The 230,129-nt window shown below is 66.7% G+C and carries 197 protein-coding genes, 1 tRNA gene and 1 pseudogene (2 of these 199 running past the window's edge); 71 read left to right on the forward strand and 128 right to left on the reverse strand.

Annotated elements, in window-relative coordinates; genetic code table 11:
- Positions 1–1,730, reverse strand: the 5' portion of a protein-coding gene (cyoB, locus tag HUT07_RS18990; protein ID WP_100462105.1) for a cytochrome o ubiquinol oxidase subunit I. Its footprint begins 247 nt before the window's first position; 1,730 of the gene's 1,977 nt are visible here — the first part of the coding sequence; its start codon is at positions 1,728–1,730; its stop codon lies off the left edge, out of view.
- Between the two features lie 5 nt (positions 1,731–1,735).
- The gene (gene cyoA, locus HUT07_RS18995; RefSeq protein ID WP_176022217.1) at positions 1,736–2,641 is read right to left on the reverse strand and encodes a ubiquinol oxidase subunit II; all 906 of its coding nucleotides are present in this window, start codon (positions 2,639–2,641) and stop codon (positions 1,736–1,738) included.
- Between the two features lie 183 nt (positions 2,642–2,824).
- Between cyoA and HUT07_RS19000 the strand changes: the two genes are divergently transcribed.
- From HUT07_RS19000 to HUT07_RS19015, 4 genes are all read left to right on the forward strand, one after another.
- Positions 2,825–4,240, forward strand: a complete 1,416-nt coding sequence (locus HUT07_RS19000; RefSeq protein ID WP_176022218.1) for a PLP-dependent aminotransferase family protein — start codon at positions 2,825–2,827, stop codon at positions 4,238–4,240.
- A 72-nt stretch (positions 4,241–4,312) separates the two neighbouring features.
- Positions 4,313–4,573: a hypothetical protein gene (locus HUT07_RS19005; RefSeq protein ID WP_176022219.1), complete on the forward strand. Its 261-nt coding sequence runs from the start codon at positions 4,313–4,315 to the stop codon at positions 4,571–4,573.
- Positions 4,573–5,175, forward strand: a complete 603-nt coding sequence (locus tag HUT07_RS19010) for a DUF6436 domain-containing protein (RefSeq protein WP_176022220.1) — start codon at positions 4,573–4,575, stop codon at positions 5,173–5,175. The genes HUT07_RS19005 and HUT07_RS19010 overlap by 1 nt, the downstream gene beginning before the upstream one ends.
- 9 nt (positions 5,176–5,184) lie before the next feature.
- The gene (locus HUT07_RS19015) at positions 5,185–6,714 is read left to right on the forward strand and encodes a PLP-dependent aminotransferase family protein (protein WP_176022221.1); all 1,530 of its coding nucleotides are present in this window, start codon (positions 5,185–5,187) and stop codon (positions 6,712–6,714) included.
- A gap of 156 nt (positions 6,715–6,870) precedes the next feature.
- Here the strand turns inward: HUT07_RS19015 and HUT07_RS19020 are convergent, their stop codons facing one another.
- The 3 genes from HUT07_RS19020 to HUT07_RS19030 form a co-directional block, all read right to left on the reverse strand.
- Entirely contained in the window at positions 6,871–8,172 is a 1,302-nt protein-coding gene (locus tag HUT07_RS19020; RefSeq protein WP_176022222.1) for an aminotransferase class V-fold PLP-dependent enzyme, read from the reverse strand.
- A complete protein-coding gene (locus HUT07_RS19025; RefSeq protein WP_176022223.1) occupies positions 8,172–10,577 on the reverse strand; it encodes a TonB-dependent receptor in 2,406 nt (801 codons plus the stop codon). Before HUT07_RS19025 ends, HUT07_RS19020 begins: the two co-directional genes overlap by 1 nt.
- Positions 10,578–10,719: 142 nt before the next feature.
- The gene (locus HUT07_RS19030) at positions 10,720–11,106 is read right to left on the reverse strand and encodes a hypothetical protein (protein ID WP_176022224.1); all 387 of its coding nucleotides are present in this window, start codon (positions 11,104–11,106) and stop codon (positions 10,720–10,722) included.
- Positions 11,107–11,292: 186 nt separating this feature from the next.
- Between HUT07_RS19030 and HUT07_RS19035 the strand changes: the two genes are divergently transcribed.
- The 3 genes from HUT07_RS19035 (at position 11,293) to HUT07_RS19045 (ending at position 13,967) form a co-directional block, all read left to right on the forward strand.
- Positions 11,293–12,120, forward strand: coding sequence for an AraC family transcriptional regulator (locus tag HUT07_RS19035; RefSeq protein WP_176022225.1), 828 nt, complete (start codon positions 11,293–11,295; stop codon positions 12,118–12,120).
- 16 nt (positions 12,121–12,136) lie between these two features.
- Positions 12,137–13,216, forward strand: a complete 1,080-nt coding sequence (locus tag HUT07_RS19040; RefSeq protein WP_176022583.1) for an alpha/beta fold hydrolase — start codon at positions 12,137–12,139, stop codon at positions 13,214–13,216.
- A 79-nt stretch (positions 13,217–13,295) separates the two neighbouring features.
- Entirely contained in the window at positions 13,296–13,967 is a 672-nt protein-coding gene (locus tag HUT07_RS19045; protein ID WP_176022226.1) for a VOC family protein, read from the forward strand.
- A 1-nt stretch (position 13,968) separates the two neighbouring features.
- Here HUT07_RS19045 and HUT07_RS19050 read toward each other — a convergent pair whose 3' ends face one another.
- The 4 genes from HUT07_RS19050 to HUT07_RS19065 form a co-directional block, all read right to left on the reverse strand.
- A complete protein-coding gene (locus HUT07_RS19050; RefSeq protein WP_176022584.1) occupies positions 13,969–15,381 on the reverse strand; it encodes a TPM domain-containing protein in 1,413 nt (470 codons plus the stop codon).
- A 141-nt stretch (positions 15,382–15,522) separates the two neighbouring features.
- Positions 15,523–17,247, reverse strand: coding sequence for a peptidoglycan-binding protein (locus tag HUT07_RS19055; RefSeq protein ID WP_176022227.1), 1,725 nt, complete (start codon positions 17,245–17,247; stop codon positions 15,523–15,525).
- A gap of 122 nt (positions 17,248–17,369) precedes the next feature.
- Complete coding sequence (locus tag HUT07_RS19060) at positions 17,370–17,945, reverse strand: hypothetical protein (RefSeq protein WP_254898901.1); 576 nt, start codon at positions 17,943–17,945, stop codon at positions 17,370–17,372.
- Between the two features lie 51 nt (positions 17,946–17,996).
- Positions 17,997–18,521 carry a hypothetical protein gene (locus HUT07_RS19065; RefSeq protein WP_176022228.1) on the reverse strand — a complete coding sequence of 175 codons (525 nt, stop codon included), beginning with the start codon at positions 18,519–18,521 and terminating at the stop codon, positions 17,997–17,999.
- Between the two features lie 205 nt (positions 18,522–18,726).
- On the opposite strand from HUT07_RS19065, the gene HUT07_RS19070 reads away from it, so the two are divergent.
- On the forward strand, positions 18,727–19,353 hold the full coding sequence (locus HUT07_RS19070) for a YiiX/YebB-like N1pC/P60 family cysteine hydrolase (protein WP_176022229.1): 627 nt from the start codon (positions 18,727–18,729) through the stop codon (positions 19,351–19,353).
- A gap of 54 nt (positions 19,354–19,407) precedes the next feature.
- Here HUT07_RS19070 and HUT07_RS19075 read toward each other — a convergent pair whose 3' ends face one another.
- From HUT07_RS19075 to ubiA, 3 genes are all read right to left on the reverse strand, one after another.
- On the reverse strand, positions 19,408–19,569 hold the full coding sequence (locus HUT07_RS19075) for a hypothetical protein (protein WP_164745118.1): 162 nt from the start codon (positions 19,567–19,569) through the stop codon (positions 19,408–19,410).
- Between the two features lie 305 nt (positions 19,570–19,874).
- Positions 19,875–21,299 carry a TIGR00366 family protein gene (locus HUT07_RS19080; protein WP_176022230.1) on the reverse strand — a complete coding sequence of 475 codons (1,425 nt, stop codon included), beginning with the start codon at positions 21,297–21,299 and terminating at the stop codon, positions 19,875–19,877.
- A 138-nt stretch (positions 21,300–21,437) separates the two neighbouring features.
- Positions 21,438–22,331 carry a 4-hydroxybenzoate octaprenyltransferase gene (ubiA, locus tag HUT07_RS19085; protein WP_080149621.1) on the reverse strand — a complete coding sequence of 298 codons (894 nt, stop codon included), beginning with the start codon at positions 22,329–22,331 and terminating at the stop codon, positions 21,438–21,440.
- Positions 22,332–22,480: 149 nt separating this feature from the next.
- Between ubiA and HUT07_RS19090 the strand changes: the two genes are divergently transcribed.
- Positions 22,481–22,557: transfer RNA gene (locus HUT07_RS19090), tRNA-Arg, on the forward strand.
- 246 nt (positions 22,558–22,803) lie between these two features.
- On the opposite strand, the gene HUT07_RS19095 is transcribed toward HUT07_RS19090, so the two are convergent.
- From HUT07_RS19095 to HUT07_RS19140, 10 genes are all read right to left on the reverse strand, one after another.
- Positions 22,804–23,580: a SapC family protein gene (locus HUT07_RS19095; protein ID WP_254898902.1), complete on the reverse strand. Its 777-nt coding sequence runs from the start codon at positions 23,578–23,580 to the stop codon at positions 22,804–22,806.
- 55 nt (positions 23,581–23,635) lie between these two features.
- Positions 23,636–25,363 (reverse strand): putative porin, encoded by a 1,728-nt coding sequence (locus HUT07_RS19100; protein ID WP_176022231.1) that lies wholly within the window; start codon positions 25,361–25,363, stop codon positions 23,636–23,638.
- Between the two features lie 52 nt (positions 25,364–25,415).
- On the reverse strand, positions 25,416–26,042 hold the full coding sequence (locus HUT07_RS19105) for a TonB family protein (RefSeq protein WP_254898903.1): 627 nt from the start codon (positions 26,040–26,042) through the stop codon (positions 25,416–25,418).
- Between the two features lie 70 nt (positions 26,043–26,112).
- Positions 26,113–26,526: a biopolymer transporter ExbD gene (locus HUT07_RS19110; protein ID WP_099819783.1), complete on the reverse strand. Its 414-nt coding sequence runs from the start codon at positions 26,524–26,526 to the stop codon at positions 26,113–26,115.
- A gap of 11 nt (positions 26,527–26,537) precedes the next feature.
- Positions 26,538–28,343: a MotA/TolQ/ExbB proton channel family protein gene (locus tag HUT07_RS19115; RefSeq protein WP_176022232.1), complete on the reverse strand. Its 1,806-nt coding sequence runs from the start codon at positions 28,341–28,343 to the stop codon at positions 26,538–26,540.
- Between the two features lie 34 nt (positions 28,344–28,377).
- A complete protein-coding gene (locus HUT07_RS19120) occupies positions 28,378–29,973 on the reverse strand; it encodes a ShlB/FhaC/HecB family hemolysin secretion/activation protein (RefSeq protein ID WP_176022233.1) in 1,596 nt (531 codons plus the stop codon).
- A 60-nt stretch (positions 29,974–30,033) separates the two neighbouring features.
- A complete protein-coding gene (locus tag HUT07_RS19125) occupies positions 30,034–43,578 on the reverse strand; it encodes a filamentous hemagglutinin family protein (RefSeq protein WP_176022234.1) in 13,545 nt (4,514 codons plus the stop codon).
- Between the two features lie 267 nt (positions 43,579–43,845).
- Entirely contained in the window at positions 43,846–44,889 is a 1,044-nt protein-coding gene (locus HUT07_RS19130) for a DUF4880 domain-containing protein (RefSeq protein WP_176022235.1), read from the reverse strand.
- A complete protein-coding gene (locus HUT07_RS19135) occupies positions 44,886–45,416 on the reverse strand; it encodes a sigma-70 family RNA polymerase sigma factor (RefSeq protein ID WP_176022236.1) in 531 nt (176 codons plus the stop codon). Before HUT07_RS19135 ends, HUT07_RS19130 begins: the two co-directional genes overlap by 4 nt.
- Positions 45,413–46,171, reverse strand: coding sequence for an STN domain-containing protein (locus HUT07_RS19140; protein ID WP_176022237.1), 759 nt, complete (start codon positions 46,169–46,171; stop codon positions 45,413–45,415). The genes HUT07_RS19135 and HUT07_RS19140 overlap by 4 nt, the downstream gene beginning before the upstream one ends.
- A 71-nt stretch (positions 46,172–46,242) precedes the next feature.
- Between HUT07_RS19140 and HUT07_RS19145 the strand changes: the two genes are divergently transcribed.
- A complete protein-coding gene (locus HUT07_RS19145; protein ID WP_176022238.1) occupies positions 46,243–46,602 on the forward strand; it encodes a hypothetical protein in 360 nt (119 codons plus the stop codon).
- A 103-nt stretch (positions 46,603–46,705) separates the two neighbouring features.
- On the opposite strand, the gene HUT07_RS19150 is transcribed toward HUT07_RS19145, so the two are convergent.
- The 9 genes and pseudogenes from HUT07_RS19150 to HUT07_RS19185 all read right to left on the reverse strand — a co-directional run bounded on the left by HUT07_RS19150 (position 46,706) and on the right by HUT07_RS19185 (position 64,606).
- On the reverse strand, positions 46,706–47,197 hold the full coding sequence (locus HUT07_RS19150; protein WP_254898904.1) for a hypothetical protein: 492 nt from the start codon (positions 47,195–47,197) through the stop codon (positions 46,706–46,708).
- A gap of 498 nt (positions 47,198–47,695) precedes the next feature.
- Complete coding sequence (locus HUT07_RS20500; RefSeq protein ID WP_303246020.1) at positions 47,696–48,106, reverse strand: hypothetical protein; 411 nt, start codon at positions 48,104–48,106, stop codon at positions 47,696–47,698.
- Positions 48,083–48,970, reverse strand: a pseudogene (locus HUT07_RS19155) (RHS repeat-associated core domain-containing protein); the annotation flags it as partial. The pseudogene HUT07_RS19155 and the gene HUT07_RS20500, both read right to left, overlap by 24 nt.
- 1,733 nt (positions 48,971–50,703) lie before the next feature.
- Complete coding sequence (locus tag HUT07_RS19160; RefSeq protein ID WP_176022239.1) at positions 50,704–51,030, reverse strand: hypothetical protein; 327 nt, start codon at positions 51,028–51,030, stop codon at positions 50,704–50,706.
- Between the two features lie 193 nt (positions 51,031–51,223).
- Positions 51,224–51,733 carry a hypothetical protein gene (locus HUT07_RS19165; protein ID WP_176022240.1) on the reverse strand — a complete coding sequence of 170 codons (510 nt, stop codon included), beginning with the start codon at positions 51,731–51,733 and terminating at the stop codon, positions 51,224–51,226.
- The gene (locus HUT07_RS19170) at positions 51,723–56,447 is read right to left on the reverse strand and encodes an RHS repeat-associated core domain-containing protein (RefSeq protein ID WP_217706649.1); all 4,725 of its coding nucleotides are present in this window, start codon (positions 56,445–56,447) and stop codon (positions 51,723–51,725) included. The genes HUT07_RS19165 and HUT07_RS19170 overlap by 11 nt, the downstream gene beginning before the upstream one ends.
- 282 nt (positions 56,448–56,729) lie before the next feature.
- Positions 56,730–58,085 (reverse strand): Gfo/Idh/MocA family oxidoreductase, encoded by a 1,356-nt coding sequence (locus HUT07_RS19175; RefSeq protein WP_176022241.1) that lies wholly within the window; start codon positions 58,083–58,085, stop codon positions 56,730–56,732.
- Positions 58,086–58,149: 64 nt separating this feature from the next.
- A complete protein-coding gene (locus HUT07_RS19180; RefSeq protein WP_176022242.1) occupies positions 58,150–61,125 on the reverse strand; it encodes a TonB-dependent receptor in 2,976 nt (991 codons plus the stop codon).
- A 121-nt stretch (positions 61,126–61,246) separates the two neighbouring features.
- Positions 61,247–64,606 (reverse strand): TIM-barrel domain-containing protein, encoded by a 3,360-nt coding sequence (locus HUT07_RS19185; RefSeq protein ID WP_176022589.1) that lies wholly within the window; start codon positions 64,604–64,606, stop codon positions 61,247–61,249.
- 321 nt (positions 64,607–64,927) lie between these two features.
- On the opposite strand from HUT07_RS19185, the gene HUT07_RS19190 reads away from it, so the two are divergent.
- The 6 genes from HUT07_RS19190 (at position 64,928) to HUT07_RS19215 (ending at position 72,230) form a co-directional block, all read left to right on the forward strand.
- Positions 64,928–66,082 carry an SIS domain-containing protein gene (locus HUT07_RS19190; RefSeq protein ID WP_176022243.1) on the forward strand — a complete coding sequence of 385 codons (1,155 nt, stop codon included), beginning with the start codon at positions 64,928–64,930 and terminating at the stop codon, positions 66,080–66,082.
- Positions 66,075–67,013, forward strand: coding sequence for an ROK family protein (locus HUT07_RS19195; RefSeq protein ID WP_176022244.1), 939 nt, complete (start codon positions 66,075–66,077; stop codon positions 67,011–67,013). The genes HUT07_RS19190 and HUT07_RS19195 overlap by 8 nt, the downstream gene beginning before the upstream one ends.
- A gap of 17 nt (positions 67,014–67,030) precedes the next feature.
- On the forward strand, positions 67,031–68,365 hold the full coding sequence (locus HUT07_RS19200) for a D-tagatose-bisphosphate aldolase, class II, non-catalytic subunit (RefSeq protein WP_176022245.1): 1,335 nt from the start codon (positions 67,031–67,033) through the stop codon (positions 68,363–68,365).
- A gap of 33 nt (positions 68,366–68,398) precedes the next feature.
- Complete coding sequence (locus HUT07_RS19205; protein WP_176022246.1) at positions 68,399–69,175, forward strand: DeoR family transcriptional regulator; 777 nt, start codon at positions 68,399–68,401, stop codon at positions 69,173–69,175.
- On the forward strand, positions 69,172–70,287 hold the full coding sequence (nagA, locus tag HUT07_RS19210) for an N-acetylglucosamine-6-phosphate deacetylase (RefSeq protein ID WP_176022247.1): 1,116 nt from the start codon (positions 69,172–69,174) through the stop codon (positions 70,285–70,287). The genes HUT07_RS19205 and nagA overlap by 4 nt, the downstream gene beginning before the upstream one ends.
- 164 nt (positions 70,288–70,451) lie before the next feature.
- On the forward strand, positions 70,452–72,230 hold the full coding sequence (locus HUT07_RS19215) for an MFS transporter (protein ID WP_176022248.1): 1,779 nt from the start codon (positions 70,452–70,454) through the stop codon (positions 72,228–72,230).
- Positions 72,231–72,341: 111 nt separating this feature from the next.
- Here the strand turns inward: HUT07_RS19215 and HUT07_RS19220 are convergent, their stop codons facing one another.
- The 7 genes from HUT07_RS19220 to HUT07_RS19250 all read right to left on the reverse strand — a co-directional run bounded on the left by HUT07_RS19220 (position 72,342) and on the right by HUT07_RS19250 (position 77,680).
- Positions 72,342–72,893 carry an HdeD family acid-resistance protein gene (locus tag HUT07_RS19220; protein WP_176022249.1) on the reverse strand — a complete coding sequence of 184 codons (552 nt, stop codon included), beginning with the start codon at positions 72,891–72,893 and terminating at the stop codon, positions 72,342–72,344.
- Positions 72,894–72,951: 58 nt separating this feature from the next.
- Complete coding sequence (locus HUT07_RS19225) at positions 72,952–73,647, reverse strand: ComF family protein (protein WP_176022250.1); 696 nt, start codon at positions 73,645–73,647, stop codon at positions 72,952–72,954.
- Positions 73,648–73,732: 85 nt separating this feature from the next.
- Positions 73,733–74,029: a hypothetical protein gene (locus tag HUT07_RS19230; protein WP_176022251.1), complete on the reverse strand. Its 297-nt coding sequence runs from the start codon at positions 74,027–74,029 to the stop codon at positions 73,733–73,735.
- A gap of 3 nt (positions 74,030–74,032) precedes the next feature.
- A complete protein-coding gene (locus HUT07_RS19235) occupies positions 74,033–75,142 on the reverse strand; it encodes a hypothetical protein (RefSeq protein ID WP_176022252.1) in 1,110 nt (369 codons plus the stop codon).
- 77 nt (positions 75,143–75,219) lie between these two features.
- Positions 75,220–76,275, reverse strand: a complete 1,056-nt coding sequence (locus HUT07_RS19240; RefSeq protein WP_217706650.1) for a DUF5694 domain-containing protein — start codon at positions 76,273–76,275, stop codon at positions 75,220–75,222.
- Between the two features lie 198 nt (positions 76,276–76,473).
- Positions 76,474–77,121 carry a DUF4304 domain-containing protein gene (locus HUT07_RS19245; protein ID WP_254898905.1) on the reverse strand — a complete coding sequence of 216 codons (648 nt, stop codon included), beginning with the start codon at positions 77,119–77,121 and terminating at the stop codon, positions 76,474–76,476.
- A 76-nt stretch (positions 77,122–77,197) separates the two neighbouring features.
- Positions 77,198–77,680, reverse strand: a complete 483-nt coding sequence (locus HUT07_RS19250) for a hypothetical protein (RefSeq protein WP_176022253.1) — start codon at positions 77,678–77,680, stop codon at positions 77,198–77,200.
- 189 nt (positions 77,681–77,869) lie between these two features.
- Between HUT07_RS19250 and HUT07_RS19255 the strand changes: the two genes are divergently transcribed.
- Together HUT07_RS19255 and HUT07_RS19260 are read left to right on the forward strand one after the other, a co-directional pair.
- Positions 77,870–78,292: an H-NS histone family protein gene (locus HUT07_RS19255; RefSeq protein WP_176022254.1), complete on the forward strand. Its 423-nt coding sequence runs from the start codon at positions 77,870–77,872 to the stop codon at positions 78,290–78,292.
- 160 nt (positions 78,293–78,452) lie between these two features.
- Positions 78,453–79,016 (forward strand): fasciclin domain-containing protein, encoded by a 564-nt coding sequence (locus tag HUT07_RS19260; protein WP_176022255.1) that lies wholly within the window; start codon positions 78,453–78,455, stop codon positions 79,014–79,016.
- A gap of 121 nt (positions 79,017–79,137) precedes the next feature.
- Here the strand turns inward: HUT07_RS19260 and HUT07_RS19265 are convergent, their stop codons facing one another.
- A complete protein-coding gene (locus HUT07_RS19265; protein WP_176022256.1) occupies positions 79,138–79,446 on the reverse strand; it encodes a hypothetical protein in 309 nt (102 codons plus the stop codon).
- Positions 79,447–79,484: 38 nt separating this feature from the next.
- Positions 79,485–80,051, reverse strand: coding sequence for a DUF3658 domain-containing protein (locus tag HUT07_RS19270; protein WP_176022257.1), 567 nt, complete (start codon positions 80,049–80,051; stop codon positions 79,485–79,487).
- 157 nt (positions 80,052–80,208) lie between these two features.
- On the opposite strand from HUT07_RS19270, the gene bioB reads away from it, so the two are divergent.
- The 5 genes from bioB to bioC all read left to right on the forward strand — a co-directional run bounded on the left by bioB (position 80,209) and on the right by bioC (position 85,046).
- The gene (bioB, locus tag HUT07_RS19275; protein ID WP_176022258.1) at positions 80,209–81,252 is read left to right on the forward strand and encodes a biotin synthase BioB; all 1,044 of its coding nucleotides are present in this window, start codon (positions 80,209–80,211) and stop codon (positions 81,250–81,252) included.
- Between the two features lie 67 nt (positions 81,253–81,319).
- Entirely contained in the window at positions 81,320–82,543 is a 1,224-nt protein-coding gene (gene bioF, locus HUT07_RS19280) for an 8-amino-7-oxononanoate synthase (RefSeq protein WP_176022259.1), read from the forward strand.
- A 17-nt stretch (positions 82,544–82,560) separates the two neighbouring features.
- On the forward strand, positions 82,561–83,340 hold the full coding sequence (gene bioH, locus HUT07_RS19285) for a pimeloyl-ACP methyl ester esterase BioH (RefSeq protein WP_176022260.1): 780 nt from the start codon (positions 82,561–82,563) through the stop codon (positions 83,338–83,340).
- A gap of 29 nt (positions 83,341–83,369) precedes the next feature.
- A complete protein-coding gene (locus tag HUT07_RS19290) occupies positions 83,370–84,149 on the forward strand; it encodes an SDR family oxidoreductase (RefSeq protein WP_176022261.1) in 780 nt (259 codons plus the stop codon).
- Between the two features lie 12 nt (positions 84,150–84,161).
- The gene (bioC, locus tag HUT07_RS19295) at positions 84,162–85,046 is read left to right on the forward strand and encodes a malonyl-ACP O-methyltransferase BioC (protein ID WP_176022262.1); all 885 of its coding nucleotides are present in this window, start codon (positions 84,162–84,164) and stop codon (positions 85,044–85,046) included.
- 213 nt (positions 85,047–85,259) lie between these two features.
- Here the strand turns inward: bioC and HUT07_RS19300 are convergent, their stop codons facing one another.
- Both HUT07_RS19300 and HUT07_RS19305 read right to left on the reverse strand, forming a co-directional pair.
- Complete coding sequence (locus HUT07_RS19300) at positions 85,260–85,892, reverse strand: YdcF family protein (protein WP_176022263.1); 633 nt, start codon at positions 85,890–85,892, stop codon at positions 85,260–85,262.
- Positions 85,889–86,851 (reverse strand): pyridoxal-phosphate dependent enzyme, encoded by a 963-nt coding sequence (locus HUT07_RS19305; protein WP_176022264.1) that lies wholly within the window; start codon positions 86,849–86,851, stop codon positions 85,889–85,891. Before HUT07_RS19305 ends, HUT07_RS19300 begins: the two co-directional genes overlap by 4 nt.
- 159 nt (positions 86,852–87,010) lie before the next feature.
- On the opposite strand from HUT07_RS19305, the gene HUT07_RS19310 reads away from it, so the two are divergent.
- The 10 genes from HUT07_RS19310 (at position 87,011) to HUT07_RS19355 (ending at position 98,599) form a co-directional block, all read left to right on the forward strand.
- Complete coding sequence (locus tag HUT07_RS19310; RefSeq protein ID WP_176022265.1) at positions 87,011–87,475, forward strand: hypothetical protein; 465 nt, start codon at positions 87,011–87,013, stop codon at positions 87,473–87,475.
- Positions 87,476–88,065: 590 nt separating this feature from the next.
- The gene (gene mnmG, locus HUT07_RS19315; protein ID WP_176022266.1) at positions 88,066–89,955 is read left to right on the forward strand and encodes a tRNA uridine-5-carboxymethylaminomethyl(34) synthesis enzyme MnmG; all 1,890 of its coding nucleotides are present in this window, start codon (positions 88,066–88,068) and stop codon (positions 89,953–89,955) included.
- Positions 89,956–90,154: 199 nt separating this feature from the next.
- Positions 90,155–90,973 (forward strand): nucleotidyltransferase domain-containing protein, encoded by an 819-nt coding sequence (locus tag HUT07_RS19320; protein ID WP_176022267.1) that lies wholly within the window; start codon positions 90,155–90,157, stop codon positions 90,971–90,973.
- A 213-nt stretch (positions 90,974–91,186) separates the two neighbouring features.
- On the forward strand, positions 91,187–91,717 hold the full coding sequence (locus tag HUT07_RS19325) for a gamma carbonic anhydrase family protein (protein ID WP_176022268.1): 531 nt from the start codon (positions 91,187–91,189) through the stop codon (positions 91,715–91,717).
- A 123-nt stretch (positions 91,718–91,840) separates the two neighbouring features.
- Positions 91,841–92,530 carry an RDD family protein gene (locus tag HUT07_RS19330; protein WP_176022269.1) on the forward strand — a complete coding sequence of 230 codons (690 nt, stop codon included), beginning with the start codon at positions 91,841–91,843 and terminating at the stop codon, positions 92,528–92,530.
- Complete coding sequence (locus HUT07_RS19335) at positions 92,527–93,519, forward strand: stage II sporulation protein M (RefSeq protein WP_176022270.1); 993 nt, start codon at positions 92,527–92,529, stop codon at positions 93,517–93,519. Before HUT07_RS19330 ends, HUT07_RS19335 begins: the two co-directional genes overlap by 4 nt.
- Positions 93,509–95,134 (forward strand): DUF4129 domain-containing protein, encoded by a 1,626-nt coding sequence (locus HUT07_RS19340; protein WP_176022271.1) that lies wholly within the window; start codon positions 93,509–93,511, stop codon positions 95,132–95,134. The genes HUT07_RS19335 and HUT07_RS19340 overlap by 11 nt, the downstream gene beginning before the upstream one ends.
- Positions 95,131–96,321 (forward strand): DUF4350 domain-containing protein, encoded by a 1,191-nt coding sequence (locus HUT07_RS19345; RefSeq protein WP_176022272.1) that lies wholly within the window; start codon positions 95,131–95,133, stop codon positions 96,319–96,321. Before HUT07_RS19340 ends, HUT07_RS19345 begins: the two co-directional genes overlap by 4 nt.
- On the forward strand, positions 96,318–97,304 hold the full coding sequence (locus tag HUT07_RS19350) for a MoxR family ATPase (RefSeq protein ID WP_176022273.1): 987 nt from the start codon (positions 96,318–96,320) through the stop codon (positions 97,302–97,304). The genes HUT07_RS19345 and HUT07_RS19350 overlap by 4 nt, the downstream gene beginning before the upstream one ends.
- Positions 97,301–98,599, forward strand: a complete 1,299-nt coding sequence (locus HUT07_RS19355; RefSeq protein ID WP_176022274.1) for a DUF58 domain-containing protein — start codon at positions 97,301–97,303, stop codon at positions 98,597–98,599. The genes HUT07_RS19350 and HUT07_RS19355 overlap by 4 nt, the downstream gene beginning before the upstream one ends.
- Positions 98,600–98,681: 82 nt before the next feature.
- On the opposite strand, the gene HUT07_RS20535 is transcribed toward HUT07_RS19355, so the two are convergent.
- From HUT07_RS20535 to HUT07_RS19370, 3 genes are all read right to left on the reverse strand, one after another.
- The gene (locus HUT07_RS20535; RefSeq protein WP_343203037.1) at positions 98,682–99,053 is read right to left on the reverse strand and encodes a hypothetical protein; all 372 of its coding nucleotides are present in this window, start codon (positions 99,051–99,053) and stop codon (positions 98,682–98,684) included.
- Positions 99,054–99,340: 287 nt separating this feature from the next.
- On the reverse strand, positions 99,341–100,519 hold the full coding sequence (locus HUT07_RS19365; protein ID WP_176022276.1) for a glutathionylspermidine synthase family protein: 1,179 nt from the start codon (positions 100,517–100,519) through the stop codon (positions 99,341–99,343).
- Between the two features lie 7 nt (positions 100,520–100,526).
- Positions 100,527–101,099: a DUF1190 domain-containing protein gene (locus HUT07_RS19370; RefSeq protein WP_176022277.1), complete on the reverse strand. Its 573-nt coding sequence runs from the start codon at positions 101,097–101,099 to the stop codon at positions 100,527–100,529.
- Positions 101,100–101,572: 473 nt separating this feature from the next.
- Here HUT07_RS19370 and ilvD point away from each other — a divergent pair, with 473 nt between their 5' ends.
- Both ilvD and HUT07_RS19380 read left to right on the forward strand, forming a co-directional pair.
- The gene (gene ilvD, locus HUT07_RS19375) at positions 101,573–103,411 is read left to right on the forward strand and encodes a dihydroxy-acid dehydratase (RefSeq protein WP_176022278.1); all 1,839 of its coding nucleotides are present in this window, start codon (positions 101,573–101,575) and stop codon (positions 103,409–103,411) included.
- A gap of 139 nt (positions 103,412–103,550) precedes the next feature.
- Entirely contained in the window at positions 103,551–104,150 is a 600-nt protein-coding gene (locus tag HUT07_RS19380; RefSeq protein WP_176022279.1) for a hypothetical protein, read from the forward strand.
- Between the two features lie 21 nt (positions 104,151–104,171).
- Here HUT07_RS19380 and dinG read toward each other — a convergent pair whose 3' ends face one another.
- From dinG to aroE, 3 genes are all read right to left on the reverse strand, one after another.
- Positions 104,172–106,274, reverse strand: coding sequence for an ATP-dependent DNA helicase DinG (gene dinG, locus HUT07_RS19385; RefSeq protein WP_176022280.1), 2,103 nt, complete (start codon positions 106,272–106,274; stop codon positions 104,172–104,174).
- Positions 106,275–106,427: 153 nt separating this feature from the next.
- On the reverse strand, positions 106,428–106,778 hold the full coding sequence (locus HUT07_RS19390) for a hypothetical protein (RefSeq protein ID WP_176022281.1): 351 nt from the start codon (positions 106,776–106,778) through the stop codon (positions 106,428–106,430).
- A gap of 3 nt (positions 106,779–106,781) precedes the next feature.
- Positions 106,782–107,627 (reverse strand): shikimate dehydrogenase, encoded by an 846-nt coding sequence (gene aroE / locus HUT07_RS19395; protein WP_176022282.1) that lies wholly within the window; start codon positions 107,625–107,627, stop codon positions 106,782–106,784.
- 48 nt (positions 107,628–107,675) lie between these two features.
- Here aroE and HUT07_RS19400 point away from each other — a divergent pair, with 48 nt between their 5' ends.
- The gene (locus HUT07_RS19400) at positions 107,676–108,539 is read left to right on the forward strand and encodes a PD40 domain-containing protein (RefSeq protein WP_176022283.1); all 864 of its coding nucleotides are present in this window, start codon (positions 107,676–107,678) and stop codon (positions 108,537–108,539) included.
- Between the two features lie 96 nt (positions 108,540–108,635).
- Here HUT07_RS19400 and HUT07_RS19405 read toward each other — a convergent pair whose 3' ends face one another.
- The 4 genes from HUT07_RS19405 to HUT07_RS19420 form a co-directional block, all read right to left on the reverse strand.
- Entirely contained in the window at positions 108,636–108,905 is a 270-nt protein-coding gene (locus tag HUT07_RS19405) for an SHOCT domain-containing protein (protein WP_176022284.1), read from the reverse strand.
- Between the two features lie 33 nt (positions 108,906–108,938).
- A complete protein-coding gene (gene hemB, locus HUT07_RS19410) occupies positions 108,939–109,928 on the reverse strand; it encodes a porphobilinogen synthase (RefSeq protein WP_025877543.1) in 990 nt (329 codons plus the stop codon).
- Between the two features lie 19 nt (positions 109,929–109,947).
- Complete coding sequence (locus HUT07_RS19415; protein WP_176022285.1) at positions 109,948–110,865, reverse strand: bestrophin family ion channel; 918 nt, start codon at positions 110,863–110,865, stop codon at positions 109,948–109,950.
- Between the two features lie 123 nt (positions 110,866–110,988).
- On the reverse strand, positions 110,989–111,237 hold the full coding sequence (locus tag HUT07_RS19420) for a hypothetical protein (protein ID WP_176022286.1): 249 nt from the start codon (positions 111,235–111,237) through the stop codon (positions 110,989–110,991).
- 183 nt (positions 111,238–111,420) lie between these two features.
- Here HUT07_RS19420 and HUT07_RS19425 point away from each other — a divergent pair, with 183 nt between their 5' ends.
- Entirely contained in the window at positions 111,421–111,879 is a 459-nt protein-coding gene (locus tag HUT07_RS19425) for a hypothetical protein (protein ID WP_176022287.1), read from the forward strand.
- Positions 111,880–111,948: 69 nt separating this feature from the next.
- Here the strand turns inward: HUT07_RS19425 and HUT07_RS19430 are convergent, their stop codons facing one another.
- The 4 genes from HUT07_RS19430 to HUT07_RS19445 all read right to left on the reverse strand — a co-directional run bounded on the left by HUT07_RS19430 (position 111,949) and on the right by HUT07_RS19445 (position 117,441).
- Positions 111,949–113,751: a DUF885 domain-containing protein gene (locus HUT07_RS19430; protein ID WP_176022288.1), complete on the reverse strand. Its 1,803-nt coding sequence runs from the start codon at positions 113,749–113,751 to the stop codon at positions 111,949–111,951.
- A 76-nt stretch (positions 113,752–113,827) separates the two neighbouring features.
- Positions 113,828–114,343 (reverse strand): cytochrome c oxidase assembly factor Coa1 family protein, encoded by a 516-nt coding sequence (locus tag HUT07_RS19435; RefSeq protein WP_176022289.1) that lies wholly within the window; start codon positions 114,341–114,343, stop codon positions 113,828–113,830.
- 25 nt (positions 114,344–114,368) lie between these two features.
- Entirely contained in the window at positions 114,369–116,594 is a 2,226-nt protein-coding gene (locus HUT07_RS19440; RefSeq protein WP_176022290.1) for a DPP IV N-terminal domain-containing protein, read from the reverse strand.
- Between the two features lie 157 nt (positions 116,595–116,751).
- A complete protein-coding gene (locus HUT07_RS19445; protein ID WP_176022291.1) occupies positions 116,752–117,441 on the reverse strand; it encodes a glutathione binding-like protein in 690 nt (229 codons plus the stop codon).
- Between the two features lie 113 nt (positions 117,442–117,554).
- Here HUT07_RS19445 and HUT07_RS19450 point away from each other — a divergent pair, with 113 nt between their 5' ends.
- Both HUT07_RS19450 and HUT07_RS19455 read left to right on the forward strand, forming a co-directional pair.
- Positions 117,555–118,184: a TIGR00645 family protein gene (locus HUT07_RS19450; RefSeq protein WP_176022292.1), complete on the forward strand. Its 630-nt coding sequence runs from the start codon at positions 117,555–117,557 to the stop codon at positions 118,182–118,184.
- Between the two features lie 200 nt (positions 118,185–118,384).
- A complete protein-coding gene (locus HUT07_RS19455; RefSeq protein WP_176022293.1) occupies positions 118,385–119,392 on the forward strand; it encodes an energy transducer TonB in 1,008 nt (335 codons plus the stop codon).
- 83 nt (positions 119,393–119,475) lie between these two features.
- On the opposite strand, the gene HUT07_RS19460 is transcribed toward HUT07_RS19455, so the two are convergent.
- Positions 119,476–119,730, reverse strand: coding sequence for a hypothetical protein (locus tag HUT07_RS19460; RefSeq protein ID WP_176022294.1), 255 nt, complete (start codon positions 119,728–119,730; stop codon positions 119,476–119,478).
- Between the two features lie 75 nt (positions 119,731–119,805).
- Between HUT07_RS19460 and HUT07_RS19465 the strand changes: the two genes are divergently transcribed.
- Complete coding sequence (locus tag HUT07_RS19465) at positions 119,806–120,606, forward strand: helix-turn-helix transcriptional regulator (RefSeq protein ID WP_176022295.1); 801 nt, start codon at positions 119,806–119,808, stop codon at positions 120,604–120,606.
- Positions 120,607–120,706: 100 nt separating this feature from the next.
- A complete protein-coding gene (locus HUT07_RS19470) occupies positions 120,707–121,417 on the forward strand; it encodes a transposase (protein WP_176022296.1) in 711 nt (236 codons plus the stop codon).
- 66 nt (positions 121,418–121,483) lie between these two features.
- Here the strand turns inward: HUT07_RS19470 and HUT07_RS19475 are convergent, their stop codons facing one another.
- The 4 genes from HUT07_RS19475 to HUT07_RS19490 form a co-directional block, all read right to left on the reverse strand.
- Positions 121,484–122,668, reverse strand: coding sequence for an ABC transporter permease (locus tag HUT07_RS19475; protein WP_176022297.1), 1,185 nt, complete (start codon positions 122,666–122,668; stop codon positions 121,484–121,486).
- Positions 122,665–123,411, reverse strand: coding sequence for an ATP-binding cassette domain-containing protein (locus HUT07_RS19480; RefSeq protein WP_025877565.1), 747 nt, complete (start codon positions 123,409–123,411; stop codon positions 122,665–122,667). The genes HUT07_RS19475 and HUT07_RS19480 overlap by 4 nt, the downstream gene beginning before the upstream one ends.
- Positions 123,408–124,934, reverse strand: coding sequence for an alpha/beta fold hydrolase (locus tag HUT07_RS19485; RefSeq protein WP_176022298.1), 1,527 nt, complete (start codon positions 124,932–124,934; stop codon positions 123,408–123,410). Before HUT07_RS19485 ends, HUT07_RS19480 begins: the two co-directional genes overlap by 4 nt.
- A 119-nt stretch (positions 124,935–125,053) precedes the next feature.
- Entirely contained in the window at positions 125,054–126,247 is a 1,194-nt protein-coding gene (locus HUT07_RS19490) for a GGDEF domain-containing protein (RefSeq protein ID WP_254898906.1), read from the reverse strand.
- Positions 126,248–126,382: 135 nt separating this feature from the next.
- Between HUT07_RS19490 and HUT07_RS19495 the strand changes: the two genes are divergently transcribed.
- On the forward strand, positions 126,383–126,868 hold the full coding sequence (locus HUT07_RS19495; protein ID WP_176022299.1) for a DUF1203 domain-containing protein: 486 nt from the start codon (positions 126,383–126,385) through the stop codon (positions 126,866–126,868).
- Positions 126,869–127,104: 236 nt separating this feature from the next.
- Positions 127,105–128,274 carry a lytic polysaccharide monooxygenase gene (locus HUT07_RS19500; RefSeq protein WP_176022300.1) on the forward strand — a complete coding sequence of 390 codons (1,170 nt, stop codon included), beginning with the start codon at positions 127,105–127,107 and terminating at the stop codon, positions 128,272–128,274.
- 96 nt (positions 128,275–128,370) lie between these two features.
- On the opposite strand, the gene HUT07_RS19505 is transcribed toward HUT07_RS19500, so the two are convergent.
- On the reverse strand, positions 128,371–129,120 hold the full coding sequence (locus HUT07_RS19505; RefSeq protein WP_176022301.1) for a ferredoxin--NADP reductase: 750 nt from the start codon (positions 129,118–129,120) through the stop codon (positions 128,371–128,373).
- Between the two features lie 84 nt (positions 129,121–129,204).
- Between HUT07_RS19505 and HUT07_RS19510 the strand changes: the two genes are divergently transcribed.
- The 4 genes from HUT07_RS19510 (at position 129,205) to HUT07_RS19525 (ending at position 133,510) form a co-directional block, all read left to right on the forward strand.
- Positions 129,205–130,173, forward strand: a complete 969-nt coding sequence (locus HUT07_RS19510; protein WP_176022302.1) for an ABC transporter ATP-binding protein — start codon at positions 129,205–129,207, stop codon at positions 130,171–130,173.
- On the forward strand, positions 130,170–130,970 hold the full coding sequence (locus HUT07_RS19515) for an ABC transporter permease (protein WP_176022303.1): 801 nt from the start codon (positions 130,170–130,172) through the stop codon (positions 130,968–130,970). The genes HUT07_RS19510 and HUT07_RS19515 overlap by 4 nt, the downstream gene beginning before the upstream one ends.
- A gap of 673 nt (positions 130,971–131,643) precedes the next feature.
- Complete coding sequence (gene panE, locus HUT07_RS19520; protein ID WP_176022304.1) at positions 131,644–132,582, forward strand: 2-dehydropantoate 2-reductase; 939 nt, start codon at positions 131,644–131,646, stop codon at positions 132,580–132,582.
- Positions 132,583–132,586: 4 nt separating this feature from the next.
- Positions 132,587–133,510: an NAD-dependent epimerase/dehydratase family protein gene (locus HUT07_RS19525; RefSeq protein ID WP_176022305.1), complete on the forward strand. Its 924-nt coding sequence runs from the start codon at positions 132,587–132,589 to the stop codon at positions 133,508–133,510.
- 71 nt (positions 133,511–133,581) lie between these two features.
- Here HUT07_RS19525 and HUT07_RS19530 read toward each other — a convergent pair whose 3' ends face one another.
- Positions 133,582–134,379 carry a TatD family hydrolase gene (locus tag HUT07_RS19530; protein ID WP_176022306.1) on the reverse strand — a complete coding sequence of 266 codons (798 nt, stop codon included), beginning with the start codon at positions 134,377–134,379 and terminating at the stop codon, positions 133,582–133,584.
- A 68-nt stretch (positions 134,380–134,447) separates the two neighbouring features.
- On the opposite strand from HUT07_RS19530, the gene hrpB reads away from it, so the two are divergent.
- Together hrpB and HUT07_RS19540 are read left to right on the forward strand one after the other, a co-directional pair.
- Positions 134,448–136,955, forward strand: a complete 2,508-nt coding sequence (hrpB, locus tag HUT07_RS19535; protein WP_176022307.1) for an ATP-dependent helicase HrpB — start codon at positions 134,448–134,450, stop codon at positions 136,953–136,955.
- A 128-nt stretch (positions 136,956–137,083) separates the two neighbouring features.
- On the forward strand, positions 137,084–137,473 hold the full coding sequence (locus HUT07_RS19540) for a hypothetical protein (protein WP_176022308.1): 390 nt from the start codon (positions 137,084–137,086) through the stop codon (positions 137,471–137,473).
- A gap of 93 nt (positions 137,474–137,566) precedes the next feature.
- On the opposite strand, the gene HUT07_RS19545 is transcribed toward HUT07_RS19540, so the two are convergent.
- Both HUT07_RS19545 and HUT07_RS19550 read right to left on the reverse strand, forming a co-directional pair.
- Positions 137,567–138,106: a pseudouridine synthase gene (locus tag HUT07_RS19545; protein WP_176022309.1), complete on the reverse strand. Its 540-nt coding sequence runs from the start codon at positions 138,104–138,106 to the stop codon at positions 137,567–137,569.
- Between the two features lie 175 nt (positions 138,107–138,281).
- Entirely contained in the window at positions 138,282–139,139 is an 858-nt protein-coding gene (locus HUT07_RS19550; RefSeq protein ID WP_176022310.1) for a class I SAM-dependent methyltransferase, read from the reverse strand.
- Between the two features lie 169 nt (positions 139,140–139,308).
- Here HUT07_RS19550 and HUT07_RS19555 point away from each other — a divergent pair, with 169 nt between their 5' ends.
- A complete protein-coding gene (locus HUT07_RS19555) occupies positions 139,309–140,265 on the forward strand; it encodes an aldo/keto reductase (RefSeq protein ID WP_176022311.1) in 957 nt (318 codons plus the stop codon).
- A gap of 100 nt (positions 140,266–140,365) precedes the next feature.
- On the opposite strand, the gene HUT07_RS19560 is transcribed toward HUT07_RS19555, so the two are convergent.
- Together HUT07_RS19560 and HUT07_RS19565 are read right to left on the reverse strand one after the other, a co-directional pair.
- Positions 140,366–141,271: an NAD(P)/FAD-dependent oxidoreductase gene (locus tag HUT07_RS19560; RefSeq protein ID WP_176022312.1), complete on the reverse strand. Its 906-nt coding sequence runs from the start codon at positions 141,269–141,271 to the stop codon at positions 140,366–140,368.
- Positions 141,261–141,716, reverse strand: a complete 456-nt coding sequence (locus HUT07_RS19565) for an Rrf2 family transcriptional regulator (RefSeq protein ID WP_176022313.1) — start codon at positions 141,714–141,716, stop codon at positions 141,261–141,263. Before HUT07_RS19565 ends, HUT07_RS19560 begins: the two co-directional genes overlap by 11 nt.
- A 183-nt stretch (positions 141,717–141,899) precedes the next feature.
- On the opposite strand from HUT07_RS19565, the gene HUT07_RS19570 reads away from it, so the two are divergent.
- Positions 141,900–144,020: a methyl-accepting chemotaxis protein gene (locus HUT07_RS19570; protein WP_176022314.1), complete on the forward strand. Its 2,121-nt coding sequence runs from the start codon at positions 141,900–141,902 to the stop codon at positions 144,018–144,020.
- 88 nt (positions 144,021–144,108) lie between these two features.
- Here the strand turns inward: HUT07_RS19570 and HUT07_RS19575 are convergent, their stop codons facing one another.
- Entirely contained in the window at positions 144,109–145,011 is a 903-nt protein-coding gene (locus tag HUT07_RS19575; RefSeq protein WP_176022315.1) for a LysR family transcriptional regulator, read from the reverse strand.
- A gap of 105 nt (positions 145,012–145,116) precedes the next feature.
- Here HUT07_RS19575 and HUT07_RS19580 point away from each other — a divergent pair, with 105 nt between their 5' ends.
- Complete coding sequence (locus HUT07_RS19580) at positions 145,117–146,331, forward strand: MFS transporter (RefSeq protein ID WP_176022316.1); 1,215 nt, start codon at positions 145,117–145,119, stop codon at positions 146,329–146,331.
- Positions 146,332–146,416: 85 nt separating this feature from the next.
- Positions 146,417–147,226: a 2,5-didehydrogluconate reductase DkgB gene (gene dkgB, locus HUT07_RS19585; protein WP_176022317.1), complete on the forward strand. Its 810-nt coding sequence runs from the start codon at positions 146,417–146,419 to the stop codon at positions 147,224–147,226.
- Between the two features lie 121 nt (positions 147,227–147,347).
- Here dkgB and HUT07_RS19590 read toward each other — a convergent pair whose 3' ends face one another.
- Positions 147,348–148,055 (reverse strand): alpha/beta hydrolase, encoded by a 708-nt coding sequence (locus tag HUT07_RS19590; RefSeq protein ID WP_176022318.1) that lies wholly within the window; start codon positions 148,053–148,055, stop codon positions 147,348–147,350.
- Positions 148,056–148,150: 95 nt separating this feature from the next.
- Between HUT07_RS19590 and HUT07_RS19595 the strand changes: the two genes are divergently transcribed.
- Both HUT07_RS19595 and HUT07_RS19600 read left to right on the forward strand, forming a co-directional pair.
- On the forward strand, positions 148,151–148,516 hold the full coding sequence (locus HUT07_RS19595; RefSeq protein WP_176022319.1) for a DUF4288 domain-containing protein: 366 nt from the start codon (positions 148,151–148,153) through the stop codon (positions 148,514–148,516).
- Positions 148,517–148,592: 76 nt separating this feature from the next.
- Positions 148,593–148,973: a YbjQ family protein gene (locus HUT07_RS19600; RefSeq protein ID WP_089237720.1), complete on the forward strand. Its 381-nt coding sequence runs from the start codon at positions 148,593–148,595 to the stop codon at positions 148,971–148,973.
- 448 nt (positions 148,974–149,421) lie between these two features.
- On the opposite strand, the gene HUT07_RS19605 is transcribed toward HUT07_RS19600, so the two are convergent.
- Both HUT07_RS19605 and mgtE read right to left on the reverse strand, forming a co-directional pair.
- Positions 149,422–152,142: a bifunctional acetate--CoA ligase family protein/GNAT family N-acetyltransferase gene (locus tag HUT07_RS19605; protein ID WP_176022320.1), complete on the reverse strand. Its 2,721-nt coding sequence runs from the start codon at positions 152,140–152,142 to the stop codon at positions 149,422–149,424.
- Positions 152,143–152,396: 254 nt separating this feature from the next.
- A complete protein-coding gene (gene mgtE, locus HUT07_RS19610) occupies positions 152,397–153,767 on the reverse strand; it encodes a magnesium transporter (RefSeq protein WP_176022321.1) in 1,371 nt (456 codons plus the stop codon).
- 342 nt (positions 153,768–154,109) lie between these two features.
- On the opposite strand from mgtE, the gene HUT07_RS19615 reads away from it, so the two are divergent.
- Positions 154,110–155,888: a monovalent cation:proton antiporter-2 (CPA2) family protein gene (locus HUT07_RS19615; RefSeq protein WP_176022322.1), complete on the forward strand. Its 1,779-nt coding sequence runs from the start codon at positions 154,110–154,112 to the stop codon at positions 155,886–155,888.
- A gap of 74 nt (positions 155,889–155,962) precedes the next feature.
- On the opposite strand, the gene HUT07_RS19620 is transcribed toward HUT07_RS19615, so the two are convergent.
- From HUT07_RS19620 to HUT07_RS19765, 30 genes are all read right to left on the reverse strand, one after another.
- Positions 155,963–159,301, reverse strand: coding sequence for an ankyrin repeat domain-containing protein (locus HUT07_RS19620; protein WP_176022323.1), 3,339 nt, complete (start codon positions 159,299–159,301; stop codon positions 155,963–155,965).
- The gene (locus HUT07_RS19625) at positions 159,294–159,554 is read right to left on the reverse strand and encodes a YcgL domain-containing protein (protein WP_176022324.1); all 261 of its coding nucleotides are present in this window, start codon (positions 159,552–159,554) and stop codon (positions 159,294–159,296) included. The genes HUT07_RS19620 and HUT07_RS19625 overlap by 8 nt, the downstream gene beginning before the upstream one ends.
- 149 nt (positions 159,555–159,703) lie before the next feature.
- Entirely contained in the window at positions 159,704–160,204 is a 501-nt protein-coding gene (locus HUT07_RS19630; protein ID WP_176022325.1) for a hypothetical protein, read from the reverse strand.
- 55 nt (positions 160,205–160,259) lie between these two features.
- Complete coding sequence (locus HUT07_RS19635) at positions 160,260–160,700, reverse strand: excinuclease ATPase subunit (protein WP_176022326.1); 441 nt, start codon at positions 160,698–160,700, stop codon at positions 160,260–160,262.
- Between the two features lie 37 nt (positions 160,701–160,737).
- Positions 160,738–161,976, reverse strand: coding sequence for a beta-ketoacyl-ACP synthase (locus HUT07_RS19640; RefSeq protein WP_176022327.1), 1,239 nt, complete (start codon positions 161,974–161,976; stop codon positions 160,738–160,740).
- Entirely contained in the window at positions 161,976–162,707 is a 732-nt protein-coding gene (locus HUT07_RS19645) for a 3-ketoacyl-ACP reductase FabG2 (RefSeq protein ID WP_176022328.1), read from the reverse strand. The genes HUT07_RS19640 and HUT07_RS19645 overlap by 1 nt, the downstream gene beginning before the upstream one ends.
- Positions 162,704–163,162, reverse strand: a complete 459-nt coding sequence (locus HUT07_RS19650; RefSeq protein WP_176022329.1) for a hypothetical protein — start codon at positions 163,160–163,162, stop codon at positions 162,704–162,706. Before HUT07_RS19650 ends, HUT07_RS19645 begins: the two co-directional genes overlap by 4 nt.
- Positions 163,159–164,346, reverse strand: a complete 1,188-nt coding sequence (locus HUT07_RS19655) for a beta-ketoacyl-[acyl-carrier-protein] synthase family protein (RefSeq protein ID WP_176022330.1) — start codon at positions 164,344–164,346, stop codon at positions 163,159–163,161. The genes HUT07_RS19650 and HUT07_RS19655 overlap by 4 nt, the downstream gene beginning before the upstream one ends.
- Positions 164,346–164,897, reverse strand: coding sequence for a DUF3261 domain-containing protein (locus HUT07_RS19660; protein ID WP_176022331.1), 552 nt, complete (start codon positions 164,895–164,897; stop codon positions 164,346–164,348). Before HUT07_RS19660 ends, HUT07_RS19655 begins: the two co-directional genes overlap by 1 nt.
- Positions 164,885–166,159 (reverse strand): NAD(P)/FAD-dependent oxidoreductase, encoded by a 1,275-nt coding sequence (locus tag HUT07_RS19665; RefSeq protein ID WP_176022332.1) that lies wholly within the window; start codon positions 166,157–166,159, stop codon positions 164,885–164,887. Before HUT07_RS19665 ends, HUT07_RS19660 begins: the two co-directional genes overlap by 13 nt.
- Before the next feature lie 62 nt (positions 166,160–166,221).
- The gene (locus tag HUT07_RS19670) at positions 166,222–168,567 is read right to left on the reverse strand and encodes an MMPL family transporter (RefSeq protein WP_176022333.1); all 2,346 of its coding nucleotides are present in this window, start codon (positions 168,565–168,567) and stop codon (positions 166,222–166,224) included.
- Positions 168,560–169,189 carry an outer membrane lipoprotein carrier protein LolA gene (locus HUT07_RS19675; protein ID WP_176022334.1) on the reverse strand — a complete coding sequence of 210 codons (630 nt, stop codon included), beginning with the start codon at positions 169,187–169,189 and terminating at the stop codon, positions 168,560–168,562. The genes HUT07_RS19670 and HUT07_RS19675 overlap by 8 nt, the downstream gene beginning before the upstream one ends.
- On the reverse strand, positions 169,186–169,617 hold the full coding sequence (locus HUT07_RS19680; RefSeq protein WP_176022335.1) for an acyl-CoA thioesterase: 432 nt from the start codon (positions 169,615–169,617) through the stop codon (positions 169,186–169,188). The genes HUT07_RS19675 and HUT07_RS19680 overlap by 4 nt, the downstream gene beginning before the upstream one ends.
- Entirely contained in the window at positions 169,604–171,154 is a 1,551-nt protein-coding gene (locus tag HUT07_RS19685) for an aromatic amino acid ammonia-lyase (protein ID WP_176022336.1), read from the reverse strand. Before HUT07_RS19685 ends, HUT07_RS19680 begins: the two co-directional genes overlap by 14 nt.
- On the reverse strand, positions 171,144–172,085 hold the full coding sequence (locus HUT07_RS19690; protein WP_176022337.1) for an acyltransferase: 942 nt from the start codon (positions 172,083–172,085) through the stop codon (positions 171,144–171,146). Before HUT07_RS19690 ends, HUT07_RS19685 begins: the two co-directional genes overlap by 11 nt.
- 1 nt (position 172,086) lies before the next feature.
- A complete protein-coding gene (locus HUT07_RS19695) occupies positions 172,087–172,857 on the reverse strand; it encodes a glycosyltransferase family 2 protein (protein WP_176022338.1) in 771 nt (256 codons plus the stop codon).
- A complete protein-coding gene (locus HUT07_RS19700; protein WP_176022339.1) occupies positions 172,847–174,532 on the reverse strand; it encodes an AMP-binding protein in 1,686 nt (561 codons plus the stop codon). The genes HUT07_RS19695 and HUT07_RS19700 overlap by 11 nt, the downstream gene beginning before the upstream one ends.
- The gene (locus tag HUT07_RS19705; protein ID WP_176022340.1) at positions 174,525–175,076 is read right to left on the reverse strand and encodes a hypothetical protein; all 552 of its coding nucleotides are present in this window, start codon (positions 175,074–175,076) and stop codon (positions 174,525–174,527) included. Before HUT07_RS19705 ends, HUT07_RS19700 begins: the two co-directional genes overlap by 8 nt.
- Positions 175,077–175,098: 22 nt before the next feature.
- Entirely contained in the window at positions 175,099–175,356 is a 258-nt protein-coding gene (locus HUT07_RS19710) for an acyl carrier protein (RefSeq protein ID WP_025878014.1), read from the reverse strand.
- Positions 175,357–175,372: 16 nt separating this feature from the next.
- Positions 175,373–175,630 carry a phosphopantetheine-binding protein gene (locus HUT07_RS19715; protein ID WP_005411610.1) on the reverse strand — a complete coding sequence of 86 codons (258 nt, stop codon included), beginning with the start codon at positions 175,628–175,630 and terminating at the stop codon, positions 175,373–175,375.
- Positions 175,617–176,414 (reverse strand): lysophospholipid acyltransferase family protein, encoded by a 798-nt coding sequence (locus tag HUT07_RS19720; RefSeq protein ID WP_176022341.1) that lies wholly within the window; start codon positions 176,412–176,414, stop codon positions 175,617–175,619. The genes HUT07_RS19715 and HUT07_RS19720 overlap by 14 nt, the downstream gene beginning before the upstream one ends.
- Positions 176,407–177,153: a beta-ketoacyl synthase chain length factor gene (locus HUT07_RS19725; protein WP_176022342.1), complete on the reverse strand. Its 747-nt coding sequence runs from the start codon at positions 177,151–177,153 to the stop codon at positions 176,407–176,409. Before HUT07_RS19725 ends, HUT07_RS19720 begins: the two co-directional genes overlap by 8 nt.
- A 229-nt stretch (positions 177,154–177,382) precedes the next feature.
- On the reverse strand, positions 177,383–178,396 hold the full coding sequence (gene cydB, locus HUT07_RS19730) for a cytochrome d ubiquinol oxidase subunit II (RefSeq protein ID WP_176022343.1): 1,014 nt from the start codon (positions 178,394–178,396) through the stop codon (positions 177,383–177,385).
- A gap of 1 nt (position 178,397) precedes the next feature.
- Positions 178,398–179,795, reverse strand: a complete 1,398-nt coding sequence (locus HUT07_RS19735) for a cytochrome ubiquinol oxidase subunit I (protein ID WP_176022344.1) — start codon at positions 179,793–179,795, stop codon at positions 178,398–178,400.
- Positions 179,796–179,924: 129 nt separating this feature from the next.
- Positions 179,925–181,124, reverse strand: a complete 1,200-nt coding sequence (locus tag HUT07_RS19740; RefSeq protein WP_176022345.1) for an ABC transporter permease — start codon at positions 181,122–181,124, stop codon at positions 179,925–179,927.
- A gap of 1 nt (position 181,125) precedes the next feature.
- Entirely contained in the window at positions 181,126–182,424 is a 1,299-nt protein-coding gene (locus HUT07_RS19745; protein ID WP_176022346.1) for an ABC transporter permease, read from the reverse strand.
- 315 nt (positions 182,425–182,739) lie between these two features.
- Positions 182,740–182,955: a hypothetical protein gene (locus tag HUT07_RS19750; protein ID WP_176022347.1), complete on the reverse strand. Its 216-nt coding sequence runs from the start codon at positions 182,953–182,955 to the stop codon at positions 182,740–182,742.
- The gene (locus tag HUT07_RS19755; protein ID WP_176022348.1) at positions 182,952–183,599 is read right to left on the reverse strand and encodes a sigma-70 family RNA polymerase sigma factor; all 648 of its coding nucleotides are present in this window, start codon (positions 183,597–183,599) and stop codon (positions 182,952–182,954) included. Before HUT07_RS19755 ends, HUT07_RS19750 begins: the two co-directional genes overlap by 4 nt.
- A gap of 37 nt (positions 183,600–183,636) precedes the next feature.
- Positions 183,637–183,966, reverse strand: coding sequence for a hypothetical protein (locus HUT07_RS19760; RefSeq protein ID WP_176022349.1), 330 nt, complete (start codon positions 183,964–183,966; stop codon positions 183,637–183,639).
- A 70-nt stretch (positions 183,967–184,036) separates the two neighbouring features.
- Positions 184,037–184,477 (reverse strand): hypothetical protein, encoded by a 441-nt coding sequence (locus tag HUT07_RS19765; RefSeq protein WP_176022350.1) that lies wholly within the window; start codon positions 184,475–184,477, stop codon positions 184,037–184,039.
- 150 nt (positions 184,478–184,627) lie between these two features.
- Here HUT07_RS19765 and HUT07_RS19770 point away from each other — a divergent pair, with 150 nt between their 5' ends.
- The 5 genes from HUT07_RS19770 to hemF are packed head-to-tail and all read left to right on the forward strand — an operon-like array spanning position 184,628 to position 190,077.
- A complete protein-coding gene (locus HUT07_RS19770) occupies positions 184,628–187,000 on the forward strand; it encodes a S9 family peptidase (RefSeq protein ID WP_176022351.1) in 2,373 nt (790 codons plus the stop codon).
- Positions 186,997–187,416, forward strand: a complete 420-nt coding sequence (locus HUT07_RS19775; RefSeq protein ID WP_176022352.1) for an NUDIX domain-containing protein — start codon at positions 186,997–186,999, stop codon at positions 187,414–187,416. Before HUT07_RS19770 ends, HUT07_RS19775 begins: the two co-directional genes overlap by 4 nt.
- 30 nt (positions 187,417–187,446) lie before the next feature.
- Positions 187,447–188,010 (forward strand): hypothetical protein, encoded by a 564-nt coding sequence (locus HUT07_RS19780; RefSeq protein ID WP_176022353.1) that lies wholly within the window; start codon positions 187,447–187,449, stop codon positions 188,008–188,010.
- A 35-nt stretch (positions 188,011–188,045) separates the two neighbouring features.
- On the forward strand, positions 188,046–189,170 hold the full coding sequence (locus tag HUT07_RS19785) for a hypothetical protein (protein ID WP_176022354.1): 1,125 nt from the start codon (positions 188,046–188,048) through the stop codon (positions 189,168–189,170).
- Between the two features lie 10 nt (positions 189,171–189,180).
- Positions 189,181–190,077, forward strand: a complete 897-nt coding sequence (gene hemF / locus HUT07_RS19790; RefSeq protein ID WP_176022355.1) for an oxygen-dependent coproporphyrinogen oxidase — start codon at positions 189,181–189,183, stop codon at positions 190,075–190,077.
- 49 nt (positions 190,078–190,126) lie between these two features.
- Here the strand turns inward: hemF and HUT07_RS19795 are convergent, their stop codons facing one another.
- Positions 190,127–190,609, reverse strand: a complete 483-nt coding sequence (locus HUT07_RS19795; RefSeq protein WP_176022356.1) for a YetF domain-containing protein — start codon at positions 190,607–190,609, stop codon at positions 190,127–190,129.
- Positions 190,610–190,924: 315 nt separating this feature from the next.
- The gene (polA, locus tag HUT07_RS19800) at positions 190,925–193,699 is read right to left on the reverse strand and encodes a DNA polymerase I (protein ID WP_176022357.1); all 2,775 of its coding nucleotides are present in this window, start codon (positions 193,697–193,699) and stop codon (positions 190,925–190,927) included.
- A gap of 97 nt (positions 193,700–193,796) precedes the next feature.
- On the opposite strand from polA, the gene HUT07_RS19805 reads away from it, so the two are divergent.
- A complete protein-coding gene (locus HUT07_RS19805) occupies positions 193,797–194,081 on the forward strand; it encodes a DUF2782 domain-containing protein (protein WP_176022358.1) in 285 nt (94 codons plus the stop codon).
- Between the two features lie 289 nt (positions 194,082–194,370).
- On the opposite strand, the gene HUT07_RS19810 is transcribed toward HUT07_RS19805, so the two are convergent.
- The 4 genes from HUT07_RS19810 to HUT07_RS19825 form a co-directional block, all read right to left on the reverse strand.
- Positions 194,371–194,817: a universal stress protein gene (locus HUT07_RS19810; protein WP_025878044.1), complete on the reverse strand. Its 447-nt coding sequence runs from the start codon at positions 194,815–194,817 to the stop codon at positions 194,371–194,373.
- A 219-nt stretch (positions 194,818–195,036) separates the two neighbouring features.
- A complete protein-coding gene (gene rtcA / locus HUT07_RS19815) occupies positions 195,037–196,053 on the reverse strand; it encodes an RNA 3'-terminal phosphate cyclase (RefSeq protein WP_176022359.1) in 1,017 nt (338 codons plus the stop codon).
- A gap of 82 nt (positions 196,054–196,135) precedes the next feature.
- Complete coding sequence (locus HUT07_RS19820; protein ID WP_176022360.1) at positions 196,136–197,362, reverse strand: RtcB family protein; 1,227 nt, start codon at positions 197,360–197,362, stop codon at positions 196,136–196,138.
- A 529-nt stretch (positions 197,363–197,891) separates the two neighbouring features.
- Positions 197,892–199,439 (reverse strand): RNA-binding protein, encoded by a 1,548-nt coding sequence (locus HUT07_RS19825; protein ID WP_176022361.1) that lies wholly within the window; start codon positions 199,437–199,439, stop codon positions 197,892–197,894.
- A gap of 187 nt (positions 199,440–199,626) precedes the next feature.
- Here HUT07_RS19825 and rtcR point away from each other — a divergent pair, with 187 nt between their 5' ends.
- The gene (gene rtcR, locus HUT07_RS19830; protein WP_176022362.1) at positions 199,627–201,219 is read left to right on the forward strand and encodes an RNA repair transcriptional activator RtcR; all 1,593 of its coding nucleotides are present in this window, start codon (positions 199,627–199,629) and stop codon (positions 201,217–201,219) included.
- A 78-nt stretch (positions 201,220–201,297) separates the two neighbouring features.
- Positions 201,298–201,456 (forward strand): hypothetical protein, encoded by a 159-nt coding sequence (locus HUT07_RS19835; protein WP_176022363.1) that lies wholly within the window; start codon positions 201,298–201,300, stop codon positions 201,454–201,456.
- 51 nt (positions 201,457–201,507) lie between these two features.
- On the opposite strand, the gene HUT07_RS19840 is transcribed toward HUT07_RS19835, so the two are convergent.
- Complete coding sequence (locus HUT07_RS19840; protein ID WP_176022364.1) at positions 201,508–202,062, reverse strand: hypothetical protein; 555 nt, start codon at positions 202,060–202,062, stop codon at positions 201,508–201,510.
- Between the two features lie 110 nt (positions 202,063–202,172).
- A complete protein-coding gene (locus HUT07_RS19845) occupies positions 202,173–202,499 on the reverse strand; it encodes a low molecular weight protein tyrosine phosphatase family protein (RefSeq protein WP_176022365.1) in 327 nt (108 codons plus the stop codon).
- Between the two features lie 135 nt (positions 202,500–202,634).
- Here HUT07_RS19845 and HUT07_RS19850 point away from each other — a divergent pair, with 135 nt between their 5' ends.
- Positions 202,635–203,345 carry a hypothetical protein gene (locus tag HUT07_RS19850; RefSeq protein ID WP_176022366.1) on the forward strand — a complete coding sequence of 237 codons (711 nt, stop codon included), beginning with the start codon at positions 202,635–202,637 and terminating at the stop codon, positions 203,343–203,345.
- A 180-nt stretch (positions 203,346–203,525) separates the two neighbouring features.
- Here HUT07_RS19850 and uvrD read toward each other — a convergent pair whose 3' ends face one another.
- The 7 genes from uvrD to HUT07_RS19885 all read right to left on the reverse strand — a co-directional run bounded on the left by uvrD (position 203,526) and on the right by HUT07_RS19885 (position 211,123).
- Positions 203,526–205,718, reverse strand: coding sequence for a DNA helicase II (gene uvrD, locus HUT07_RS19855; RefSeq protein ID WP_176022367.1), 2,193 nt, complete (start codon positions 205,716–205,718; stop codon positions 203,526–203,528).
- A gap of 9 nt (positions 205,719–205,727) precedes the next feature.
- Positions 205,728–207,149, reverse strand: a complete 1,422-nt coding sequence (locus tag HUT07_RS19860; RefSeq protein ID WP_176022368.1) for an FAD/NAD(P)-binding protein — start codon at positions 207,147–207,149, stop codon at positions 205,728–205,730.
- Between the two features lie 24 nt (positions 207,150–207,173).
- A complete protein-coding gene (gene cls / locus HUT07_RS19865; RefSeq protein ID WP_176022369.1) occupies positions 207,174–208,592 on the reverse strand; it encodes a cardiolipin synthase in 1,419 nt (472 codons plus the stop codon).
- Positions 208,593–208,759: 167 nt separating this feature from the next.
- Positions 208,760–208,927: a 50S ribosomal protein L33 gene (rpmG, locus tag HUT07_RS19870; protein WP_170272460.1), complete on the reverse strand. Its 168-nt coding sequence runs from the start codon at positions 208,925–208,927 to the stop codon at positions 208,760–208,762.
- Between the two features lie 10 nt (positions 208,928–208,937).
- Entirely contained in the window at positions 208,938–209,174 is a 237-nt protein-coding gene (gene rpmB / locus HUT07_RS19875; RefSeq protein ID WP_005411638.1) for a 50S ribosomal protein L28, read from the reverse strand.
- A 396-nt stretch (positions 209,175–209,570) separates the two neighbouring features.
- The gene (gene dnaQ / locus HUT07_RS19880; protein ID WP_176022370.1) at positions 209,571–210,080 is read right to left on the reverse strand and encodes a DNA polymerase III subunit epsilon; all 510 of its coding nucleotides are present in this window, start codon (positions 210,078–210,080) and stop codon (positions 209,571–209,573) included.
- 149 nt (positions 210,081–210,229) lie between these two features.
- A complete protein-coding gene (locus HUT07_RS19885) occupies positions 210,230–211,123 on the reverse strand; it encodes a LysR family transcriptional regulator (RefSeq protein WP_176022371.1) in 894 nt (297 codons plus the stop codon).
- A 110-nt stretch (positions 211,124–211,233) separates the two neighbouring features.
- On the opposite strand from HUT07_RS19885, the gene HUT07_RS19890 reads away from it, so the two are divergent.
- The 5 genes from HUT07_RS19890 to HUT07_RS19910 all read left to right on the forward strand — a co-directional run bounded on the left by HUT07_RS19890 (position 211,234) and on the right by HUT07_RS19910 (position 217,933).
- Entirely contained in the window at positions 211,234–211,623 is a 390-nt protein-coding gene (locus tag HUT07_RS19890) for a RidA family protein (protein ID WP_176022372.1), read from the forward strand.
- 234 nt (positions 211,624–211,857) lie between these two features.
- On the forward strand, positions 211,858–212,208 hold the full coding sequence (locus tag HUT07_RS19895) for a hypothetical protein (RefSeq protein WP_176022373.1): 351 nt from the start codon (positions 211,858–211,860) through the stop codon (positions 212,206–212,208).
- Between the two features lie 56 nt (positions 212,209–212,264).
- Entirely contained in the window at positions 212,265–213,518 is a 1,254-nt protein-coding gene (locus tag HUT07_RS19900; RefSeq protein ID WP_176022374.1) for a TolC family protein, read from the forward strand.
- A complete protein-coding gene (locus tag HUT07_RS19905; RefSeq protein ID WP_176022375.1) occupies positions 213,515–214,714 on the forward strand; it encodes an efflux RND transporter periplasmic adaptor subunit in 1,200 nt (399 codons plus the stop codon). Before HUT07_RS19900 ends, HUT07_RS19905 begins: the two co-directional genes overlap by 4 nt.
- A gap of 9 nt (positions 214,715–214,723) precedes the next feature.
- Entirely contained in the window at positions 214,724–217,933 is a 3,210-nt protein-coding gene (locus HUT07_RS19910; protein ID WP_176022376.1) for a CusA/CzcA family heavy metal efflux RND transporter, read from the forward strand.
- Between the two features lie 116 nt (positions 217,934–218,049).
- Here the strand turns inward: HUT07_RS19910 and HUT07_RS19915 are convergent, their stop codons facing one another.
- From HUT07_RS19915 to HUT07_RS19955, 9 genes are all read right to left on the reverse strand, one after another.
- Entirely contained in the window at positions 218,050–219,822 is a 1,773-nt protein-coding gene (locus HUT07_RS19915) for a DUF885 family protein (protein ID WP_176022377.1), read from the reverse strand.
- Positions 219,823–220,194: 372 nt separating this feature from the next.
- The gene (locus HUT07_RS19920) at positions 220,195–220,542 is read right to left on the reverse strand and encodes a lipid-A-disaccharide synthase N-terminal domain-containing protein (protein WP_176022378.1); all 348 of its coding nucleotides are present in this window, start codon (positions 220,540–220,542) and stop codon (positions 220,195–220,197) included.
- The gene (locus HUT07_RS19925) at positions 220,542–221,264 is read right to left on the reverse strand and encodes a glycosyltransferase family 2 protein (RefSeq protein ID WP_176022379.1); all 723 of its coding nucleotides are present in this window, start codon (positions 221,262–221,264) and stop codon (positions 220,542–220,544) included. The genes HUT07_RS19920 and HUT07_RS19925 overlap by 1 nt, the downstream gene beginning before the upstream one ends.
- 90 nt (positions 221,265–221,354) lie before the next feature.
- Positions 221,355–222,320, reverse strand: coding sequence for an NAD-dependent epimerase/dehydratase family protein (locus HUT07_RS19930; RefSeq protein ID WP_176022380.1), 966 nt, complete (start codon positions 222,318–222,320; stop codon positions 221,355–221,357).
- Between the two features lie 51 nt (positions 222,321–222,371).
- The gene (locus tag HUT07_RS19935) at positions 222,372–223,097 is read right to left on the reverse strand and encodes a suppressor of fused domain protein (RefSeq protein WP_176022381.1); all 726 of its coding nucleotides are present in this window, start codon (positions 223,095–223,097) and stop codon (positions 222,372–222,374) included.
- A 143-nt stretch (positions 223,098–223,240) separates the two neighbouring features.
- Positions 223,241–224,161, reverse strand: coding sequence for a ParB/RepB/Spo0J family partition protein (locus HUT07_RS19940; RefSeq protein ID WP_089237881.1), 921 nt, complete (start codon positions 224,159–224,161; stop codon positions 223,241–223,243).
- On the reverse strand, positions 224,161–224,958 hold the full coding sequence (locus tag HUT07_RS19945) for a ParA family protein (RefSeq protein WP_032976776.1): 798 nt from the start codon (positions 224,956–224,958) through the stop codon (positions 224,161–224,163). The genes HUT07_RS19940 and HUT07_RS19945 overlap by 1 nt, the downstream gene beginning before the upstream one ends.
- 111 nt (positions 224,959–225,069) lie before the next feature.
- The gene (rsmG, locus tag HUT07_RS19950) at positions 225,070–225,708 is read right to left on the reverse strand and encodes a 16S rRNA (guanine(527)-N(7))-methyltransferase RsmG (RefSeq protein WP_176022382.1); all 639 of its coding nucleotides are present in this window, start codon (positions 225,706–225,708) and stop codon (positions 225,070–225,072) included.
- Positions 225,709–225,747: 39 nt separating this feature from the next.
- Positions 225,748–226,347 carry a 4'-phosphopantetheinyl transferase superfamily protein gene (locus HUT07_RS19955; RefSeq protein WP_176022383.1) on the reverse strand — a complete coding sequence of 200 codons (600 nt, stop codon included), beginning with the start codon at positions 226,345–226,347 and terminating at the stop codon, positions 225,748–225,750.
- An 84-nt stretch (positions 226,348–226,431) separates the two neighbouring features.
- On the opposite strand from HUT07_RS19955, the gene HUT07_RS19960 reads away from it, so the two are divergent.
- Positions 226,432–226,683 (forward strand): GlsB/YeaQ/YmgE family stress response membrane protein, encoded by a 252-nt coding sequence (locus HUT07_RS19960; RefSeq protein WP_012512507.1) that lies wholly within the window; start codon positions 226,432–226,434, stop codon positions 226,681–226,683.
- 51 nt (positions 226,684–226,734) lie between these two features.
- Here the strand turns inward: HUT07_RS19960 and xth are convergent, their stop codons facing one another.
- The 3 genes from xth to HUT07_RS19975 form a co-directional block, all read right to left on the reverse strand.
- Positions 226,735–227,502, reverse strand: a complete 768-nt coding sequence (gene xth / locus HUT07_RS19965; protein ID WP_176022384.1) for an exodeoxyribonuclease III — start codon at positions 227,500–227,502, stop codon at positions 226,735–226,737.
- A 146-nt stretch (positions 227,503–227,648) separates the two neighbouring features.
- Positions 227,649–229,055, reverse strand: coding sequence for a coniferyl aldehyde dehydrogenase (locus tag HUT07_RS19970; protein WP_176022385.1), 1,407 nt, complete (start codon positions 229,053–229,055; stop codon positions 227,649–227,651).
- 185 nt (positions 229,056–229,240) lie between these two features.
- On the reverse strand, positions 229,241–230,129 hold the 3' portion of the coding sequence (locus HUT07_RS19975; RefSeq protein ID WP_176022386.1) for an MFS transporter. The gene runs 767 nt beyond the window's last position; 889 of the gene's 1,656 nt are visible here — the last part of the coding sequence; its start codon lies beyond the right edge, outside the window — the gene reads right to left on this strand; the stop codon is at positions 229,241–229,243.

A 230,129-nucleotide genomic window follows, 5' to 3' on the forward strand; every position in this document is an offset into this window, starting at 1 on the left:
TTCGGCGGCGGCGGCAGGCCACGCTTCTTCGCTTCGTGGAAGGCGTCCAGCTCATCGGCCTTGGGCACCACGGCGAAGTTGTAGAACGGTGGCGGCGACGGCGTGGCCCATTCCAGCGTGCGTGCATTCCACGGGTCGCCGGTCAGGTCCAGGTTGCGCTTGCGGTCGCGCACGCTCACATAGATCTGCACCAGCATCAGGATGATGCCTGCGAACACGAACAGCGCACCGATGAAGGCGGCGATCAGGTACGGCGTCCACGCCGGGTTGTCGTACTGGTTCATGCGACGGGTCATGCCCATGAAGCCCAGCATGTACAGCGGCATGAAGGCCAGGTAGAAGCCGATCACCCAGCAGGCGAAGGACCACTTGCCCAGGCGCTCGTTGAGGGTGAAGCCGAACACCTTCGGGAACCAGTAGACGAAGCCGGCCAGGTAACCGAACAGCGCGCCGCCGATGATGGTGTTGTGGAAGTGGGCCACCAGGAACAGGCTGTTGTGCAGCAGGAAGTCCGCGCCCGGGATGGCCAGCAGCACGCCGGTCATGCCACCGATGGTGAAGGTGACCAGGAAGGCGATGGTCCACAGCATCGGCACGCTGAACTCCACGCGGCCGCCATACATGGTGAACAGCCAGGTGAAGATCTTCACGCCCGTGGGAATGGCGATGATCATCGTCATGATGCCGAAGAAGGCATTGACGCTGGCACCGGAGCCCATGGTGAAGAAGTGGTGTAGCCACACGATGAACGATAGGATGCCGATCGCCAGCGTGGCGCCGACCATCGACTTGTAGCCGAACAGCTTCTTGCGCGAGAACGTGGCGGTCACTTCAGAGAAGATGCCGAACGCCGGCAGCACCAGGATGTACACCTCCGGATGGCCCCAGGCCCACACCAGGTTCACGTACATCATCGGGTTGCCACCCAATGTGTTGGTGTAGAAGTTGAAGTCCAGGTAGCGGTCCAGGGTGAGCGCACCCAGGGCCACGGTCAGGATCGGGAAGGCGGCGATGATGATCACGCTGGTGACCAGCACGGTCCAGGTGAACACCGGCATCTTCATCAACGTCATGCCCGGCGCACGCATGCGCAGGATGGTGATGAACAGGTTGACGCCGGTCAGCAAGGTACCGATGCCGGACGCCTGCAATGCCCAGATGTAGTAATCGACACCCACGCCTGGACTGAACTCGATGCCCGACAGCGGCGGATAGGCGACCCAGCCGGTCATGGCGAACTCGCCAACACCCAGCGAGATCATCATCAGCGCCGCGCCGACCACGAAGATCCAGAAGCTGAAAGCGTTGAGGAACGGGAACGCCATGTCGCGCGCGCCGATCTGCAGCGGCACGATGATGTTCATCAGGCCGACCACGAACGGGGTGGCCACGAAGAAAATCATGATCACGCCGTGCGCGGTGAAGATCTGGTCGTAGTGTTCCGGTGGCAGGAAGCCATCGCTACCCGGCCCGGCCGCCGCCAGCTGTGCGCGCATCATCAGCGCATCGGCGAAGCCGCGCACCAGCATGACCAGCGCCACCACCACGTACATGATGCCGATCTTCTTGTGGTCCACGGTGGTGAACCAGTCGCGCCAGAGCACGCCCCACAGCTTGAAATACGTCACCGCGCCGAGCAGCGCGAGGCCACCCAGCACCATGGCCGCCAATGTGACCACGACGATCGGCTCGTGCAGCGGCACGGCCTCCCACGTCAATTTACCCAACATGTTCGTTACTCCTGGGAAGCCTGGGCACCGCCGGCCGTACCGGCCGGGGCCGCAGCGGCGGTGTTCTCACCGACGCCGATGAACTGGTCGATGACTTTCTTGAACAGCAGCGGTTCAACGCTGGAGAAGTGCTGCACCGGTGCGTTCTTCGACGGGGAGGCCAGCGCCTTGAACTGTTCGAAATCCAGCACCTGCGGCGCGCTGCGCACCTCGGCCACCCAGCGCTCGAAGTCTTCGTTGCTGCTGGCGGTGGCGATGAACTTCATGTTCGAGAAGCCATGGCCGCTGTAGTTGCCGGACATGCCGCGGAACTGGCCGGGCTCGTTGGCGATCAGGTGCAGCTGCGTGCGCATGCCGGCCATCGCATAGATCTGCCCACCCAGCTGCGGGATGAAGAAGGTATTCATCGTCGAGTTGGAGGTGATGTTGAACGCCAGCGGGCGGTTGGCCGGGAAGTTGAGCTGGTTGACCGTGGCGATGCCCAGATCCGGGTACACGAATACCCACTTCCAGTCGGTGGCGATCACGTCCACGTGCAGTGGTTCGCCAGCCACGTCCAGCGGCTTGTACGGGTCGAGCTCGTGGGTCGACTGCCACACGATGACTGCCAACACCGCGATGATGATCAACGGCACGCCCCAGACCACCACTTCCACCTTGGTGGAGTGCGACCAGTCCGGCGTGTACTTCGCCTTGGTATTACCGGCGCGGAAGCGCCAGGCGAACACGAAGGTCAGCACGATGGCTGGCACGACGACGATCAGCATCAGGCCGATGCAGATCAGGATCAGGTCGCGCTGTGCGATCCCGACCATGCCTTTCGAATCCAGCAGCACCCAGTCGCAGCCCGTCAGGGCGATGCAGGCCAGGGCGACCAGCGCCAGGCGGATGCGGTTCCAGCAGATATTCATTGGAGGTCAACCCTGTTGAAGATGCGCGCTTGACCGGCTCGCCTGCGCGCAGCGCCCGGGCGTGGAGCGGCTACACTGTGGGTACGAGGTCGCCTACAAGCAGGCGAACCACTCCAATCAAGCCCATACAAGATACAGCATTGTATGGACTTGTGCATCTGCACGTATGGAAAAATCCGACCGATGACGCCTCCTGCTGCCGGCCGCCGCCTGAAACACCCCAACCGGACCTGGGTTCGCCCCTTCCGTGAGGGCGCCGGACCGCTGTACCTGCAGATCGCCCAGCAGGTGCGCGAGGCGGTGGATGACGGTGTGCTGCGCCCCGGCGACCGCCTGCCGCCACAGCGTGACCTGGCCCAGCAGGTGGGCGTGGACCTGACCACGGTCACCCGCGCCTTCGCCGAACTGCGCCAGGCCGGGCTGCTGGATGCACAGGGGGCCGGCGGCACCTTCATCGCGATGTCCGCCGGCAACCGCAGCACCTCGGTCGACCTGAGCATGAACATCCCGCCGCTGCTGGGCAGCGCGCCGTTCGCACAGGGCATGGAGGCCGGTTTCCAGCACCTGGGCCAGCAGCTGGGCCAAGGCGAGCTGATGAGCTACCACGTCGGCGCCGGCAGCCGCGACGACCGTGCGGCGGCCGTGCAATGGCTGGCGCCGATCCTCGGCCCGGTGGGCGCCGAGCGGGTGGTGATCTGCCCCGGCGCGCAGACGGCGCTGTGCGCGCTGATCCTTGCGCGCACCCAGCCCGGCGAACTGATTGCCGCCGAACAACTGACTTATCCGGGCCTGCTGGCCGCCGCGCGGGTGCTGCAGCGGGGCGTGGTGCCGGTGGCGATGGATGCCGAGGGCATGCTGCCCGACGCACTGGAGGAGGCCTGCCAGCTGCGCCGGCCGCGCCTGCTGTACCTGGTGCCCACGATCCAGAACCCGACCACGGCGACGATGTCGGCGCAGCGCCGGCAGGCTCTGCTGGCGGTCGCGCGGCGGCACGATATGACCGTGATCGAAGACGATCCCTACTGGCTGCTGGCCGGCGATGCCGCGCCGCCGCTGGCCGCGCTCGTCGACGGTGGCTGCCCGGTCTATTACATCTCCACCCTGTCCAAGTGCCTGGCCCCCGGCCTGCGCACGGCCTACCTGGTGGTGCCGGCCGGCGAGCCGATGGAGCCGGTGCTGGACGCCCTGCGCGCCATCGCGCTGATGCCTACCCAGTCGATGGTGGCCGTGGCCTCGCACTGGATCCGTACTGGCCAGGCGCAGGCGATGGTGCAGCGCTTCCAGCAGGAACTGCGCGAGCGCCAGGCCATCGCCGCCCGCTACCTGCCGGCCCCCCGCCAGGCGCATCCGGCCGGCCTGCATGTGTGGCTGCCGTTGCCGCCGCGGCTGGACCAGTACCGCCTGATCCAGGCTGCGCAGGAACAGGGCCTGGGCATCGCCAGCTCCGACGCCTTCAGCGTGGAAGAGCCGCCGCCGGGCAACGCCATCCGCCTGTCACTGGGCGGCGCCGTAGACCAGGACGCATTGGCCGGGGCGCTGGCCAAGCTGAACGAGATCCTGTCCGAGGCGCCCGACGCACGGCATTCCGCGATCGTCTGAGTCACCCCGTGAGCCATAACCATACAAGATGATATCTTGTATGCAATGTATGGACCGAGGGACGTGCCGCCAATGGCCGCCGACAGATTGAAGTTCCACCTGGTGATGGCCGGCTGCGGCGGCTTCGTCGTGCTGATGCTGGCCGCCCTGGCCTGGGTCTGCCTGCAACCGCAGACCGTGGATGTGCAGGCCGCCGAGCGCCACGCCATCGAACAGTGCCTGCATCGCAGCGAGGACACGGCGCGCAGCGAGATCCAGCGCCGCGCCCAGGCTGACTCCTGCCGCGAGATGCGCAAGCAGTACGTACACAAGTTCGGCCAGGACGGCACCTGATGGGCGCAACCGCGCCGGGTCCACGCCGTTCGATGCTGCCCCTGATGATCGCCCTCGCCTGCCTGTTCATGGCCGGCGTGGCGGCGGCACTGTGGCAGTACTTCGGCTATGGCGAGCAGTCCACATTCGCCGAACAGGCCATCGTCTTCGATGACTCGCAGTTGCGCTTGCCGGCAGAGTTGGCCGGCGACACCGGCCGCATCCGCGTGGTGCATTTCTGGGACCCTGCCTGCGGCGTGTGCAACCGCGAAACCGGTGCGCACCTCAGTTATCTGATCAGCATGTACCGCCGCGCCGGTATCGACTTCTATGCGATCCGTCGCCCCGGCACGCAGGGTGATCTGCCCGAGCCGCTACGCAACAAGGTCATCAACCTGCCGACCATCGACGGCATCGAGAACATTCCGGCCAGCCCGGCGGTGGCGATCTGGGACCGCCAGGGCCACCTGGCCTATGCCGGCCCGTACAGCATCGGCATGGTCTGCAATTCGGCCAACAGCTTCGTCGAACCGTTGCTGGACAAACTGGTGCGCGGCGAAACCGTGCGCCCGAAAGGACTGCTTGCCGTGGGCTGCTATTGCCCGTGGCAGGCCAAGCGCTGAGGACGCGCGATGACATCACCGACGCTGGCGGGTGCAGCCGCCACAAACAACAACGGCGGTCACCTGTCCGAACCGACCGATGGTTATGGACAGGCTCCCGCCGTTGGAAGCAACGATACGCCCCGACATCCTCCGTACATGCCGCGACCCGATGTCGCAGGGCCTGGCGTCGCAGGGCTGGGCTGGGTGCAGGACGTGCATGTGCACAGCGGTCCGATCTATCTGCGCATCGTCAACACGCTGGAACGCACCATCAATCGCGGCGGCCTGGCGCCCGGGCAGCGGCTGCCCTCGCAGCGCGCACTGGCGCAGCAGCTGGGTGTGGATCTGACCACGGTGACCCGTGCGTTCGATGAAGCACGCAAGCGCGGACTGATCGAAGCACGTGGACCGCAGGGCAGCTTCATCGCACCGCCAAAGGCCGGCTTTGACCAGGCCGTCGATCTCAGCATGAATGTGCCGCCGGTACCCGACGCCGATGCACTGGCGGAGATGCTGCGTCGAGGCGCAGCGGCGGTGCTTGCGCGCAGCAATGCGCCGAACCTGATGACCTATCACCTGGGCGGTGGCAACCCGACCGACCGCCACGCGGCAGCGCGCTGGCTGCAGCCGATGCTGGGCACGGTGGACGATGCACGCCTGCTGCTGACCGAGGGCGCGCAGGTAGCGCTGGCCGCGATTCTGCTCAGCCAGGGACGCGAGGGCGATGCGATCCTCTGCGACCACCTGGTGTACCCGGGCCTGCTGCAGGCCGCCGCCGCACTGGGACGGCGGCTGGTCACGGTGGAGGGCGACGAACATGGCATGTGCCCCGATGCGCTGGCACGCCGGGCCCGGGAATGTGGCGCGCGCCTGGTCTACCTCAACCCCACCTGCCAGAACCCAACGGCGCTGACCGTGCCCACCTCGCGCCGCGAGGCGCTGGCGCGGGTGCTGGAACACGAGGGCCTGCTGGCGATCGAGGACGATCCGTACTGGCATCTGGCCGAGACCACACCCATTGCGCTGGCGACGCTGGCGCCCCGGCACGTATTCCATGTGGCCACGCTGTCGAAGGTGATCAGCCCCGGCCTGCGCACCGCGTTCGTGCAATGCCCAAGCGCCGCCCATGCCGAAGCGATGGCTGCGGCACTGCGTGCCACGCGGTTGATGGGCCACCCGCTGGTATCGGCCCTGGCCAGCCAGTTGCTGCTGGATGGTTCGGCGCAGGCGCTGCTGGTGCAGGTGCGCGAGGAAGCGCGCGAACGCACACGGATGGCCCGGTATCTGCTGGCGCCCTCGTTGCTGGAGCGCACCGATGGCCTGCATGCGTGGTGCCGGGTGCCAGCGCCCTGGAGCGATGCCACGCTGGTGCGTACGGCACAGTTGCAGGGCCTGGCGATCGCGCCTTCATCGGCGTTCTGCCCGCCCGGTGCGCCGTTCGCAAGCGGGGTGCGGTTGTCGTTGGGATTGGCCGCGGACCGGCGGCAGCTGGAGAACGCGTTGCGGCGGATCGATCGGTTGTTGTTGTCCGATGCGTTGCCGGCAATTGATCGGTAGGCGGAGAGCATCCACGCATGGCGTGGATCTACTGGTCGTTGCCACCCGATTCCAGTAGATCCACGCCATGCATGGATGCGGTGCCGACCAAGGTCGGCACCCACCAGGGCAACGTCGGTGCCAACCAAGGTTGGCATCTACCAAAGCGGCGGCAGTTCAGGCCAACGCGGCCAGCGCTTGCACCAGCGCATCCATCTGCGCGGGGCGGGTGAACACCGATGGCGTCACCCGCACGCAGGCGCCGGAATCCAGGCCATCGCGATGCGTGGTGAATATCCGGTGCTCCTCCAGCAGCCGCTTCTGCAGCGCCTGGTTCTCTTCCACCGAGGCATGGCCACGCAGGCGGAAGCTGGCCAATGCGCTGGCCAATGCCGGATCCGGCGAGGACAGCACGTCGATATGGGCCATCTGCCGCGCCGGCACCGTCCACCGCTCACGCAGATAACGCAGGCGTGCCTGCTTGGAGGCTGCACCGATGCGCTGGTGCAACGCGATCGCCTCGGGCAGCGCGAGGTAAGCGGCGAAGTTGACCGTGCCGGTGTGCACGCGGCTGCCCACGCGGCCATCGTCGGTCTCGCCCATGTACGGGTCCAGATCCGCAACGCGGCCCCTGCGTACATACATCGCGCCCACGCCCACCGGTGCACCGATCCACTTGTGCAGGTTGATGCCCACGAAATCCGCCTTCAGATCCGGCACCGCGTAGTCGATCTGGCCGAAGCCGTGCGCGGCATCGACGATCACATCGATGCCGCGTGCACGCGCACGTTCGGCGATGTCGGCCACGGGCAGCACCAGGCCGTGGCGATGGCTGACCTGTGTCAGCAACAGCAGTTTCAGGCGCGGCAGGCGCGCGAACGCCTCATCGTAGGCCTGCAGGATCTGTTCGCGGTCGGGAACGACCGGCAGCGCGATGCGTTCGACCTGCACGCCACGACGCTGCTGCAACCAGCGCATGGCGTTGATCATGCTGTCGTAGTCGATATCGGCGTACAGCACCTGGTCGCCCGCAGCCAACCGGTTGTAGCCGCCGATCAGCGCCAGCATCGCTTCGGTGGCGCCACGGGTCAGTGCGATCTCATCGGCGCCAACGCCCAGCATGTCGGCCACCTGCCGATGCACCGCCATGTACTGTGCCGGGAACGCGCGGCGGCCGTACCAGGCGTTGCCGCGATTCACTTCGGCGGTGTGGCGCTGGTAGCTGGCCAGCGTCTCGCGGCCCATCGCGCCCCAGTAGCCATTCTCCAGGTGATTCACTTCATCGGTGATGTCGAAGTGGCTGGCCACGGTGGCCCAGTAGCCTTCGTCGCGGGCCAGCACGTCCGGCGCCACGGTCGTTGCGGGAATCTGCATGGGCCCAGCGTAACGCGTGGCGCCCGCGGCAGGCAGTGAAGACAACGCCGCAGCGGCCGGCAGCAGCGCGCCGGCACGCAGCAGGGAACGACGGCGGCTGTCCATCAGAACGTCAGCCGGTACTGCGCGTACACATTGGCGCCGTCGGTGTCATACGGGGCATTGCGCGAGTAGATCAAGCCGCGGCTGGCCTGGAACGTGGCCTCATCCGGGTAGCGGTCGAACACGTTGTCGGCACCCACGCGCAGGCTGTGGTGTTCGTTGATGCGGTAGCCCACGGCCAGATCGAGGAACGTCATCGCACCGAACTGCTGGTAGATGTCGCCCGTTGCGTTGCCGGTGGAATCGGTCCACTTGCCGTAGTAGCGTACGCGCGCCATCAGCGACCAGGCGCCCACGTCCCAGCTGCCAGTGAAGCTGCCCTTGTGCTCGGGCAGGCGGTCTTCGAACAGCACGCGCTGGGTTTCGTTGGTGGCCACCGAGGTGCTGCCGTTGTCTACCCGGGTCTGGTTGTAGTTCCAGGCCAGGGTCAGCGTCATGCGGCCGGCGCCGAGATCACGCAGGTAGTTGCCGACCACGTCCACACCGGTGGTGGTGGTGTCGAAATCGTTGGTGAAATAGTTCACCGAGGTATAGCCCAGCGGATTGGGCGTGCCGGCCGGAATGGCGAAGCTGGCCGACTGGCTGAAGCGATCGCTGAGCTTGATCCGATAGACGTCGACCGAACCGGACAGGCCCATGTCGGTGCGCCAGGTCAGGCCCAGCGAGGCGGTGCGCGATTCTTCCGGGGTGAGCGGCTTGGCACCGAGCAGCTGTGCCAACGGATCGGTCGGCGACAGGCGGCCGCTGGTAAAGATCTGCAGCGTGCGCGTGTCCAAGCCCTGGGTCGTGCTGGTGGTGTTGAGCTGGGCCGGCGTTGGTGCACGGAAGCCGGTGGAGACGGTGCCGCGCAGCGCAACATCCGGGGTGATCGCAAAGCGCGCCGACAGTTTGCCGTCCACCGTGCTGCCGAAGCTGGAGAAGTCTTCATAACGGCCGGCCGCACCGATGCTCCAGCGCTCGCCCAGCGGCACTTCCATGTCTACGTAGGCCGCCTTGCTGCGCTGATCCCACGTTCCCGCCTGGCTGGCCGAGAAGCCCGGCGCGCCGTTGGCATTGGCTTCCAGCCCCGCCGCTGCGCCCGGGCCCACCGCGTACGAAGCCGCATCGCCGGCGCGCACCTGATAGGTTTCCTGTCGGAACTCGGCCCCGAAGGCGACGTTGATGGGCTTGGACAGCGCGGCCACGTCCCATTCGTAGTTGAAGTCCGCATTGGCATTCTTCTCGGTCTGGGTCAGGCGACCGAGATCGAATGCGGTCGGACTGTTGGGACCCAGCGATGCGTTGATCGAATTCTTCAGGCTGTAGTCGATGGCGTTGCGGCCATATGAGGCGCTCAGGTCCCAGCGCAGCTTCGGCGTGATCTCGCCGCGCAGGCCGGCCACCAGCTGCAGGTCGTTCTGCACGTTGCCGTACTGCGGGCTGAAGCCCACCGGGTAGATCGAACGCAGGTTCCAGCCGGGGAAGATCGCGGTGGTGCGATAAGCGCCGGTGGTGGTATCGGGATTGCGCCAGTTGAAATCGCTGACACCGTCGCTGTGGCTGTACAGGCCGAAGGCGTAGATCTCCAGCGTATCGCTGGCGTTGGCCTTCAGGTTGAAGCCCACGCGACGGCTTTCCAGTTCCGGCTGGCCCCAGCGCTGCACCGGGTTGGGCACCTCCAGTTCGGGGTGCGCGGCCTGGAATGCGATGGCATCCGGACGCTGGCGGGTGCGCGAGGTGGCGTCGGAGTTCGATGATTCGGCGAACAGGGCCAGGCTGCCGTAGTCCCCCAGTGCCCAGCCAGTGCGTGCACTGAAGTCACGCGAGCGGCCATCGCCCTGCGCGTACTGCGAATAGCCCGCGGTGATCTCGGTGCCCGGGCTGTCTTCCAGGATGATGTTGATGACGCCAGCGATAGCGTCCGAGCCGTACTGCGCCGACGCGCCATCGCGCAGCACTTCGATGCGCTTGATCGCGCTGGTCGGGATCTGTGCCAGGTCCGCTGCCTGCGCGCCACGGTTGCCCAGCAGGGCGCTGCGGTGGAAGCGACGGCCGTTGACCAGCACCAGGGTCTGGTCCGGCGACAGGCCACGCAGCGTGGCCGGGCGCACGAACACCTGGCCATCGGCCATCGGCAGGCGCTGCACCACAAATGAGGGCACCAACTGTGCCAGCACGTCCTTCAGGTCGGTGGAATCGACCGACTGGATGTCCTGCTTGGTGAACACGTCCACCGGCGCCAGGGTTTCAAACTGGGTGCGGTTGGAGGCACGGGTACCGGTGACCAGCATCGCGTCGAGCTGGGTGGGCGCGGCATGGTTGCCACTGCTGCTGGTGTCTGTCGTCCCGGCATCTGCTGCGATCGCGCCTCCTGCGCTGACCATGGAAAGAGCAAGGAGGATGGAACGCGACAGCTTCGAACGATGCACGGCTGGACTCCGGGAAGGCACGACAGGGCCAGGAGGGACCTGGACAAGGCGCGCAGTCTCGGCGTGGGATGTGAAGCAGCGATGACGTGGAGACGACAGTTGCAGCGGTTACGGTGCGGGTGCGGCCCGTACCGGGCGTGCGTTACCCGGCAGCGTCGTCGTCGAAGCCGAAGGTGGCTGGCCGCGCCGTGCGCAACGGGATGAACAGCGCGAGCGCGAAGACGACCAGGAAGGGGGCAGAGAGGAACGCCGCGTCGTTGCTGCCAAAGGCGATGAAGTTGGCATGCAGATCGCCGATCCACTCCAGCCGCATCAGCACCAGTACCAGGCCTCCGATGGTGGGGCCCGGCAAGCCACCGTGGCCGGCCATCAGCAGCGTCGGTGACAGCAAACCGGCCAGGAACGCGAAGCCGACACGGTACAGCCATGGATTACCGCGCCAGCGCGGCGCCCAGCGCCACATCAGCACCAGCAACGCCAAGGTCAGCAACGCCGGTACGACGAGAACCGCGATCACCAGTCCGATCATCCGACCGACTCCACTGCTGTGATACGGCGCGTGTTCTCTGGCATGTCCCTGGCCTCGATCGTGTCAATGAAGGCCGCATTGTTGCCGGTGCAACGGCAAACGCAAAGCCCCGCCACCGCAAGAACTGCTAAGCGCCCCACCCGTCCATCCGTTACGCTGCCGGGCATTCAAACCAGGGACAGCGCGATGAGCGCGGCAGGCAAAGCGTTGTGGTACATCGAAAGCCATGCAGACAAGCCGCTGGCGCTGGCCGACATCGCAGCCGCCGCGGGACTGTCTGCCTTCCACCTGTCGCGCCTGTTCCAGGCCCGCACCGGCACCTCGGTAGTGCGCTACCTGCGCGGACGCCGCCTGACCGCCGCGGCGCAGCAGCTGGCCAACGGCGCAGGTGACATCCTGCAGGTGGCGCTGGCAGCGGGTTACAGCACGCATGCTGCGTTCACCCGTGCCTTCTGCGAGCAGTTCGGGCAGACCCCGGAGCGTGTGCGCGAGCGCGGTCTGGCGGAGCTGGCGCTGGTGCACGCGATCCGCCTCGACGACGCGCCACAGCCTTGCAGCGAGGCGCCCAGGCTGATCGACTGCACGCCCTTCCAGGTAGCCGGCATCGGCATGCGCCACACCCGCGACAGCGGCGGTGCGATTCCCGGGCAGTGGGCGCAGCTCAACCGCGAATGGCCAACGCCGGCTGCGGTCAGTTTCGGTGTGTGCTGCAACAGCGACGACGAGGGCGGCTTCGACTACATCGCAGCGCTGCCGGTAAACGCGCTGCCATCGGTGCCGGCGCACTGGCAGCGGGTGGATGTCCCTGCGCGCCGTTACCTGGTGGCCTGGCATGGCAGCCATATCTCCACCATCCGCTCGACCTGGTTCTGGCTACTGGACCAGTACCTGCCTGCAAACAACCTCAGCCTGGCCAACGCGCCGGACCTGGAGCGCTACGACACCCGCTTCGACGAGCACAGCGGCCACGGCGGCGTGGAAATCTGGCTGCCGGTCGATCAACGCCCTGCCTGACCCGGAGAGACTGATGATGCGTTCGACCCGATGGATACTGACCCTGCTGTTGGCTTCGCTGGCACCGATGGCGATAGCGGCGACTCCCATCGTCGCCGGTGAACGCCACGGCGAGACGACACTGGAAAGCGCGGCGATACGCGATGGCGAACACCGCGATGTGCTGCGCTTCACCGTGTGGTACCCGGCAGCGCCTGGCAGCGAAGAAACGCCGCTGAGCATCGGGCCAGCGGATGCGCTGCTGTTCGAGGTAGGTCGCGCGGCGAAGGATGCGCCCATTGCCGAAGGGCGCCTGCCGACCTTGTTGCTGTCGCATGGCAATGGCGGCACCGCGCGCATGATGGGGTGGCTGGGCACCGCGCTGGCGCGTGCCGGCTACCTGGTGATCGCCGTGGACCACCCCGGCAACAACGGCGCCGACGAGATGACACTGGCCGGCAGCGTGCTGACCTGGCTGCGCGCCGATGACCTGAAAGCCGCATTGGCCGCAGTACAGGCCGACACGCTGCTGGGGCCGCATGTCGATGCATCACGGCTGGGTGTGATCGGCTACTCCGCCGGCGGCTTCACCGCGCTGCTGAGCGCTGGCGCACGGCCGGACATGGCGCGGCTGCTGGCGTTCTGTCACGCGCACCCGGACGACGGCGTATGCAGACCGCAGCAGGAAGCAGCCACGCATACGATGGAAGCGCGCCTTGCTGCCGCGGCATCGCCGCAACTGCAGCCGTATGTGCGTCACGCGCAGGATGATCGTTCGATTCCCGGTGTTCGCGCGGTGTTCGTGCTGGCGCCTGCCATCGTGCAGGCATTCGCACCGGAGCAGCTGAAGGCGTTGCAGCAGCCCGTGGCAATCGTGCTGGGCGCTGTGGATGACGTTGCGCCACCCGCGACCAACGGTGATGTGGCGGCGGAGCTGATTCCGAAAGCAACGCTGCACGCACTTCCGGATGTTGGTCACTACGATTTCCTGTCCACGTGCACGCCGCTGGCGAAGGAGCGGCTGCCGGCGCTGTGCGTGACTGCGGTGCCGAAGGAACAGACGCATGGCGTGGTGGTGGAAGACGCGGTGCGCTTCTTCGGCGAGGCGTTGCGGTAACGGTTCGTTGCACAGGCGATGACGCGACGCGAAGGTGCGCAGGACTACACTGTCCATAGCGCTCCACCGAGGATCGACCATGCGCCTGCTGCACCTCACACTGCCGGTATCCGATGTCGCCCGCGTTGCTGCGTACTTCCGCGACGTGCTGCAACTGGAGGTGGACGGCGACCAGGTCCATATCGGCTGGAGCACGATCCAGCTGCAACCTGCTGGCGGTCATGCGGTCGGCGGCGTGCATCTGGCCTTCAATGTGCCGGACAACCGCTTCGACGAAGCCATGGCCTGGCTGCGCGCACGTACGCCGTTGCAACGCAATCCGGAAGGCCTCGATTACTTCGCACTGGAAAGCAGTTGGCAGTCACAGTCGGTGTACTTCACCGGACCCGATGGCCTGATCCTGGAACTGATCGGTCGCAGGCGCTTGCCGTCCAGTGACCGCAAAGGCGTCTTCCATGGCAGCGAACTGACCTGCCTGAGCGAGGTGGGCCTGCCCAGCAACGATGTCGATGCGGTGCGCGAGCATTCCAGCCAACGCTTCGGCCTGCAGCCGATCAGCCCGCCATCGCCGCAGTTCGCACCGATGGGTGACGACGAGGGCCTGTTGATCGTGGTTGCCGCCGATCGCCGTTGGTTCCCCGAGCAGAAAGACCTGCCCAATGCGCAGGGCGTGCAGCTGCAGGTGGGTGATGTGCGCGGTAGCGGCGAACTGCACGATGCCGCGCTGGGCTGGCGGGTGTCGGCAGCCTGAGCTACCAGCTACCCGATGCGCCACCGCCGCCGCTGCGGCCACCGCCACCGGACCAGCCGCTGGAACTGCTTGAGGACGAGCTCGACGACGAGGTGCTGGACGAGGAACGGTAGCCCCGGGACGAACCGCGGCCGCCGCGGGCTTTTTCGCCGGGCAGCAGGGTGAACACCCAGATGAAGTACAGGAACAGGGTGCCCACGCTGGACACGATCGTCGCCAGCACGCGTGCGTTCTCGTCGTCGGCCCGGTCGATGGCCAGCAGTGCACCCAGCACATAGGCGCCGGTCAGCAGCACCAGCACCACCAGGCGCACGGCGAAGCTGTTGCGGTTCTTCCGCCAGCGCGCGCGGCCGGCCTGCACCAGGAAAAACACCAGCATGGCGGCGATGCCTGCCGCCAGGTTCAGCAGCGTGTGCAGGGCAAGGCTGGGCGGCAACTGGCCACGGACCAGCATCACCACAAAGAAACCGATGCTGACGACCAACATGCCGCACAGCAGGATGCGCACACCACGGCTGCGACGCCAGCACCAACCCAGCAGGGTCGCCACTGGTACAGCGGGTAAGAGCACGAAGAACAGCGCAGGCAGCACATGCCGCGGCAGCAGCAGCGTCGCCGAAAGCAACCCAGCGGTCATCACTGCCGTCACCAGCAGCGGTCTGCCCCAGGCAGGCAATGTCGGCCACGTCGGTCTGGGCATTGCCGCATTGGCTGCCAGTGCCTTGCGCCGCCGCTCGCGGCGGTTGCCGGTGAAATCGGCCTCGGTCCTGGTCGCCAGCAGGCGCGGCGGTGATCGCCACAGACCGGCCAGGAACCCCGCCAGCAACGTCAGCGCAACGACCGAATCCCCTGTGCGCCAATCCGCGGGCAGCACGTTGCGTGCCGATGCATCTTCCCAGGGCGGCAGTTGCTCACCATCGATCAGCGCCACCAGCACCCTGCTGCCGTCCAGCATCCCCTGGTCCAGGTTTCCTTCGCGCAGGCGCGGCACGATCGCCTTGTCGATGATGCGTGCGGCATAGGCATCGGGAATGGTGCCTTCCAGGCCATAGCCGGTCTGGATACGTACGCGCCTGTCCTGCACTGCCACCAGCAGCAGCACCCCATCATCGACACCGGCGCGGCCCAGCTGCCACTGGTCGAAGACACGCTGTGCATAGGCTTCTATGCCGTCCTCGCCAACGCTCGGCACCACCAGCACCTGCAGTTGCGCGCCCTTGCGTGCCTGCAGCTGCAATGCCTGCTCGCGCAGCGTGGCGCGGGTACTGACGGACAGCGCGTTGGCGGTGTCCACCACCGGGTCATCCAGTGCCGGAACCGGGGCCGCCGCCAGCACTGGCAGCGGCAACAGGCAGAGCAGCAGTGCCAGCCATACCCACTGCCATGCGTTGCGCCACTGCAGCACCCGGCTCATGTAGACGCCTTGCTCCGCACTGGTGGCGTGCTGTGCATCATGCGAAACGGCATCCATGTTTTTTCTCGCCCCATGAACGGAAAAGCCGGCCGGGTCGCCCCGGCCGGCCTCCTTTACCACACACCTCTTAACACGCAGCGGTCAACGGCCCATGGCCACTCGCTGCTGCTCGTCCTGCACGTGCTGCTGCGAAGGCTCATGCTTGGCCAGCATGGCTGCGCTGGTCTCCTGCAGGCTCGGTGCCGTCTGGGTCATGTCCACTGCAGTACGGAAACCGGGGACGGTACCCATCACGAAGGCCTTGCCATCCTGCACGGTCACGCCCTGCAGCTTTTCCGGCGAATCGATGCCGGCGGCCTTGGCCTGGGCGGTCACATGCGCACTCATTTCGTTGCAGATCATGCCCGGCATGTGGCCACGGATCGCGTTGTGCAGCGGCGTATCCGGATGCGCCTTGTCACCCAGTTGTGGCCCCTTCGGCGCCGCCTCGGCATGGCTGCGGCCTTCGGCCAGCTTGCCCAGCGTCGCCGGACCGGCCACGCCATCGGCGGAAAGCCCGTGCTGCTTCTGGTAGGCGGTCAGTGCGTCCTTGGTATTGGCACCGAATTTGCCATCCTCGCTCAGCCGGTTGCCGTGGCCATCGCGCACGCCCAAGCGGTTGAGTTCCTTCTGCAGCGCAGTCACGTCCTCGCCCTTGGCACCCTGGCGCAGCACGCCGTTGTGGTCGCCATCATGCGCATGGCCCCTCTGGCCGGTTTCCTTCAGCTTGCCGTGGTCCCAGAAGTCCTGCGGGCTGAGCAGCTTGCCGTGCGGATCCTTCAACTGGTAATGCACGTGCTGGGCGTACTGCCCCGCACCGCCCGGCCCACGCCCGCCCATGGTGCCGATCGGCTCGCCCGCCTTGATCGGCTGGCCTTCTTTCACCTGGGTCGACTGCATGTGCAGGATCTCGTGCGAGTTGCCCTGCGCATCCCTGATCTTCACCGTGCCGTAGTCGCCACCGACGAAGGTCACCGTACCGGAGATCGGTGCGTTGACGGTGGGGTGCTGCAGATTGCGGCCGTGCTGGCCACCGACATAGTTGAAGTCGGTGCCGCCGTGCGGTTTGTGCGCGCGGTGTTCGCCGAACTCACCGGTAACGTGCGGCTTGACCCCGTTCTGCGGGGGCAGCATCACCTGCATGGTCTGCTCGAAGTTGCGGGTCTGGCCTTCGGCATGCGCCGCTGCCGGCTTGGCCTGCGCGTGCGTGGCCGCAGCTACGGCGGGTGCCGCGTGGCTGCCATGGGACTGGCCGTGGGTCTGTCCCAGGCGCTGCTCCACGAACTGCTCGTACTTGTCCACGTACGGCATCACCTTCTTTTCAGACAGGTTGAGACCACCGTAGTCGCGGGTCGGGCCGTCGTGGTGGTACTTGTAGATGTATTCCTCACCCTGGCCGCGCTTGTGCGCCAGCGTGCGGTTGTCGATGTAGTGATCAACCAGTGCATCGGACTGTGCGCCGACGTCGAAGCGGTTGCGGTTGTTGAGGTGGTAGTGGTTGCCGGTCTTGTCGATGAACTGGCCCAGGCCCGAGGCCGAGGTGGTGCCAGCGGCGGCATCGGGGTTGAAGCCCGATTCAACGCGGGCGATGGCCAGTACGTGCGCGGTTTCGCGCGGGGTGAGGCCCTTCTCGCGCGCCGACTCGATGATCGTGTCGATCACCCGTGACTGTACTTCCGGGGTCGCATCGCCCCACCGGCGGGAATTGCCATGCAGGCGGCCGTCACTCTGGTCGATCGGCTCGCGGTAGTGGCTCCACGATTTGATGCGGTCACTGCTGTAGGCCGCCCCGCGGGGCTGGACCATGTCCTGGTAGATGTCTGCCATGTCTGTGCTATCCATTCTATGAAAAAGGGGATTTCCTTAAGGGGTACTGCTCCTGGTACTTCCGGTACTGCGGTACTGCAGTGCTGCGTTCACAGCGCGCGTGCGACGTCCTGCCGCTGCGCTCAGTCTTCGATGTAGTTCACCTCCGGGTGCTTGATGCCGAGCGTGTCGATCAACTTCTCGTACTCGTCGTTGTTGGGCTCCTGCTCCTCGCCTTCCGCGCCGCGCAGCGGCGGTGTGCTGTGGGTCAGCTGGCGGCCACTGGCGTCGTACAGGTAGTACCACTCGCAGAAGCTGCAGCCGAACGGCAGTTCACCGTACTGCACGACGAAATACGGCGTGCCGCTGCGGTCCTGCACGCAGGCCAGGCCAACGGCGGTATAGCCGTCCATCTCCTTGGGCACAGCAATGGCCTGGCGTGTGCCGTCCTTTTCGATTTCCAGCGTGGTCAGCCGGGAAGCGTCCGTGTCTTGGGTGGGCTGGGCCGCCAGGTGCAGGCGGGTGCCTTGGCAATCGATATGCATGCCGGTCTCGTCGCGCGTAAGAGAGGTGGGAAGGTCCGCAGCGGCGGCCGCGGGTGCGGCCGGCGTCGCTGCCGGGTCAGTAGAAGCGGGGGCCGCCGCCGGTGCAGCCGCCTCGGGGCCGCTGCAGGCAGCAAGCATCAGGGCCAGCACGGGGGCAACGGGAGACAGACGCATGCGGTGCTCCTTGGGTGAACCACACGACCGCCCGCAGGCGATCGCTCGGGGTCAGATCGATTCGTCCTCACGCTTGACCAGTTGCCAGCACGGCTTCTGGGCAAAGGTGTAGGTCTGCTGGTCGCTGGTATCGGGGGTGCGCATCTGCACCTGTACCTGGCCGTCGGGCAGGCGGGTGACCTGCATCTCGCGGCCTTGGCGCTGCAGCGTGGCCGGGTCCGGCATCACCGGCCATTCGACCTTGGCGAGCGGTACCTTCTCCTCCACCTTGCGTGGCTCCGGCTCGGCTTCGCCGTCGATGTGGCTGTCCAGCAGCGGATCGGCAGTGGACGCTTCCTGCAGCGCGATCTCGTTGCCGAAATGCTTGAGGAAGTCATCGAAGACCGGATGGGGGCAGCTGGCAGAGGCGTCTGCCGGGGCCGCGGCAACCGGCGTGGCCGGCGTCGTGGCGGCGGCCGTGCTGGCCGGAGCCGGTGCGGCGGCGTCAGCGGGGGCAGCCTGGGGCGCAGGCTTGCAGCCCGACAACGCAAGCCCCAGGGCAAGCGCAAGCAGGGCGACGGGGCGGAGCTGGTTCACGGGATCCTCCTGATTCCGGGCGGTCGCGCGCGGTTCCGGCGCGGTAGGGAGGCAAGGATAGCCATGCCTCTGTCAATTCAGTTTCAACATCCGCTGTCAGGAATATCCCGACATGCCGAATTGAGACTCATATCACACTATTACTGAAATCAACGTCATTGCAGCAGCCGTTAGACTATGCCGCACCCTCTTCGACCCTGGCCCCATGCGCGCATTCCTGCTTGTCATCTCCCTGCTGGTGCCAACGCTGTGGCCTGGTGTTGTGGCCGCGCTGGAGGTCCAGGAAGGCGACCTGCTGTTCGTCACCGCCGGCCAAAGTGGCCTGAGCGCGGCCATCGACGATGCAACCGGGAAACAGGGGGCGCCCAGCTTCGACCATGTCGCACTGGTGGCTTCGGCGCCGCAGGGCTGGGAGGTGCTGCACGCCGATGAGAAAGGCTCGCGCCGGCAGACGCTGGATCAGTTCCGCGAGGACGCCCGGGGCAAGCAGCGGCAGATCGTGGTCTATCGGCTGCGCGCGCCGCCGGCCAATGCCATCACCGATGCGGTGGCCACCGCACGCACGATGCTGGGCAAGCCGTACAACGCCGCCTACGTGTTGAACGACGAAAGTTACTACTGCTCGGACTTCATCGAACGCGCGTTCCGTGCACACCATGTGTTCGCGCTGCAGCCGATGAACTTCCGCAACCCGCAGACCGGTGAAATCTCCCGGCATTGGGTTGATCTGTACCGGGGCATGGGCATGGAGGTTCCGCAGGACCTGCCCGGCACCAATCCCAACGACATGGCCGCAGCGGCGGTGCTGCAGCGGATCGGCGTGCTCGAATAAGCGAAGCCCCGCACGGGGCGGGGCTTCGTCGGTGATGGATGGCGGCTGCCAGGATCACTCTTCCTCGTCCTGCCCGCCCTGCTGCTGGTTCTGGTTGCGCTTCTGCTGTTCCTGCTGCTGTTGCTGCTGCTGGTCGCGGCCGCGCCCCTGCTGCTGGTCCTGCTGGTTCTGCTGGCCCTGCTGCTTCTGGTTCGGGTTCTGGTTCTGCTGTGCCATGTCCGATCTCCAAATGCCACGCGCGGAATGCGGTGGACGGGGCCATCGTCGGCAGCGATTGGTTAACCATGCGTTGTGGGCGGGCTACACCCATGTGTACGCCCGTGAATGAACCCGCGCCAGCCCTTGCGGCACAAGCCACTGAAGGATTCATGCGGGTTTGGCATGTAGTCATGCTGCAGCAGGAATCCAACGCATTCAGCGGGCTGCGACGGCGTGGCGCGCGCAGAGGGCCTGCGCCTTTGCTCCCACGTGCAGTACGCAGGCAGGTTCCCGAATCCAGCGCTGGCCCGGCGCTGCACCCGTTACGGCATCACCGGCGGCACATAGGCCAGGGTCATGCCCAGCAGCCACAGCAACCCCAGCACCAGCGGGATATGCACCAGCAGCTGGATGAAGGTGAAGCCGACGATGTCGCGGGCCTTCAGGCCAAGCACGCCCAGCAGCGGCAGCATCCAGAATGGATTGATCAGGTTCGGCAGCGCTTCGGCCGCGTTGTAGACCTGCACCGCCCAGCCCAGGTGCGCCTTCAGTTCATTCGCGGCCTGCATCACGTAGGGCGCTTCGATGATCCACTTGCCGCCACCGGACGGCACGAAGAAACCCAGCACTGCCGAGTACACGCCCATCACCAGCGCGAACGTATCGGTGCTGGCCACGTGCACGAACAGGCTCGACAGGCGATGCGCCAAGGTCTCGCCATCGCCGCCGGCGGCGTGGGTGAGGATCATCGCGATGCCGCCGTACAGCGGGAACTGGATCAGCACGCCGGTGGTGCTGGGCACCGCCTTGGCTACCGCGTTGAGGAAGCTGCGCGGGCGCCAGTGCAGCAGCAGACCCAGCGAAATGAACAGGAAGTTGTAGGTGTTGAGGTTGGCGATCGCGGTGACCAACGGTTTGTTGGCGAACTCGTTGAACAACCAGCCGAAGGCCAGCAGCGAGAGCAGTACGGTCAACAGGGGGCTGTATTCCAGCCACTCGCCTGGGCGGGTGCGACGCTGCAGCGGCTCCGGCTCGGCCTGCGCGGCGCCGGGGAAATCTTCGGCGGTACGCGCACTGCCGGCAGCCGGCGCGGTGAGCCAGGCAATCAGCAGCGAGACCAGGATCAATACGGCGGTCAGCACAATCGACTGCCACAGGAAGATGGTTTCGGTGAACGGCAGTACGCCGGTGATCTCCACCAGCCCTGGCGGCATGCTGGCCGGATTGGCCTGCAGCTGTGCGGCCGACGAACTCAGGCCCATCGCCCACACCGCGCCCAGGCCCAGATAGGCCGAGGCACCGGCAGCGCGGTAATCCATGCGCAGTTCGCTGCGGCGGGCCAGCGCGCGCACCAGCAGGCCGCCGAACACCAGCGAGAAGCCCCAGCTGAGCAGCGAGGCCAGCATGCTGATCAGGCCGACGTAGACCACCGCGCCACGACCGGTACGCGGCACCCGTGCCAGGAAGTCGATGAAGCGCGCGACCACAGGTGCGGTGGCCAGGGCATAGCCACCGATGACCACGAAGGCCATCTGCATGGTGAAGGGAATCAGGCTCCAGAAGCCGTCGCCGAAGGCGCTGGCGGTGGCCTGCGGAGTGGCACCGAAGCCCATTGCCGCAACGGCGACGATGACCACGCCGAGCACCGCGAACACATACGCATCGGGGAACCACTTTTCCGCCCAGGCGGCCGAGCGCAAGGCTGCGCGCGCCATCCAGCCGTCCTGTACTGCTGCCGTCGAAGCCATCACCTACCCTCCCAGGTTCGATGGCTTGATTCTGGGCGGTAGGGTGCGGGCTGTCAGCCACCTATTGGTCGTAGGTGGCGGGACGCCCGGCGCTACGCATAATCCGTGTAGAGCCGAGCCCACGCTCGGCTGCGCTTCTCAACGCAACGCCAGATCCACGGCGATGCCGGCAAACAGCGCGGCACCCACCCAGTTGTTGTGCAGGAAGGCCTTGAAGCACGGCCCACGCTCGCGGTTGCGGCAGATCCAGAATTCGTACACCACCAGCAGCGTCGCCACCGCTACGCCGGCCAGGTAGTACCCGCCCAGCCCGCCGCGCACGCCGACCAGCGCCATCGTGGCCAGGAACAGTGCGTACAGCACGCCCTGGATGACCAGGTCCAGATCGCCGAACAGGATCGCGGTGGAGTGCGAACCCATCTTCAGGTCGTCCTCGCGATCGACCATGGCGTACCAGGTGTCGTAGGCGGTGGACCACAGGATGTTGCCGGCATACAGCAGCCAGCCCAGCATCGGCACCTCGCCCTGCACGGCGGCGAAGGCCATCGGGATGCCCCAGCCGAACGACATGCCCAGATAGACCTGCGGCAAGTGGGTGTAGCGCTTCAGGTAGGGATAGCTGGCGGCCAGGAACACGCCGATGAAGCTCAGGGCGATGGTCAGGCCGTTCAGGGTCAGCACCAGGCCGAAGGCCACCAGCATCAGCACCGCGAACAACGCCAGCGCCGCGCGGCCGCTGATCGCACCGGTCGCCAACGGCCGTGCCTTGGTGCGCTCCACATGCGGGTCGAGCCAGCGGTCGGCATAGTCGTTGATGACGCAGCCGGCCGAGCGGGTCAGCCACACGCCGGCGGTGAATACGAACAGGGTCCACAGCGGCGGCAGTCCACCGGCGGCAAGCCACAACGCCCACCAGGTGGGCCACAGCAGCAGCAGCGTGCCGATCGGGCGATCGGCGCGCATCAGACTCCAGTAATGCCGCCAGCGCGGCGTCGGCGCCGGATGCGGCGCGGAAAGGGGGGTATCAGCCATGGCACTAGGATACTCCTGTGCCTCTGGAGCGACTTTGCCGGCGGGGGGAGATTTGTGCGGCGAAACTGGATAGAATGCCCATCCCGCACCGCCTCATTGCGTTGCGATGCCCGCCCCGGCCCTGGTCGACGGCGCGGCGGTTCCACCACGCGCTCGTAGCTCAGCCGGATAGAGTAGTGGCTTCCGAAGCCATTGGTCGGGGGTTCGAATCCCTCCGGGCGCGCCATCTTCCCTGTGATTCCCTGTGACGATTTCGACCTGTCCGTTGTCTGGCCGGAGACGCTTGATCGTGCATTCGTGTTGAAGGCATTCGAGCACAGCTCGACGCCAGCCAACAGAAGGTCGGGAACCGGACAGGAGGCCGCCGTACCAGGGCGAGGTCTTCCCACCTGCCTGGGGGGCGACAGGCCGAGCGTTGCGCGCGGCCTTCGACATCCATGTCGTGCGCCTGTCCAGTATCCCGGTAAAGATGTCAGCCGCTGAGCAGGTCGTTGAAGCGCGCCAGCGAGGCCAGGTGGAAGTGCACCGGTGCCAACCACCCCTGGTGATGCCAGGCGATGACGGTCGCCTCGGGCAGCGCAGCGAAACGATCGGGGTCGACGACCTGGAAGCCGAGCAGGCTGGAGGTTCGACCGTCGGCACGCACCACATCGGCCTGACGATCCACCAGCACACCCGAGGCCAACAGCTGCGCGCTGAAGGCGGCGGTGGCGGCGGCTTCGCTGGTAAAGGCTTCGCAGAACTGCAGTGCCTGACGGGTCAATTCGCTGGGCTGGCCATCGGCCTCGAACAACGGCTGACCTTCATCCCCCTCGGTGCGCAGCATCGCTGCATCGGCATCGATGGCCAACGCATGACCATCGGGCTGGGTGGTCCGTGCGAACACGAAGGGGTAGCGCCGCACGTAGGCCGGCACATAGGCCCCACTCTGCCATTGGTCGGCCACTACGAAACGATTGTGCTCCGCTTCCAGCCCCAGCACTGCCATCGGCGCGGCGTCTTCGCCGACAAACACCAGCGGGTAGCAACGGGATGCAGCGGCAAATTCGCCCAACACCAGGGGCACGGCATGGCTGCCCGCAGCGAACGCGGCATCGCCCGGCAGCAGTCGCCAGTGCGCATGGTCGCGCGAGGACAGCAACACCGGCGCACGGTACAGCGGCGGGTACATCGGGCCAACGTCTTCCTGCGCGGGCAACGTATCCACACCATCACCCTCGGCTACTGAGAGTTGTGAGTCTTCAATCATTTCGGTTTGCATCCAGAGTGCAGGGAAAAGACCGGCGCGAACGCCGGCCGTCACGTCAGAAGCCGGCGTTCACTTCCAGCTGGAACACATCGATGGACTGCGGCGCACCGGTGATTTCCTTGGCCGCCATCCAGCGTCCGGTCAGCGACACGTTCTTGTCGAACATGTACGAACTGCCCAGGTAGTAGCCCTTGGCATTGGTGCCGCCCAGGTGGAAGTTGGAATCGTTGTACGCGTCGGGAAGTGCATCGGCCTCCAGCCGCTTGTAGCCCAGCCACAGGTTCCAGTCGCCGGCCTGCTTCAGCGCGAGGTGGCCGAACGTGGCCTGCGCCATGTAGGCCATGTCGCCGCTGTCGATGTCCTGCGGCCCGGCTACACCATTCGCGGCGGTAGCCAGGTTGGTGACGATGCCGCCCTGCGCACGACGCCACATGGCGTTGCGATCAAAGGCCAGGTTCTTGATGCCGTGGCCTTCCAGGCGCAACGCGTATCCGGCGAACAGCGGCGTTTCCCAGGCCAGGTTGAGGTCGAGCAGCTCGAACTCGGAGGCCAGGCCCACGTACTGCGGCATCGGCGTATTGGCCGGGTCCAGCGGATTCAACGCGATGTTCCGCAGCAGCATCAGCGTGTTGCCCTTCTGCATGAAGGCAGGGCGTGACCAGTCGCTGCTGCAGAAATCGGCACCGGCATACAGCGCGCACGGCTGCGAGTACTCGCCGGCGATGTTGCGGAAATCGAAGTAGCCCACGGCTGCACGCAGTTTCTGCTCATTGCCGAACTGCCAGTCCGCGCCCACCTGCAGACCATTGAGCCACTTGTTTTCGCTCTTCATCTTGCTCTGGCTGGTGCTGGGGAAACCGTCGGAGGAATACTCCAGCGGGGTCAGGCCCAGCGTCGCGAACAGCGAGAAACCATCATCCCCCAGCGCATGGCGGTATTTGAATGCCACGCCGTCGAAATTGAGGTCGTTGGAGAACAGGGTGTCGGTGGACCAGTACGGATTGCTGAAGCGGCCACCGATCACGTCCAGCCCCTGCACCGGCGCCCACGACAACCAGGCCTGGTCAAGCCAGACATCCTTCTTGGCCAGGCCACCGCCCAGTGTCTGAGTGGAGGACACCGGCCCATTGTCGTTGCCGGTGGCCAAGCGAACGCCTGCGCGGGTATGTTCGCCCAGGTCGGCCACCACACCCAGCCGTGCGCGGATACGCCAGGAATTGGTGCGGTCCTGGCGGTTGTTGCGCAGCGGCGGCAGGCCCAGATGGGTATTGCCATTGACGTCGTAGCCGTTGCCGGCGTTGATGCGCGCCCAGTCCACTTCGATATCGCTGTTGCGTTCGGAATACAGGCGGCTCTCGTTGCGCACACGCACGTCGCCCTGCACGCGCAGGCGCTGGGTCCAGTCCGGCACCTGGTCAGGCGCAGCCCAGCCATTGGCCTTGGCTTCGGCCATCACGCTGGCCTTGAGCTCATCACGGATCTCATCGCGCACGGTCTGCGGGATGTACGGTACGCGCACGTCGCCTGCCTGCGCGGTACTGGCCGCTGTACTGGCCGCGGGAGATGCGACCGCATCGCGCTGCGCTTCCAACAGCAACGCCTGGCCGGCTTCCGGGGTGAGTGCGCCGCTGTCCATCAGGCCGCGGATCAGCTTGATCATGGTGCTTTCGCCACCGCCCTGCTGGGCGTGGGCGCCGCCGCTGGCCAGCACCAGCACGATGCCGGTGGCCACCGCAGAGCGACGCAGGTGCCGCAGCACGGAATAGGAGTTGGAACGGGTCATCGGCTTGCTCGCAGAAGAGGGAAATTCGTTGGAAAGAGCGTCATGGCAGCGTTCACCCGCCGGGGCGACGGCCCTGCACCAGCACGCGCGCAGGGAAATCCAGCGATGCCGGTGGGCGTTCGTCGATGCGGCCGACCGCGCGGATCGCCTGCAGTACGCGGTCGTCGGCGTCGGCATTGCCGCTGCCACGCAGCAGCTCGACACGGCTGACCGCGCCGTCGGCATCCAGCCAGATGTTGACCGTCAGCTGGAACGCCAACCGGCGCACCTGCTCGTCGCGCGCCACGGCCTGCTGCAGCACATAGCCCAGGTAGCGGCCATAGCTGGCATTGCCGGCGCCACCGCTGCCGGTGCCACTGCGGCCACCGCCGCTGCCGGACTGGATGCCGAAGCTGTCGCCACCGGCCTGCGCGTCGGCGTCCATGGTCACCGGGTCGGCGGTGTCCGGGGTGGGCGCTTCTTCAGTCGGCTTGGGCACTTCGTCCAGCGGTTCCGGCTCGGGCATCACCTCTTCCGGCTTGGCTTCCGGCTCGGGCTCAGGTTCCGGTGGCGGCGGTGGCGGCGGGGGTGGCAGCATCACCATCGGCACATCGGCCACCGGCCGCCGCGTGCTGGCGGTGTTCTTGAACAGCAGCAGCCACACCAGCAGCGCCAACAGCGCGACAACGGCGGGCACCACCAGCAAGGGCCACCAGCGCCGCCATGCAGGAATCGCGTGGTTAGCGTGGGAGTGGAGTGGGGTCACGTGTTCACCCCTGCACTTTTCCGGTGACCAGGCCCACCTGATTCAGGTCGATCCGGCGCAGAAGATCCAGCACTTCGACCACGCGGGCGTACTGCACCTGCGCGTCGCCACGCACGATCACCGGGAAATCCGGGGTCAGCGCCTTCTCGGTGCGCAGGCGGTCTTCCAGTTCGGCCAGGCTCACCGGATAGGCGTCCAGGAAGACCTGCCCGTTGTTGTCCACGGTGATGGCCTTGGTCTTGGGTTTCTCCAGGGCCATGCTGGAACTGGCCTTGGGCAGGTTCACCTGGATACCGGGAATGGAGGCGTTGCTGGTGAGGATGAAGATCACCAGCACCACCAGCAGCACGTCCACGAAAGGCGTGACGTTGATGCCTTTCTCGCGCTTCTTGATGCCGAACCGCTTTGCCCTGGCCATGGCGATGCCCCTCAGGCCAGGGCCGGACGCGCGACGGCGGCCGGTTCGCTGCGGTCGAACTCTTCGGCCAGGCGCGCGGTGAATTCATCGACGAACACCGACATGTCGGCGGCGATTGCTTCGGCGCGCGACGCCAGCCAGTTGTAGCCGAACAGCGCCGGGATGGCGACGCCAAGGCCCGCGGCGGTACACAGCAGTGCGGCGGCCATGCCCGGTGCCACCGAGTTGATGTCCACTGCGCCCGCCATCGCGGCCACCACGAACACCAGCATGATGCCGATCACGGTGCCGAACAGGCCCACGTACGGCGCGCCTTCGATGGTGGTGGACAGCCAGTTCATGCGCTTGGACATGCGCTCGCTTTCGCGGGTCACTTCGGCATCCATCGATGCACGGATCGAGGTGATCGCTGCGGCGGTCAGGCCATGATGGTGCGATCCGCGCCCATCCATTTCCTCCATCGCGATGCGGTACAGCTTCCACAGGGTGGAGTTGTCGCGCACCTGCGGTGCCAGTACACCGCTGCGCTCCACCTGCTGCAGGGCCGCCACCGGTGCGCCGGCGACCTTGCGGTACTGTTCGGAGAACGCCAGGTTGGCGCGGGCCACGGTGCCAAAGTAGCGGCTCTTGGCGATCATGATCGCCCACGACATCAGCATCATCAGGCCCAGCACCACCACTACCACCCACGCATCCACCGGCATCGCCTTGAGGATGAACCCGAAGTGGCTGACACCGGCCGACTGCTCATCTTCACCGAAGGTCAGCAGGCGCGATTCGGCGCCCTGCGCGGTTGCGTCTGCCAGCAGCAGCGCGGCCGGACGTGCGACCTTGGACACGCGCACTTCGTCGATGTCACCCAGGAACGGCTGCGCCATGGCGATCACAGTGGCGTCGCCAGCGGCAGGTGCGCTCTCGGCACCGATCAGGGCCTCACCTGCGAACGCCGGCAGCACCGCGTCGATCCGGCTCGCTTCATGACCGCCCACCCACAGGACGACCTTGCCTTCGCCGGCCGTTACCGCCACATGCGTCCACTGCCCTGCCACCAGTGCCGGCACCGCCTGACTGCGCTGATCGTTGACGCGCACGTAGGGCACGCCGTTGTCGAGACCGACGATCATCACGTTGCCGCCTTCGCGGCGCGCGTAGAGGGCCTGATCCGGGCCGAGCTGGGCGGGCTTGATCCATGCCGAGAAGGTCATCGCACCACCGGCGGCGATCGCCAGTGATGGCGAGCCGGGCAACTGCAGCGGCGTGCCGGAAAGACGCGCGCCGCGGCCGATGATGGCGCCGTCGGCGGCAGTGAACGCGCCGCTGGCCGGGTTGGCGTAAGCGGTGGTGTCGCGCGCTTCATTGCCACTGTCGGCGAAGTGCAGCACCGCGCTGTAATCCGGATCGAACACGCGCTGGCCATTACTGGTGGCCGGCGCATTGGCGTTGCCGTAGTACATCCACACGGTCTGCGGCGCGGTGCCACCGAGGCTGGGCACATCCACCCAGATCAGCGCCATGCCCAGGCCGGCGTCGTACTGCTCGATCTGGTGGTTCAGCACCGTGTGGCCATCGGCGCCGACAAAGCGGATGTCCTTGCCGCCTTCCGCCACGCCATCGAAGGCGAAGTTGCCGGTGTGCAGGCGCACCAGCACAGGGGTGCGGCCGAGATTGCCACCAAGCGCAGCACCGCCGGGGCCCGCATCCAGGGTGATCGATTTGCGGTACTTCCACTCGGCCTGCCACCACGGTGTATCGGCGCGGGCGGTGCCGAGCGCGGACAGGCTCAGGCAGAACAACAACAAGGCAAGAAGGCGTTGCATGGGAAGATCTCCAGGGAATTCGGAAAGGCCGGGCTCAGTAGCTGGCGCCGAGGCTCAGGTGCAGGCGGTTGGCGCCCTTGGTGGTGGTCGGCCCGTCGCTGAGCGTGCGGCCGTAGTCCAGGCGCAGGTTGAAGTGGTCGCTGATGCGCAGGCTGCTGCCGACGCCGATGGCCGACATCCAGTTGCTGTCGGTCTGCTCGGGCAACGGCCGACGCAGACCCAGCCACGCACCATCAAGGAACGTGTAGAAGCGCCAGTCCTGCAGACCCCACAGGCTGAAGGGACGGGTGCGCCACTCCAGCGTGGCCAACGCGCCGTAGTCACCGATGCCTTCGGCCGAGCGGTAGCCGCGCGTGGTGTACATGCCACCGGCGGCGAACTGCTCGCCCGAGACCAGTGGCTGGTCGGTCATCTGTGCCGACACGCGGGCGAACCACTGCGCGCCGCTGTCGAGGGTGTAGGTATCGCTGATATCCAGCTTGACCGCGAAGAAGCTCGGATCGGCGTAAGCGCGCTTCCAATCGAACTCATCACCGGAACTGCCATAGCCCAGCAGCGTGCGGGTGCCGAACACCGCCTGCAGGCTGACACTGAGCTGGTGCTTTTCGCCCTGGCGGAAGCCGCTGTAGGCGAAGGTGATCGGCGCGTACTTCAGCGGTGCGAAATCGGAGGCCTGGCCGACCATGGCCACCGATTCGTCCAGGTCCTTGAAGTCGATGCCGGCGGACAGCTGGTGCCACCACGCGCCCGTCATCGGCAGGGTGTGGTTGAGTTTCAGGCCCAGCGCATGGCCCTTGCCGGTCACGTTGGTCTGGCCGCTGGAGACCACGTTGCTGTCGGAACGGTAGCCGGAAAACTCCAGCATCCAGTCCGGCCCGGCCAGCGGCAGGCCGTAGGACGCCGACAGCACATTGGCCTGGTCCAGGTCCTGCGGGGCGGCAAAGAAGGTGAGCGAGGCGGTGTGGTCGCGCTGCCACAGGTTGTCGTTGCCGATGCTGAGGGTGCTGCGCAGCGGCTCGGTATCGACGCTGTGGTCGTTGTTGACGCTGGCGCTGTAACGCCACGGCGACGCATCATCCACCTTCAGTTCGACATCCATGCGGCCGTCCGCACCGGGCTTGACCAGCGGGATGACCTGGCGCTTGCCGCCGCGGTTGAGTTCGGTCAGCTGTGCCTGTGCCTGGGCGAAGTCCGGCACCACGCCGGCCTGCAGGGCAGGCACGCGAGCGCGCAGCCGCTGCGGATCATTGTGCTGCGCACCGACAACCTTGACCTCGCCGATGCGGGTCTCGCTGACCTGCAGGATCACCACGCCGCCGCTGACCTGCTGTTCGGGCAGCTCGACATACACGGACTGGTAGCCCTTGCCCTGGTAGGCGGTCTGCAGCGCCAGCCGCGCCGCTTCGACATCCTGCAATGTGCGGTCCGGACCCAGGTACGGGGTGACGGCACGTTCGATCTCGCGCGCATCCAGCACGCTGTTGCCGCGCACAAGGTACTCGTTGATGTTGACGCGTGCGGCGGGTGGCGCGGTGGGAGGCGCTTGCTCCTGTGCAGCGGCCAGCGGAATCACGCACATCAGGCACAACGGCAGGGGCACCCAGGCCCCTGCCTTGGTCGGGAAGAACATCAGTGGCGTCTCAATGCGGAAGAATGGGAAGGCGATGCAGAACGGGGGGCAGTGGCATCGTCATTGCCGCTTGGCCGAAGAGGTGGCCATGCGTGCACGCTGTTCGGCGGTCAGTTCACCCATGCCAACCACCTGCACCACGCTGTCCGGGTCGTAGCGGCCGTCATCACTTGCCGGCCGCGTGCTGCTGGTGGCCTCGCCAAAGCCGAGCACCTGCACACTGATGGTCGATGGCTGCGTCTGCTGGGTCTGCCGCTTGACCATCTCCTGCGCGGCCTGCACGGCACTGTTGGCAGCGGTACTGGCCGAGGTCAGCGCACTGACATTCACCGCTGCAACCACCGGGATGCCGGCGGACTTGCCCTGCACCTGGATGTTGTCGGCGTTGAGCACCTGCAGTGCCGCCAGATTGACGTTGCCGGAGACGCGGATACCGGCCTCACCGGCGTCGATGGTGCCCAGCGGCGCGATCAGGTCGATGTCACCCGGCGCGATCTCCGGGATCGGGTTGAGGGTGGCGATGCCGGCACCGGTGGTGGGCGTGTTCGGCGACAGGCTGACGTTGCCTACGCTGTCGTAGACGCGGCGCTGCGGGGTGTAGACCACCGTGGTCTTGCTGCCACGTCCGGCGTTGATGTCACCGCCGGCCGACCAGGCGAGGATGTTGCCACCGAAGGTGGTGAAGACGCGGCTCTGGCCGAGCAGGATGCTGTCGCGCGAGTAGATGCTGATGTCACCCTCGCCCTGGGTCATCACGCCCGAGCCTGCACCCGGCACGAAGCCACCGTCGATGCCGACCAGCGTGCGCCCGCCCGGGGTCAGGATCTGCACGTCACCACCGAACTGGGTGTGGATACCTGCGTCGACCACTTCGTAGTAGGCCACGCCGTAGGACGGACTGCCCATGGCCTGCCACTCGGCCTTGCTGATGTACGTCTTGCCCGGTGTCGGTCGATCCTTGCCGACACCATTCGTGCTGATGTACTCATCCACGTACAGCGCACTGCTGAACAGCGTCAGATCGCCGTTGTAGCGGCCACCGTTGTCGCCTCCCGGCAACAGCGTGGCGATCGCTTCACGTCCGCGCGCGTAGCTGCCGAAGCGCTTGCCGTCAGCATCGTTGTACTCGCGGCCGGCGCTCTTCAGTTCGGCGTAGTAGACGTCGCGCAGGAACGCATGCTGCTGCTCGGCCGGAAGGGCCGTGAAGAACGTACGCGCATCCATCGTACCGGCATCGAAATGCAGGCCCAGGCCGTTGTCAGCACCGAAGCGGGTGCTCAACCAGTTCACCAGGTGCAACTGGCTCTGCAGGCGGAACTCGCGTGCCAGCGAACGACTGGCGGCACTGCCACCGCTGCTCAGTGATGCAGCGCGCGCCTGGTCCAGTTCGGCCTGCTTGCTGGCCAGGAAGGCATCGGCACCGGCAGCATCACCGCTGTAGCCGAACTCGCGCTGCAGCCACTGTGGCAGCGTCAACTCGCCACTGTAGATGGCGACCGCCTTGCCAGGCTGCTCGGACAGCGGTCGCTCCGGATCGGCCAGGTTCACCGCATCCAGGTAGCGCGCGGCAAATGCGTTCCAGTCCGCACCCGCCCCCATGCCGGCCGCCACCACGATGCTGGCACCGCTCGCACGATCGCTGGCGCTGGCATCGACAACGTTGCCCAGTGATTTGATCTCGCCCTTGTCGGCCAGGTACACGTTGCGGCCAGCACTCACGTCCAGCAGGCCCGGACCAGTGACGTAGAAGCTGCTGAAGCGGATGTCACGCCCGGCCTGCACCACCGAGATGTCATCGGCGTGGCCGTGCGCGATCAGATTGCCGCGGCCTTCGCCGACGGTATCCTTCTGGCCCAGGCCCGTGCCGCTGTTACTGATATCACGGCCAGCGCGGATCGCCACCGGAATCGAGCCGTCATAGCGATAGCCGTCGCGTGCCTTCAGCCCCAGCTCGGCTATCTGGCCCATGCGCAGGCCAACGATGTCACCCTCCACGGCGTAGTAGCGCGCCGGCTGCTGGCCCACGGCCGCATAGCTGGAGGTCGCCTGGCTGCCGAAGTTCAGCAGCGAAGCGTTGCTGATGCGGCCATTGCCATCGGTGATCCAGTCGTTGAAGGCGATGTTGGCCGCCGCAGCGTTGTGGATGCGCGTCGGGCTGAAGCCATTCGGCCCACCGCCGGTCTGCGAGATGATGCCCATGAACGCCGGATTGAACGGACTGCTGAGCGCCGCCGGGTCGGCGGTGGATGCGGTGATGGCATAGCCGCTGGCGTAGATCGAGTCGCCTGCCAGCAGGGCCAGCTCGCCCTTGCCGGTGGCGTTGATGAACTGGCTGCCTTGCGGCGAGGGCGCCAGTGTCAGCCCGCGCAGCACGCGTAGGGGTGTACTGCCGTAGTTGTTGCGCAGCGCGGTGCTGCCCACGCCGTAGTAGAGGCTGCCGTTGGCGGCCACCGCACGCAGGATCGAGGGATAGAAGTCGCCATCCAGCGTGCCCGACGCGTTGCTGCCGCGACGGTCGGTGGCGATGTCTTCGCTGTTGCCACCACCGGCCCACTCGGTGGTCGGGGTCAGGTTGCCACCGGCACTGAACAGGTCGACGCTGGTGGACGGCGTCCACAGCGAGAACGAACTCCAGCCCTCGCCCGCCAGCTGGCGGCCGCCGTAGGTGAACGGCGTGGCATTGAGCAGCTTGGTGCGACCCGGATCGCCAACGCCGCCCAGCACCAGATCGCCACGCGTATCCAGCCGTGCTGACGAATCGCCAAGCACCAGCACCGGACCGCCACCGGCATAGGCACGCCCTGCCGCAAACGGATCACCGCCACGCGAATCGATGTGGTCCAGCACGCCGTAGCGCAGCTGCAACCCACCCAGCGCGCCGGCTTCCACGCGCAGCGCACCGCGCAGGTTGACCAGCGTGCTGTTGAGGTCGTGTTCGTTGCGGCGCAGTTCCGCGTTCGGGTTCAGGCTGCCGCCGATGCGCAGGTCGAGGTCACCACCACCGGTCAGCACCAGATCGCCCGTGGCGGTCATGCGGCCACTGCTGCCGACCGCCAGGTTCAGGCCCTGGCTGCGCGGCACCAGGTTCTTGTCCAGGCTCTGCGCGCCCAGATTGAGGCGTGCGTCACCGCGGGCGGACTGGATACCGGCATCACCGCCGGCTTCCACCACCAGATTGCCACCGCCCAGCGTGCCCACGCCGGTGAAGCCGGCCAGGAACGGGGCATTGGCATAGCGTGCGTTGGAGTTGGCCAGGTAGCTGCCATCGGCCGAACCGGGCACATAGGTGCCGAAGTTGACCCACCACGCAACCGGCGTGCCGTCACTGCCCGGCGTCACGCTGCCGGTGCCCTGCCGCCACAACCAGTTGCCGATGGCCACCGAGCCGATCTGCCCGCGCATCAGGCCGAAGGACACGTTGTTGCGGGGCTCGCCGCCCGCACCGATCAGGTCGCCGACCAGATTGCCGCCAGCGCGCACCAGTACGTTGCCGCCATGTTCGGGATACCACGCGCGGTAGAGGCTCTGCGTACCGCCGTCGATCAGCGGCCGGAACGCAGCCTCCTGATCCTTCCACAGCAGGCTGCCGTCCTTCAGCGCGCCGCGTGGCTGGTTGTAGGGGTCAACGCCATTGCCAGCGGCCAGCGACGACGATGCGGTGCCGGCGGTGTACACGCCATAGGGAGAATGCATCTGCAGGTCACCGGCGGCCACCAGGTCGAGGTCGCCGGTGCCGGTACGCAGCACACTGAACACCTGCTCGCGGGCGGGCCGGGCGATGTCGGCGTACTGCGGCGGCACTCCCGGGTTGGCCTCGAATACCGGTTCACCCAGGCCCCAGGCATTGAGCTCCAGCGGGCTGGTGGTGATCAGGCCATACAGGATCAACATGTCGATGATGTCCTGGGTGATCACTTCACCGGCGACCACCAGGCTGGGCAGGCCGATCGAGTTCCACGTGTCAGCGTCAACGTCCATCGCCCAGCGATACTCCGCAGGAATGCCCGTGCCTGGCACCGGGGCGTTCTCCACCAGCACGCCGTAATGGGTATCGGCCAGGCGTACCGTGCCGGTGGCGCCGCGCGCTACGGCGCGGGTATCGGCCGCCTGCAGATCCGCACCCGCCACCAGGCGCAGGTAGAACGACTGCGAGCCAGCTGCCAGCATCGGCGCCAGCGCCCAGGTGCGTCCCTGGTTGCCGTTGGCATCGGCCGGGCGCAGGTTGATCGACTCCGCGCCACCCGGCAGTTTGACGTCGGTTTCCGACGGCAGGATCGCACCCTTGGCCAGCAGCAGCGGCTGCGCAAGGCGCATGCCCACCGGCAGCGGAACGCCGGCCGGCCAGATGCCGGCCGCCATCGAGGTGGCCGCAGGTACACGGAATCCGGCATCCAGCTGGGTGCCCGCCGCCAGCGTGGTGGTCTGCGCCAGCACCGTACCGGCCGCGTGCAGCACCGCGCCTTGGCCATCGCGGATCGCGGCGCCCAGTACAGTACCCGCCGGCAACACCAGCGCATCGGCCAGCATCATGCGTGAAGGCAGCTGCGTGCCCGCGGGCAACTGCATGGCCGCTGCGGGAAGATCAAAGTTGAGCGTGCGGCCAGATTGGAACGCACTGCCAGCATCCAGCGTGACCACTCCGCCGTGCGGAATCACCACTTCGCCACCGAACGGAATGCGACCATTCGGCAACAGCCAGCCCTTGTCGTCCGGAGTGCTGCCCTTCATCAGGCGCGAGCCATCGAAGCCGTCGCTGATGCTGCCGAACACCTCCAGGTCGCCCGCTGCACGCAGCACCAGCGCGCCCGCTTCACCGGAGCCGTACTGGCCGGTCTTCTGCAGATGCGGGTTGAGGCTGGCATAGCGATAGCCGGACAAATCGATATCGCCATCCACATGCAGATGGCCATCGCGATTGACCGCCGCGTCGGCACTGCTGCTGATCTGTACGCCCGGACGCAGATGGAACTGGTCGCCATAGGCACGCAGCCCGGCCAGCTTGCCGTCGATCAACGCACGATTGCCCAGCGCATTGTCGATGAACGCCGTGCTGTCGGCGTGGAGCGTGTCCAGATAGGCCTGGTTGATGACCTGGTAGCTGCGACCATCCACCGTGGCATCGGTGCCGGCTGCAGCGTCGGTGTAGTTCTGGAAGGCGTTGACGGTGATCGCGCGCGCACCGTCGATGCGTACCGGCGCCGAGGCATCGATGGCAACATCATTACCGCGCGCGCCGCCCAGGCGGGGCGCATTGAGCACCACACTGCCGTACGCCGCCGGTGCGCCGCTGACGCCAAGATCCATGCGCGCGCCGGCAGCGAGCGCCAGAAGGCCCGTACCCGAATCCAGTTCGATCACGGCACGGTTCGGCGCTTCGATCACCTGGCCGTAGCTGTCCCGTCGCAACACGCTGCCGTGCGCGTCCAGCACCGCGCTGGAGCCAACGCTGAGGCCATCGCGTGCGGCCAGGCGGATGCTGCCCACCTGTTCACCGCTGGCATCGATGCGGCCCTGCACGCTCAGATGGCCGGCATCGACCGAGACGTTCACCTCGCGCGCCTTCAGCCCATCACCAATGACCAGGTCGCCCTGCTTGAGCTGGAAGCTGCGGCCACCGAAGACCTGGCCTGCGTTGAGGCGCGCGTTGAGGCCGGCGAAGTCATCGATGTGCTGGGCACGCAGATCCAGATAGGCACTGCTGTAGGGCACCCAGGTACCGCCCGTGTCGTAGCGTCCACTGCTGCCGCCCAGTATCTGGCCGGCCAGCAGGACAGTGCCGGCGTCTGCACCCAGCGCGACGGCATTGAGCCGGCCGCCGCGGTTGTTGACTGCCGACAGATCGATGCGCGAGCCCGCCGCCTGCACGATGTTGCCAGCCTGCGAGTCCAGCGTGACATCGCCGCCCCAGCTGTAGCGACTGACATCGAACATGTCGATGCGGCGCCCGGCAAGGTCCAGCTGCGCACCCTCGCCCAGACGCACGTCATCCTGCGCTGCCAGCTGCAGCTTGCCGCTGGGCAGCTGTACGCGGGTATCCAGCAGCAGATCACGGCCAGCCTGCAGTGAAAGCTCAGCGCCCAGCGCCGCGGCCGGATCGCCGATGACCGCAGTGGCGCCCTGCGCTGCGACCACCGCGATGCGGCCACCGGCACGGATGCGGTTGATCGAGCCGGCTGCACCAGTGAACAGCGGGGTGCTGATCAGCAGGTCACCGCCGCTGTAATCGAATGCCTTGGTCTTGCCGTTCCAGGCGCCCTGCGATTGGTACACCGACAGGCTGCCGGTGTGGTTGGCGCTGATGCGTTCGCTGGCGTTCAGTGCAACCGTGCCGAAACCCAGCGTCTGCCGGTCGTGCATGGCCACGGTGTCCGGCTGGGACTGCTCGGCATAGCCGAACAGGATCTGCCGTGCGTCCACCTGCAACCGGCCACTGCCCGAACCTGCGCCGCCGGCAACGACATCACCCGCCGGGCGCGCGCTACCGTTCCAGACAAGCGTGTCGGTGCGGATGCGGGCCACCGCATCGGCATCGCCCTGGCCACGGATGGCCGGCGTGGTCAGCACCAGTTGTCCCAGCGTCGACGTGCCGTTGGCGTCAAGCGTGGACAGCTCCACCGAATCAAAGAAGTTCACTGCATCGCCAGCCGTCAGCACCAGCTTTTCCAGTGCCGGCGCACCGGTACTGGTATCACCGCGCAGCAGGCGGTCCAGCACCTGCTGGTTGAGGGTGAGTCCGGCCGGCAGCAGGCCCTCGGTGGCCATCCGTGCCAGCGCATCACTGCTGCCCACGTTGATGTTGCCAACGGCCAACACCAGGTTACGGGCACCGTAACGCGCACTGTCCGCCAGCTGGAAGCCGGCCGTGGTGGCTGCGGTGAGGGTGCCGCCTGCGTACAGCGTGGTGGCACCGCTGCAGCTGCGGTCGGTGCCGCACCCCCCGATCAGGATGTCACCCTGGCCATAGCGCGCCTCGGTGCTGGTCGTGGGGGCCAGCATGTCCAGCCAGCCGTTGGATACCGCCAGCACCGCCGTGGTGCCTGGGTCGAAGACGTAGCCTGCAGTCGAATCCCACGCCGCCGCGCCCTTTCCAAGCGTATTGATCGATGCGCCCTGCTCCACCGTGATGCCGCCATCGCGCGCACCGGCCACCAGGAACACCTGCGCGGCCGACAATTGCGCGCCGCTGCGCAGCACCACCTGCGACGACGCTTGGCCGTTGCTGCCAAACCCGAGCTTGTAGGCGTCCTGGGTGATGCGGTTGACCTGGAACACCGAGGTCGGCGTGCCGCCGATCGACATCGTGTTGGCACCCACCGCGTTCAGCGCATCGGCACTCACCGAGAGGCCAGAGAAGCCGTCGGTGGCGGTGCTGCCCGACGCCAGCACTTCCAGCGCACCGGGGCTGCGCACCACCAGTTCACTGCCGTAGCCACCGCTGGCCGCTTCACCACGTACGCTGCCCGGCGCGATCGCCAGCGCATGCAGTTCCGGTTTGTCGGCCTGGCGATTGGAAAGGTCCAGCGTCAACCTGCCGGCATCACGCTCCAGCCTGGGCCGCGGTGCACCGTCACGCTGCGCCCAGGCCAGGCCGAACTGCGCGTAGCTTGTTTCGTTGTACTGCGAGTACTGCCGCAGCGTGTCAGCGGCCGTCACGATCACCTGCGAGGTCAGCGCATCCTGGATATCGGTACCGGCCGTGCTGAACCGCGCCGCCGTGCTCCACGAACCGTTGCGCATCGCCGTGCTGGCGCCGAAGCCGGCCTGGCTGCTGGCCTGGCCATTGAGTTCCACCCGGAATGCGCCCGGCAGCAACGCGTAGGTCGATGGCAGCAGCGTGTAGGTGCCGGCCGGCAGGCCTGGCACGCCCGCACCGATCTGGATCTGGCGGCCGATGGCCGGATCGCCTGCGCCCTTCTCCGCGGCGATCGGTGCGGCATCGGCCTGTGCGCCGGGCACGATCGCATAGACCGGATTGCTGGACAGGCCGGGCAGCACGAAGCTACCGCCGTTGGCATCGATCTGCACCAGCGGATGCAAGCGTGCATCGGTGGAGCCACCACGCCCGCTCAGGAACGCCGCACCACTCAGCTCACCGCCGCCGGACAGGTCCAGCACCGCACCGGCCTGTACGTCGATGTTCTCGCCTCGCAGGGTGACGCCACCAAACTCGTTGCCGCCGACACCGATGCCCTTGTAGACCGCATCCAGGCCGTCATGCACGTAGGTGAGGCCATCCTTGGTGCCGCCATAGGGCATGCGCAGACCCACGCCACTGACGGACGTCACGCTGCCCGGCAGCAACTGCACGCGGCTGGCCAGTCCGAAGGTGCCGCCGTCGACCTGACCGATCAGGAGCTCGCCCAGCGGCGCGCGCACCACGCCACCCTGTTCAATGTTGGACGACAGCAACCGCAGGCTGCCGAAGGCCGCCAGCGGCGCGACCGGCAGGGCATCGCTACTGCGCTCCACGCGCAGCGAGCGCGCCGGGTCGTACACCACCTGGAACTGACCCCACTGGTCGACAGTGCCTTTCTTGCCGGCACGGATCTCACCCACAGCCTGGGTGGCGGGATAGATCTGGCTGGCAGACAGCACCAGATCGCCCACCGTATCGATCGAACTGCGGTCGCGCACCTTGGATTTGAGCAGGCGCAGGTCGCCCTTGCTGCGCAGTTCCACGGTCTCGAAGCCGTCGCGCTGCACATCGATGGTGCCGGCGCCCTGTGCCAGCTTGCCGGACGTACCAAAGGCCACCGACTCGATCACATCCAGCGTCCCCGCTTCCACGCGCAGCATGGAGGCGTCACGCAACGAAGGCAGGCGCTGGATCTCGGGCAGCGGCAGGGTGTGTGCATCCTTCGCACCCCGGGTGTTGCCGGCCAGTCGCACGTATGGCGCGGCGAGCGCTATCTGCGCACCGTTTCTGCTGTGTTCTGCCAGGCTGAAATTGCTCCCGGTCAGGCGCAGGCCCTGGCTCATGGCCAGGTCGACGCCATCGTTGAAACTCATCACGCCGTTGACCAGCAGGCTCAGGTTGCCAAAGCCTCCGGCCTGGATGCGGTCAACGCCAATCGTGGCGCGTCCATAGACCAGCGCAGGATCAACCTGGCCGGGCTGCAACGCTGCAGCCAGTCCACTGCCGGGCTGCTGCTGGAATACGCTGAGTTCGCGCAGCGAGCGCACGCGGTCGTCCGGATTGCCGGCCAGCAGATAGTTCGGTGCCTCCAGTGCCACCGACAGGGTGCCGCCTGCGGCGCCGCGTCCACCGGCAGCGGCACGCAGGCTGCCGTCCAGGAACAGGCCATTGAAGCTGGCCAGGTGCAGCACGCCACCATCGCCGGCCACCTCGGTTGCCCCTTGGCCCGGCACGTCGAGCGTGGCACTGGCACCGGAGGCATCGAGGCGTGCCCCCGGACGCACCACCACAAATGCGTCCACGCCATCCACGCTGGTGGCGTTGGCGTCGTAGCGGCCACCCAGCTGGATGCGGCCGCCGTCGCCGACCCGACCGAAACGCTGGCCGCGCGCATCACGCTCAACCTGGGCCACACCGGAAACATCCAGCACGGCGTGGTCGCCGATCCACAGCGAGCGGTCGTGACTCTTCGGCGACGCGGCGATCTCGCCCAGCCCCATGTCGAGGATGTCGATGCGGCCACTGTTGGCCTGCAAGGTACCGTCCACGGTGATCTGGCCATTGCCTGCCAGGCCGATACTGCGGCCGTTGTCGACCTGCAGGTGCGCGTCCTGACCAATCGTCAGCGTCGCCAGCGGGCCCATCGTGCTGCCCGCACGCAGCTGCAGATCGGCACCCTTGCGCTGCTGCAGCGTCGCCTTGGCAGTGTCAGCGCTGAACTCCGGCGCCAGCCATTCCTGCAGTGCCTCGCTGGGCGCACTGCCACTGCGCAACGCACGCGCATGTTCCAGATCCAGCTGCAGCACCGGCATGCTCACCCGCAGGTCGGCGCCGGGCGCGACGGCCAGACTCTGCTGGCCGGTCACTTCATAGCGCGCGAAGCCTTGCCCGAACAGTTCGCTGGCCAGCTGCAACGGACGCTCGACCGCCACATCCTGGGCCAGCACATTGCCGGCGGCGATGCGCGTGCCGGCGGCGAAACGGATATCGGCCGGTGCCAGGCTGCCGGCTTTCAACGTCGCCGCCGATGGCAGGACCCGGATGCCCTGCGGGAACACGTCCGCCGTCACCAGGAAGTTGATCGGGAAGCCGCCCTGGAAGCCAGTGATCTGGGTAACGACGGTGCCTGCGGCCAGCGTCGGCGGCGGCGTCCACACGTTCACCGTGAAGGAACGCCCGTCGAGCGTACGCAGAACGTAGGAGTCGGCATTGGCCACCGGCTTGGGCGGGGTCCAGGTTGCGGCCAGGGTGAGGTGGGTTTCCGGTCGCGCCGGATCCACCACCGGCTGGGTACCCAGCGTTTCGCCCGGTTGCGCCTGTACACGGGTGTAGGCGTAGTCGACCGGCAGCGTGCTGCCCGCCAGTACCAGGAAGGTCTCGGAGGTGAGCAGATCGATCGGCGCGCGCTCGCCCGCGCGCAACAGACCGTCGCTGCCGGCCACCTGCCCACCGATCACCACCGCCTTGCCCGATTGCAGGCGCAACGTACCGCCGCCCTTGACGCCGTGGCCGCGCAGCTCGCCCTGCAGGCTCAGCTGACCCGCCGCGATGCCGGCCACCGGCGCTTCCTCCAGCGCGTTGGCGATCAGCGCGATGTCCCCGCCACGCCCACCACGCAGATGGTCATCGGCCTGCAACGCCGCACCCGAAGAGGCATCAAGGCGTGCGCCGCGCGCAACCTGCACATCCTGGCTGCTGCGCAGCTGGATGCTGCCACCGTCCACGTAGGGCATGCCCGCGATGCCAAGCGGATCGGTCTGCAGGTTGCTCCACAGGCCACGGGTATCAAGCAGCACGCCCTCGCCCACCACCGTGCGTGCGCGGCTGTTGGCAGCCACGGGCACCAGTGCACGATCAAACCAGCCGGTACTCTCGTTCCAGCCGGGGACGATGTTGCCCAGCGCGATCGCGCCGCCCCGGGCCACAAGATCGGCATTCACCTGCACCTCGGTGGCATGCAGGCCGAGCGAACCGCCTGCTGCCATCTGCAGCGACTGGTCCACCACCACCGCGTCACGTGCGTAGACCTGCAGGCCGCCCAGCGCCAGGCCGTTCAGCCACGACGCATCCAGATACATGCCGGAGCTGCTGTCACCCTCTGCAAGCGGCACGCTGCCGATCTGCACCTTGCCGGTCACGGCCGAAGGCGTGTAGCGCAGGCCGTGCATCGCCTTGTCCTGCACCGCACGCTGCTGGCCGATCACCAGCTGACCATTGCGGGCCACCGCCGTCTGCGCCTGCAGGTAGCCATCCAGATCGGCCTGGCGGGCATTGATCTGGCGGTCGCCCTGGAAGGTCGCGGTCTCGATGTCGCCCTGCAGTTGCGCCGACTGCGTGGCTACGATCATCCGGCCCGCGTCGCGACCGACGACATAGCCATTCTCCAGGCGCTGGCGTGCACCGATCAGCGGGTTGTAGTGGTATTCGGTCGTGCCCCAGCGGGCGTGGCTGCTCTCGAAGCCCTTGTACAGGCCGGTGTACAGCAGGTCGCCCGGCGCGGTGGAGGCGTTGTACAGGCGGCCATCGGCACCCTTCAGGTAGGTCTGCTGGATATAGCCGGTCTGCACGTCCAAGGTGCCACCGGACAAGTTGATCTGCGAACCCGCACGCGTCTGCAGGCTGCCGCCACTGAACTGCACGGTGCCGCCCTGCGCCGACCATTCACCGATACCGTGACCGGTAACGCCCAGGTAGCCGCCCACTTCCAGCAAACCGCCGGCGGTGTACCAGCGGTCGGTCTCGTAACCGTTGGTGCCGGCCGGCACCAGGGTCAGGTCGCGCCGGTCCAGCCAGATGTTGTTGCTGTTGAGTTTCTCGCCAAGGCGGTTGACCGGCGCATCGCGCTGTTCGTTGCCCTGCACACTGATCTGGACATTGTTGGCTTCCATCGCGATCTTGACGCCGACATGGCCGGACACATCGATGCGCGCGCCCTGCTGCAACTCGGTGCCGCGCGCATCCACGTATACCTGGCCGCCGGTGGCCAGCGTCAGGCTGTCCTTCGCGAAGCGGACATCGCCGGCAGTATCGATCTGCACCAGCGACTGGTCGCGGCGGTGCTGGATACCATCACCGGCCTTGTCCGAATCCAGCACCAGCGTCTCGCGCTGCACATCCAACGCGCTGGTGGCCGAGTCGTCCAGCACGATGGCGGTGGTGCTGCCCTGTGCCAGCTGGATGCTGCCGTCGACATCGCTGCGCTCATTGCGCAGGTGGATGGTGCCGCGCGTATGTACCGAACTGGTGGCCACCAACGTGCCGTGCTGCTGCACGTCATGACCGACCAGGGTGATGTCGCCGGTGCTCGCCTGCACCAGACCGGTGTTGCTGACCATGCCTGCCGCAGCATCGACCGGTGTGCCGGCCACTGCAGGCGCGCGAAGCGCGGTCACCACGTTGCCACGGGTGGTGGAGGTCAGGTTCTGGTCGGTGCCCAGGCCCTTGCGGATCACGAACGCATCACCCGCGGCCAGCACGGTCTGGCCGTTGGCGCTGCTGATCTGTCCGTGATTGCTGACCTGCCGGCCGAGCAGCAGTACATAGCCGCCCCCTTCGGTCACGGTAGTCGGCGCATGCGTGGTGATCTGCGCACCGCGCTCGACCACCACATCACCGGTGGCCGCCGCATGCGCAAAGCTGTTGGCGCTGCTGCTCAGCTCATTGCCGAAGGTGGGAATGAAGGCCGCACCCTGCGCATCGCTGTACAGGCCCTTGCGGAACTGCGCATCGCTGATGTTCACCGCCGAGGCGGCCAGGTTGCGGACGTTCACCTGGCTGCTGCCGTCGAACACCACGCCATTACGGTTGACCAGCATCACCGTGCCCTGGCCCTGGATGCGGCCGAGGATCTGCGACGGGCGTGCGGATGGATCGTTGATGCGGTTGAGCAGCGACCAGCCGGCCTGCTGGTCGAAATCGACCACGGTATTGCGGCCGACGTTGAAGGTTTCCCAGTTGAGGATCGCCTTGTCGGCAGTCTGCGCGATGCTGACCGTGGTGGTGCCATCCTTGCTGCTCTGCACCGGACCGCTGGCGTTGGACCAACCCTTGGTCAGCGCATCCTCGTCGATCTTCAGGCCACCCTGGCCCAGGCCATCGGGCACCTGGCTGCCGCGCAGGCGCGCCGCCTCGCGCGCGCTCTGCTGCAGGCGCTGCTGCATGGCGATGGCCTGCGCGGCCGTGCCGAGATTGTCCAGCGAGGTCTGCAGCGTCTCCCGTGCTTTCTGCGCCTGTGCATCGGTGCGCACCAGGTTGGACGGCATGCCGTTGGGCATTCGTCCGCTCTGCGCGGCAGTCTGCTGCTGCACGCCCTTGTTGGCGAACCACGCGGGGCTGAAGGCCTGTTGCGCCGATACTCCGCCTACCATGCCGCCGGCCATCAACAACAGGGCGATGGCCTGCGCGAGCGGCTGCACCTGCGGTTCCCGTGCCGTCGCGCGCATACCCGGATCGTTCTGCTGCTTCACCATCGCCATCACCCGTCGCAATATCGTTCGCTGATAAGGGCAAGCGCGTCTTGCCGCCGTGCTGCACTGCTACGTCCCTGCCATCGGGACGTAGCGTGACCGCGACGTGCGTTGCGCTTGTTACGGTGGATAAGACCGGGCCGGATGGCAGCGACTGAACCGCTGCAACAAAAAATTCATCTGCGGATGACGTGCTGTCGACTCATGCCACGAATGTCATCGCAACGTCATACGTGCGTGCTCTCATCGCGCGCCCGCAGGTCTACCTGCTCAGCCCAGCAGCACCACGTCGCCGGGCATGCTGACAACGCGTGCGCCATAGGCATCGCGTACGAGATCGATGAAGGTGTCGATGCGTTGCAACGAAATACGGGCCTGCACCCGGCGCTGCGACAACGCACTGTCTGCGATGACGATGCGTCCGGTGCGGTAGCGGTTGATCTCTTCAACCACCTCCGACAGCGGCTGGTCGTCGAACATCAGCCAGCCGTGTCGCCACGCATCGACGCGCTCGGTCGGCACCTGCCCTACCGAGGCGATCCGCTCACCGTCCAGGCGCGCCTGCCAGCCCTGCTGCAGCGCGACCGTCCGCGCGCCACGAACAAGCGCGGCGGTGCCAGCCAGGCAGGTCACCCGCACATCCGCGCCGACGCAGCGCACGTTCACCCGCGCGCCCGGGTCCAGCCTTACCTGCGCGCCCTCCACCTGGATCACGAAACCGCGGCGTATCCACGCAGGCAGCGCGAACTGTGCCTCGCCCTGGCTCAACTGCAGGCCGCGCGCGTTGGTGCCGGACCGTCGCAGACGGGTGCGCGTCCCCATCGCCACCGTTACGCCCTGGATCTCCAGTTCGCGACGCTCACCGGTGGCGGTGCGGTAGTCCGCGCCCAGTGCACCCAGCTCCGGCCACAGGCCCAGCGGCGAACTGGCCGCGAGCCAGCAGCCACCGGCCGCCGCCGCGACTGCGCCGCCCAGGAATGCCCTGCGCCCCATCCGTGTGCGGCTGCGTGGCCGAGCATGGCTGTCGGCGTGGGTCGCTGGCGGCAGACTTGCCACCGGCTGCACCACATCGGTCGCAGGCGCCTGTGCTGCCTGCGCGCCCCCGGCCTGCAGCGCCGGACCCAGTGCCTTCCACAGCGCACGCGCCTGCGCGAACGCAGCGGCGTGGCGCGGGTCCAGCCCCCGCCATCGGCGGAAGGCATCGGCGTCGGCCTCGCTGACGGCCGCACCGTGCAGGCGCAGCAGCCAGTCCTGTGCCTGTTGTTGTACGTCTGCCGGCAGTGCAGAGGCCACGTTCGTCTTCATATCAGTCATGACGGTTTTCCGGCGCCAGGACCGAACCGTTGCACCAACGGGCGGTCCAGCCGGCCCGCGCAGTGCTGCAGGGCCTTCTTCAGCTCCTTGCCGATCATCCGCGCCGATACCCCGTGCTGCAGGGCGATGGTTTCGATCGGCAGCTGCTCGATGCGCGCTGCCACCAGGATGGCGCGCTGGCGCTCGGGCAGCTCGCGCAGGGCCAGCTCCAGCTGCGCCATTTCCACCTGGCCGAAGGTCACCGTGGCCGGATCCAGATGGTCGGCGGTCTCGTCCATCAGCGCATCCAGTTCGGTGCCGGTCAGCATCCGTGCGTGGGCCTGGCGCTGGTCGCTGGCGGCGTTGATCGACATGCGGAACAGATAGGCCACCGGGCTGCGCTGCGGCACGATGTTGCCCATCCGCTCGACACGCAGCCAGGTCTCCTGCAACGCATCCAGCGCCAGGTCGTCCGAGCCCAGGCGCCGGCGCAGGCGCTTGCGGAAGGCTTCGTAGTGGTCGAGGAACAGTCCTCGAAGTGCGGTCATCGCGCGCCCCTGCACGGCGGCGTGCGGCCCGCAGCGTGTGGCAGCAACAGCAGCGTCACCGGTTGCGGCAGGTCCACCGGCAGCCCTGGCATGGCCAGGTCATCCAACCGCCGAAGAATCGCGGCATCGCGACGTGGATCGCCACTGCCTTCCAGAACGTCGGCGCGGCCCACCCGATGGCTGGCAGGGTCCACCCATAGTTGCAGTGCAACCCGATAGCTGCCAGGTCGCGTCGCGTGCGAGCTGCACAGCGCTGCCTCCAGCGATTGCTGGATGACCCGAGCGGCACGGTGCTGGGCCGCAGCGGAGGCGGTTGCAGAGGATGGGCCGGCATCGGACGGGCCGGTGCCACCGGGTGCAGGGGTCTCACCCGCTACCAGCGTGAACCCGCCACCCTCGACAAATCGAGGGGCCAGGCCCGTGCCCCGCAGCAGCATCTGCAGCGCCGGCAAAGGCGCATGGCGTCCACTGACTGCCGTCGAGCGCAGGCCGCCCAGCATGCGGGCATCAATCAGAACCGCCACCCCTGTGGTCTCCCCATACACCTGCAACGCCTGTGGCAACGGTTGGGCTGGAATGTCGAACAGGTAGGTAGTCCCCTCGGGCGCAGCGCCCGCGCCGGCCCAGGCCAGCAACGCCGGCGCCAGCATCCATGCGATGCACAACAGCCAGGCAACGCGGCGGATGCAGCGATCACGCGTTCCCGCCCGCATTGCCGGCCCCCCGTCCTGCGCTCCGGTGTCATCAAACTGCATGCAAGACACGCCAGCATCACAACGCCAAGCCGGTCACGTTAGGTCGGCTTCATTGCAGGATGGTGACACCCATGCATCCCTTCCGCTGGCTTGTTACAGGCATCTTTCTGCTACTGGCACCGCACGCGTGGGGCGGCACTGCAAAGGCTGCGCCCGCGCTGACGCCCGCCGATGCTGCCTGCATCGAGATTGAGGTCAACGGCGAACGCATTCCCGACTACGCCTGCATGAGCGAACGGTTGATGCCCGCGTCGCGCAGGCCCGTGCCTGAGATACCGGCGTCCGAGCAGCGGGTGCGGCAGGCTCCGACCGCGCTCGGCCTGGCCCATCGGGCTGCTACCCAGCAGAGGATGGGGAACAGTTTTGGGATTTCCACGCGGCCTCAGCGGCCGATGGCACCGCCTCCAGCACCGCCGATAACGCGGCCGTGAGGCGGGGAATGCGGTGTCGCTGCCGGACGGAATGCTGACATCACGCGCCAGGCGCCAGCGCGCCTACGAACGGTGGTACTCCGCTACCCGATGCCCCAGCGTACTAAAGCGCCGCCGAGCACCTGCCGAAGACGTTGGCGGGCTTCTCCCGCAGGCTCACGGCAACCACCCGGTGCTTCTGCTCGCCACATCCGCCCATGACCCCATACATGATGAGAAGTCCCTTGTCGTTGACGTAGCCGATGAACGTGCCATTGCCTTCATCCGAAGCCGCCCTGACGAGATAGATGCTCTCCCCTGGTGCTGGCTTCAGGCCACTCAACGGCATTGAACCGATCTTCCCTTGAACCTCTGATGCCGATACCGCGACCAGTGAATTCTTCAACATCCACTCCGCAATGGCGGCTTCACTATTCGCATCAAGCGTGGAAATGCGGTCGAACGGCAGAGTCGTGGAGTTTCCAGGGAAGATCGCATCGGATGAAACATCTACCCAGTCCGATCTCCATTCCGTGTGTTGAAACTGGTTGATGCTGCAGCCTCCCAGCATTGGCAAGAGCAGCAACGGTGCGCGCAAGATGCTTGCGATCTGCACATTGATCTCCTTTCGCTACTGTCGATCAATGTTCCCCTGAATCCAACCGCGCTCGCCGCGCCAGAGATCGGTTAGATGCCCACTGGCGGGGGCCACTATATTTGCGACTTACTCAGGCGCGCTGAGAGCCTGACCGAACGACACGCGTTACTCATCGTCAGACGTCGTCCCACATGAAGCTCCTCCAGGCCCAGCCCAGCATTTCACGAAGAAAATGGACCTGCTTGGTCACACTCTCAAACCTCGCAATTTCATTCTCACCGCGCGCGACCACTACTCCTCCAACTGTCCAGCAACAAGATTGGAGAGGAGAGATGCATTCACCTGAACCTTTGGGGCTGTCAATGTCCCATGCTGCATTGGCTCGTCGAGTAGTTCCAGCTCCCTCCACCATCCAAACAGGCGTCAATAGCCATTTGTCCTTGAAGCCAGAAAGCAAGGGCAACGATCACTGCAATTGCACTGAGGAGGGCAACGATCTTTGAGTATTTTTTCATTTCAATACTTTTCCGGCAACCCATTAGGCCTGAATGGTGAACATACATCAGAGCATGAACCCTCGCCCGCGTGTTCCCGGCCAAATATATTGGCCCGCTGATCTGCAGCCGACGCAGCAGATGAGTCCCCCTTGACCCGCTGATCAAATATCTCCCGTGCATTGCTCATATTGCAAGCAGCCGCTTTCCCGCCTTGTCCGCGCTGAGCAGCCTCACAGTTTGCCTTGCAATGAAAGTACTTATCTTGGAGCTTCGTGTTAGCCATCCTCATGTCGATATAGTTTCTCACGAAATCTTGGGCCCCCTGCCTGTATCCCCGTGGATAAGCGCTCGGAGGAGGAGGCGTTGCGCCGGAATATTTATATATGTACTCAAGGTCTCTCGACTGCAACCCAAACGAATCCACGCTCATTGTCGGACTCCCATCTGCGTACGCGAACGTACTGATCCCTCCCTCCAGACCAATCGGATCACTCTGCGAGTACCGCCCCACCGCCGGGTCATATTCCCGCTGATAGTTGTAGAACAACCCACTCGCATCGGTCGCCTGCTGCCCCGGGAAGCGCAGCGCCGGATCAAACACCACACCATCCCCATCGGGGTCATTGGCCGGTGCCTGATCGCCAAACACCTCACTCTTGTTGCTCCACTCCCAGATCGCCACATCGCGCACGGGGTCGATCACTACACGCGGCGTACCCAGGTGATCGGGCTGGATGTAGGCCAGCTCCGGCACGCCTGCAGTTGCTGTCTGGATCAACGCCACCGGGTAGTTGTCCAGCCAGATCGCCTGCTGCTGCGCCTGCCCGGTGGCCGAATAGTTGCCAACCCACCGCCCGGCTTCGTCATAGACCGTGAGCTGCGCATCGCCACTGGCCGGTGCGCGCAGAACGCGCTCTCCGCGATGGTTGTAACCGTAGCTCTCCACCACAGCATCGCCCTGCTTCATCGCATTCATGCGGTTGGCGTCGTTGTAGGCGAATGTCTTGCTGCCAATGCTGGTGGTGTTGCCCGCTGCATCCTGGTTGCGCGCCTGACCATCCACGGCAATCAGGCGATGGCTGTCAGCCGGATAGGTATAGCTTGCGGTCCCGGCCGAGGTGGTCAGCGAGGTACGGTTGCCGGTGGCGTCGTAGCCATAGGTTTCAATCGGCGTGCCCGTCGCGCCGTCCTGGGTCTGGGTCAGGCGGCCGAGTGCGTCGTAGGCGTACTTGGCCAGCACCATCGATTCAGTGCCATTCTTCAACCCGGTGATCGAACCGACGGAATCATGGCCATCCCATCAGGAATGACGACCATTATTTCGGATCAATTATTTTTTCCCGACTTTGTTATCCATACCAAGGGCCCGCCCAAAACGTAAAGGACAGCTTTCAGCACCTCGGCGATCTTCTGACGCCTGCTCAAGGCAACGCTCGCTGAATAATTCTCACGAATAGCGCGCCTCCTGCGTGCGACGCCATCCCTGAAATCGATTTGCGATCCAAAACTATTCGCTTCGATTTACTAGCCATCAACCTCGTCCATTCTTCGAGCAACAGCCAAGCTCATAACTCTTCCAGGGACGATCAGCAGCAGCACATACCCACTCAAAAGGAATGGTATGGCTTGCCTCTCAATACCCCCCTGGGATCCGGACGCAACAACAACCAGCGTCCCAGCCACCCCGATCGCAGTTATCCACCGCTTTGATAATGCCACATTTCGTCCGTGCTCGACGCCATTTATCAGCGGAGCTACACCTTTCAGTACCAGGTACATCATAACCAAGTTCAGCATCGACCCAGCGATAATGAGAATGCACAACCTCCAACCTGTCAAAGGTGGAAGCAGCACGCTCATGAAATCAAGCGAAGCCAGGACGAAGCATATCTTCAATCGACTCTTTGTACTCATCCTCATTTGACCTTGCACCAGCACTCCCCAGCCGCTTCGGCGCACTTCAGCGCTTCGACGCCCAACCTCCCCCCGATACTGTTCAGAACCAGCGGAAATCTTCGCTCATCTGCATGCTGAAGGTGATACGAGGAATGGCTGGAAATTATCATTTGCATATTTCTCTCGCTCTGGCGAGAACGGCCGAACTTGCCCGTTCGACCTCAAGCTTCCGAACCAACTCGGAACATTCAGGACGGGCCCCAGTCTTCGCTCCATAGATCACGAGTTCACCAGCCCTATCTACTCCATCCAAATAAAGCAATGCGCAATCACCGGCAATCATACCAATGCGCAGCGCACGAACACTCTCAGTGCTAGCGCTTGGACTGGCCTCACCCTCGCACATCCCACCGTAGTATGCACTGCTCAGTTCAGCGTAGATGGGCTTTGACTGCAGTTCTCCCAAACGACCATTGTCACATCCGCCCAAAACCACCCCTCCGATTAAGGCCAGGAAAAATGAGCGCGTCCAGCCACATCCGGGACGGCCTCTAACATGTGCACCATAGATCAGAAGCCCATCAGTTCGATCCACTCCACACAAGCAGCGGACAGCGCGGCCGCTGGCGAGAGTACGGACCAAGGTGCGATAGGTATAGAGCGATCGCGGCGCGCTACTCGGGATAGGGCAACAATACAGACGAGACCTCCAATCGTCGCGACTAGTCGCTATCGCCCCACTGAAATAGCAGGAGCAATGATGGCATCCTCTTGGATCGAGCCGAGATGCATCTGGCATAGATGGAAGGCGTCAGCATCCCTGTACAACGACTGACCTCGCGTGAAAAATACTTGCGGGCATGGCCAGCAGTAGCAAATACAGCAAGGTCAGCGCGGTAGCGCTTATCCACTGCCCCCCCACAAAGGAAAAAATAAATGGAAGAGCAAGCACAAGCGTCAACCCGTTTGCATAGAAGATCAATGCAACGTAAGACAGCTCACTTAAGCCGGATTCAATCGTACTGCCACAATGACTGCAGATAGTTTTAGGCCTCCTTTCGAGGCAGCCAAGCACCGAAAATCTCTGACCTTCTGTGCCACAGGCAGTACAAGAGAACGATAACAGTCGCATCATTTGCAAACCTCCTCTCCAACAACGGCCGCCGCAGGCACAGCTTGCGGATTTTGATGTGCCGCCTTGAAACCGGATCCATAGGCAACAAGCGCAGAAACCGAAAGGACAGCAGGATAAGAATAAATCATGCTAACCGCCCCAGCCGAAGCAATTCGGCTTGCTTTCTGCGCTGGATACTTTGACGCCACCACACCGGCAGCAATTGCACTTTGCTGGGGATGTGCTCTTACCTGATCCCATACAACACCCATCTGAGCATTCGTGTCTGTCGCTTGCAGCGGAGTCTGCCCAAGCATGGCATTCCCCATCGAGGTGGTCGTCAAGGCGCCGTTGCAGGTCGCGCGCAGCCATGCGTCTCAAACAGTTCGCCGGCCGTGTCCTTCTGCGTCTGGATCAATCGGCCGAGCGTGCCGTAGGCATACTTGACCTGCGCCTATGGGCCCGCACCGCGCTTCAATTCGGATGCCATTGTGGCCGATCCGGCCTGTCTGAAGGCCAACTCCGCGCACGCTTGCCTCAAAACTGGCGTCCCCCATTCCCAACAGGTCGGCAGAGGATAGCCTCTAAATCCCCGTCATTGAGACGATTCCACAGGTACTGCCGCCGACCGTCCGATCCCATCATTATTATTTCATGATAGTTTTCGCGAACATCCGGCAGAGGAGCAAGGGAAATAATGCACCTGTAGTAAAGATCGATATTGGGCGGCAACTTAGCTGCAAAACCAAGCGAATCGCGAATCAGAGGTGCAAGCCCTTTGCCAACCCTTAACATCCCACTTTCATCTATGTAGCGCACCGCATGACTTGTATCATATGAAACATAGTAGAGGCCCGTCTCAGCATCCGACCGAATATTGATAGAGGAAGCATCATCAGGAATCGCTGCAGCCTTTGCGACAGACAGGTCACCTTCGTTAACTATTTTTGAGAGCGAATCATAGCTACGCCCCGCTTGGCTGCAGCCAGAAATGACAAAGGCAACCATTGATAGTGAAAATGCCAATCCATTTGATTTACTCTTCACCTTTCCACTCCGGAATGTAATTCTTCAGAAAAACACGAGACGAGACCGGAACATAGCTGGAACAACGCCTTGCGCAATCCTCACCCAGCTTGCACGCGGCTCCTTGGCGATTTGCGGCCATGTCTCCCGAGTTATCTCTTTGCATCTCTGAATGACTCCTTCGACGGCCATCCCCGTAGAGGCCGACTCGGCCCGCATAGTAGTCCTTAACTTCTTTCAGTGCCATTAGCTCCAACACAACTCGGGGGTTACTTGTTACTTGAGTTGCTCGACAAGCCGCTAAGCAATGATAGAACTGATCTGCACCATTTATGCTCCTCGACTTCATCTCAGAGTTATATCTCGAAAGTATCTTACCCGCCACGAGCGCATCACCGATGTCTGTCGCCGGTGGCGCCTCAGGCTGCTTCATTCGATACTTTCCGAACTGGAACTGCCCAGACTCCAAACCCAATACATCCAGGTTTGAAATTGGATTCGACTCGACATACGAGTATGTCGACACACCTCCGTCCAGCCCAATCGGATCACTCTGCGAGTATCGCCCCACCCCCGGCTCGTACTCCCGCTGGTAGTTGTAGAACAACCCACTCGCATCCGTCGCCTGCTGGCCTGGGAAGCGCAGCGCCAGATCAAACGCTACACCGTCCCTGTCCGGGTCATTGACCGGTGCCTGATCGCCAAACACCTCACTCTTGTTGCTCCACGCCCAGATCGCGACATCGCGCACGGGGTCGATCACCACACGCGGCGTACCCAGGTGATCGGGCTGGATGTACGCCAGCTCCGGCACGCCCGTGGCTGGTGTCTGGATCAGCGCCACGGGGTAGTTGTCCAGCCAGATAGCCTGCTGCTGCGCCTGACCTGTCGCTGCGAAATTGCCAACCCACTGCCCAGCTTCGTCATAGACCGTGGTCTGAGCATCGCCGCCAGCCGGGCTGCGCAGCACGCGCTCACCGCGATGGTTGTAGCCGTAACTCTCCACTACAGCAGCGCCCTGCTTCACCGCATTCATGCGGTTGGCATCGTTGTAGGCGAACGTCTTTCCGCCAATGCTGGTGGTGTTGCCTGCGGCATCCTGGTTGCGCGCCTGACCATCCACGGCAATCAGGCGATGGCTGTCAGCCGGATAGGTATAGCTTGCGGTCCCGGCCGAGGTGGTCAGCGAGGTACGGTTGCCGGTGGCGTCGTAGCCATAGGTTTCAATCGGCGTACCCGTGGCGCCATCCTGGGTCTGGGTCAGGCGGCCGAGTGTGTCGTAGGCGTATTTGGCCAGAACCTCAGAACCAGCACCGCTCTTCAGCTCGGTGATCGAACCAACGGGATCGTAGCCGTAGCCCAGTGACAGGCCGCCTGCCGCCGGGTCATGCACCGCCTGAGGACGGTAGTCCAGATCCAGCGGGCGCTGCAGTTGGCGACCATTGCCATAGGTCCAGCCAGTCGCCGGGCCGAAGGCGGCGTAGGTCACGTTGTTGACCACCACCTGCCGGGTCTGTCCCGGGCGGGTCAGGCCGATCTGGCTGATACGACCCAAGGCGTCGCGTGCGTAGTCCGCCACACTTCCGTCCGGGTAAGTCAACGCAGTCAGGCGACCGGACTTGCTGTAGGCATAGCGCAGCGTGCTGGCCACGCCATTGATCGTCTGCACCTTGCGGGTGACCTGGCCGAAGCGATCATGGCAGTACAGGGTGCTGCCATTGGCATGCAGCACCTGGCCAAGGCGGCCCTTGGCGAAACGCTCGTCGCTGGCACATACCGCGGGTGCGGTGTCGTAGTGATAGCCCACGTCGAGGTTGGGGTCCGGATAGGCGATACCGACCAGCCGATTGAGCGCGTCGTAGCTGTAGGTGGCAGTCACGCCCCGTGCATCGGTGCGGGTCTTGCGATTGCCAGCAGTATCAACAGTGAAAGTAGCACTCCCGCTGTCCGGGCTGACCTGCCCGGTCAGATCACCAAAACCGTTGTAGGCGTACGTGGTGTGCAGCCCCTTCGGATCGGTCACCTGGGTGACCTGATCCAACGCGTTGTAGCTGGAGCGGATCTCCGCAGCGACACCGCCCACGTCCTGCAGGGTCTGCGCCAGCCGGTTCAGCGGATCGTACTGCTGGGTCGTCTCACGCAGCAGTGCATCGGTGACCGACTGCGGATTGCCATTGGCGTCGTACGCAAAGCCGGTGGCGTTGTTGCCGGCATCCTTCAGCGTGGTCAGCTGTCCGAGTGTGTTGTAGACACGGGCCAGCGTGCGGCGCAGCGTGCCCCCTGCATCGACCGTATTTTCCTGCAGACGGTTGCCGGCGTTGTCCAGGGTGTAGTGAATGGTGTTGCCGGCACTGTCGGCAATGTCCGTCAGCCGCTGGGCCGCGTCGTAGACATAGGTGACGCTGCTGCCGTCGGGCTCGGTGACCTGCTGCACGTGGCCGGTGGGCCAATAGCTCAGTTGGGTGCTGCGGTCTTCGGCAGTAGTGGCGCCACGCACGGTGATCGACGTCGGCCAGCCACGTGGATGATAGGTGTAGTCGGTCACCACGCCATTGGCATCGCGCACCGACAGCGGGCGACCCAACGCGTCGTAAGCGAGTGTTTCAACGGTATGGCCCAGCGCACTGGTGATGCTGCGCAGATCACCCTTGCGGAACGCGCAGGCACCGGTGGTCGCACATCCTGCATCATCGGCGGTGTACCAGGCATAGGTCACGGTATCGGTAACGTCCGTACGCGGACCGTCGATGCTTCGCAGCAAGCCCACCTGTGGGCAATCCGGACCTTCGGCCTCACAGTAGTTCTGCGTGGTCACGCGGGTCTGGTTGGTCGTGGTATCGCGCACGGTGACGCTGGTCGGCTGCAGGCGCGCGTTGCGGGTGATACGGGTCTCCTGGTTGCCGACGGTCTGCTGCACCAGGCGATTGCTGTCGAGCGCGGCACGCGTCTCACTGATGCGTTGCTGGGGTGTTCCAGCCGCTTCCGTCGTCGTTGTCACGGCTACTGCACCGGCGGTCGGGTCGCTGGCCTCGGCGTAGGCGTACTGGGTGACCACGCCACGCCGATCGGTGAGGGACTGCAGTCGACGGCGGAAGTCCGTGCCCTCTGCGAGGTAGGTACGACCGGCGGTGCCACTGCTGTCGGTGATGCCATTGACCTTGCGTGGAAGACCGCTGCCATCGGCAGCCGTCAATCCGTAGGTACTCTGCTTACCCAGCGCGTCAGTCACAATGACCGGACCGGCGGTGGTGTAATCCAGATGAATCCCATCAACACCGACATCCGTTCCGGTGCAGTCACCAGAATGCCGGCTGCAGAAGACGCGTCCCTTGTCATCATAGGCGTACCAGCTGTATCGACGATTGTCTTCGGCGGTGATTCCTGTGAGATACGCTGGGAAGCGAGCATCCTCATAGTGATAGCTTCGCGACTCACCGTCGGCATATGTAGCCGTCGACAGCTCACCTGCGGGCGTATAGGTATAGGCCACCACTATCTGCCCGGAAACCCGCAGGGCAGAGATCAAGGAGTCGTTTCCGGGGACGGCATACTCCATCTGCAGTTGGCGACCCGTGGAATGAGAGATGCCAAGCAACCGCTTCTGCTCGTCATAGGTGTAAACCAGCCAAGTGCCGTCCTCGAAGTCGCGGCGCTCCATCAGGCCGGAAGCGCTGAACACGATGCGCTCGCGCGAGCGCGACATCAGCCAGCTTGCTCCTTGCTGGACGACACGATCCCCACTGCCATCGTTGGACTCGTAGTACGCGCCGCGCTTTGGGAACGCACCATGTGTGCCATCCTCGCTCAAGAAGCCCACTTTCAGCTCTGTCCCCGGCGGAAAGATGCTGCTGTCAACCCCGAGGGTAAGACGCAGATTGTGCGAGTGCGTCCAGCCCGTACCCAGCGCACCGCCGGGCGTGCTTGTCAGCGAGTGATAGTGGCGACGAAAACTGATCCAGCCCAGATCAAAGTCCGGCTCAGGTTGGGTTTTGTCGCCCGTGGTCGGATCGCAAGGATTGCCAGGCGTGTCACACTGTTTGGCGACTGGGGAGCTTGTATACTTCCGCATCATCGAAAGCATGCCGGTATCCAGCGAAGGCGGCATCGCACACATACCCTTGGCTGCCTGCCAGGTCATGATGGTGCTGTCGATGTTCGGGCATTTGACTTCACGCTTGCGCTGAAGATAGCGGGTTCCGCCTATCAGCTCGCAAGTTGAAGTACTCGGGTTGAGATAGTAGAAGTCAACGGTAGCTCCACCGTGCTCGCCGGTGTTGCTGCCATCCGCGCCCGCACCTGCGCCGCCCCCGGGAATGCCTTCCCAGTCCTCTCCAATTGTTACCTGCGTGATCGGGCAGGAAGGTACTTGAGGCACTTCTGCCTTCAAGGCAGCAGACAGTTCTTCTGGGGAGTTGTATTCCTGGGATCTGTAGCTGTACACCCAGTCGGTCTTGATCAGCTTGGCAGGCTTGATCGCGTAGTCATAGATCACCTTGCCGGGGAGCGATGCAACACCGCGCACCTCCCAACTGAACGCACCATACTGCTGATAACGCTCATATCGAGCCTCCACGTCACGCTGTGCCAGCTTCTCGGTCGCGCGCTTTTCACTCCCCGGCGCCAATGCAAGCCATTCCTTTTTCACCTCCTGCGCCTGCACCGCACTGGCACCCACGCACCCCAGCGCGGTCATCGCCAGCGCTGCGCACGAAAAATTCTTCAATCGCTTCAACATCCCTGTTCTCCATCCTGGGCGGTTACCACGCCGGGAGGAACGAAGGCGCTTGGGCAGCCATTGCCCTTTCCCGCCCTGCTTCGGATCGTCCCTGTTCCGGATTGCGGCGTGGCCGCATGGGGAGGTTATCTCCGATATGGGTTACGCATTCAAGTCAGAAACTACGGAACAGGTCGAATTTCAGAGTTTTCTGATAAGCGCCCGCCATCGATAGCAGGCGGCAGAAACAAAAACGCCGGGCAATGCCCGGCGTTTCCGTCACAGCGTGGAAGGGTGTAAACGTCAGTACTTCCCGTCAAACGCAAAAATCGGCTTGCGCTTCTGCCACAACCCCGCAGTGAAGTCCGGGAACTCCAGCGTCTGGAAACTGTTGGCGATCGACTGCTCGCTCAACGGGGTAATCGCACTCCACGTCACTGCGTCGTAGATGTCGATCGGCATCGGCGCCTTGGCCTTCAGCGCTTCCACGAACGCATGGATCACGAACCAGTCCATGCCACCATGCCCTGCACTCGCGGCGGTTTCTGCATTCTGCTTCCACAGCGGATGTTCGTACTGATCCTGGTAGGTCTTGAACTCTTCCCACTGGTGCGGCGGGCTGCGGCCTTCGATGTGGATCGAATGGTTCACGTCCATCCACAGGCCCTTGGTGCCCTGCACGCGGAAGCCCATCGAATACGGGCGCGGCAGCGAGGTGTCGTGCTGCAGCAGGATGGTCTCGCCGTTCTCGCAGGCCAGCGTGGTAGTCACGATGTCGCCGAGCTTGAACTTCACCTTGGTGCTCGGGTGGGTGGTGCCACCACTCTTGGCTACCGTGTATTCGTGCAGGCCGCGCGCCTTGGTGGCGAACGCATTGATGTGGGTGAAGCGGTTACCGCGGTTGATGCCGGTGTACATCGCACACGGGCCGATACCGTGGCTGGGGTAGAGCTCGCCATTACGCTCCACCGAGTGCTCGGTGCGCCAGCGCGCTTCGCTCCAGCCCTTGGGGCCGAATTCCACGCCACTGTCGTAAGGCTGGTTGGGGTCACCGGAGTTGAACTTCACCCCACGCAGGTCGTGCTGGTAGCCGGCCTGCAGGTGCACCAGCTCGCCGAACAGGCCCTGCCGCACCATCTGCAGCGCGGCCATCACGTCGCGGCGGTAGCAGACGTTTTCCAGCAGCATGTATGGGGTGCCGGTGCTCAGCTGGGTCTTCAGCACGTCCCAGTGATCCTGCAGGGTAATGCCGGCCACCACTTCGCATCCGACGGCCACGCCGGCCTGCATCGCGGCGATCGCCATCGGCGCGTGGTATTCCCAAGGCGTGGCGATGATCACGCCATCAATGCCCTTCTGCTCCAGCAGGCGCTTCCAGGCGTTGACGTCGCGGTCCTGGCCGTAGGTCTTGGGCGCGGGCTTGCCGGCCTTGCTGACCATCTCCACCGCGCGGCCGAGCATGATCGGCTCGATATCGCACAGGGCAACGACCTCCACGTCGTCGCGGCGCACCAGTTCCTTCAGCAGCACCAGGCCACGCATGCCGGTGCCGATCACGGCCAGGCGTACCTTGCGGCCACGGGCCCAGGCCGGGGTCTGCGGCAGCAGGCTGCTGGCGGCGACAGCGGCACTGGCCGCGATGAATTCCCTACGCTTCATGGCAAACACTCTCCTCTTGAAGGCGCACCGGCCTTGGCCGGCGCGCCTGGTCACGCAAACGGAATTACTTGAACCGGTAGCCGATGGTCACACTGTAACCACGGCCGAAGATGGTGGCGTAGTCACTGGAGTCACCCAGGAAGCTGTTCGGATCGTAGAACGGCAGGCGGTTGAACAGATTCTTGACGGTGAAGCTCAGGTTCCAGGCATCGTCCGGGCGCCAGGTGACGCTCATGTTGGCGGTCCACCACGACGGTGCACCATCGCACTTGCTCTTCTGCAGTGCCAGGTAGCCGCCGGTGCAGGTTTCCTTGTTGTTGCTCTCTTCGTCGATCTGGTCGGTGGCCCACTTGGTGCCGCCCACGTAGTTGACGAACATGCTGGTGGTGACCTGCTTGTAGGTCCAATCGGCATTCAGCGTGGCACGCAGGCGTGGGTTGTTGTAGTAGCCCACCACGTCGCCGTAGTACCAGCCGTTCTGTTCATCCATGTAGAAGCGGTTGCGGTTGGCGATGGTCGCGGCCAGGCCGATGTTCAGACCACCCCACTCACCCAGCGAGAAGCGGCTGCGCGCATCGATGTCAAAGCCATCGATCAGGGTCTTGCCGCGGTTCTTGTACTGGCCCACCACGCTGGCCACGTTGCCGGCCGAGTAGCCCGGCAGCGTTCCCGGGCAGCTGACGCCGCTGGCCGGGTCGGCGCACATGGCCGCCAGCTGCGCCAGGTTGGCGCGATCGCTGTCGGTGATCGGCGAGCGCGACGACGAGATGATGTCTTCGGCACGGCGGTAATCCGGGGCGACGATCTCGTTGTCGCGGTAGATGAACCAGTAGTCGGCCGACACCGACAGCCAGCTGGCCGGCTCGTAGACGAAGCCCAGCGTGGCGATCTTCGCCTTCTCCGGCTTCAGGTCCTGGTTCGGCTGGGTCATGCGCGCCACGGTGCGGCTGCAGTCCACGTTGAGCAGGCTCTTGCCCAGATCGACGTCACCGCCGCGCTGCGACTTCAGCAGCAGGTTGGCGATGGCGTTGGTCTCGGCGCAGCGCAGTTCATCACGGAAGCCGCCCAGCTGCGCGTACACGCCGCCGTTGCCGGACTCGGCCAGGCTGGGGGCGCGGAAGCCGGTGGAATAGGTGCCGCGCAGCATCAGCTGGTCGAACGCCTGGTACTTGAAACCGATCTTCGGCGCGACGTTGGCGCTGAAGTTCGGGTACTTGTCCACGCGCACGGCGGCATCCAGCTCCAGCTTCTCGGTGATCGGCGCCACCGTTTCAGCGAACAACGCATAGGTATTGCGCGCACCATCGAACCACGAGCCACCCTGCTGGGTGATCAGGCCGGCGGCCGCGTCGGCGTTGCCGGGGGTGTAGAAGGTTTCGCGGCTGGCGTTGAAGCCGAACGCGGCGCGCATGTCACCAGCCGGCAGCTTGAACAGCGGGCCTTCGATCTTGCCGTCCAGGGTGTGCAGGCGCGTCCACGACTGGATGTCGAAGGTCGGGAAGGCTTCACGGATCAGGGCACCATTGGCCTCGCTGATTTCACCGAACTTGTACGCGGGATGGTCGGAGATGATCACCCGGCCCGTGGTCGGGTCGATGCTGTACGGGCCGAAGGCTTTCTCGAAGCCCTTCACGTTGACGTTGATCGTCTGGTAGGTGGTCGAGTGCGTGCCGGCGGTGGCGAACGCGGTTTCCCAGTTCCAGTCACCGAAGTTGCCACGCGCGCCCGTCAGCACGCGGTAGCTCTTGTCGGTATTGCGCTGGCCGAAGTAGTTGGCGCCGGCATCCTGCAACAGGTACTGCAGGCCGACCACACCACCCATCATGGCCTTCAGCTCGGGGCTGGCGTGGTTGTATTCGTTGTTCGGGCCCAGGAACGGGTACAGGAACTGGTTGACGTTGTTGCCGGTGTCGCGCGAGAACCAGCTGGTCGGGTTGCCGGTGGTGGTGCCGTAGCTGCGCGGTGTACCGCCGTTGGCACGCAGGTCGATATCGGTATAGGTGGCCTCGGCGAAGATCTCGGTGCTGTCGCCCACCAGGAAGGTGCCGTTGAGGTAGGCGGTGTTGCGCTCGGACTTGGCGCCTGCGTCGATCTCGTTGTTCATCCAGGTTTCCCAGACGCAACGCGGGCCGGCGGCTTCACTGGTCAGCACGTTCCTGCAACCCGGTGCGGCTTCCTGCACGCGGCGGCCGGTGACCGGATCAAAAGCGAAGTAGCTGCCCGGGTTGAACTCGCCTGGCTTGCTGCCCACGCCCAGGCGCAGGTTGGTCAGGTAGTTGGGGTTGTTGACGTAGTACTGGTCCGGGCGCTTGTCATAAAAGTCGGCCAGGGGGATCGCGTCGCGGCGGTACATGTTCACCGCGCCATAGATGTTGAAGCGGTTCTCGGTGAGGTCACCGAAGCCGGCGGTGATGCTGGCCTGGCGCTCGCCGTAGGAATCGATGCGCGAGGAGGTGTCGTTGGTGAAGCTGATCTCCGCGCCCTGGAAGTTGCGCTTGGTGATCACGTTGATCACGCCGGCCACCGCGTCGGTGCCGTACACGGCCGAGGCGCCGTCGGTCAGCACTTCCATGCGTTCGATGGCGGCGGCGGGAATTGCATCGATGTTGACGAACTGGGTCTGGAAGCCCGCGGGCGCGCCGTAGTACGACAGGCGACGGCCATTCAACAGCACCAGCGTGCCCTGTGCACCGAGGCCGCGCAGGTTGGCCTGCGATGCGCCGTCGGAGCCGGTGAACAGCGAGCGCGAATCCTGCTGCGCGGGCCGTGCAGCCGGCAGGTTGTCGAGCACCTGCAGCAGCGTGCGCGCACCCATGTTCTGGATGTCCTGCTTGCTGATCACCTGCACCGGCGAGGCGGTTTCAACGTCGGTGCGGCGGATGTTGGAACCGGTGACCTCGATGCGGGCCAGATCGGTGGCCTTGTCCTTGCTCTCCTGGGCGAAGGCAGGAACGGCGACCGACAGCAGCACGCCGGCAATGGCCAGCGACAGCGGTGCGATCGAGCGACAGGGGGGGCGGTGGTGGCGGGCGGGCAACATCGGGGTTCTCTCCTGGCAGGGGTGCGGCGCGAATGGTGGATCGGCGGGCAAAACGCTCCCGGGCCACGGCCGTGAGGGCCGTAGTCGGAATGGGCGGGGGAGGAGCGGTGTTACGTGGCGGTCATGGGGCGACGATGCTGGCGGAGTCGCCCTCCTGGCCGATCAGCACGGCGTTGGCCCAGTTGGCACAGACCTGGGCGGGTTGGCTGCCCTGCGCACCCAGCGTGCGCAGGCTCAGGGTGGAGAGGCCACGGATGTCCAGCTCCGGCTTGACCACGCCGGGTGCCTTCACCAAGCCGCTGTCGTACAGCAGATGGTTGTCACCCCAGACCTGGAACTGCAGGCCACCGGCCGTGCGGCAGGCGTCGTCGATGCCGAGGTCGGCACGCAGCAGGCGCCAGCCGCCCTGCAACCGCAGGTCGATGCGGCTGTTGGCTGCCACGCCGAGGCCACGGCGGAACTGCAGGCCGTTCATGCGCATGCCGGCGTCGCCAGTGAACGCCTTGTCGGCGCGCACCTGGCTGGCCAGCGCGGCCGGCACCGGCAGCTCGGAGAGATAGCGCTGCCGGGCCGGTCGCTCCGGTTCCTGGTGTTCAAGGATGTGGAAGGTGGACAGGGCAATCGGGCCGACGTCGCGCGGCTGCAGCGCATCGAAGGCACGCGCACTGCCCTGCGCTGCGGTGACCATCGGATCGCTACTGCTGGCGCCGTCACCTTCGGGGTTCTGCACGCTCAGCACGCGGAAGCGCAGCAGGCGGCCGGCGTGGGCCGGGAAATCGATGCGCTGCACGCCTTCCTTCAGCTGCAGGTGGCCGCGGGCGATCGGTTCACCCCACTGGCCATTGCTGTCGCCCAGGTACACCTCGTAGTCGCGCACCTGGCCGTGCTTCCAGTTCTTGTCGTTGCGCGGCGCGATGTCGATGCCGTCGATCATCCTGCGTTCGCCGAAGCCGATCACCCACTCATGGGCGCCGGTGCGGACGGCCTGATTGCGTACGCTGCGGAACCAGGTGGCCGGATCATCATCGAAGGCATTTTCCAGCGCATGGCCGGGTTCTTCGGCCGGGCGGTTGACCACCAGCAGGCTGTCGGCCGGCAGTTCACGGCCCAGCACCGGCGCGGCCGGGTAGGCATCGTCGGCGGCTGCGGCGGCCACCGCGAAGTCCAGCTGCAGCTGCAGCGGCTGGCGGATGTCCTGCGCAGAAGTGCGTACATGCAGGGTGCCGCGACGCTCCTTGGCGTCGAAGTACCAGCCCTCGTTGGCGCTGTTGAATGCGGCTGCGTCGGCCAGCGCAGGCAGCGCGCGGCCAGCGGCCTGCACCGCACGCGGCGCCTGCCGGCTGAGCACGCGCAGGCCGTAGCGTCGCTGCGCCAGCTGGCCGTTGTACTGGCCCTGCACTGCATCGATCTGCACCTGCACCGGGCCACTGCCCTGCGCCGGCGCCTGCACGCGGATCAGCTGCGTGCTCGACTCACCCTGCTGGTAGCGGCGCGTATTGCCATCGTCTTCGTACAGCGTGTACTGCGCGTCGCCCTGCGGGTACAGGTCGAAGGTCACTTCATCCAAGGGCTTCTCACCGTCGAACAGCATCGACGGGTACATCGGCAGGATCGCACCGGCGCGCACGAACAGCGGCAGCGTGGCCAGGTCCACCTGGCGGTCGAGCTGACGACCATCGGCACCGGCCTGCACGCGGCGGCCATCCCAGTAGTCGATCCAGCCGCCGGCCGGCAGGTGAATGTCGCGGCGCCAGCCACGGCTGGCGGCCTGGCTGCGGTACACCGGCGCCACCAGCAGGTCGCGGCCGAGCAGGAACTGATACTTGTAAGTTTCATCCTGCGCGTGCGGGTCGCGCGGGTTGTCCCACATCAGGCCACGCACCGGCGGTGCACCGGTCTGCGCGGCCTCGTGCACCAGCCCGTACATGTACGGGGTCAGGCGCATCTTCAACTTCAGGTAGTCGCGATTGATGCTGCGGTAGGGTTCGTCGTACCACCACGGGTGCTTGCGCGCGTTCGACGACCAGCCACTCATGCCCATCAGCACCGGGGTGAACGCCTTCCACTGCAGGTCACGGGTGAAGGTCTCGGCACTGCCGCCGAAGATCGCATCGACATCGCCACTGGCGTAGGCCATGCCGGACAGGCCCGAACCCACCAGGGTCGGCACGTGCCAGCGGATGTAATCCCAGCTGCTGCTCTGGTCGCCGGTCCAGGCCACGGCATAGCGCTGGATGCCGGCCCAGCCCATCACCGTCCACAGGAACGGGCGCGAATCGGAATTGTCGAGGATGCCGTTGAACGCCTGGCGGTTGGCGTCCATCGCGAACTGGTAGCCCTTGCCGGTCCAGGCCACGTCCAGCTTCTGCACGCGGCTGCCGGCCTTGCCCACTTCCCAGGCGATCTTGTCGACGCCGTTCTCGGTCCACAGGCCGGTGCGGAAGCCATACCCGGCCAGGCCTTTCACGGTTTCCGGCAGCTGCTTGTAGCCGCAGCCGTAGCCATCGTTGGGCAGGATCCAGCCGCCGGGCATGTCGTTGGCGCGGTACTGCTTGGCCACGCTGTCGATCACATCGGGGGTCGTGCCGGTGGGGCCGTCGCTCCAGCCTTCGGGCACGGTGCCGGGCTTCTTGCTGTTGTCGCCGTCGTTGTAGCAGTCGGCATCGCCGTAGGACAGCGCCCAGCGCGCGACCATGTTCGGGCGGCCGGTCAGCTGGGTGTAACGCTCGATCAGCTTCGGCAGATCGGCGCCAACGAAGTAGTAGGCATCGAAGCGGTCTTCGCGGTGCAGCAGGGTGGCCTGGTCGCTCTGGCGAAGGTCGTAGCTGCCGTCGCTCCATGTGTTGCGCAGCATGCCCCAGCCACGGCTGCTCAGCAGCATCGGTGCCGGGCTCGGGCGATCGCCCTCTTCCCAGCCACCGGAGTACGAGACTTCCAGTTCGCGGCCCTTGAACTGGTAGCGGCCGTTCTGCTGGCCACCACCGTAATAGCCTTCATCGGCCTGCGAGGACAGCACCTGCACGCTCTGCGCGGCATCCAGGTCCAACGGCTGCAGTTCCTGCCACAGCGCGGTGGGCTGGCCGTTGTCCAGGCGTTCCAGGCGCAGGCGCAGCGGCTGCCGCTGCACATGCAGTACCAATGCGTCGGTGCGCACGCGGATTTCCTGCGCGTCTTCTTCCAGCTGCGCCTGCACGTTGGCCTTGGGCTGCGGCAGTACGATCGGCGCGGCCTTGTCGCCGGCACCGGTCAGTTTGCCGTTGCGACCAGCCTGCACGCGGATGATGTCGGCGGCCGGCAGTTCGATGCGGATGCGCGTGCCGTTGTCGGTCTGCAGGTCCCAGCCACTCACGCCGTCGGTGCTGGCACTGGCGCTGACCGAGCGCAGGTTGCCGACCGGTGCGGCCTGGGCCGACAGGGACGCCGACAGCAATGCCGGCAACAGGGCCAGCAGCAGTGGCGAACGACGAACGCAGATTTCCACACGGACTCCCAACCCGTTCACCGGGCGTTTCGAAAGCGGTTGGGCCGACTCTAGGGCAGCGATTCGAAAGATGTCAACAAATTGAAAGGAAAAAGGAAGATATATTTATATGAAACGAAAGTTGTTGCGTTGCAATACTTTGTGTAAGCGCTTGCAGGCCCCTGTTAAGCATTGTGCGATACGGCATCTGGCGGTTTCTTTCGTTTCCAGCGGCATGCCGCGCCGGGAAAGTCGGCAACGCAATATCTTTCTTTTTACTTTCGGTATTTGACATTTCGAAAGAAAACACAGATGGTGCGCTGGCCCAACTGGAACCTCCGAATGGACGTCACCCTGCTTTCCGATCTGTCCGCCTGGCAGCGCCGCGGCGGAGCCGATACCGCTACCGAAATCGCCCAGCAGCCGGCGCTGTGGGAAGCCCTTGCACAGGATCTGTCGCGTGCCCGCGACCGCCTGCAGGCCTTCCTCGGCGACAGCCTCAATGACCCGAACCAGCGCGTGCTGTTCACCGGCGCCGGCAGTTCAGGCTTCATCGCCGAAATGGTGGCCGATGCGATCAACGCGCAGTGGCCGGCCGACGTGCGCGTGGTGCATACCACCAGCCTGTTGACCCATCCGTCGCTGTACCTGCAGCGCGATCGTCCGACCCTGCTGGTCTCGTTCGGCCGCAGCGGTTCCAGCCCGGAGAGCGTGGCGGCGGTCGACCGCGTGCGCAGCGACGTGGACGATGCACGCTTCCTCGACATCACCTGCAATGCCGATGGCGAACTGGCCCGTCGCGGCGCCGGCCGCGCCGATACCTGCACGCTGCTGATGCCGTCGGCCAGCTGCGACCGTGCCTTCGCCATGACCAGCAGCCTGACCTGCATGCTGCTGGCCGCGCTGACGGTGTTCGACCGCTCGCCCTGGGATACCCGCGTGGCGCGCCTGAAGCAGATTGCCGGTCTCGCCCGCGAAGGCCAGGCGCAGTGGGACGCGCCGGTAGCCGCGCTGGCGCAACGCCCGTTCAACCGGGTGATCTACCTTGGCAGCGGCCCGCTGGAAGCACTCGCACGCGAGGCCGCGTTGAAGGTGCTGGAGCTGACCGCCGGCCGCGTGCTGGCGCTGGCCAACACCCCGCTCGGCTTCCGCCACGGCCCGAAGTCGACGCTGGACGGCAGTACCCTGGTGGTCGTGCTGCGCAGCGGGCAGCCGCTGGCGCGCCGCTATGAACAGGATCTGCTGGAAGAACTGCGCCGCGACGGCGTGGCCGGCCAGGTGCTGTCGATTGGACCGCATTCGGATATCGGCGCCGACGATGACTACACCCTCACCGTGCCGGCGCTGGATGATCCGTGGCTTGCGCCGGTGTGGCTGGGCTTTGCGCAGTTGTATGCGCTGCAGCGTTCGGCCGCACTTGGCCTGACCCCCGACAACCCGTTCCCGGACGGCACCGTCAACCGCGTGGTCAAGGGTGTCACCATCCACCATGGCTGAGCTGATCGCCAACGCCTGCTACGGCATCGACATCGGCGGCACCAAGACCGAGCTGGTGGTGTGCGATGCGGCGATGCAGGTCACCTGGCGGCGCCGGGTGGCCACGCCGCAGGGTGACTACGACAGCTTCCTGCAGGCGGTGGTGACACTGGTCGCTGAAGCCGATGCCGCGCTGGGTCGCAGCGATGCGGCCATCGGCATCGCCCTGCCCGGCGTGCGTGATCGTCGCAGCGGCCGCCAGCTCAGCGCGAATGTTCCGGCGCTGACCGGCCAATGCGTGGCGGCCGATCTGCAGGCACGCCTGCAGCGCCCGCTGCATTTCGGCAACGACCTGCAGTGCTTCGCGCTTTCTGAAGCGCATGGTGGCGCCGCCGAGGGCTATCCCAGCATGTTCGGCGCCATCCTCGGCACCGGTGCCGGTGGCGGCTTCTGCCTGCAGGGACGCCTGCTGTCCGGCTTCAACGGCCTGGCCGGCGAATGGGGCCACTGGAGCGTGCCGGGTCACCTGCTGCAGCGCCATGGCCTGCCGCTGATCGATTGCGCCTGTGGCCTGCAAGGCTGCGTGGAGCGCTACGTGTCCGGTAGTGGCCTGGCGATGATCGAGCGCCATCTCGGTGGTGACGCTGCCGAGGCCAGCGTGGTGATCGCCCTGGCCGAAGCCGGCGATGCGCGTGCACGGCAGGCGCTGGACATCCATCGCGACCTGCTCGGCCACAGCCTGGCCGCACTGGTGCTGGCACTGGACCCGCACGTGATCGTGCTCGGTGGCGGTCTTTCCCAATACGCACCGCTGTACCAGCTGCTGCCCGCGGCCATCGCCGCGCATCTGTTCAACGGCGTGCAGGTGCCACCCATCGTACCGCCGCGCTTCGGCGATGCCGGTGGCGCACGCGGTGCCGCCCTGCTGGCCTGCCAACCCTCGTTTTCCTGATTGACCGGAGCTTGACCATGTCCCCGTTGCAGACCCTGCTTGCCTCCCACCGCGCCGGTGCCAACGTCGGCCTGTACAGCGTCTGCTGCAGCAACGAGCAGGTGCTGCGTGCGGCCATGCACGTGGCGCTGGCGCACGGCACCGTGCTGCTGATCGAGGCCACCTCCAACCAGGTCGACCAGTTCGGCGGCTACACCGGCATGACCCCGCCGCAGTACCGCGATTACGTGGGCACGCTGGCCGATGAAGAAGGTTTCCCGCGCGAGCGGCTGATCCTGGGTGGCGACCACCTCGGCCCGAATGCCTGGCAGAAGCGCCCGGCCGCCGAAGCGATGACCCACGCGCGCGTGCTGATCGAAGCCTACGTCGCCGCCGGTTTCCACAAGATCCACCTCGATTGCAGCATGTCCTGCGCCGATGACCCGGTGCCGCTGCCCGACGCCATCGTCGCTGCACGTTCGGCCGAGCTGGCCGAGATCGCCGAGCGCACCGCCGCCGAACACGGCCTGCCGCCGCCGGTCTACGTGATCGGCACCGAAGTGCCGATTCCCGGTGGCGAAGCCTCGCTGGCCGGTGGCCTGCAGGTGACCACGCCGGCTGCGGCCGCACAGACCCTGGCCATCCACCAGCAGGCCTTCGATACCCCGCAGCTGCGTGATGCGTGGCAGCGTGTGCTGGCAATGGTGGTGCAGCCCGGCGTGGACTTCGACCACAGCAGCGTGCACGAGTACGATGCTGCCGCCGCCAGCACGCTGGCCGACTTCCTCGAACAGCAGCCGCGCATCGTGTTCGAAGCGCATTCCACCGACTACCAGCGCGAAAGTGGCCTGCATGCCCTGGTGCGCGACCATTTCGCCATCCTCAAGGTCGGCCCCGCGGCCACCTTCGCCTACCGCGAAGCGCTGTTCGCGCTGGCGGCCATCGAAGCCGAGCTGCTGCCGGCCGCGCAGTGCTCGCGCCTGCCGCAGGTGCTGGACGAGGTGATGCTGGCGCAGCCGAAGTCCTGGCAGTCCTACTACCAGGGTGACGAAGCAACCCTGCGCCTGCTGCGCAGCTATTCCTTCAGCGACCGCTGCCGCTACTACTGGGGCGAGCCGACGCTGGTGCAGGCCGTGCAGACCCTGTTCGCCAACCTGGAACAGCACGCGCCACCGCTGGTGCTGCTCAGCCAGTACCTGCCCGAGCAGTACCGCGCCGTGCGCGAGGGCACCCTGGCCAATACGCCTGCTGCCCTGGTGCAGCATCGCATCGGCCTGTGCCTGGGCGAATATGCCCGGGCCTGCAGCGCCAACCAGGCCGGATCGCGCAAGCACAACGCAAGCTCGGCTGCCGCCGTACTTGCGAACGGCTAATCTCTACCTTTCCCTGCGAAACCGAGAATGGCCATGCGCAACACCCGCTCCCGCCGGCAACAGATCCTGCAGCTGCTGATCGAGCACGGCTCGGTGCAGGTGGCCGATCTGGTCGAACGCTTCGGCGTGTCGGCGGTGACGATCCGTGCCGACCTGACCCACTTCGAAGCGCAGGGGCTGGCCACGCGCACGCACGGCGGTGCGAACCTGGTGCGTACGCCGCCACAGGAACAGGACATCCACGAAAAGGATGCGCTGAACCTGCCGCTGAAAGACTCCATCGGCACGGCGGCCGCACGCCTGGTGCAGGCCGGTGACAACATCATCATCGACTCCGGCTCCACCACGATGACATTGGCCCGCCACCTGCGCGAACACCGCGATGTAACCGTGATGACCAATGGCCTGAACATCGCCTGGGAACTGGCCAACGCCGCCGGCATCACCGTGCTGCTGACCGGTGGCCTGCTGCGCCAGCAATCGCTGTCGCTGCAGGGCAGCCAGGCCGAGGCCAGCCTCAACTCCTACAGCTTCGACACGCTGTTCCTGGGCGTGGATGGCCTGGACCTGCAGTTCGGCCTGACCACCCACGACGAGGCCGAAGCCCGCCTCAATCACCGCATGGTCGAACGCGCGCGGCGCATCGTGGTGCTGACCGACGCCTCCAAGTTTGGCCGCGTCAGCCTGCACCGCATCGCCCGCCTCGATCAGATCCACGCCATCATCACCGACGCCGGCATTGACGACGCAACCCGCGAAGGGCTGCAGCGGCTGGGCATCGAAGTGATCATCGCCGAGCCCCCCGCATGACCGACATCCGCTCCCTGCATGGCCGCATCCTCACCCCACTCGGCTGGCGCCGCGGCCAGGTCCAGTTCGACTCGCACGTGCGCCAACTGCAGGTGGACGACCACAGCGGCGGCGATGACCCGCAGCTGCCGGTGATCCTGCCTGGTTTCATCGACCTGCACGTGCATGGTGCGGCCGGCGTCGACCTGATGCAGGGCGGCGATGTGGCCCGCACCATCGCCCGCACCCATGCGCGCTTCGGCACCACCACCCTGCTGGCGACCACCATGACCGCCGGCCTGGACGAGATCGAATACGCGCTACAGGGCGTTGCGGCAACAATGGCAGCGCCCGATGCAGACGCCGCCAGCATCGTCGGCGTGCATCTGGAAGGGCCGTTCATCAGCCCGCAGCGCCTGGGTGCGCAACCCAACCGCACGATCGAGGCGACCATGGCGCTGGTACAGCAGCTGCACGCACTAGCACCGATCCGGGTGATGACGCTGGCGCCCGAGATCGGCGAGCACACTGCGCTGATTCCCGCGCTGTCCGCACTCGGTATCCGCGTGCAGCTCGGCCATAGCGCCGGCACCTACGAGGAAGGCGTAGCCGCATTGCAGGCGGGTGCTTCCGGCTTCACCCATCTGTTCAACGGCATGACCGGCGTCGACCACTACCGACCGGGCATCGCCGCGGCCGCACTGGCGCATGCGCAGTACGCCGAGATCATTCCCGACCTGCAGCACATCCATCCCGGCGTGATCCGCCTGGCCGCACGCGCGATTCCACGCCTGTACGCGGTGACCGACGCAACCGCCGCCACGGGCATGCCCGATGGTGAGTACGCGCTGGGCGAACAGCGCGTGCACAAGTGCGGCGGCTGCGTGCGCCTGGCCACCGGCTCATTGGCCGGCAGTGCACTGACGATGGACCAGGCGCTGCGCAATCTGGTGCAGGTGGGATTGGACTTGGCTGACGCGTCGCAACGCGTGTCCACCTTCCCCGCCGATTACCTAGGCTTGAGTGATCGCGGCCGCATTGCGCCCGACGCCCGCGCCGACCTGGTGGTACTGGATGCGGAGTTGCGCCTGCAGCAGGTGGTGGTCGGTGGCCGGGTGATCGACCTGAACTGATGCACCCGATGCGGCCTGGATGCCGCGCAGGCTCCCTGTAGAGCCGAGCCATGCTCGGCTCACCGCGCGCGAGGCGCGGCACGGGGTACCTCGATATCGGAACGGAAAGCAGCCGAGCATGGCTCGGCTCTACAGAAAGCACTCCGCCCCTTGGGAACCTGTCGATGACCGCAAGCACCGCCCCGCGCTGGCCCGTACGCTACCTGCTCTTCATCGGCGGCCTCGGCGGCCTGCTGTACGGCATCGACATCGGCATCATCGCCGGCGCCCTGCCCTACCTTGAAGCCACCGCCAGCCACGCCTGGCAGCTCAGCAGCCAGCAGCTTGGTTTCGTCGTCGCTGCGGTGCTGCTGGGCAGCGTGCTGTCCTCGCTCTTTGCCGGCATGATCGCCGACCTGATCGGTCGCCGCGGTGCGATGCTGCTGGCAGGCGTGCTGTTCACCGCTTCCATCCCGATCATGGCGCTGGCGTCGGGCTACACCCCGCTGCTGCTGGGGCGACTGCTGCAAGGCGTCAGCGGCGGCCTGATCGGCGTGGTCATTCCGCTGTACCTGGCCGAAGTGCTCAGCCCTGAGCGGCGCGGCCGCGGTGCGGCGATGTTCCAGCTGCTGCTGACCGTCGGCCTGGTGCTGGCCGCATTGATCGGCCTGTACCACGCGCACGCCGTGGACGCCGCCGCCGAAGCGGTGCGCTCGCTGCCGGTCGCGCAACAGGCGCAGGAACTGTTCACGGTGAAGGACCATGCCTGGCGCACCATCTTCTGGACCTGCCTGGGTCCGGGCCTGCTGTTCTGCGCCGGCATCTTCTGGCTGTCCGAATCACCGCGCTGGCTGGTGCGTCGCGGCCGCATCGATGATGCGCGGCGCAGCCTGCAGCGCGTGCTGCCCGCTGCCGACGTCGAGCCCACGCTGGCGCAGATCCAGGCACCGGAATCGAGCAGCAGCAGCGGCAAGCGCGACCCGCTGCTCAGCCGCCGCTACGTGGTGCCGTTCGTGCTGGCCTGCGTGGTGCTGGCCTGCACCCAGGCCACCGGCATCAACTCGGTGCTGGCCTATGCGGTGAACATCCTCAACCAGGCGGGCCTGTCCGGCTCGGTCGCCAACGGCGCTGATGTGGCGATCAAACTGCTCAACGCGGTGATGACCGTAGCCGCGCTGCTGCTGGTCGACCGCAAGGGCCGCAAGTTCCTGCTGATGCTGGGCAGCGGAGGCATCTGCGTGGCCTTGCTGGCAGCGGCGACGCTGTTCTTCCAGGCCGAACGTGGTCGCGCCGACGTGCAGCCGCAGCTGCAGGCGGCAGTGAGTGGCGATGGCCTGCAACTGGTACTGGACGACGCGCAGTGGCAGCGTCTTGCCGGTGGCATCGATCGCGAGGGCCGACCGCTGCAGCTGACCGTGTCCTACGCCTATGGGGACTTCACCAACGTGCGCGCCCTGCGCAGCGACAACCTGACCGACCGCGAGCTGCGCATCGAACGCGCCGGCACCGTGCAGCCGGACAGCGTCATCGGCGCGTTCTTCCGCACATTGCACCTGAATCCGTTCGCCGATCCGGCCAGTGCCGCGCAGGCGCCGCTGCGCATCGAGCAGGCACGCATCGGCCCGATCCCGCCACCCGCGCATGGCTGGGCAGTCGCTGCCTGCATTCTGGTGTTCGTCGCGTTCTTCGCGGTCGGCCCTGGCGTGTGCGTGTGGCTGGCGCTGTCCGAGCTGATGCCCAACCGCATCCGCTCCAACGGCATGAGCATCGCGCTGCTGATCAACCAGTTCGTGTCGACCACCATTGCCGCGATCTTCCTGCCAACGGTGGGGCACTACGGCTACGCCAGCATGTTCCTGTTCTGGGCCGGCTGCACGTTCGTGTTCTTCCTGGTGGCCGCGTTGTGGCTGCCGGAAACCAAAGGGCGCTCGCTGGAAGAGATCGAAGCCGGGTTTGCCCGGTAGCGGTCGGCCTGGGTCGACCTCCGCGCGCAGCGCGGAGGTCACATGGCTGGATCAAAGCGCAGTCGACTTTCAGTCGACGCAACCCAGGGCACTGCTGCGACAGCGTGGCGCTCAGCGGAGCTTGCGCAGCTTGAACGCCACCAGCACCTGCAGCACGCCGTACAGCAGGCTGCCGATGCCGATCCACAGCGTGGTCACCGCTACGCCCGCATACGGGTTGGCCGCGAACAGCAGGCCCAGCACGATGGCCAGCACGCCACTGAGGATCAGCAGCCACTCGCCGTGGATCTGCTTGCGTACGCGAATGGCGAAGATGATGCGGTAGATGCCCGCCACCAGCAGCCATGCGGCCAGGAACAGCACCAGCACGCTGGCGGTGGCCAGCGGATTGATCACCGCCAGGATGCCGAAGCCCAGCGAGGCAACCACATACAGCAGCAGCCAGCCGCGCGAGGCACCACTGCCACCGGTGATCAGCGCCAGCAGGCTGATGACGCCTTCGATGATGGCCATTACGCCCAGCGTCCACGCCAGCGCGATGGCCGCCGACATCGGCCAGCCGATCGCGATGATGCCGAAGCCCAGCGCCACCAGACCGTACAGCAGCAGGATCCACCAGCTGCGTCCAACGGCCGACAACAAGGGAGACAGGGGGGAATTCATGACCACTCCTTCGATCCGGGTTCATGACCATCCTAGCCCTTGAGGATGAAAGGAGCGATCACGGCACGCGGGCGCAGACCCATGCACGCACCTCTCCTGCGCCCACCAGCCGCAGCGTCTCCGCGATCTCCAGCACGGTACTGCCGGTGGTCATCACGTCGTCAACGATGGTCAGCCGCGCCGGTACGGCGCCGCGCACATCGAAGGCGTCGAACAGGTTGTCGCGGCGCTGCTCGGCACTGCGTTCGGACTGCGGCGCGGTGTGGCGGCGGCGATACAGCCCGCGCCACGTCGGCAATTGCAGCAGGCGGCACAGCTCGGCGGCCTGGTCGTAGCCACGTTGACGCAGTCGCTTGCGGTGCAGCGGCACGGGCACCAATGGCGCGCATGTCCATGGCGGCGGGTTGCGCAGCATCAGCTGCGCAAGCAGGCGTCCTGCGGACAGGTCCTGGTGGAATTTGTAGCGGACCAGCAGCTGATCGACCGGCGGCAGGTACAGCAGGCTGGCGTGGGTCGCGGTCTGCGCTGGTGGCTCGTCGCGGCAGGTTCCGCAGATGGGCAGGGCTGCATCCGGTAGCGGCAACGCGCAACGCAGGCAGGCGCGCCCCGCCCATGGTAGATCGGCGAGGCAGGCAGGGCAGAGGTCGAGGGTGTCGTGGCCGGGCTCGCTGCAGACCAGGCAGCGCAGCGGCAGCAGCAGGCGAAAGGCGGCCTGCAACAGTTCGCCAAGGGCGGAAGGCAGTGGGAGATGCATGCCGCAGCATGATCGTGCCAGCGGTTGCGGCCCATCAGCGAATCCAGCAAATGCAGGTCAGTGAAGGGAGTGACCCGCTCTCCGTCTATTCCTGGCCGGGAGCAGCCTCCCGCCACGCGGTCAACGTTCTGGCGATTCGGTCCGCGTGCGGTTCGGTGCCATGCAGGCCCATCTGTTGCTGTGCAATGTCCTGCAGCGCAGTTGCGATGTCCCGTTCGGAACTACCATGAACCAGCATTGCGAAGATGCGGTCGGCATAGGCATCGTACTCGCTGCGCGCATCAGGAACGTCCGCTACGCCGATGGGGTCCCACAGGTAGTGCAGGACTTCGCCGACGGCGCGCCGCAGTTCGGCCTGAGAGCGACGTGGTCTTCCGGACATTCCCTATCGCATCCCGCAGGTCGCACCGACACACTGCCCATTCTCCAAGAAACGCACCTGCGAGTGCCCCGGCTCCCCAGTAGGGGCCGGTACTCCCGGTGCCACGAAGAACGTCGCCGCGTGCGCACCATACAACCCCGCCGGGATGGCGAAGGCCTTCAGTACGGTGTAACTATGGAAGGGCATGCCCTGCTCCCGCTCGGCGTTGACGCCTTCGATGCGCGGGATGTCCGCGGCACCGCCGTTACGTCGGCCACCGGCCTCCCAGGCCCGCAGGTCGGCCACGGTCGCTGGGCGCAGCACCCCGCTGCGCACCGCTGCATCAATACCAGCCTGCCCCGCCAGCGGTGCATCCTTCAGCTGGAAGTCCGCTACCGGCTTGGCCGTGATATCGGTCACCAGTTGCGCCCCAGGCGGCAACGTGCCGATGACCGCCCGGCCGTCGCGTGCCGCATAGGCCACGTCAACCGCGCGACCGAATACTTCGCGGGCCAACGGATTGAGCTTGCTCCACCCCTCTCCTCCCACGTAGGCAAAGCTGCAGGGGCCACGATCCTCGCGGGAGCTGATCAGCAGCGGCATGCCGGCAGGCAGGCCAGTCACCCGCTGCCGGTGGTAGCCGGTCACCAGCACCGCCGCAATCTGCGTACCACGCGTCCAACCAATACTCCACACGGTGGGTTCGTAAGCGCCCAACAAAAGCACCACCGGCGCGTTGGGTTCGTGCACGGCCACCTGGATGGTCGTGGCCTGGTGGCCACTCTGATCGATCTGGAAATCGGCTTCCTTACCGCCATAGGCTCCCGCCGCATAGACCTTCGCGTTGGCCGGGAGCACCAGGCCATCGATCCGGCAGGTGCTCGGCGGGGTATCCACCTTTGCCGGCGCCTCGAACGGGAAGGGCTGCGTGTCCGCCGCGGAGTGCACGATCACGGGGGGCACCTCGATGGGCCCCGCAGGCATCGCGTCTGCGGCGTCAGGCGCTTGCGCCCCCTTGCCCGTCGATGCCTGCACATTCGGTTCGGACAGCGAGGGTTCGGTGCAGCCCGCCAACAGCGCCAGCCCGGCGACCGCGACATACATTCTGGTGCCGGAAATGACGTTGCGTTTCATGTTGTGATCCTTCATGGCGAGGAATCGGGCACTGATCGGGAACGGCTTGCCTCATGCAGTCGCCGGTCGTTGGCGGACTACTCCAGCATCGCCTGCACGTCGACGATACGCACGTCGTGCATCTGCTCGAGATACGCGGCCAGGTACGCCTTGTGCGATGCACCGACAAGCACCAGCGTGCGCATCCCCGGGGTCGGCCCCATCAGGTCGCGGATGTTGGCCGCCATGCGCAGGTTGCGCGTCTCCCACGAGGTGACGTAGCGCCGCCCGTAGCCCTGCGGAGACGGCTCCTCCAATGCGGCGCCGTAGTCGCTTTCGAAGGCGACCGATGCCAGGTCCGCTGCGTTGTAGCGGCGATACAGCGCCAGTGCCTTCTGCGGCGTGTCGACCTGCGCTTCCAACGCACCGAACATCGTCCCCCGGCGCTTGCTCGCCGGGTTGTCCCAGGCCTTCCTGATCGCGGCTGCATAAGCTTTGGGATCGGGGCCAAACTGATCGGAGCTGTGGTCATCCATCGGCCACAACCGCTCGTGGCCAAGACGGGCTGCGAGTGTTGCGGCAATGAGCGTGTTCTCATTGCGGCTGACACGCAGCGCTTCCAGGGCCGCAACCAACTCCTGGTCCAGGCCGTCTCCTGCCTGCCGATCCGCTTCAGGGAGACGCAACCATTGGACCAGCGCCGAATCGCGTTCGCCGGCAGCCAGGAACGTAGCGGCAAGCGTGCGCCGTTGCGCGGCCGTGGGATGTGCAGGCCACGTTGCCAGCATCGTCTCTGCCGACGCGTTCGCTGCCGGCACATCAAGACCCGTTGCTTTCCCGGCCGCCGAAACATCGGGACAGTAGTCCTTCACCGTATAGCGGTAGCGGGAAGGGTATCGCCGCATCATGTCGCACTGCTGGCCCGATACCGACTCGATCGCGATGGCCTTCGGCTGCCACGCTGCGAGCCGGTCGATCAGGGTACCCAGTGACGCGGGCTCGAAGGTTTCCGGCAGCACCGCCAAGTGCGCGGTACCGAGCACCATCACTTCGTTCGGCACTCCGTGCTGCGGCCCTTTGTGGGCGCGCGGGTCAAAGGTCTGTGCGTGCACTGTTCCTGCAAGCATCCATGCCGCCAGCAGCGGGCCGATCACTACGCGTCGTCCCCACATCCCCTGCATCATTCCGTGCTGCATATGGTTCGCCGTTGAAGCGCATGTCCAGCGCATAGCGGCGCAGATTCCATCGCCGCCAGCGCTTTGTCAATCGTCATGGCGCTGCTCAAGCAGGAGGCCACCGCTGCTTGGATGTCTGCCACAAGAGATAGACGGAACGTACCCATTGTGGCCCCCTCAAGCCTCGAACGGCCTGGCAGCACTGTGCTGGGCAGGGAGTCGCAGCGCTGCGCGCGTTCGCCCGATCGTGGCCGCGATCTCCTGTTCAAACCCGCCCCCCGACTCCAGGCAGCGCAGCAGCCCGGCAGCCCTCTGCTTCAGCTCAATGGCCCATGCCACGTCATATGAATCGGCGATCACTTCTGCAAACAGCAACCGACTGCGTTCGACGTCTCCAGCCAACCCGGCCGACACCGCCGAATGGTATGTGTTCCATAGCGTCGGCGATGCATTGGCGGTCATCCATGCCAATGCATGAGCGACCGAGGGGAAGCGCTCGCGCAGCGCCAGCACTTCCTGTGCCGCACGTCTGGCCAACAGCATGGCCGCGTCGGAGAACTGCTCCTCGCTGGTGAACTCGTGGAAGCCTTCCACCCGGTACCCGGCGTCGAACGAAAGAAAATCCTTCTCATGCCAGAGCCAGCACGCTCCCACATTCAGATAGCTTCCCTTCCCCCACGAAGATGGCTGGAACTCGACCACGCCGATCCACCACCCCTGGTCGTCAAGCCAGATTCTGGAGCGCCCCTTCTGCACACAGCCCAGAGGGCGCAGCACCGCCCTGGCTGCGCCAGTGATCATTCGAGAGTGCTGGGCAGTCGACATCGAAGGCATCCTTGCGCTCGCGAACGTTCATGGAATCGTACTGGAAGGAGGGGCAGTGGGTAGCAGGTGCACCCGCTTACCTGGCCAATGCCTGCTGGAAGTCACGCTGTCCGCCTTCGCCCCACCATGGAACAGACACACTACCGCCGAGTGCGCGAAGGTCGCCAAGCAGCGACAGGAAAGCCCGTATCTCGGCGTCCTGCCAGGTGGCCCCCATACGATAATCAACGGTGAACCCGTCAGCAGTCACCAGGACGCCGAGGTCTGGTAGTCGGGTTCCTTGGCGGACAATTCCCTCAAGGAGAAGATGAAATGGCTCTGATTCACCCGAGCCGAGCCGTTCCGCATCCTCCAGTCCGGAAAACTGTCGCACCGATGGTTTGCCCGACGCCCACAGCTGCCCTCCCCCACGAGTAGCATCGCGCGCGCCGCAGGCGAACAGATGCGCGAAGGCAGCCACCATGTGTGCGGGCACGGCGAACGTGACTTCCACTTCGGGAAGTGAACCGTCATCTGTCTTGAAGTAGTGTCCCGGAATCATGCTGGTTCGGCTGCGCATGTGATCAGGCCGGAACGGTAACCGAGTGACCCGCCACTGACTACGTTCGCTGGAGTTCCGCGTGCTGGAAACGGTTTCCGCTGCAAGGCGAGGATCCCGGCGTTCCCGGCCTGGGCGTGGTGACGGACACGGCGCAGCTGAAGCATCCGCCGCTTGACAGGCAACCAGGATCTCCTGACTCTCCGCAGCATGACTATCGACGTTGAACACCTGAGCCTGCGCGAACTGAACGCCCTTGTGGCTGCTGCCGAGCAGCGGAGGGCGCTGGTCGCCAGCCGCCGCCCCGTGGCCGTCGTCCGCCGCAAGCTGATCGCCTTTGCAGCGCAGTGCGGCTACACGATCGAGGAACTGATCGGCACCGCGCCCAGCGAGGCCACGGCGCCGGCCAGAAAACCTGCCGCACGACGCAAGCCCGGCAAGGTGGCCGCCAAGTACCGCGATCCGGACAACAAGCGCAACACGTGGTCGGGCCGCGGCCGCATGCCGCGCTGGCTTGCCGAACGCACCAAGCATGGCCGCAGCCCGGCCGATTTCCTGATTCCCGGGCTGGGCCGGTCCACCGCTCCCAAGACCCGCACGATCGGGCAGAAGACGGTCTTCAAGCAGGGCTGAGCGCTTGTCTGAAGACGCGACGCCGCTCACGGCAGCGTCTCATCGCTGAACCATGCAGGCAACGCGCGCGTTTACGGGTCGGGCGGTGCATCCGCTGGCCCGCCTGCTGCGTACCTTCCATGCCCCCATGCCGGGGGCGGAAGTACCCAGGAGACGCACCATGCACGCTCTTCTTCAACGTGTCGCCCTCACCGCCAGCCTCGCGGTGCTCTGCGGCACCGCCTCGCTCAGCTTCGCCGCCGACACCGTGATGGTCGGTGGCGCTGCGATGTACCCCAGCAAGACCATCGTCGAGAACGCACTCAACTCCAAGGATCACACCACGCTGGTGGCCGCCGTGAAGGCCGCCGGGCTGGTGGATACGCTCAATGGCAAAGGCCCGTTCACGGTCTTTGCGCCCACCAACGAAGCATTCGCCAAGCTGCCTGCAGGCACGGTGGATACGCTGGTCAAGCCTGAACACAAAGCCGATCTGACCAAGATCCTGACCTACCACGTGGTCGCCGGCACCCATACCTCGCAGCAGCTGATGGCCGACGCCAGGAAGCACGGCGGCATGGTGTCGCTGAAGACGGTGGAAGGCGAACCGCTGACCGTAAAGCTGCACGATGGCGCGCTGTGGGTGGTTGATGCCAAGGGCGGCAAGGCTGCCATCAGCATTGCCGATGTCAGGCAGTCCAATGGCGTGATCCACGTCGTGGACACGGTGCTGATGCCGAAATGATCTGATGCGCCGGGCGGGCATTCACGCGAGTGCCCGATCCGGCGTGGGCTTGCACGGCCGCGCGTCTGCAATGATCGGCGCCTTCGGCGGCATCCGCAGCACTTGCGGGATGCAGCAGACGTCATGCTCCAAGACGATTGAGTACGTGCACCAACTCCAGCTGGTTGCAGCCTCCGGCGGGCAGCACGCCATCCACGTCCGGCACTCCTATCTCGAACCCATATTCCACGTCTTCGAAGTACAGCAGGCCCTGTGGAAAATGAGCCACGACCAGCACCGGCTCAATCAACCCCAAGCGATGCAACCGCACCGGATGGATCGGAACCCTCAACAACGCAAACGCTGCTTGTTGACGCGGCGAGCAATCCTGCAGTTGGCGCGCAATCAACGCTTCCAGTTCCCGCACGGTCATCGGTTCCCAGCTGTCCACGTGGACTCCTGCAGTTTCACTTCCCGCTGCCGGGATCATCAGCGTCCCCTTCGTACTTCGCTGAAGCGCATGCGCGACAGGTCGCCGACAGCCTCCAGCACGCCCCGCTCGACCAGCCTGCGCACACGCCCTGCGTAGAACACATCTGGAATTCCCGGTTGACCTTCGGGGTCCAGCGACATCGCCGTGGCCACGACATAGGCGACTTTGCGGAACTGATCGTCACAGCGGGACAGCAGCTGCTGATCGATCCACGCAACGTCTTCGTCGGTCAACGCTGCGATGTGATGCCGCTGCTCGTCGGTCAGGTACATATCACTGTCCGGTGCGTCGTCAGCCTCGGGTAACCGGCCATTGACCGCCAGCAGGCGAACCAGCACGTAGAAGCCAAAGTCAGCCAACTCCGCCTCTGAAAGGCTTTCGAGGTCGGCAAGCAGGCTCGGTGGATAGTCTTTGAATGTAACGAACGTACGGTGCTGCCACATACCGGCAGTCTCCGATCTGCGCAGGTCATCCAACACCAGACGCACACCTCCATCAGGCAGATCAGCCAGGCTGCACAGCACCGCGTTGCGACAGGTTGCGGCGTTCTGATGCGGATTCATGCCGATTCTCACGTTCCATGTGTAGCGGCGAACTTAGCACCGCCGCATTTCGTTTGGGCGGCGGCACGCTGTAAACCATAGACATATCTGCATGGTTGACAGAAGTCCCAGCCCCACCCAGACTGCGCCCTCGCTCCAGCCCTTCCAAGGTCCCGCCATGGCAACCGCCATCCGCCACGACTGGCACCACGACGAACTGCAGGCGCTGTTCGACCTGCCCTTCCCGGAACTGCTGTTCCACGCCGCCGCGGTCCACCGCGAGCACTTCGACCCGGCCCAGGTGCAGGTCTCCACGCTGCTGTCGGTGAAGACCGGTGGCTGCCCGGAAGACTGCGCGTACTGCCCGCAGGCGCAGCGCTACAGCACCGGGGTCAACGCGCAGAAGCTGATGGAGACCGACGCGGTGCTGGCCAAAGCGCGCCAGGCCAAGGCCGCCGGTGCCTCGCGCTTCTGCATGGGTGCGGCCTGGCGTTCGCCGAAGGACCGCGACATCCCGAAGGTGGCCGCGATGATCGCCGGGGTGAAAGCGCTGGGCCTGGAAACCTGCGCCACGCTGGGCATGCTCAGTGGCGAGCAGGCGCGCGCATTGAAGGACGCCGGTCTGGACTACTACAACCACAACCTCGATACCGCGCCGGACTACTACGATTCGATCATCCACACCCGGCAGTACCAGGACCGCCTGGACACGCTGGAGCACGTGCGCGATGCCGGCCTGAAGACCTGCTGCGGTGGCATCGTCGGCATGGGCGAAACGCGCGCGCAGCGCGTCGGCCTGCTGCTGGCGCTGGCCACGTTGCCGGCGCATCCCGATTCGGTGCCGATCAACAAGCTGGTGCAGGTGGCCGGCACGCCGTTGCATGGCAGTGCCGAGCTGGACCCGTTCGAGTTCGTGCGCATGATCGCCGTGGCGCGCATCGCCATGCCGCGTTCGATGGTGCGGCTGTCGGCCGGTCGCGAAGCGATGAGTGACGAACTGCAGGCGTTGTGCTTCCTGGCCGGCGCCAACTCCATCTTCTATGGCGACAAGCTGCTGACCACCGGCAACCCGGAGAGCGAGCGCGACATGGCCCTGTTCGCACGCTTGGGCCTGCAGCCGATGGCGGTGCAGGTGGACGCCGACGGCCACGACCATGGCGGCACCGTGCATGCCGATATCAGCGCCGATGCGCCCGGCTGCGGCTGCGCCCACGCGGCCTGAGCCGGCGGCCAAGCAGGCGTCGCGGCAACGCGCTACCCTAGCCGCCCCGTCGCCGCATCCAGCCGCCATGGCACGCCCCGACCTGACCGCCCGCCTCCAAGCCCAGCGCGCGTTGCGCGATGCACAAGGCCGTCGCCGCCCGCGGCGCACGGTCACCCGTCGCGATGGTGTGCGCCTGGAAGTCGATGGGCGCTGGCTGACGGGCTTCTGCAGCAACGACTACCTGGGCCTGGCCCAGCAGTTCAGCGTGGTCAACGCACTGCAGGATGCCGCCGCGCGCGAAGGCGCCGGTGCCGGTGCTTCGCACCTGGTCTGTGGCCACCACGCGCTGCATGACGCCTTGGAACGCGAAGTGGCCGAGTGGCTCGGTTACCCGCGTGCGCTGCTGTTCGGCAGTGGCTTCGCCGCCAACCTGGCCGTGCAGCAGGCGCTGCTGAGCGAAGAGAACGATGTCTGCGTGCAGGACAAGCTCAACCACGCCAGTCTGCTCGATGCCACGCGCCTGGCCGGCGCGCGCCTGCGCCGCTACCCGCACCTGGATGCGGAAGGTGCGATGCGCCAGCTCAAGCATGCGCCCGATGGCGCAGCAATGCTGGCCACCGACAGTGTCTTCAGCATGGATGGCGATATCGCGCCGCTGCGTGCGCTGTCGCTGGTCGCGCGCCTGCAGCAGGCGTTGTTCTACGTGGACGATGCGCATGGCGTCGGCGTGCTCGGCGATGGCCGTGGCGCGGTCGCCACTGCCGGCCTCGGCGTGAACGATGTGCCACTGCAGCTGGTCACCCTGGGCAAGGCGCTCGGCGGTTCCGGCGCGCTGGTGCTCGGCCGCGAGGACCTGATCGAGCACCTGGCCGAAACCGCACGCCCCTACATCTACACCACCGCCATGGCGCCAGCGTTGGCGGCGTCCGCGCTGGAAGCGGTGCGCCTGGCCCGCCGCGATCATTGGCGCCGCGCAAAGCTTGCCGATCTGATTGCCTTGTTCCGCGGCGAAGCGCGACGCCACGGGCTGGATCTGATGGCATCGGAAACGCCGATCCAGCCTCTGCTGTGTGGCGACGACCACACTGCAGTGGCGATGTCGCAGGCGCTGGAACAGGCCGGCTGGCTGGTCGGCGCGATCCGCCCACCGACCGTGCCGGAGGGCAAAGCGCGCCTGCGCGTCACCTTGTCCGCGCTGCACACCACCGAACAGGTGCGCGGCCTGGTCGAAGCCATCGCCGTTGCACGCGACCGCGTGGCCTTTGCCGCGCGCGAAGTGCTGCCACCGTCGTTGCCGGCGCTGGCCTGAGTGATCGTGTAGTTCCCATGCATATTGAAGTGACCGGCCATGGGCCGGACCTGGTACTGATCCACGGCTGGGCCCTGCAGGGCGGCGTGTTTGCGCCGCTGGTGCAGCGGTTGGCCGATCAGTTCACGCTGCATCTGGTCGACCTGCCCGGCCATGGCCACAGCCGCGACGACAGCACGCCACTGCGTCTGCCGTTCGTGGTCAACGCCATTGCCACGGCCACGCCGCCAGCGGTGTGGTGCGGTTGGTCACTGGGCGGCCTGTTCGCGCTGCACGCGGCGGCCACGCTGCCGAAGGTGCGTGGTCTGGCGATGATCGCCGCCACGCCGCGCTTCGTGCGTGGTGATGACTGGCCGCACGCTGTGGAGCCGTCGGTGTTCGAGCAGTTCGGTCGTGACCTGGCGCGGGACTTCAGCGGCACCCTGGAACGTTTCCTGGCACTGGACGTGATGGGTTCGGCGCATGCCCGCGAGGAACTGCGCACCCTGCGCCAACGCCTGGTCGAGCGCGGCGCGCCTGCCGAACGTGCACTGCGCGAGGGCCTGCAACTGCTGGAGAACACCGACCTGCGTGGCGCCCTGCCCACACTGGGCAAGCCCAGCCTGTGGATTGCCGGCCAGCGCGACCGTCTGGTCTCGCCGGCCGCGATGCAGGCCGCTGCGGCGCTGGCGCCGGGCGGGCAGTCGCTGACCGTCGCCCATGGCGGCCACGCGCCCTTCCTCGGCCATGCCGATGACGTTGCAGCCGCCCTGCAACACTTCGTTGCCGGCCTGTCACCGGCCGATGGCGGACAATGACCGCCTTCCAAACCGCGCAGGACTGACGCATGGATATGGGTATCTCCGGCCGCTGGGCACTGGTCTGCGGCGCAAGCAAGGGCCTGGGCCTCGGCTGCGCACGTGCGCTGGTACGTGAGGGCGTAAACCTGGTGATCGTGGCCCGTGGCGAGGACGCGCTGCAGGCTGCCGCTGCCGATCTGCGCGCGCAGCCCGGCGCCGCTGACGTGCGCGCGGTCGCCGCCGACGTCACCACCGAGGCGGGCCGCGCCCAGGCGCTGGCCGCCTGCCCGCAGGTCGACATCCTGGTAACCAACGCCGGTGGTCCGCCGCCGGGAGACTTCCGCACGTTCGAGCGCGACGATTGGATCGCTGCGCTGGACGCCAACATGCTGGCGCCGATCGCGCTGATCCGCGCCACCGTCGACGCGATGATCGAACGCGGCTTCGGTCGCATCGTCAACATCACCTCGTCATCGGTGAAGGCACCCATCGATACGCTGGCGCTGTCCAACGGCGCGCGCAGCGGCCTGACCGGCTTCGTCGCGGGGCTGGCGCGGCGCACGGTCGCCCACAACGTCACGATCAACAACCTGCTGCCCGGCCAGTTCGACACCGACCGCCTGCGCGCCAACTTCGCCCACGCCGCTGGCCAGGATGGCGACGTGCAGGCCGTGGCCGAACGCCGCCGCCAGCAGATTCCCGCCGGCCGCTTCGGTACGCCGGACGAATTCGGCGCGGCCTGCGCCTTCCTGTGCAGTGCACAGGCCGGTTACCTCACCGGGCAGAACCTGCTGATCGACGGCGGCGCCTACCCCGGTACGTTCTAAGAGACTTCTGCAATGCCGTCCCACTTCGATGCCCGCCATGTCCGCCGCGCCTTCGCCCGCGCCGCCACCAGCTACGACGCTGCCGCCGCCCTGCAGCGCGAAGTGCAGTCACGGCTGCTGGAATCGCTGGATTATCTGGAGGCACGCAAGCCGGAGGTGGTGCTGGACATCGGTGCTGGCACCGGCCATGCCAGCGCGCTGATGAAGAAGCGCTGGCCGAAGGCGCAGGTGATCGCGCTGGATGTGGCACTGCCGATGCTGGACCAGGCCAAGCGTCAGGCAGGCTGGTGGAAGCCGTTCCAGCGCCTGTGCGCCGATGCCGCCGCGCTGCCGTTGGCTGACAACAGCGTGGATGTGATCTTCAGCAACCTGTGCCTGCAGTGGGTCGACGACCTGCCGGCGGTGTTCGCCGGTTTCCGCCGCGTGCTCAAGCCCGGTGGGCTGCTGGTGTGTTCAACCTTCGGGCCGGAAACGCTGGTCGAACTCAATGAAGCCTTCGCCGCCGCCGATGACCGGCCACATGTCAGCCGCTTCGCGCAGATCGCCCAGTTCGGCGATGCGCTGATGATGGCCGGCTTCCGCGACCCGGTTCTGGACCGCGACCTGTTCACCCTCACCTATGACGATCTGCCTTCGTTGATGCGCGAGCTGCGTGCGATGGGCGCGACCAACGCGCGGGTTGATCGCCGCCATACCTTGACCGGCCGTGGGCGGTTTGCGGCGGCAGCGGCGGCGTACGAGCCGATGCGGCGCGACGATGGCAAGCTGCCCAGCAGCTGGGAAGTGATCTACGCCCATGCCTGGGCACCCGACCCGGGCGCACCGATCCGCGAAGGCGGCCATGACATTGCGTCTGTGCCGGTGTCGGCGATCCCGATCCGGCGCAAGCAGACCTGACTGTCTGGTAGTGCCGGCCGCTGGACGGCAACCTCACGATCCCAGGGTGGGCATCTGCCGGCCAGCGGCCGGCACTACCGCATGCCACGCCGATCAGATCGCGGTGCCGCCAGCATGGTGCCGACCAAGGTCGGCACCTATCAAAGGCAGGTATGGGCCGGCACGCGAACCGGGTGGCGCCGGGCCATGCCCGGCGAGCGCAGCGGCAGCCGCTCAGGTATTGGCCGGCGAACTCAACGGCGGCCGCACCAGATCACGGTGGAAGAAGTAGATCTCCTGCACCAGGAAACGCCAGCTGGTATGGAAGCTTCGGAAACGCGTGCTCGGCGTGGACGATGCCAACGCCTGGATGCCCAGCGCCTTGCTCAGGCGCAGCGCGCGCGCCATGTGCAGCGGGTCACTGACGATGATCACGGAATGCAGCTTGCGCTGGTCCATCAGTCGTTTGGCCTCGACCAGGTTCTGCACGGTATTGCGCGAGGCGGTCTCGATGAGGATCGCGTCATCGGGAATGCCGTGCTTGAGCGCGTAGCGCCGGGCCACCTGCGATTCGGAGAAGCGCGCGCCAGTGCCGCCATAGCCACCGGTGAAGATCAGCAGGGGCGCGTAGCCGGCGTCATACAGATCCAGGCCATGGCGGATGCGCTCTTCAAATACCGGCGAGGGCTTTGAATCATAGGCCGCCGCACCGAGCACGATGATCGCGTCCGCCTTGGCCGCCTGGTCGCGTTCACCGACCCAGACGATCCAGGCGGTCACGCCCAGCAGCCAGATCACCAGCAGTACGAACAACCGCCACACCCAACCGAGCAGGCCGGTGCCTTCGCGATGGCGGCCGCGGCTCATGGCGCCCCCCAGCGCAGGGCAGGCAGATCGACGTTGCCGCCGGACAGCACCAGACCCACACGCAGGCCGGCAAAGCGCGCAGGCTGCGCAAGCACCGCCGCCAGCACGATCGCCGAGGACGGTTCGACCACCTGCTTGAGCACATCCCACAGCAGGCGCATCGCCGCCACGGTGGCGTCATCGTCAACCACGATGACCTCCGCGCCCGCGGCCTGCAGCAGCGCGAAGTTGGGCGCGCCGATCAGCGTGCGCAGTCCATCGCAGATGGTGTCCGGGGCAAATGCTTCCTGTCGCTTGCCGGTCGCCAGTGAACGGGCAGTGTCGTCGGCGCCGGCCGGCTCGGCCAGCACCAGCCGGGTGCCCGGGCTGGCGTACTGCAGGGCCAGCGCGGTACCGCTGGCCAGGCCACCGCCGCCCACCGGCACCACCAGCACGTCGAACGGGCCGTCGCTGTGCAGCAGTTCCAGGGCCGCTGTGCCCTGCCCGGCCATCACCGCCGGGTCCGTATACGGATGGACCAGGGTCGCGCCGGTATCGGCCTGCACCTTGGCGCAGGTGGCTTCGCGGTCGGCGATGGTGGCCGGGCAGCGCCAGAGGGTGGCGCCATGCCGGGCAATGTTGGCCAGCTTGGCCGCCACTGCCCCTTCGGGCACTACCACGTGGCACGGAATGCCCCGGGTGCGCGCGGCCAGGGCCAGTGCGGCACCGTGGTTGCCGGAGGAATGGGTCACCACGCCAGCACTGGCGCTATCGGCATCAAGCGACCACACCGCATTGCAGGCACCACGGAACTTGAATGCGCCACCGCGCTGCAGGTGCTCGGCCTTGAACGCCAATTGCGCACCCGCCAACGCATCCAGCGTGCGCGAGCGCAGCACGGGGGTCACGCTGGCATGGGGTGCGATCCGCGCGGCGGCGGCAAGGACGTCATCAGCGCGGGGCAACAGTGAATCGCTCATGACGCAAGATTAACGTATGGCCCCGCGCTGGCGAGGGCGCCATCGGTCATGCCAGCATGCAGGCCTACACCGCCATTCATCCTGGCCGGCGGAATTAAGGGCTGATTCAACGCCGGCGGCTGAAGCTGCCTGCATACCCGTCCTCTGGGGGGACCCATCATGAAAACGCGCCTGATGCTTGCCGGTGGCCTGCTGCTGGCCCTGACCGGTTGCACCACCTACGACTATGTCGGTGGCCGCAGCGGTGGTTACTACCACGGTGCGCCGTCGGTCGAGTACCGCTACCCCTATGGCTACCCGGCCGACTACGGCTATCCGTATTACGGCGGCGGTGGCTATTACGGCTACGGCGGTCCGTACTACCAGCGGCCGATCTATCGCCCGCCGCACAACCATCGCCCGCCACCGCGTCCGGGCAATGGTGGCGAGAACCGTCCGCCACCGCCGCCGCGCCAGAACAATGGCGGCTCGCCCTGGCGCAACATGGATTCGATGCGCCGGCCGCCGCAGCCCGCGCAGCGGGTCGAGCGCCCGTCTCCGGCGCCGCAGGCGCGTCCTGCGCCAGCGCCGCGGGCGCCAAGGATGAACAGTTCCCCCTGGCGTGCGATGGATCAAGAGAGATAGCGCACAGTTGCGCGTGTTCCGCCTTGCATTTCACACGGTCCAAGCCTCAATCTACGCAGGTGGTGACGGCCCGCGTCACAAAGTGACAAAAACGTTAAGGGCACGTCACAAACAGCTCTACGTCGATATCCGACAGGAACATCTGGATCCCCCCTGTTCCGGCCCTGTCGGATGTCGGCACCTTTGAAGACGAACGGCCCCGCACTGCGGGGCCGTTCGTTTTGGACCGGGGTCGCCGAGCCATCCACGCATGGCGTGGATCTACTGATGACGGCCCACGGTAGATCCACGCCATGCGTGGATGGGGCTCTCCCGGTACCGGCAAAAAAAACAGGGCCGGACAGTCCCCCGACTGCCGGCCCCTCTGCTCCCCCACCGTGCGCCTGTACCGGCCCCTGTTCCAATTCCGGTCACGGGCGCCTGCGGCGCCAGCCACGGTGGGTGCTATTGGGTTATCTGCAAAAATCCTGCCAACTTTAGGGTTGATTTCGACGCCAGCCGACCGGCGCCGACGTCCCTGCCCCGATTGGCGCTAAAATCGCCACCCCGGCGCGCCCCTCGGCTGCGCCCGCCCTCGCTGAACAGCCCCCATGATCGATTCCTTCCATCGTTACGACGTCATCGTCATCGGCGGTGGCCACGCCGGCACCGAGGCCGCGCTGGCCGCGGCCCGTACCGGCGTGCGCACCCTGCTGCTGACCCACAACATCGAAACGGTGGGGGCAATGAGCTGCAACCCGGCCATCGGTGGCATCGGCAAGGGCCATCTGGTCAAGGAGATCGACGCCCTGGGCGGTGCGATGGCGCACGCCGCCGACCGCGCCGGCATCCAGTGGCGCACGCTCAACGCCTCCAAGGGCCCGGCCGTGCGCGCCACCCGCTGCCAGGCCGACCGCAACCTGTACCGCATGGCGATCCGCGCCATCGTCGAGGGCCAGGCCAACCTGACCGTGTTCCAGGCGGCGGTGGATGACCTGGTCATCGAGGGCGACCACGTGCGCGGGGTCATCACCCAGACCGGCCTGCGTTTCGATGCCGAGGCGGTGGTGCTGACCGCCGGCACCTTCCTGGCCGGCAAGATCCACGTCGGCCCGACCCAGTACGCCGCCGGCCGCATGGGCGACCCGCCGGCGACCACGCTGGCCGCGCGCCTGCGCGAGCGTCCGTTCCAGGTCGACCGTCTGAAGACCGGCACGCCACCCCGCATTGATGGCCGCTCGCTGGATTACAGTGTGATGGACGAGCAGCCCGGCGACACGCCGCGCCCGGTGATGTCCTTCCTCGGATCGGTGGATGAGCATCCGCAGCAGGTCAGCTGCTGGATCACCCACACCAGCGAGCAGACCCACCAGATCATCCGCGACGCCCTGCACCGCTCGCCGCTGTACAGCGGCCAGATCGAAGGCATCGGCCCGCGCTACTGCCCGTCCATCGAGGACAAGGTGGTGCGCTTCGCCGAAAAGGCCAGCCATCAGATCTTCGTCGAGCCCGAGGGCCTGGGCATCGTCGAGATCTATCCCAACGGCATCTCCACCTCGCTGCCATTCGACGTGCAGCTGGAAATGGTGCGCAGCATCCGCGGCTTCCAGAACGCGCACATCACCCGCCCCGGCTACGCGATCGAATACGACTTCTTCGATCCGCGTGGCCTGAAGGCCTCGCTGGAAACCAAGCTGGTCAACGGCCTGTTCTTCGCCGGCCAGATCAACGGCACCACCGGCTACGAAGAGGCTGCCGCGCAGGGCCTGCTGGCCGGCCTCAACGCCGCTCGCCAGGTGCGTGGTCTGGAGGGCTGGTGCCCGCGTCGCGACGAAGCCTATCTCGGCGTGCTGGTGGATGACCTGATCACCCACGGCACCAACGAGCCGTACCGCATGTTCACCAGCCGGGCCGAATACCGCCTGCAGCTGCGCGAAGACAATGCCGACCAGCGCCTGACTCCGACCGGCCGCGACATGGGTCTGGTCGATGATCGTCGCTGGAGCGCGTTCGAGACCAAGCAGGCTGCCGTCGCCGCCGAACGTGCGCGTCTGGGTGCGCTGTGGGCGACCCCGGCCAATGCGCTGGGCCGTGAAGTTCAGGAAACGCTGGGCGTGGCGGTCAGCCGCGAAACCAACGTGCTGGACCTGATCAAGCGCCCGGAGCTGGACTACGCGCAGCTGATGCAGGTGCCCTCGCTCGGCCCGGCCGTGGCCGATGGCAAGGTGGCCGAGCAGGTGGAGATCGGGGTGAAGTACGCCGGCTATCTGGACCGCCAGCGCGAGGAGATCGAGCGCCAACAGCGGCATGAAGCCACCCCGATTGCCGGCGATTTCGACTACGCCATCGTGCGCGGGCTGTCGGCCGAAGCGCTGCAGAAGCTGGAGCGCGTTCGTCCGCAGACCATCGGCCAGGCACAGCGCATTCCCGGCATGACCCCGGCGGCAATCTCGCTGCTGCTGGTGCACCTGGAGCGCGCGCGGCGCGGACGCGTGGCGTAACGTACGCGGATGCCATCCATGCATGGCGTGGATCTACTCGCGATCCGCTCTGGTAGGTGTCGACCCTGGTCGACACGAATCCGCCCCACCAATGCGAACGTGTGTGCCAACCCGGATCCAATGCGATTCACGCGCGTCCTTGCGGATCGTCATCCGTGCGCTACAGTCGATCCAGCTCGACTCTACGAATCTGCACTGCATGGACGACATCCACCCGATCGCGCCGGAAAAGCGCGCCGCCATCCTGGCCACTCTGGCCGACATCGAACGCAAGCATGACGTGCGCGTGCTGCTGGCCTGCGAATCAGGCAGCCGTGGCTGGGGATTCTCCTCGCCGGACAGTGACTACGATGCACGCTTCATCTACGTGCACCGCCAGCCTTGGTACCTGAGCGTCAACGAATGCACCGGCCCGGGCCAGGCGCAGCGCGATGTGATCGAACTGCCGATCGATGACGAGCTGGACGTCAGCGGCTGGGACCTGCGCAAAGCGCTGCGGCTGGTATCCAAGTCCAACCCGACGCTGATCGAATGGCTGCGCTCGCCGATCATCTACCAGCAGGATGCCGCTGCCGTGGCCCAGCTGAGGCAGGCCGCCGAGCGTTTCTACTCGCCGCTGGGCAGCTGGTGGCACTACATGAGCATGGCGCGCACCACGTACAGCCGGCATCTCGGCGGCGCGGCCATCAGCACCAAGAAGTATCTGTACGTGCTGCGTGCGCTGCTGGCCTGCCAGTGGATCGAAAACGACTCCAGCCCACCGCCCATGGCATTCGAGCATCTGCTGCAACGCTTGCTGCCGGGTGGCCCGGTACGCGAAGCGACTGAAGCGCTGCTGGTGGTAAAACGTGCCAGCGCCGAAGTGACGGCCGGTCCGCGCATCGCCGCCATCAGCGATTACATCGACCAGGAAATGGCCGCGCGCGCCGAAGGTCCGACGTTGCCTGCCGGGCATGGCGATGGCCCATGGCTGGACGGCCTGTTCCGGCAGATGCTGGCCGAGCACGCGCCGGCCTGAGCCGGGATCCATCCACGCGCGGCGTGGATCTACCGGAATGGCAGCTCTGGTGGGTGTCGACCTTGGTCGACACGCGTGCATGAAGCATCCCGGCAGGTCCGCGCCACGCATGGACGAACACCCCGTGCCGACCAGACCGGTTACAGGTGCGCGCAGGGTCGCCATCGGCGGAGCGCGTATCATCGTCGTGTTTGCCCCACCCTGGAGACAGCGATGAACCCCCTGCGCCCTTTCCGCGACAAGATGCCGGTACTCGGCCAGCGCGTGTATGTCGATCCGGCCTGCACGATCATCGGTGATGTCGAGCTGGCCGATGACGTGTCGGTCTGGCCGGGCACGGTCATCCGCGGCGACGTCAATTTCGTCCGCATCGGTGCGCGCACGAATGTGCAGGACGGCACGATCATCCATGTCAGCCACCACAGCCCGTACAACAAGGCCGGCTACCCGACCTTGATCGGCGAAGGCGTGACTGTCGGCCATGGCTGCATCATCCACGCCTGCAGCATCGGCGATTACAGCCTGATCGGGATGGGCGCGTGCATCCTCGACGGTGCCCGGATCGAGCGCCATGGCTTCGTTGGTGCCGGTGCGGTGGTCGGCCCCGGCAAGGTGGTGGGCGAGGGCGAACTGTGGGTGGGCAACCCCGCCCGTCCGGCACGCACGCTCAGCGACAAGGAGATCGAGGCGCTGCACTATTCGGCCGACCACTACGTACGTCTGAAGGACGAGTATCTGGGCTGAGGCCGCATCGGCAGTGCCGGGCTCTGCTAAAGTCTGGGCCCGACCAGGAACCGTCGAGACCCCCATGCCCGTGGCTGCACGCCGGAGAGGACTCCAGCGCCCACTTCGGCGGCCATCGCGCTGATGGCCGCGCCGATGCTCGATACCTACCGCGAGGTGGTAACGCCGGAAGGCGTGCCGCTGCAGTTGCCTGCGGCCGGGCCGATGCCGCGTGCGCTGGCCTGGCTGATCGACCTGGCGGTCCGCTTCGGCGCGCTGACCGCGCTGTCCATTCCGCTGGCCCTGCTCGATGAGTTCGGCCGCGGCCTGTACATGGCGCTGATGTTCCTGCTGATGTGGGCCTACCCCATCGTCTGCGAAGCCCTGTGGGGCCGCACCCTCGGCAAGCGCGTGCTGGGCCTGCGGGTGCTGGCACAGGATGGCGCACCGGTAGGCTGGATGGCATCGATCACCCGCAATCTGCTGCGCACCGTGGACATGCTGCCCTTCGGCTACGCGCTGGGCCTGATCAGCAGCCTGTTCGATCCGCATGGCCGTCGCCTGGGCGATCTGGTTGCCGGCACGATGGTGGTGCATGCACCACCCTATTACCTGCCGCCGCCGGCCACCATCGACAGTGTGCTGGCCCCGCCGCAACCCCTGCGGCCGGAGGAACAGGCGGCGGTGATGGCGTTCGCCGAGCGCGCGCCACGCTTGTCTCCCGCGCGCCAGCAGGAGCTGGCCGGCATCGCCGAGCCGTTGACCGCTGCGACCGGCCAGGTAAGCGTGCTGCGCCTGTATGCGATGGCCAACTGGTTGCTGGGACGACGATGAAGCAGGAACAGTTCGTCGCCCGCCATCATCAGGAATGGCATGACCTGGAGCAGTGGCTGCAGCATCGCGCAGGTGCCTCGCGTCGTCGTCGGCGCAAGCCGGGCGCGGAGGAGTCCGGCGATGTCAGCTTCCCGCAGCGGTACCGGCGGCTGTGCCAGCAGTTGGCGTTGGCCCGCGAGCGCGGCTACAGCCCGCAGCTGGTGCAGCGCCTGCAGCAGCTGATGCAGCAAGGCCATGGCGTGCTGTACCGCACGCCCCCCACCCGCTGGCGGCGCGCGCTGGAATTCCTGGTCGCTGATTTCCCGCTGCTGGTACGCAGCCAGGCACGCAGCATGTGGGCGGCACTGGCGATGTTCGCGGTGCCGGCGCTGGCCTGCTTCGTGCTGGTGCAGGTGTACCCGGACAGCATCCACCTGCTGATGGACAACGGCCAGATCGCCGAGATGGAGCGCATGTACGATCCATCCGCCGAGCGCCTGGGCCGCGACAGCGGCACCGACTGGATGATGTTCGGCTACTACATCATGAACAACATCAGCATCGCCCTGCGTACCTTCGCCAGCGGCCTGCTGGCCGGCTTGGGCACGCTGCTGGTGCTGTTGTTCAACGGCATCACCATCGGCGCGGTGGCCGGCCATCTGCAGCACATCGGCCATGGTGGGCCGTTCTGGCGCTTCGTGGTCGGCCACGGTGCGTTCGAGCTGACCGCGATCGTGATCGCCGGTGGTGCCGGCCTGCAGCTGGGCATGAAACTGCTGGCGCCCGGACGGCGGCGGCGCCTGGATGCGCTGGTCGAAGGCGGACGCATCGGCGCGCGGCTGTGCCTGGGTGTGGCCTTCATGCTGTTGCTGGCAGCGTTCGTGGAAGCGTTCTGGTCGTCCATCGCCGACATTCCGGCTGCAGTGAAGTTCAGCGTGGCCGGTGTGCTGTGGGCCGGCGTGCTGCTGTGGCTGTGGCGCGGTGGACGCGGAGGCAGCCATGCGGATTGACCATCTGGACGTGGTGCTGCGCGCGCGCAGCAGCTGGGAAGCGATGGAGCTGGGCAGTGCGCTGGCACGCCGCCATGCGCGCGGCGTGTGGGGCAGCTGGCTGCTGGCCAGTGCGCCGTTGTTCGTGCTGTTCAATGCACTGGCCTGGTGGCTGGATGCCTTCGGCTGGGCCTGGCTGGCGATGTGGTGGTGCAAGCCCTTGTTCGAGCGCGCGCCGCTGTACGTCCTCTCGCGCGGCATCTTCGGCGAACGGGTCGGTCCGCGTGCTGCGCTGCGTGCACAGCGGCAGTGGGGTGGCAGCGGCTTCTGGGGTTACCTGGGCTGGCGTCGCTTCAGTGGACTGCGCAGCCTGTGCCTTCCGGTCAATCTGCTGGAGGGCAATGCGCCTGCCCAGCGCGGCCCTCGCCGGCGAGCGGTAGCCGCCGGTGCCGCAGGTTCTGCACTGGTGCTGGCGGTGATCTGCCTGGCATTCGAGCTGGTGCTGGTGACAGGCGCGATCGCAACCCTCTTCATCTTCATTCCCCTGGAACTGCTGCCCGAATCCTGGCGCGCGGCATGGGCGATGGTCAGCGTGGAGGCGCCTGCGTGGGCCAAGCTTGGCGTCAACCTGCTGTGCTGGCTGGCAGCAGCATTGATCGGGCCGTTCTACGTGGGCGCCGGCTTCGGCCTGTACTTGAACCGACGTACCCAGATGGAAGCCTGGGACGTGGAAATCGCCCTGCGTCGCCTGCGCGAACGCTTGCTGCCCATCGCCTCTTCGTTGGTGCTGCTGCTGTGCCTGGCGCTGCCGTTGGCACCCGTGCACGCGCAGGACGCCGACACGCCGGATGCCGGGCAGACCACTGCGGCCAACACCGATGAAGACGAAGATGCGGAAGAAGCCGAGGAAGCGGCCACTGCGGAAAACGATCCGGCCAATACGCCTGCAATGATCTTCGGCGGCAAGCCGGTGGATACCGCTGGCTTCCGCCAGGCCGTGAAACGCGCCTACGAAGATCCGCTGCAGCGGCCGACGCGGCAGATCAGCCGATGGAAGCCGATCGAAGACGCTGCCGAAAAGAAGAAGGACAAGAAGGAGCTGCAGAAGGACGACAGCAGCAACGCGGACCGCAAGGCGCGCAAGAGCGGCCAGTTGTGGCTGGCCCGGCTCGCCGAATGGGGCCTGTGGGGGTTGCTGGGGGTCCTGCTGCTGGTGCTGCTGTTGACCGCGCGGCTGTGGCTGCCATGGTTGCGCGGTTCTGGCCGCCGCACGCAGAAGCAGCCCCCGCAGATCACCGAAGAACAGGTGGAACTGCCGGTGGTACTGCCGCCGGACGTGGCGACCCAGGCTGGCCTGCTATGGGACCAGGGACGACCGCGGCAGGCGCTGGCCCTGCTGTATCGCGCCAGCGTTCGTACGCTGGTGGAGCGCACCGGCATCGCGTTGCCGCCCGGTGCCACCGAAGCACAATGCCTGCGTGCCTCGCGGCGCATGACCGACAGCACCGACCGTGAGGTGTTCGCGCGCATCGTGCGCATGTGGCAGTACGCCGCCTACGGTGGGCGTCTGCCCAGCCGCAGCGATTTCGATGCGCTGGCCGATACGCTGCGCCAGCAGTACGGGTGGCAGGCATGAATCCGCGCCTGTTCTGGTCATTGATGCTGGGCGCGCTGGTCCTGTTCGGGGTACCACTGACGATCCTGTTCCTGCGCACGCACGAAAAGGTGACCGAGACCGTCGTATTGCCGCCGCAGGGCGAAGCCAGTTACAACCCGCTGTATGTGCTGGGCCAGGCCCTGCGTGCCGACGGCATCGAGGTGCAGTCGCGGCAACGGTTGGACCTGGCACAGATGCCACTGGCCGCCACCGATACGCTGGTGCTGCTGCAGGACACCGCCGACATGCCGCCGCGCACTGCGCAGGCCCTGCTGGACTGGGTGGATACCGGCGGCCATCTGCTGCTGCGCACGCAGCCACCGGCCGAGGACGATGCCAGCAGCACGCAGGGCCCCTTGCTGGACAGGATCGGCGTGGACAGCCTGTTCCATGAAAGCGACTGCCAGCCCTTCCACGTGGTCGATGATCCCAGCCACGTCGAGTTCTGCGGCGGCCGGCGCTTCAGCCTGGGCTTCCAGGCCAACGCCACCGCCGAGCGCCGTTGGGGCGGCGACGAAGGGCTGGTCTTCGCGCGCCTGCCGCACGGCAAGGGTCGTATCGACGTGCTGGCCGACATGGACGTCATGCGCAGCGAAGGCCCGTCCGCATCAACGCGCCGCCGCACCGTCGACATCGATGCCGTTGCCCGCGATGGCCTGCATGACCTCTCGCACCGCGACCTGACACGCTACCTGCTCGATCCCAATTATGGGCGCGGCTCGGTCTGGCTGGTGTACGGCAGTCGCCCGCCATCGCTGGGCGCGCGCATCTTCTACCAAGGGTGGCCGCTGTGGGTGCCGCTGCTGCTGGCGATCCTCGGCTGGCTGTGGTCGCGCGCGCAACGTTTCGGCAGTGCCCTGCCCGCACCGGTGGTCGAGCGCCGCTCGCTGCTGGAACACGTCCGCGCCAGTGGCGAACTGCTGTTGCGCTTCGGTCATGGTGCGCGCCTTTACCAGGCCGTGCAGGCGTTGTTCCTGCATCGCCTGCGCATGCGTGCGCCGGTGGCGGCCGCACTCGACGGTGCCGCACGTGACCAGGCCATCGCCGCAGTGCTGCAATGGCCCGTCAGTCGTGTCGCCAGTGCACTCACTCCGCCTTCGCCGCATGATTCCTCCGCCCTGCGCGAGCGCATCCGCTTGCTGCTCCAGATGAGATCCCTGCTATGACCGATGCCCCTGAACTTCCGGCGGCCGCCACCGCCCGCCTGATCGAACGCGTCGATGCCATCCGCCAGGCCGTCGGCCACGCCTTCATCGGCCAGGCCGATGTGCTCGACCAGATCCTGGTCGCCCTGCTGGCCGGTGGCCACGTGCTGATCGAAGGCGTGCCCGGCCTCGGCAAGACCCTGCTGGTGCGCGCGCTGGCGCAGGCGCTGGAGCTGGACTATGGCCGCGTGCAGTTCACCCCCGACCTGATGCCCAGCGACGTCAGCGGGCATGCGGTGTACGACCCGAAGAGCGAGAGCTTCAAGATCCGTCGCGGCCCGGTGTTCACCAATCTGCTGCTGGCCGATGAGATCAACCGCGCCCCGGCCAAGACCCAGTCCGCGCTGCTGGAGGTGATGCAGGAAGGACAGGTCACCATCGAAGGCAAGGCCTTCACCCTGGCGCCGCCGTTCATGGCGCTGGCCACGCAGAACCCGCTGGAACAGGAAGGCACCTATCCGCTGCCGGAAGCGCAGCTGGACCGCTTCCTGCTGAAGGTGCTGATCGACTATCCGCAGCTGGAGGACGAGAAGCGCATGGTCGCGGCGATCACCAGCGGCCGCGCCGCCAGCGATTTCGACCTGAGCCAGGTGCCGCGCGTACTCGGTGCCGGTGAACTGCTGGCATTGCAGCAGGCCACCGCGTCGATCACCGTCGATGACGAAGTGATCGACTACGCGGTGCGCATCGTGGCCGCCACCCGGCAGTGGCCGGGCATCGCCGTCGGTGCCGGCCCGCGCGGCAGCATCGCCCTGGTACGTGCCTCGCGCGCGCAGGCGGTGCTGGCGGGTCGTGACTTCGTTACCCCGGACGACGTGCGCGACATCGCCCGCCCTGCGCTGCGCCACCGCATCGCGCTGGCACCGGAGCTGCAGATCGAAGGCCAGGGTGCCGACGATGTACTGGGTGCGTTGCTGGCCAAGGTGGAAGCGCCACGCCGATGAGGCCTGCGCCGCTGCTGCTGGCGTTGCTGTTGGCCTGGGCTGTGCTGGGAGGCGTGGTGCTGGGCGGCCTGCTGCCGCGCTGGAGCTGGGCGCTGGCCGGCGCATTGATTGCGGTGCTGGCACTGGTTGATCTGTGGCGACAACGGCGACGGCCGTCGCCCAGCGTCGAGCGCGACGTGCCCGAGGCGCTGGCACTGGGCGTGCGTCGCGAGATCGGCCTGCGCCTGCACAGCGAACAGGCCATGCACGTGCACGTGTTCGATCTGGTGCCGGGCGGTTGGCCACTGGAATCGCTGCCGCAGCGCGTGCCGTTGCGGGCCGGCCATGTCAGCTCGCTGCATTACCACGTGCAGCCGCAGCAGCGCGGGCGCTTTGCCTTCGAGGGCGTGCAGCTGCGCATCCGCTCGCCGTGGCGGCTGTGGTGGCAGCAACGCACGCTGCCACCGGCGCTGGAGGTACGGGTCTACCCCAACTTCGTGCCGCTCACCCGCTTCGCACTGTTCAGCGCCGACCAGGCCTCACGCCTGGTGGGTGCGCATGTGAAGCGGCGGCGTGGCGAGGGCACCGACTTCCACCAGATGCGCGAGTACCGCATCGGCGACAGCCTGCGCCAGCTCGACTGGAAGGCCACTGCACGCGCGCGCAAACTGATCTCGCGCGAGTACCAGGACGAGAAGAACCAGCAGTTGCTGCTGATGCTCGACAGTGGCCGGCGCATGCTGGCCAGCGAAGGCGGGCTCTCGCATTTCGACCATGCGTTGAACGCCTCGCTGGTGGTGGCCTACCTGGCATTGCGCCAGGGGGACGCTGCCGGCCTGTTCGCGGTGGGTGGCGAGCGCCGCTGGGTGGCGCCGCAGCGCGGCATGGGCACGGTGCAGCACCTGTTGCGTGCCAGCTACGACCTGCAGCCGCAGGCGGTGGCTACCGATTACCTGGCCGCTGCCACCGAAGTATCACTGCGCCAGCGTCGGCGTGCGTTGGTGATGCTGGTCAGCAACGTGCGCGATGAAGACATCGAAGACCTGCTTGCGGCCGTGCGCCTGCTGCAGCGCCGTCACCTGGTGTGCGTGGCCAGCCTGCGTGAGCGCGAGCTGGATGGCGCGCTGGAAGGTGAAGTGCACACGGTGGAAGACGCCGCGCAGGCAGGTGCTGCCGCGCTGTACCTGCAGCAGCGCGCGCAGGCGCATGACGCGCTGCGTGCCGAACGGGTGATGGTGTTGGATGTGACCGCCGATGCCCTGCCCGCGGCGCTGGTGGAGCGCTACCTGGCAGTGAAGCGCGAAGGGTTGTTGTAGCCCTGCGCTTGACCGGAGCCGAGCATGGGCTCGGCTCTACACGTGTTGTTCCGTAGAGCCGAGCCCACGCTCGGCTGCCGTATCAGCGCTCGCCCAACAACCGCCGCTGCAACCGCTCCACCGCGCGCTGCAGCAGCACCCGGTTGCGGGCCAGCTTCATCCATTGCGGCAGGCGCGAGAACATCGAGCGGTGATGCCCACTACCCTCGCGCAACGTAGCCGTGGCGTAATCGTGAAGTGCCTGCAGGTGTTCGGCGTTGTACGCCCACAGCAGGCCGGCAGCCGTCTTTTCCACCAAGCGCAATGGCAGACCGAAGTCGGGGTCGATGGCCTCGTTGCCCCTCCAGCGGGAGATCGTTACCTCCACATCACTGCTGCGGCCACATTGGCGGCATTCCGCAGCCAGCGTGCGCAGCGGAGTGGTTGCCCGTGCACGATGCACTTCAGCGCTCACCCATTTATGGCCGCAGTACCCACAAGGACGGTAACCGCTGTAGCGCACCGGCCCCACCCAGTCACCTGAACCACAGCGGCCGCAACCACAGCCACCGTCCAGCGCTTCGCTGCACCCCAGGCAACGGAAGCGCCGCGAACTGGATGGGCCTATCACCCAGCCAGCCGTATCGCAGCGATGACAGCGCACCGCCACCCGGTCGGCATAGCGAAACAGGGCGTGACCGTCATCGCGATGGCGCCCGGGCTGCGATGCAGGCCGCAGACTGTTGTCGCGCCCTGCCGCCATCAAACGTAGATCCGCGTCGGCGCCTCATCAACGATCGCATGTGGCACGAAGCGCGCACTGTCGCGGGTGATCGCACTGTCGTCTTCGCGGATGCCGATGCCGCAGGCGTGGTCGCCGATCACCCAGCTGCCGATCAGCGGGTAGCCGCCTTCGAAGCGGGTGAGCGGGTGCGCACGCTGGATGATGGCCGGACCGTCGTACGGGCCGTCGCTGCGCTGCGTGCTGCCATCGGCCAGGTGCATCTCGATGTTGGCGCCCTCGCGCGAGAACAGCGGCTTGCGTACCCAGCCCGACGCCAGCGCGCTGCCGTCATCGAAATGGGCTTCCAGCAGGTTCGGATGGCCCACATTGCGCTGCCACAGCAGCGGCAGGATGCCCTTGTTGCTCAGCACCGCCTTCCATGCCGGTTCCAGCAGCTGCACGCCCGAACCCGGCAGGGCGCGACCGAACTCCTCGGCCATCAGGTCTTCCAGCGGATACAGCTTGAACAGCGTGCCGATCACCGAATCGTCCAACGCGGTGAAACGACCGTCTTCGGACAGGCCGATATCCTCGATGGCGATGGCCTCACCATGCAGGCCGGCCTGCGAGGCGCAGTCACGCAGGTAATCGACGGTGCCACGGTCTTCGTCCGAGCTGCCCACCGCGCTGAAGTACAGCGGCGGCGGCAGCTGCGTGGCCAGTTCGCCGAAGCGTTCGACCAGCGCCTCATGGATCGCATTGAACTGGTCGGCATGCTGCGGCAGGCGGCCAGCGTTGCGCTGGTCCTCCAGCCACTGCCACTGGAAGAAGCTGGCTTCGAACAGCGAGGTCGGCGTGTCGTAGTTCAGCTCGTACAGCTTGGCCGGGCCGGTGCCGTCATAGGCCAGGTCCAGACGCCCATACAGGTGCGGCTGGCGCAGGCGCCAGCTGTCGGCGATCCAGTCGCGGTAATGCGCCGGAATCGCCAGCTGGTCCATCAGGCGCTCGCTGGCGATGACATCGCCGACCAGGCCCATCGCCATCTGGTGCAGTTCGGCGCTGGGGTCTTCGATGTCCTGCTCGATCTGGCGCAGGGTGAAGGCGTAATACGCGCTTTCATCCCAGTACGGCTGACCGTCGATGGTGTGGAAGCGGAAACCGGCTTCCTCCGCGCGCGCCCGCCACTGGGCGCGCTCGGCAATACGGATGCGTTGCATGGGTCGATCAGCCGCCGTAGCTGCCGCTGGTGCTGCGGCGTTCGCTGGTGTTGCCGAAGCCACCACGGCTGGCGGTGACCGCACGGTTGGGCGTGGCAGTGACCGGGGCCAGCCCGGCCTTGCCCGCGCCGATGCCGCTGGCGGTGTTCAGGCCGCCGCTGCCACCCGGGGCCGGACGCGCCCAACCGGCGCTCTTGTCCTGGTAAGCCGGTGCCGAGGCCGGCGCCTGCGGAGCCAGGCCGCCGCGGTTGCTCAGCATCTGCGACATGAAGAAGCCCATCATCATCGGGCCGATGAACGACGTACCGGCCGAGGTGTGCTGCTGCACGCACTGCTCGGGCTTGTAGTCCTGTTCGCAGGCTTCCTTGGTCGCGTACTTCGGCGCTGCATCGGCGGACTTCTTCTGCGCCTCGGCAAATGCATTGCGGCAGGCGGAAGGATCAGCGGTGGCCGTGGTGCAGGCCTCCACCGAGGTATACAGGCCTTCCTGCACCTGCACCTGCTCTTCCTTCTGGCAGGCAGTGAACAGCAGCGGCGCAGCGCTCATCAGCAGCAGCGCGGTGGTGCGGGAACGTTTCATGGCCTCATGCCTTCAAGTCGGAACAATGCCCCATCATGCCAAATCCCGGCCAACAACCGGAATCGGCAAAGTGGGAAAGATGAACGGAATTTCATTTTCGTCGTTCTCCCCACGCTCCATCCACGCATGGCGTGGATCTACATGTCGACCAAGGTCGACAACCACCAAGAGCAGGCCATGCCATTCCGACAGATCGAAGGAACCTGTCGAAGGCGGGGTGGGTCCGGTTGCGGGGGCGTGAGCGCCATGGATGGCGCGACCGAGGCTACATGGACGTACTTGCGCCGTCCCCCGCAACCGGACCCACCCCGCCTACCCACGGGAAGCCCGCTGTTGCCGTTGACCTTGACGTTGATTCGGCAGGTGCAGGGCGCAGCCCTGCCGCACCACCTCCGGTGGTTGCAGCAGCAACCGAAAAACTCCGCCATCATCAACCGACCCCCACGTCGTACGGCCCGCCCGTTCCGCCAGCCATGCCTGAATACCGCTCCCGTACCTCCACCGCCGGCCGCAACATGGCCGGCGCCCGCGCCCTGTGGCGTGCCACCGGCATGAAGGATGGCGACTTCCACAAGCCGATCATCGCCATCGCCAACTCCTTCACCCAGTTCGTGCCCGGCCACGTACACCTGAAGGACCTTGGCCAGCTGGTCGCGCGCGAGATCGAACAGGTCGGCGGCGTCGCCAAGGAATTCAATACGATCGCCGTGGATGACGGCATCGCCATGGGCCACGACGGCATGCTGTACTCGCTGCCCAGCCGCGAGATCATCGCCGACTCGGTGGAGTACATGGTCAACGCGCACTGCGCCGATGCGCTGGTGTGCATCAGCAACTGCGACAAGATCACCCCCGGCATGCTGATGGCCGCACTGCGCCTGGACATCCCGGTGGTGTTCGTCTCCGGCGGGCCGATGGAAGCCGGCAAGACCAGGCTGTCCGAGCACAAGCTGGATCTGGTTGATGCGATGGTGGTGGCCGCAGATGACAGCGCCTCCGATGAGAAGGTGGCCGAGTACGAACGCAGCGCCTGCCCCACCTGCGGCTCGTGCTCGGGCATGTTCACCGCCAACTCGATGAACTGCCTGACCGAGGCCTTGGGCCTGTCTCTGCCCGGCAACGGCACCACGCTGGCCACGCATGCGGACCGCGAGGCGCTCTTCCGCCGCGCCGGCCGCTTGATCGTCGAGCTCTGCCATCGCTGGTATGGCGGCGAGGATCCGCGTGCGCTGCCGCGCGGCATCGCCACTCAGGCTGCGTTCGCCAACGCGATGACCCTGGACATCGCCATGGGCGGCTCCACCAACACCATCCTGCACCTGCTGGCCGCTGCGCAGGAAGCGGAGGTCGACTTCGACCTGTCCCACATCGACGCACTGTCGCGGCGCGTGCCACAGCTGTGCAAGGTGGCGCCGAACTCGCCCAAGTATCACGTCGAAGATGTGCATCGCGCGGGTGGTGTGTTCGGCATCCTCGGAGAGCTGGATCGCGCCGGCCTGCTGGATACCGCCGTGCCTACCGTGCACAGCACCACGCTCGGTGAAGCACTGGATCGCTGGGACGTGATGCGCAGCGACAACGAAACGCTGCACACCTTCTTCAAGGCCGGTCCCGCCGGCATTCCCACCCAGGAAGCCTTCAGCCAGGCCACGCGCTGGCCATCGCTGGATGTTGACCGCGCCGAGGGCTGCATCCGGGCGCTGGAGCATGCCTATTCGCAGGAAGGCGGACTGGCCGTGCTGCGCGGCAACCTCGCCGTCGATGGCTGCGTGGTGAAGACTGCGGGCGTGGACGAATCGATCCACGTGTTCGAAGGCAATGCGCGCGTGTTCGAAAGCCAGGACGCGGCCGTAGCCGGCATTCTCGCCGATGAAGTGAAGCCCGGCGACGTGGTGGTCATCCGCTATGAAGGCCCGAAGGGCGGCCCGGGCATGCAGGAAATGCTGTACCCGACCAGCTACCTGAAGTCGAAGGGGCTGGGCAAGCAATGTGCGCTGCTGACCGATGGTCGCTTCTCCGGTGGCACCTCGGGCCTGTCGATCGGCCACGTTTCGCCGGAAGCGGCCAGCGGCGGTGTGATCGGACTGGTGGAGAATGGCGACCGCATCCGCATCGACATTCCCGCCCGCCGCATCGACCTGTTGCTGGACGACGCCACGCTGGCACAGCGCCGCACAGACGCCGATGCTCGTGGCTGGAAGCCGCGCGCACCGCGCCCACGCAAGGTCACCAGTGCACTGAAGGCCTACGCTCTGCTGGCCACCAGCGCCGACAAGGGCGCCGTACGCAACACCGCCCTGCTCGGCGACTGAAGACGGGTAGTGCCGGCCGCTGGCCGGCAAGGGCAGTGCGCTGCGTTTGCCGGCCAGCGGCCGGCACTACCGAATGAGTGTGGCCGACACTGCCCACCCCAGGGGTGCATCATGTGCGGCCCCACACATGGACGTCCTGATGCGCCGCTTCCTCAGCCTGATAGCACTGGCACTCGCCACTGCGTCCGCGCCGGCGTCCGCCGACGAATGCCGCTTCGACAATCGTGCCGAACTGCTGGCGATGTCGCCTGCAGCATTCGACCACGGCCCCGGCGAGGGTTGGGCCGCGCTGGTCCGGCGCGCCGGCTGCCAGTTGGAACTGGCTGACCTGTTCGCCGCGTACCGGCGCCAGGCCAAGGCAAGCGGCCACTCCGAGCTGGCCTGGCACGAGGCGCAACTGCGTGCCTACGAGGGGCAACGCGATCCCGCCAGCGCGCTGATGCGGTTGACGTACAAGCCTGCAGACGCCGACCCGGAGGGATGGAACCTCTACGTGGACGCAACGATCGCCTTTCTCGATGACGACCTGCCCGCTCTGCGGCATGCACGCGCGCGGTTGGCAGCCCTGCCGCTGCCGCCCGGCGCCACGCTCAGGGAGGGGATGGTGGAGATGCGGAGTGCACAAGGCCTGCAGCACATCGCGTGGCCACCGCGTCTGAACACCGTGGACGACCTGATCCGCTGCATGTACCAGCCTTACGCGCTGGCCTCCGCGTCATGCCCGCAGTCGCAGTACTGAGACGCGGAACCGGCCGGCTGCTCAGCCGATGGTGCGCTTGAACGGCGGCAGCGCGTCGATGATGCGCTTGCCGTAACGGCGGGTCAGCAGGCGTGAGTCGAGGATGATCACCCGGCCGGTATCGGTGGAAGTGCGGATCAGGCGGCCTGCGAACTGGGTCAGCGTGCGCAGCGCATGCGGAATCGCGATCAGGTTGAACGCATTGAGCCCGCGCGCTTCCACCCATTCGCTGAGCGTGGCGGTCTGCGGATCGGTCGGCACCGCGAACGGTACCTGGGTGATCACCACCGTGGTGCAGGCTTCACCGGGAAGATCCAGGCCTTCGCCGAACGAGTTCAGCCCGAACAGCACCGACCCCTCACCGGCAGCCACGCGACGCAGGTGTTCGTCGATCATGCGCGTCTTCGACATCTCGCCCTGCACCAGTACCTGCTTACGCTTGGCGGCGGGCATCAAGCCGGCCACCTTTTCCATTTTCCAGCGCGAGGTGAACAGCACCATCGAGCCCTTCGTCCAGTCCAGTTCCTTGCCGATGTAGCGCGCCACTTCACGCGGATGGCCTTCGCGGTCATCGGGCGTGACCGGGAACGGGGGCACGATCAGCTCGGCCTGGTTGGGCAGGTCGAACGGGGACGACAGCGAGACCATCTCGGCGGTTTCGGGGATGCCGTTGTCGATCGCCAGCGACTGGAAATCGCCGCCACCGGTCAGCGTCGCCGAGGTCAGCACCACCGAATCCACTTCATCCCACAACAGCTTGCGCAGCACGTGCGCGGCCGAAACGGGCGAACCATGCAGCACCAGGTCGCCATCGCGGGTGGCGGTCACCCAGCGCGCCATCGGCGGCGCGCCTTCCTTGTCCTCGCGGCGCCAGACCTGCCACAGGTTGTACTGCTGCTCGATCATTTCCAGGGCCATGCCCAGGTTGCGCTGCAGGCGCTCGCGCGCCGGATCGTCCGGCTTGCCCTTGGCGACCTGCGCGGTGGCCGCGTGCGCCCAGTTGTAGAGGCTGCGGGTATCGTCGGCCACTGCCTCGATCGGCTCGCGCCAGGCCTCGGGCAGGCGCCCGTTGGCGGCGCGCCACATCGGTTCCTCATCGGCCGGCGCCGGCATCCACACCGCTTCCACGTGGTCGCGGAACATGCGCAGGCCCTTGGCCACGTTGCTGGCCGCGTCGATGGCTTCGTTCGGCAACAGGTTGCCGAGGCGATCCTTGTCGACCGCACGGTAGGCACCGGCAATCAGGATCTGCAGGCGGCCAGTGCGCTTGGCCATTTCATCCAGTGCCAGGCTGGCCGCGCCCTGATCGATGGCCACATTGCCAACGTGGTGGCCTTCGTCGAGTACCAGCAGCATGTCCGACGGCGCGGCGATCATCGGCTGGCCGTTGTCGCTGTCGCCAATGGACAGCGCCGACAGCAGCAGGGCGTGGTTGGTGACCACGATCTGCGCGTCACGCACGGTATTGCGCGAACGCAGCACCGCGCACTGCGCCGAGTATGCGCAGCGTCGCCCCGCACAGCCCGAGGCCGGCGTGGTGATGCGCCCGCGCAGGCCGGGGCTGATGGTTTCCGGCGCGTTGTCGATGTCGCCGTCCCAGCTGCCATTGCTGAAGGCCACGGTGAGGCGCTTGGCGATGTCCATCTCGATCGGCGCCAGCGGGCGGTCGAACAGCGGCTGCTCGTCCTCGAACATGCCGTTCTGCGCACCCTCGCCATGTGCTTCGGCGGCGTTGCGCGTGCACAGGTAGCGGGTGCGGCCCTTGGCCAGTGCGATGGTCGCCTCCAGGCCGGTGGCCTTGAGGAAGTTCGGAATATCGCGCTCGACCAGCTGCGACTGCAGCGCCACGGTACCTGTGCTGATCACCAGCTTCTTCTTGCTGGCCAGGGCAATCGGCACGCCGGCGGTCAGGTAGCCCAGGCTCTTGCCGACGCCGGTCGGCGCCTCGACCACGCCCACGCCACCGCTGGTGGACAGCGCACGCGACACCACACCGATCATCTGGCTCTGCGAGCGGCGGGTGGAGAAGCCGGGGGTATTGGCCTGCAGCGTCGTGTATGCCTTGCGGATCGCGTCCTTCAAGGTGTCATCGAGCTTGCGTGGGGCGGCGACGGTTTCGGTCACGCCAGAACTACCGTAGCGGGGTCAGGCCGGCCATTGTCGCATGGCCGGCCACGGGCTCCGATGCGCGGGCGCTGAACAGGGTCAGCAGCGTCGCGCGATGGCGGGATGAGTGCCCCGCGCCACCACCGATGCGGCCAAGGCCGCCATCGGCGGTCAGGGTGTCGCAGCCCGCTGCCGCAACAGCCGCACCAATGCCCAGACCAGCAGTACCGTGCCGATGGCATCCATCATCGCCAGGCCGAAGTGGACCACACCCAGCACGGTGCCCAACTGCGAGATCGCACCGAAGTCGCCGTTGCTGACCATCCACATCGGCACCAGGCTGGCCAGCAGGCTACCCATGCTGGCCGCCAGCAACAGCAGCAGGCCGGTCAGCGCCCCGGTGCGTGCCGGATCGCGCGGCGCCCCCATCACCCACACCAGGCCGACGCACAGGGCGATCAGCACCGGCAGGCGTACGCCCACCATGGTCAACAGGGTCACCATCAGCGCCTGGGTATCCATCGGTCAGTCCTGCCCGGCGAAGGCATCGGCACCGGCGCGCAGCTGCTGGTAGACCTCGTCGGTCTGCGGGCGTACGGCGTGCCACTGCAGGAAGCTCTCGGCCGCCTGTTCGACCAGCATGCCCAGGCCATCGACCGTGTTGCGGCACTGCGCGGCGCGCGCCCAGGCCAGGAAGGCGATGGCGGCCTCGCCGTAGTTCAGGTCAACCGCCGTGGTCATCGAATTGACCAGCGACAGCGGCAGCTTGAACTCGGCGTCGCGATCGCGGCCGGCCGAGGTCGCGTTGAGGATCAACTCGAAATCACCGAGGTCGCGCAGATCGTCCCAGTAACGGCTGAGCGCGCGGCCCGGCTCGCCCATGGCATCGATCAGTTCGTCGGCGCGTTCCGGCGTGCGGTTGACCACCACCAGCTCGGTGATGCCGGCATCCAGCAGCGCCGGAGCGACGCTGCGTGCCGAACCACCGGCACCCAGCAGCAGCACGCGGCGGCCGCGCAGGTCCAGGCCATGGCGGTCGGTAAGGTCGCGCACCAGGCCAATGCCATCGGTGGTGTCGCCGTGCCAGCGGTCGCCCTTGCGCAGCAGGGTGTTGACCGAGCCGGCGCGGCGCGCGCGCGCCGTCAGCGTGGTGCACACGGAGAATGCCGCTTCCTTGTGCGGTGAGGTGACGTTGGCACCGACACCGCCCTCGGAGGCGAACGCCTCCAGCCCGGCCAGGAATGCGTCCGGGGCAAGATCGATGCTGCGGTAGTCGAGGGAGATGCCTTCCTGGCGACCGAACGCGGCATGGATCTGCGGCGACTTCGAGTGGGCGACGGGGTGTCCGAAGACGGCGTAACGATCGGTCATGGAATCCTCAAGCTGGCTAGACTGGCGCTCTTTCGTGCATGGACCTGGATGATGCGTATCACCCCGACCCTGCTGGTGCTCGCCGCCAGTCTACTCTCTGCCCCGGTGGCGATGGCGTTGAACGAGTACGGCATCGAAGGCATGGGCGTGATCTCGACCCGTGCCGACGAGGGCCGCGCCACGATCAGCGCCGATGGCCAGCGCATCGTCTTCGCCCGCCGTGGCGAGGCCGGCTGGGGGCTGTGGCAGGCGCGCGTGGTCGACGGCCGCTGGCAGCAGGCGCAGGCCTTGCCGCTGGCAGTGACCGGCGAGGTGCGCGATCCGTATTTCAGCCGCGACGGCCATTGGCTGCTGTTCGCCGCAGGCCGCGAGGGCCAGCTGGCGCTGTACCGGGCAGCGATTGCCGCCGATGGCGGTGTGGGCGCCCCGCAACCGTTGGCGGGCGATGGCGGACGGCATGAAGAGCGCGGCCCGGCGTTGAGCGCGGATGGGCGGCGGCTGCTGTTTGCGCGCCAGCAGGGCCGTGGTGCCGGCTGGGACCTGTTCGTGGCCACGCTGGATGCGCAGGGCGCGCGTGGGCCGGCGACGGCGTTGCAGGCGCTCAACAGCGCTGCCGATGAAACCGACGGCGACTGGCTGGGCAGCGCTGGCGCGATCGCCTTCAGCCGTGGCAGCGCTGATACCGCGCAGGTCTGGACCAGTGGCTGCGCGTGGACGGGCAGTGCTCTGCAGCCGTTGGGGCTGTCCTTCAACCAGGCCAGCGGCTGGACCGGCGCGCCGGTGGTCGACAACGCCAAGCCGGGCGAAATGATGGTGGCCAGCAGTGCGGCGAAGTCGCCACGCGCCGGTGGCGTGGATGTGTACCGGCTGGCGGTGCCGAAGGTGGTGGCAGTGCCGGGCTGCGGCGGGTAATGGGCAACGGGTCGCGCGGGCGTTCATCCACGCATGGCGTGGATCTACTGGAACCGGCGTTGTAGTAGATCCACGCCATGCGTGGATGCGGCAGGCTCAGCGCGACAGCACCTTCGCGCGCTGCCGTTCGTATTCCACTTCACTGAGCTGGCCGTTGTCCTTGCGCCGGTTCAGTGCGGCCAGTTCGGCCTGCACGCTCTCCGGCATGGCCTGCTCGCGGGCAACCCGGGCGGCAGCGGAAAGCTGCTCGGGCGGCCGCCGTGCGGCACGCCAGGCAGCAACGAACACGCCGACGATGATCGCCCCGAACACCAGCGTGCCGGTGCCCCAGATCAACCATTGCATCCAACCCATTTCAGGTCCCATCGCGTGTTCCTCCGTCCGTCGTGGGCGCTATTGTCAGCGCTCGCGCAGCCAACGCGCCACCTGCGGCGCGAAATAGGTCAGCACGCCATCGGCGCCGGCGCGCTTGAAGCCCAGCAGCGATTCCAGCACGCAGGCGCGCTCGTCCAGCCAGCCGTTGGCGAACGCCGCCTTCATCATCGCGTACTCGCCGCTGACCTGGTAAGCGAAGGTCGGCACGCCGAAGGTTTCCTTCACCCGCCGCACCAGGTCCAGGTACGGCATGCCCGGCTTGACCATCACCATGTCCGCGCCCTCCTCCAGGTCCAGCGCGATCTCGCGCATCGCCTCGTCGCCGTTGGCCGGGTCCATCTGGTAGGTCTTCTTGTCGGCCTTGCCGAGGCTGGCCGCGCTGCCCACCGCGTCACGGAACGGGCCGTAGAACGCCGAGGCGTACTTGGCCGAGTAGGCCATGATGCGCACGTTGAGATGGTGGTCGGCATCCAGCGCACGACGGATCGCACCGATACGGCCATCCATCATGTCCGAAGGCGAAATGATGTCCGCGCCCGCCTCGGCGTGCGACAGCGACTGCTTGACCAGTGCTTCGACGGTGATGTCGTTGAGCACGTAGCCCTTGTCATCGATGATGCCGTCCTGGCCGTGCGTGGTGTACGGGTCCAGGGCCACGTCGGTCATCACCCCCAACTCCGGGAAACGCGACTTCAGCGCGCGGATCGCACGCTGCGCCAGGCCGTCTTCGGCCCACGCCGCGGATGCGTCCAACGACTTCTGCGAGGCGTCCAGCACCGGGAACAGATCGATCACCGGGATGCCGAGTTCCAGCGCTTCCTCGGCCACCTTCAGCAGTTCTTCGATCGACAGCCGCTCCACGCCCGGCATCGACGGCACCGCGACGCGGCCGGCCGGTTCGTGCACGAACACCGGATAGATCAGGTCGTCGGTGGTCAGCGTGTTCTCGCGCATCAGGCGGCGCGAGAATTCGTCATGGCGCATGCGCCGCGGGCGGTAATGGGGATGAGGCATGGCAGGCTCCGAGGAGTGGCTATTGCAACAGGTAGCCCTGCGGCAGCAGGGGTTCGGGCAACGGGCGTTCGCCGAGGGCATCGAGCTGGTCGATCTCGATGGTGCGCACCAGCGCGTCCAACGGCAGGTCGTTCGGCTCCAGGCCGAACGGGTCTTCCATTTCTTCACCCAGCTGGTCCAGGCCGAAGAAGGCATAGGCCAGCACCGCCGACAGCACCGGCGTGGCCCAGCCCAGCGAGCTGGCCAGGCCGAACGGCAGCAGTACGCAGAACATCCACGCGCAGCGGTGCAGCAGCAGGGTGTAGGCGAACGGCAGCGGGGTGGTAAGGATGCGCTCGCAGCCGGCCTGGATCGAGGACATCGCGTGCAGGCGCTCTTCCAGCTGGACGTAAAGAATGGAATCGAGCGTGCCTTCGCGACGGGCTTGGGCCAGTTCGGCGGCGATCATCGCCAGCAGCGCATCGGGCACGTTCCCGCGCTGGGCGAGCTGCCCGCGCTGTTCCTCGTCCAGCCAGGGCACCGCGGCCAGCGCCACGTCGCGGGCGCGCAGCCGCGCGGCCAGTGCATAGGCAAAAGCGGTGGTCAGGTAGCTGATGCGCTGGCGGCGCGGTGCATCGTCGGCCAGCAGTACCTGTACCTGCCGTGCCAGCGAACGCGATTCGAACACCAGCTGGCCCCACAGCTTGCGGCCCTCCCACCAGCGGTCGTAGCAGGCGCTGTTGCGGAAGCTGAGGAAGATCGACAGGACCAGGCCAAGCAGGGTGAACGGGGTGACCGAGACGCGCTCGATGCCGACCGGCGGCGCCAGCTCCACCACCGCGGCAACCGCGATGGAGAGGGTGAGGATGGCCAGCACCTTCGGCGCGATCGCCGGGACGATGGAGCCACGCAGGATGTACAGCAGTTGCCAGCCGTGGGGACGGGAACGAATGATCATGGGAGCAGCCGCGCGGGGCGCGGTTCGACAGGCACGCGGGGGGCTCGCGCAGCCGCACATTCTACTCCCTGCCCGGCCAGCGGCCGTGTCCCTGCGACGCCCTGTCGCACCGGCCGGACCGGCTCAGATCACGCCGCCGCCCAGCCCCAGGCGCAGGATGCCGACCACCACCACGATGCCGTTCAGGATCAGCCCGGTCCAGGCCCGGCCGCGCTTGCTGGGGTGGGTGAACAGGATGCCGAGCGCGGCGATGATCGCGCCGACCGCAGCAAATGGGATCAGGAACCAGTTGCCCCAGCCCAGCAGCGGTATCAACGCGAAGATCATCCACACCAGGGCCAGTACGCCCCACAACAGACTGATCACACCCATAGCGCACTCCCCGTGGTTGTTCCCGCACCCAACCATAGCCGTTCCCGGCAGCGCCGCCTACCGCCGTTGCCGACAGCCTCACCGACACCGTGCTAGCGTGCGGCCATGGGTCGAGCCCCGATGTTGGCGCCGATTCAGAGTGCCCGGCTGATGATCCGAACCAGTCCTACAGGGGTATACGCCATGAACATCCGTTGGGTCGCCTTGGCGGCCATGCTGCTGACCGTTGCCGGTTGCGCCAGTACCTCCAAGGTCATGCTGGGCCGCGCCCGCGCACCGATCGATCCGGCCCAGGTGCAGATCTATTCAACGCCACCTGCCGGTTCGCAGGAAATCGCCCAGCTGGAGTCGTCTTCGGCGGTGGGCTTCGGCACGCAGGGCCAGACCGATGCCGCCGTGGCACGCCTGAAGCGTGAAGCGGCCGCGCTGGGTGCCAACGGCGTGATCCTGATGGGTGTGGGCAGCAGTGGCTCACCGGTCGGCATGTCGGTGGGTGCCGGCAGCTACGGTTCGCACGTGGGCGGTGGCGTGGGTATCGGCATACCGACCACACAGAAACGCGCGGCCGGCGTGGCGATCTGGGTGCCGAATCCGGAAGCACCGGCGCGGTTGCCGACGCAGACGATCACCCCGCAACGCTGACGGTAGTGCCGGCCGCTGGCCGGCAACCGCAGGGCAAAGGCAATGCCGGCCAGCGGCCGGCACTACCGGTCAGTTCTTCTGGTATTTCGGCACGAACACCTGGTTCACCGCTTCGGCCAGCTGGTCCGGCGGCAACAGGCCCTGGTCGAGCAGGAAGTTGTTGAACGCCAGGCGGTCGAACTTCGCGCCCAGTGCAAGCTCTGTCTGCATGCGCAGTTCGAGGATGCGGGTGTAGCCGTAGAAGTAGCTGCCCGCCTGGCCCGGCATGCGCACCATGTAGCGGTCCAGTTCCTGGGTGGCCATCGCCTTGGACAGACCCACCTGCTCGATCAGCACGCGTTCGCCGTTGGCTCGGTCGGTCAGGCCCAGGTTGAGCATCGGGTCGAGCATCGCGCGGGCGGCACGCAGCAGGCGGAACTGCAGCGCGATCATCTGCCCGTCCAGCGGCTCGTACGGCACCATCTCGGCTTCGGCATACAGCGCCCAGCCTTCCACGTTCACCGAATTGAACGCGAACATCGTGCGTGCCAGCGACACGCCACGCTCGACCATCGCGGTGAACTGCAGTTCGTGGCCCGGGCGGCCTTCATGCGCGCTCAGCGTCCAGGCCGCCGCGCCGAAGTTGAAGTCGTCGTACTGCGCACCCGCACCAGCAGCCGGGTTGCCCAGCGGCAGCACGAAGGTGCCCTGCTGCCCGGTGTTGTTGACCAGCGGCGCGGGCAGGAAGTGCGGTGCCGGGCTGGCAGCGCTTTCGGCGGCCGAGCCCAGGCGCATCTGCATCGCACGCTGCGGCACGTCGACGATGCGGTGTTCGCGGATCAGCGGGTCGATGGCATCGATCACCTTGCGGTAGTGGCCTTCAAGCTGGTCATCGGCGATCTTGTCGCCCTTCAGCGCGCGGATCACCGCCACCGGGTCGCTCGGATCACTGACCTTCAGGCCCTTCTCTTTCGCAACCAGCGGCGCCAGCTGGCGCATCGCCGAGCGCGTTTCCATGAACTCCAGCTGCGCGCGCTGCATCAGCAGCTTCGGGTCGATATCAATACCGACCTGCTTGAGCTGATAGGCGTACAGCGGGGCCGGCAGGCGCGCATCGGCACGTGCCTTCGGCAGCACCTCCTTGCGGGTCCATGCGGCGTATTCCTTCATCTGCACGGCAAGCGCCTTCATGGCCTCGTCGGCACCGGCGACCTGGTACTTCTTCAGCAGCGACTCGATACCGGTGATGTAGGTCTCGACGTTGTCCAGCGACTGCTGCACTTCGATCTTCGTCGGCTGCAGCAGCGTGCTGTCCTTCAACCGCTCTTCGTAGCGCTGGCGGGCCAGCGTGGTGAACGCGGTGCCGCCCGGCTGCAGGCCCGCGTACGCCTTCAGGCGATCGACCGCCTTGGCCCGGCGCTCGGCCGGCACCTGGTCGGACAGCAGCAGGTTGAGGCCGCTGAACACGCTCTGCGGCGCATCACGCCACGGCAGCAGGTACTTCTGGTTGAGCTCGCTGCCCTCAATGTTCTGGTTGGCAGCGGCGATCATGATCTCCAGGTCCTGGCGGACGTTGGGATCCTTCTCGCTGGCCAGCTTGGCCTTCAGTTCGTCGCGGGCCTTGGCCATCGCGGCGCGGTAGCGCTTGTCGTTGTCCGGGCCGAGGTCGGCGACCTTGTCGTCGTAGCCGGGCACGCCGAAGAAGCCGGTTTCCTCGGGCTGGAACGGGCCCTGGGCATCCAGCAGGATCTGCGCCAGCGCGTTGCTGCGCGTGACCCAGGCCGGGCTGGCCGGCGTGGAGGCCTTGGCGGCCGGCGCGGCCAGGGCCGGTGGGGCCGACAGCAGCGGGGCGGCGGTCAGGGCCAGGGCGATGGCAAGCGCGATCGGCTTCATGGAGCACTCCAGGACAGGGTTGCCCGCACCCTACGCGCTCATGGCGGTGGCGACAATCGGCCGGAGGTCACGCCCTCTACAGCGCGGCCGTCAGCGCACATTCCCCGCGCGCGCGGCAGGCCTGCAGTTCGCATTCGCCAGCCGCTTCGGCATCATCCAGCGCGCTCAGGTCGAAGGTCTGCTTGTCTTCGGCCAGCACGTACATCACCGGGTAATCCCACACGTTGTCACTGCGGGTACCCTTCACGAACAGGCGGCCGTGCGCGTGCGGCCCTTCCAGCGCTACGGTCAGCCCGACATCGCGCTCGCCGTTGATCGCGGTCTGCATGCTGCCCAGTGGCAGCGTGCCGGCCTGCAGCGGTTCTCCGAATACCTGCACCAGTTCGATGCTGCAGCCCGCGCGACGCATCGCCTCGCGCATCGGCGCACTGTCGTGCGCGGCCTCGGTCCAGCGCAGCACGCTCCAGGCGATGGCGCCGCCCAATGCGAGCAGGAACAGCAGCACCGCCAATGGCATCGCCCAGCGCCAGTGCCGGCACCACCAGCCAGATCGCAGGTTGGAGGGAGCAGGAATCGGCGGTGGCAGGGTCATGGGCGGGCTCCTTCCCGGATGATGATCAAGGCTTCAGGCAACGTCCCAGGAAGGCTTCGGCAACGCGGTAGCGATGCAGTGCGTCGGCGCCGGACAGACCGTGCTTGGCACCCGGGTAGGTCATCAGTTCAAACGGCTGGCCACGTTTCTGCAGCGCGCTCATCAGGCTGGTCGAATTGGTGAACAGCACGTTGTCGTCGGCCATGCCGTGGATCAGCAGCAGCGGCGAGCGCAGGCCCTCGATGTGGGTCAGCACGCGTGCTTCGCGATAGCCGGCATCGTTGCGCGCCGGCAGGTCCATGTAGCGCTCGGTGTAGTGGCTGTCGTACAGGCCCCAATCGGTGACCGGTGCGCCGGCCACACCACAGGCGTAGCTGTCCGACGCCTTGGCCAGCAGCATCAGGGTCATGTAGCCGCCGTTGGACCAGCCCTGCACGCCGATGCGCGCTGGGTCCACCCACGGCTGCTGCTTCAACCACGCCACGCCACGCAGCTGGTCGGCCACTTCCACCGTGCCCTGCTTGCCATACAGCGCGCCGCCGAAGTCACGGCCACGGCGTGGGGTGCCGCGGTTGTCCAGCGAAAACACCACATAGCCCTGCTGGGCCAGGTACTGGTTGAACAGGTGATCGCCACGGCCGGGCCAGCTGTCGGTGACGGTCTGGCTGGCCGGGCCGCCATACACGTACACCGCCACCGGGTAGCGCTTGGCCGGATCGAAGCCGGCCGGCTTGATCACGCTGTAGTTCAGCGGCGTCCTGCCGTCGGCGGCAGTCAGCGTGCCGAATTCGACCGGGCGCTGCGCCTCGCGGTAGCGCGCATACGGATGCTTGGGATCGGCCAGATCGTTCTCGACCAGGGTGGCGATCTTCTCGCCGTTGGCGCGGAACAGTTCGATCTGCGGCGGCGTGCTGCTGTTGGACCAGCTGTCCACGTATACGCTGGCGTTGCGCGCGAAGCTGGCGCTGTGCATGCCCGGCGCCTTCGACAGGCGCTGCGGCTGGCCGCCCTGCAGCGGGACGGCGTAGATCTGGCTTTCGCGCGCCGAATCGATGCCGGCACGGAAGTACGCCAGGCCGGCCTTTTCATCGACCGCCAGCAGTTCATCGACCGACCAGTTGCCGTGGGTCAGCGCGGTGGCCTTGCCCTTGCTGTCGATGCGGTACAGATGCTGGAAGCCGGTACGCTCGGACGACCACAGCACGCTGCTGTCGTCGAGGAAGCGCAGGCTGTTGTGCAGTGGCACCCAGGTCGGGCTGGTTTCGTGGGCCAGCACGCGCTGCTGGTTCGAGGCCAGGGTGACTTCCACCAGGTCCAGCTTCTTCTGGTCGCGCGACTGGCGCTGGAAACTCAGGTGCTGCGGATCGCGCCAGTCGACGCGGGCCAGGTAGATGTCCTGCTCCTTGCCGAGGTCGATCCACTGCGTCTGCGCCTGTTCCGCCGGCGAGATCACGCCCAGCTTCACCTGCACGTTGGCATCGCCCGCGGCCGGGTAACGCTGTTCGATCACATCGGTGCGATCGGCATAGACTTCGTAGCGCTTCTGCACCGGCACCGGGCTTTCATCGATGCGGGCGTAGGCGATGGCCGAGTCGTCCGGCGCCCACCAGTAACCGGTATGGCGATCCATCTCTTCGTCGGCGACGAATTCGGCGATACCGTTGCCGATCGTCGTGCTGCCATCGCCGGTCAGCTGCATCTGCCTGCCGCTGGACAGGTCGATCACCCACAGGTTGCGGCCGCGGATGAAGCTGACGAAGCCGCCCTTGGGCGACAGCTTGGCATCGGTGGCAAAGCCTTCGCCGTGGGTCAGCTGGCGCACCGCCGCCTTGCCTTCCTGCTTGAGGTCGTACAGGTACAGCTCGCCGCCCAGCGGGAACAGCAGGCGCTGCGCGTCCGGCGACCACTGGTAGTCGACGATGCCGGTCATGGCGGCGATGCGCTGGCGCTCGCGGCGGGCCTTTTCCTCATCGCTGAGGGTCTCGGTGCCGGGCAGCACCACCTTCGAATCCACCAGCAGGCGGGTCTGGCCGCTGCCGATGTCATAGCTCCACAGGTCCAGCTGGTTGCGGTCGCTGTCCTTGCCGCGCAGGAAGGTCACACGCGAGCCGTCCGGCGCCACCTTCGGCTTCATCAGGGTCGGGCCCGACAACGGCAGCGGGCCGGTGATGGCTTCCAGGGTGAGTTTTTCAGCGTGGGCGACGGTACTGGTGGCGAGCATGAGAGCGAGCGAGGCGAACAGATGGCGCATGGAGGATCCCGGCAAACGGCAGGTCCGTCACCGCGACAGGCACGCGACGGTCGGCCTCCATCCTAACCAAGCCGGTGCGGGAAGACAGCATGACCTTCTGCCCATGAGGTCTTCCCATGATGAGTGCCGACCAACGGTCGGCACCTACCGTGCCGGGTCAGCGCTGGCCGAACAGGTGCTTGCGCTCTTCGTCACTGAGCGGCTTGCCGGCATCCGGGTTCACCTGCGTGCGCAGCGCATAGGCGCGCTGGGTGGCCGGACGGGCGGCGATGGCCTGGTGCCAGCGCTTGAGGTGGGGGAAGGCGTCGAAGTCCGCCGGCAGCTTGTCGTAGGCGCCAACCCACGGGTAGCTGGCCATGTCGGCGATGGTGTAGTCCTCGCCGGCCAGGAAGGCGTGCTCGGCCAGGCGCTTGTCCATCACCCCGTGCAGGCGGCGCACTTCATTGTCGTAGCGCTCGATCGCATACGGGATCTTCTCCGGGGCGTACACATTGAAGTGGCCCATCTGCCCGCTCATCGGGCCCAGCCCGGCCATCTGCCAGAACAGCCATTCCAGGGTGGTGACGCGGCCACGCGGGTCGGCTGGCAGGAAGCGGCCGGTCTTTTCGGCCAGGTACAGCAGGATGGCGCCGGATTCGAACACGCTCTGCGGGGCGCCGCCATCGGCCGGGGCATGGTCGACGATGGCCGGCATCTTGTTGTTGGGGGAGATGGCCAGGAATTCCGGCTTGAACTGGTCGCCCGAACCGATGTTGACCGGGTGGATGCGGTACTCCAGGCCGGCTTCTTCCAGCAGCAGGGTCACTTTGTGGCCGTTCGGGGTGGGCCAGTAATACAGGTCGATCATGGCGGCGGCTCTGGGGTACGGAAAGGAACCTGAAGTCTAGTGCGTGCGTTGGCTTGGCACCGTCATGGCGGGCCGGTAACCTCGCCTCTCCCCCGAAACGCAGCATCCTCCGCATGAGTACAAACCGTCCGCTACTGTCCCCGCTGTCCAGCCTGATCTTCGCTACCCGCTGGCTGCAGCTGCCGCTGTACCTGGGTTTGATCGTTGCCCAGTGCGTTTACGTGTTCCTGTTCGGCAAGGAACTGTGGCACCTGATCTCGCACTCGGTGTCGATGGGCGAGCAGCAGATCATGCTGATCGTACTGGGCCTGATCGACGTGGTGATGATCTCCAACCTGCTGGTGATGGTGATCGTCGGCGGCTATGAAACCTTCGTCTCGCGCCTGCGCCTGGAAGGCCACCCGGACCAGCCGGAATGGCTGAGTCACGTCAACGCCAGCGTGCTGAAGGTGAAGCTGGCGATGGCGATCATCGGCATCTCCTCGATCCACCTGTTGAAAACGTTCATCGCCGCCAGCCCGCTGGACGGCCTGCCGCTGTGCAAGCCGGAACAATGGGCTGCAGCGGCTTCGTCGGCATCGGCAAGCTTCTACAACGCCGGCCCCGATACCTGCACGACCCTGACCCCCGATGGCGTGCTGTGGCAGACCATCATCCACTGCGTGTTCATCCTGTCGGCGATCGGCATCGCCTGGACCGACAAACTGATGTCCAACAGCCATAGCAAGGCTGCCGCGCACTGACGCAAACGCCGGCGGCGGCGCGACTGCCGCTGCCGGCCGCGCTCCCGGCCCTTGTACGCAAGGGTGGCCGGGATGCTAGATTGCACCCTCGCTACAGGCGACGGTGACGCTGGGAAACGTCCCCCGCCACGCCCGGACCCTCCGTCCCGGCCATGCGTATCTACGTTTGTCGTAACGTCGTCTTCTTAGAGGGGAGCAGGATGTCGCACGTCGCAATGATCGCTGCCGCGCGCCGGTGGATGCCGGTCGCTCTGGCATTGGCCCTGGCTGCCTGCTCGGGCAAGGAAGAAACACCGGCTGCGGCCGCGCGGGGTGCCGCCGCCCCTGTCGCCGCAGCCCCAGCCGCACCGGCCGTGGCCGCCAAGGTGCAGTCGATGGGCACCGAGCAGCTGCGCGAATCGGCCAGCCAGGCACTGCGCGAGAACCGCATGTACGCCCCGGCCGGCGACAACGCCATCGAGTACTACCTGGCGCTGCGCGACAAAACGCCGGACGACGCCTCGGTGAAAAGCGCGCTGACCGACCTGCTGCCCTACACCCTGATCGCCGCCGAGCAGCACCTGGGCCGCGAAGACTTCGCTGAAGCGCAGCGGCTGGTCGCGCTTATCGAAAAGGTCGACGCCTCGGCCCCGGCCCTGCCGCGCCTGAAGGAAGGCCTGAGCAAGGGCGTGCAGGTTGCGGCCAAGCGCACCGAAGACGAGACCGAGAAGGTCAAGAAGGACGCTGAAGACCGCACCAGGCAGCTGGCCGAGCAGCAGCGCCTGACCGAACAGCGTGCCAAGGAAGCCGAGGCGGCCAAGCAGATTGCCGCGCAGCAGGATGTAGCCCGTCGTGACAGCGAGCGCCAGGAAGCCGAGCGCCAGGCCACCGCGCGCCGCGATGCCGAGCAGAAGCAGCAGCAGGCCGCTGCGCAGCAGGCCAGTGCCGCCCGCCAGGCCGCGACCGCCGCCGCGCCAAGCCTGCGCCCGGTCAGCACGCCGGCGCCGCGTTACCCGGCCGAAGCACTGCGTTCGGGTACCTCCGGCGAAGTACTGATGGAAATCACCGTCGGCACCGACGGCTCGGTGACCAATGCGCGCGTGCTGCGCGCAACGCCATCGCGCGTGTTCGATCGCGAAGCGCTCAACGCCGTCAAGCGCTGGCGCTTCGAGCCGGTCAATGCCCCGGTCACCACCCGCCGCACGCTGGTGTTCGCACCGGGCGGCTGATCACCAAAAAGGGGACGGAGGGGATTAAGTCGCTTCTACCCGCAATGACGCACAAGGCCCGGCACGTCCGGGCCTTGTGCATTTCAGGCTGCGCCATCGATCAGCCGTTGCAGCGCCGGATCACGTGCCGCCAGCACCTGGAACAGACCCAGCGCGTGCAGCCCCGGCAGCAGGCTGCGCAGATCGGCTTCGGCGGTGCCACGGGTGGCAGAGTCACTGGCCGGGTCCTGCCAGTCGCGGACGCTGGCGAGGAAGGCACCGACGCTGCCCTTGCGCACGGTGAGACCGTTCACCTGCACGTCGTTCTGGTGGTCGGGAAGGATGTCGTGCGGCTGCATGCTGATCTCCTGGAAAGTGGGTAACCAGTGTCGGCGCTCGCATGCGACCTTTCTGCCGTATAACTGCCAACAAATATGGCAGAACAGACACTCCAGGCGCCGTTGATCGATCCTGCACTGGCCGAGGCCAGCGCGGGCCCACCCCTGCTTGGCGCGCAGCTGGCGATGCAGGGTTCCCGCCGCACGGCCCGCCACCAGCACGCGCGCGGTCAACTTCTGGGCGCCCACACGGGCCTGCTGCGGATCGAGGCAGGCGACACTCACTGGCTGCTTCCGGCCGGGCACGTGGCATGGCTTCCGCCGCGACACCCGCATGCGCTTTTCAGCATCGGCCGTTTCGATGGCTGGAGCCTGTACTTCAGCGCGGAGACCTGCACGGACCTGCCCACCGTACCGCGCATCTTCCAGCCCAGCGACCTGCTGCGAGTGGCGGTGCCGCGGGCACTGCAGTGGTCGGGGCAGGCATTGGATGCGGTGCAACAGCGCTTGGCCGGGGTGATCAGCGATGAAATTGCCGCCAGCCCGTCATTGCCGCTGGCGTTGCCACAACCCAGCGACCGCCGCCTGCGCCGCATCGCCTCGGCCCTGGCGCGCGCGCCGCATGACACCCGCACCGTCGAGGACTGGGCCGCAGCCAGCGGCCTGTCCAGTCGCAGCCTCGCGCGCCGCTGGCAGGCCGAGACGAACATGACCCTGACCCACTGGCGGCAGCGCCTGCGCGTGCTGCTGGCGTTGCCGCGATTGCTGGCCGGCGAACCGGTCACCACCGTCGCACTGTCATTGGGCTATGACACGCCCAGCTCGTTCATCGCCGTGTTCAAGCGCGAGATGGGCGTGACGCCGGCGCGGTATGGAAAAGGGGACGGAGGGGATTAAGTCGCTTCTGCCCCGCCCCACAGCACTGAGCGGTATCCCCTGATGTCATCTGCTGCCACGACAGCGGCACGCTGGAAGTTCCCTGCAAACTCGGATTCCCATGCCTCGACAAGCACGCCTGATGTTGGCCGGTCAGCCCTATCACGTGACCCAGCGTGGCGTGAACAGAGGCGCGATCTTCGTCGACGATATCGACCGCCAACTGTTCCTGCATCTGCTGCACGGTGCCTTCGTCAAGCATCACGTCGCACTGCATGCGTATGTACTCATGGGCAACCACTTCCACCTGCTTGCCACGCCATCCACCAACCAAGGCCTGGCCCATGCCATGCGCGCCCAAGGCAACTGCTACGTACAGGCCTTCAACCAGCGGCATGAACGCAGCGGACCTCTCTGGCAGGGCCGCTTCCATTCTTCGATGGTCGACAGTGACGCCTATCTCCTCAGCGTATATCGCTACATCGAGCTCAACCCCGTTCGTGCCGGCGTGGTGGCTATCGCTGAGGATCATCCATGGTCCAGTGTGCATGGGAATCTGGATCTTCGCGACGACCCATTGCTGACACCCCATCCTGTGCTGCAGGCGCTGGCGCCGACCCTGCAGCAGCGAGCGATGCGGTACGCAGAATTCCTGCGGGACGTGAACGCATCTGCCGAGGCTCCAGTGATCCGTGCCCACAATGCGATGCAACGCCCGCTGGGAGACGCCGCATTCCTGCAGATGGTGGAAGAAACACTCGGGCGGCCAGTGGTGCTGCGCAAGCGGGGGCGCCCGCTGAAAGAGGGGACGGAAGGGATGAAAACGACTTAATCCCCTCCGTCCCCTTTTCGGCTCGTTCTGCATCCGCCGGGCATGGCCCGGCGCTACCGGTTAGGCTCAGCCGGAAATCGCCAGTCGTTCGTTGTGGTAACGGCGCACTGCAGCGAACCACAACACTGCCGCCAGACCCAGGCTCGCGCCCAGGTAGATCGCCCAGACCGTGGGACTGATCGACTCGTGGCGGATCACCTTCAACAGCATCTGGTTCTGCGACAGGAACGGCACCGCGTACTGCCACAGCTCGCTCTTCACCGGGTAGGCCATCAGTGCGTAGCCGGGCAGCATCGGCAGCAGCACCAACCAGGTCATGTGGCTCTGCGCTTCCTTCATGCTCTTGGCTGCAGCCGAGAGGAAGGTCAGCAGCGAGGTGCCGATCAGCAACATCGGCACCATCACCAGCAGCATCTGCAACATCGAGCCGATGTTCATGTTGAGCTGCCGGCCGACATTGCCGGGCGCGATCTGCGCACTGGCCTTGAACGCGATCAACGTCAGCAGCAACGAGGCGAAGCCGACCACGCAGGCGGCGGCGATCTTGCCGCTGACGATGGCACTGCGCGAACCCGGGGTCGCCAGCAGCGGCTCCAGCGATTGCCGTTCGCGCTCACCGGCGGTGGCATCCATCACCAGATAGGCGCCACCGATGAACGAGGTCAGCGTCAGCAGTACCGGCAGCAGCATCGACAGCATCATGCCGCGCTTGGCCTCGGCACTGGCCATGTCCTGGGTGGCTACATCCAGCGGTCGCGCGACCTGTGCGTCGACGCCACGTGCCATCAGCCGCAGCGCACCGACCTGGCCGTTGTAGGTGGCCAGGGCCGCCTGCAGGCGAGCACTGGGTACCTCCGCGGCGCGGCGGGTGCTGTCACGGATCACTTCCACCAGCGCGGGCTTGCCGTCGGCCCAGTCCTTGCCGAAATCGGGGCTGATGCGCAGGGCCACGTCAATCTCCTGCGAGCGGATCGCCTCGGCCAGATCCTTGGGCGCCGGCGCGGTGTTCAGCCCCTGCGCGGCCAGGAAAACCACCAGGTTCGGCGCATTCTCGGCACCAATGGTGGGGATCTGCAGCGGCTGTTCAATCTGGATGCGCACGCGGCTTTCGGCCAGCTTGCCCATGCCCAGGATCAGCAGCGGGTACAGCAGGGGACCAAACAGCAGGGTCAGCATCAGGGTGCGGCGGTCACGCGAGAGGTCGCGCAGTTCCTTGCGCATCACCGTCATCATGGTCGACATCATGCTCATGCGTGCAGGCCCTCTTCGCTGCCAATCAGTTTCACGAACGCATCTTCCAGGTTGGGTTCGCCGGACTGCGCACGCAGTTCATCGGCACTGCCTGCGGCCATCACCGTGCCCTTGGCGATGATCACGATGTGGTCACACAGCGCACCGACCTCCTGCATGATGTGGCTGGACAGGATCACGCAGCGCCCTTCCTCGCGCAGGCCCAGCAGGAAGCGGCGAAGTGCGCGGGTGGTCATCACGTCCAGGCCGTTGGTGGGTTCGTCGAGGATGACGTTGCGCGGGTCGTGTACCAGCGCGCGGGCAATGGCGGTCTTGGTGCGCTGGCCCTGCGAGAAGCCATCGGTCTGGCGGTCGAGGATGTCAGCCATGTCCAGCGCATGCGACAGCACTTCGATGCGTTCGCGGATGCGCGACGCGGACAGGCCATGCAGTTCGCCGAAGTAGGCGATGTTCTCACGTGCGGTCAGCCGCTTGTAGACGCCACGCGCGTCGGGCAGTACGCCGAGATGGCGACGCACCTCCACCGGATCACGAGCGGCGTCGATGCCATCGACGGTAATGCTGCCTTCGTCCGGCGTCATCAGCGTGTACAGCATGCGCATGGTGGTGGTCTTGCCGGCACCGTTCGGGCCGAGCAGGCCGGTGATGCGGCCATCCTCGGCGCGGAAGCCGACATCGGCCACTGCCTGGATGCGACCCGTGCGGGTATTGAAAGCCTTGTGCAGGTTGTCGGCGACGATCATGGGGCCCATCCGTTGAACGAGGTGAACGCCGGCACGTAGCTCAGCGTGTCCAGGCAGCTGGCATCCAGCGCCTTGGCATCGGTGGTGTCGATGAACTGGCCGAGCAGGCGCGGCATGCACCCGGCAGTCAGGGTGCCGTGGCCTTGCCCGCGGGCAACCAGCGCACGTCCCTTCGACAACCCCTTGAGCACCTGTTCGGCATAACGCGGCGGCGTCACTGGGTCCAGCTCGCCGGACAGCAGCAGCACCGGCAGATCGCTGCGCAGCGGCACTGCCGCAGCGGCCGGTGCCGGCTGATGCGGCCAGACCGGGCAGGCGGCGAAGAATGCACGCGCCACTTCCGGGCCGACCAGGCTGTCGGTGTTCTCGGCCGGTGCCTGGTAGCGCGGCGCGTCTTCACTGCAGATCACCGACCACTGCATGCCACGGTTGATCTGGAAGTCCATGCTGCGGGTCGCACCGCGTACCAGCGAGGCCAGTGGCGCGTAACGCCCCTGCGCGGCCTCGTCCAACACCAGTGGCAGCAGCGAGGAATACTGCGGTACGTAGGAGAAGGCGAACGCCAGGCCGACCACGCTGTCCGGGGTCAACACATCCTTGCGCGGCGCATTCGTGCCCGGATCGCGGTAGTCGACCGTAACCGGCGCGCGGCGCAGGGTGTCCACCACGCTGCGCAGCTGCGCGCGCGTGTCGACCGGGAAGCGCTTGCTGCAGACAGGGTCCTTGCGGCACTGCGCCGACTGCAGGGTGATCGCATTGTCGAAGGTCGTGGCGAAATCGCCACCGACCACCAGCTCGTTCGGTACCACGCCATCGATCACGATGCTGCGGGTGTGCTGCGGATAGGCGGCCGCATAGCGCTGGGCAACGCGGGTGCCGTACGAGCCACCAACCAGGTTGAGCGTGTTGGCGCCCAGCGCCTGGCGTACCGCGTCCAGATCGGCGATGGCCTCGGCGGTGGTGTAGAAGCGCGGGTCGGCACGGCCCTTCAACGACGCAGCGCAGCGTTCAGCGTACTCGCGCAGCAGCGCTTCGCTGGGCGCAGCGTCTTCATCCATCGGCAGCTCCTTTCCATCCGCGCCCAGGCAGCTGAGCGGATTGGAGCCGCCGGTGCCGCGCTGGTCGATCAGGAAGATGTCGCGCTGCTTGCGCACCTGGCGCAGTGCCGTATCGACGATGACGGCGACCTCGCTGGCCGCCTGGCCGGGGCCGCCGGCCAGGAAGAACACCGGGTCTGGCAGGCCGGAGCCGCTGTTGCCCGACTCCAGCCATGCAATGCGCAGGTCGATCCTTCGACCCTCCGGCTTGCTCCGGTCCTCCGGCACCTGGAACGTGGCGCACTGCGCCTCTACGTTCGCGCTGGCACCTTCGGTGGCCAGCGTACAGGGACGGAAGTCGATCTGGCCGTAGCGGCGGCTGGGCGCATCGCCTGCGCCGTCGGTACCTGCCTGCGGCGGTGCGCTGCAGCCGGCAATCAGCATGCTGGCCAGCAGACCGGCCCGCGCGAAATGGTGTCGTTGCATCGTGCGTGATTCCCCTGGGAATGTTCCTGTCCACCACGACGGTGTGCCGCGGCAGATGTGACCAAACTGATGTGACCCAACTTACACGCGCCGGGCGCTGGCGGCGACAGGTGGATGCGTTAGGCCGGCGTCGGCACCGCCACCAGGCGGTTGCGGCCCTCGGCCTTGGCCCTGTAAAGCGCCGTGTCGGCCAGCGCGATCAAGCCGGAAAGATCGGACCGGCCGTCGTCCAGCGCCAGTCCGATGCTGGCGGTCACCGCCACCGGACCGGTAGCGAGCGGTGCCGGGCGCTGTTGCAGCGCGTTGCGGATCGCGTCGGCCAGCGCTGTCGCCTCGTTGCCGCTGCTGCCAGGCAGCAGCAGCAGGAACTCCTCGCCCCCATAGCGGCTGAGCAGATGCACGCGACCGATCGCGCAGCGCTGCAGCACCCCGGTGAAATGCTGCAGCACGTGGTCACCCGCCAGATGGCCCCAGCGACCGTTGACCTGTTTGAAATGATCCACATCCAGCAACAGCACCGCCAACGGCTTACCGCCCCGGCGCCCCTGCTCCAGCTGCAGCTGCCCATCGGCCAGCACCGCGCTGCGATTGAGCAGGCCGGTAAGGCCATCGATCCGCGCCGCCCGGCGCAGTTCCACCAGCATGCGTTCGACCAGCAGCAGCACCAGGGCGAAACAACGGGCCAGCTCCAGCATCACCCCAGCCAGGTAGGTCACGAACATCGGCGTGCCGGTACGCATGATGTCCTCGCCGGCGTCGGCTGCCACGGGCAGGAACAGGCGCATCACGTACAGCAGGCCCTCGGCGAGGAATACCGCCGCGGCCAGCCTGCAGCTGGTGCGCTGCTGTGGCGGGGCGTGGCGCAGCAGCAGCCAGACGATCCAGCCATCGATGATCGCAGCGAACACACTGAATACATGCAGGCGCACGACCAGGTTCGGCCACGGCACCAGGAACAGGAAGATGCCGGCCATGAATGCAGCCACCAGCAACAGCGGTCGCCATACCGACTGGGGTTGGCCCAGATGCAGGGCCATGCCCCGCAGCAGCAGCACCGCGCAGATGGCCATCGCCGCATTACCAGCCAGAATCGCCGGCACCTGCGGCAGATAGGGACGCAGCGCCAGCAGGGTCACACCCAGGGTCAGGGCCCACAGACTGATTGTCCACAGCCGCAACACCGGTTGCCCGCGCAGCACCACCAGCAACAGCGAGAACCCCAGCGCGATGCCCACGCAGAGCAGGAAGCCAAGCACGGCGACGGTGGGGAAATCCAAGGACATGCGGCGCTGGAAGAAAGGCGGCGCGCGCATCTTAGCGCCTTGCGGCTGCAGCCCGTCCTGCTGCAGCGTGCGCAGGACAGACCACCCAGCGAATCCGGTGGCGGAAAACGGCGAGCATGCGGCCGGCAGCACCGACAGAATGCGCGGAAAACCGGGAGACACTTCATGCATTCGTGGTACCTCAGTGGCATCGACCACCAGCCGTTCAAAGCGCTGTTCGACTCCAGCGACGATGCGTTGGCTGCACAGGGAATCGTGCGGCGACGCGCCGGCGACAGCGGCGGCTACCCCTGCAGGGTCAGCCTGACCGACGCACCTGCGGGTGCGGAACTGCTTCTACTGCCTTACACACACCTGGCCACGCAGTCGCCGTACCGCGCATCGGGCCCGATCTTCGTGCAGCGCGGTGCCACCCGCTGCGTGCTGCCGGCAGGCGTGGTACCTGCCTACGTGCACCGTCGGCTGATTTCAGTGCGTGCCTATGACAGCGCGGACTTCATGCTGAGCGGCCTGGTCTGCCAGGGCACCGAGGTTGCCGCGCACCTGGACCGGTTGTTCGCCGATGCGACGGTGGCCTTCGTGCACCTGCACAACGCAGGGCATGGATGCTTCTCGTGCCAGGTGGATCGCGTGGTCAGTCTGCGATCGTGACAGTCGGTGCGAACGTGATCGTTGCCGCGTAGCAGGCGTGACCGCCAACGCACTCGTTCAGTGTGGCGTGAAGCCGGCGGGAAGGGCTTCACACGCGCAGTCACGGATCGGCATCGACGAGGTTTCGCGCTGTGCATTGCAGCTCGATACTCGCGGCGGTACCGCCCACCGTCCGTCGCGCGGCATAGCGCGGGTTCTGCGGCCACCACTCTCTTCGACGACCACAAGGATGCGCCATGTCTCTGCGATACACCCCATTGCTGTTGGCTACCGTCTTCGTTGGCGCCGGTGTTGGCGTTGCCGGCAACGCGGCCGCACACGGCACGATGATCACCCCGGTCAGCCGCGTCTATGCCTGCTTCCAGGGCAACCCGGAAAACCCCACCAACCCGGCGTGCGCGGCGGCCAAGGCAGTGGCCGGCTCGCAGGCGTTCTACGACTGGAACGGCATCAACCAGGCCAACGCCAACGGCAACCACCAGGCCGTGGTGCCCGACGGCAAGCTGTGCAGCGGCAACAACCCGACCTTCCGCGGCCTGGACCTGGATCGCAGCGACTGGCAAACCACACCGATCCAGCCCGATGCGAACGGCAAGTTCACCTTCGTGTTCAAGGCCACCGCCCCGCATGCCACGCGTGACTGGAAGTTCTTCGTCACCCGCGCTGGCTGGCAGCCGGGCAGTCCGCTGCGCTGGGCCGACCTGCAGGAGTTCTGTTCGCTGGGCAACACGCCGCTGTCGGCCGATGGCACCTACAAGCTGCAATGCACGTTGCCGCAGCGCAGCGGCCAGCATGTGATCTACAACACCTGGCAGCGTTCGGATTCGACCGAGGCGTTCTACACCTGCATGGATGTGCGCTTTGAAGGCGGCGGCGGTACCACGCCAGTGCCGCAGTGGCAGGACGCCGGGCCGGTCACCGCGCGTACCGAGCTGCCGGTAGGCACTACCCTGGCGCTGCGTGTGTTCAATGCCAACGGCAACGACGTGGAACGTGTGGAAGCGACGCTGGCCGCAGGCCAGACCGCGCCAGCGCAGTGGCCGTTGGTGCTGGCCCGCAAGGTCAACGCCAGTGCCCAGCATGCGCGCGTCGGCGTGCTCAGCAACGGCGCGATCACGCCCACCGCCTCGGCCACCGACAACCGCGTCTACCTGAAGGACGGCAACCGCTTCCAGCTGGACACGAAGGTGCCGGACCCGGGCACACCGTCACCCGGTGGTGATTTCGATCATGTGTATCCGGCCGGTATCGGCAGCTACGTGCCCGGGCAGACCGTGGTGAAGAGCAGCGATGGCAAGCTGTACGCCTGTCGCCCGTTCCCGGAAGGCGCGTGGTGCAACGTCAATGCCGAGGCGTACCGGCCCGGCGTGGGTTCGGCCTGGCGCGATGCGTGGGTGCCGTACTGATCCCGGCGGCGGGGGCGGCCATACGCCGCCGCCGTTGGAAATGCGCGTCAAGCGTCCATGAGGTTGCCGGCCAGCGGCCGGCACTTCCCCCTGGGCTTACTTGCTGCTGACGTACTTCTCGCGGCGGATCTGCGGATTGCCCAGGCCCGCCGCCTTCAGCGCTTCGGCGCAGGCGTCGACCATGTCCGGATTGCCGCACAGGTAGGCGATGTCGGTGGCCGGGTCCGGCGTGAATTCCGCCAGCGCCTGCTGTACGTAGCCATGGTGCACGTCCGGGTGCGGCTCGGTCGGCAATTCCCGCGACAGGCACGGCACATAACGGAAGTTCGGGTACTTTTCGGCGAAGCTGTAGAAATCGTCGCTGTACAGCAGCTCACCCGGGCTGCGTGCGCCCTGCAGCAGGACCACCTGCACACCGCGCTCGGCCATCGCCGTTGCCAGCAACGGCAGCATCGAGCGGTACGGGGTGACGCCGGTGCCAGTGGCGATCAGCAGGTAGCGGGCGTTGTGGTCGCCAGGGTTCAGGCAGAACCGACCGTAGGGGCCGGACGCGCTGACCTGGCCCCCGATGTCCAGTGCCTCGAACAGCGCCGTGGCGGCGCCACCGGGGACGAAGCTGACCGCGATATCCACCGCCTCGCCCGGGCCCAGCGCGTGGTCGTGGATGGTCGCCAGCGAATAGCTGCGCTTGGTTTCAGTGCCATCGGCGTAGCTGAAATGGACCTGGATGAACTGGCCGGGCTGGAAATCCAGCGGCTGGCCGTCGTCACGCACGAACTGGTAATGGCCGATGGAGGGCGCCAGCATGCGGCGGTCGACCAGTTTGATGGGGAATTGGACAGGCACGACTTTTCGGGACAGTGTGTAGCCGGGGCAAGCCCTCGGGGTCTTCTATAATAGACCTTCCCCGCCCCTCTCCAGCGCCAGCCCATGGGCGCGAAGGCTTCGAGCTTGGCTTCCCTGAACGATACGGCGCCCGCCCTGCGCGTGCGCGACCTGCGTAAAACCTATGACAACGGCACCCAGGCCCTGAAAGGGGTCTCGCTGGAAGTGGCACCGGGCGACTTCTTCGCCCTGCTGGGCCCGAACGGCGCCGGCAAGTCCACCCTGATCGGCATCATCAGCTCCCTGGTCAACCTCAGCGAGGGCCAGGTGGAGGTGTTCGGCAGCGACCTGGTGCGCAACCGCAGCGCCACCATGCGCCTGATCGGGCTGGTGCCGCAGGAGATCAACTTCAACCTGTTCGAAAAGCCCTTCGACATCCTGGTGAACTACGCCGGCTTCTACGGCGTGCCGCGTGCGGAAGCCGAGCAGATGGCCGAGGTCGAGCTCAAGCGCGCCCACCTGTGGGAGAAGGCGCAGGTGATGAGCCGCACCCTGTCCGGTGGCATGAAGCGCCGGCTGATGATCGCCCGCGCGATGATGACCCGCCCGCGCCTGCTGATCCTGGACGAACCGACCGCCGGCGTGGACATCGAGATCCGCCGCGACATGTGGCGGGTGCTGAAGGAGATCAACGCCGCCGGCACCACGATCATCCTCACCACCCACTACCTGGAAGAGGCCGAGCACCTGTGCCGCAACCTGGCCATCATCGACCATGGCCAGATCGTCACCCAGGGCCCGATGCGCGAACTGCTGGCCAAGCTTGATGTGGAAGGCTTCCTGCTGGACATCGACGGCGCCCTGCCCGCCCAGCTGCCGGTGATCGAGGGTGCGACCCTGATCGCCATCGATGGCCATACGCTGGACATCGACATGCCGCGCGCGATGGATCTGAACCGCGTGTTCGAAGCACTGAACGCAGCGGGCATCCGCGTGCGCTCGATGCGAACCAAGAGCAACCGCCTGGAGGAACTGTTCGTGCGCCTCACCGGCAACCAGGAGACGTCCGCATGAGCAGCACCCCGACCCCGATCCTGACCGACGGCCAGCGCAACCGCATCGCACTGATGACCATCGTGCGCCGCGAAGTCGCCCGCATCATGCGCATCTGGGGCCAGACCCTGGTGCCGCCGGCGATCACCATGACCCTGTACTTCCTGATCTTCGGCGGCCTGATCGGTTCGCGCGTAGGCGACATGGGTGGCTACAGCTACATGCAGTTCATCGTGCCGGGCCTGGTGATGATGAGCGTGATCCAGAACAGTTACGGCAACATCAGTTCGTCGTTCTTCGGCGCCAAGTTCGGCCGTCACGTGGAAGAGCTGCTGGTCAGCCCGATGCCGAACTGGGTGATCCTGTGGGGCTATGTGGCCGGTGCGGTACTGCGCGGCCTGATGGTGGGCGTGATCGTGCTGATCATCGCGATGTTCTTCACCCCGGTACGCATTCCGCATCCGCTGGTGACGCTGACCACGGTGATCCTGGGCGCGACGATCTTCTCGCTGGCGGGCTTCATCAACGCGGTATATGCGAAGAAGTTCGATGACGTGGCGATCGTGCCGACCTTCATCCTGACCCCGCTGACCTATCTGGGCGGCGTGTTCTATTCGGTGAAGCTGCTGCCGCCATGGGCAGAGGCGGCCACGCATGCGAACCCGATCTTCTACATGGTCAATGCGTTCCGCTACGGTCTGCTGGGCAGCAGCGATGTGCCGGTGGTAGTGGCGTATGCGCTGATGATCGGTTTCGTGGTGGTGCTGACGGCGCTGGCGCTGTGGTTGCTGAAGCGTGGCGTGGGCATGCGCAGCTGAGGATGTTCTGCAGGGCCTGCGGCCCTGCACCCGCGGTGGTAGTGCCGGCCGCTGGCCGGCAACAGCAACAGCAACGGCAAAAGCTTGCATTCCGTGGGTTGGCGAGGTGGTGTCGGGTTGCGGGGACGCCGCAAGTACGTCCGTGTAGGCTTGGCCGCGCCATCCATGGCGCGGACACCCCGCAACCCGACACCACCCCGCCTTCGACAGTTTCCCGCTGCTGTTGGAACGGCGGACTTTGCTGCTGTTGGTGGGTGTCGACCTTGGTCGACACGGTCGATCCACGCCATGCGTGGATGGAGATCATGTAGAGCTGAGCCAATGCTCGGCTCTTTTTGTTTCCGATCTGATTGGATGTGGATCCACCGGAAAGATGATCGCGAGAAACGAGCGGAGCGACCCGCTATTGCTTTTGATTTTCTTCTTTGTTTTCCGTGGTGGACGCACACGGAACACGTCCGTGGCCGGGTGGGTAGGTTGCGCAGGGGCGTGAGCCGCATGGATGCGGCGACCGAGCCTACAAGGACGTATTTACGGCGCCCCCTGCGCAACCTACCCACCCGGCCAACCTCATGAACAGCGCTTTGCGCGAACCACCACGAGGGGCTCAGCCGTTGGCCGCAAACTCCGGCACAATCACAGCAGTGAATCCCCCAACTGCGGTGAGCGTGCAATGCGTATCCTGATCCTCGGCGCCGGCGGTACCGGCGGTTACTTCGGTGGTCGCCTGGCACAGGCGGGCGTGGACGTGACCTTCCTCGTTCGCCCTGCCCGCGCCGCGCAGCTGGATCGCGATGGTCTGGTGCTGCGCAGCCCGGTAGGCGATGCCACGTTCCCGGTGCAGCATGTCACCGCAGATGCCCTGCCGACGCTGGCTGCGGACGCGCCGTTCGATCTGGTGATCCTGAGCTGCAAGGCCTACGACCTGGACAGCTCGATAGATGCCATCGCACCGGCCGTGGGTGCGGGCACCGCCGTGCTGCCGATCCTCAACGGCCTGCACCACTACAACGCGCTCGACGCGCGCTTCGGCCGCGACGCGGTACTCGGCGGGCTGTGCTTCATCAGTGCGACCAAGGCGCCCGATGGTGCCGTGCTGCATCTGGGCAAGCCGGCCAAGCTGACCTTCGGCGAACGCGATGGCGGTGCGATCTCCACGCGCGTGCAGGCATTCGCTGCAGCCTGTGCGCAGGCGAATCTCGATCATCTGGCCAGCGAGCGCATCGGCCAGGAACAGTGGATCAAGTACACGTTCCTCACCGCGCTGGCGGCGGCTACCTGCCTGCTGCGTGCGGACATCGGTACCATCATGGCCACCGACAACGGCGAGGCCATCGTGCGTGGGCTCTACGACGAATGCCTGGCGGTGGCCGGAGCGGCGGGCGAACCGGTGCCGGACGCTGCGCAGGACACCGCGCGTGGCACCCTGACCCAAGCGGGTTCGGCGTTGAAGGCATCAATGCTGCGCGATCTGGAAGCCGGCCAACAGGTGGAAGCCACTCAGATCGTCGGCGACATGCTGGCGCGTGCACGCGCCGCTGGCCAGGAAGCGTTGCTGCTGCAGGTAGCCTACAGCAGCCTGCAGGCCTATCAGGCCCAGCGCGCGAGCTGAGCCGATGAGCATGCCTGGCCCGTTGCCGAAGCGGGTACTGATCCTCGGCATGGGCTGGAGTGGGCGCGTGTTGGCCGCGCGCCTTCAGGCCCAGGGCGTACAGGTGGAAGGCACGGTGCGCGATCCGGCCTCGGCGCCTGACGACGGCCTGCAGCGTCATCAGCTGCAGACCGACGCTGCGCTCTCGCCAACCCTGCTCGATGCCATCGCACACGCCGACGCGGTGCTGTGCAGCGTGCCACCCGATGCCGAGGGCGACCCGGCGCTGCGTCTGCTGCATGCCGCGTTGCGCGACAGCGCGTCACTGCGTTGGCTTGGCTACCTGTCGTCGACCTCGGTCTACGGTGACCGCGACGGTGGCTGGATCGACGAGAGCAGCGTTGCCGATGCCACAGATCCCGTGGGCGTGCAGCGTCGACTTGCCGAAACGCAGTGGCGTGCGCTGGCGGAGGCGCGTGGCATCGCATCGGCGGTGTTCCGCCTGCCAGGCCTCTATGGGCCCGGGCGCAATGCACTGCTGCAGTTGGCGCAGGGCCGCGCGCGGCACGTGGTGCGGCCAGGGCTCGCGTTCAATCGTCTGCACGTCGATGACCTCGCAGCAGTAGTGATCGCTGCGATGCGACGTCCCACGACCCATGCGCTGTATCTGCCGAGCGATGACGAGCCCGCGCCGCCGCAGGAGGTACTGGCCTTCGCCGCGCAGCTGGGGGGATTTGCCATACCGCCCGCAGTGGCCTGGAATGATCCATCGCTCAGCGCGACATTGCGGCGCTTCTACCAGAGCAACAAGCGCATCGACAGCCGCGGCACGCGCGAAGCGCTGGACTGGACCCCACGGTTTCCAACGTATCGGGAAGGGCTGACGGATCTTGCCGCTTCGCTCGCCGGGCATGGCCCGGCGCTACCGGATCCGGGCGTTCACGGCTGACGGGTAGTGCCGGCTGCTGGCCGGCAGCACAATCTGATTGCCGGCCAGCGGCCGGCACTACCGTTTGCCGATCAGGCGGCGTCCGGCAATCGGAAGAACGCACGCGCTGCGGCCGTGGCGTTCGCTGCCGTGGTCGCCACATCCTCGCCACGATCCCGCGCCAGCTCGTCCACGATGTGCGACAGGAACATCGGTTCGTTGCGGCGATCCTTCGGCATCGGCTTCAACGTACGCGGCAGCAGGTACGGCGCATCGGTCTCGATCATCAACCGGTTGGCCGGAACGTTCTTCACCAGCTCGCGCAGGTGCCCGCCGCGGCGCTCGTCGCACAGCCAGCCGGTGATGCCGATGTACCAGTCCTGGTCCAGGTAATCGAACAGCTCCTGGCGCTCGCCGGTGAAGCAGTGCACCACGGCCGGGCCGATGCGGCCTCCAAAGTTCTTCATCTGCGCCATGAAATCGGCATGTGCATCGCGCTGGTGCAGGAACAACGGCTTGCCGTTGTCTGCAGCCAACTGCAGCTGGCGTTCGAAGGCCCGGTGCTGCGCCGGGCGCGGCGAGAAATCGCGGAAGTAGTCCAGCCCGCACTCGCCCACTGCCACGACTTCCGGGTGGGCATGCAGCGCACGCATCTCCGCATCGCACTCGTCGGTGTATTCCACCGCGTGATGCGGATGAACGCCGGCGGTGGCGTACAGGAACCCCGGGTGCTGCTGCGCCAGCTGCAGGGCCAGCGGCGAATGCTCGCGGCTGGCACCGGTGATGATCATCTGCACCACACCGGCCTGGCGTGCGCGGTCCAGCACGGCATCGCGGTCGCGGTCGAAGGAGTCGTGGGTCAGGTTGGCGCCGATATCGATCAGATGCATGGGGGCAGCAGGGGCAGGAAAACCCGCGCATTGTACCCGTGCCCGCCATGGCCCCTTATCCTTTGCACATGAACGCCCCGCAATTCCCCATTTCCCCGCTGCTGCCGCAGATCCAGCAGCACCTGGCCACGCACCCGCGGCTGGTGCTGGAAGCCCCGCCTGGCGCCGGCAAGACCACCCAGGTGCCGTTGGCGCTGCTCGATGCACCTTGGCTGCAGGGCCGCAGGATCATCCTGCTGGAACCTCGCCGGGTGGCCGCGCGCAGTGCCGCGATGTTCATGGCGCGCCAGCTCGGCGAGGAGGTCGGTGGCACCGTCGGCTACCGCATCCGCTTCGAGAACAAGGTGTCCGCGCGCACGCGCATCGAGGTGGTCACCGAGGGCATCCTGACCCGGATGCTGCAGGACGACCCGATGCTGGAAACCGTCGGCGCGATCCTGTTCGATGAATTCCACGAGCGCCACCTCAGCGGTGATCTGGGCCTGGCGCTGGCCCTGGACGTGCAGTCGCAGCTGCGCGACGACCTGCGGCTGCTGGTGATGTCGGCGACGCTGGACGGCGAGCGCCTGGCCCGCTTCCTCGATGCGCCGCGGCTGAGCAGTGAGGGCCGCAGCTATCCGGTAGCGATCAGCCACTTCCCGGCGCGGCGTGACGAGGCACTCGAGCTGCAGGTGCGACGTGCCGCACAGCAGGCACTGGCCGAGCACCCCGGTGACCTGCTGGTGTTCCTGCCCGGCCAGCGTGAGATCGCCCGCGTGCAGGCAGGCCTGCAGGACAGTCTTGATGGCACTGCGGTGGACGTGCTGGCCCTGCACGGCGAACTGCCGGTGGAACAGCAGGCACGCGTGCTGCAGGCCTCCAGCGACGGCCGCCGCCGCGTGGTGCTGGCCACCAACGTTGCCGAATCCTCGGTGACCCTGCCCGGCGTTCGAGTGGTGATCGACAGCGGCCAGGCGCGCGAACCACGCTACGACCCCAACAGTGGGTTCACCCGTTTGGATGTGGTGGCCATCGCGCAGGCTTCGGCCGACCAGCGTGCCGGCCGTGCCGGGCGCGTGGCCGAGGGCGTGGCCTGGCGGCTGTGGCCGCAGTCGCAACGGCTGGAACCGCAGCGTCGCGCCGAGATCGACCAGGTTGAACTGGCCGGCCTCGCGCTGGAACTGGCCGCCTGGGGCAGCAGTGACCTGCGCTTCCTCGACCCGCCACCGAGCGGGCCGATGGCCGCCGCCCGCGAACTGCTGCAGCGTCTGGGTGCGTTATCCAGCAGCGGCGCGATCACCGCACTCGGTCGCCGCGTGCTGGCGCTGGGCACCCATCCGCGGATGGCCGCGATGCTGCTGGCCGCACCCAGTGCCCGCGCACAGGCCTTGGCCGCCGATCTTGCGGCATTGCTGGAAGCGCGCGACCCACTGCGCCAGGGCGGTGATGCATTGGCCGCTCGCTGGCGCGCGCTGGCGGCCTTCCGCAATGGCCGTGCGCCCGCCGATGCCAATCGCAGCGGCCTGGCCGCCATCGATGCCGCTGCCAAGCAGTGGCGCCGTCGCCTGCGCTGTGAAGCCATGCCACCGGCCAGCATCGAGGCGCACGAACTGGGCGACCTGCTGGCCCATGCCTTCCCCGATCGCATTGCTTTCCAGCATCCGAACGACCCGCTGCGCTACCTGCTGGCCAACGGTCGCAGTGCCCGCCTGCATGAGTTGAGCGACCTGCGTGGCGAACCGTGGCTGGTGGCCAGCGAACTGCGCTTCGAGGCACGCGACGCGCTGCTGCTGCGCGCCGCGCCGGTGGATGAAGGCTATCTGCGCCGGAGCTGGCCCGACCGCTTCGTGACCGAAGACGCGGTGCGCTGGGATGACACGCGCCGCGCCCTGGTCGCGCTGCGCGAAACACGCTTCGACCGCATCGTGATGGACAGCCGCTCGGCGGGCCGGGTTGATCCGCAACTGGCGGCGCACGCGCTCACCAACGCCGTTGCCGAGCTCGGCCTGCAGGCATTGCCATGGACCGACGGTCTGCGCCAGTGGCAGGCGCGGGTGGAGTCGCTGCGACGCTGGATGCCCGACCTGGGCCTGCCCGACTGCAGTGATGCCGCATTGCTGGCCAACCGTGCGCAGTGGCTGCTGCCGGCGTTCGCTGGCAAGACACGGCTGGATGCGCTGGACGAGGCCAGTTTCGGCGAAGCGCTGAAGTTGCCGCTGGAATGGTCGCTGCGGCAGCTGGTCGAACGCCACGCGCCGACCCGGATCACCGTACCGTCAGGGCTGGAGCGGCCCATCACCTATGCGCTGGACAGCGAGAACGGCGAGCCGCTGCCGCCCGTGCTGGCGGTGAAGCTGCAGGAGTTGTTCGGGCTGGCCGATACGCCGCGCATCGCCGATGGCCGGGTGCCGCTGACCCTGCACCTGCTGTCGCCGGGCGGCCGGCCGTTGCAGGTCACCCAGGATCTGCGCAATTTCTGGGAGAACACCTACGCCGAGGTGAAGAAGGAAATGAAGGGCCGTTACCCGCGCCACCCGTGGCCGGACGATCCATGGACAGCCACGGCGACCCACCGGGCCAAGCCGCGCGGGACGTAATGCGCGCCGACACCCCGCCCGTTCCTGAATGGCTGCGGTAGAGTCACACCACGCGCCCGCCTGACTGACATACCGTTTACGGGCAACAGGCGACACTGGACTTCGACCCGAGGCAAGGACACCCCCGCATGAGCAAACTGACCGTAATCACCGACCGCGCCCTGGAGCGCGCCCTCGACCTGGCCCACACCGCGGGCGATGGCCTGAAGAGCGCCGGCGGCAGCCTGCGTCACCTCGGCCCGCAGGCCAGCGACTGGATCAAGACCGGCGCCGCGCTGGGTGCGGTGAAGACCGGCGGCAAGGCCGCCACCAAGTTCGCCCGCCGCAACCCTGCGGTGACCATCGCGGCGGCTGCCGTGGGCGTTGGCCTGCTGGGTTACGCGCTGTACCGCAAGCAGCAGAAGAAGAAGGCCGCCAATGGCCATGTCGTGAACGGCCAGGCCCAGCGCATCAACGCACGCGATCGCCGCAACGACACCGTAGTCGACGAACACAGCGATATCGGCAGCGACGCCTGATTGGCCGGGGTCGGATCCCTTCCGCAGGAAGGGCTCTGACCCCATGACGCTGCACGAGGGTCGGACGCCGCAGGGCCTCCGGCCTTTTTTCTTTCAGCCGATCTGCCGCCACTGCCCCGGCTGCAGGTCATCCAGCCGGTACGGCCCCATCGCAGCACGTACCAGGCGCAGCGTCGGCAGGTTCACGGCCGCGGTCATCCGCCGCACCTGGCGGTTGCGTCCTTCACGGATCGTGATCGCCAGCCAGCTGTCGGGCACCGTCTTGCGGAAGCGCACCGGCGGATCGCGGGGCCACAGATCAGGCGCGGGATCGAGGCGCTCGATCTTCGCCGGCAGTGTCGGTCCATCATTGAGCACCACGCCATCCCGCAGCTGCTGCAGCTGTTCGTCGCTGGGCACGCCTTCCACCTGCACCCAATAGAGCTTGTCCGCCTTGTGCTTCGGGTCGGTCAGCTTGTGCGCCAGCGTGCCGTTGTCGGTCAGCAGCAGCAGGCCTTCACTGTCATGGTCGAGACGGCCGGCAGCGTAGACCCGCGGCGGCAAACCGAAACCGGCCAATGTCGGCCGCGGCGGCACGCTGCGGTCGGTGAACTGGCAAAGCACGTTGAACGGCTTGTTGAAGGCAATCAGCATCGCGGGGACGGCAGGCGGTGGTGACGCATTGTCCCACGCCGCGCTGCGCGCAACCGACCTGTAGAGCCGAGCCGATGCTCGGCTGCTGTTGCGTTCCGTCGCGCTGTGCGCGATGAGCCGAGCATGGGCTCGGCTCTACAGTGGGGAATCCGCGCTGACAGTACGACGTGCCGGCTTACGGCTTCACGAAACGCAGGGTCATGCGGTCGCTTTCACCGATGGCCTGGTACTTGGCATCGTCCGCCTTGTCGTGCTGGTTGGTCGGCGGCAGGGTCCACACGCCATTCGGATGGTCCTTGGTATCGCGCGGGTTGGCATTGACCTCGGTGCGAGCATCGAGCTTGAAGCCGGCGGCCTCGGCCATCGCGATCACCTGCTGCTGGCCCACATAACCGGTATCGTCATCATCGGCCACATCAGCCTTGGCGCGATGTTCGACCACACCGAGCACGCCGCCCGGCTTGAGTACGTTGAAGAAGCCCTGGAACATGCCCTGCGCCTGGCCGGCCTTGCGCCAGTTGTGCACGTTGCGGAACGTCAGCACCACATCGGCCGAGTTGGCCGCGCCGAACACCGGTTTGGCCGGGTCGTAGGCGATCACGGCCGTCTTGTCGAACTGTGCCGGTGCGGCGGCGTACTTCTTTTCCAGGCTGTCGCGGCTGCGCTGCTGGTAGTCGCGGCCGCGACCTTCCGCCACGGCCTGCGGGTCGACCACTGCGGCGATGTAATGGCCTTTGTCACGCAGCAGCGGCGCCAGGATTTCCGAGTACCAGCCATTGCCGGGCGTGATCTCGATGACGGTCTTTTCCGGCGCCACGCCGAAGAAGCCCAGCGTCTGCGCAGGATGACGGAAACCGTCGCGCTTGATGTTGGCCGGGTCGCGGGTCGGGGCCTTCACCGCCGCATCGATGACCGGCGACACCTGGATCTTTGCCGGTGCGACCGTGGCCGGTGCAGCGAATGCGGGAACGGCGACCAGCAGCGCCGAGGCAAGCAGCACACGGCAACCACGCAGGGATGAGGCAGCAATCATCGGGGCGACTCCAGCGGAAGATGCGGCGAGACTAGCAGCCGCCGCGCCGCAGGTGTTCACAAAACGTTAGCCGCGTGCGCGTCGCGGAACACAGTTTTGTGGTCAGCGCCGCAGCGCGGTCACACATCGCGCTCTATCCTGAAGGACTTCCCCCAAGGAGTCCGTGCCCATGACGGCAACCCATGAACTGGGCCGTTCCGGCCTGCATGCAGCTCCGCTCGCCTTCGGTGGCAACGTGTTCGGCTGGAGCGCCGATGAGAAGGCCAGCTTCGCCCTGCTGGATGCCTTCGTCGATGCCGGCTTCAACCTGGTCGACACCGCTGACGTGTACTCGGCGTGGGTGCCGGGCAACCAGGGTGGCGAGTCGGAGACCCTGCTCGGCAAGTGGTTCGCGCGCAGCGGCAAGCGCGACAAGGTGGTGCTGGCGACCAAGGTGGCCAAATGGGCCGAGCGGCCCGGCTTGAGCCCGGACAACATCGATGCCGCGGTGGAAGATTCGCTGCGTCGCCTGCAGACCGATGTGATCGATCTGTACCAGGCCCACGAGGACGATGAATCCACACCGCTGGAGGCTACCCTGGCGGCGTTCGGTCGCCTGATCGAGGCCGGCAAGGTGCGCGCGATCGGCGCGTCCAACTACAGTGCCGCGCGCCTGGCCGAAGCCTTGAAGGTGTCCACCGACTACAAGCTGCCGCGTTACGAAACCCTGCAGCCGGAGTACAACCTGTACGACCGCGCCGGCTACGAGAAGGAACTGGAACCGTTGGTGCAACGCGAGCAGATCGGCGTGATCAACTACTACGCCCTGGCCAGTGGCTTCCTCAGTGGCAAGTACCGCACGCCGGACGATGCCGGCAAGAGCAGCGCGCGTGGCGCTACCGTGGTCAAGCGCTACCTGAACCCGCGTGGGCTGCGCATCCTGCAGGCGCTGGATGATGTGGCCAGCAAGCACAACGCCACTGCCGCGCAGATCGCGCTGGCCTGGCAGATCGCACGGCCGTCGATCACCGCGCCGATCGTCAGCGCCACCAGCGTGGAACAGCTGCACGACCTGCTGGCGGCGGCGAACGTGGGGTTGAGCGTGCAGGACGTGGCGCAGCTGGATGTGGCCAGCGTGGAAGGTTGAGGAATGGCGGTGCCGGCCAACGTCGGCACCGTTCAATGGATCCGCGTCACTCGCGGATGCACCAGCCCAGTAGATCCACGCCGTGCGTGGATGCACTGCCTCAACGCGGCAGACTATCTTCGGCAACCAGCGCGTGGTGCACGCCGATACCCGCGCGCACCCCTTCGGCCATGGCCAGGGTGATGTTGCCGACCGTGGTCGCATCACCGGCTGCATGGACGTTCGGCACCGAGGTCTGTTTCATCATGTCCACCTCGATCAGCACGCCCAGCGGACTTTCCACCAACGCACACCCCAGTTGCTGCACCAGCGGCGTGGCCATCGCCTGCCCGGCAGGCACGAACAGCGCACGCTGGGCGATACGGCGGCCATCGGCCAGCTCGACCTCCAGCCAGGTGGGTTGCTCACCGTGCACGCCCACCACCGGCGTGGTTTCGATTTGTACACCGCGCTGCTGCATGGCGGCCAGTTCCTCGTCGCTGATCGGCAGGCCCTGGCTGAAGAAGGTGACGTTGCCCCAATCGGCGAACAGCGGCGCCTTGCCGGCCGACATCGGATGGCCACCGAGCAGGCCAATCGAACCGCCCCCCACTTCGTAGCCGTGACAGTACGGGCAGTGCAGCACGGTGCTGCCCCAGCGTTCGGCCATGCCGGGCAGTTCGGGCAGCTGGTCGGCGATGCCGGTGGCCAGCAACAGCTTGCGCGCGGTCAGCACCTGGCCGTCGGCGGTATGCACCTCCACGCCATCGGCGCCGGCCGTGGCCTGCACGGCTTCGGCAGTCAGCCAACGCACGGTCGGGTAGTCCAGCAACTGCTGGCGTGCGTTCTTCAGCAACTCGGCGCCACTGATCCCGTCCATGCCCAGCACGCCATGCGAATGGCTGGCGAAGCGGTTTCGCGGCAAGCCCGCGTCGATGATCGTGACCGGCCGGCGCGCACGCGCCAGGATCAGTCCCGCGGCGATACCGGCGTAGCTGCCGCCGACGATGAGGACATCAGGATTCATGGTGACCTTCCAGGGAGCGATGGTGGGCAAGATGGCGGGCGAAGTCGGCGCCAAGCTGGTCGAGGGTGGTTGCCTGCAGCCGCTGCTCGAGCAGGCGCTGTGCTTCGCGGGCACTCTCCAGCAGGGCCTGGTTGACCAGCTGCTGGATCGGGCAACCGCCCATGCCTTCGCGGGTGCCGACCTGGACCATCGGCGGTGCGCCGATGGCCTGGTAGACGTCGTGCAGGGTGATCGTCGCCGCGTCCCGGGCGAGCTGGCTGCCGCCACCGTGGCCGCGCGTGCTGCGGACCAGGCCGGCCTTGTGCATCTGCGCCAGCAGGCGGCGGATCACCACCGGATGGGTTGGCAGGCAGGTGGCCAGCTGTTCGGAGGTTCGCGGCCCGTGCTGGCCGACCAGGTGGGCCATCACGTGCAGCGCGTCGGAAAGCGGGTTCGTGGATTTCATGTAACTACAATAGTTACATTTAAACCACCTGTCGAGGGTCTGCTTTCGTTCCATATGGACACATTTGTCCTATGAAACACATTCTTCACATCACTAAACAGAACGGGAATGTGACACGCATCGCACTTCAGAGACCTCAAGGACGGTCGATACCGCATCGCTCCCCTTCCGAGATTCCGTCCCATGAAAGCCTCTTCCCATGCGCCGCGGCTGCAGTCGAAGCTGCTCGGTGCCGTTTCCGTTGGTCTGGCCGTTGTACTGCTGTGCGCCCTGGCGGGCTTGGCGTCTGCCTGGCTGAAGCTGTCCACCGAGGTACCGCCGGAGGTCGCCCACAGCCGCGACGCCGAGCGCCTGCAGCGCGAGTTCCGCGGGCAGGTGCAGGAATGGAAGAACGTGCTGCTGCGCGGTCACGATGCCGCGTTGCGCCAGCACCATCTGCAGGCCTTCGACAGCGAAGGCCGCCTCGTCGCCGAACTGGCCACGGGCCTGGCGGCCAGCCCCGATGCGCGCACGCGCGAACTGGCTCAAGCGTTTTCCAGCCTGCACGCGAAGTTGCAGCAGGATTACCACGCAGCACTGCAGGCCTTTGCTGACGCCGACTACGATCCTGCGGCCGGCGATTCACTGGTGCGCGGCAAAGACCGTCCGGTGGCGACCGCGCTGGATGCGCTGGGTGCGCAGGCCACCCAGGTGGCCGAGGCCGCGGTGACCGCGCGTTCGCACCAGGCACGGCAGACGCTGGTGCTGTGCGCCGCGCTGACCATCGGCGCGGCCGTGCTGCTGCTGATCGGTCTGGGCTGGTGGCTGCGACGCGCCGTGGTGCAGCCTGTGCTGGCCGTGGAAGCGGCCGCACGTGCAGTCGCTGCCGGCGATCTCGACTACCGCGTGCAGGTGCGCAGCCGCGACGAGATCGGTCGCCTGGCGCAGGCGATGCAGGCCGTGCAGAGCACGCTGCGTGGCGTGCTCGACGCGCAGACTGCGATGGCCAAGGCGCACGACGCCGGCACGATCAGCCATCGCATGGACAGCAGCGCCTTCCCCGGTGCCTACGGCACGATGGTGGCCGACACCAACACCCTGGTCGATGCGCACATCCAGGTGAAGATGCGCGCGATCGCGATCATGGGCCGCTATGCGGTGGGCGACCTCAGCCTGGACATGGAGCGTCTGCCGGGCGAGAAGGCGGTGATCACCCAGGCGCTGGATGCGGTCAAATCCAATCTCGGCGCGATCAACAACGAGATCCGCCGCCTGGCCGAAGCCGCTGCCGCAGGCGACTTCAGCCAGCGCGGCGACAGCGCGCGCTTCGAGCATGATTTCCGTGCGATGGTCGATGGCCTGAACCGGTTGATGCAGACCACCGAACACAACCTCGGTGAGGTGTCGACGATGCTGCGTGCCATTGCCGATGGTCGCCTGGGTGCACGCATGCACGGTGATTTCCAGGGCGTGTTCGCCCGCATTGCCGGCGATGCCAACACCACGGCGGCACAGCTGGCCACGATCGTCACCGACATCAAGCACGCCTCGGGCAACATCCACACCGCCGCCGCCGAGATTGCCGCCGGCAACAACGACCTGTCGCGCCGTACCGAACAGCAAGCGGCGAACCTGGAAGAAACCGCCGCGTCGATGGAGGAACTGACCTCCACCGTGCGCCAGAACGCCGAGCATGCGCGGCAGGCGAACCAGCTGGCGATCGGTGCACACAGCGTGGCCTCGCAGGGCGGTGAAGTGGTCGGCCAGGTGGTGGCGACGATGGATGCGATCGAAGGCTCGTCGCGGCAGATCGCCGACATCATCAGCGTGATCGACGGCATCGCATTCCAGACCAACATCCTGGCGTTGAATGCGGCGGTGGAAGCGGCGCGTGCCGGTGAGCAGGGCCGCGGCTTCGCGGTGGTCGCCAGTGAAGTGCGTACGCTCGCGCAGCGGTCGGCCGCAGCGGCCAAGGAGATCAAATCGCTGATCGAGGCGTCGGTGGAACAGGTTGGCCACGGTGCGCAGCGTGTGCGCCAGGCCGGTGACACCATGGCCGAGATCGTCGCGTCGGTGCAGCGCGTGACCGACATCATGGCCGAGATCTCCGCTGCCTCGCAGGAGCAGTCGGCGGGCATCGAGCAGGTCAGCCAGACCATCATCCAGATGGATGGCACCACCCAGCAGAATGCTGCGCTGGTGGAAGAAGCGAGTGCGGCGGCACGCAGCCTGGAACAGCAGGCGAACCGGTTGATCGACTCGGTGGATGTGTTCGATCTGTCGACCACGGCGGCGGCGAAGGACGCGCTGGCGCGCGCGGCCTGATTGATCCGGTTGCCGGCCAGCGGCCGGCACTACCGGGCAATGTGCATACGGGTAGTGCCGGCCGCTGGCCGGCAACCCACACAATGCATCAACGCAGGTAATCCGATGCGGCCATCGCTTCACCCAGGTAGTCCAGGAACGAACTGATCCGCGCCGACACGGCCGTGTTGCGGTAGTACACCGCGTGGATCGGCTGGTACACATCCAATGTCTGCGCGGCCAGAACCGGTACCAACCTGCCGGCCGCACGATCGCGTTCGGTCACGAAATCGGACAGGCAGGTGATGCCCACGCCTTCCACCGCCAGCGTGCGCAGGGTCTCGCCACTGGAGACCGCGATATCCGGGCGCACCAGCAGCTGCCCATCGGCATCGCCCGGCAGCGGCCAGCGGTTCAGCGATTCCGGTTCATTGAAGCTGAGCAGCGTGTGCTGGCCCAGCGCCGCCACGCTGGCCGGCTCCCCGTGCGCAGCCAGATAGCCGGGGCTGGCCAGCACCTGCAGCCGACAGCGCCCCAGCGGCCGCGCATGCAGCGTGGAATCGGCCAACGGGCCGATGCGGATCGCGAGGTCGGTACGCCGTTCCAGCAGGTCGATGTAGCGCTCGGAGCTGTTCAACTCCAGCTGCACCTCCGGATAGCGCGCGCGGTAGCCCGCCACCAACGGCGCGATCACGTGCAGCACGAACGGCATCGCCGCATCCACCCGCAACCGGCCAGCCGGGCGCTCACGGCGCGCCGCCATCTGTTCCTCGGCCGATTCCACTGCATCGATGATCGCGCGGGCATGACGCAGATAGGCCTCGCCCTCGGCGGTCAGGTGCAGGCGGCGCGTGGTGCGGGTCAACAGGGTGGTGCCCAGCTTGTCCTCCAGCCGCCCCAGCGCGCGGCTCACGCCTGAAGGCGTCTGCCCCAGCTGCTCGGCAGCGGCGCTGATCGAACCGCTGTCGATCACCGCCAGGAAGGCCTGCATTTCGTCGAGGGTGGTTTTCATGGCGCCATTATTGACCACGCGGCAAGAGTGATTGGCGTGAAGACCGGTTTTTCGGCAAAGGTCGGCCGCGCACACTGCGCCCCTTCCTTTCCTCTGGACACTGTCATGATCCGTGGCATTCCGCTCGCCCTGCTGGCGCTGACCCTCGGCGCCTTCGCCATCGGCACCACCGAGTTCGTCATCGTCGGCCTGATCCCGACCATCGCCGCCGACCTGCAGGTCAGCCTGCCGTCGGCCGGCCTGCTGGTCTCCCTGTATGCCCTCGGCGTGGCCGTCGGCGCACCGGTGCTGACCGCACTCACCGGCCGCGTACCGCGCAAGACCCTGCTGGTCGCGCTGATGGTGCTGTTCACCCTCGGCAATGTCATCGCGTGGATGGCACCAGGCTATACCTCGCTGATCGTCGCCCGCATCCTCACCGGCCTGGCCCACGGGGTGTTCTTCTCGATCGGCTCGATCATCGCCACCGCCGTGGTGCCGAAGGAGAAGGCCGCCAGTGCCATCGCCATCATGTTCACCGGCCTGACCGTGGCGCTGGTGACCGGCGTGCCGCTGGGTACCTTCATCGGCCAGCACCTGGGTTGGCGCGCCACGTTCCTGGCCGTGGCCGGGCTGGGCGTGGTCGCGCTGCTGGGTGCCCTGCTGTTCGTGCCACGCGGCCTGGCGCAGAGCGCACCGGCCACCTTCCGCCAGCAGCTGGGCGTGCTTGCGCAGCCGCGCCTGATGTTGGTCTACGCCATCACCGCACTCGGCTACGGCGGCACCTTCCTGTCCTTCACCTACCTGGCGCCGATCCTGCAGGACGTCACCGGCTTCTCGGCCAACGCGGTCAGCCTGGTCTTGCTGGTGTATGGCGTGTCGGTGGCGATCGGCAACCTGTGGGGCGGCCGCATGGCCGACCGCATGGGCCCGGTGCCCGCGCTGAAGCGCATCTTCGCGCTGCTGGCCATCGTGCTGCTGGTCATGACCTTCACCGCCCACAACACCTGGCTGATGCTGCTGACCGTACTGGCACTGGGCGCAGTGGCATTCGGCAACGTGCCCGGCCTGCAGGTGTATGTGGTCAAGCAGGCACAGCGCTACGCACCGCAGGCCACCGATGTGGCCTCGGGCCTGAACATCGCCGCGTTCAACATCGGCATCGCGCTGGGTGCGTCGCTGGGCGGCCTGGTGGTCGAGCACATCGGCCTGATGCATACACCGTGGCTGGGTGCATTGGTGGTGGTCGGCGCGTTTGGACTTACCGTGCTGAGCGGTCGCCTGGACCGTCGCGACGGCATCGATGATACCGCCGAGGGCATCACCGTTGCGGCGCATTGATGAGCGCAATGCACCGTTGCCGGCATGCACACGGCCCCTGCCCTACCCTTTGCAATCACCTCCTTCCCCCGCTTTGGAGTTCCCCATGACTGTCCCCGCTTTCGGCCTCGGCACCTTCCGTCTGAAAGACCAGACCGTGATCGACTCGGTGCGCAACGCACTGGACGTCGGCTACCGCGCCATCGACACCGCCCAGATCTACGGCAACGAAGCCGAGGTCGGCCAGGCCATCGCCGAGTCCGGCGTACCGCGTGACGAGATCTACCTGACCACCAAGGTGTGGATCACCGAGTTCAAGCGCGATGCGCTGCTGGCAAGCCTGCGCACCAGCCTGGAGAAGCTGCGCACCGACCATGTCGAGCTGGCGTTGATCCACTGGCCGTCGCCGAACGACAAGGTCGACACGCCGATGGAGGAATACCTGCCGGCGCTGGCCGAAGCCAAGGCACAGGGACTGACCCGCGAGATCGGCATCTCCAACTTCACCATCGCCCAGACCCGCAAGGCGATTGAAATCCTTGGCGCCGAGGCGATCGCCACCAACCAGATCGAGATCCACCCGTACCTGCAGAACCGTCTGCTGGTGAAGTTCCTGCAGGACAACGGCATCCGCATCACCGCGTACATGAGCCTGGCCTATGGCGAAGTGTTGAAAGACCCGGTGATCCAGGCCATTGCTGGCCGTCATCAGGCCACGCCGGCGCAGGTTGCACTGGCGTGGGCCCTGCAGCAGGGCTTTGCGGTCATTCCGTCGTCGACCAAGCGCGAGAATCTGGCCGGCAACCTGGAAGCGGCGGCGATCCGCCTGACCGAAGACGACATGGCGCAGATCGCCAAGCTGGACCGTGGCCATCGCCTGGCCAATCCGGAAGGCATTGCGCCGGCCTGGGATTGAGCAGAAGCCGCCGGGCATGGCCCGGCGCTACCGGTAGGTGCCGACCTTGGTCGGCGCTTACCTCTAGTTGATCGATGAGACACCGTGCCGACCAAGGTCGGCACCTACCAGAAGCGTGGGTTCAATTCTCGTCCTGCAGCAACCACGTCCGCATCGCCGCACTCACCTCTTCCGGCTTTTCCATCGGCGCCAGATGCCCGCAATCGGGCACCACCACCAGCTGCGAATGCGGCACCAGCGCATGCATTTCCTCGCTGACCGCCAGCGGCGTGATGCGGTCGTTCGCACCACAGACGATCAGCAGCGGATCGCGGTAGCCGGCCAGCACATCGTGACCATCACTGCGCTCCAGCGCGCTCTGCCGCAGGAACACCTCCGCGCCCAGGCGTGCGGTCATGTCACGCACGCGCTGCACCAGTACGTAGTCGTCCAGCCGCGAGGCGTCGATATAGCTGCGCATCAGCGCATCGCCGAAGCCATGGAACTTGCCCGGCAGGCGCACGCTGGCTCGCTGGCTGCGGCGCTGTTCGGCGCGTTCGGGGGAGTCGGCATGGATCGAGGTGTCGATCAGGGCCAGCTGCATCACGCGCTCCGGCGCGATGCGCAGGATCTGCTGCGCGACAAAGCCGCCCAGTGAGAATCCCGCCAGCGCGAAACGCGGGGGCGCCTGCGCCAGCACGTCCTCAGCCACGGCCTGCAGGGTCTCGCCCCGGGTCTGGTCACCCACGCTGCAGTCGGCGATATCGGCCAGGTCGGCCAGCTGCGCGCGCCAGAGCTCGGCATCGTTGAGCAGGCCGGGGAGGAGGAGCAGGGGAATACGGTCGGTCATGCGGGTATTGTGGCGCTGCGCGGTGAACGCGGCCAGCCACCGGCTGGCCCGGTGTGTTGCGCGACCAGATACCTGCTCCTTCCGGGAGGGCAACAATGCTGTATTGCGCGCACGCCATCTTCTACTACCTGTACGAGGGCCAAGCATCGTTCCCGGTCCACGAGAATCTGTATCTGCTGGATGCGCCTGACCCAGCGACCGCGATGCAGGAGTCCGTGTCGCTCGCCCGTGAGTATGAGCAGCGAGGTGATGACAGTCTGCTGGAGATCAGCGGCGTGCGCGCCGAGTACTGCTTTGCCGGCATCCGCAAGTTGATTGAGGTCGCGCAGGATGATGCTGCCCGTCTGACGCTTCCTGGATCTGGAATCGAAGTTACCTATTCTGTATTTGAGGTGGAACAATTTGCCGATGTGATGCTCCTTGCCGAGGGCGGCAGGGTGCAGGTCGCGTATCAGGAATAGCACTTGCTTAGTACTCTTGCAGCGCTCCATCCAACCGGGCAGTTCCTTCTCCTCTTCGACAACAGACCAGACACCCATGGCCGATCCCTACAACAGCGGCACTCCCACCACCTCCGCAGCACGCTTCGATGATTCGATGGTGACCACCGCCTTCGAGCTGCCCGGCTACCGCATCGCACGCAACCTGGGCGTGGTGCGCGGCATCACCGTGCGCTCGCGCTCGATCGTGGGCAACTTTCTCGGCGGCATCCAGACGATCTTCGGTGGCAACATCACCATCTACACCGAGTTGTGTGAGCAGGCGCGCGAGGAAACCTACCGCGACATGGTCAAGCATGCGCGACAGCTGGGTGCCAACGCGGTCATCGGCATGCGCTACGACGCCACCGATGTGATGACCGGCCTGACCGAAGTGCTGTGCTATGGCACGGCGGTGGTGGTCGAGCCGCTGCGATAACCTACGAAAATCCTGCCATGATGGATGTCAGGATCTACCGTCCCTGCGAGGCGAGTGATGTCCAGAGTGCCAGCGATTGTGCTGTTCCTTGGCTTGGCCTGCCCTCCCTCCTCAGGTGGTGCCTCCACCAGGGATGGTCTGGCCGCGCTGCCTGCGGCGGTAAGAGCCACCATACTGGCTGCGCAGAAGCAGCCCGAATGCGTACGTGTCGTGGAGGCCTACGTCCGGCGTAGCAGGGCTTGGAGTACGACGACGTATCTCGTAGCCACATCGCCTCCCTTATCCGGCGGTCGCGGTTTTGCCGTGCTGCATCAGGACGATCTTGCAGATCCACTGTCCATGCAGGAACGCAAATCGTTCCATCTGGAGCTGGATCAGTCGTGCAGCAAGGTTATCGAGGAGTTCTGGTTCCAGTAGAAGCACCAATGTGAAATGAACGAGGTGCCGATCACACTGGGACGTCGGGGACTTCCACCTGCTGCACCGGCAACGTCACCATCATCACCGTCGGGTCGTCCGGATCCAGCTTGGTCTTGAAACCCAGGCTCTGGCACATCGCCAGCATGGTGCTGTTTTCGCGAAGCACCTGGCCTTCCACCACATCCAGGCCCAGCCACTTGGCGTACTCGATCATGATCGCCATCAGGCGCCAGCCGATGCCGTGACCCTTGAGGTCCGAGCGGATCAGGATGCCGTACTCGCCGCGGTGATAGTCCGCATCGGCATGCAGGCGCACCGCGCCGAGCATCTCGCCGCTGCGCGGTTCAATGGCCACCAGTGCGATCGAGCGCGCGTAGTCCAGCTGAGTCAGGCGGGCGATGAACTCGTGGCTGAAGTGCTTGACCGACTGGAAGAAGCGCAGGCGCAGATCCTCATCGCTGACGCGCGAGAAGAATGCGCGGAACAATGCGTCATCTTCCGGCCGCACCGGGCGTACGAAGGCGCGACCGCCATCGGACAGGTCGATGGTGCGCTCCCATTCCTTCGGATACGGGAACACGGCGAAGCGGGGATGGCCGCGGCCTTTGTGCAGGATGCGCGACGGCGCGACCGCCACACGTGCGTCCAGCGCCAGGATGCCCTTGCTGTCCACCAGCAGCGGGTTGATGTCCAGCGTGCGTACTTCGGGAATGTCTGCTGCCAGCTGCGCCAGCTTGACCAGCGCCAGCGCCAGTGCGCGCTCGTCGGCCGCGGACACATCGCCGTACGCCTTGAGGATGCGCGAGGCCCGGGTCTGGCCGATCAGCTCGTGGGCCAGACGCAGGTCCAGCGGTGGCAGCGCCAGTGCCTTGTCATTGATCACTTCCACCGCCGTGCCACCACGGCCGACCACGATCACCGGGCCGAACGTGGCGTCGTCGGCGATGCCGACGATGAGCTCCCGAGCCTTTGGGCGGACGATGGTGGGCTGCACCAGCAGGCCATCAATGCGCGCGTCCGGCCGCAGTTGTCGCGCACGGGCAAGGATCGCCTTGGCCGCGCTCTGCACCGCAGGCAGCGTCGCCAGGTTCAGGCGCACGCCATCCACTTCGGATTTGTGCGGAATGTCGGGTGACAGGATCTTCAGCGCGACGGTCGCACCGCGCTCCAGCAACGGTTGCGCCAAGTCCATCGCCTCGTGCGCGTCACGTGCGTGCATCACCGGCGCAGACGGGATGCCGTAGGCCTTCAGCAGTTCGTGGGTGGCCAGCGGGTCCAGCCAGCCTTGACCGTTGGCCAGCGCGGCTTCGACCAGCGCGCGTGCGTGCGCGGTGTCCACGCTGAAGTCCTGCGGCAGGCTGGGCGGCGTTTCCATCAACGCGTTCTGTGCTTCGCGGTAACGCACCAGATGCTGGAAACCGCGCACGGCCTCGGCCTCGGTGGGATAGGTCGGCACGCGTGCCGCATTGAGGGTGGCGGTGGCCTGGTCGTCGTTGCCCAGCCACACCGCAAATACCGGCTTGTCGCGGTGATGGCGCGGGCGCAGGCCAAGCGTTCGGGTCAGCGCCTGCGCGGCGTCGGCCGAGGAGGTGAACGCCGTGGGCACGTTGACCACCATCACCGCATCGTTCTCGTTGTCGGCCAGCAGCGCCTCGATGGCAGCGGCGTAGCGATCACCATCGGCGTCGACCACGATGTCGACCGGGTTGCTGCGCGACCAGCCCTGCGGCAGTACCGCATCGAGCTTCTGCACGGTGCTGTCGGACAGCTGCGCCAGCGTGCCCTGCAGGGCAATCAGCTGGTCCACCGCCAGGCGGCCGACGCCGCCGCCGTTGCTGAGGATGGCCAGGCGGCGCCCAGGGAAGGTACCCAGGCGGCCGAGCGACTCGGCCGCGGTGAACAGTTCGTCCAGCGCGCTCACCCGCAACAGGCCGGCGCGGTTGAATGCCGCGCCATAGACATCATCGGCGCGCGCCAGTGCCTGCACGTGGGTATCGGCGCTGCCCGGCTGCACCCGCTCGGCGCGCCCGGACTTCACCACCACCACCGGCTTGGCACGCGCCGCGGCACGCGCGGCCGACATGAACTTGCGGGCGTCCTTGATCTGTTCGACGTACAGCAGGATGGCGCGGGTGCGGTAGTCGGTGGCGAAATAGTCCAGCAGGTCGCCGAAGTCCACGTCCATGGTGTCGCCCAGCGAAACCACGGCGGAAAACCCCACCGAGCGCGCCACGCCCCACTCCACCAGGGCGGCAGCGATCGCCGAGGATTCGGAAATCAACGCAAGGTCGCCAGCTTGCGGGAAATGCGCAGCGATGCTGGCATTGAGCCGTGCATGCGGCGCGATCACGCCCAGGCAGTGCGGGCCGAGGATGCGCAGGCCATGCGCGCGCGCGGCTGCCTCTACCTGTGCCCACGGCGAACCCGGGCCTTCACCCAGATGCGCGGTGAGGATGATCGCGGCCTGCACGCCACGTTCGGCGGCGGTGCGTACCACCTGCGGCACGATCGCCGCCGGCGCGGTGATCACCACCAGTTCCGGCACCCAGTCCAGATCCTTCAACCGCTTCACCGTGCGGATGCCATCGATCTCGGCGTGGCGCGGGTTGATCCATGCGACCTTGCCGGGGAAGCCGGTGCCACGCAGGTTGCGCATGACCGCGCGGCCGGCCGAGCGCTCACGCGGGCTGCCGCCGATCACCGCGACCGACTGCGGACGGAACACGGACTGCAGATGGTAGGTACTCATGTGCCTACGGTACACGCACCGGCGCTGCGGCGGCATGATCATGCGCAGGAACCTGGCACCGCATCCACGCATGGCGTGGATCTACTACGCCGGCCAGGACCAGTAGATCCACGCCATGCGTGGATGAACGCCCTCCCTTGCAGTAGATCCACCCCACGCGTGGATGGACGCCCCCCTTGCAGTAGATCCACCCCATGCGTGGATGGACGCCCTCCCTTGCAGTAGATCCACGCCATGCGTGGATGACGCCCCCGTTACAACAGGGTTCCGTGCAGGATCATCGCGGCGATGCTGAAATAGATCACCAGGCCGGTCACATCCACCAGGGTGGCCACGAACGGGGCCGAGGCGCTGGCCGGGTCGAAACCCAACCGCTTGAGGATGAAGGGCAGCATCGAGCCGGACAGCGAACCGAAGGTGACGATGCCCACCAGCGCGGCGCCGATGGTGATCGCCAGCAGGATCCAGTGCTCGCCGTAGTCATGGAAGCCACCAAGCTGCCAGATCACGATGCGGACGATGGCCAGGCAACCGAGGATGGCACCGAGCACCATGCCGGTGGGTACTTCGCGCAGCGCGACTTTCCACCAATCACGCAGGCGCAGCTCGCGCAGGGCCAGGCTGCGGATCAGCAGAGAGGTGGCCTGCGAACCTGAGTTACCGCCCGAACTCATGATCAACGGAATGAACAGGGTCAGCACCACGGCGCGTGCCAGTTCGTCCTCATAGTGCTGCATCGCGCTGGCGGTCAGCATCTCGCCCACGAACAGCACGCTCAACCAGCCGGCGCGCTTGCGCAGCATCTCGAAGAAGCCGATCTGCATGTACGGCTTGTCCAGTGCTTCCATGCCGCCGAACTTGTGCGCGTCCTCGGTCGACTCTTCAATCAGTGCATCGAGGATGTCATCGACGGTGACGATGCCGAGCATGTGCTGCTGTGCGTCCACCACCGGGATTGCCAGCAGGTCGTGGCGACGGATCAGCCGTGCCACGTCTTCCTGGTCCATCTGCGCATCCACCATCACCGGCGGATTGACCTGGGCCACGTCCAGGATCGATTCCTCCGGCAGGCCGGTGATCAGCCGTCGCATGGTCACCACCTGCTGCAACCGCTGGTTGGCCGGGTCGAGGACATAGATCGCATACACGGTCTCGCGGGTGCGCTCGACCTGGCGGATGTGCTGCAGGGTCTGGGCCACGGTCCAGGTGGCGGGTACGGCGACGAACTCGGTGGTCATCAGCGCACCGGCGGTGTTCGGCGGGTAGCTCAGCAGCTTCTGGATGGTCTGCCGGGCTTCGTTGCCCAGCAGCGGAATCAGCCGTGCACGTTCTTCTTCATCCAGTTCGTGGACGATGTCGGTGGCACGGTCGTCGGCCATCAACCCCAGCAGCGCGGCGGCGCGTGCCGGCGGCAGCGCGGCAACCAGTTCGCCACTGCGGTGCAGCTCCGGCGCCTCCAGCATCTTCACTGCACGCGGCAACGACAGCGCGGCCAGCGTCTCGGCGGCGCGCTCCAGTTCGAGCGTGTTGAGGAATTCCACCGCGTCGGCGGTGTTGTAGTTCGCCAGCGGTGCCGACAATGCTGCGGCATCGGCCACCGGACGCAGCAATTGCTTCTGGTTCATGGTGATTCGCCTTCATGGGGTGCGACATCGCGCAACGCCAACGCAGGCAAACCGTCCCGATGTCAGGCGGTGGCCATCGCTGGCGTCGACCGAGGTCGACTTCTACTGTCGCTGGACATGGGTTGGGGACTCCGGAAGGGTGTACTGACGGACACGCCGGCAGCGGCGGGCAGTCTGGACCTGCGGTCGGTGCAGGTCAACCCGCCCGCGGTGACCGGGCAACGGGCCGGCTGCCGTTCTCGTGCGTACACAGCCGCGCGCGCATAATGGCGAGGTGGCATCCGCCGCGCTTCCCCCCGCCGAACGGACGCACAGCCGGCCTGACAATGACCAGGTATTCCCATGCATAGCGGTGGTCTGGAACTGGCACTGGTGCTGCTGCTGGCCGCGGTGATCGCGGTGCCGGTGTTCAAGAAGTTCGGCTTCGGCGCGGTGCTGGGCTATCTGGCGGCCGGCGTGGTGCTGGGCCCGGATGGCCTGGGCTTCGTGCAGGACGCCGACCGCATCCTTGGCGCGGCCGAGATCGGCGTGGTCATGCTGCTGTTCGTGATCGGGCTGGAGCTGTCCCCTGCCCGGCTGAAGGTGATGCGGCGCTCGGTGTTCGGTGCGGGTGCGGCGCAGGTGGCGCTGTCCGGGCTGGTGCTGGGCGGCCTGCTGCTGCTCGATCACTTCCAGTGGAAGAGCGCGCTGGTGGTGGGCGTGGCGCTGGCGCTGTCATCGACCGCAGTGGGTCTGCAGCTGCTGTCCGAGCACAAGGCGATCAACAGCGACCACGGCCGGCTGGGGTTTGCCATCCTGCTGTTCCAGGACCTGATCGCCATTCCGCTGCTGGCCGCGATTCCGCTGCTGGGCGGGGTCAAGAACGAGACGCTGCGCTGGGAAGATGCGGCCGTCGCGCTGGGCGCGCTGGCCGTGGTGATCCTGTGCGGGCGGCCGGTGCTGCGCCGCCTGTTCGGCATCATCGCGCGCACCCGCAGCCCGGAAGTGTTCACCGCCACCGCGTTGCTGGTGGTGCTGGGTACCGCCTGGTTCATGCAGGAAGCCGGCCTGAGCCCCAGCCTGGGGGCGTTCCTGGCCGGCGTGCTGCTGTCCGATTCGGAATTCCGGCACGAGCTGGAATCGCAGATCGAACCGTTCAAGGGTCTGCTGCTGGGGCTGTTCTTCATCGCGGTGGGCATGGGCATCGACCTGGACCGCATCGCCGCCGAACCGTGGATGATTGCTGCCGGCGTGGCGATCCTGCTGGTGGTGAAGTTCAGCCTGCTGTACGCCATCGGCCGCATCGCCAAGCTCAGCTCCCGGCAGTCGCTGCTGCTGGGCAGCGTGTTGTGGCTGGGCGGCGAATTCGCCTTCGTGGTGTTCAACGAAGCGCAGCGTGCGCACCTGCTGGGCAATGCCAACCATGACCGGCTGGTGGCGATTGTCGGCCTGTCGATGGCGATCACGCCGTTGCTGATGATCGCCCTGCTGCGCCTGCTGGGCCAGGAGAAGGCCGCGCCACGCCAGGCGGCGGAGGCCGACAAGGTGGCCCCGGACAATCGCCCGAAGGTGCTGATTGCCGGCATGGGCCGCTTCGGTCAGGTGATCGCGCGCCTGCTGACTGCGCAGAAGGTGCCGTTCGTGGCGCTGGAAGCGAACCCGGACACCGTGGCCGACCTGCGCCGCTTCGGCAACCAGCTGTACTACGGCGACCCGACCCGGCCGGAGATGCTGCGCGCCGCCGGTGGCGAGCATATCGACGTGTTCGTGATCACCGTGGACGACCCCGAAACCAACCTGCGCGCGGTGCGCATGGTGCGCCGTCTGTACCCGGACGCGACGGTGCTGGCACGTGCGCGCAACCGCCAGCATGCGTGGCGGTTGATGGACATGTCGGCCGAACCGTTCCGTGAAGTGTTTGGTACCAGCCTGGAAATGAGCGGGCGCGTGCTGACCGCGCTGGGCGTGGCACCGAGCGTGGCCGAGCGCCATGTGCAGCAGTTCCGCGAACACGACGAGAAGCTGCTGCGTGACCAGTACCTGGTCTACGACGACGAGGCGGCGGTGATCCAGACCTCGCGTGATGCGCGCAACGACCTGATGCACCTGTTCGAGGCGGACGCGGAAAGCGACGACAAGTAGATCCACGCCATGCGTGGATGATCGTGCCCGGAGCCAAAAGCATCCACGCATGGCGTGGATCTACCGGGTCCCGGTCAGCCGTTGTCGCGCAGGAACCTGGCCATCGACGATACGCCCGGCACGCGCGGCTCGAACTCGGCGGCGACGTCGATGAAGCCGCGCATCACCGCGATCTCGCGCGGGCTGCGGTTCAAGCCATCGCGCGCTTCCGGATCGGCACCGGCGCGCAGCAGACGCTGCACCAGCAGCGGCAAGCCGTGCAGGGCGGCCAGGTGCAGCGGGCCGAAGCCACGCGGATCGCGCACATCCAGGCTCACGTCTTCATCCAGCAGGCGCTCGACAGCGGCCATCACCACCTGCTCGTCGCAGGCGGTACCCGGTTCGGCGCGCGCGCCCATCAGCAGCAGCAACGGCGTGACCGCACCGGCGGCGGCCTGGTCCGGCTCTGCACCGGCCAGCAGCAGGGTGTCGAGCAGCGCCAGCAGGCGCGAGCGATCGCGCGCACTGAAGCCATACAGTGCCGCGCAGTGCAGCGGCGCGAGCTGCTGGGCATCGCCGGCATGTACGTCGGCACCGGCGGTGAGCAGGCGCGCCACGATGTCCGGCAGGCCCAGCGCCGAGGCCAGCATCAGCACGGTCACCCCGCCTGGCAGGCGGTGTTCGAGCTGCGCCCCGGCGTCGAGCAGGGCCGAGACGATCTCGACCTGGCGCATGCTGACCGCCGCCGACAACGGCGTGGCGCCACTGGCAGCGGCATGCTGCGGATCGGCGCCACGCGCCAGCAGCAGGTCGACCACGGCCAGATGGCCACCGCCGGCAGCACGCAGCAGCGCAGTGCAGCCCTGCGCATCGACGGCGTCGATGGCAAAGCCCAGATCATTCAAACGGCGCACCGCATCGACATCACCGGCCATCGCAGCGGCCGGCAGGTCGCCTTCGCGAAGGGTTCTGCGCGGCAGCGGCCAGACCCGCCAGTCCAGCCAGTCGGCCAGATCGCGACGACCGATCGACAGCGCTACGCCCAGCGGCGTCTGCCCATCGGCAGCACGCGCTTCCGGCGAGGCACCATGTTGCACCAGCAGCTTCAGGGCGCTTTCGCGCGCCAGCGCGGTGGCCAGATGCAGCGCGGTCATGCCATGGCTGTCGCGTGCTTCACGGTCCACGCCGGTGGTGAGCAGGGCCTGCTGCAGGCGCAGCCAACCCAGGCGTACCGCCAGTGACAACGGCGGATCACCGGCCGGCGAAGCGGCAAACGGATCGGCGCCACGTTCCAGCAGCTCCAGCGCCAGCTGTTCCAGGCCACGCGCCGCTTGATCGTGCTGCGCACAGGCGGCCAGGAAACGCGCCAGTCCACCACGTCCGGCCGGCGACAGGCCGTGCTGCAGCATCACCTGCAGGGCTGGCACGGCATCGATACCGCGCGACAGCAGCGCGAACATCGGCGTATCGGCACAGGCGTCGCGCACGTACGGATCGGCACCATGGGCGAGCAGCCAGTCGACTGCGCGCGGCTCCAGCGCCAGCTCCGGATCAAGCAGCAGGCCCCCCAGCTCTTCCGGCTGGCACAGCCTGGCCAGGGCGGCCATGCCATCGGTATTGCCGAACCCCAGCGCCTCGCGCAGCAGGGTCAACGGCGGGCGGTCAGGCAGCAGGCCGCTGGCACTGGCCGTCTCACCGCGCTCGCCCAGGCCATCGCTGACGGCGGCAGGCAACGGGTAGGACGGGTCCAGCAGGGCGACGATCGCCCAGCGACCAGCTTCGGCGGCGTAGTCCACCGCGCGCCGACCGGCCGGATCGGTGCCGTCGGCGGCGATGCCCAGTTCCAGCAGGCGCTTGATCAACAGCGGCGAAACGTCCTCGGCCATCGTTGCCAGCAACACCGCGTTGCGGCCGTCGGTATCGACCGCAACCAGGTCGGGTTTGTGCGGCAGCAGGTGCTCGACCACGGCTGCGCGACCGGCACGTGCAGCTTCCAGCCACGGGGTACGACCGAGCGCGTCGCGCGCTTCCAGGTTGGCACCGGCGGCAAGCAGCACGCCGATGATGTCGACGTGGCCGGCCAGTGCCGCTTCATGCAGTGCGCTGCGGCGCTGGCGGTCACGTGCGTCGGCACGTGCCTTGTGCTTGAGCAGCAGCTGCACACCGGCCGGATCATCGTCTTCGGTGGCGGCCGCGGCCAGCAGCACCGGGGTGCCCTCAGCCGGCTCGCTGCGCGCACCGCGCTCCAGCAGGAAGCGCGCCAGGCGCCAGTTCCCGACCTGGCAGGCCACCGCCAACGGCGACCAGCCATCACGATTCAACGCGTCGACTTCAGCCGCCGCATCACGCAGCAACGCGGCCACGCCCGGGTCGGAACTGCGGGCGGCATGGTGCAGGGGCGTGTTGCCTTCACTGTCGGTGGCGCGCGAATCGGCACCGTTGGCCAGCAGGGTCATCACCGCCTCCGGACGCCCATGCCAGCTGTCGCGGGTCGCGGCCAGCAGCGGGGTCATGCCACGGTGTGGTGCGTTCACATCGACGCCGCGGCCGATCAGCTCGCGCAGCAGGCGCAGGTCCGGCAGGACGGCGGCGAGCACCGCCAGGCTGCGCTGGTCGCGCCAGTTAGGGTCAGGCAGGGAATACGGATCGGCGCCGGCCTGCAGCAACTGCAGCGCACGGTCGATGCGGCCGTGGCGTGCGGCTTCGTACAGGGCGGGGGTCAGCTCCTGTGGCGCCAACGCTTCCAGCGGGGTGGTGTCGGCGACCGCGCTGAACAGCGCTTCGCGATCCACCGGCAGCTCAGCGCCAACCGCGCTGCGCAGCGACACCAGCGGTGCCGGTGCAATGCGCTGCAGCAGCAGGTGCAGCAGCGGCGACAGCAGCAGCACCGCCAGTGCCGACGGCCAACGCGCGCTTTCCGGCAGCAGTTCCGGCCAGGTCGGCAGTACCACCAGTGCGGCCAGGGCCATCACCAGTGCTGCCACGCCAAGGCCACGCCAGGCACTGAGGTCGCGACCGGCCAACGCCTGCCAATGCTGGGCCAGGCCCCCGTCAAGACGCTCGACATCGTTCCACAGCGGCCAGGTGCGCCAAGCCGCCAGCAGGCCGGCGCTGACCAGCACGCTCAGACCCAGCACCGCGGCCAGGCTGCCGCTGTCGCGCAGCGCGGCCAGTGGCCAGGCCAGCAGCAGGGCCAGCAGCGACGGCGCGGCGGTCCACAGTACCAGCAGTGCCGGCAGATCCTGGCGGGTGATCACCTTCGGCGGCAGCAGCGCGCGGCTGCGCCGCCACCACGACACCCCCAGCGCGAACGCCGGTTGTGCCAGGGCCGCCAGCACCGCGCCGGGCAGGCCACCCAGCGCCGATCCCAGCGCCAGCAGGGCACCGAGGGTGAAGGCCAGCGACAGGGCGCGGGATCGGGAAAGCTCAGTCATAGTGGCGCAGCATCATGCTGCTCACCGACGGTGGTACCTGCAGATAGAACCCGCGCTCGGTCAGTTCGCTGCGCACCTTGGCCGGGTCGGCCTGGGCCAGCCGGCGCTGCGCGTCCAGGGTCACTTCCAGGACGAAGACGAGCGAACCCAGTGACGCCGACAGCGGCGCAGGCAAGGCGCTGAAGTCATCGCGTCGGGCGAGATAGACGTAGGTGTCCGGCTTGAGTTGGCTTTTATAGACGTAGGCGTGCATGTCCACGGGACGATAACCCGGGAAGAGCCGTGATTGTGTCGGAAAGCCGACACCGGGGAAAGCCGTCACGCGACGATGGCGGCGCGATCGACGGCGTTTCCCCGTTGAGGTTCAGCAATGTGGCGACGCTGTTCAGCCAGCGGGCACCCTCAGTTGGCCGCTACTTCTTCGGTCATCAGCGGATCCAGGGTGGGCTGTTCGAGCCAGCGCGCCACGTCGCCGCCCAGCGCTTCGGCGATCAGCTTCAGCGTGGTGCAGGCGCGGAAGGTGAAGGGCCGGCTGGTGGTGCGCTTGAAGCTGAAATTGCCGACCACGCGGCCGTCTTCCTTCAGCTCACCATAAATGCGGCCCCACTTCGGCCCGGAGATGGCGCCGCCACCGGCGGCATGGGCCTTGGTCACCACGATGTCCAGGCGCCGACTTTCGCTGCCATCCAGCGGCGCGGCCACGACCCTGCCGGCGGCATGGCGCGCGATGCTGTCGCTGAGATAGCTGCCGAACCGGCACTCGGTGCGGATCAGTTCGCCGCCCACGTCGGTGCGGTAGGGAATGTCGGCCGCGACGCGGATGGGTGCATCCGCAGCCTGGGCCTGCAATGCAGGCGCGCACGCAAAAGCCGCTGCCAAGGCAGCGGCGGTCATCACTTTCATGCTGTTCCCCCTGTGGAACGTTGCCCCGGCACCCCGTGCCGGGGACAGCGATGGCTTACTTGACCTTGGCGTAGGTGCCCTTCAAGGCCACGCCAGCGACGAAGGTGCCAGCCCAGCACTCGTAGTTGGTCGCGCTCTTGAACTCGTTCTTCTTGTAGTAGCTGACGATGTCGACCACAGCATTGGCGCCGCGCGACTTGGCACCGTCCTGCAGGGCCAGCAGCGCCGACAGCGCAACCCAGTTGCAGGCCTCGACGTCGCTCTTGTTGGCGGCGTTGGTCTTCTTGTTGGTCACGTCTTCGCCCAGGCGCTGCTGCACGCTGACCGGCTGGCCGGCCAGGTAGAAGCGCACGCTGCCGTCGATGCCGGCATCTTTGGCAGCCTGCGAATTGATCAGCTCGCGCAGGGACTGTTCGACGCGGGTATCGCGCGCCGAAGCGGTGGAAGTCAGGGCCAGCAGCGCGGTGGCAGTGGCGATCAGCAGGGTGCGGCGCATCGGAACGTCTCCTTGTTGAGGTGCGGGTACGGCGGGATCACGCGCTCCAGCGGCGGAACACCAACGAGGTGTTGATGCCACCGAAGGCGAAGTTGTTGCTCATCACGTACTCGGCCTGCAGCTCGCGGCCTTGCCCGGTGATGAAATCGAGCTGGCCGCAACGCGGGTCCACCTCGACCAGGTTCAGGGTGGGCGCGAACCAGCCGGCGCGCATCATCTCGATGCTCATCCAGGCTTCGAACGCACCGCAACCACCCAGCATGTGGCCAACGTAGCTCTTCAACGAGCTGATCGGCACGCGGCTGCCGAACACCTGGGCGGTGGCCTGGGTCTCGGCGATGTCGCCGTGATCGGTCGCAGTGCCGTGGGCGTTCACGTAATCGATCTGCGCCGGTTGCAGTCCGGCGTCTTCCAATGCCAGGCGCATGGCCTGGGCCATGGTGTCGGCGCTGGGCTGGGTGACGTGCTGGCCGTCGCTGTTGGTGCCGTAGCCCACGATCTCGGCGAGGATGGTCGCGCCACGTGCCTGCGCGTGTTCCAGATCCTCCAGGATCAGGGTACAGGCACCCTCGCCTAGCACCAGGCCATCGCGGCCGGCATCGAACGGACGCGGGGTGCTGTGCGGCGCATCGTTGCGCGTGCTGGTGGCGAACAGGGTGTCGAACACTGCGGCTGCGGTGGCGTCGAGCTGTTCGGCACCGCCGGCCACCATCACCGTCTGCTTGCCGCTGCGGATCGCCTCGTAACCGGCGCCCACGCCCTGGCTGCCCGACGTGCAGGCGCTGGAGGTGGTGTAGACACGCCCTGACAAGCCGAAGAACACACCGATGTTGACCGGTGCGGTGTGGCTCATCATCTTCAGGTAGGTGGTGGCGCTGATGCCGTCGGTGGTGAACTCGTGCAGCATGCGGCCGAATTCACCGGTGGCCTCGTGGCTGCCCGACGAGGAGCCGTAGGCCACGCCGGTACGGCCACTGCGCAGCACCGGGTGCTCGAACAAGCCCGCCTCGCGCAGCGCAACCTCGGTGGCGCGCACCGACATGATCGCGACCTTGCCCATCGAACGGGTGGTCTTGCGGTTGTAGTTCGGCGGCAGCTCATAGTCCTGCGCCGGCGCGGCCAGCTTGGTGTTCAGGCCCGCATAGACATCCCATTCCGGCATCGAACGCACTGCATTGCGGCAGCTGCGCAGATGGGCCTGGATGGTCGGCCAGTCGTGGCCGAGCGGGCTGATGGCGGCGGCACCGGTAACCACTACACGACGATCGGCGGCCATCAGATCATCCCTCCGTTGACCGAGATCACCTGGCGGGTGATGTAACCGGCCGGCTCGGACAGCAGGAACGCGACGGTCGCCGCCACTTCCTCGGGACGGCCTACGCGGCCGGCCGGGATCAGCTTCAAGGCGTGTTCGACCACTTCTTCGTTGAGCATGTCGGTCTCGATCAGGCCCGGGGCCACGCAGTTGACGGTGATCTGGCGGCTGGCCAGTTCCAGCGCCAATGCCTTGCTGGCACCGATGATGCCGGCCTTGGCCGCACTGTAGTTGACCTGCCCGCGGTTGCCGGCCACGCCGGACACCGAGGACAGGGTGACGATGCGGCCCGGCTTGCGCCGCCGCACCATCGGCATGATCAGCGGATGCAGCACGTTGTAGAAGCCGTCCAGGTTGGTATGGATCACCTGGTCCCAGTCGTCCTCGGACAGTGCCGGGAAGGCGCCATCGCGGGCGATGCCGGCATTGCATACCACGCCGTAGTAGGCGCCATGTGCCTCCACGTCTGCCTCCAGCGCGGCACGTGCGGCAGCACGGTCGGCCACGTCGAAGGCCAGCACGCGGGCCTGCTGGCCCAGTGCGTTGATCTCTGCAGCCACCGCCTGTGCTTCTTCCACACGGCTGCGGCAATGCACCACCACGTCGAAGCCATCGCGCGCGATACGCAGCGCAATGGCCCGGCCGATGCCCCGGCTCGCGCCGGTCACCAGCACGCTTCGATTCCCTGTCATGCCTGTCCACTCTCCAGATAGGCCATCGAGTCGGCCGGTTCGAACACCGACACGTTGGCAATCGCCCATTCTTCTTCGCCTGCCAGGATGCGGCAGGCGAACATCCCTAATCCATTGTCGCCCAACAGCTCGCAACGCGCCTGTACCTGCAGGCGGGTACCGCTGGGGAAGCTGCTGCGGCTGCTGGTATAGCGCCGGCTGCCGAGCAGAAAGCCCAGCTGCGGCGGGTTGCCGGCCGTGCGTGCGCGGCAGCCGGCCCAGGCGGCGATCGCCTGGGCCATGTATTCGATGCCGACCCAGGCCGGGACCCCGCCGTCTTCGATGAACAGGCCCGCTTCGGGCACCACCAGTTCCGCCTCGATGCTGTCCTGGTCCCAGCGCAGGATGCGGTCCAGCAGGCACATGTCCTGGCGGTGCGGCACCACGTCTTCAATGGCGTACAGCGGCAGGTTCATCGGCGCTCCAGTGCCAGCACGGCATTGCTGCCACCGAAGGCGAACGAATTGCTCAGCACACGCCGCGGCGACTGCTGCAGGAACGTTGCCGGAGCCACCAGCGGCAATGCCGGCAGCGCGGGATCGGCCACGCCGTCCCACCAGTGTGGCGGCAGCTGCTGCTGCGGGTTCTCGGCCAACAGGATCCAGCACAGCGCGGCTTCGATCGCGCCGGACGCGCCCAGCGTGTGCCCGGTCAGTGGCTTGGTCGAGCTGGCCGGCACATCGGTGCCCAGCACCTGTGCCACCGCCAGGCTTTCCATCGCGTCGTTGTGGCCGGTCGCAGTGCCATGCAGGTTCACGTAGTCCACTTCCGAAGGCGCCCAACCGGCACGCTGCAGCGCCTGCTGCAGGGCGTCGATGGCGCCCAGGCCCTGCGGGTCCGGTGCGGACATGTGGTGCGCGTCGGCCGACTCGCCCCATCCCGCCAGGCTGACCGGACCCGGCTCGCGGGTCAGCAGGAACAGTGCGGCACCCTCACCGATGTTGATCCCGCAGCGATGCTGCGAGAACGGATTACAGCGCACGGCGGAGACCGATTCGAGCGCGCTGAATCCAGCGACGGTGAACCGGCACAGGGAATCGGCGCCACCGGCGATGACCGCATCGACGATGCCCGAACGCAGCATGCGCGCGGCCGACATCAACGCCTTGGCGCTGGACGAGCAGGCCGTGGACAGCGTCCAGGCTGGGCCCAGCGCACCGCTGCGCTCACGCACGAACTGCGCGGCGGTGCCCATTTCCTGCTGTGCGTAGTCGAACCCGTCGGGCCAATGGCCGTGCTCGGCGCGGGTACGCAGTGCCTGCTCCGATTCACCGATGCCCGAGGTACTGGTACCCAGCACCACCGCCACGCGTTCGGCACCATGACGGCTGATGGCATCGGCAACGGCCGGCGCGATCTGCGCCAGGGCGACGTCCAGCAGCGCGTTGTTGCGGCCACGCAGGGACACCGGCAGCGCTTCCAGCGTCGGTAACGGGCTGTGCACTTCGCCCAGCGCCAGGGTGCGACCCGGCAGCAGGGTGGTGTTGTCGCTCAGCCCGCCGGGCGCGTCGTCAAACAACGCAGCCGCCACCGCAGCGCGGCCCTCGCCCAGCGCACAGACCACGCCGAGGTCGTTGAGGAAAATGGGCGCGCTTTTCATTACTGGCCCGCCATGTCGATCGATTCAATACGCAGCGTGTAGCCCTCGGCGCGGTTGTCCAGCTGCACGCTGCCATCGGCCAGGCGCTGCAGCTGCAGCCACACGGTGCCGTCGCGCGACAGGCTGCGCTGGCGGCCATCGTCACTCACCTGCCAACCCGCCGGCAGCGCGGCGGCAATGGCGTCCGTCGGCCACAGCGCAAACTGCAGATCGTCCAGCACGCGTTCGGCGCGCACCTGTGGCGGCAGCCACGGTGCGCGCTGCTGGGTCAGCTGCTGACCATCCCACTGCAGGCGCACGCCGGTCTGGCCCATCGCCTGCACGGCCAGCCGCACCTGCTGCGCGTCGGCCTCCAGCAGCGCGTCCAGATCACGCGCGTGGCTGCCGAAGCGGAAGTGCAGCTGCTGCTGCAGGGCCAACGGCGCCGGCAGGCTGGACGGTGCCAGCCGCAACGGCGGCAGTTCGACCAGCGGTCGCGGCATGCGGCTGGCGCAGGCGGCCAGCAGCAGGCACAGCAGGACCGTGGTGATACGGAACATCAAGCGCTGCACAATTCCTCCAGCACGCGCATGCGGCGGCCACTGTCGTCGGCCACATACGGATTGTTGGTGTCCCAGGCGTAGCCGGCCAGGATGGAGCTGATCATGTCGCGCACCTGCGGCTGCTGGTCGGGGTGGTAGATGATCTTCTGGAAGCCGCCCTCGTACCAGCTTTCGACGAAGCGGCGGAAGGTTTTCACGCCGGCACGGAGCGGAATCGAGAATTCGCTTTCCCAGTCGACGCTCTCGCCCGCGTAGCGGCGCTTCAGGCATTCGCTGGCCAGCTGCGCGGATTTGAACGCGATGGTGACGCCGGAGGAGAACACCGGATCGAGGAACTCGCCGGCGTTGCCCAGCAGCGCATAGCCCGGGCCCCACAGCGAGCTGACGTTGGCCGAATAACCGGTGATGCGGCGCACCGGCAGCACCGCCCATTCGGCATTGGCCAGCAGCGAGGTCAGGTTCGGGTCCTCGCCGACGATGGCCTGCAGCTTCTGCAGATCGTCGCCTTCGTAGCGTTCGAAGAACGACGGCTCGGCCACCACGCCCAGCGAGCAGCAGCCGTTGGAGAACGGAATCGTCCAGTACCAGACGTCGATGTGCTCGGGATGGGTGGTGATCAGGATCTTGTTGCGGTCGAAGTCCGCTTCGGCCGGAATGTTGTCACGCACGTGGCAGAAGATTGCGCCACGCACCGGGAAGTTGGACGGCGATTCCAGGTCCAGCAGGCGCGGCAACAGGCGCGCGAAACCGGAGGCGTCGAGGATGAAATCGGCTTCGATGCGGTACTCACTGCCATCCGGGCGGCGCACGCTCACCACTGGCTGTTCGCCCGGCTGGACCGCCAGCACTTCGTCGCCGAAGCGCAGGGTCGCGCCCATGCGCTCGGCGCCACGCGCCAGCACGTTGTCGAAGTCGGCACGCTGCACCTGGTAGGTGGTACCCCAGCCCGGCGAGAACTTCTTCCTGAAGTCGAACGCAGTGCGGGCTTCTCCGTGCACGAAGGCTGCGCCGTTCTTGTACTGGAAGCCCGCCTCGACCACATCCTGCAGCAGGCCTGCCGCTTCGATGTATTCCATGCTCTGCGGCAGCAGGCTCTCGCCGATGGAAAAGCGCGGGAAGTGCTGGCGCTCCAGCATCAGCACCTGGCGCCCCTGCTGGCGCAGCATCGCCGCGGCCACCGAACCGGCTGGGCCGGCGCCGATGATCAGGATTTCGGTACGTTCCACGTCTTCGTGGCTGGAAGAGTCAGCGGCATCCACAGCAGTAGTCATCGGTGCGTCCTTGTTGCTCGATCAGGTGGAAAAGCGGAGGAATCGGAATGAAGCGTGTGCGCTCAGGCCGGCGGAGCGTCATGCGGCGGCGGCCGGAACAGCGGCGAGATCAGCCAGACCAGGCCGATGCCGAACAGCAGGGTGAGCCCGAACGCGCGCAGCGCCGGTGTCTGCGAAAGACCCAGCAGGCCGAACGACAGCCAGGTGCTGGCCGCGCCCACGCACACCGCCAGCCAGGCACTGGCATCGCCGCGGTGCTCGATCAGGAAGATGCCGTAGTCGATGCCCATGCCCAGCAGCAGCATCAGCGCCAGCACGTTGAACAGCTGCAGCGGCTGGCCGAACAGGCCAAGCAATCCAAGAGTGAGCGCACCGGCGACCAGGGTAGGGGCGAACACGCGCCAGGCCTGGCGCCGATAACGCAGCCAAAGCGCGCCGAACACCAGCACGATCCCGACCAGCAGCAGGCCGCCCATCAACTTGCGGTAGTGGCCCAACAGCTGCGAGAAATCAGCGGTGCGGTCGACCCAGCGCACGCCGTCCAGACCATCGGCGGCACCACGCAGCGTCGTCAGCGCATCGGCACGCGACAGGTCATCGACCATCACCACGCTGATCATCTGCCCGCCTACGTTGCCGACCCACAGGTGGCGGAACGGCTGCGATGCGGGCGAAGCGAGGAAGGCCTCTGCGCTCAGCGGCGCTGCTGCGAATGCAGGGCGCTGCAAGGGCTCGCCCACCGCTTCGCCGACCGCGGCCAGCACGCCCGGTTCCACCTTGGCGGTCAGCGCCGCATCGGCCTGCTGCCGCGCAGGCGACGGCAGCCAGTCGCTGATCGCGCGGTAACCGCCGATGCGCTTGTCGTTGGTCAGATCACGCAGGCGCGTGGTCAGCGCTTCTTCGCGTTGCAGCAGTTGTGCGGCGTCGCTGCCCTGCACCAGGTAGAACTGCGCCGGGCTGGGCATGCCCAACAGCTGGCTGAGACGAATCTGCTGGGCCATCAATGCCGGTGGCGACGACTGCAGGCTGCGCAGGTCATCGTTGCTCTGCAGTCGGGCGATGCCGACGGCAGACACCAGCGCGGCCACGCCGAGGAAGATCGCTACCCGGCGACGCCCGTGCAGGCGCGGGAAACGCTCCAGCGTATTGCCCAGCCACTGCGCGAAGCGGGTGGTCCGGATCTCACCACCGTCCAGCCACGGGAACCAGAAGATCACCGTGAGGAACGCGGCGGCCAGACCGACCACCGAGAACAACGCCATCTGCCGCAGGCCGGGGAACGGCGCCAGGCCCAACGCCAGGTACGCCAGCGCGCTGGTCAGCAGCGCCAGCCACAGTCCCGGCAGCAGATGCCGAAGCAGCTTCCAGCGGCGGTCGGCCGGCTCGGCCTGGCGCGAAGCGAACCAGTGGATGCCGTAGTCCTCGGCCACACCAACCAGCGACGCACCGAACACCAGGGTCAGCACGTGCACCTTGTCGAACACCAGCACGGTGACCGCCAGCGCCACACCGCAGCCGATCAGCAGCGAGGCGGCGACCAGCAGGATCGGCCGCAGCGAGCGGAACGCCAGCCACACCAGCAGCAGCACCGCCGCCAGCGAACCCCAGCCGATGGTGTTGATCTCCTGGTTGGCCTGCACGGCGGCCGCTTCGGCATGCAACGGCACGCCGGCATGCAGGATCTCCAGATCCGGCGCGGCGGCCTTGGCCGCCTGTCCGGCGCGCTCGAGCAGGCCATCCAGATGGCGCTCGCCATCGAGCCTGAAGGCCGAGCCCGGTGTATCGAACTGCAATGCCGCCCAGTGCTTGCCCTCTGCCTCCAGCAGACCGTCATCGCCCAGGCGCAGGCCGGAGCCCTGGGCCTGCTGCTGCCACCACTGCGGCCACAGCGACAACGGATCCTGCCGCCACTCGGTCAGGCGCGGCGCCCCCATCGGGCCGTACAGCGCGCCAAGTGCCTGTTCGGCCAGCGCACCCGGTTCGGCCTGCTGCAGCTGCTCGCGCTGGGCCGGGGTCAGCAGGCGGTCGCGGTACGGTGCGTAGAACGCACGCGCCTCATCGAACCAACCTTCAATCGAACCACTGGGCACCAGCAGCGCACTGTCGGCATCACTGGCCATTGCCGCGGCGAATGCGGCCTGCGCGCGCTTGGCAGCGGCACCGTCGGTGCTGCCGAGCAGCACCACCACCTGCCGCGAGCTGCCATCGGCGATGCGCCGGGTGACGTCGCTGAGCAGGCGGTCGTGCGCGTCCTGCGGCAGCAGGGCGAGGATGTCGGTGTCGATCCGCGATTCCTGGCTCCACAGGCGCCACTGCTGCGCGCCCAGCACCAGCAACAGCAGCAGCCAGGCGAGACCCAGCCAGTGCCACCAGCGGCGCAGGCGATCCGGTGCGGCGCTGTCACTCAAAGCGGCGCGCCTCGTCGGCGTTCAACGTGGCCGGCGCTTCGCTCAGCGCCGTGAACTGGATGCGGGTGCGATCCTGATTGGCTTCAACGATCTCGACCTGGCGCACGTAACGGTCGCCTTGCAGGGTCAGCGATTGGAATGCTTTGGCCAGCATCGCTGACTTCGGCGTCAGCTTCAGGCGCCAGCCCTGCCCTTCACGCGTGGCCTCGACGTTGAACTGGCTGGACAGCGCCTGCACGTCGCCGCTCATCAACGCGAACATGATCGCGTTGACCGAACGCATCGCCGGCTGCTGGCGCGCGTCCAGTTCGACGCGGCTGCTGCCATCGCGCTGGCGGCTGAGGATGCGGTCAGCGGTGACCACCACTTCGGACGGGAACGGCTTGAGCGTGGACCAGATCACGCCATGCTTGCGCGCGACCACGAACTGGCCCTGCGAGCGCAGCGGGTTCTTGAAGCCGCTGACCTGCTTTTCCTGGGTGAACTGCCCGCGCAGCACATCCGGCCGGGCCACCGCCTGGGTGATGGCATCGACGGCGGGATCGGCGCCCTGCACCAGCGGCGCAGCAACCAGCAGCAGCGCGCACAGCAGCACGCGCGGAAGACGAAGGGATCGGATCACGGGGCAGGCACTCCAAGACGCTGCCACAGCACCGGCGGGCACTGGTACAGCATTTCCTTGCTGGCCGCGTCGACCGCGACCTGGATGGTCATTGCGCGGGTCAGCACCATGCCGCTCTCCGCATCGAGGATCTCGTATTCGATCTTCAGCCGGTTCTCCCACTCGACGATGCGCGAGCGCACGCGCAGTGCTTGGTTGAACAGCAGCGGCCGCACGTATTTCACCCGCGCATCGACCACCGGCCACAGATAGCCCGATTCGAGCATCTGCGGATAGTCGTAGTCGTAGCGCTTCAGCAACGCACAACGGGCGATCTCGAAGTATTTGAAGTAGTTGCCATGCCAGACCACGTTCATCGGGTCGCAGTCATGGAACGCAGGGGCCAGTTCGATTTCGCCGACCAGTTCGTTGCCTTCATTCACCGACATACAGCTCCCAGCGTTGCGCACGGATCTCCACCAGCAGTTCCCGCAGTTCGCGATCCAGCGCGCGGTCCTCTTCGACCAGGGCGATGCGCTGCCCCAGGTCGGCGTACATGTCGGCCAGACTGCCATGCAGCTGCGCGTTCATGCCAACCCGTTCGCGCAGTGCCAGGCCCTGGCGGGCGGCGATCAGCATGGCCGCTACCACCTGTTCAGTCAGCTCGATGACACGCAGGCAGTCGCGCGCGGCGATGGTGCCCATGCTGACCTTGTCCTGGTTGTGGCATTCGGTGGAGCGCGAGAACACGCTGGCCGGCATGGTCTGCTTCAGTGCCTCGGCCGTCCACGCCGAAACGCTGATCTGCAGGGCCTTCAGACCATGGTTGATCGCCGCGCGTGGACCGGTAGCCGCCGACAGGTTGGCCGGCAGGCCATGGTTGTAGCGGGCATCGACCACCAGCGCCAGCTGCCGGTCGAGCAGGTCGGCGATGTTGGCGACGGTGTTCTTCAACGTGTCCATCGCCAGCGCGATGTGGCCGCCGTAGAAGTGCCCGCCGTGCAGGATGCGCTCGCCGTCGGCATCGATCAGCGGGTTGTCGTTGGCGCTGTTCAGCTCGGTTTCGATCAGCTGGCGCAGGAACGGCAGGCTGTCCTCCAGCACGCCGATCACGTGCGGCGCGCAGCGCAGCGAATAGCGGTCCTGCAGCCGCTGTTCGTTGCGCGGCGGACGCTCGCTGTGCAGGTCGCTGCGCAGGCGCGCGGCAATGCGCGACTGCCCCGGATGCGGCTTGGCGGCGAACAGGGTCTCGTCGAAGTGGTGCGCGTTGCCGTCGCTGGACAGAACGTTGAACGCCGTCAGGCGCGTGGCCATGCGTGCCAGGTAGTCGGCGCGCTGCCAGGCCAGGCAGGCCAGCCCGGTCATGACCGCCGTGCCGTTCATGATCGCCAGGCCTTCCTTCGGCCGCAGCTTCAGCGGGGTCATGCCGATCTTCGCCAGCACCTCGGCAGCCGGCTGCACGCGGCCGTCGTGCAGCACCTCGCGTTCGCCGCACAGCACCGCTGCCACGTACGACAGCGGGGTCAGGTCGCCACTGGCACCCACCGAGCCTTCGGCGGGAATCAACGGCAGCACATCGTGCTGCAGCAGCGTGGCCAGGCCCTCCAGCAACTGCACGCTGACGCCGGACATGCCGCGCACCAGCGAGGCCAGGCGCGCTGCCAGCACGGCGCGGGTCTCGGCCGGGTCCAGGTAACGGCCCAGGCCGCAGCCGTGGTAGGTGTACAGGTGGTGCGGCAATTCGGCGACCAGTGCCGGCGGAATGTTCACCGTGCACGAATCACCGTAGCCGGTGGTCACGCCATAGATCACGCCATCTTCGCGCAGCAGGCGGTCGAGGAAGTCGGCACCACGCTGGATATGGGCGCGGAACGCCGGCACATCGCTCAGCGCGGCCTCGCACTTGCGCTGGGCCAGGGCGACCACGTCTTCGATGGTCAGCGGTGCATCGCCGAAACGGCACACGGGTACGGCGTCAATCGTCATGAGGAGCCTGATCCCAGAAGGGGAAGAAATTGAACCAGTCCAGCGGGGACTGGATGACCTGGAGTTCCAGCCAGCGCGCGAAGCGCTGCGCCTGTTCGGCCAGTGCGGCGTCGCGCGAACCGCGCGGCAGCACCACGCGATCAGCGAATTGTTCGAATGCCACCCGATAGCCATCGCCCTCGTGCAGGCAGGACATGGTGTAGACCGGGCAGGCCAGCGCGGACGCCAGCACATAGGCGCCAATCGGGAATGGCGCACGGTGGCCGAGGAAATCGGCCATCACGCTGCGCCCGCCCTGCACTGGCACGCGGTCACCGACGATGGCGACGAAGCCACCCGAGGCGACTTTGTCGGCCAGCATCATCGCCGTAGCTGGGCCCATCTCGGTCACCTGCACCAGCTCCACCGCGGCCAGCGGATCCAGCCGCTGCAGCAGGCGGTTGAAGCGCTGCGCGTGCGCGGTATGCACCAGCACGGTGATGCGGAACCCTGGTACCTGTTCGGCCAGCACCTGGCACAGTTCCAGGCAGCCGATGTGCGCGGTCAGGATCAAGCCGCCTTCGCGGCGCGCGATCTTGCCCAGCACCAGGTCGCGCTGCAGGCGGATACGCTCGGGCGGATAGCGACCGCCGAGGCCAAGGATCTTGTCCAGCATCGTGTCGGCGAAGCTGAAGAAATGGCGCAGGCTGTCGCGCCGGGTCGGCGCATGGCCCAGCGCACCGGTATGCGCCTGCAACCGCTGCAGATACTGCATCGAGGCCTGACGGCCGACGCGGTTGCCCAGCCAGTGGCAGGCCACCACCGGCCACACGCACAGGCGGAACGGCCAGCGCCCGAACCAGCGGTGCACCCAGCACAGGAACAGCACGCCGGCCACCGATGTCGATTCGCCGATGTCGGCCCAGTGCGGGGCGTGGTGTGCGCGGCGCATCTCAGCCCTGCCCCTGCAACCGGCGCCACAACAGGCGCGGCGCGCGCCAGAGCATGCCGAAGAACAGCCGGGTATGCATGCGACTGATGCGCACGTTGTCGCGCCACACATCGAAATGCGAAACGCCGTCGGCGGGATAGGTCACGCGCGTGGCCAGGTGCTCGACCGGTACCTGGCGCCAGTACAGGCGGACCATCACTTCGGTATCGAAATCCATGCGCCGGCCGATGGTTTCCTCACCCATCAGGCGCAGCACCGGTGGCAGCGGATACACGCGGAATCCACACATGGTGTCGCGCAGGTGCAGCGACAGCGTGTTGATCCACACCCATATGTGGGTAGCGTAGCGGCCATACAGGCGCGCCTTCGGCACGCTGGCATCGTAGGCCGGAATGCCGCAGATCAGAGCGTCCGGGCGCGCGCGTGCGGCATCGATGAAACGCGGCAGGTCGCCGGTGTCGTGCTGGCCGTCGGCATCGATCTGCAGCACGTGGGTGTACCCGCGACGCTGCGCTTCATCGAAGCCGGCCAGCATCGCACCGCCCTTGCCCTGGTTCACGTCCAACCGCAGCAGGTCGACGCCCACCCGCTGTGCCAGTGCCCGCAGCACCAGCGCGCAGGACGCCTGCGAGCCATCGTCGACCAGCAGGCAGGGCAGACCCGCAGCCTGTACGCCATCGACCACCGCGCCGATGGCGTGTTCGTGGTCGTACACGGGAATGACCACCAGCGGCGCGAATGCGCCGCCAGCGCTGGCCGGCTCAATCCGCATCGGCGAAGACCACCCTGCCGCTGGCGTGCACGCCATGCGCGGAGGTGTAGCGGAAGGTCAGCACGCCGCGCTCGGCATCCCACTCCAGTTGCAGGGTCAGCTCGTCGCCGGGGCGGGCCACGCGTTGGAACTTCACCGCATCCATGCGCTGGAACCCGGTCGGCAGCGCGAAGGCCTGGCGACCGAAGCGCACCGCCCAGTCCAGCTGGGCCACGCCGGGCAGGATCGCCGCCTGCGGGAAATGGCCCTGGAACGCGCGCAGCGCGGGGTCCAGCGTCATCCGCAGGGTGGCCACCGCGTCCTCACGACAGGCCCAGACCGGCACCGGCAGCAACGGCTGGAACAACGCGACCAGCGCAGCCTGGGTGACCTTGCCCTGGGCATTGATCGGCAGCGATTCGACCAGGCGCCAGCGGCGCGGCCGGGTGACCGCATCATGGCCCTGGGCCAGCCGCGCGCCCAGCCGCTGGCCCAGCGCACGCCGTGCGCTGTCACCGGCACGTGCCAGTGCCGGATCGGCCGGCACCACCACTGCCGCCAGCTGCTCGCGCTGGCCCTGCAGGACCAGCACGCGCACGTCCTCGACTTCTGGATCCTCGCGCAGTGCGCGCTCCAGGGCGTCCAGCGAAACGCGCCGTTCTTCGATCTTCACGATGCGGTCGGCGCGGCCCAGCAGACGGAAGCGGCCATCGGCCAGCGCGTCCACGCGATCCTGGGTGCGCCACCAGTCCGACGTCTCCAGGTGCGGCGATGCGACTGCCAGGCAGTCCTCCTCGATCCGCCATTGCACGCCCGGCAACGGCTGCCACGGCGGCGCATCGGTGTCCCAACGACGCCAGGCGATGCCACCGGTTTCGCTGCTGCCGTAAACCTCGGTGGGGGCCACGCCCAACCACTGGCGGACCTGGCGCGCGGCGTCCTCCGGCAGCGGGCCGCCCGAAGAGAACACCGCGCGCAGGCGACCGTGCAGGCTGGCCCAGTCGAGCTGCTCGGGCAGGCGCTTGAGATGGGCCGGGGTGGCCACCAGCACCGTATCGGTACCCGCCAGCGCGCCCACCAGGTCTTCGTGGAAGAAACGCCGGGGTTGGATCGCACGGCCCGCAGCCAGCGGCCACAGCACGCGGAACAGCAGGCCATAGATGTGCTGATGGGACACGGTGCCATGCACCTGGGCGCCGTCGAGCTGGGCACCGAAGGCGGCCTGCAGCGCATCGACCTCGCGCGCCAGCTGGTCCAGCCGCTTGCTGATCGCACTGGGCTGGCCGGTACTGCCGGAGGTGAACACGCACAGTGCGCAGGCACGCTCGTCCAACGGCAGCAGCGCCATATCTTCTGCGGCGGCAGCGGCCTGCAACGGCTGGTAATCGGCCGACAGGTCACCTGCAAAACCACTCACCTGCGGCTGCAGCGCCTGCAATGTCGCGGGCAGGTTGTCGGCGGCCAGGAACACCCGCTTGCCGGCATGCCAGGCACCGAACAGCGCCGCAGCGAAGGCTACGGTGTCATCGAAGTAGAGCGCCCAGTCGCGGCCTTCGGCAGCGCTGAAAGCGTCATGCCAGGCCAGCACGCGCAGGCGGAAGGCGATGTGGTCGACGGCGATGCCATCGCAGACACCGACGTCGCGGCCGGGCTGCGCGGTGACCAGCAGGCGATCCAGGGCAATCCAGTCAGCCATGCGCGTGCGCTGCCTTGACCCGACGCCGTACCAGCCATTCGCCCCCGAACAACAATCCCATCATCACGTACGCCAACAATCCGTTGTAGAGCATCCAGACCCGGTCCGACGCATACAGCGCGGTGAGCAGGGCGAGACCACCATTGAGAACGAAAAAGCCGCACCACACCTGGGTGACGCGACGGGTATAGACCACCGCGAATGATGGCAGGTCCGGCTCCTGCAGGCGCGCAAGGCGTTCCACCAGGGGCGGACCGAAGCGCAGGCTGGTGGCGAACACCGTCAACATCACCACGTTCACCAACGCCGGGTACAGCTTCAGCGGCAGGGCCTGGTTGAGCACGGTGGCCAGCCCGGCCAGCAGGCCAGCGCCGGCGGCGGCGGCCCACCACAGGGGTTGCCGGGTGCTCAGCGCGCGCAGCAGGGCCAGCGCGAACAGCAGCAGCGACAGCCAGCGCGGCTCGAAGCGGCCCATCGCCACGTAGACCAGCACCGGATAGGCGAGCGAAATCGCTGCCACCACGACCATGCGTGCCCGTGCCATGGTCGCGGCGTCCGTGCTGCTGTCAGGCAGCGGCCTGACCGGGCAGCAGGCCATGCACGACATCAACGATGTCCTGCACGGTGCGCACGGCCTTGAACGCTTCAGGCTGCAGGTTGCGGCCGAGCAGCGGCTTGAGCTGCACGATCAGGTCCACGGCATCGATGCTGTCGATGTCCAGGTCGTCGTACAGACGCGATTCCGGGCTGATCCGCGCCGGCTCGATCTCGAAGCTGTCGGTCAGGATGCGGACGATGCGCTCGAACAATTCATTCTTGGTCATGGCAGTTCCTGGCGCCTTACGACTGGCGGGCGGCGACGAACTCGCCGAGCGCGCGCACGCTGGAGAAATGGCGACGGGTTTCTTCCGAGTCGGCCGAGAGGCTGACACCGTACTTCTTCTGCAGCGCCAGGCCCAGTTCCAGCGCATCGATCGAGTCCAGGCCGAGGCCTTCGACGAACAGAGGCGCGGTCGGATCGATGTCCTCCGGGGTGATGTCCTCCAGTGAAAGCGAGGAAATGATCAATTCCTTGATCTCGTGCTCAAGTGCTTGCACGGGTCGGATCTCCAGACAGGTCGAAATAACGAGTGAGGTGGTCGGTGACGCGACGGGCCGCCAGGGCATCCCCCCTTGGCGAGTCATCTTCGGCCAGGAACGGCGCGATCGGGATATCTTCGCCGATCTGCAGCCGAACGTGAAAACGACGTGAGGGCACACGATACCACTTCTGGCCCTTGGTCAACGTCGGCGGGGTGCAGGTGATGCGCACCGGGGTGATGTCCAGGCGCCCGCGCACGGCGATGTTGGCGGCGCCGCGCTGCAGTCGCAGCGGCTGCCCGGGCACGCTGCGGGTGCCTTCCGGGAAGATGACCAGGGTGCCGCCGGCGTGCACGGCCGCCGCGCAGTCATCGACCAGGCCAGCGCCGTCGTCATTGGAGATATAGCCCGCTGCACGCACCGGCCCGCGCATGAACGGGTTGCAGGCCACTGCCCGCTTGACCACGCAGTCGGCGTTGGGCAGCAGGGCGATCAGGCAGACCACGTCGATCAGGGTCGGGTGGTTGGCCAGTACCAGCAGGCCGTCGCGCTGCAGGCGTTCGCGCCCCTCGACCTGCAGCGTCATCACCCCCAGCCGGCACATCAGCCACACGTGGCTGGCGAAGGCGCGCTGGACCAGCCGGCGGGCCCGGCGGCGACGCGCCACCGGGTCGCGCATCAGCAGCAGCACCGGAATTACCAGTACGCCCAGCAACAGGCCGCCGACGCCAAACGCGGCGAAGCTGAGGCCGGTGCCGAACACCCGCCAGGCATGATCGAGGCGGCGCAGCGCCTCAGCCACGGCGGCGCCAAGACCAGCGCTGGCCTTGGGTCACGTGCTGCAGCAGCGGATCCCCGGCCAGCAGGAAACGGTGCAGGTCCAGCGCATGCGGCAGCAGGCCGGCTGCGGTCGGAGCGGCGGCGTCGGCAACCTGCCAGGACAGCGAAAGATCGGTGCCACCGGCCGCGCCGACGGGTGCCAGACGCCAGCACCAGGCAAAGAACGGGTCGGGTTCGTCGGCGAATTCGGCGTAAACGTCGGGCAATGGGGACTCATAGACCACGATGCGGACTTCACTCGCACCGTCGCCGAGCAGGCCGACGGCCTCCAGGCACGCCGCTTCCACCGTCGACTGGCCAGCGGACAGCGCCAGGTAGTTGCCGCGGTGGCCGCGGGCGATCGAATACAGCGCAGCGATCGCGTTGTGCACCGACAGGCCGAAGCCGGTGGGCGACAGCGGCTGATCGGCCACCAGCGAGCCCAGCAGATCCATCGACCGGGCGACATCGCCATGGCGGCTGGCGAACACCAGCGGCACCTGGCTGTCAGCGCCCTGCCCGCCCTCGCACCAGCACGCGGCCTGGATCGCCATGCGGCCCAGGCGCTCGATACGACGACGCTGCATGGCCGGAATCTCGGCCAGGGCCGGCGTGTCCTCGCCCTGCGGCAGGAACGGCGACCCGGCCCAGCCCGTCCATTGGCTACGCTCGGTCAGCCCAGGCGCCCAGGCGGCCCAGTCGACAACGGAAAATTCGATCATTACCGGTGATGTTTCGATGGGCGAACGAGAGTCTCGAGCCATTACGGCGACACGCGGCTGCCCCCCATTCCTGCAGCCATGCATCCGTCCAGGACGTCGCCGGCTGCCCCCCTGGCTGCCGGAAAGGAGCGCACGCTAGCACGTCCGACACAGGGATGACATGTTTCACAAAGCACAACGGGGAACGGTCAGCGACCGCCCCCCGTGTGGAGTGATCCAACAATCGGTCTCAGTGATAGCCGGCGTCGGCACGCACCTTGCCGCGGAACACCCGGTAGGACCAGGCGGTGTAACCCAGGATCACCGGCAGCAGCACCACCAGCCCGACCAGGGTGAAGCCCAGCGACGAGGCCGGCGCGGCGGCCTGCCACAGCGTCATCGACGGCGGCAGCAGGTAGGGCCACATGCCCAGCACCAGGCCGGCGAAACCGAGCACGAACAGGGCAAGGCTGAGCAGGAACGGCGGCAGGTCGCGGCGCGGATGGGTGGCGCTACGCCACAGCGCGGCGGCCACCGCCAGGGTCAGCAACGGCACCGGCGACAACCACCAGAAATTGCCGTCACTGAACCAGCGGTCCATCAGTCGCGACTGCAGGAACGGCAACCAGCTGCTGACCAGGCCCATCGCCGCGATCACCGCCACCACCAGCGGGCGGGTCATCTGCCGGGCCAGCGCCTGCACGCGACCTTCGGTCTTCAGGATCAGCCAGGTGCTGCCCAGCAGGGCGTAGCCGGCCACCAGCGCCGCACCGGTCAGCATCGCGAACGGGCTGAACCAGCCGAACGCGCCACCCTGGTACACGCCATCGACCAGCGGCAGGCCCTGCACCAGCGTGCCGAGGATCACGCCCTGGGCGAAGGTGGCCAGCAACGAACCGAGGCCGAACGCCACGCTCCACAGTCGCCGCGAACGGTGCGCCTTGAAACGGAACTCGAAGGCCACGCCACGGAACACCAGCGCCACCACCAGCAGCAGCACCGGCAGGTACAGCGTCGACAGCAGCACCGCGTAGGCCTTCGGGAACGCCGCCATCAAACCGGCGCCACCGAGCACCAGCCAGGTCTCGTTGCCGTCCCAGATCGGCGCTGCGGTGTTCATCATCAGGTCCAGCTGTTCCTCGTCCTCGGCGAACGGAGCGAGGATGCCGATGCCCAGCACGAAGCCATCCAGCACCACATACATCAGCACGCCGAAGCCGATCACCGCGAACCATGCCACCGGCAGCCAGGTCATCAGCTCCATGTCAGCGCTCCTCCAGCGGTTCGTCGGCAGCCGACAGCGGCCGCGCCGGGGTGTGGCTGCCATGGTCCAGCGACGGCCCCGCGTCGTACGGCTGCGGGCCATGGCGCAGGATCTTCACCAGGTACCAGATGCCCCAGCCGAATACGAACGCATAGCCGATCACGTACACCGTCAGCGACAGCGCGGTCATCCACGCGCTCTGCGGGCCGACCGCATCGGCGGTGCGCAGCACGCCGTAGACCACCCACGGCTGCCGTCCCATCTCGGTGACGAACCAGCCCGATATCAGCGCGATGAAGCCGCTGGGCAGCATCCAGTTCCAGCCGCGCAGCAGCCACGGCGAATCCAGCAGCTTCTTCCGCCACAGCTGGATGGCCGACACCCAGGCCATCACCAGCATCAGCGTGCCCAGCCCGACCATGATGCGGAAGGCGAAGAACACCGGCGTCACCGGCGGCCGTTCGCTGGCCGGCACCGAGGTCAGCGGATCGAAGGTGCCGTCCAGGCTGTGGGTGAGGATCACGCTGCCGAGCTTCGGGATGGCCACTTCGAAGTCGTTGCGCTCTTCCTTCTCGTTGGGCAGCGCGAACACCACCAGCGGCACGCCCTCGCCCTCCTTGGTCTCATGCCAGTGCGCTTCCATCGCCGCGATCTTCATCGGCTGGTGCTTGAGCGTGTTCAGGCCATGCATGTCGCCGACGAAGATCTGCAGCGGCACAGTCAGCGCAGCGAACGCGACGGCGGCGATCAACATGCGTCGGCCCGCTTCCACGTGCTGGCCGCGACGCAGGTACCAGGCACCCACGCCACCGATCACGAAACAGGTGGTGATGAACGAACCCAGCGCCATGTGCGCCAACCGGTACGGGAACGACGGGTTGAACACCACCTGCCACCAGTCGACGGGATGGACAATGCCGTTGACCATCTCGTAACCGGCCGGCGTATGCAGCCAGCTGTTGGACGACAGGATCCAGAAGGTGGAGAACAGCGTGCCCAGCGCTACCATGCAGGTGGACAGGAAATGCAGGCGCGGCGACACCCGGCCCCAGCCGAACATCATCACGCCGAGGAAGCTGGCTTCCAGGAAGAACGCGGTCAGTACTTCGTAGGTCAGCAGCGGGCCGATGACCGTACCGGCCACCTCGCTGAGCCGCGGCCAGTTGGTGCCGAACTGGAAGGCCATGACGATGCCGCTGACCACGCCCATGCCGAAGGACACCGCGAAGATCTTCTGCCAGAAGAAGTACAGCTCGCGCCATACCGGCAGTTTCGTGCGCAGCCAGCGCCATTCGATGAAGGCCAGCCAGCTCGCCGTGCCGATGGTGAAGGCCGGGAACAGTACGTGGAAACTGATGACGAATCCGAACTGGATCCGCGACAACAACAACGCGTCCAAGGGACGCCTCCTGCCGGGTACGGGTGGGATACCGGACCACTTTAGGAGGAATTGGTTAAGGTGGGATGCGACCGGGTGACGCGCTGCTTCACTTTGTCGCAGATGGAGGGAGGTTCACGGATGAACGGGTCAGAATGGCTTCAACAATGCCAAGGGCTCCTCCCGTACGGTTCGCCATGCGCTGGGCAGCAGGGCAGCAAGGCTGGCCGCCATCACCAGCATGAAGGCCACCAGCCCCGCCAGCCACGGCGATGACGCAACCTCATCCTGCGGCGACCAGAGCAGGTGCAGCGAACAGGCACCGAGCACGGCGCCGGGAACCGTGAAGATGCCGACTTCGAAGATGATCTCGGCGAGGATCACCGATCCCCGCGCACCCAACGTTCGCCGGATGCCGATGGAACGCCGCCTACGCTCCAGCCATGCGCCGACCACGCCGTACACGCCGGCCATCAGCACACCCAGCACCACCGCGGCCATGAATGCGAGCATGGACGTCGTGAAGCGATCCGCCCGCAGGTAGGCGTCGCGATACCCCGCCAGCGTGTCAACGCCTGTCGGAATGACGACGCGATAGGGGCGCTGCAACGCCTCGACGGTGCGATCAAGCAGCACGCGATCCACCTCCGAGTGGGATCGGGTCAGGTAATAGCGGCTCGTGCCAGAGGGGAAGCCGGGAAACAGCGCCCACTGCGAATCCCGATCATTTCCGCCTGGCGCGGGCCCGACGATGGACGAGAACACGCCAACGATCACTCTGCTGCTACCCGGCCCAAAGTACAGCTGACGACCTACTGCGCTCTCCACGCCAAAAAGATGATCGGCCAGCGCCTCGCTGATCAACACAACAGGCGCGCTGTCGCTCGCCTCATGATCTGCCGGCAAACGCCCCATCACGATCCGTGCCCCCAGCATCGTCAGCAAGCCAGGGCTGGCGGTCACCACGGGAATGCGATCACAGCCTGCCACGTCACTGCTGCCGGCCGCCATAGCGTGTGCCATGGCCGCATCGCTGGTGCATGCGCCGTAGTGATGGGCCCTGCCCCCGAACGGAACCGAGTCGCTGGCGACGGCCTGCCGGACGCCGGGAAACTGGATCGTGGAAAGGTCTGATCGCACCATCGAAGGTGCCGCCCCCTCTTCGATGTCGGAGACGCGGATGACACCGATCGTCTCCGCACCCTCGATGCCCCGCGTGTTCAATCGTGAGAAACCGCCTACTGCAGATTGCAGGGCAAAGGCGCAGGCCAGGCTGGCAAGTGCGGCTTGCACGAACAGCAGCGACGCGCGGCCCAGGTGGCTACGTACTTCCCGCATTGAATCCAGCATCTCAGGCCGCTCCCTTTGCGAACAGACGCGACAGCGATCCGCTCCGGCAGATTTCCAGCGCGGGAATGAACGCGCAGAGCAGCGCCGTCGCGAATCCAACCCCGGCTGCGTTCAGTACGGATGTCGCGTCCAGCGTAGTAATTGCTGACGGGAGTACCTGCCCTGCCGCCACCAGCAACATGCCCACCGCATACGTAGTGGCCGCCAATGCGGCGCTGGCAAATCCTGACGATGCGGATTCCCACATGAGCTGGGCAAAGACATCCCGCCGCCGGGCACCCAGCGCGCGACGTATCGCAAGCTCGCGGCGACGCGCCCCCAGGCTGAATCCCAGCAGCGCAGCCGCATTGACGATGCAGACCACCAGCAAAAGCAGGGCCAGTCGAAGCTGGGTCCGGGTGCGCTCGGGAACCAATCCCTGCCGATCCAACCACGCCATCAGCGGCCAGAGACCGACCTGATCGCTACCCGGGTCGATCTGCAGATCCCGAGTCTGCGCATACGCGTTCAGCATCGCGCGGTATCCAGATACGTCATCCACTGTCGGCAACCATGCCCACAGTTGCAGCCAGGACGCCTGGGAACCGGCAAGCTCCACTCCCTCCCCACCGCCCCAGACCGTCACGCCATCGACCACGGTCAGCCCGTCCGCAATCGCAGTTTCAACCGGCAGATAGATCTGGTCGGCTTCTACGAAGGGACGGCGGGTCACGTCTCCTTGGAACATCGGAACCGGATGCCAATCCTCCGCCACGCCGACAACCGTGTACGTGTGCCCGCTCAGCTCCAGCGGATGGCCGATGCATCCCGCCGGGCACTCGACCGCTGCGAGCGCCCGTGAGAGCACAGCGATCCGGCTTCCAGCCCGCCCTTCCTCCGCCGTCCATGATCGCCCTTGGACCAAGGTGATCCCAAGCACGCTGAAAACACCTGATGTTGCGTATCTTGCACGCAGCCGAGCACTTGATTGCCCGGGCTTCAGGAGAGTCACGGCGCCCCCGGCCATGGCCGCCTGATTCCAGGCACGCCCCTGGTCCAGCAGGGCTTTGGCATCAGGCCAGGACAACCCTTGGCCGGGATCAGGCGCCGCCACGTGCTGCGCGCTCGGCCGCACATCCAGGTGTGGACGGAAGAGCGCCTCGCTGCGTCCCGGAGCGGGATCGGACGATGCCTGCAGAACAATGGACAGCATCACCATGGCAGTTCCCACGCCCGCGCCGAGCATGAGAGCGATGGCAATGTGCGTCCCGATGCGCTGCCGGAAGCGCTTAAGCGAAAGAGAAAGGTAGTAGAGCGTCATGGCGCATCCCGGGTAGGCAGATTCCTGGATCGATGCATGCCACACGTCGCCCAGCGGGCGGTGACAACGCACGACCAAGACTTCGCCAGCGCAGGCGCAGACATCAAGAGCCGCACCACGTACTGCAACTTTCCTTATCCCGATACCAGCGGACCCGAAGCGACACCGAAATCCCGCCCGGTCAGGCAGGCCGGGAGCCCCGCAGCCCGCACAACCCGCCTTTGCTTCACCCACGTAGTGCCGATTGCGCCTTTCGGCCCGACCGGGTCAGCGTGCAGAACACGCGGAATGCGTCCAACACATCACCGCGTCCCGTCAATGCCAGAAGTACCAGACGCCCCCGACCACAAGCGCCCCCAGCAGCAGCACCTGCACCACCACATAGCCCACACTGCTATCGCGCGTCTCCGTCTTCAGCCGCTTCTGCAGCGCCCCACTCACATCCGGTGTTTCTTCTTGATGTGACTGCTCACGCAACGCCTGTGCCAGCGCGCGCTCTTCCGCATCGCGGGAATCGGTCGGTATGTTCACAACAGTTCTCCGGCGGTGGCATGCCGCACCAGATCCTGCTTCAGGACCTGACGCGCACGGTACAGGTGGCTTTTGATGGTACCCCGCGCCAACCCGGTCACCTGTTCAATCTCGGCCAGATCGAAATCCTCCAGATAGTGCAGGCCGACGATCAGCCGCTGCGGCGCACTCAATCGTTCCAGCGCCGCGCCAAGGTGGCGGCCGGCCTGCAATGCCTCGCTGAATTCGGCCGGGCCGGGGCCCTCGTCACCAACCCCCAGTTCCTCCGGTGCTTGCGCCGCCACCATCCACTGCGTTTCCAGTCGCCTTCGCCGCAGGTACTGCAGCGCGGTGGTGTAGGCCACGCGCGAAATCCAGGTGCGCAGCGAGGACTCGAAACGGAACCGGTGCAGCTGGCGGAATACCGCCAGGAACGTTTCCTGCAGCAGGTCGGCCATCTGGTCGCGGTCGCCGACCATGCGGCCGATCACATGCGCGCAGGTGCGCTGGTGTGTTTCCACCAGTTGCGCGAAGGCCGGCTGCGAGCCGTCGATGATGGCGCGCACCAGCGCCTGGTCCGCATCCAACGGCTCGGCGGGTGTGGTCGCCGCCGCCGCATCCTGACGCCCCCGCAATGCAGCCAGCGCTCCCCTGAGCAGGCTCATGCGTGTGGCTTCCCCTGTGCCCCCAGCATGCGCCGGCTCAGCCCTTGCGCACTGCGGGGCGGGTGAAGTGCCAGGCCAGCAGCTGGCCCAGGCCCGCGCTGCCGACCATCGCGGCGGCGGCGCCGAACGTCAGATCGCGTGCACCGATGGCCTCCAGCAGCGCCATGGCCAGTGCCAGGCAGACCAGGCTGATGCCCCAGCGCAGCGCGCCCTGGCGGCGGCGCTCCTCTTCCAGCAGCGCCAGCGAGCGGATCACCTCTTCCGGCACGTGCGGCGCCACCAGCTTGCCGCGCGCACGCGCATCGGCGATGGCATGGATCGCATAGGCGGTGCAGATGAAGAGGGTGATCGGGATGAGTTCCTGCATGGTCGTGCTCCTGTCCGGTGAATGATGCGGGTTCAGGAGATTGGATGCGCACGGCCGGCAGCCGGTTGCACTAAGCGTCATCGGCTTCGGGCGCCGGCGGTTCGTCCGGGAAATAGGTTTCCAGCTGGAAGCCCACGCGCAGGTCCGCCATCAGTCGTACAAGATCGTCATCCAGCTCGAAGCCGGCCCACGCGCGCTTCCCGAAGATGCCGATCCGCAGGCCGATCTCCGCCCCTTCCTGATTCAACGCCTGAATCACCTGGGCACGTGCCTGCAGCGTCTCCACGACTTGCGGCCACGCGTCCATCAACCAGCCGTCCTTGCCCTTCGGCAGCTGGAACAGCACCCAGGTAAACGCGTGCACACGGATCAGACTGCCATCCTTGCGACGCAGATCGGTCCCCACATCGCGGAAGAACTCGCGCTCCATTCCGAAGCGGGCTGAGATATCGGCGCTGGCCGCGGACGGGTGCTTGACCCCCAGGGAGATGGTGTAGTCGTAGCGGTACATATCGGTTCCTTCCGAATTGAACCCCCATCATGCGCCAGGCCGGACCCTGCCATGCCCTTTGCCCAAGCGGTCTACATGACCTGTGGCCCCCTCCCCCAGCCCTTGCGGCTGCTACGCTTGCCCGGTTTCCTCTTCTGGTGCTGTCCGCCCATGTCCCGAGTGCTGCCCCTGTCCCTCCTGCTGTCTGCCGTGCTGGCCGCTCCGGCCGCCCAGGCCGCGCCGACGCCGATTACCATCGAACAGGCCATGGCCGACCCGGACTGGATCGGTCCGCCGGTGGAGAAGGCCTGGTGGTCGTGGAACAGCCAGCAGGTGGAGTACCAGCTCAAGCGCAACGGCAGCCCGGTGCGCGACACCTTCCGCCAGCCGGTGGCCGGTGGCGTGGCCGCACAGGTGGCCGATGACCAGCGTGGCAGCCTGGACGTGGCCGATCCGGTGTACGACCGCAGCCGCACCCGCAGCGCCTTCGTGCGCAACGGCGACGTGTTTGTCCGCGATCTGCGCAGCGGTGCGCTGACCCAGCTGACCCGCAGCAACGAACGCGCCGCCGGCGTGAACTTCGCCGCCGACAACGGGGTGATCTGGCGCGTCGGCCAGAACTGGTTCCACTGGACCGCCGGCAGCGGCGTGCAGCAGGTGGCCAGCCTGAAGGCCGACAAGGATCCGAGCACGCCGCCGAAGGCCGACGTGCTGCGCGACCAGCAGCTGCGCACCCTGGAAACCCTGCGCCGCGACCGCGAACAGCGCGAGGCACTGAAGGACCAGGACCAGCGCTGGCGCCAGGCCGACCCGACCCGCGCACCGGGCCCCGTGTTCCTGGGCGCCGACGTGGAGATCGTCGACAGCGTGCTGTCGCCGGACCTGGGCCACCTGATCGTAACCACCAAGCCGAAGGACTTCGATGACGGTCGTGGCGGCAAGATGCCGCTGTACGTGACCGAGTCGGGCTACGAGGAAACCGAGGACACCCGCACCCGCGTCGGCCGCAACGGCTTCGAGCCGCACACCCTGTGGTTCGTGGATGTACGCAGCGGCAAGGCCGAGAAGCTGTCGCTGTCCAGCCTGCCGGGCATCGGCACCGATCCGCTGGCCGAGCTGCGCCGCAAGGCCGGCAAGGACGCGCTGAAGGGCGACCGCAGCGTGCAGGTGATGAGCGATTTCATGGGCGGTGGCATCCGCTGGAGCGCCGATGGCCAGCAGGCCGCGGTGATGCTGCGCGCCAACGACAACAAGGACCGCTGGATCGTCAGCGTTGCCGCTGCCGACGGCCGCGTGCAGAACCGCCACCGGCTGACCGACAACGGCTGGATCAACTGGGGCTTCAACGATTTCGGCTGGATGGCCGATGGCCGCACGCTGTGGCTGCTGTCCGAAGAATCCGGCTTCTCGCACCTGTACACCCAGGCCGGTGGCGGCAAGCCGCAGGCGCTGACCAGCGGCAAGTGGGAAACCTCGGCGCCGGTGCTGTCAGCCGATGGCAAGGGCTTCTACTTCCTGTGCAACCAGCAGGCCCCGCATGACTACGAAGTCTGCGCGGTCGACACCGCTGCCCGCCAGGTGCGCGAGCTGACCAGCCTCAACGGCGTGGAAGACTTCTCGCTGTCGCCGGACGGCCAGCAGCTGCTGGTGCGCTATTCCGGCGCCTACCTGCCGGCGCAGCTGGCCGTGGTACCGAGCACCGGCGCAGGCCAGGCCCGCGTGCTGACCGACACCCGCACTGCCGAGTTCAAGGCGCGCGAGTGGATCCAGCCGAAGCTGGTGGCGGTGCCGTCCAAGCATGGCGCCGGCGTGGTCTGGGCCAAGTACTACGAGCCGGCGAACAAGGAACCCGGCAGGAAGTACCCGATCGTGATGTTCGTGCACGGTGCCGGCTACCTGCAGAACGTGCACCAGCGCTACCCGGCCTACTTCCGCGAGCAGATGTTCCACAACCTGCTGGTGCAGAAGGGCTACATCGTGCTGGACATGGATTACCGCGGCAGCGAGGGCTACGGCCGCGACTGGCGCACGGCGATCTACCGCAACATGGGCCACCCGGAACTGGAAGATTACAAGGACGGCCTGGACTGGCTGGTCGACACCCAGCAGGGTGACCGCGACCACGCCGGCATCTACGGCGGTTCCTACGGCGGCTTCATGACCTTCATGGCTCTGTTCCGCTCGCCGGGTACGTTCAAGGCCGGTGCTGCACTGCGCCCGGTGGTCGACTGGCACCAGTACAACCACGGCTACACCAGCAACATCCTCAACACCCCGGACATCGATCCGGAGGCGTACCGCGTGTCGTCGCCGATCGAGTACGCACAGAACCTGCAGGACAACCTGCTGATTGCCCACGGCATGATGGACGACAACGTGTTCTTCCAGGATTCGGTGAACCTGACCCAGCGCCTGATCGAGCTGCACAAGGACAACTGGTCGATCGCGCCGTACCCGCTGGAGCGCCACGGCTACGTCCGCGCCGATTCCTGGCTGGACCAGTACAAGCGCATCCTCAAGCTGTTCGAGCAGAACCTGAAGTGAGTGCTGCCGCGGCCACGATCCACATCGTGGCCGCGGTCATCCTCGATGATCGCGGCCGGGCGCTGGTGGTGCGCAAGCACGGCGCAAGCCGCTTCATCCAGCCGGGCGGCAAGCCCGAACCCGGCGAAGCGCCGCTGCAGGCGCTGGCCCGCGAGCTGGACGAGGAGCTGGGGGTGCAGCTGCATGCCGATGCCGCCATCGCATTGGGCACGTTCGAGGACTGGGCTGTGAATGAACCCGGCCACCGCGTGCAGGCACAGGCATGGTGGGTGCGGGTGGAGGGCACGCCGCAGGCATGCGCCGAGATCGCCGAACTGGCCTGGGTACCGCTGCGGCCGCCGCACAGCCAGCCCTTGGCACCCTTGAGCGAACACCATATCCTGCCGGCGGTCGCTGCCCTGGCGACGGCCCGCTGACGAGGCGGGCATCGCTCAGCCGGACAACGGATGTCAGCCTCGATTCCCCCGATCCCCGCACCCACCCCACCCCCACCCAACAACTGGGTCGGCGCGGTGGCGCAGGGCTCGTTCTGGCTGTGCCTGCTGGTCACGCTCTACTTCCTCGCGCAGTCGCTGATGGCGGCGGCAGTGTCCCGCACCGAGTTCTGGACGACGCTGGTGACACTGGCGTGGGAACAGCAGCTCGACGGCAGCCTGTGGTGGATGCTGAAACACCCGGCAGCCACCTCGCTGCTTGTTGCCCTGCTCTGCCTGGTCTCGACCCTCGCCAGCTGGGGCATGTGGCGCGGGCGTCGATGGGGGCTGTGGGCCTATGTGTGGATGCTGGGCCTGAGTGCACTGGCCAACTTCGTGATCGCCTGGTGGCTGGACCGCCTGCTGCTGGTGTTCATCGCGCTGCTCGCCAGCGATCCGCTGGCGCAGCATGAGCTGCAGGTGCAGCGCGTGCTGTTCACCCTGACACTGGTCGGCACTTCGGTGCTGTTCGCAGGTCTGCAGGGCTGGCTGGGCTGGCGCCTGCTGCGGCCGGACATCCGCGCGCGCTTCCACTGAGCCCCATCCCTTTCCCGCACGACAAGGACCGTCGCATGCGCTTGCTGACTCTTTTTCCCGCATTGCTGCTGTTGGCCGCGCTGCCTGCTGCCGCCGACGGGTTGCGCTGTGGCGAGTACCGCAGCGCCGATGGCGGCATGGCGCTCGTGTTCACCACCCCCAGCACCGGCTATCGCCACAACGACATCGGTGAGCCGGAGCCCCTGTGGGTCGATCGCAGTGCGGCCCAGACCCGATTGGTCATGCTCGACGATGGTGTGGCGCAACCGATCCGGATCCGTGCCGATGGGCAGCGCATCGAGGACGACGTCGTGGTCTACACCCTGCGCCAATCCCGGGCCTGCGCCGCCGAGCCCAAGGCGATTGCCGGCAGCTGCCGCGCCGCCGGCAGCCACTGCATTGCACAGCTGCCCACGGCCTCACCCGGCCAGGCCCAGCGCGCCTGCAACGAAGGCGTTGGTGCGGGCTGCTCGACGCTGCTGCGACAGCTGCGCGATGGCAGCGCCACGGCAGCAACCGCCGGCACCGGCGACACCCGCTTCGAGCGCCCTCCTGCGTGCCGCGAGCAGACGCCGGGGCATGACCCGCTGACCTGCGAGGCACAGACGGACGATGCGCTGGCTGACGCCATGCAGCGGGTGGGTGAACGTCTGCAGCAGGAAGACGAAGACACGCTGGATTCCCCCCTTCCGGCCGGCGCACGCGATCGCCTGCAGCAGCTGTGCCTGCAGCACCGCAGTGGCCGCTTCTGCGTGGAAGTGGCTGCACAGCAGTTGGATGCACTGGAACCTGCGTTGGCGGTGCAGGCCCTGCAGGTGGTCTGCGATGCAGGCCGCATCAGTGCCTGCGAACGTACTGCACCGTTGCATGAACTCGGCGCCGACCTGCGCCTGGTCCCGGCCCGGCAGGTGCCGTGCGGCCGCTATCAGGCCGACGGTGGCGTGATCGACGTGCTCGACTTCGGCGATGGCACGCTCGCACGCCTGCACGACGGCGCCGTCCACCTGCAGCAGGGCGGGGAAACCCTTGTGCTGCGCCAGCTCGGCAACGGCGATCTGCTCGGCATGGACGCCCAGACTGGCTACCAGCGTTACCAGCCACAAGGGGGCACGGTGCGGTGCAGGCCGCCAACCGGCGGCGCGGGGCAGCCCCTGCGGTAAAGTACGCGCCATGAACGAATTCGAGCGCGTGCGCGCCTACCTCACCGACCTGCAGGACCGCATCTGTGCGGCGATCGAGGCCGTCGATGGCCAGGCCCGCTTCCAGGAAGACCTGTGGCAGCGTGCCGAGGGCGGTGGCGGGCGCACCCGCGTGCTGCGCGATGGCGCCGTGTTCGAGCAGGCCGGCATCGGCTTTTCCGATGTGTCTGGCAGCCGCCTGCCGCCGTCGGCCTCGGCCAACCGCCCGGAGCTGGCTGGCGCCTCCTGGCGCGCCACCGGCGTGTCGCTGGTGTTCCACCCGCTCAATCCCTACGTGCCCACCACCCATGCCAACGTGCGCTTCTTCCAGGCGCAGCGCGATGGGGAAGTGGTGGCCAGCTGGTTCGGCGGCGGCTTCGACCTGACCCCGTTCTACCCGTTCGACGAGGACGTGCAGCACTGGCATCGGGTGGCACGCGATCTCTGCGCGCCGTTCGGTGAAGAGCGCCATGCCGCGCACAAGCGCTGGTGCGATGAGTATTTCTTCCTGCGCCACCGCAACGAAACTCGTGGCGTTGGCGGGTTGTTCTTCGACGACCTGCATGGCGATTTCGAGCGCGATTTCGATTACCTGCGCGCAGTCGGCGATGGCTTCCTCGATGCGTATCTGCCGATCGTGCAGCGGCGCAAGGACACGCCGTACGGCGAACGCGAGCGCGAATTCCAGCTGTACCGCCGTGGCCGCTACGTGGAGTTCAACCTGGTCTACGACCGCGGCACGCTGTTCGGCCTGCAGAGCGGCGGCCGCAGCGAGAGCATCCTGATGAGCCTGCCGCCGCGGGTGCGCTGGGAATATGGCTTCACTCCGGAAGCAGGCAGCGCGGAGGCGCGCCTGGCCGACTACCTGGTGCCGCGCGACTGGGTGTGATGTGTGGGTTCTTGCAGGCATCGAGCCTGCTCGACATCCACCACCGCGCTTACCCGTCCTTGCGGCGGGGAATGATGGTGATGTGGCCGTTGGTTTCCAGCAGTGCCAGTTCCACCTCTTCCACACCGATGCAGCTCTGCTGGCGCATGGCGACATCAAAATCGGCGCGACTGACCAGCTCACGTCGCAGCACCCTGTCGAAGAGCTTGCCGTTGCGTGCGATCACCACCGGTTCGCCCTCGATCAGCCGTTCCATGCGGTGGCTGCGGGCGGTGATCCAGCCCACGCCATAGTTCAGCAGGATCAGTGTGGCAGCCAACAGCAGGCCGCCGCCCAGGGAAGTATCGGTGCCCAGCAGCGCGTTCTGCACCGCGTTGCCGAGCAACACGATCAGCAGCACATCGAACGGCGTGATCTGTCCCAGGGCGCGCTTGCCACTGAGCCGGACCATGCCCAATACGACCGCGTAGACCACCACCGCGCGCAGGATGAACTCCCACCACGGCATTGCCAGGGCGAACAGATCGGGCATTGCGGGTTCCCCTGCTGAGCGATGGCCCAGCGTGGCGCAGCAGCGCATAAATAAAAAGCCCCGCTGACCAGGGGGAGGTCAACGGGGCCGGGGAACGGGCGCTTGGGGAGGAGCCCCCGTTCCGAGATCTGCTCCAGGGGATGGGAGAGATCCATAACAGGCGTTGCGCCTGTTGGGAGTAATAGAAGCACTCCGAACACTAATGGTTCGTGAAGGGGCCCAATTTAATAAGCCACCACCACCGAAACATTCATGTTCGAGTCAGGAACATCACGCAAATGAACGAATTCACGGCGTTTTCGGCCTGAATGCGACTCAGTGCGCCTCATCCCAGTTGCTGCCCGTACCCGTATCAACGACCAACGGCACCCGCAATTGTGCAGCTTGCGACATGTGCTGCACCACATTGCTGCGCAGCTCTTCAATGAACCCGGTCTCGGCTTCGAATACCAGTTCATCGTGCACCTGCAGGATCATCCGCGCCGGAGCGCCGCTGTCGCGCAGCCACTGGTCCACCGCAACCATGGCGCGCTTGATGATGTCGGCGGCCGTGCCCTGCATCGGCGCATTGATCGCCGCACGTTCAGCGCCGGCACGCAGGCCCTGGTTACGTGCATGAATGTCGTTCAGGTACAGGCGGCGGCCGAACAGGGTCTCCACGTAGCCCTGCTCCCGGGCCTGCTCTCGCATGCGCTCCATGAAGTCGCGCACGCCCGGATAGCGGCTGAAGTACAGCGCCACGTAGTCCTGCGCCTGGCCTCGGTCGATGCCGAGGTTGCGGGCCAGCCCGAACGCGCTCATGCCGTACATCAGGCCGAAGTTGATCGCCTTGGCCGCGCGACGCTCGTTGCTGGTCACTTCTTCCAGGGTGCGGCCGAACACCTCGGCGGCAGTGGCACGGTGCACATCGGCGCCCTGCTCGAAGGCGCGCACCAGGCCTGGGTCTCCGGACAGGTGGGCCATGATCCGCAGCTCGATCTGCGAGTAATCGGCCGCCAGCAGCTGGAATCCTTCCGGGGCGATGAATGCGCGGCGGATGCGGCGACCATCCTCGGTGCGGATCGGGATGTTCTGCAGGTTCGGATCGGACGAGGACAGGCGGCCGGTGGCAGCGCCCGACTGGTGGTAGCTGGTATGCACCCGGCCGGTGTCCGGGTTGACCATCTCGGGCAGCTTGTCGGTGTAGGTGCTGCGCAGCTTGGCCAGGCCGCGGTAGTCGAGGATCACCCGCGGCAGCTCGTGCTGCTCGGCAATCGCCTCCAGCGCCTCTTCATTGGTACTGGGCTGGCCCTTGGGGGTCTTCACCACCGCCGGCAGCTTCAACTCGTCAAACAGCACCGCCTGCAGCTGCTTGGGCGAATCCAGGTTGAAGCTGCGCCCGGCCAGTTCGGTGGCCTTCTGCTGCGCGGCCAGCATGCGCGAGGACAGGTCCTGGCTCTGCCGGCGCAGTTCGTCGGTGTCGATCCGCACGCCATTGGCCTCGATGCTGGCCAGCACCGGCACCAGCGGCATCTCGATGCTGCGGTACACGCTCTCCAGGGTCGGTTCGGCCAGCAGCTGCGGCTGCAGCGCGTGGTGCAGGCGCAGGGTGATGTCGGCGTCTTCGGCGGCGTAGCGGCTCGCCTCGTCGATGCCCACCTGCGAGAACGAGATCTGCTTGGCGCCCTTGCCTGCCACCTCCTCGAACTTGATGGTGTTGTAGCCCAGGTAACGCAGGGCCAACGAATCCATGTCGTGACGGGTGGCGGTGGAATTGAGCACGAAGCTCTCAAGCATCGTGTCGTCGTGGTAGCCCTGCACGTCCACGCCATGGCGGCGCAGTACGTGCAGGTCGTACTTGCCATGCTGGCCCAGCTTCTTCTTCGCCGGATCCTGCAGCACCGGCCGCAGCGCATCGAGCACCTGCGCCAGCGGCAGCTGTGCCGGCGCGCCCGGATAGTCATGGCCGACCGGGATGTAAGCGGCCTTGCCCGGCTCCACCGCCAGGCTGATGCCTACCAGCCGCGCGCGCATCGCATCCAGCGCATCGGTCTCGGTATCGAAGCTGATCAGATCGGCCTGCTGCACCCGCGCCACCCAGGCCTGCAACTGCTCGGCGGTCAGCACGGTCTCGTACTCGCCGGGCGCCGACAGCGCCGGATCGAGCTCGCCCGCCGGCGGCGCTTCGGCGCTGCCACGGGCGAAACCGGCCGCGGTGCCACGCAGGCTCGGGGTGGCCTCGCTGACCTGCGCTGGTGCTGCAATCGGACCGCCCAGCTCCTTCAATGCCTGGGTGAAGCCGTAACGCAGGTACAGCTCGCCCAGCGTGGGCACATCCGGGTCACGCAGGGCCAGCGTGGTCGGGCTGGCGTCCAAGGCAACGTCGGTGCGGATGGTCACCAGTTCCTTGTTCAGCGGCAGGCGATCCAGCGCGGCGCGCAGGTTCTCGCCGATCTTGCCCTTCATGGTCGGCGCGGCCGCGATCACCCCGTCCAGATCCTGGTATTCGGCCAGCCACTTGGCGGCCGTCTTCGGACCGCACTTCTCCACCCCGGGCACGTTGTCCACGGTGTCGCCCATCAGCGCCAGCAGGTCGATGATCTGGTCGGCACGCACGCCGAACTTGTCCATCACCGCTGCATCCGAATCCATGCGGCTGCCGGTCATGGTGTTGACCAGTTCGATGCCCGGTCGGACCAGCTGGGCGAAATCCTTGTCGCCGGTCGAGATGGTGACCTTCAGGTCCTGGGCCACGCCCTGCAGGGCGAGGGTGCCGATCACATCGTCGGCTTCCACGCCGTCGATGCGCAGGATGCTGATGCCCAGCGCTTCGACGATGCGGCACATCGGCTCGACCTGGCTGCGCAGTTCATCGGGCATCGGCGGGCGGTTGGCCTTGTACTGGTCGTACAGGTCGTCACGGAAGGTCTTGCCGGGGGCATCGACGACGAACGCGACGTAGGCCGGGCGCTCCTTCAGCGTCGAGCGCAGCATGTTGACCACGCCGAACAGCGCGCCGGTGGGCTCACCCTGTGCATTGGACAGGGGCGGCAGCGCGTGGAACGCGCGGTACAGGTAACTGGACCCGTCGATCAGGACTAATCTGCTCATGTGCCGATTCTACGCGCCTGTTCCTGCATCGCGGCGACACGGCAGCGACGCGGCGTTGGGGCATAATCACGGCTCTTTCCAGGCAAAGGCCCCGCCGATGAAGACCCTGATGCTGGCTTCCCTGCTCCTGCTTGCTGGCTGCGCCAGCCTGGGCGGTGCGGGTGCTCCCCCGGTGGACGTCAAGGGCGCCGATGTCTCCAAGCGCACGATGGACAACGGTGACACCATCGAGGAGTACCGGGTGTCCGGCCAGCTGCGCATGGTCAAGGTGACCCCCGCACGCGGTGCCCCGTTCTACATGTACGACAAGAACGGCGATGGCCGCTTCGACAACGACAAGGACGGCGTGTCGCCGGTGTACTGGAAGCTGTACAGCTGGTGATTCGGTTGCGGTAGGTGCATTCCATCCACGCATGGCGTGGATCTACTAAGCATGCGGTGGCCCTATCCACGCATGGCGTGGATCTACTGGGCATGCGGTGGCCCTATCCACGCATGGCGTGGATCTACTGGGTGTTGCGGTGGTCCTTCCACGCATGGCGTGAACCGTTGGCGGTGAACTGCAGTAGATCCACGCCATGCGTGGATGCTCTTCGGGCCACCGAAAAAAAACAACGCCGGCGCGCATCCTGCGGCCGGCGTCGGGTCCCCTCCCCGGGAACGCTTGTGTATCAGCGGATGACCAGCACCGGCAGCGTGCTGCGCGCCAGCACTTCGGCGGTCTGGCTGCCCAGCAGCACGCGGGTGACGCCGCGGCGGCCGTGCGAGGTCATCACGATCAGGTCGCTGTTGCGCTGGCCCGCCGTCTCGATGATGCCGTCGGCCGCATAGCGGTCCAGTACATGCACCGGATTGGCGGTGATGCCCTGCTCGGCCGCCTTGGCCAGGGCAGGCTGCAGCACCTTCTGCGCGCCTTCCTCGCGGTCGGCCTTGTATTCCGGGCTGTTCATGTAGCCCACGCTCCAGCCCATGGCGTCGTACATGCCGACGGCCCACGGCTCGGAAACGGTGACGATGTCGACCTCGGCATTGAGGTCCTTGGCCAGCTCCAGGCCCTTGGCCAGGCCCTTGTCGGCCAGCTCCGAACCATCGGTGGCGATCAGGATGCGCTTGTACATGGTGGGGCTCCGCGGTGATCTACCCAGTAGGAACGACACCATTACACACCCGATGTGGAGATCGCGCCTTGCGCAGGATCAATCCGGCAGCGCGCAGCGATGCCTGCGCAGCCTGGCATGGTCGGCCGATGCGCGGCCGGGCATCGCCCGGCGCGACGTGCCCAGGATCGACAGGCGGCAGGGATGCTCCGGTAGCGCCGGGCCATGCCCGGTGGGCACTTAGGCCTGCACCGTGATCCGCCAGCCGCCCTCGTGGGGTTGCCAGTCGAATTCCACCGGCAGGAACTTCTCGATCAATCGCGCATTGCTGACCAGATGATCGCTGAGCACATGGGTGGTGAACGCGCCGCCGCCCGCCAGCGCCATCGGCAGCAGCAACTGGTCGGACAGGTACTCGCCAACAGCACCATCACCGTCCAGATACTGCTTCACCTGCGCGGCCAGGCGCGCGCCAACCTGCTCGGCCGAGACACTGCGCTCGCCGTGCCCACTGAACACCTCCACGTGGTCGCCATGCCGCACGCGCACCAGTGCGACGTTGCCCGGCCCCAGCGCCGGCCGTATCGACTGCACGTTGCGCGGGTGCGGGTCCACGCCCAGCGTCTGCGCCAGTACCTGCAGTTCGCGCAGGCCGATGCCACTGGACAGGCCCGACATCAACACCTGTGCCTCGACCGCCTGCAACGGCGCACGCACCTCCAGCGACGGCGGCTGCAACGCCGTGCACGGCTGCACCTGCACCTCCATCACGCCACCGCCCGCCGGATGGAAGCCGTGCTGCAGCAGCTGCATCGACGCCTGCACGCCCATCCGGCCCAGCGCCGGCAGATAGCTTTCGGCGATGAAGTCAGCGCTGGGTGCCAGCGGATTGTGGGTACCTCCTTCCAGGCGCAGCTGCGACGGCCCCGGCGCGCGCCACAGTGCCGGCAGCACGGTCTGCAGCACCAGCGTTGCCGAGCCGCTGCTGCCGGTCGCGAAATGATAGTCGCCAGCACTCACCACACCCGGCTCGAAGCGCAGTGAGGTTGCGCCCAGTTCTGCACCGTGCACACATGCGTTGCCGACCCGCGCCGCGGCGTTGACCGCGGTCAGGTGCTGGCGCATCAATCCCGGCTTGCGCCGGATCGCGCGGATGTTCTGCAGCGTGAAGCCTGTACCGGTGCACAGGCTCAATGTCAGTGCCGAGCGCAGCAGCTGTCCGCCACCGTGCCCGCCATCCAGTTCGATCATGTCCATCTGTCTGTTCCTCCGTGCCCGTTGTTTCGATGCCGGGCCTTGCTGCCGTGCGCGGCGCAGTGTACGCCGCGCACGGGTTGCCTCACCCCTTCACGCACACCACCTGGCGCAGCGTGTGCACGATCTCGACCAGATCGCGCTGGGCCTCCATTACCGCCTCGATCGGCTTGTAGGCCGCCGGCGATTCATCCACCACCTCCGCATCCTTGCGGCATTCCACGTGCGCGGTGGCCTTGGCGTGGTCATCCACCGTGATCAGCTTGCGCGCCTGGGTACGGCTCATCACGCGGCCGGCACCGTGGCTGCAGCTGTGGAAGCTGTCCTCGTTGCCCAGCCCGCGCACGATGAAGCTCTTGGCGCCCATGCTGCCGGGAATGATGCCCAGCTCGCCCTTGCGTGCACTCACCGCGCCCTTGCGGGTCAGCATCACGTCCTTGCCGAAGTGGGTCTCGCGGTTCACGTAGTTGTGGTGGCAGTTCACCGCCTCGGCCTCCGCCTCGAATGGCTTGCTGATCACCGTGCGCACTGCGGCCACCACATTGCGCATCATCACCTCGCGGTTCATGCGTGCGAAACGCTGCGCCCAGTCCACCGCGAACACGTAGTCACCGTAGTGCTGGCTGCCCTCGGGCAGGTAGGCCAGGTCCTGGTCGGGCAGGTTGATCATCCAGCGACGCATTTCCTGCTTGGCCAGCTCGATGAAGTAGGTGCCGATGGCATTGCCCACGCCACGCGAACCGGAGTGCAGCATGAACCACACACGCTGCTCCTGGTCCAGGCAGACCTCGACGAAGTGGTTGCCGGTACCCAGCGTCCCCAGGTGCTTGAGGTTGTTGGTGTTCTTCAGGCGCGGGTGACGCTCGCAGATCACTGCGAAGTCATCCACCAGCTGCGCCCAGCCCTCCACCGCCAGCTCGGGCGGCGTGTCCCAGCTGCCCTTGTCGCGGCCACCGCGGGTCACGCTGCGGCCATGCGGCACCGCCCGCTCGATCGCGCTGCGCACGGCCGACAGGTTGTCCGGCAGGTCGCTGGCAACCAGCGTGGTGCGCACCGCGATCATGCCGCAGCCGATGTCCACGCCCACTGCCGCAGGAATGATCGCGCCAATGGTCGGCACTACCGAACCCACGGTAGCGCCCTTGCCCAGATGCACGTCGGGCATCACCGAGATCCACTTGTGGATGAAGGGCAGCCTGGCGATGTTCTGCAGCTGCTCGCGCGCCTGGTCTTCCAGCGGCACGCCGCGGGTCCACAGCTTGATCGGTGCAGCACCCGGCTGCTGGATCACGTCGTAATTGAGAGTGGTCATGGTGATGTTTCCTTTCATCCAAAGCAAAAACAAAAAAGGTGCGGTGACAAAGGTGGTGGAACATTCCGTCGCCTGCGTTGCCGCAGAGGACGGCCGGGACTTGAACCCGACCCCGAAGGGCTTCCGATGTAGTTCCACCTGCATTCCCCGCGCAACGAAAGCGAAGGTGCCGGCAGCACGACAAGAATCTGGAGGAACATCCTGCTCTACCACTGAGCTACCGCCGCGTTGCCGCGGCAGGCGGGAGTCGAACCCGCGACCTGGAGCTTAAGAGGCTGTAGTTCCTCCGGCATTCGCGCTGCCGGCGGTGAATCGGTGGCGCCGTTGCCGGTGCCGTTTGAAAAGGTGCGGTGACAAGGGAAGTGGAACGTCTGCTTCCTCACGACAGGCAGGAAACGCGGGACTCGAACCCGACCCCGAAGGGACAACCAATGTAGTTCCACCAGCATTCACCGCAAGAACGAATTCCTGGCCCTGCCCGGCTGGCCCCATTGCCAGCCGGGCGGTCCGTGGCGACATCCTTGCCGCCTTACAACGCCATGTCCTGGATGCGCTGGACCCAGCTGCTGCCGTCCTCGGCCGCAGCGGCGTACTGCGCGATCAGGTCGAACACCGCATCGCTGAAGCCTCCGATGTGCAGCACGTCGCCGCGCTGCACGGTCTGGCTGCTGGCCACCGGCTGCAGGTCGATGCACACCAGCCGCGCCTGTGGGCAGCGACGCTTCAGTGCATCCCACTGCAGCATCGTGGCCGTCTGGCCGCCGGTGCGGGTGTCACGCCAACTCTCGTTGTCCGACACCATCACCACCAGGTCCACCGGCTCGCGCTTCAGGTTGAGGTACTGCAGCGGTGCGCTGACCGACGTACCGCCACCGTTGATCGCCAGCTGGCGGGCCAGCGTCATCACGCTGTCGCGCGGGTTCAACCGCACGTGGCGCACCTCGGTATCGAACGGCAATACCTTGGCCTGTGGCTGCCCGCGCAACACGCAGGCTGCAACCAGCGCCGCCACGTCCACACAGCGTGCCGCGGTGCTGGCGCCCTTGCGATAGCCGGTCACCGGCGACTGCATGGAACCGGACACGTCCACCGCCACCACCACCCGCCCCGGCAATGCCGGTGCCGACGCCGTGGCGATCTCCATCGCATCCTGCAGCGCTTCCAGGATCGGCGACGGCAAGCCAGCACCCGCGTGGAAGGCCATCAGCAGCTGGTAGGGCAACACTCGGGCACGACGCACCTGCTGCGGATCACGCAAGCGATCTGCGATTACCTGCACCATCGCCGGATCATCGAACACGCCATTGCGGGCGAACGTGTTGAGGTTCATCCGCATCGACTGCCACGATGCATTGCGGGCCAGTGCCGACCACTGCGCCGCATCCAGCGGCAGCGTGCTGTAGTACTGGAACGGCAGGTCCGGCGGCAGCCCGCGCGGGTCACGCTTGAACGCTTCGTAGGCCTGCACGACCGTCGGCAGCTGCGCCTCGTCGTAGGGACGACCGATGATCCACGCATACAACGCCTTGCGCTCGGCGTTGGCCGGCTTCGGGTGCACCATGCGGATCACATCGGCCAGCGAGGGCTGCTGGCCGATCGCCGCGCGCACCAGCGTTTCCGCCGACGCCTGCTGGATCCACTCGCGCACCCTGCGCTTGGGCAGCGAGCCCAGCGAGCGGCGCCCCACCTGGCCACTGCGCATGATCTGCACGAACGTGCGCAGCTGGCGGCCGTTGTCGATCACCCGCGGGAACACCAGGGCGAATGCCTCCGGGTCGCGCAGGCTCAGCACCGCCAGCAGCAGTGCCGGCATGTCCTTCATGTGTGCGACCTGGCGGGCGTACAGCGCAGTGCGGGCGATGAAGCGCGGCTCGACCTGCGCGGTCAGCGCCAACACCTGCTGCAGCTGCGCCTCGGCGTCGCTGTAGAAGGTGTTGTTCAGGCACCCGGTGGCCGCATACAGCGCCAGCGCTGCACGCGGGTCGCGGCGGTAGGCCAGGCCACCGGCTTCATTGACGGTGTCTGCCTGCGGCGGCTGCGGCGTACGCATCCAGGAGAAAAGCGAAAGGTTGGCCATGCTGATGTCCTCGGCGGGAACAGCCCGCGTCGTGTCTTGCTGGGTATAGAGCAATGGCCGTGCCAACTTTTCCTCGAAGCACCCATGCAATTGATTTTCATGAAATTTCTTGTGAATCGAGCGGCTTTGACCAGCGAACCGTTGCGAAAAGATATATATTCTCTGCGCATCATTTATAGGATTGGATATGGCGCGTCGACAGGTGGTCTTCGGCATGCTTGGCACCCAGCTCGACGCGGGCGAAGGCCCGGGCCGTTGGCAGAAGTGGCGCCCCACGGTGTCGCTGGGCATGCATGAGGATTTCCTGCCCGACCGCATCGAACTGCTGCTGGATGAGCGCCGCTACAGCAAGCTGGCGCGCGTGGTCTGCGAGGACCTGGTGCAGGCGGCGCCGGGCGTCAGCGTGCAGCGCCACGACACCTACCTGGCAGATCCGTGGGAATTCGAGGGGGTCTACGCCACCCTGCACGACTTCCTCGCCAGCTATCCGTTCCAGCCTGAGGAAGAGGACTACTACGTCCATATCACCACCGGCACGCATGTCGCGCAGATCTGCTGGTTCCTGCTGACCGAGAGCCGGCATTTTCCCGGGCGGCTGTTGCAGACCTCGCCGCCGCGCAAGCAGGACGGCGCCGCCGGCACGTACGCGGTCATCGACCTTGATCTATCGCGTTACGACCACATCGCGCAGCGTTTCGCCCAGCAGCAACTGCAGGACCGCGACCTGCTGAAGGGCGGCATCGCCACCCGCAACGCCGCCTTCAACCGCATGATCGAACAGATCGAAACAGTGGCCACGCGCTCGCGCGCGCCGATGCTGCTGATGGGGCCGACCGGTGCAGGCAAGAGCCAGCTGGCCAAGCGTGTGTTCGAGCTGAAGAAGCTCAAGCACCAGTTGCCGGGTCGCTTCGTCGAGGTGAATTGCGCGACGCTGCGCGGCGACGGTGCGATGAGCACCCTGTTCGGCCATACCAAGGGCGCCTATACCGGTGCTTCCAGCGACCGTGCCGGCCTCCTGCGCTCAGCCCACCAGGGCCTGCTGTTCCTGGACGAGATCGGCGAACTCGGCCAGGACGAACAGGCGATGCTGCTGCGGGCGCTGGAAGAAAAGCGCTTCCTGCCGGTAGGCAGCGACCGTGAAGTGGAAAGCGACTTCCAGCTGATCGCCGGCACCAACCGCGATCTGCAGCAGTCGGTGCTGGAAGGCCGCTTCCGCGAAGACCTGCTGGCGCGCCTCAACCTGTGGACCTACCGCCTGCCGGGCCTGGCCCAGCGCATGGAAGACATCGAACCGAACATCGAGTTCGAGCTGGAACGCTGGTCGCAGGACCAGCACGCGCGGGTTCGGTTCAACGTCGAGGCACGCACGCGCTATCTCGCGTTCGCCACCAGCACGGAAGCCACGTGGCGCGGCAACTTCCGCGACCTGGGCGCGTCGATCATGCGCCTGGCCACACTAGCGAGTGCCGGGCGCATCCAGATCGAGGGCGTGGAGGACGAGATCGCGCGGTTGCAGGCGCAGTGGCGCGGCGGCGATGCGCCGTCACCGCTGGATACACTGTTGGGCGATGCAGTGGACACGCTGGACCGCTTTGATCGCGTGCAGCTGGAAGAAGTGGTGCGGGTCTGTGCGCGTTCGAAGTCGCTGTCTGCTGCGGGTCGCGAGCTGTTCGCGGTCTCGCGCACGCAGCGTGCCAGCACCAACGACGCCGACCGCCTGCGCAAGTATCTGGCCAGGTTCGGGCTGGACTGGGAGCAGGTGCGGGGTCCGGCCCGGTAACGCGCCGGCACAGCTTGCGCGTGCACCGGCCACGGCGCATGCTCCGGCTGCAACCACCCACCTGACCGGAGATTTCCCATGCAGGACCGTCCCCGCTCGACCTCCAAGACCGGCCTGATCATCGTGCTGGCCTGCGCCGCTGCCTTTATCCTGCTCGTGGGTGGTTACCAGTTCGGCAAATCACTGGCCAAGGCAGACAACGCGCAGCAGGCCGCGGCCGCTCCGCCGGCACGCTGACCGCGCTCCGGTAGTGCCGGCCGCTGGCCGGCTCCACCCGGAACCTCAGCTTCAGGCGATCTGCACCACGCGTGCGTTCTGGCACAGCGGGTAGCTGTCGACGAATTCAGCGATTGCATCACGCATCGCTTCGAATGACTGGCCATACATGTACAGCGCGGTCTCGCTCGGCCCCTGCCACCAGCTGCAGATCTCGCCCAGACCATCGATGCGCTCGGACAGCTGCTCGAACACATGGTTCGAATCACACTGCTCGTACACCTCGTCCGGCAAGGTCAGGCCATCGAGGTAGATGCCCAGGCCCTCGGTCACGCCGAAGCTGCGATCGGCCTCGCCTGCGCCCTGTACCTGCGAACCCTTCGGTGCACCCAGCTGCTCCAGCAGGTCGACCAGCTTCGGCACGCCCGCGACATCAACCAGTGCCACTTCGATGTCGCCGTATTCGACTTCACCTTCATCGGACGTCGCGGTACCACCACCGGTGATCCCGCCCAGCTCGGCGGCCTGCAGCAGCGCATCGAGCGGATCCTCGAACAGCTCATGGCGATGCTCGGGCTGCAGCTTGGCGTTCAATTTCACGGTGACATGCAGCGTGGGCTCGGTCATGAGGGCGCGTTCCTGGAAGATGTGGGGCCTATTGTAGAGCCGAGCCCATGCTCGGCTGCTTTTCCCACCAGAAGCAGCCGAGCATGGGCTCGGCTCTACCTCACCCAAGCTCAGCGCAGGAACGGCGGCACTTTCCGTTTCAGCAGTTCCACCAGCACCGGGTCCATGTACTCGTAATCGTCCGGGATATCCAGGCAGATCACCCGCTTGCCCTTCAGCCACGGTTTGTAGCGGCTGGAGAGGCGGTTGCGATGCGCCCGCTCCATCACGAACACCAGGTCGGCCCACTGCAGCAGTTCGGGGCTGAGGATCTCCTCGGCGTCGGCGAGCAGCCCGGCCGAGGCGGTCTCGACGCCCGGCCAATCGGCGAATACCTGCTCGGCCGTGGGGCTGCGCAGGCGGTTCTGGCTGCAGAGGAAGAGCACGTTGCGGGTCATGGCCGCAGCGTAATGGGGGTGGGATCCGTTTTCCATCGGAGAGGGCCCTGACTCTGCGCAGTGCCTTCAACGAGGTTGCATGGCCGCCGCAGGCTCCATCAGCGATCATGGGCAATCGCCCCCCTGGACACGCCCATGATCACCAAAGACGACCTGCTGCAGGAGTTCGGCGAGGTTACCGAGGTCCACGGCTGCTACTTCGCCAAGTACCCCGTGGCGACATTCGATCTTCATTGCTGCCTGAGGATCACCGATAGCCAGGATCTCGTGGTCGTCTCAAAGAACATCAACGACCCGGAATTCGCCTCCAGCATGGCACTGGAGGCACCAGCCAGGATGCCCCACGACAGACCAACAGTCTTCGAGATTCCGGCCAACGCCTATGGGTTCACCCACGCAATGGCGGTGCCCAGCACGTATCACGGGTTCCTCAACCAGATCGGGGGTCGTGCGAACCTGTTCCTGTGCCTGCCGATCTTCCGGTGCGAGTTCAGCGGCGAGGAATCAGCAGACGAGTTCCGGCTGGCCACGACGCATGTCGTTCCGGTCTACGAGTGGGACAGAACCGTGCAACCCAAGGTCAGCGTGTACTTCGACAATCCCCGCACCGGTGGCGGCACGGACGAGTCCGGCGCCCTCGTTCCGCTGCGGGTACTTCTGGCGGAAATCGACAATTTGAGCGGCGTAGGCGACGGCTTCATCGAGATCACCAACTACCGGGGCGAGGTGATCGAAGTGCTTTCGCCGGCGGAGGGCCACTACGTGTTGATCCGCAACCGCCAGGATGAAGAAGCGATGGACCGCGCACGGTTGGTGGCAGCCGTCGAGACGTTCACCACCGGCTGATAGCCGACCGCTGTTGTAGAGCCGAGCCCATGCTCGGCTGCTCTTTCCCGCCAGAAGCAGCCGAGCATGGCTATGCCGGTCGTCCTGACCGGCACCCTTCGGGCCGTCGCAAGCGACGTTGGCAGCGGCTCCTGCCGCTACCTTCGGCGATACAGGTGTCCCGGCGCCCCCCGACGGTGATCAGATCACCGTCAGGTTGGCATACGCCATCACCAGCCACTTGCTGCCGGCGTCGGCGAACTCGATCTGCACGCGTGCATGGGCGCCGCTGCCTTCGTAGTCGGTCACCATGCCTTCGCCGAACTTGGGATGGTTGACCAGCGCGCCCAGCTTGATCGGCGGCGCTTCGATGGCGGCGTGGCCCATCACCCGGCTGGCGCCCATCGAGGCCGGTCGTGAGACCTGCACCTTCGGCCGTACTTCGTGCAGCAGCTCGCGCGGGATCTCGCGCAGGAAGCGCGACGGCAGGCTGTAGTTGTCCTGGCCGTGGATGCGCCGCGATTCGGCGTAGCTCAGCACCAGCTTCTGTCGCGCACGGGTGATGCCGACGTAGGCCAGGCGGCGCTCTTCCTCCAGCCGTCCGCTTTCCTCCAGCGACCGTGCGCTGGGGAACAGGCCCTCTTCCACGCCGGCCAGGAACACCATCGGGAATTCCAGGCCCTTGGCCGAGTGCAGGGTCATCAGCTGCACGCCTTCCTCGCCCGCCTGCGCCTGGCCTTCACCTGCTTCCAGCGCGGCATAGGCCAGGAACGCGACCAGCTCGTCCATGTCCTCGCCCACTTCCTCGATGTCGTCGGCACGGCGCACGAAGCGCGAGGCCACCGACACCAGTTCGTCGAGGTTGTCGGTGCGCGATTCCGAATCCAGCGCGTTGCGGCTTTCCTTGCTCCAGTGCTCGCGCAGCTGCGAGCGCACCAGGACATGGTCCACGCGCTCGGCCAGGGTCATCTGCAGGGTCTGTGCCTGCAGTTCGTTCACCAGCACCAGGAAGCCGGCCAGCGCGTTGCGGGCACGCGCCGCCAGTGCACTGCCCTGCGTCACCAGCATGGTGGCTTCCCACAGCGAAATGCCCTGGGCGCGTGCCTCGCGACGCACTTCGTCCAGCGTGCGGTCACCGATGCCCCGCGTGGGCGTGTTCACCGCGCGCTCGAATGCAGCGTCGTCGTTGCGGTTGGACAACAGGCGCAGGTAGGCCAGCGCATCCTTCACTTCGGCGCGCTCGAAGAAGCGCATGCCGCCGTATACGCGGTACGGCACCTGTTCGCTCAGCAGCGCCTCTTCCAGCGCGCGCGACTGCGCGTTGCTGCGGTAGAGCACGGCCACTTCGGTGTAGCTGCCACCGTCGCGCACCCACTGCCGCGCGCGCTCGACGATGTAGCGCGCCTCGTCCATCTCGTTGTACGCCGCGTACAGGTCGATCGGCTCGCCGTCACCACTGTCGGTCCACAGCTGCTTGCCGATGCGGTCCGGGTTGTGCGCGATCACCGCGTTGGCGGCGTTGAGGATGTTGGCGGTGGAACGGTAGTTCTGTTCCAGGCGGATGGTCTGCGCGCCCGGGAAATCGCGCAGGAAGCCCTGCACGTTCTCGACCTTGGCGCCGCGCCAGCCATAGATGGCCTGGTCATCGTCGCCGACCACGAACACGTGGCCCTCGTGCCCGGCCAGCACGCGCACGAAGGCGTACTGGATGGCGTTGGTATCCTGGAATTCGTCCACCAGGATCTCGCGGAACCGCGCGCGGTAATGCGACAGCAACGGCGGGTTGTCGCGCAGCAGTTCGTGCGCGCGCAGCAGCAGCTCGGCGAAGTCGACCAGGCCGGCGCGGTCACAGCGCGCCTGGTACTCGGCATAGGCTTGGCGCATGGTTTCCAGCCACGCGTCGTTCGGCTCGGGCTGGATGTGCTGCGGGCGGCGGCCCTCATCCTTCTGCGCGTTGATCCACCAGGCAATCTGCTTGGGTGGATACTTGCCGTCATCCAGCTCCAGCGCCTGTACCACGCGCTTGACCAGCCGCAGCTGGTCGTCCGAATCCATCACCTGGAAGCTTTCGGGCAGCTTGGCGTCCTGCCAGTGCAGGCGCAGCAGGCGGTTGGCCAGGCCGTGGAAGGTGCCGATCCACATGCCGCGGCTGCCGTGCGGCAGCTGCGCGTCGATGCGATGGCGCATCTCGCCGGCAGCCTTGTTGGTGAAGGTCACCGCGAAAATGCCATGGGTCGGCACGCCTTCGACTTCGTGCAGCCAGGCAATGCGGTGGGTGAGTACGCGCGTCTTGCCCGACCCGGCACCGGCCAGCACCAGGTGGTGACCGAGGGGAGCGGAGACGGCTTCGCGCTGGGCCGGGTTCAGGCCATCAAGCAAGTGGGAGACATCCATGCCTCCATTTTACGGCATCGACGTCGCAGCTCCTGCGACCACCTGCGCGGCCAGTGCCTGTGCCTGCTGACGCAGTTCAGGCACCGCCAGGCTTTCCCATAGGTTGCCGATGCGCAGGCTGCCGAGCACCCCCAGACGCGCCTGCGGCTGGCCGCCCGCTGCGCACAACCGGTCGCCCGGCACACTGCTGTCCAAGCCCAGCCCATGTGGGCCGGGACGGGCCAGGCCATCGGCCTGCAGCTGCTGCAGCAAGGGGTTGCGCAGCGTCGAGGCGCGGGTTTCCACGCCCGTGGCATTGACCACCGCGCCGATCGTCCACTGCACATTGCCGCCGCCCGCCTCGCGGCCCGACAGCCACAGAGCGTCCCCGTCGCGCCACACGCGTTGCAGGCGGGCGCGGTGAACGCGCAACTGGCCGCTGGCCTGCAGCGCCTGCAACTGCTCGGCCACCGGTTCAGCGATGCGGTGGCGGTGTACATCCCAGTAGCGCACCACGTGGCGCAGGAAGCGACGCTGGTCGGCTTCGTCCAGGCTGCACCAGAGCGCTTGCCCATGCGGGCGGATGCGATCCATCACGCCCTGCCACGGGATGCCGTCGGCCTGTGCCTGCCGTGCGTGCTGGCGCAGTGCACGCAGGCGCTGGCGCAGGGTCATCGGCAGCAGGTCCTGCGGGTCGAATGTCGGCAGGCCACCGTGCGCATGCGGCAACGGCAGCAGGCCATGGCGCGAGATCACGTGCAGCGGCCCGCTGTGACCCGCAGCCACCAGCGCCAGCACGGTGTCCGCCATGCTCAGCCCGGAGCCGACGATGGCCAGTGCATGGCTGCCAGCCAGCGTGCGCACGCCGTCGTAATCCCAGGCTTCGACCACGTCATCGGCGGGCAGCGTGTCGGCGCCGTCCACCGGCAGCGGCCGCATGCTGTTGCCGGTGGCGATCACCGCCTGCGCCGCATGCAGCGTTTGGCCATCGCCCAGTTGCAGTTGGTAACCGTGGTCATCGGCATGCAGCGCCAGCACCGGTTGGGTGATGACCTGCAACCGCGCCGCGCTGGTCGCTTCGGCCTCGCGCAGGCGTTGCTGCAGATAGGCGGCGAAGTAATGGCGGCACACGTAACGTTCGCCCAGCACCTCGCGCGCCTCACCCGGGTAGGCGTTGGCCGCCTGCAGGTAATCGAGGAAGTCGCCAGGCTGGTCGGGGAAGGCGCTCATCTTCGCCGCCGGTACGTTCAGCAGATGCTCCGGCCATGGCGTGGCATAAGCGATGCCCTGTGCCAGCTGCGAGGCGGGTTCGAAGATGGCCAGCGTCAGTGGGGCCTGAGCCTGGCGCAGCATCTGGATCGCTACCAGCACCCCGGCTGCACCACCACCGATGATCGCCAGGTCCAGTTCGCCATTACGCGGTGAATCAGTCATGCGCCGATTGTAGGCCATCGGCCCTGCCGGGCTGGCGCCGGCCTACATCAAGGCATCGGCCAAGCGCGCGATGCCTTCGCGGCTGCGCAGCCACGCGGGGCGCTTGCGCCATTGTTCCAGGTCCAGCAGGCGCGACTGGCGCAGATAGTCGTCCTCGATGGCGATCAGCTGCGTGACCAGTTGACGGTCGTAGCAGATCAGGCCGATTTCGGCATTCAGCGCGAACGAGCGGATATCCATGTTGATCGAGCCGAGCACGGCGATGTCCTCGTCCACGCTCATGTGCTTGGCATGCAGGAACTGCGGCTCGTACAGCGCGATCTGCACCCCGCAGCGCAGCAGCTCGTCGTAGTAGGCCTCCTGTGCCCACGAGGTCAGCCGCTGGTTGTTGCTGGCCGACAATATCAACTGCACCTGCACGCCGGACAGTGCGGCGATGCGCAGTGCACTCAGCGTTGCTTCGTCGGGCACGAAGTACGGCGTCACCATCACCAGCCGGCGCCGGGCAAGATGGATCAGCGCGGCCACCGCATCGCGCGCGTTGCTGTAGGGGTACGCCGGGCCGCTGGGCAGCAGCTGGGTGGCGATGTCCTCGCTGCACACCGGCACATCGGCGATGACGTCCAGGCGCTGCCCGGTTTCGATGTACCAGTCGCTGGCGAACACCGCCTCCAGGTGCGCCACTGCTGGCCCGCGTACGCGCGCCACCAGTTCGCGGTTGGGGTGCCCCGCAACGAATTCAGGCCGCGCCAGGTTCTGCGAACCGACGTAGCCCACTTCGTTGTCGATCACGGCGATCTTGCGATGGTTGCGCAGGTCCATGCGTCCGCTGCGGCGCCAGCGCAGGCCGCCGGGCAGCATCGCGCGCACTTCGACGTCACGTGACCGCAGCCGCTTGCTGTACGCACGCAGGCCGCGCTTGGCGCCCACCGCATCCAGCAGCACGCGGCACTGCACGCCGCGCGCGGCGGCACGCTGCAGGGCTTCGACGATGGCATCGCCCACCGTGTCATCGAACATCAGGTAGTACAGCAGGTGCACCCGGTCCTGGGCCTGGTCGATGTCGGCGATCAGGTTGTGCAGGGATTCGTCGTAGTCGGTCAGCAGGTCGACCGCGTTGCCATGTACCGGCATGAAATCGCCCTGGCGCTGCACCAGCGGCACCACCTCGGCGCTGGCCGAGTCGGCCTGCGGCGTCCAGCGCAGGCGGCGCTGCAGCGCTTGTTCTTCGCGGATGACCTGCGAGGCCTCCGCTTGCCGGCGGATGCGTTCGCGTGACAGCCACGGATGTCCGAACAGCAGGTAGAGCGGCAGGCCCAGCAGCGGCACGAAGCCGACCAGCAGCAGCCAGCTGCGCGCCGCGCCGGGCGTGGTGCGGGTGGGGATCCAGCACAGCGCCACCAGCCGGATCAGCCAGTCGATCAGCAGCAGATACGAACCCAGCAACCACTCGAACAGCATCAGGCGCGCCCGTCGGGAGGGTGATGGGTCATTCTGCCCAGCGGGGTGGGTGGAGTCGAGCCGCGTAAAGCGTGCCGACCAACGGTCGGCACCTACCGGGGGCGGGGGCATGAAAAAACCCGCCACGAGGGCGGGTTTCTTCGGAGGCCATCAACAATCCTTGCGGATTACTTGATCTTGCCTTCCTTGTACGGGACGTGCTTGCGCACGACCGGATCGTACTTGGAGAATTCCATCTTCCCCGGGGTGTTCTTCTTGTTCTTGTCGGTCGTGTAGAAGTGACCGGTACCGGCGGTCGAAATCATACGGACCTTATCGCGCTTGCCTGCCATGATCGTCTACTCCTCAGACCTTTTCGCCGCGCGCACGCAGCTCAGCCAGAACGGAATCGATGCCGTTCTTGTCGATGGTGCGCAGTGCATGCGCGGAAACACGAAGCTTCACCCAGCGGTTTTCGCTGGCAACCCAGAAGCGGCGCTCGTGCAGGTTGGGCAGGAAACGACGACGGGTCTTGTTGTTGGCGTGCGAGACGTTGTTACCCGTCTGCACTCGCTTGCCGGAAACCTGGCATACGCGGGACATTGCGCACCTCGATAGTTAATTGTGTCAGCCCGTAGCCCGGGAGACGGCGGCCTCGATGGTTGCCCACCACACGTCAAGAGAATCAAAGGGTTACGCTGGCGTTGGGCGGCCGGGGACGTGCTCCCGGGGGCGCCGCCCGGCACGAAACCGGACACAGCGAGCCGCGCATTATGCACGCAATCAAGACCTTGGGCAACTTACCCACAGGGCAAGGCTGAACACGGCGACGGGGCTCCCTGTAGAGCCGAAGGTAGCGGCAGGAGCCGCTGCCAACGTCGTTTGCGACGGCCCATAGGGTGACGGTCAGGACGACCGGCATAGCCCACGCTCGGCTCAGTCATTCGGGGACGAAGCAGCCGAGCATCGGCTCGGCTCTGCAACAGCGACCGGGCCGGCTCAGCGCAGGTGCGGCACCACCTGGGCCAGCAGGTGCGCGTCCTTCAAGGCACCGTGCAGGCCGCGGGTGCCGGGAATTCGCAGTCGCTGCAGCACATCGTCGAGCTTGTTGGGCATACCCGGCCAACGGTTGCGGGCCAGCTTCAGGCTGCAGGTGATGCGGCAGTGCTGAGCCAGCGTGCCAGCGATGCCGGCCAGGCGCAGCTCGTTGTCGATGAAGCCAACATCGAAGGTCGCGTTGTGCGCAATCATCTCGCTGCCACGCAGGAACTCCAGCAGCTCGGCGGCTTTGTTGGCAAACAGCGGCTTGCCCACCAGCATCGCATCGCTGATGCCGTGCACGCGCTGCGCACCCCAGTCCACTTTGCGCTGCGGCTGCAGGTAAGTGTGGAACTGGCGGCCGCTGAGCTGTCCATCGATCAGCTCCACCGCTCCGATTTCAATCACCCGGTGGCCCAGACGATGCGAGATGCCGGTGGTTTCGGTATCCAGTGCGACGATGCGACTCATGCGTGACTGTGTTTCCTGTTGCGTGCTGGGGTGATTTTCGCATGCCTGTAGAGCCGAGCCCACGCTCGGCTGACGCGCGTAGCGCAGGCTTTGTGATGCCGCCGCCGGAAACAGCCGAGCGTGAGCTCGGCTCTACGGATGTGTGTGCATCACCCCAGCGCCTCCACCACCCAATCAATGAACACCCGCAGCCGCTGGCTCATGTGCCGGTTCGGCGGGAACATCACGTGCATCGGCATCGGCGGCAGCTGCCAATCGTGCAGCACGGGCAGCAGCTCGCCGCGTGCCACGTGCGGTGCGGCCATGTAGCTGGGCAGCGCGACCACGCCGAGGCCGGCCAGTCCCGCCGCCAGATAGGCGTTGCCGTCATCGAAGCCCAGCGTGTAGCGGCCCTGCACTTCGATGCGCTCGGCGCCACGCTGCGCGGTGAAAACGCGGGCGCGGCCACTGCGCGGGCTGAGGAAACCGACCGTGTGGTGGTCCGGCCCTTCCAGCGCGCGCGGGTGTTGCGGCGCGCCGAACTGCTGCACATAGCTTGGGCTGGCATGGAAGCCGATCGGCAGGCTCGCCAACGGTCGCGCCACCAGCGCCGGGTCGGCCGGGGTACCGCCACGGATCACGCAGTCGACGTTGTCGGCGATCACATCGACCTCGCGGTCGCTGACCCCCACCTCCAGCTGGATCTCCGGGTAGCGCGCCTGGAAGCCGGGCACCGCCGGCACCAGCAGCAGCCGTGCGAACGGGCCGGGAACATCGATGCGCAGGCGACCGCGCGGTTGGGCGGCGGCATCGCCCAGCCCACCCTCCACCTCTTCCAGCTCGGCCAGCAGACGCACGATGCGCGGGTAGTACGCCGCGCCATCGGCGGTGACGCTGACCCGGCGCGTAGTCCGGTTGAGCAGCCGCAACTGCAGACGCGCCTCCAGCTGTTGCACCAGCTGGGTGACCGTGGTGCGGCTGAGCTGCAGGGTATGCGCGGCGCGGGTGAAGCTGCCGGTCTCCACCACCCGGGCAAAAGCCCGCATCGCCTCGAAGCGATCCATGTCAGCGACCCTGATTGTTTGTAATTCCCAATTAATCTAGGCGCATCGTCGCGGTTTATCCAGACAGCTGCGGCGGGGAGGATGGTGCGCTCGCCTCTGGAATCTGTCCTATGTCCCATCGTGATGTCGTCTTTCCCGCCGGCCGGCAGGCGCTGTACGAGCGCAACCGCTACTCGCCTGCAATCCGATCCAATGGCTTTCTGTTCGTCTCCGGCCAGGTCGGCAGTCGCGAGGACGGCTCGCCCGAGCCCGACTTCGAAGCCCAGGTGCGTCGCGCCTTCGACAACCTCAACGCGGTGCTGGCCGCGGCCGGCTGCACGTTCGACGACGTGGTCGACGTAACCGTGTTCCTGGTCGACCCGGAAACCAACTTCGAAAAAGCCTGGGCCATCGTGCCCGAGTACTGGGGCGAAGCACCGCACCCGACCCTGACTGGTATCGGCGTGACCTGGCTGTATGGGTTCCAGTTCGAGATCAAGGTGATCGCGAAGCTGCCCTGACCGTTGCTGTAGAGCCGAGCCCATGCTCGGCTGGTCGTGCGAAAGCAGCCGAGCGTGGGCTCGGCTCTACAGACGCGCATCCCGGTGTCCGACCCCAAAGGCGTGCCGACCAAGGTCGACACCTACCAGAGCAGCAGTGCCGTGCGCCGCGCACCTGAACGGCAGGTTCCGACGAATTCCCGAGGTGGCCATTGATATTGTATCCACCGAAAACCGCTTGCTAGCCTCCCCTCCATGCGCCGGATCGCCCGCCACCTTCGTTCGTACCTGCTGATGCTGCTGATGGCGGCATTCGTGGTCGTGCCGGTGGCCGATGTTCTGGCGTGTGCGGTGGAACCACATGACAGCACGGTGGTGCATGTGGAGTCGGCTGCCGAAGAGCCCGACGGTGAAAGTGGCAGTGACAACGACGGCAAGCACACCGGTGCCTGCAGCCATAACCACTGCCACCACTCCAACCTGAGCCTGCCGGCAAGCACCTTCGCCGCCTTTGGCACGCCGCAACCGGCGCGCTGGATGAATGCAGGCGACGCGGCGACCTATGCCGTCGCCCAGGACGAACTGGCACGTCCTCCCCGGGCGTGAGTTGAGCGCGTCCCGCAATCGCGGGCTCCCGTTTCACTCACAACCGGAATCCCCCTATGTCGATCCTGACACGTCGGTCGCCGCGCGCGACCGGGCTGGTCGTCGCCGTGCTGCTGGGCCTGATGCCCGCCGCACAGGTCGCCGCACAAGCCGCACCTTCGTATGACACCCTTCTGGAACGTCTCGACCAGCTGCCAGGCACGCGTGTCGGCGCGGCATTGGCCGAGGCGGCCGACGCCCGCGCCGACCAGGCCCGGGCGCTGCCCAACCCCTCCCTGTCCTACTCGGCCGAGAATGCCTGGGGCACCGGCTCCTACGGCGGCATGGGCAGGGCCGACACCGTGCTTACCCTGTCCCAGCCGCTGGAGGTCTGGGGCCAGCGTGGCGCGCGCGTCCGCGCGGCCCGCGCCGAGGCACAGGCCGCTGCCCTGCGCGGTTCGCAGAGCCGCAGCGATGTCGCCAGCCAGTTGGCGGCGATCTACGCACAGGCGGAAAGCGCCCTGCGTCGCTACAGCCTGGCCGACGAAGCGCTGACCCTCACCCGCGACGACGCGGCGGCAGTCAACGCCATGGTCAAGCACGGGCGCGAGCCACAGTTGCGCGCCGTGCAGGCACAAAGCGAAGTGGCCAATGCCAGCGCCGCGCTGGATGAGGCGCAAGCCTTCCGCGATGCCGCACTGGCCCGCCTGGCCGGTGCCGCCCTGCTGGATACACCGGTGCAGACCATCGACAACAGCCTGCTCGACCGCGCACCGCCTGCACCGCGTGGCGCCACCGATGTAGCACTGGCCGTGCGTGTCGCCGAAGCCGAGGTGGATGCGGCCGGTCGCCTGGTCGATGTGGAGCGCAAGCGTGCCCTGCCCGACCTCAGCGTCACGGCCGCACAGACGCGTTTCCGCGAGGACCGCGAGCAGGCCTACACGCTCGGCGTCAGCCTCTCGATTCCGCTGTTCGACCGCAACCGTGGTGGCATCCGCGCCGCCAGTGCCGAACAGCGCGCGGCCGAGGCACGGCTGGACCAGCAGCGTCGCGACAGCGAAGCGGAACGGTTGTCGGCGGTGGCAGGCCTGAAGGCCGCCGGCAGCCGTACCCGCGCCGCCGACGAAAGCGTGGTCGCGGCCGAGGAAGCCTATCGCCTGGCCCGCGTCGGCTTCGACGCCGGACGCATCTCGCAGCTGGAGCTGCGCAGCACCCGCAGTGCACTCATCGCCGCCCGCGGCACCGCCGTGGACGCGCGCTTGTCGCGCGTCGGCGCGGAAATCGATCTCGCCCGCCTCGAAGGGCGCGCACCTTTTGTGGAGGCCCGATGAACCTGTCCCGTTCTTTCCCCCTGGTTGGTGGCCTGCTGCTGACCGTAGTGCTGGCTGGCTGCTCCGGCAACGCACAGAACCCGGACGCATCGGATGCCGCCCGCAAGGCAGCAGCCGACGATGGCCATGGCCACGCCGCTGACAGTACCGAAGCCAAGGCCGAAACACGCAAGGTGCCCGACGCTGACGAAGGCGTGGTGCAGCTGACGCCCGAGCAGATCAAGGCTTCCGGCATCGACGTGGTCGCCGTCGGCCGCGGCGGCGGCGGTTCGACGCGGCTGTCCGGCCGGGTCGAACCTTCGATCGGTGCGCGTGCATCGGTCGCCTCCACCGTGACCGGGCGTGTGGAGCGCGTGCTGGTCGCACCCGGCACCGCAGTGAAGCAGAACCAGGCGCTGGCGATCGTGGTCAGCGGCGAAGCGGCGGTGTTCCGCGCCAATGCGGTTGCCGCCGCTGCGGAAGCCGAGGCGGCGCGCCTGGCCCATGGCCGCGACAAGGCGCTGGTCGAGCAGGGCGTGGTCGCCCGCCAGGAACTGGAAACCTCACGCGCGCGCTCGCTGGCGGCGCAGGCGCAGGCCGCGGCCGCACAGGCACAGGCCGCCGCCAACGGTTCACCCGACAGCAGCGGCCGCGTGCGCATCACCAGCCCGGTGGCCGGCATCGTCGGCAACGTGCAGGTCACGCCGGGTGGCGTGGTGGCGGCCGGCAGCCCGGTGGCCGACGTCGCCGATCCGTCGATGAACGAGCTGGTGTTCACCGCACCGCCGGCGCTGGCCGCGCAGGTCAGCCCGGGCATGACGCTGGAAGTGAGCGTGCCGGGCGGCAGCTTCAGTGCCACCGTCACCGGTTCGGCCGCCGATGTGCGTCAGCAGGGCGGCGTAGCGGTAATCCGTGCCACGCCGGTCAATGCCGCATTGCCGCCAGCTGGTTCGCCGGTGTCTGCAGTAGTGGTCACCGACGGCAAGGATGGCGCGTTGAGCGTGCCGGCCGATGCCGTGCAGAACGTGGATGGCAGCAGCGCGGTATTCGTCGCCGTCGAGGGCGGCTTCAAGGTGCAACCGGTGCTGGCCGGCCGACGCGCCGGCGACCGCATCGAGATCCTCGGTGGCCTGAGCGGCAGCGAACGCATCGTCGGCACCAACGCGTTCCTGCTCAAGGCCGAACTGGCCAAGGGCGAAGCCGAGCACGGGCACTGAGGACCTTCCATGTTCAAGCTCATCATTGAAACCGCGGTACGCCACCGCTGGCTGGTCGTGGCCCTGGCTGCACTCGTTGCCGCCGTAGGCCTGTTCCAGCTCGGCAAGCTGCCGATCGATGCGGTACCGGACATCACCAACCGCCAGGTGCAGATCAACACCGTGGCACCGGCACTGACGCCCGAGCAGATCGAGCGGCAGGTGACCTATCCGCTGGAAACCGCGCTGGCCGGCATCCCCGGCCTGACCACCACCCGTTCGCTGTCGCGCAATGGCTTCTCGCAGGTCACCGCGATCTTCACCGACGCCACCGACATCTACTTCGCCCGCCAGCAGGTGGCCGAACGCATGCGCGAGGCCTCCGAAGACCTGCCTGATGGTGCGTCGCCGATGCTGTCGCCGGTCACCACCGGACTCGGCGAGGTGTTGATGTGGACGGTGGATTTCACCGCGTTCGACCCTGCCAAGCTGGCCAAGCCCGGTGAAGCGGGCTGGCAGGCCGGCGAGGTCTACCGCACGCCGGAAGGCAATCTGCTGCGCACGCCGGAAGAGCGCGCCACCTACCTGCGCACCGTGCAGGACTGGATCATCGCACCGCAGATGCGCTCCAGCCCCGGGCTGGCAGGCGTCGACACCGTCGGTGGCTACGTGAAGGAGTACGGCGTGCATCCGGACAGCGCGCGGTTGGCCGCGCATGGCCTGGGCCTGGCCGACCTGGTGACGGCACTGCAGCGCTCCAACGTGCAGGCCGGTGCCGGTTTCGTGCAGCGTGCCGGCGAGGGCCTGGTGGTGCGTGCCGATGGCTTGGCGCTGACCACCGACGACCTTGCGCAGGCGCCGGTAGCGACCCGCAATGGCGTGGTGGTGCGCGTGGCCGATGTGGCCACCGTGGAACTGAGCCGCGCGCCGCGTCTGGGTGCGGCCAGCCGCAACGGCCACGAGGCCGTGCTGGGCACCGCGCTGATGATTGCCGGTGGCAACAGCCGCACCGTGGCGCAGGCCGCTGCCGCGCGCCTTGAACAGGTGAACAAATCGCTGCCGGCCGACATCGTGGCAGCGCCGGTGCTGGACCGTAGCGTGCTGGTCAATTCCACCATCAAGACCGTGGCCAGGAACCTCACCGAGGGCGCGCTGCTGGTGGTGGTGGTGCTGTTCCTGCTGCTCGGCAACCTGCGCGCGGCGACGATCACCGCACTGGTGATCCCGCTGTCGTTCCTGTTCGCGGTGATCGGCATGAACCGCTTCGGCATCAGCGGCAACCTGATGAGCCTGGGTGCACTGGACTTCGGCATCCTGGTGGACGGTGCGGTGATCGTGATCGAATCAACACTGCTGATGCTGGGCCAGCGCCGTGCCGAACTGGGCCGTGCGTTGACCGCGATGGAGCGCCTGCGCGTAGCGGCCGATTCGGCGCGCAGGATGGCGCGACCTGCAGCGTTCGGCCAGCTGATCATCCTGCTGGTGTTCGCGCCGATCCTCACTCTGGAAGGTGTGGAAGGCAAAACGTTCCACCCGATGGCCGCCACCTTCATGCTGGCCCTGGTGGGTGCCTTCATCTTCTCCTTCACCTTTGTGCCGGCGATGGCTGCACTGATGGTTCGCGAGCCAAAGCTCAAGGAAGGCGAGGCACACAGCGATGATGGCGAGCACGAAACGAAGCTGATCCGCGTGCTGCGTGGGCGTATCGAGCCGATCATCCGCCAGGCCGTCGCGCGTCCGCGGGCGGTGGTGGCCGGTGCGGGCCTGATGCTGCTGGTGGGCATCGGTTCGTTCGGCCTGCTCGGCCGCGAGTTCATGCCGACCCTGGATGAAGGCAACGTGGCGATGCAGGCACTGCGCGTGCCGTCTACTTCACTGGAGCAGTCGCTGGCGATGCAGCTGGCACTGGAAAAGGCGATTGCCCAGCAACCGGAGGTGGAAACGGTGTTCTCGCGTACCGGCACCGCTGAAGCGGCGATCGACCCGATGCCGACCAACATTTCCGACAGCGTGATCGTGCTCAAGCCACGTGCGGACTGGCCCGATCCGAAGCTGGGCAAGGAGGCCCTGGTGGCCCGCTTCGAAAAGCTGGCCGGCCAGCAGCTGGGCAACAGCTTCGAGTTCAGCCAGCCGATCGAGCTGCGCTTCAACGAGCTGATTTCCGGCGTGCGGACCGATCTGGCGGTGATGATCTTCGGCGATGACTTCAGCCAGCTGCAGAAGGTCGCCGATCAGGTGGCGCTGAAACTGCGTGCGGTGGAGGGTGCGGCCGATGTGCGCGTGGAGCAGATTTCAGGCCTGCCCACGCTCAACGTCAAGATCGACCATGTGGCAGCGGCGCAGTACGGATTGACCGCCGCGGACGTCAGCGATGCGCTGTCCACCGGCATCGGCGGCACGGCAGCCGGCAAGATCTTCGAGGGCGACCGCCGCTTTGACGTGGTGGTGCGGCTGGATGACAGCGCACGCAACGACCCGGATCAGCTGGCCTCGCTGCCGATCGCCACGCCGGCTGGCGTGGTGATCCCGCTGTCCTCGGTGGCCCGCATCAGCGTCAGCGAAGGGCCGAACCAGATCAGCCGCAACAATGGCAGCCGGCGGGTGGTGGTGCAGGCCAACGTGCGCGGCCGCGATCTCGGCGGCTTCGTTGGCGAAGCACAGACCGCCGTCGCAGACGTGGCGCTGCCACCGGGTGCGTACCTGACCTGGGGTGGCCAGTTCGAGAACCTGCAGCGTGCGGAAAAGCGCCTGGCCACGGTGGTGCCGGTGGTGTTCCTGCTGATCGGCAGCCTGCTGTTCATGGCCCTGCGCAGTGGCAAGGAAGCCATTCTGGTCTTCAGCTGCGTACCGCTGGCGCTGGTCGGCGGCATCCTCGCCCTGCTGCTGCGCGGCATGCCGTTCTCGGTGTCGGCAGCGGTGGGCTTCATCGCCGTGTCCGGCGTGGCCACGCTCAACGGCCTGGTGCTGATGCAGGCGATCCGTGAGCGCCTGGACGCCGGTGACCTGCCGATGATGGCCGCGATCAATGGTGCGTCCAGCCGTATCCGCGCGGTGCTGACCACGGCGCTGGTGGCGATCGTCGGTTTCATCCCGATGGCGATTGCCAGTGGTTCCGGTGCGGAAGTGCAGAAGCCGCTGGCGACGGTGGTGATCGGTGGCTTGATCACTGCCACGGTGCTGACCCTGCTGGTGCTGCCGACCTTCGCCGCGCGCGTGGCGAAGGTGCGGGCGGCAGGCTGAAAGACAAAAGGGGCGGATCATGTGATCCGCCCCTTTCTGCTGGGGTTGCCGGCCAGCGGCCGGCACTACCATTCCGCATTCCGGTTACGCCGGGCCATGCCCGACGGCGCGATGGGTCAGGCCTTCTTGCGCTCGGCGATGTACGCCTGGATCTGCTGCTCCAGCACCGGCAACGGCACTGAGCCCTGCTTCAGCAGCGTGTCGTGGAAGCCCTTGATGTCGAACTTGTCACCCAGCTCCTTCTCCGCCTGCGCGCGCAGGCGCACGATGGCGATCTCGCCCAGCTTGTAACTCAGCGCCTGGCCCGGCCAGGAAATGTAGCGGTCCACCTCGGTGGTCACTTCATGCTCGCTCAACGCGGTGTGGTCACGCAGGTAGGCCAGGGCCTGCTCGCGGCTCCAGCCCTTGCTGTGCACGCCAGTGTCGATCACCAGGCGCGTGGCGCGCCACATCTCGTAGGTCAGGCGACCGAAATCCTCGTACGGGGTTTCGTAGATGCCCATTTCCACGCCCAGCTTCTCGCAGTACAGCGCCCAGCCTTCGCCATAGGCGGAGATGTAAGCATTGCGGCGGAACTCCGGCAGGTTCTTCTGCTCGGCGGCGATGGCACCCTGCAGTGCATGGCCCGGATCGGATTCGTGCAGGGTCAACGCCGGCAGGTTGTACAGCGGGCGCGACGGCAGGTTGTAGGTATTGAGCCAATAGGTGCCCATGCCACCGCGGCCGGCGGTCCAGAACGGCGCGATGTCCGGCGGCACCGGCACGATGGTGAAGCGCGCGCGCGGCAATGTCATGTACTTGCCGAGCTGGCCATCCGCGCGCTTTGAGATCCATGCGGCACGCGACAGCAGCTCTTCCGGTGTCTTGGCGTAGAACTGCGGATCGGTACGCAGGAAGGTCAGGAACTCGGCAAAGCTGCCCTTGAACTTCACCTGCTTGATGATGTCGTTCATTTCCTTCTGGATGCGTGCCACTTCATCCAGGCCGATGCGGTGGATCTCGTCCGGCGACAGGTCCAGCGTGGTGTATTCGTGGATCTGCTGCTTGTAGTAGGCCTTGCCGTCGGGCATCGCTTCGGCGGCCAGGGTGGTGCGTGCCTGCGGCACGTATTCGTTGACGAAGAACGTGCGCAGCTGCTGGAACGCCGGCACCACCTTGCCACTGATCGCCGCACGCGCCTGCGCCTGCAGCTTGGCCTGCTCGGCGGCCGGGATGGTGCTTGGCAGCTTCTTGAACGGCGCGTACAACGGCGATTCGGTCGGGTCCTTCAGCTCGGCGACGGTGGCGATGGATACCTCGCGGCCGTCGAGCACCGCACGCGGCACGCTGAAGCCGCGTTTGAGGCCGGCGCGCATGTTGTCGGTCTGCTGGCCGAAGTAGCGCGGCACATCGTTCAGCCGTGCGATGTAGTTCTGGTAGTCCTGCACGGTCTTCATCTCGCGCCGGGCCATGAAGGACAGGTTGGACCAGAACGAGGAGTCGGCGTTGAACGGCATCTCGTAGCCGCGCAGGCGCACTTCTTCGGCCAGGTTGAACACCTGGTCGCGGTAGATCGCGTAGTTGACCTGGTTGTCGGGCGACAGGGTCTTCGGATCGATCTTCTTCAGCGCGGCGAGGGTCTCGTCCCACATCTTCAGGCGCGCCTGCTGCGCGGCCGGGCCGACGTCGGGCATGCGGGTGGCGTTGGCCGGGGCGTCTTCGTCCTCGCTGGCCTCGCCGCCGCCATCCTGGCGCCACTTCCATTCCTTCTCGTACAGCGCGCGGAAGGCGGCATCGGCGGGCGATTCGGTGGCCACGCTGGCCGGGGCGGTGGCGGTGGACGGTGCGGCCAGGGCCACGGCAGGGGCAGACAGGGCGATGAGCAGGGCTACGGCAAGACGGGTTTTCACGAGCACAGGTTCCCGGGAAGGCAGACCCCGATCATGGCACCCCGCATCGCGCATGGCATGGGACGAAGGTCCTGCCTGCAACGCAGGCAGGACCGGGAACCGGCCGCAGGCCGGGACCCCAGCGCCGAAGGCTGGTCGGCTGCTCTTGTGCTCGATGCGTGAAAGAATCCACGCCTCGCATGGCATGGGACAGAGCCCGGCCTCAGTAGATCCACGCCATGCGTGGATGCCCCTGGCGCTGGGCACACCTGCGCCGACCAAGGTCGGCGTCTACCGGAGCACCGAGGCGCCAGCATTGCCGCTCTGGTAGTGGCCAACCTTGGTTGGCCCCGCAAAACCCAGCGCCGACCAAGGTCGGCGTCTACACGAGCTTCAGTGGCTGGCCCTGTCCCGCTTCCAGCCGCGATGCTTGATGTCCAGTTGCAGGCTGTACAACGCCGTGAACGCCGGGAACAGGTTCTGCAGCACGCCCACCGAGTCCTGCTTGGCCGAGAACAGGAAGTAGCTCAGCGTCATCAGGCTGCCGACCACGCTCATGTACCAGAACAGGCGCGGGATCACCGGCTTGCCGGCGCGCTTGGACGCAACGAACTGGACCAGCCAGCGGCCACCGAACATCAGTGCACCGGTGTAGCCGATCAGCTTCCAACCGGTCACGTGCAGGCCGGTCCAGTACAACCAGGTCAGCGGCTGGTCCAGCCAATGAAGCTCCAGATCCATCAACGCTCCTCCACCGCGGTGCGCTTGCTGCGGGTGATCAGCCAGGCCACGCCGCGCAGGTCGCGGATGCCGACCAGCGCGCGGCCCAGGTTGTTGTACTTGGACACGCCGGCCGTGCGATGGCGGTGGTTGACCGGCACGCTGATGGTCTTCCAGCCGGCGCGCTGCATCAGCGCCGGCAGGTAGCGATGCATATGGTCGAAGTACGGCAGATCGAGAAAAGCATTGCGCTCGAACAGCTTGATGCCGCAGCCGGTATCGGGGGTGTCATCGCGCAGCATGCGCGCGCGGATGGCGTTGGCCCACTTGCTGGCCCAACGCTTGCTGCCGCTGTCCTGACGGTTGACGCGCCAGCCGGCGAACAGCTTGACCTCGGTGGCGGCGGCGCTGCGGGCTTGCAGCAGCTTGGGGATGTCGGCCGGATCGTTCTGGCCGTCACCGTCGAGGGTGGCGATCCACGGTGCACGCGCGTGCTTGACGCCGGTACGTACCGCGGTGCTCTGCCCGCTCTGCGAGACATGGTGCAGCACCCGCAGTTCCGGCGTGGTGGCCTTCAGCCCCTGCAGCACGGCCAGGGTGTCATCGCGCGAATGATCGTCGATGTAGACGATCTCGAACGGCAGCCGGCCGCGCAGCGCAGCGGTGATTTCAGCCACCAGCGGCGCGACGTTGTCGTGCTCATTGAATACCGGGACAACAACGGACAGCTCGGGTTGGCTCATGGGGGGACTCGGCCAAGGAGGGACAAAGACCGCGCATTTTCCGATGCCGAGGTTATCCGAAGATGAATCCGGCAGTGTGAGGAAGGTTTCTCACGCGCGATCAGCAAAGTACTCGCGGCACCACTGCACCACCGGTGGCAGGCCCTGTTCGATGGGCATGGTCGGTTCGTAGCCAAATGCGTCATGTGCGCGCCGGGTATCGGCCATCGTGCGTACCATGTCGCCCGGCTGCATCGGCTTGTAGACCTTCTGCGCGGGCCGACCCGCGGCCTGCTCGATCACGCCGATGAAGCGCTCCAGCTCGACCGGCGTGTGGTTGCCGAGGTTGAACACCCGGTGCGGCACCGGACCATCGGCCGGATGCGCGAGGGCGCCGAGGATACCGGCCACGATGTCGGAAACATGTGTGAAGTCGCGCTGCATGCGACCTTCGTTGAACACATCGATCGAACGACCGGCCAGCACCGCGCGCGAGAACAGCAGCGGCGCCATGTCCGGCCGGCCCCACGGGCCGTAGACGGTGAAGAAGCGCAGGCCGGTGGCATGCAGGCCATACAGCTGCGCGTAGGTGTAGGCCATCAGTTCATTGGCGGCTTTGGTTGCGGCGTACAGCGAGCGCGGCTGGTCCACGCGCTGGTCTTCGGAGAACGGCGGCGTGGCCGAATCGCCGTACACCGAACTGCTGGACGCGTACACCAGGTGCTGCACGCCGCGATGGCGGCACAGCTCGAGCATGTTGACGAAGCCGACCAGGTTGCTGTCGACGTAGGCGTGCGGATTTTCCAGCGAATAACGCACGCCGGCCTGCGCGGCCAGGTGGATCACCGCTGTCGGCTGTATTTCGTCGAACAGTGCGGCCAGGCCATCGCGGTCGGTCAGGTCCAGCGTGCGCAGGTCCAGCGTCGGGCACAGCGCGGCCACGCGGTCGCGCTTGATCTGCGGGTCGTAGTAGTCGTTGAAGTTGTCCAGGCCAACCACGGACCGGCCAGCCTCCAGCAGCGCGCGCGCGGTGTAGGCACCAATGAAGCCGGCAGCGCCGGTGAGCAGGATGGTCATTGCAGTTGCCTGGAAATCAATGAGTACAGGTGCAGAGGATACGCTGCGGGCTCAGAACAGCCCGAAACGCTTCTTGGCCACATTGGTGCGGCCGGGTTCGATCACGTCCTGGATGTTCTTCGCATCGAAGCGATCCAGCAGGGCTTCCGCATCCTTTTTCAGCTTCAGATCCATCTCTTCCGGGTACAGCGGCACGATCGCCATGAATTCGATGGTCGTGCCGTCTTCCAGCACCAGCGTGCCGAACTCATCGGGCGTGGTGACCGGCGGCAACACGATGGCGCCATCGAATCCCACGCCCGGTGCATAGGGCTCGGACGGATGGCCGTTGGGAATGGTATGGCCGAAGCCCAGCCAGGTGTCGTACTCATGCGGCAACCGCGCCAGGGTCTTCAACAGCCGCACCGGCCAATAGTTGCGTTCATCCTTGAAGGCGTCATCGCTGATCGGCCAATCCGCCGGCAGGGTCACCATCAGTTCCATGTGCCTGGGCGCATCGACCTCATCGGGCACGGACATCGGCAGATCGCTCATGCCCGAGGTCACCAGCCGCAGGTACGGACATTCGTCGGTGGCCGGCACCACATGCACGTCGATGTGCACGATATCGGAGATGATTTCGTGGAAGACGCCGGAGATCGGGCCAAGATGGCGCTCGATGTAGGCGCTGATCGCCTCGATGTGTTCTTCGCCGTGGGCCGGGGTGAAGTCCTTCTCGCGGCTGTGCACGAGGATCGGGCTGCCGCCCGGGCTGACGTCGTCGATTTCAATGCTCATGTCCTGCTCCCTGGATGAGCCACGGGGCGGAGCGAGCCCACCCGCGGGTGGACGATGCGACCTCCGGCACGCGCGGCGGTGCGTTCCCTGCAATCGACGGAGCACGGCAGGAACAGGCCGTACTCCCATGAACCTGCGCCGGGTCAGCCCTGGCGCGTGCGCAGCCGCTCCAGCACGCCATCGAGCGTGTCCAGGTTGGCGTAATGGATGATCAGCTTGCCCTTGCCACCGCGGCCATGATTGATCGCAACGGAGGTGCCCAGCACTTCGGACAGCTCGGTTTCCAGCGAGGCGATATCGGCCTGCTGCACCTTGGCCACCGGCTGCGGACGGTTGCTCGGCACCTTGCCGGCAGCGAATGCCTGCGCACGACGCTCGACCTCGCGCACCGACCAGCCTTCATCGGCCGCTTCCTGCGCCAGCTTGCTGGCCAGTTCCGGCGCCAGGGTCAGCAGCGCACGCGCGTGCCCCATCTCCAGCCGGCGCGTTTCCAGCAGCAGGCGGATGGCGATCGGCAGCTCCAGCAGGCGCAGCAGGTTGGACACCGCCGCGCGCGAGCGGCCAACGGCCTCGGCGGCCTCGGCATGGGTCAGGGTGAATTCGCTGATGAGGCGCTGCAGCGCTTCGGCTTCTTCCAGCGGGTTGAGGTCTTCGCGCTGGATGTTCTCGATCAGCGCCATCGCGATGACGGTGCGGTCTTCCAGCTCGCGCACCACCACCGGTACTTCGTCCAGGCCGGCCAGCTGCGAGGCGCGCCAGCGACGTTCACCGGCGACGATTTCGAAGTTGCCTGCCGGCAGCTGGCGCACCAGGATCGGCTGGATCACGCCCTGCGACTTGATCGAGTCGGCCAGTTCGGACAGCTTGCCCTGGTCCATTTCGCGACGCGGCTGGTACTTGCCCGGCTGCAGCTGGCCTACCGGCAGCTTGCGCAGCACTTCACCGGGCAGCGGTTCGATCACCGCCGTGCTGGCCTGCACCTGGCTGACCGCGCCCTTGGGCCCCAGCAGGGCGTCCAGGCCGCGGCCGAGGCCACGCTTCTTGGCTGCAGGCTTGCTGGTCATCAGACGGTCTCCACGGCCTTGCTGGCCTTGTTGCGTTCGTTGTTGCGGCGGATGATCTCGCCGGCCAGACCGAGGTAGGCCACGCCGCCACGCGAAGCGCGATCGTAGCCGACGATGCTCTGGCCATGGCTGGGCGCCTCGGCCAGGCGCACGTTGCGCGGCACGATGGTGCGGAACACGCGGTCACCGAAGTGCTCGGTCAGTTCGGCCGACACGGCATTGGCCAGGTTGTTGCGCACGTCGAACATGGTGCGCAGCACGCCTTCGATCTCCAGCGCCGGGTTGAGATTGGCGCGCAGCGCTTCGATGGTTTCCACCAGCGCGCTCAGGCCTTCCAGTGCGTAGTACTCGCACTGCATCGGCACGATCACCGAATCGGCGGCGGCCAGCGCGTTGAGCGTCAGCAGCGACAGCGCCGGCGGGCAGTCGATCAGGATGTAGTCGTACTCGTCGCGGATCGGCGCCAGCGCGCGCTTCAGGCGCTGCTCGCGCTCGCTCTGCGCCATCAGCTGGATCTCGGCCGCGGTCAGGTCGATGTTGCCCGGCAGCAGGTCATAGCCTTCGGCGGTCTGCACGCGTACGTCGGCCGCGCTGGACTCGCCCAGCAGCAGATCGTAGGTGGAGGAGACCAGCTCGCGCTTGTCCACGCCACTGCCCATGGTCGCGTTGCCCTGGGAGTCCAGGTCGACCAACAGCACGCGCTTGGGTGCGTTGGCCAGGGAAGCGGCCAGGTTGACGGCGGTCGTGGTCTTGCCGACGCCACCCTTCTGGTTGGCGATGGCGATGATGCGGGCCATGCGGGTGTGCCTCGTCGACGTGTGCTGGGACCGGTCATTATGCGTACAACCGGGCCCGTGCGGAAATCGTGGATCGCCAACCGCTTGTTCCACAAGGGGGTGGCGGCGGGTTCAGGGGCCTGTGACGGTGACCAGATGGCGTTCGCCGGCCAGGCCGGGCACGCTCAGCGGGACCACCTCGCGCACCTGCCAACCGGCCGGCAGCGCTGCGATCTCTTCATGCGGGTAGACGCCTTTCATGGCCAGCAACACGCCACCGGGGCGCAGCAGGTGGCCACCGACGCGGACGATGCCGGCCAGGGTGTCCATCGCGCGCGCGGTCAGCTGGTCGTAGCTGCCCGGCTCGGCCAGCGCTTCGGCGCGCGACTCGGCCACGCGGGCATTGCCCAGGCCCAGCTGGCGCACGGCCTCGCGCATGAAGCGGGCCTTCTTGCCATTGCTTTCCACCAGGGTGACCTGCAGGCCCGGGCAGGCAATCGCCAGCGGGATGCCGGGCAGCCCGGGACCGGTGCCGAGATCGGCCAGGCTGCCATCGGCCACGAACGGCTGCATCGCCAGCGAATCGAGCAGATGGCGGGTGACCATTTCCTGCGGATCGCGGATGGCGGTGAGGTTGTAGGTGCCGTTCCAGCGGTGCAGCAGCGCCAGGTAGCGCAGCAGCGGCGGGGCCAGCTCGGCGGCCAGGCCCATTCGGGCCAGGCCCTGCTGCAGCGTGGTCGCTACGCCGGCGGGAAGATCGTGTTCGCTCATGCCGACATTATCGCCGGTTTTCACTGCAGATTCGGCGATTCACTGCGGATACCAGGCCAATGCGGCGCGGAACTGGCCGCTGGCCTGCCACTCGTGCAGGTGCCAGCGCGCGGCCTCGCCCAGTTCCGGGTCGCACCAGCGCAGGTGCAGCGCGCCATCGGCGGCAGGGGCCAACTGCAGGCGGTGCAGGCCAAAGGAAATGCCCTGCCCGTGCGCCTTCAGCATGGCTTCCTTGGCACACCACACGCGGAAGAACCAATGCTCGCGATCGGCCTCGTCCAGGCCCTGCAGCCAGACCACTTCGTCGGGATGGAAGAAGCGTTGGATGATTTCCAGCATGCGTGGGCGCGGGCGCAGCAGTTCCAGGTCCACGCCCAACCGCACGCCCTCGCCCAGCGCCACCAGCAGCACCTCGCCGCTGTGGCTCCAGCCGGTGCCGTAGTGGGCCAGCGCGCCGCTCAGCTCGGGGCGGCCCTTGTCATCGCGGACCAGCGGCAGCGCGTCCGGCTCGCCGCCCAGCGCCTGCGCCAGCACCTGCCGGGCCTGCGGCTCACCGCGCTGGCCGGGCACATGTGGGCAGCGCCAGACCGTGACCGGACCAAACCGCCACGGGCCGTCCAAGGTCGCTGGCAGGCTCATCCGCACGCGCCCATCACGTAATTCCACGACGGGTTCACAGGCCTGCGCGTCAACTGGTCACAGTTCCCCACCGGAGGTTCGATCATGGGCATCATCGTTTGGCTGATCGTCGGCGGCATCGTAGGCTGGCTGGCCAGCATCATCATGAAGCGCGATGCCCAACAGGGCATCATCCTCAACATCGTGGTCGGCATCGTCGGCGCGCTGATTTCCGGCTGGCTGTTCGGCGGCGGCATCAACGAAGCGATCACCATCCGCACGTTCCTGTTCTCGCTGATCGGCGCGGTGATCCTGCTGGCGATCGTCAACCTGTTCACCCGCAAGAGCATACGCTGACGCGACATACTGCTTGAATACGGGGCCCGGCCATTGCCGGGCCTCGTTGTTTCAACCCAGCTGCACCCACGCCGGCGCATGATCGCTGGGGCGTTCCCAGGTTCGCGGCTCGCGGTCGATGCCCGAGGCCACCGCGCTGCCCTTCAGCGCATCAGACACCAGGGTCAGGTCGATGCGCAGGCCCAGGTTGCGGCGGAAACCGGCCGCGCGGTAATCCCACCAGCTGAAGGTGCCGGCCTCGTCGTTGTGCAGGCGGAAGCCATCGTGCAGGCCCAGCTGCAGCAGCTTTTCCAGCGCGCCACGCTCGGCGGTGGAGGTCAGGATGTGGTTCTCGTTCCACACCTCCGGGTCGTGCACGTCGCGCGCATCAGGGGCGATGTTGAAGTCGCCCATCACGATCAGCTTTGGATGCCGCTGCAGTTCTTCGGCGATCCAGGCGTGCACCGCCTCGAGCCAGCGCAGCTTGTACTCGTACTTGTCGGTGCCGATGTCCTGGCCGTTGACCACGTACAGGTTGATCACCCGCAGGTCGCCGAAGGTGCCGGCGATGACGCGTTTCTGCTCGTCCTCGAAGCCGGGAATACCGATCTGCACGTCCTGCGCCGGCTCGCGCGACACCAGCGCCACGCCGTTGTAGGTCTTCTGGCCGGCGAACACGCTGCGGTAGCCGGCAGCGATCAGCGGAGAATCGGGGAACTTGTGGTCCTCCAGCTTGGTTTCCTGGATGCCGACGATGTCCGGGCCGAAGTCCTTGAGCCACTGCTCCAGGTGCGGCAGGCGGACATTGAGCGAATTGACGTTCCACGAGGCGATCTTCATGGGGGCATTCTACCCGGGTGGCCGGGATGGGGGTCGGCCCGGCTTCCCGTGTAGAGCCGAGCCCACGCTCGGCTGCTTCTGCCTGGACCAGCCAAGAGCAGCCGAGCGTGGGCTCGGCTCTACGGGAATGCGTCACCGGAATGGCTTCACCGCAGCAGCAATCTCAACAACCCCGCAATCTTCGAATACGGCGGCCGCAGCCGGTCACTGGCCGCCCAGCGTGACTGCCACAGCACCGGCAGCCGCTTGCTCATCGCATCGAACCCGGCCCGGCCGTGGTACGCGCCCATGCCGCTGGCTCCTACCCCGCCGAACGGCAGACCATCGGCGGCGAAGTGCAGCAGCGTGTCATTCACCGTCACCCCACCGGCCACCACCTGGCCAAGGATGCGCTCCACCGTCGCCATATCCTGGCTGAAGGGGTACAGCGCCAGCGGCCGGTCGCGGGCCAGCACATCGGCCAACGCCGCCTCCAGGTCCGGATAGGCCCGCACCGGCAGGACCGGGCCGAAGATCTCCTCGCGCATCAGGTCCAGGTCATCCGGCGGGTCCAGCACCACCGTCGGCACCAGCAGGCGCTCTCGATCAGCGCGGGCCTCATCCACCTGCGCCAGCGGAATCACCGGCACCCCGCGTTCGCGCGCCTGCGCCAGGTACCCCTGCAGGCGCCGGTACTGGCCTTCGTTGATGATGCGCGTGTAGTCGTCGGCATCGCTGAAATCGCCGTAGCGTTCGCGTACCTGCTGCTGCAGCGCCTGCACGAACTCGCGCTGGCGCGCGGTGTCGATCAACACGTAATCCGGCGCGATGCAGGTCTGCCCGGCGTTGAACCACTTGCCTGTGGCCAGCCGCGCGGCGGCTTTTTCCAGCGGGAAATCGCGGCAGACGATGGCGGGTGACTTGCCGCCCAGCTCCAGCGTCAGCGGTACCAGATGTTCCGCCGCCGCCGCCATCACCTTGCGGCCGACCGCGGTGGAACCGGTGAACACAAGGTGGTCCAGCGGCAGCGAAGACACCGCTGCGGCCACGTCCGCGCCGCCCTGCACCACCGCCACGCGATCGGGCGGAAACACGCTGGCCAGCAGATCGGCCAGGAACGCGCTGGTGCGCGGCGTGTGTTCGGAGGGTTTCAGCAGCACGTGGTTGCCCGCAGCAATCGCGGTGGCCAGCGGTACCAGCGCCAACGTGACCGGGTAGTTCCAGGGCGAGATCACCCCGACCACGCCCAGCGGTGTCGGCCGCAGCTGCGCGCGCGCCGGCCACAGCTTCCAGCCAGCAGACGCATGACGCGGCTTCGACCAGCGCCGCAGGTGCCGGCGCAGGTGGTCGATGGCCGACAACACGCTCATGCCATCGGCCAGTTTCGATTCGACGTGGGCACGGTGGCCGAAGTCCTCGGCGATGGCCGCAGCCATTTCGTCCATGCGTGCCTTCAGCGCCTCGCGCAGGCGGCGCAGATCGGCTTCGCGCTGGTCCAGCGTGGGGCGCTGCGACTGCCAGGCGCTGCGCAGGGTGTGCAGGATGGCGGGGAGTTCGGCGGCTGAGATGCTCATTCCGCGACTATACGGCGTGCCGAGCAACGGAACGGTAGTGCCGGCCGCTGGCCGGCAACCTCAAGGACCTTCGACGGGCACCGTGCAATTGCCGGCCAGCGGCCGGCACTACCGAAAGAAAAAGGCCGTGGTCTGCACCACGGCCCCTGAAACCGGTGGGTGCCGACCGTTGGTCGGCACGCCGGTTACTTGGTGATATCCACGTCCTTGGTCTCACGCAGGAACAGGCCGCCGATCACCACCGACATCAGCGCGATGATGATGGGGTACCACAGGCCGTAGTACAGGTTGCCGGTACCGGCCACCAGCGCGAACGAGATCGCCGGCAGGAAGCCACCGAACCAGCCGTTGCCGATGTGGTACGGCAGCGACATCGAGGTGTAGCGGATGCGGGTCGGGAACAGTTCGACCAGGTAGGCGGCGATCGGGCCGTAGACCATGGTCACGTACAGCACCAGCAGCCACAGCATGAAGATCGTGCCGGCGTAGTTGATGCGCGAACCATCGGCCTTGGCCGGGTAGCCGGCGGTGGTCAGCGCGCCCTTCAGTTCGGCACCGAAGGCATCGGCCTTGGCCTTGCCTTCTTCCTTGGTCAGGCCGGCCGCCTCATACGAGGTGACGCTGGCACTACCCACGTTCACCATCGCCAGCGAACCGGCAGCGGCGGGCTGCACGTCGTACGGCACACCGGCCTTGGTCAGCGCGGCGGTCGCCACGTCGCAGGAGCTGGTGAACTTGCGCAGGCCCACCGGATCGAACTGGAACGAGCAGGTGTTCGGATCGGCAACCACGAGCGCCGGCGAGCTGCTGCGGGCTTCTTCGATAGCCGGATTCGCGAAGTGGGTCAGGCCCTTGAAAATCGGAATGTAGGTGACGGCGGCCAGCAGGCAGCCGGCGAGGATGATCTTCTTGCGGCCGATACGGTCGGACAGCCAGCCGAAGAAGATGAAGAACGGCACGCCCAGCGCCAGCGCGGCGGCGATCAGCAGGTAGGAGGTGGTGGCATCGACCTTCAGCATGCTGCTCAGGAAGAACAGCGCGTAGAACTGGCCGCCGTACCAGACCACCGCCTGG

This window comes from Stenotrophomonas sp. NA06056 (genome assembly GCF_013364355.1).
Lineage (GTDB): Bacteria > Pseudomonadota > Gammaproteobacteria > Xanthomonadales > Xanthomonadaceae > Stenotrophomonas.

Bases quoted from the DNA above. Each gene is read 5' to 3' on its own strand.
- cyoA (WP_176022217.1), bottom strand. From the start codon at position 2,641: ATGAATATCTGCTGGAACCGCATCCGCCTGGCGCTGGTCGCCCTGGCC.
- HUT07_RS19000 (WP_176022218.1), top strand. From the start codon at position 2,825: ATGACGCCTCCTGCTGCCGGCCGCCGCCTGAAACACCCCAACCGGACC.
- HUT07_RS19005 (WP_176022219.1), top strand. From the start codon at position 4,313: ATGGCCGCCGACAGATTGAAGTTCCACCTGGTGATGGCCGGCTGCGGC.
- HUT07_RS19010 (WP_176022220.1), top strand. From the start codon at position 4,573: ATGGGCGCAACCGCGCCGGGTCCACGCCGTTCGATGCTGCCCCTGATG.
- HUT07_RS19015 (WP_176022221.1), top strand. From the start codon at position 5,185: ATGACATCACCGACGCTGGCGGGTGCAGCCGCCACAAACAACAACGGC.
- HUT07_RS19020 (WP_176022222.1), bottom strand. From the start codon at position 8,172: ATGGACAGCCGCCGTCGTTCCCTGCTGCGTGCCGGCGCGCTGCTGCCG.
- HUT07_RS19030 (WP_176022224.1), bottom strand. From the start codon at position 11,106: ATGATCGGACTGGTGATCGCGGTTCTCGTCGTACCGGCGTTGCTGACC.
- HUT07_RS19035 (WP_176022225.1), top strand. From the start codon at position 11,293: ATGAGCGCGGCAGGCAAAGCGTTGTGGTACATCGAAAGCCATGCAGAC.
- HUT07_RS19040 (WP_176022583.1), top strand. From the start codon at position 12,137: ATGCGTTCGACCCGATGGATACTGACCCTGCTGTTGGCTTCGCTGGCA.
- HUT07_RS19045 (WP_176022226.1), top strand. From the start codon at position 13,296: ATGCGCCTGCTGCACCTCACACTGCCGGTATCCGATGTCGCCCGCGTT.
- HUT07_RS19050 (WP_176022584.1), bottom strand. From the start codon at position 15,381: ATGAGCCGGGTGCTGCAGTGGCGCAACGCATGGCAGTGGGTATGGCTG.
- HUT07_RS19055 (WP_176022227.1), bottom strand. From the start codon at position 17,247: ATGGCAGACATCTACCAGGACATGGTCCAGCCCCGCGGGGCGGCCTAC.
- HUT07_RS19060 (WP_254898901.1), bottom strand. From the start codon at position 17,945: ATGCGTCTGTCTCCCGTTGCCCCCGTGCTGGCCCTGATGCTTGCTGCC.
- HUT07_RS19070 (WP_176022229.1), top strand. From the start codon at position 18,727: ATGCGCGCATTCCTGCTTGTCATCTCCCTGCTGGTGCCAACGCTGTGG.
- HUT07_RS19075 (WP_164745118.1), bottom strand. From the start codon at position 19,569: ATGGCACAGCAGAACCAGAACCCGAACCAGAAGCAGCAGGGCCAGCAG.
- HUT07_RS19080 (WP_176022230.1), bottom strand. From the start codon at position 21,299: ATGGCTTCGACGGCAGCAGTACAGGACGGCTGGATGGCGCGCGCAGCC.
- ubiA (WP_080149621.1), bottom strand. From the start codon at position 22,331: ATGGCTGATACCCCCCTTTCCGCGCCGCATCCGGCGCCGACGCCGCGC.
- HUT07_RS19095 (WP_254898902.1), bottom strand. From the start codon at position 23,580: ATGATTGAAGACTCACAACTCTCAGTAGCCGAGGGTGATGGTGTGGAT.
- HUT07_RS19100 (WP_176022231.1), bottom strand. From the start codon at position 25,363: ATGACCCGTTCCAACTCCTATTCCGTGCTGCGGCACCTGCGTCGCTCT.
- HUT07_RS19110 (WP_099819783.1), bottom strand. From the start codon at position 26,526: ATGGCCAGGGCAAAGCGGTTCGGCATCAAGAAGCGCGAGAAAGGCATC.
- HUT07_RS19115 (WP_176022232.1), bottom strand. From the start codon at position 28,343: ATGCAACGCCTTCTTGCCTTGTTGTTGTTCTGCCTGAGCCTGTCCGCG.
- HUT07_RS19120 (WP_176022233.1), bottom strand. From the start codon at position 29,973: ATGTTCTTCCCGACCAAGGCAGGGGCCTGGGTGCCCCTGCCGTTGTGC.
- HUT07_RS19125 (WP_176022234.1), bottom strand. From the start codon at position 43,578: ATGGTGAAGCAGCAGAACGATCCGGGTATGCGCGCGACGGCACGGGAA.
- HUT07_RS19130 (WP_176022235.1), bottom strand. From the start codon at position 44,889: ATGACTGATATGAAGACGAACGTGGCCTCTGCACTGCCGGCAGACGTA.
- HUT07_RS19135 (WP_176022236.1), bottom strand. From the start codon at position 45,416: ATGACCGCACTTCGAGGACTGTTCCTCGACCACTACGAAGCCTTCCGC.
- HUT07_RS19140 (WP_176022237.1), bottom strand. From the start codon at position 46,171: ATGCAGTTTGATGACACCGGAGCGCAGGACGGGGGGCCGGCAATGCGG.
- HUT07_RS19145 (WP_176022238.1), top strand. From the start codon at position 46,243: ATGCATCCCTTCCGCTGGCTTGTTACAGGCATCTTTCTGCTACTGGCA.
- HUT07_RS20500 (WP_303246020.1), bottom strand. From the start codon at position 48,106: ATGAGCGTGGATTCGTTTGGGTTGCAGTCGAGAGACCTTGAGTACATA.
- HUT07_RS19170 (WP_217706649.1), bottom strand. From the start codon at position 56,447: ATGTTGAAGCGATTGAAGAATTTTTCGTGCGCAGCGCTGGCGATGACC.
- HUT07_RS19175 (WP_176022241.1), bottom strand. From the start codon at position 58,085: ATGAAGCGTAGGGAATTCATCGCGGCCAGTGCCGCTGTCGCCGCCAGC.
- HUT07_RS19180 (WP_176022242.1), bottom strand. From the start codon at position 61,125: ATGTTGCCCGCCCGCCACCACCGCCCCCCCTGTCGCTCGATCGCACCG.
- HUT07_RS19190 (WP_176022243.1), top strand. From the start codon at position 64,928: ATGGACGTCACCCTGCTTTCCGATCTGTCCGCCTGGCAGCGCCGCGGC.
- HUT07_RS19195 (WP_176022244.1), top strand. From the start codon at position 66,075: ATGGCTGAGCTGATCGCCAACGCCTGCTACGGCATCGACATCGGCGGC.
- HUT07_RS19200 (WP_176022245.1), top strand. From the start codon at position 67,031: ATGTCCCCGTTGCAGACCCTGCTTGCCTCCCACCGCGCCGGTGCCAAC.
- HUT07_RS19205 (WP_176022246.1), top strand. From the start codon at position 68,399: ATGCGCAACACCCGCTCCCGCCGGCAACAGATCCTGCAGCTGCTGATC.
- nagA (WP_176022247.1), top strand. From the start codon at position 69,172: ATGACCGACATCCGCTCCCTGCATGGCCGCATCCTCACCCCACTCGGC.
- HUT07_RS19215 (WP_176022248.1), top strand. From the start codon at position 70,452: ATGACCGCAAGCACCGCCCCGCGCTGGCCCGTACGCTACCTGCTCTTC.
- HUT07_RS19220 (WP_176022249.1), bottom strand. From the start codon at position 72,893: ATGAATTCCCCCCTGTCTCCCTTGTTGTCGGCCGTTGGACGCAGCTGG.
- HUT07_RS19225 (WP_176022250.1), bottom strand. From the start codon at position 73,647: ATGCATCTCCCACTGCCTTCCGCCCTTGGCGAACTGTTGCAGGCCGCC.
- HUT07_RS19230 (WP_176022251.1), bottom strand. From the start codon at position 74,029: ATGTCCGGAAGACCACGTCGCTCTCAGGCCGAACTGCGGCGCGCCGTC.
- HUT07_RS19235 (WP_176022252.1), bottom strand. From the start codon at position 75,142: ATGAAACGCAACGTCATTTCCGGCACCAGAATGTATGTCGCGGTCGCC.
- HUT07_RS19245 (WP_254898905.1), bottom strand. From the start codon at position 77,121: ATGTCGACTGCCCAGCACTCTCGAATGATCACTGGCGCAGCCAGGGCG.
- HUT07_RS19250 (WP_176022253.1), bottom strand. From the start codon at position 77,680: ATGCGCAGCCGAACCAGCATGATTCCGGGACACTACTTCAAGACAGAT.
- HUT07_RS19255 (WP_176022254.1), top strand. From the start codon at position 77,870: ATGACTATCGACGTTGAACACCTGAGCCTGCGCGAACTGAACGCCCTT.
- HUT07_RS19260 (WP_176022255.1), top strand. From the start codon at position 78,453: ATGCACGCTCTTCTTCAACGTGTCGCCCTCACCGCCAGCCTCGCGGTG.
- HUT07_RS19270 (WP_176022257.1), bottom strand. From the start codon at position 80,051: ATGAATCCGCATCAGAACGCCGCAACCTGTCGCAACGCGGTGCTGTGC.
- bioB (WP_176022258.1), top strand. From the start codon at position 80,209: ATGGCAACCGCCATCCGCCACGACTGGCACCACGACGAACTGCAGGCG.
- bioF (WP_176022259.1), top strand. From the start codon at position 81,320: ATGGCACGCCCCGACCTGACCGCCCGCCTCCAAGCCCAGCGCGCGTTG.
- bioH (WP_176022260.1), top strand. From the start codon at position 82,561: ATGCATATTGAAGTGACCGGCCATGGGCCGGACCTGGTACTGATCCAC.
- HUT07_RS19290 (WP_176022261.1), top strand. From the start codon at position 83,370: ATGGATATGGGTATCTCCGGCCGCTGGGCACTGGTCTGCGGCGCAAGC.
- bioC (WP_176022262.1), top strand. From the start codon at position 84,162: ATGCCGTCCCACTTCGATGCCCGCCATGTCCGCCGCGCCTTCGCCCGC.
- HUT07_RS19300 (WP_176022263.1), bottom strand. From the start codon at position 85,892: ATGAGCCGCGGCCGCCATCGCGAAGGCACCGGCCTGCTCGGTTGGGTG.
- HUT07_RS19305 (WP_176022264.1), bottom strand. From the start codon at position 86,851: ATGAGCGATTCACTGTTGCCCCGCGCTGATGACGTCCTTGCCGCCGCC.
- HUT07_RS19310 (WP_176022265.1), top strand. From the start codon at position 87,011: ATGAAAACGCGCCTGATGCTTGCCGGTGGCCTGCTGCTGGCCCTGACC.
- mnmG (WP_176022266.1), top strand. From the start codon at position 88,066: ATGATCGATTCCTTCCATCGTTACGACGTCATCGTCATCGGCGGTGGC.
- HUT07_RS19320 (WP_176022267.1), top strand. From the start codon at position 90,155: ATGGACGACATCCACCCGATCGCGCCGGAAAAGCGCGCCGCCATCCTG.
- HUT07_RS19325 (WP_176022268.1), top strand. From the start codon at position 91,187: ATGAACCCCCTGCGCCCTTTCCGCGACAAGATGCCGGTACTCGGCCAG.
- HUT07_RS19330 (WP_176022269.1), top strand. From the start codon at position 91,841: ATGGCCGCGCCGATGCTCGATACCTACCGCGAGGTGGTAACGCCGGAA.
- HUT07_RS19335 (WP_176022270.1), top strand. From the start codon at position 92,527: ATGAAGCAGGAACAGTTCGTCGCCCGCCATCATCAGGAATGGCATGAC.
- HUT07_RS19340 (WP_176022271.1), top strand. From the start codon at position 93,509: ATGCGGATTGACCATCTGGACGTGGTGCTGCGCGCGCGCAGCAGCTGG.
- HUT07_RS19345 (WP_176022272.1), top strand. From the start codon at position 95,131: ATGAATCCGCGCCTGTTCTGGTCATTGATGCTGGGCGCGCTGGTCCTG.
- HUT07_RS19350 (WP_176022273.1), top strand. From the start codon at position 96,318: ATGACCGATGCCCCTGAACTTCCGGCGGCCGCCACCGCCCGCCTGATC.
- HUT07_RS19355 (WP_176022274.1), top strand. From the start codon at position 97,301: ATGAGGCCTGCGCCGCTGCTGCTGGCGTTGCTGTTGGCCTGGGCTGTG.
- HUT07_RS19365 (WP_176022276.1), bottom strand. From the start codon at position 100,519: ATGCAACGCATCCGTATTGCCGAGCGCGCCCAGTGGCGGGCGCGCGCG.
- HUT07_RS19370 (WP_176022277.1), bottom strand. From the start codon at position 101,099: ATGAAACGTTCCCGCACCACCGCGCTGCTGCTGATGAGCGCTGCGCCG.
- ilvD (WP_176022278.1), top strand. From the start codon at position 101,573: ATGCCTGAATACCGCTCCCGTACCTCCACCGCCGGCCGCAACATGGCC.
- HUT07_RS19380 (WP_176022279.1), top strand. From the start codon at position 103,551: ATGCGCCGCTTCCTCAGCCTGATAGCACTGGCACTCGCCACTGCGTCC.
- HUT07_RS19390 (WP_176022281.1), bottom strand. From the start codon at position 106,778: ATGGATACCCAGGCGCTGATGGTGACCCTGTTGACCATGGTGGGCGTA.
- aroE (WP_176022282.1), bottom strand. From the start codon at position 107,627: ATGACCGATCGTTACGCCGTCTTCGGACACCCCGTCGCCCACTCGAAG.
- HUT07_RS19400 (WP_176022283.1), top strand. From the start codon at position 107,676: ATGATGCGTATCACCCCGACCCTGCTGGTGCTCGCCGCCAGTCTACTC.
- HUT07_RS19405 (WP_176022284.1), bottom strand. From the start codon at position 108,905: ATGGGACCTGAAATGGGTTGGATGCAATGGTTGATCTGGGGCACCGGC.
- hemB (WP_025877543.1), bottom strand. From the start codon at position 109,928: ATGCCTCATCCCCATTACCGCCCGCGGCGCATGCGCCATGACGAATTC.
- HUT07_RS19415 (WP_176022285.1), bottom strand. From the start codon at position 110,865: ATGATCATTCGTTCCCGTCCCCACGGCTGGCAACTGCTGTACATCCTG.
- HUT07_RS19420 (WP_176022286.1), bottom strand. From the start codon at position 111,237: ATGGGTGTGATCAGTCTGTTGTGGGGCGTACTGGCCCTGGTGTGGATG.
- HUT07_RS19425 (WP_176022287.1), top strand. From the start codon at position 111,421: ATGAACATCCGTTGGGTCGCCTTGGCGGCCATGCTGCTGACCGTTGCC.
- HUT07_RS19430 (WP_176022288.1), bottom strand. From the start codon at position 113,751: ATGAAGCCGATCGCGCTTGCCATCGCCCTGGCCCTGACCGCCGCCCCG.
- HUT07_RS19435 (WP_176022289.1), bottom strand. From the start codon at position 114,343: ATGACCCTGCCACCGCCGATTCCTGCTCCCTCCAACCTGCGATCTGGC.
- HUT07_RS19440 (WP_176022290.1), bottom strand. From the start codon at position 116,594: ATGCGCCATCTGTTCGCCTCGCTCGCTCTCATGCTCGCCACCAGTACC.
- HUT07_RS19445 (WP_176022291.1), bottom strand. From the start codon at position 117,441: ATGATCGACCTGTATTACTGGCCCACCCCGAACGGCCACAAAGTGACC.
- HUT07_RS19450 (WP_176022292.1), top strand. From the start codon at position 117,555: ATGAGTACAAACCGTCCGCTACTGTCCCCGCTGTCCAGCCTGATCTTC.
- HUT07_RS19455 (WP_176022293.1), top strand. From the start codon at position 118,385: ATGTCGCACGTCGCAATGATCGCTGCCGCGCGCCGGTGGATGCCGGTC.
- HUT07_RS19460 (WP_176022294.1), bottom strand. From the start codon at position 119,730: ATGCAGCCGCACGACATCCTTCCCGACCACCAGAACGACGTGCAGGTG.
- HUT07_RS19465 (WP_176022295.1), top strand. From the start codon at position 119,806: ATGGCAGAACAGACACTCCAGGCGCCGTTGATCGATCCTGCACTGGCC.
- HUT07_RS19470 (WP_176022296.1), top strand. From the start codon at position 120,707: ATGCCTCGACAAGCACGCCTGATGTTGGCCGGTCAGCCCTATCACGTG.
- HUT07_RS19475 (WP_176022297.1), bottom strand. From the start codon at position 122,668: ATGAGCATGATGTCGACCATGATGACGGTGATGCGCAAGGAACTGCGC.
- HUT07_RS19480 (WP_025877565.1), bottom strand. From the start codon at position 123,411: ATGATCGTCGCCGACAACCTGCACAAGGCTTTCAATACCCGCACGGGT.
- HUT07_RS19485 (WP_176022298.1), bottom strand. From the start codon at position 124,934: ATGCAACGACACCATTTCGCGCGGGCCGGTCTGCTGGCCAGCATGCTG.
- HUT07_RS19490 (WP_254898906.1), bottom strand. From the start codon at position 126,247: ATGCGCGCGCCGCCTTTCTTCCAGCGCCGCATGTCCTTGGATTTCCCC.
- HUT07_RS19495 (WP_176022299.1), top strand. From the start codon at position 126,383: ATGCATTCGTGGTACCTCAGTGGCATCGACCACCAGCCGTTCAAAGCG.
- HUT07_RS19500 (WP_176022300.1), top strand. From the start codon at position 127,105: ATGTCTCTGCGATACACCCCATTGCTGTTGGCTACCGTCTTCGTTGGC.
- HUT07_RS19510 (WP_176022302.1), top strand. From the start codon at position 129,205: ATGGGCGCGAAGGCTTCGAGCTTGGCTTCCCTGAACGATACGGCGCCC.
- HUT07_RS19515 (WP_176022303.1), top strand. From the start codon at position 130,170: ATGAGCAGCACCCCGACCCCGATCCTGACCGACGGCCAGCGCAACCGC.
- panE (WP_176022304.1), top strand. From the start codon at position 131,644: ATGCGTATCCTGATCCTCGGCGCCGGCGGTACCGGCGGTTACTTCGGT.
- HUT07_RS19525 (WP_176022305.1), top strand. From the start codon at position 132,587: ATGAGCATGCCTGGCCCGTTGCCGAAGCGGGTACTGATCCTCGGCATG.
- HUT07_RS19530 (WP_176022306.1), bottom strand. From the start codon at position 134,379: ATGCATCTGATCGATATCGGCGCCAACCTGACCCACGACTCCTTCGAC.
- hrpB (WP_176022307.1), top strand. From the start codon at position 134,448: ATGAACGCCCCGCAATTCCCCATTTCCCCGCTGCTGCCGCAGATCCAG.
- HUT07_RS19540 (WP_176022308.1), top strand. From the start codon at position 137,084: ATGAGCAAACTGACCGTAATCACCGACCGCGCCCTGGAGCGCGCCCTC.
- HUT07_RS19545 (WP_176022309.1), bottom strand. From the start codon at position 138,106: ATGCTGATTGCCTTCAACAAGCCGTTCAACGTGCTTTGCCAGTTCACC.
- HUT07_RS19550 (WP_176022310.1), bottom strand. From the start codon at position 139,139: ATGATTGCTGCCTCATCCCTGCGTGGTTGCCGTGTGCTGCTTGCCTCG.
- HUT07_RS19555 (WP_176022311.1), top strand. From the start codon at position 139,309: ATGACGGCAACCCATGAACTGGGCCGTTCCGGCCTGCATGCAGCTCCG.
- HUT07_RS19560 (WP_176022312.1), bottom strand. From the start codon at position 141,271: ATGAATCCTGATGTCCTCATCGTCGGCGGCAGCTACGCCGGTATCGCC.
- HUT07_RS19565 (WP_176022313.1), bottom strand. From the start codon at position 141,716: ATGAAATCCACGAACCCGCTTTCCGACGCGCTGCACGTGATGGCCCAC.
- HUT07_RS19570 (WP_176022314.1), top strand. From the start codon at position 141,900: ATGAAAGCCTCTTCCCATGCGCCGCGGCTGCAGTCGAAGCTGCTCGGT.
- HUT07_RS19575 (WP_176022315.1), bottom strand. From the start codon at position 145,011: ATGAAAACCACCCTCGACGAAATGCAGGCCTTCCTGGCGGTGATCGAC.
- HUT07_RS19580 (WP_176022316.1), top strand. From the start codon at position 145,117: ATGATCCGTGGCATTCCGCTCGCCCTGCTGGCGCTGACCCTCGGCGCC.
- dkgB (WP_176022317.1), top strand. From the start codon at position 146,417: ATGACTGTCCCCGCTTTCGGCCTCGGCACCTTCCGTCTGAAAGACCAG.
- HUT07_RS19590 (WP_176022318.1), bottom strand. From the start codon at position 148,055: ATGACCGACCGTATTCCCCTGCTCCTCCTCCCCGGCCTGCTCAACGAT.
- HUT07_RS19595 (WP_176022319.1), top strand. From the start codon at position 148,151: ATGCTGTATTGCGCGCACGCCATCTTCTACTACCTGTACGAGGGCCAA.
- HUT07_RS19600 (WP_089237720.1), top strand. From the start codon at position 148,593: ATGGCCGATCCCTACAACAGCGGCACTCCCACCACCTCCGCAGCACGC.
- HUT07_RS19605 (WP_176022320.1), bottom strand. From the start codon at position 152,142: ATGAGTACCTACCATCTGCAGTCCGTGTTCCGTCCGCAGTCGGTCGCG.
- mgtE (WP_176022321.1), bottom strand. From the start codon at position 153,767: ATGAACCAGAAGCAATTGCTGCGTCCGGTGGCCGATGCCGCAGCATTG.
- HUT07_RS19615 (WP_176022322.1), top strand. From the start codon at position 154,110: ATGCATAGCGGTGGTCTGGAACTGGCACTGGTGCTGCTGCTGGCCGCG.
- HUT07_RS19620 (WP_176022323.1), bottom strand. From the start codon at position 159,301: ATGACTGAGCTTTCCCGATCCCGCGCCCTGTCGCTGGCCTTCACCCTC.
- HUT07_RS19625 (WP_176022324.1), bottom strand. From the start codon at position 159,554: ATGCACGCCTACGTCTATAAAAGCCAACTCAAGCCGGACACCTACGTC.
- HUT07_RS19630 (WP_176022325.1), bottom strand. From the start codon at position 160,204: ATGAAAGTGATGACCGCCGCTGCCTTGGCAGCGGCTTTTGCGTGCGCG.
- HUT07_RS19635 (WP_176022326.1), bottom strand. From the start codon at position 160,700: ATGCGCCGCACCCTGCTGATCGCCACTGCCACCGCGCTGCTGGCCCTG.
- HUT07_RS19640 (WP_176022327.1), bottom strand. From the start codon at position 161,976: ATGGCCGCCGATCGTCGTGTAGTGGTTACCGGTGCCGCCGCCATCAGC.
- HUT07_RS19645 (WP_176022328.1), bottom strand. From the start codon at position 162,707: ATGACAGGGAATCGAAGCGTGCTGGTGACCGGCGCGAGCCGGGGCATC.
- HUT07_RS19650 (WP_176022329.1), bottom strand. From the start codon at position 163,162: ATGAACCTGCCGCTGTACGCCATTGAAGACGTGGTGCCGCACCGCCAG.
- HUT07_RS19655 (WP_176022330.1), bottom strand. From the start codon at position 164,346: ATGAAAAGCGCGCCCATTTTCCTCAACGACCTCGGCGTGGTCTGTGCG.
- HUT07_RS19665 (WP_176022332.1), bottom strand. From the start codon at position 166,159: ATGACTACTGCTGTGGATGCCGCTGACTCTTCCAGCCACGAAGACGTG.
- HUT07_RS19680 (WP_176022335.1), bottom strand. From the start codon at position 169,617: ATGTCGGTGAATGAAGGCAACGAACTGGTCGGCGAAATCGAACTGGCC.
- HUT07_RS19685 (WP_176022336.1), bottom strand. From the start codon at position 171,154: ATGACGATTGACGCCGTACCCGTGTGCCGTTTCGGCGATGCACCGCTG.
- HUT07_RS19690 (WP_176022337.1), bottom strand. From the start codon at position 172,085: ATGCGCCGCGCACACCACGCCCCGCACTGGGCCGACATCGGCGAATCG.
- HUT07_RS19695 (WP_176022338.1), bottom strand. From the start codon at position 172,857: ATGCGGATTGAGCCGGCCAGCGCTGGCGGCGCATTCGCGCCGCTGGTG.
- HUT07_RS19700 (WP_176022339.1), bottom strand. From the start codon at position 174,532: ATGGCTGACTGGATTGCCCTGGATCGCCTGCTGGTCACCGCGCAGCCC.
- HUT07_RS19705 (WP_176022340.1), bottom strand. From the start codon at position 175,076: ATGGCACGGGCACGCATGGTCGTGGTGGCAGCGATTTCGCTCGCCTAT.
- HUT07_RS19710 (WP_025878014.1), bottom strand. From the start codon at position 175,356: ATGACCAAGAATGAATTGTTCGAGCGCATCGTCCGCATCCTGACCGAC.
- HUT07_RS19725 (WP_176022342.1), bottom strand. From the start codon at position 177,153: ATGATCGAATTTTCCGTTGTCGACTGGGCCGCCTGGGCGCCTGGGCTG.
- cydB (WP_176022343.1), bottom strand. From the start codon at position 178,396: ATGGAGCTGATGACCTGGCTGCCGGTGGCATGGTTCGCGGTGATCGGC.
- HUT07_RS19740 (WP_176022345.1), bottom strand. From the start codon at position 181,124: ATGCTGGATTCAATGCGGGAAGTACGTAGCCACCTGGGCCGCGCGTCG.
- HUT07_RS19745 (WP_176022346.1), bottom strand. From the start codon at position 182,424: ATGACGCTCTACTACCTTTCTCTTTCGCTTAAGCGCTTCCGGCAGCGC.
- HUT07_RS19755 (WP_176022348.1), bottom strand. From the start codon at position 183,599: ATGAGCCTGCTCAGGGGAGCGCTGGCTGCATTGCGGGGGCGTCAGGAT.
- HUT07_RS19760 (WP_176022349.1), bottom strand. From the start codon at position 183,966: ATGCAGGAACTCATCCCGATCACCCTCTTCATCTGCACCGCCTATGCG.
- HUT07_RS19765 (WP_176022350.1), bottom strand. From the start codon at position 184,477: ATGTACCGCTACGACTACACCATCTCCCTGGGGGTCAAGCACCCGTCC.
- HUT07_RS19770 (WP_176022351.1), top strand. From the start codon at position 184,628: ATGTCCCGAGTGCTGCCCCTGTCCCTCCTGCTGTCTGCCGTGCTGGCC.
- HUT07_RS19780 (WP_176022353.1), top strand. From the start codon at position 187,447: ATGTCAGCCTCGATTCCCCCGATCCCCGCACCCACCCCACCCCCACCC.
- HUT07_RS19785 (WP_176022354.1), top strand. From the start codon at position 188,046: ATGCGCTTGCTGACTCTTTTTCCCGCATTGCTGCTGTTGGCCGCGCTG.
- hemF (WP_176022355.1), top strand. From the start codon at position 189,181: ATGAACGAATTCGAGCGCGTGCGCGCCTACCTCACCGACCTGCAGGAC.
- HUT07_RS19795 (WP_176022356.1), bottom strand. From the start codon at position 190,609: ATGCCCGATCTGTTCGCCCTGGCAATGCCGTGGTGGGAGTTCATCCTG.
- polA (WP_176022357.1), bottom strand. From the start codon at position 193,699: ATGAGCAGATTAGTCCTGATCGACGGGTCCAGTTACCTGTACCGCGCG.
- HUT07_RS19805 (WP_176022358.1), top strand. From the start codon at position 193,797: ATGAAGACCCTGATGCTGGCTTCCCTGCTCCTGCTTGCTGGCTGCGCC.
- HUT07_RS19810 (WP_025878044.1), bottom strand. From the start codon at position 194,817: ATGTACAAGCGCATCCTGATCGCCACCGATGGTTCGGAGCTGGCCGAC.
- rtcA (WP_176022359.1), bottom strand. From the start codon at position 196,053: ATGGACATGATCGAACTGGATGGCGGGCACGGTGGCGGACAGCTGCTG.
- HUT07_RS19820 (WP_176022360.1), bottom strand. From the start codon at position 197,362: ATGACCACTCTCAATTACGACGTGATCCAGCAGCCGGGTGCTGCACCG.
- HUT07_RS19825 (WP_176022361.1), bottom strand. From the start codon at position 199,439: ATGGCCAACCTTTCGCTTTTCTCCTGGATGCGTACGCCGCAGCCGCCG.
- rtcR (WP_176022362.1), top strand. From the start codon at position 199,627: ATGGCGCGTCGACAGGTGGTCTTCGGCATGCTTGGCACCCAGCTCGAC.
- HUT07_RS19835 (WP_176022363.1), top strand. From the start codon at position 201,298: ATGCAGGACCGTCCCCGCTCGACCTCCAAGACCGGCCTGATCATCGTG.
- HUT07_RS19840 (WP_176022364.1), bottom strand. From the start codon at position 202,062: ATGACCGAGCCCACGCTGCATGTCACCGTGAAATTGAACGCCAAGCTG.
- HUT07_RS19845 (WP_176022365.1), bottom strand. From the start codon at position 202,499: ATGACCCGCAACGTGCTCTTCCTCTGCAGCCAGAACCGCCTGCGCAGC.
- HUT07_RS19850 (WP_176022366.1), top strand. From the start codon at position 202,635: ATGATCACCAAAGACGACCTGCTGCAGGAGTTCGGCGAGGTTACCGAG.
- uvrD (WP_176022367.1), bottom strand. From the start codon at position 205,718: ATGGATGTCTCCCACTTGCTTGATGGCCTGAACCCGGCCCAGCGCGAA.
- HUT07_RS19860 (WP_176022368.1), bottom strand. From the start codon at position 207,149: ATGGCCTACAATCGGCGCATGACTGATTCACCGCGTAATGGCGAACTG.
- cls (WP_176022369.1), bottom strand. From the start codon at position 208,592: ATGCTGTTCGAGTGGTTGCTGGGTTCGTATCTGCTGCTGATCGACTGG.
- rpmB (WP_005411638.1), bottom strand. From the start codon at position 209,174: ATGTCCCGCGTATGCCAGGTTTCCGGCAAGCGAGTGCAGACGGGTAAC.
- dnaQ (WP_176022370.1), bottom strand. From the start codon at position 210,080: ATGAGTCGCATCGTCGCACTGGATACCGAAACCACCGGCATCTCGCAT.
- HUT07_RS19885 (WP_176022371.1), bottom strand. From the start codon at position 211,123: ATGGATCGCTTCGAGGCGATGCGGGCTTTTGCCCGGGTGGTGGAGACC.
- HUT07_RS19890 (WP_176022372.1), top strand. From the start codon at position 211,234: ATGTCCCATCGTGATGTCGTCTTTCCCGCCGGCCGGCAGGCGCTGTAC.
- HUT07_RS19895 (WP_176022373.1), top strand. From the start codon at position 211,858: ATGCGCCGGATCGCCCGCCACCTTCGTTCGTACCTGCTGATGCTGCTG.
- HUT07_RS19900 (WP_176022374.1), top strand. From the start codon at position 212,265: ATGTCGATCCTGACACGTCGGTCGCCGCGCGCGACCGGGCTGGTCGTC.
- HUT07_RS19905 (WP_176022375.1), top strand. From the start codon at position 213,515: ATGAACCTGTCCCGTTCTTTCCCCCTGGTTGGTGGCCTGCTGCTGACC.
- HUT07_RS19910 (WP_176022376.1), top strand. From the start codon at position 214,724: ATGTTCAAGCTCATCATTGAAACCGCGGTACGCCACCGCTGGCTGGTC.
- HUT07_RS19920 (WP_176022378.1), bottom strand. From the start codon at position 220,542: ATGGATCTGGAGCTTCATTGGCTGGACCAGCCGCTGACCTGGTTGTAC.
- HUT07_RS19925 (WP_176022379.1), bottom strand. From the start codon at position 221,264: ATGAGCCAACCCGAGCTGTCCGTTGTTGTCCCGGTATTCAATGAGCAC.
- HUT07_RS19930 (WP_176022380.1), bottom strand. From the start codon at position 222,320: ATGACCATCCTGCTCACCGGCGCTGCCGGCTTCATTGGTGCCTACACC.
- HUT07_RS19935 (WP_176022381.1), bottom strand. From the start codon at position 223,097: ATGAGCATTGAAATCGACGACGTCAGCCCGGGCGGCAGCCCGATCCTC.
- HUT07_RS19940 (WP_089237881.1), bottom strand. From the start codon at position 224,161: ATGACCAGCAAGCCTGCAGCCAAGAAGCGTGGCCTCGGCCGCGGCCTG.
- HUT07_RS19945 (WP_032976776.1), bottom strand. From the start codon at position 224,958: ATGGCCCGCATCATCGCCATCGCCAACCAGAAGGGTGGCGTCGGCAAG.
- rsmG (WP_176022382.1), bottom strand. From the start codon at position 225,708: ATGAGCGAACACGATCTTCCCGCCGGCGTAGCGACCACGCTGCAGCAG.
- HUT07_RS19955 (WP_176022383.1), bottom strand. From the start codon at position 226,347: ATGAGCCTGCCAGCGACCTTGGACGGCCCGTGGCGGTTTGGTCCGGTC.
- HUT07_RS19960 (WP_012512507.1), top strand. From the start codon at position 226,432: ATGGGCATCATCGTTTGGCTGATCGTCGGCGGCATCGTAGGCTGGCTG.
- xth (WP_176022384.1), bottom strand. From the start codon at position 227,502: ATGAAGATCGCCTCGTGGAACGTCAATTCGCTCAATGTCCGCCTGCCG.
- HUT07_RS19970 (WP_176022385.1), bottom strand. From the start codon at position 229,055: ATGAGCATCTCAGCCGCCGAACTCCCCGCCATCCTGCACACCCTGCGC.